The organism is Bifidobacterium crudilactis (assembly GCF_000738005.1).
Taxonomy (GTDB): Bacteria; Actinomycetota; Actinomycetes; order Actinomycetales; family Bifidobacteriaceae; genus Bombiscardovia; species Bombiscardovia crudilactis.
This window is the reverse complement of the sequence record NZ_JHAL01000002.1, coordinates 1095759-1326444: the sequence shown is the minus strand read 5'-3', so window position 1 is coordinate 1326444 and position 230686 is coordinate 1095759. Positions and strand designations below refer to the sequence as shown.

Genomic DNA, 230686 nt, shown 5'->3' with positions numbered 1-230686 from the left:
AAAGGCGTGGGCGGAATCTTCGACGATTGGCAGTCCGTCGATATCCGCTCTAAGCGCCAGCGTCGGACCGGTGCCAAGCGAACCGTGGATATCGGCAATTACTCCGGTGGTCAGAGGTGCGGAAGAGTTCCCTGCATCATCGGCGGATGATTGTTCCTGGTCGTGACGGTGCGTGGCATCAATGCTCTCGATGCCATATGAGGCCAATCGTTCCTTGAGGTAATGCGTGGTGTCGAATTCACGCAATGCCATTTCAGGATGACGGTGAAGCCAATGCCTTGCCTTGACGGTTTCTTCGAGCGTCGTCGTGTCAATATCTGTTGGCCCTGCGATAACAGTGCTCATAGGTCACCTCCGATGACTATCGGGCTTCTTTCCCCAACGCGGTGGTGCGATTGACGGCTGCAAGAACCGCACTCTGCACCGATGCCGCGAAGCCCGTGCTATTAAGCGTATACGCTTGGGTGATTCCCACGCCGCCGGGTGAATTGTTGATGTTGAGCAGCACCTGCGGCAGCACGTCCTTCTGCTTCAGGAATTCCGTTCCGCCGATGAGGGTATCCAGGGCTATCGCTTTGGCGATGTCTCGGGGAAGACCGGCGAGTACTCCTGCGTCGACATAGGCATCGATGAAGTGGTACACGAGATTCGGTGGATAAAACCCGGTGATGACGTCGATAAGTCGTTCCTCGACGTACAGGGGCTTGCCGAAGGTCCGCAGGAAAGCGTCGATGTCGTTCTCGCTGGCCTGGTCATTGAGAGCAACGCCGCTGTAGCCGTACCCGGTCGTGGTGAGGGTGTTGGGAATGATGCGTGCAAGGCGGAAGTCGTGGCCGAGATGCTCTTCGAGCTGTTCGATGGTGTATCCGGCGACAATCGAAATCACCGTGGTCCGTTCAGGGCTGAAACGCTGCGACACCGATTCGAGCACCGTTTTCAGGTCGTCCTGCGGGCGAATGCCGATGATGACGATATCCGCATCCGGTGTGCTTGATGGGTCCGCAGCCAGCACACCGAAGCGTTGCGCCAAATCCTCGATGCGTGCCTGGGAAATCTCCTGCACGTACAGTGCGTCGACAGGGTAGCTTTCCGATTTGTCCCGCACGGCCTCGATGATGGCCGTCACCATGTTGCCTCCACCGATGAAATAGAGCGTTGATGCCATGTGTGCCTCCTTCTGTGTCATCTGCGGATGGTTCGTGCGATGCGCTGTCGCCATCTCTCGCAAATGCATTGGTTCTTGTCTGGATGTGTACGTGTGGATGTGTGGATGTGTACGCCAGTGATCAGGTAGCGTCTGTGGCCTAATGTGTGGCCTAATCTGTGGCCTAGTCGGTGTAGGCCTGTTCGAAGGCCTGCTCCAGGTCGGCAATCAGGTCGTCAGGGTCTTCCAATCCGATGGACAGACGGATGAGATTGACGTTCAGTCCGTTCTTCTCCCAGAATTCGAAGGGAATCTCCCGATGAGTGGTGCGGGCGGGGTTGACTATCAGGGAACGGACATCGCCTACGTTGGGAATGTAACTGAACACTCGGGTCGCGTCGATGAAACGGTTCACGCGCTCCTCCGAACCCTCCAGCTCGAACGAGAGTATCGAACCGATGCCCCGTGGGTAGAGTCGTGCGACCAATTCAGCCTGCTGACTGTCGGGAAGCCCGGAATAGTTGACTTTGGTGACATGACCATGGCCTTCGAGGAAGGCCGCGATGCGTTGCGCCGATGAGACCTCCTTGCTCAGGCGCTCGCTGATGGTCTCCAGACCGAGCAGTTCAAGATACGCCTGCTGCGGGCCGAGAACCGCGCCCAACAGACGGAGGCACTTACATCGCAGCCGCTGATGGAAGGCCTCGTTCCCGAAGGCCTCGACGAAACTGCGCGAATGGCCGATCTGCTCGGTGTAGAGCGTGAATTCCGGCTCGGAGAACTGCGGGAAACGACTGCTCGACCAATCGAAGCGCCCTGCGTCGACGATTAGACCGCTGATGACGTTGCCATGACCGTTGATGGCTTTCGTGGAGGAATACACCACCACGTCGGCACCGTGCTCGATGGGTCGGAAGAGATAGGGAGTGGGGAAGGTGTTGTCCACTATAAGCGGGACTCCTTCCTCGTGCGCTATTGCCGCCACCTGGTCGACGTCGGTGACTTTGGTCAGCGGGTTGGTGACGCTTTCGACGTATACGGCCTTGGTGTCAGGGCCGATGGCCTTGCGCAGTGCGACGGGATCGTTGATGTCGTCCACGAAGTCGAACTCGATGCCGAGCTTCGGCGCAAGGCTGATGAATTCATCCAGACTGGCGCCGTAGATGTCGTGGTGGGCTACGATTCTGCCGCCGCCCTCCGCCACGGTGAGAATCGCATTCGATATCGCCGCCATGCCTGACGCGACCGCCACTGCGGACACGGCTCCTTCCAGTTCGGCTATTCTGCGTTCCAGAATGGACACCGTCGGATTGGCTACACGCGAGTATGTGTATCCGGGCTCGCGTCCTTCGGCGATGTCCCGTCCGCGTTGAGCGCTGCCCATGGTGAACGCCGCGCTCAGATAGATGGGCACGTTCGAGGCGTATTGATGCTCCTCGGGGCGATACCCTCCGTGAATGCGTACTGTGTCAAAGCTGTTGTGATCGCTCACCGTACTGCGGCTCCTTTGTGGATTGGCGTTCATCATGCCGGGATGCTCGTTGGCATGCGGCATCACGACTGTGGTCTGTACGACTCATTATTCAGCACTTCGACCATGCGCCACGAGAGCGGAGCTATAGGCATTATTGATACTCGGCGCTAAATGCGCCGGATTGCAGTGTCTTATGAAGCGCTATAACAAACGTCTCTAGCGCCATAGGCGATTCGAGGTTGACGCAAGGGCCCGAAATACGCTTTCCTGATGCTTACCGGTTGCGCACGTGGCGTCACGATGTCCCCAAGCTGCGCGCTGACACCGTTCGATTCGTTTCATATACGACGCTTCACGCGTCTTCGTAGAAAGGAAAATCATGGCAGCAGATCGCCGTCGGATATTCCATGACATCGCCCGCAAGGACGACAATGTGACGACACCGTATCTCGTGGGCGGCTGGCAGCATCTCGTCGGCCACGAGTATGGGGCCTCGGAATTCGCCAGGGCATATGTTGATTTCGTCAAGCGCTGGGACTGGGAATGGGTGAAAATCAATCCTCGTGCGGTCTACTATGCCGAAGCCTGGGGTGCTACATTCGACCCCGAGGACTACCAGGGCTTCGTCCTGCCGAAGAAGGTCAGTTCGCCTATTGCCGAGCCTTCGGATATTGCGAAGGTCACACAGATTGACGTTCTGAAGAATCCTTCGTTCAGCGAGGCGATAGAAGCCGCGACCCTGATAAGGCGCGGACTTGAGGATAGGGCGGTGCTGCAGACGGTGTTTTCGCCGCTGTCGGTGCTGCTGCAGATAGCGGATTTGCCCTTGTACCCATCCGATACCTATGCACATTCCGATACGACCGTCCGGGAACTGATACTGGACCAGCCGGTGGCCGCCAAACAAGCCCTGACGAATATCGCTGATGCCTTGGCCGCATATGTGACCGAGCTGGTGAAACCGGAATCCGAGGGCGGCGCAGGTCTTGACGGCATCTTCTTCGCTATCACCGGCACTGTGAGCGAGGATTATTTCGACCGTGACCAGTACCGCGAATTTTCGGAACCGTATGACCGCATCGTCATCGAGGCGCTGCGCAAGGCCTCGAAGGACGCCGTGGTGCTGTTCCATACATGTCAGGCGCATTCGCATGCCCAGTGGTTCGACGATGGGCAGACGGAACTGTTGCAATGGGACCCGTTCCTCGACGGCAATCCTGACGTCGATGAGCTGCATCAGGCAGTTCCCGTCGTAGGTGCCGGAGCTCAGGATTTCGCGGTCGACGGCAGTCCGGAAGACGTGGCTGCGGAACTGGACAAGACCATCGCCGCGCTGATAGGAACTCCTTTCCTGTTGGCTCCAAGCTGTACGGTGCCCACGCCGGCGAGCGATGCCTCCTTGCAGGCGCTCAGCGACGCTCGTGTGTTGGCGTCTGCGGAGATTCGCTAGCACCCCGTCGTTATCGAGTGCGAATCGTTGCGGCATGGAGCGCAGCGGTCCGAAGAGTTTATCGAAGAGTTTATCGAAGAGAGAGAATCATGAACAAGCAGATTTTTCATCATTGGAAACAACCCTTGCGAACAGCCGCTGCGCTGGTAGTGGCCGCCGGGACAATCGTCGGGGCGTCCGCCTGCGGGCTTGGCGGTGATGCTTCGTCATCGTCTTCCGCCGCCAGCGGAGATACCGTCAACATCGGCGTCATCTACCCCAAGACCGGCCAGTACGCCGAATACGGCAAGCTGTTCGAGCAGGGCTTCAACCTCGCTATCGAGAAAGTGAACGCGGACGGCGGGGTCAAGGGCAAGAAGCTCGGGCTGAAGTATTTCGATACGCAGTCAGACGCGAAACAGGATGCGGCTGTCGCGCCGAAGCTGGTCGCCGACAAGTCGATTATCGCCGTTGTGGGCGATTACGCGTCACCTGCGTCAGCGGCCGCTTCGCCGATTTTCCAACAGGCGGGTCTTGTGCACTATGGATTCAACAATTCCGCCCCGACCTTCACGGACACGGGCGACCATGTCTGGACGCCGCAGATCGGTCAGGACAAGTATCAGAAAGCGAATGCAGACATCGTCGCCAAGAAGGCCAAGAAGATTTCGGTGGTGTACATCGAAAACGATTGGGGCAAGCAGGCATACCAGTATTTCAAAGAGGAGGCTGAGAAGAACGGCACGGAAATCGTATACGAATCCTCGTATCTCGCCGATTCCACCGATCTTTCGCCGATTCTGATACCTGCGCGTGACGCCCAACCGGACGCCGTCGTGGACATCGGCTACGGACCGGACGGAGCCCTGGTGCTCAATACGCTCCGCGACAAGCTCGGTTTCACCGGACAGTACTTCGGTGGCCAGGAAACCAAGGAATTCCTCGACCTTGCGGGTGACAACGCCAACGGCACCATCATCACCGGCAGCTTCTCCGCCACCGGAACCAAGGACGATAAGGCCAAGCAGTTCGTCAAGGATTTCAACGCAAAATACGGCAATAACCCCGGCAATTTCGAAGTGACCGCATATCAGGCGATTATCGATCTGGCCTACGCTGCGAACAAGACCGAGCCGACCCGTGCGGGAATCCAGAAAGCTCTGCAGACCGTGACGGATTTCCCCCTGTATCAGGGTAACGGCGGTACCTTCAAATTCAACCAAAGCAACCGCCGGGCGGATAATATCGATCCGATTCTCCTGACCGTAGAAGACGGCAAATTCGTCCAATACGAAGGCTGAGCACATGAGTCTATGCGAAGCACGGTGTGCTTCGCATAGACGAGGTGAGCGCCCGCTAAGGCTGAGCCGTTAAGCGCACAGCCCAGTGGGCTGTGCGTAGGCGAAGTGAGCAGCCGAACCGTAAAGCGAATGCCCCAGTGGGGTATTCGTAGGTGAGGTGAGCAGCCGCTAAGGCTGCGAAGGTAATCGCTTTGGCGATTACAAAGGCTGCGAAGAATCGCTGAAAGCGATTACTCAGCGAGGTCCACTCGAAACTGTGATTGTAAACGTCGTAGGCTCGGTGAGCGCCCATCAAGGGCGCGAAGAATCGCTGCAAGCGCGTATTCAGCGGTGTTCAAGTGAATCCGTCACCGGCAGGGGCTGATGAGTGGACCACGGACGGTGACCGCACGCGGTCACCGTCCGTTCGGCGGCTCGCAGCAGGTGTTTCGTTGGAGATATGTTGCGGGGTGCGTATTCAGCATCGAAGTGATATCAAGGAAAGTTCGGCATATGATTGATACATTGTTTTCAGGTCTGATACACGGCAGCGCCTATGCGTTGGTGGCCGTGGGCATGTCGCTGATATTCGGCGTGACGAATGTCGCCAACTTCGCCCAGGGTTCCATCGTTGCGGTCGGTATTATGGTCGCCTGGTGGCTGGGCTCTTCCTTGGGGTGGGGCATTCTGCCGACGATTCTGGTGGTTATCGTCGTCACGGGCCTGCTCGGTCTGCTGATGAACACCGCGGTTATCGCGCCTTTGGAAGGGCGCAAGCCCATTGCGGCGTTGCTCGCGACCATTGGTATCGGGCAGATTCTCGACAATGGTCTGCAGATTATCTTCGGACCGCAGACCAGACCATTTCCCAAACTGTTGCCGACCTATAACCTTCAGCTCTTCGGAGTGCGTTTCGGCACCTCAGATGTGGTGATGGTGGTGCTTACTGTCGTGTTGATGCTCGGTCTCTGGGCCTTCTTGAAATACGGCAAGACCGGACAGGCGATCCGCGCCACTTCGCAGGACCCTGAAGCCGCCAGGCAGATGGGCATTCCGGTCAAGTCCATTCGCAACATCTCCTTCGTCATCGGTTCCGTGCTGGCCGGCATATCGGGTATTTTCGTCGGCCTGTTCAATGCCAACATCAATCCGATGAACGGCGGGACCATCGGCATGACCGCTTTCGTCGCCGCCACGATAGGCGGATTGGGTTCCATCCCGGGCGCAGTGGTGGGTGGCTTGGTGCTGGGCGTGGTTGAATCACTGGGCATATCCTGGCTGGGTGACGGAGCTCATGACCTGATCACCTTCGGCGCGTTGCTGCTGATTCTGATTGTGAAGCCGCAGGGCTTGCTCGGTCCGAAGAACGACGTGAAATCCGAACCGCTTACCGGCACCTTCCTGGGCGGGGGCCGGCCTATTGCTCTTCCCTGGTGGGCGAATGCCGGTTTGGCTGTCGCTTTGCTGGCGACACCGTTCTTCTTCTCCGACTATCTTGCCGGTGTCGGCACGCAGATAGCCATCTACGCCATTGCCGCCGTCGGTCTCACCCTGATATCCGGTTCTGCAGGACAGACGATTCTCGGTATGGCCGGTCCTCTGGCGGCCGGTGCATACGCCTCGGCGATTCTGACCACGCAGCTGCACTGGCCCTTCCTGATTGCGCTGCCGGCGGCGGGTATCGTCGCGGCGATTGCCGCAAGCATCCTGACATTCCCTGTGTGGAAGCTGTCAGGGCATTATGTCGCCATCGCGACCATCGGCGTCGGTGCGGTGATGGTCGCGATCATCAGATTGTGGGAGCCGCTGACCAAGGGATCTCTGGGTATACAGGGCATCCCTTTCCCCACGATTTTCGGGCAGGTGCTGTTTACCCAGCAGATGCAGTATCTGATGGATATCGTGATTCTCCTGTTCGCGCTGGTGGTGGTGATGCGCATTCGTTCCTCGCATCTCGGCAGGGTGTTCGAGGCCGTGGGTTCCGATCAGGAGGCCTCGCAGGCGCTGGGGGTGCGCACGAGTGCATACAAATCGCTGGCATACGCGCTGGCGGCCTTCTTCACAGGTCTTGCCGGGGCGTTGCTCGCTCACCAATACACCTATATCGATCCCACGATATTCACCTCGAGCGCATCGGTGCTGATTCTGACCATCATCGTTCTCGGAGGCATGAATTCGTCTCTTGGCGCCGTATTGGGTTCCATCATTCTCATTGGCGGACCCGAACTGCTGCGTATCGTTCCCGATGCCAGAATCATCGTGTACGGGGTGCTGTTGGTGCTGGTCATTCTCTTTAGGCCGCAGGGTCTTTTTGCAAGGAAAGGTTGAGCGTCATGACGAATCAACAAAGCCAGGCAACGGTCGGCGACAGTGCCGCAGGCAAGGCGGACGCAGCCACGGTGCCGAGCAACGCCGAGCATCGTAGGGCGGTGCTGGAGGCACCGGTGGTGCTGCGAGTGCGTGATCTGGAAAAATCCTTCCAAGGGCTGCACGCCGTGAATGCCGTGTCGTTCGATTTGCATGAGGGCGAGATCATATCGATTATCGGGCCGAATGGTTCGGGTAAATCCACCACCATCAATCTCATTTCGGGTTTCATAGCGCCGGATTCGGGCATCATCGACATCGACAACAATCCGGTTGCCGGCTTGAGTGCGGCGGAGGTCGCCGATAGGGGGGCTGGCAAGGACCTTCCAGAACGGCAGAGTGTTCGCCGGACTGACCGTAGATGAGAACATCGGTCTTGGCTATCATAAAAAACTGCAGTCTCAACGCCCTTTGAAGGGTCTGCAGCGTTTCCCGATCATTCGCTGGCTGTCCTTATTGGCGGAAACGGGGGTGGCCTTGCTTCCCGGTCCACATGCCAGACGGGAGAGCAGGGAAGTCGATGAGCGTATCGGGCGTGAAATCGACCGATTCCGGGAACGGTTTGAATCCAGAAGGAATGACCTGGCTTATACGCTTTCATATGCGAATCGCCGTCGTACGGAGATAGCGCGCGCCCATATCAGCGAACCGCAACTGCTGCTGCTTGACGAACCGACCGCGGGCATGAACCAGTCCGAAACCGCCGAGGTGTTGCAGCAGCTGCAGCATCTGAAGGCGCAAGGGCATACGATTCTGTTGGTCGAACATAAAATCGACCTGGTGACCGCACTCTCCGACAGGGTTCTGGCGATGGACGGCGGTCGTATCATCGCGCAGGGCGACCCGGACGAGGTCAGGAAGAATCCTCAGGTCGTCGAGTCCTATCTGGGCAAGCGTCGGGGCACGGGCAAGAAAAAAGCCATCGATCAGCGTGGTGTGCTGAATATCCAGAACGCCTTGCCTGCTTTGGCGGTCAAGGAGATCGCCGAGGGAACTGACGGGCGTGCGGAGGCAACGGTGTCGGGGGATGTCGGTCCCAACGCCGCCCGGCAGGCAGATGGCGGCGTACCCTTGCTGACCCTCGATGATGTGGATGTGTTCTACGGTCAGGTGCACGCTTTGCAACATATCTCCATCGAAGTGCCTCAGGGGGCAATCGTGTCGTTGCTGGGCGGCAACGCCTCGGGCAAGTCCACCACGATGAAGACGATTCTCGGTCTCAAGCATCCCAGAAACGGCAGCATTCATTACGGGGGCGAGGACATCACATCGGCAAGCACCAGGCATCGCGTGATGGCCGGTATTGCCGCAGTGCCTGAAGCCAGACGGGTCTTTCCTCAGATGACCGTCCAGGAGAATCTGCTGGCAGGGGCCTACACGCGAAAGCAGTCGGGGGAGCGTTCGGATGACGTGGCTGAGATGTTCGAACGTTTTCCTCGCTTGAAGGAGCGTCGCAATCAGCAGGCGGGAACGATGTCCGGAGGGGAGCAGCAGATGCTTGCCTTCGCGAGGGCTCTGATGAGCCACCCTCGTCTGATCTGCATGGATGAGCCGACGATGGGACTGTCTCCGCGCCTGGTGGAGGATGTGCTTGACCAGATAGCGAAGCTTCGCGACGAGTTGGGAGTTTCGGTGCTGATGGTCGAACAGCAGGCAGAACTGGCCCTGTCCATTGCCGACTACGGGTATGTGTTGCAGAACGGCAGTATCAGACTGCAGGGTGAGGCGTCCGCATTGCTGAACAATCCGCAGGTGCAGGAAGCGTATCTCGGTGGTGCGCGGGAAGGGGAATGATATGGCAGCTCATAAGAACACGGCCTTGGTGACAGGTGCAGGGGGCGGAGTCGGCGGAAAGCTGGTGCGCAGTTTGGTGAAGCACGGCTTCAAGGTGCTGGCGGTTGTCCGCTCCTATGAGGATGCGGCGGAGTTGAATGCCATCGACGGTATCGAGGCGTTCAAACTCGATCTGCTGCATACCGATGCCTTGCCGGCATGGGCCCGGGAATTGGCGTTGCGGGAAGAGGACGGCATCGATCTGCTGGTGCATGCGGCGGCAACGGCCGTGGTGGGCAAGGCGGAGCAGTCGACCGCAGAGGATTGGCGGCAGGTGCTGGACACCAACGTCATCGCACCCGCCCTGCTGACGGCGGGATTGCTGCCCGTGATACGCAAGGTGAAGGGGACTATCGTATTCGTCAACTCCGGTGCGGGGGAGCGTGCGGTTCCCAACCATTCGGTCTATGCGGCGTCAAAGCACGCTTTGCGCGGTTATGCGGGCACCCTGCGCTTGGAGGAATCTAGGCATGGCGTACGTGTAGGCACCGTGTACCCCGGGCAGATCAACACGAAGATGCTTCGTGAAATCGACACGCACCTTGGCGTCGATTTCACGCCGGAGTCGTATATCGACCCCCAAACGGTGGCCAACGCCATCATCTGGATAGCTCAGGCTTCGCCGGATGTGCACATCACCAATGTCGATTTGCGTCCCAGGCAGGAAGTCTCAGCCAAATTCAACGTCTGAGAGACCATGATGACCTGTGTGCGGCCCCCTCCGACAGTGGTAATGGGGCCGCACACAGGCCACCCTCGTTTGTGTAGTGATTTGCGAGTTGACACGAAGAGAATGGCGATGACGTTATTGGAATACGAACAACCTCATCGCCCCTGTACAGCCGTTCTGCAATACAATCCCTACACAAACGTCAATTGTCGCGTTCAGGCGACTTTCGCGGACACTTCATCGAGCTTCGAGAGTTCTTCTTCGCTGAGCGAGAGCTTCGTGGACTCAAGCAGGGCGGGCAGCTGCTCGGGTATGCGTGCCGATGCGATGGGAGCGGCGATCTGCGGTTGGTGACGCAGCCATGCCAGGGATACGGTGGCTATGGAGACTTCGCGGGCCTTGGCGATGCGGTCGAGTTCCGCGACGACCTCAAGTCCTGCGGGGGTGAAGTAATCCTTGACCATGCCGGAGCGCTGTTTGCCCTTCAGGTCTTCCTCGGTGCGGTATTTGCCGGTGAGGAAGCCGGAGGCGAGAGCGAAATACGGGAATACCGCAAGGTTCTCCTGTTGCGCGACGGGCAGCAGGTTCTCTTCATAGTTTTTGCGTGTGACCAGATTGTAGTGAGGTTCAAGCGTCACGGGAAGTGTGAAGTCGTTCGCCCGTGCGATGTCGAACCACTGCCTGATGCGGTCGGCGGAATAATTCGAAATGCCTATCGCACGCACCTTGCCTTCCTTGACGAGCTTGTCGAAGGCCGCGACGGTCTCTTCGAGCGGCGTCTTCTCGTCATCGAAGTGTGCGTAATACAGGTCGATGTAATCGGTGCCGAGTCGCAGCAGCGATTCATTGGCGGCGGCTTCGACGTTGTCCGCCGAAAGACCTTGGTACTGGGGATGCTGGCTCACCTTGGTGGCGATGAGCACATCATCTCGCTTGGCGCGGGCCGTAAGCCAGCGGCCCAGGACGATTTCGGATTCTCCGCCGGAATTGCCGGGTGCCCAAGCGGAATACACATCCGCGGTATCTATGAGGTTGCCGCCCGCCGACACGAATTCGTCAAGGACCTCTCTGCTCGTCTTCTCGTCGCTGGTCCATCCGAAGGTGTTTCCTCCTAGAACCAGGGGGTATATGTCGATGCCTGAATTGCCAAGTGTGGCCATGGTGTCTCCCTATCGTTATGCGTTGCCTTCAGCGCACGGTCATGTAGCCCGCGCATATACACCACTCTGTTTTACCCGCATCGCGACACGCTTCCGAGTGATTCAGCGTATAGCTCTTGCGGTCGTCGGGACTTGCGCGGCGCAATGCCGAGGAATTTGAACCGCCTATAACTTATGTGTATGCGTGCAGGCTTGTCATTGAGGGCAGCACCTTGCTAGCGTCAAATTCATCAAGCGAAACGTCTGATGTTCTGTGGCAGAGAGGGCGCATGCCCGTGCCGCGGCGGAGGACGTGCGACGATCTGAAGGATGCAGGGGGAGAAGATGGCACGTTTCAACACGCAACTCGTTCATGGTGCGAATGTGGAGGACAACGCCACAGGAGCCGTCAACCCTCCGATATACAACTCATCGACCTTTGCCTTCGCGTCCGTGGATGACGCTCCTCGATGGGATTACGCCCGCTCCGGCAATCCAACCCGAGAGTTCCTGGAAGGGCAGATCGCACAGTTGGAGCACGGGGTACGAGGATTCGCCTTCGCCTCCGGCCTCGCCGCGATTCATGCGGCGTTGTCGTTGTTCGAGCCCGGAGACCGCATCGTGGTAGGCAACAACATCTACGGTGGCACGTACTCGCAGATCCATGAATACTTCGACCGCTGGGGATTGCGCTTTGAAGCGGTCGACACACAGGACCCGGCCAAGGTCGAAGAGGCGTTGCAGGGGGATGGCGTCCCGGCTAAGGCGCTGTACTTCGAAACGCTCACCAACCCTCTGCTTCAGGTCAACGACGTGCACGCGCTCGCCGAGATTGCGCATCGTTACGGTGCCGTCGTCATCGTGGACAACACCTTCGTGACGCCGTATCTGCAGCAGCCCTTGGATCTGGGAGCGGATGTGGTGCTGCATTCGGCGACCAAGTACCTTGCGGGTCACTCGGATGTGGTCGCAGGGTTGGCGGTTGCGGGAAACGATGAACTCGCACAGCGCCTGTATTTCGCGCAGAACAGGCTCGGCGGGGTATTGCCGCCGGCCGAAAGCGATGCGGTTCGTCGAGGATTGCAGACGCTTGCCTTGCGTCTGGACCGTCAGCAGGATAATGCGCGGCGCGTGGCCGAATTCCTTGACGAGAATCCCCTGGTGGCCAGCGTGCGTTATCCGGGGCTTGGCGATGCGGCTGAACAGCGACTTCTGGAAAAAGGATTGCACGGTGCAGGCGGGGTGCTGTCCTTCGAAGTGGTACCCGGCGTGAATCCCAGCGTGATACTCAATCATCTGCAGGTCTTCCGTCTCGCCGTGAGTCTTGGCGCTGTGGAAAGTCTGGCGGAGCTGCCTTGTCGCATGACGCATTTTGAAATTCCCCGTGAGGAGCGTCTGAAGGTCGGCATCACCGATGAACTGATCCGTCTGGCGATCGGCATCGAGGATGCCGAAGACCTGATCGAAGACCTCCAGCAGGCATTCGAGCTGTCGGGTGAGCAATTCGTCCAATCCGCGTCAGGTGCCGATGAGGTGTCGCCCCGCCAGTCCAGGACGCCTGCGCTGCAATAGCTCATCAGCTCTGGCCGGATGGGCTGATGCAACCGCCCGTCGGATTGGGGAATCTGATTGGCTATCTGTTTGGACAATCTGTGTGGAGAATCTGACGTCACTGTCGGAATTCCCTATGATTCCGCGCTGATAGACTGTCTGAAGGAGATGTCCTATCAGGGGTGTCGACACATCGCCAACAAGGGCGTTGCTACTCGGAGGGGTGAGGGAGTATGACGGGCGGATTAGTTTTTTTGGTCATATTGGTGGTTCTGGTGTTGTGGCTGCTGTTCTCGGCGCTGTATATCGTGCCGCAGCAACAGGCCTACATCGTGGAGCGCTTCGGTAAATTCAAAACGGTCACCTTTGCGGGACTGCATGCAAAGATCCCGGTGATCGACCATATTGCGATGAAAACGAATATGCGTGTGAACCAGCTCAATGTGCAGTTGGAAACGAAGACCCTCGATAACGTCTTTGTGACCGTGGTGGCTTCCACGCAGTTCCGTGTCAACCCCAAGGATGTTGCGACGGCCTACTATGAGCTGCGTGATCCGGCAGGACAGCTGCGTTCCTATATGGAAGACGCACTGCGCAGCGCCATTCCGGCGCTGAAACTTGACGATGCCTTCGCCCGCAAGGACGATGTGGCCTCCGATGTGCAGACCACGGTCGGTACGGAGATGGCACGCTTCGGATTCTCGGTCATCAAGACCCTGATCACTGCGATTGACCCTTCACCTCAGGTGAAGAACGCGATGGATTCCATCAACGCCGCCCAGCGTGAGAAGGAAGCCACCAGGGAACGCGCGCAGGCCAAGCAGATAGAGATCGAAACGCAGGCTCAGGCAGATGCGGAAAAGACCAGACTTCAGGGCGAAGGCCAGGCGAATTACCGCCGAGAAATCGCCAACGGCATCGTCGATCAGATCAAGAGCCTGCAGGCCGTGGGTATGGATATCGCGGATGTGAACAATGTGGTGCTCTTCAACCAGTACCTCGATGTGATGCGCACGCTGTCCGAGTCGCCCAATGCAAAAACCGTGGTGCTTCCGGCATCGACGCCAGGCGGATACAGCGAGCTCTTCAACCAGGTCAGCAGTGCGCTTCTCGCTACGCAGGAAGGCAAGGAGCCCAAGCCTCCTGTGATCGGTCGCTGAAGTAATTTGCAGTCCACAGGTAGGTATGGTGTGCGGTCACGCCGCAAAGCCCGATAACTGCACTAAAAGGACAGCTTTTTGGGAGATTTCCAACCCAAAAGCTGTCCTTTTAGTGCAGTTATCTCCTCATATGGTTGACGTTACCCGGGCCAGTTCCAGCGGGTTCAAGATGTCCGTCAGAATCTCAGGTCGTATGCTGCCTTCGCGCTCGGCCGCCTCGTGAACGCTGATGTTCTCGGCCATGGCGGTTTTGGCCACCTCCACCGCCCTCTCGTATCCGATATGCCCTATCAGTGAGGTGGCCAAGGATGCGCATCGCCGGGCTTTGCCTAGGGATTCATCGGCGTTGATGGTGATGCCGTCAACGCAGTTCGCACGAAGCGTGTCCATCGCTTTGCTCAGTATGGTGATGGATTCGAGGATGGCGTGCGCCATCACCGGTTCAAAGGCGTTGAGCTGCAATTGCCCGGCCTCCGCCGCAAAGGACACGGTGGTGTCCAGGCCCATCACCATGAACACGCTTTGATTGACGCTTTCGGGGATTACCGGGTTCACCTTCCCAGGCATGATCGACGATCCCGCCTGACGCGCCGGAATGTTGATTTCGGCGAAACCCGCACGGGGGCCGCTGCTCAACAGACGAAGATCGTTGGCGATTTTGCCGAGGTGAGTGGCGTGACGTTTCAGCAGCGAGGATGTGGTCACGAAATCACCGACATCCGAGGTGGCCGCAATCGCATCGGTGGCCGCCTTCACCGGCAGGCCGGTGAGCTTGGCGAGATGGGCGACGGCATATCCGCGAAAGCGTGTATCGGAGCATATTCCGGTCCCGATGGCCGTGCCTCCCAGATTCACTGTGGACAGCGGCTCACGCAGGTCTTCAAACGCCGCGATATCCGTTTCGAGGATGCTGGCGAAGGCCATGAACTCCTGGCCGAAGGTCATGGGAACCGCATCCTGAAGCTGCGTGCGACCTATGGTCGCATCATGCATCGTCTTGTGCGCCAGGCTGCGGAATGACCGGCTCAGGCCCCTTGCGCTGACGATGAGTGCGTCCAACGCCTCGATGATCGCCAGACGCGCCGCCGCCGGATAGGTGTCATTAGTCGACTGCGATTTGTTGACGTGATCGTTCGGATGGATCAGTGCATACGTGCCCTTCGGATGGCCTGCAAGTTCCAGGGCGCGGTTGGCGATGACCTCGTTCGCGTTCATGTTGGTGGAGGTGCCTGCACCTCCTTGGAGCACATCGGTGGGGAATTGCTCGTCGAACTTTCCGGCGGCCACGTCCACGCAGGCCGCGTCGATCAGCGTCCACTGCTCTTTGCTGATGCCGCCGAGATCGCGGTTGGCCAGAGCGCAGGCACGTTTGACGATGCCGAAGGCATGGATGAGTTCCGGATGATGGCTGACGGGTATGCCGCTGATCGGGAAGTTCGTCATGGCTCGTGTCGTGTGAATGCCCCAGTACGCATCAGCTGGTACCGGCATGGAGCCTATGCAGTCGTGTTCGATTCGGTTGGCGTCCGGTGCGCAAGTCTCAAGTGATGGTTGCCGGGCTTCGAGCGCCGGCTTCCCGAAGGTCGTTGTGCTTCCTGATGCTGGTTGAGATACACTCTGCGCCATTGATATTCCTTCTCGTTGTGGAGGATTTCGCTGCAGGACAGTCGATCACCATGCTGTTCCTATCACCACGAGCAAGACTATGCAGTTGTTTTCCATCGCACAAGACGGGGATATCCTTTGTATCGTATAGGTTTAGACTATGACGATTACACAGGTACGGGCTTTCACCCTCGCGGCGACGCTGGGATCATTCACTGCGGCCGCGGAATATATGGGTTTGACACAGCCGACCGTCTCCGAGCTGGTCAAGAAAATCGAGGAGTCGTACTCCATCACCTTGTTCGTGCGCGGCGGAAGGCGACTGGTGCTGACCACCGCCGGTCAGACCCTGCTGCCTTGGGCGAGGCGTCTGCTGGACGCCGAGCTGGGTGCGGACAGCGCCCTCACCGCGTTGAACACCGGAGAAGGCGGAACGGTGTCGTTCGGCATCCTGCAGAATGCCAGCTACTACCTGCTCTCCGACCTGGCCACGGTCTTTCATAAGTCGTACCCGAACGTGCGTGTACGTCTGGTCGGACAGAACTCATTCGAAGTGGCGGATGCGGTCCGCAACGGCGAGCTTGAGGCCGGACTGCTGTGTCTGCCCATTCCGGCAGAAGGCCTGCAGATACTGCCGCTGATGCGTCATGAAATCGTATGGGCGAGCGCCGATCCGGAACGTTGCCGGAAAGCGATGGCCATCGCGGACATACCCAAAGAGCCGTTGATTCTGTACGATGCCCATCACGGCTGGAACGATCCGACACGGCACCAGCTCGCGCAATTGGCCCAGTTGCACGGGGTCACGCTCGAGCCGAAGATGGAGGTCGAATCCGTGGATGCCGCAGTCTCCCTGGTGGCCAGCGGGCTGGGGGACACCATCGTTCCCAAGGCGGTCGCCGAATCGGACACCTTCCCTGCAGAGGTCTATACCACGCGTCTGGAAGAGCCTATCTACGACACCTTCGCTCTGGTGCAGCGCACGAACTGGGAGCTCTCACCCATGGCCAGCCACTTGGCGGAACTGGCCGTCGACATGCTCACATCCAACGATGCGGGGCTGGGCGAGATCCTTCACCCGCGTATGAAGTCGCCGATCGAGGAGGCAAAGGCGTAGCCCTTGCGATACATGCGTCCCAGACCTTCGTAATTCTTGCTCAAGGTATCCAGACCACACAGATCGTCCGGGGCGACAATCAGCACTCGGCCCTCCTGCTCGTACCGTTTCGCGAGTTCCACTTCCTCGTTGTAGAGACGATAGCGGTTGAGCAGGAGCTCGGCAGCCTCCGGGTAATGACGACGGAGAATTCGAGCAGGCAGAACGTCCTTGTGCTGTGTTCTGGGAACATCCTTGAGTCTGGTGAGCACCAGCACGATTCTGTCGCAGCCGTCCTCGATGGCTTGCGCAACGGGGACGGGGTCGGCGATGCCGCCATCGAAGTACGGTACGCCGTCGATGACATACGGTTCGCATGCGACGGGCACAGCCGACGAGGCTTTGAAAATATCGTAGTGATCGTTGGTCACGTCGGACTTGTCGAAATATTTGGTGCTGCCATCAAGGGCGTTGCAGGCGACGACGGTCAGCTCCGCGGGATTGCGCTGGAAAGCGTCGAAATCCATCGGGTCCTCCCCATCGTGGTTCGAGAGGGTGCCGTATACGTAATCCAAATCCACGAAGTTGTGTTCGCGCACGAAATTGCGCGGGCTGGCGTATTCCTTGCGGAAAGCATACTGGGTGTAGAAGCGATAGGTTCGCCCCGGTTGTCGAGCCATGAAGGAGGCCAGATTCGCGCTGCCTGCCGAAACGCCGTAGCAATGGTCGAATTGCAGATCGTTGTCGGCACAGTAGTCGAATACTCCGGCCCCGAATATCGCCCGGTACCCTCCGCCTACATCAATAATCGCAGTTTTCGACATCAGCATCCCCCCAATTCGTGTGCAACCATCCACCCTACAACCGTGCATGCGACGCGTCCAATGGGCAAGGAGGGGACGTCGAGGACCGTCGGTATCAGAGCAGGTGGAACAGGTCTTCTGAGCGCTTCGCTACGGCCGGGGAGGTGTCGGAATTCGCTATGGTGATGCCACCCGTTGCATCGCTCGGCGCCAGATCGCCAAGTGCCTCGAGTATGACATGCAGATGGCGGATGGTGCCCTGGTTGCCGTCGATGATGGCCACGCTCTCAGGGCACATCTCGGTGAAGTACTTGCGGAAGAACACAAAATGCGTGCATCCCAGCACCACCGCATCCACGGCATGCCAGTCGAAGCCTCCGAAATAGCTTCGCACCGCCTCCCGTGCCTGTGTTTCATCGAGTATCCTGCCGGATTCCACCGTGGTGACCAGGTCAGGACAGGGGAGGGGCGTGATGTCGTGATCCAAGGTGAAACGGTCCATCAGAGCGGCGAATTTATGCTCATGCAGGGTCAGCGGCGTGGCTGCGACGATCACATGCTGTCTAACTCCCTGCCCACGGTCACAGGCGACCTTGAGCGCGGGTTCCATCCCGATGACGGGAACATCGTATCGTTGGCGCATATCCTCGACGCAGGCGCTTGTAGCGGTGTTGCAGGCGACGACCAGCGCCTTGACGCCCTTCGCCGTGAAGTCGTCGGCTATGGAGAAACAACGCTCGCGAATCTCGTCGGGTGTTTTCAGCCCGTAGGGGGCGTGAGCGCTGTCTCCGAAGAAGAGCACCTCTTCGTGAGGCATGTCATGGCGTAGCTGAGCCGCCACGGTGAGCCCACCGAATCCTGAATCGAACATGCCGATGGGTGCTGCCGATGTCATAGACCCTCCAATGCTGACGACCATTCCGGCTTTCCATCGTAGTATTCGCTTGTGAAGAGTCGGTGGTGGACCGATGCCGTATCGTCTTGCGCCGCGTTTAGGCTACAGTCATGAGCATTCCTGACACGGTATTCAAGGCGCATGGCACCGGCAATGATTTTGTGGTCTATGCCGATCCGGAAGGCAGGTATGAGCCCAGCGAGGACGAGGTGGTGTGGCTGACGGACCGTCACAGGGGAATTGGCGGGGACGGTCTGCTGAGAATCACGCGTCCACGTTTCGTGTCCGACCTGAGCGAGGAAGAGATTCGTTCGGCCGAGCAATCAGGCGCGCAGTGGTTCATGGATTACCGCAATGCCGACGGTTCCCTGGCGCAGATGTGCGGCAACGGCACACGCGCCTCTGCGCTGTTCATCCAGCGTATGGATCTGGGCGATGGTGATTCAGTGAAGGCTGCTGGACATGCGGACTGCATCGCGCTGGGCACCCGTGCGGGCGTGAAGACCCTGACGCCGTTGGGAGACGACGATCTGCTCGGTCATGATGTGTTCCGTGTCGACATGGGGGAGTGGCGCATCGGCCCCCTGATGGAGCATACCGTATCCATTCCCGGCATCGACGGGAGGATTCGCGGCACATACGTCGATATGGGCAATCCTCATGTGGTGTGCCTGATTGGGGATCGCAGCAACGATTTCGCACAGGAAGTGGCGCGTTCCTCATCCACCCTGCCCGAACTCGAAATGTTGGAACTGACTCGCAAACCTGTGGTGGAACCGGCGCTGGCCGAGGGGCAGAACGTCGAATTCGTACGTGTCGAGTCGGTGGACACCGCAAAGGATGCCGGTACCGCAACCATGAGGGTACATGAGCGAGGGGTCGGCGAGACCCTCTCCTGCGGAACCGGTCTATGCGCCACAGGCGTCACTCTGCGTGCGCTTACCGGAATATCCCATTGGACGATTCATGTGCGCGGCGGAGTCCTGCAGGTCGATGTCGATGATGATGCGGTGCGTCTGACGGGGTCGGCCACCATCGTCGGCACGATATCGCTGGCACCCCGGCGCTGACGTTTACCGCAGGTCAGAAGATTGCAGCACCCTTGGTGACGAGAATCAAAGCGATGATGGCCACTATCCATACGACGTCAAGCATCAGGTCGAAGCCGAGACGGTAGTATGTATTCAGTCCCCTGCGAAGACCGCCCAGCGAGCCGTCGGCTGAGGGCAGATTCTGCACCGTCACCGTCGCGTGGCTCAACGACATGAACTGCAGCGTGGTGGCGAACAGCAGGCCCAGGCACCATGGGCACAGGGCGTTGATGACGAACATTGACTGCGTGAACAGCCAGTATGCGTAGAGGGCCGCGGCAAGACCGCCCCACCATGTGGCTATGGAGAACCATTTCGGCAGACGAACCTTGGCCAGGCCGAGCACCGCAAGGGTGATGAAGACCGATTCGGCGGCGATGCCGAAGAAGGCGTTCGGGAAGCTCATGGAGCCGAAATGGATGAATTCCGCCTGCCAGGAATTCGCAACCGCGGAACAGGACACGACCGCGTTCACATCACATCCGAGCTTTGCCGAGGGATGACGCGCCAACTGTAGCGTTTCGGCCGACAGAGCCAAGGAGACCAGCAGTGCAGCCAACGATGAGAGCAGCATCACCAGATAATTCCATGTCGCCCCGTGCCGCCATCCACTTATTGACGGTCGTTGAATCTCGGAAATCGTGGAATCGCTCATCATCACCTCATATCTGCGCGTGCATGTTCTGCCGCATCCTCTGTCGAAGCGCTCTGCGAATCGCGGGAACGTGAATCGTCGGGAGCATAACACCACGTATAAGCATACGATGGATACATGTTTCATGTCGCAGAATGCGGAGAGCTGAGTCAGGCTTGGGATTTGCATTGCCATACGGTCTATTCCGATGGGACGTACACGCCCGAACAGATGGTCAGACTAGCGAAGGACTCCGGTTTGGCGGGAGTGGCGATAACGGATCATGACACGACGGCAGGCTGGAAGGATGCGGCTGCTGCTGCCGTCCGGTATGGTCTCCCGGTTCTGCGCGGCAGCGAGATCACCGCCGACGACGCGGGTGTGTCGGTGCATATGCTTGCATATCAGTATGACCCCGGGAATGCCGACATCACGGCGGTGTTTGCTCGAACGCGCCAGGCACGCTTGAAAAGGGCCAAAATCATGGTCGCCTCGATGGCGAAGGATTATCCGATTACCTGGGATGATGTCATGGCCCAGGTCAAGGAAGGGGAGAAAACCACCGTCGGACGTCCCCACATCGCGGATGCCTTGGTTGCGGCGGGCATCTACCGCGGTCGTACCGAAGCCTTCTCGGGCCTGTGCTCATCGAGAAGCCCCTACTATCTGCCCACGCCTTCGCCAACCGCGCATGAGGTGGTCGCGGCTGTTCGTGCCGCAGGCGGGGTGAGCGTCGTCGCTCACGCGGGGGACAGGAAACGCAACCGGACATTGCTGAGCGACGCGCAGATCGAGGTGCTCATCGGGGAGGGGCTCAACGGTCTTGAGGTCTGGCATCGAGACAACGATGACGAACAACGCAGACGGTTGCTGGGCATCGCCGAGAAGCATCATCTTCTGGTCACAGGGGGCTCTGATTGGCATGGCGCAGGCAAACCGAATGTGCTGGGCGAAAACACCACGGACGAGGGCACTGTGGAGCGTATCAGGGAGATGGGCAGCATCCCCTTGTGCTGAAGATAGAGGTAATACGAGATAACTGCAACAACAGGATAGCTTTTCGTGCCAAATCGGCCTGGAAAGCTATCCTGTTGATGCAGTTATCGTAGGTGAACCCGAGTGTGAGCCTATAACGCGCCGAAACCGACTGGGTGCGAGGTGTCCGAGCCGATGATGGCGTATCCGAGTGCCTGGGCAGGGACCACGAAGCGACGGCCTCGGTTGTCGGTGAGATCCAACGCTTTGTCGGAAGCCAGCGCCTGCTCGATCTTCTGAGCCACGTCCTCTGCGGACTCGTCGGTGCTGAAGCTCACCGTGCGTGTGACGTTCCTGATGCCAATCTCAATATCCATGATTTCCTCTCGTCGGTATTACTCAAGGCCGTGTTCCTCTTGATGTGTACTCTGCCAGACATTCACGACCAAAGGGCCATACGGTCCATGGTGCCATGCCTATTATTCGCCCGGATTCGATTGTTCGCCGTCAGCGTCCGAATTCCTTACGTTGTCATGCCGCGCATCGTGATCGGGCCGGCTCTCTTGATTATCCTGGGTGTTCTGGCCCTGAATCGCTCCGAAATGAGGAATCATGATTGTTTCCGCGGCATCATCGCCTGCCCGGTGCTCCGCAGATGGTGGATTAGGGGCGGGTGCGGAATCCGGCACAGCTGTTGAAACCGGCACTGGTGTGGAATCCGACACAGGGATGGACGTATCTGCGGGTGCGTCCGTATGCGTGGACGTCTCGTGCAAGTGCACTGCACTGACCACGATGGTCGCCGAACTGACGTCTTCCACTTCGTCCACATGAGCTAGTGGAGTCTCGTGTGCTTGTGCGTGTGCTTGCGGTTGCGGCGGAACCTGTTGGTTTTCTTTGGCGGCACCGAACGGTGAACCGTTTGTGGATGACTGTGCTGCGGGAACCTCTTTGGAGGACTGCTGTGAGGACTGCGCGGATTGTGCCGATTGTCCGTCCGATTGTCCGTCCGCATCTGCGGATTGAGAGCGCCCTGTGGCCTGGCCAGCGGCATACTGTCTCGACCGGTCCGAAACCCTGGACGGATCGTCGAGCAGCGTGCCAACGGTAATCGTCGATGGGGCGTGACGGTTGCGGGTGGCATCGTCGAGGCGCTGCTTGGCCGATTGCCGGGCCACGAGTTGGTGAGCCAAATGCTCGACCTGCGCTTTGAATTGAAGGATACGTTCGTTGTCCGCATGGTCAAGGGCACTGATGAATTCGCCGACCTGCTCCATCTGCAGCCACAGATTGGCACGAAGCATAATCATCTGGTCGAGATGCGAACCCATCATGCGGCCATATGCTGCAATCAGGGCGTTTCGACGGGTTTCGTCAAGTTTGGCGAACATCCAGGCCAAATCTCTTGCCGGGTCGTTGATCTGCATGTCCTGCCAGTTGTAGATGGCCGTCAGTGTGGTGTCGGAGAACAGGAAGTCGCCGTCGTCGAAGCCCCCGTGGACGGGGCAGGTGGTGAATGACCACAGACCGGAGGTGTTCACGATGTCGGACCAGCTGCGAATGATCTCCTGGGGAATGTGCCCTGCCTTGCTGAGTCGTGAAATCCATGACAGCAGCTGCTGTTTGATGTTTTCCGTGGTGAATACCGGATACGATGCCTCTTGAAGGAATGTCCCGCGAAGACGATGTATTGCGCCGATGGCGGTGCCGATGGCGATGCAGTCCTGGGTATCGAGCGCGTGCAACGCCACCGAGCTGCCTGCACAATGGGAGAACACGGCCACCGAAGTGGTCCCCGTGGGGCCGTCTGGATTATCGCCCGCCTGATAGGCGACGACTCGTTCCATCGCGAATCCCAAACCGCCCGGTTCCTTTGCCTGGGCAAGCGTATTCGCCGCCTTGACGCGACGCAGCAGACGCGCCTTGCCTTCATCGGTGTTGCTGGCAGCTACGTCGAGCAGTCGCCCCGGCCCGTCCTGGATGATGGCGAGATCAATTCCGGCTTCGATATCGCCTGCGCTCGCCTGATTAGAGGAACGCGTGCCGGAAACGGCGATTCCAGGCATCGTTGCGGATGCGAGTGCTGCCAGTGTCAGATTGCTGCGATGAGTCACATTTCCACAGTAATACACATTATGGCGCAATTGGGGTAGCAAGATGCCACAATGGTGCGTGTGAGTACCCAATCGGATGATTTTCTTGACGAGCTCGATGCTTCCCAGCGTGAGGCCGCGGTGACGACCGAAGGCCCGGTGCGCATCATAGCCGGTGCTGGAGCGGGTAAGACCAGAACAATCACCCGCAGAATCGCCCATGCCTGCGCAGTCGGCGACTGGAATCCGGCACGGGCCGTCGCCGTGACCTTCTCGGTGAAGGCGGCTGATGAAATGGGCCAGCGACTCCAGCGGCTGGGGGCCCCAAGCTCCATAACGACCTCCACATTTCACTCCCTGGCTTTGCAGCAGTTGCGCGGGGTCTGGCATGAGCTGTGCGACACTCCTTTTCCTCATCTGGTGGAAAAACCGGGCGCACTGACGTTCAGAGCGATGAAACGGGTGCTGCGCAGCTCGGATATCGATGATTCGCAGGTGCGCGACGTGATGGCGGAAATCGCCTGGCTCAAGGTCTGCCTTATCGATCCTGACGACTATGCAAAGGTTTGCGCGGCAATGCACCGTGAGCCTCCTGCGAATCTTGACCCTGAACGCATGTCCCAGATCATGGGCATGTTCGAGGATGAGAAAACAGCTCGCAACCAGATTGATTTCAATGACATGCTGCTGATTGCATGCCATGTCCTGCAGACGCCGGGGGAGCTGGCCAGCTCAATCCGTTCGCAGATAGGCACGCTGACCGTTGACGAGTATCAGGATCTGTCGCCGCTGCAACATCGTCTGATGCGATTGTGGCTTGGAGACAACAGGAATATCTGCGTCGTAGGAGACCCTGCCCAGACGATTTACTCATTCGCAGGTGCAACGAGCTACTATCTGCGTGATTTTGCGAATGAATTCGCTCCGGTGACCGCGGATCTCACGTTGAACACCGATTATCGCTCCACACCTCAAATCATCCGCTATGCGAATAAGGTTCTTGCGGCTTCCCCCGAACGAGAACACTACATCAGGCTGGATGCATCGAGGACCACCGGTCGGCGGGTGCAGGTCACGGGGTATGCCGATGACGTGGCTGAGGCCAGAGCTGTGGCAAGAAGAATCGCCAAAGCCGTTCAGCAGGGTGAAAGGATGGGCGATTGTGCTGTGCTGACGAGGGTGAATGCACAGCAGACACTGATATGCAGAGCTCTGCACGAGGAAGGCATCAGGTACAGGGTCCGTACGGAGTCGGGATGGCACAATGCCAGCATGCCGTCGACTGAGCAAGGGCGTAAAGCCTTGATGGAGTCGTTGGAACGTGGCGAGGATCAGGGTGTGGCCACGGTTTCCACCATTCACGCCGCCAAGGGTCTGGAATTCCGACATGTCTGGATCGTCGGATGTTCGGAGGGGCTCATTCCATTTTCCTCTCCTGCGGCAGGGGAGACCCTTGAAGAGGAACGTCGTCTGTTTTATGTGGGTGTGACCAGGGCCGAGAACAGCTTGCACCTGTCATTCTCACAGGGTTCAGGCACCTCCGCCCTGTCGACGCGTCAGGCCAGCCGCTTTCTGCTGCGGGGCTGAGGTCCCGTCGAACTGCCTGGGGACCGCTTGCCTCGGTGAACGATGGCATGCGTGGGACGCTCAGTGCCCGCCTTCGTCACCCGCATCAGGGTTGTTCTCGTTGCCCTGGTTCTCCGGCCCTTGTTCTTCGCCGGTGCCGTTTCCTTCGCTGTCGGGTCCCGTGTGTTTCGTGTCGCCGGGGTGCGTCGAATCACCATCGTTTGCCTGCGGGGAAGCGTTCTTCGAGGAATCGTCCTCCTGAAGGAGCTTGCTGAGTTCGGCATCCCAGTCGACCCCACTGTGGTCGTCGCCGGTCTGCGTTGGATTCGCGGCACTCGTCGGTGCTTCGATCACGCTGTCCGCATCGCTGTCGTCCTGAAGCAGCGGAAGCATGTCCGGGTGAGACCAGTGGGCATCGCGTGAATCCTGACCTTCGGTTGCAGTGATGCTCTCCCACAGCTCGGAAGCCTCACGCAGACGGCGTGGTCTGAGCTGCAATCCGAGCAGGGACTCGAAGGTGAGCTCTGCAGGACCGCCGGCCGCTCGCTGACGTCGGGTCATTTCCCTGAGCTGTTCGATATGCGGCAGATGTGCCATTCCGGCACGCCATACGATGCAATCGACCCATCCATCCACGAGAGCCAACAGATTTTCGAGGCTTTGCAGTGCGGAACGCTGTTCCGGGGTGTCATTAACTCCCACATTCGACAGGTTTACCGCACCTGCGATGGATTCGGGATTCATTTGGTTGGCCTCGCGCAGCTGTTCCTCCATGGCATCGAGGTCTATGGAGATGCCTCGCGCATATTTCCCGATGAGCGCTTCGAAACGAGGCATCAGCCAAGGAACCGAAGCGAAGAGCCTGGCATGGGCCAGCTCGTGCAGGGCGACGAATGCCGTGACCTCCGACGGGTCGATTTCCAGGGAATCCGGCGTATGCCTTGATGTTTTGCGGAATGAGCGCTCCTGCGGGGGATTTGAGCAGGGCTATGCCCTGGTCGAAGCTGCCGAGCACTTCGCTGGAAAGATTTCCTGCGGCCTGACCGAGCTGCATGGAGAAGGAGGTGTTTCCGAGCAGCTTCATCAGCGTTCCTGGGTCCTTGAGGTCGTCGGGAATCGGGATGGGGACGGGGCCGGCGAACATACCGGATACCTCTCCGTCCAGCGAACCGCCAAGACGCTCCTTGAACACGGACGCCAGGGCTTCGTTCATCGAGCTTGCGACGGGAGCCGCGAATTGCGCCCATGCCTCTATGGTGCCGTCGAGCCAGCCTTCGCGTGTAAGCAGTTGGGTCTCGCCTGGTGCGGGGTTGAACTTGCATACGGAATCCAGCCAAAGTCCGCTCTCGCTGAGGGTGGAACGGACCTTGGCGCCTTCCTGTGCGTCGACGGAGCTTTGCGCGCCTTCTTCGCTGATGCGTTTCGACGCGATGGATTTCGCCAGACGAATGTTGATGGGACCGGCTTCGACGGTGCGTTGCACGTCCCCTGCCGTGTTGAGGCCTCCTGCGGTGAAGGCCTGGATGAGAGACTGCACTTCGGCGGGTTTGGGCAACCCTTGCTCTCCCTGAGCGCGAATCTGGTCGCGAAGCGATTCAGGTAGTTGCGAGAATTGCTGCCAGGCAGCTTCGCCCTGAACCGGCCCGAAGCATTCGATCAACCATTGGTGGATTGCATTATCGTCCATAGCGCCGCCATACTCCGTATTCATTGAGATTATTGTGCTGACCAGCATACTCGTCTTGCTTGTCCATAGTATTGGAGGTATGGCAGATCAGCACGGAAAAAGTGGAATGTCCGCCGATGGCGCATTCTCGGGGTATCTCAAGATGTACAAGGCGACGCCGAAGAAGGCGAAAATCGGTGTTCTCGCGGTGGTGTTGGCTTTCATCGCGTTGATGCTTCCGAGCCCTTACGTGGTGGAGACCCCCGGGCCCACCCAGAATGTGCTGGGCAAGTCCGGTTCTTCGACTGTGATAAGCATTTCCGGCGTGAATACGTACACGGATTCGGGCTCTCTGCTGATGACCACGGTCAACGCGGTGGGGGTTCCCGGATATCCGGTGAACAATGGCCAGGTGCTGTGGAGCTGGTTCGACAAGCACAGCATCGTGATGCCCAGAGAGGCGATTTTTCCACAGGGGGAGACCGTCGACGAGTATAAGAGCGAGAACACCAAGCAGATGAGCTCCTCACAGGATGCGGCCACTTCGCAGGCGCTGAAGTTCCTTGAGGCCAAGGGGCATGATGTGTCATCAGCGAAAGTCAGCATTCAGGTCAAGGATATCGGCGGCCCTTCGGCGGGGCTGATGTATACCTTGGGGACGATTGACCTGCTTACCGAGCAGAACGAGACCGGTGGCAAGGTCATCGCCGGTACCGGAACGATGGATGATGAGGGCAAGGTCGGAGCAATCGGTGGCATTCGTTTGAAGATGTTGGGTGCCAAGCGTGACGGAGCCACATGGTTCCTCGCTCCTGCGGCCAATTGCACCGATGTCTCCGGGCATGTTCCCAGCGGTCTGCGTGATGTCAAGGTCTCCACTCTCAGCGAGGCCTACGATGCAATCGTTGCCATAGGCCAAAACAAAGCCCAGTCTCTCCCACATTGCTGAGCCGTTAAGCGTACAGCACTGTGTGCTGTACGTAGGCTTGGTGAGCGCCCGCCAAGGGCGCGAAGTCAATCGCTGTGGCGATTGCGAAGAAGCGCGCAGCGCTTGCCACACGTCGTAATATGCAACGCAACCTTTCCGGAAGTCAGGCTCAGTGAGCCGCTAAACTAGATAACTGCACTAAAGGGACAGCAATTTAGGGAATATCCCCGCAAAAAGCTGTCCTTTTAGTGCAGTTATCTCTTATATGTCTCCTATATATCTCTGAATATCTCGCTGTGTTAACGCGCTGTTCGCCTATGTTGTTATGCTGGGGGCTGTGGCTGATACGACGACCCAGAAAGCGGAAGAATTCGGATTCCATCCCGGTGGCATTATCCAGGAATGGATGTGGGACGACGATGTGGATGATGACATTCGCGCTCGAATAGAGAAATGTACAGGCGAAGAGATCGTTGATGAAGATTACGACTCTGCGATTGACGGAACCATCATCTGGTGGCGCGATGGAGATGATGAAGACGACCTTGCCGACACTATTGTGGATGCGTACACGGTTCTAGGAGATGACGGTCCCTTGTGGATTCTGACTCCCAAACCAGGGCGTCCGGGTGCTCCGAATGCGAGCACGATTCAAAATGCGGCGAAGACTGCCGGAATGAATGCTGCGATGCCTTTGAGAATTAGTGCTGATTGGAATGGCGTCCGGTTGAGTGCTTTTGGCAAGGGACGCTGAACAACGGCTCTCATGACCGCCGATGGCGGGCATGAACTACTGAGGTATCGTTTTATCGTTTTCCAGGCGGTTCTAAAGCATCGCGCTGTTGACGGCGCAGGGCCAGCAGTGCGTTGCGCCAGTATGATTGTGCCGGCTTTGATGGTTTGACGGTTTGACCTGCCGGTTCGTGGAGCCCTGGGTTGGTGACGGGTGTGCTCAAAGTGCGGTGCGATGCGCGAATGCTTTCATCCATGTGTCGATATCGCTCAACAATCTGGATTTCCGGGCCGGTGGGTCGGCTAACATTGTGGTTAGTGATTCGGGGCTATGTCTCCCAAGTTCTTGGGGTTTGGCTGAGCAGAAAGATTGACGGAGTTGACTGAAAACGATGATACGCAGATTCTGAGTCCTGTCGGTGATGGGGCCGTCCAAGGCAGTTCACAGATGAATGCCCCGTCCAACACCTCAGGTGCCGATGGCGAAGACCCGGATGCAGGGCACACAGGTGGCGGAAGACATGGTCTTCGTGTGCTTATCGCGGTGCTGGTGGCGGCTGTCCTCGTGGCAGCCGGTGTGTTCGGTGTGAGGGCTTTCAGCGGGCATATCTCCGAACTCCGCCAACGGCAGGCTTTGTCCTCGTGCGAGAAGAATCTCGCGGCGTATGACTCGGCTTTGAAAAGCTTCAACGAGTCCACGGCCAAGGCTTCGACCACCAAGGCCGTGACGCCGGAACAGGTGGATGATGCTCAGACCGTTAGTGATTTGAAGGACGCTCTGCAGGCCAAGGTTCCCGCCCGTAAGGATTGCCCTGCCGCAGGGGAGACGGATCAGCTCAATGCCAATGCCGCGGCTTTGGATATGGCCGCAGGAACGCTGAAGGAAAATGCCGGGACGGTGGACAAGGCAAGTGCGGCGGTCAGCAGCAGCCAAACGCAGAAGGGGCTCAGCGATGCGAAGAATGCCCTCAACGACTCGTTGACGTCCTCGCGCAGCGTGCTGACATCCTCGGAGGGGAAAGTCGCTGACGATGCAAGCAGAACCAGCCTCCAGGAAGCGATAACCGCGGCCGAGAAGGTTCTGGCCTCGAATGATGTTTCGGATAAGCAGCAGTATGCGGACGCCCAGAGCGCCTTGCAGAAGGCCGTCGATGCCGTCAATGCCAGCATCAAGACCAAGGAGGAACAAGATGCCTCCCACATTACGACGGACAGCTATCAGTTCGACATCCCAGATTACTGGAAGGGCCGCGTCACAGTGCAGCAGGATGGGGATACGGTGACCGTCTATTCGAAGCAATACCCTTCACGGGCGATTTGCCAGTTGCGTGTTGTCGAGACGAGTCAGATGACTGGCGGAGACATCGGCAATGCCATGGTGGCGAATGCCACTCTGGACTCCAATCGCAGCGTGGCCATATGGACCACCAGGTGGGGGTATGTGGCAGCCAAAGGTCAGCTGGGCGGAGGCGGGGAAAGCATCGGCGCGGACGAGGCACAGGAACTTGTGGATTTGCAAACCGGTGGGAAAGCCACCTATCAGCAGATACTTGACGCTGAGTCGAGTGGTGATAGCAATTCCTCGCCGTTGCTGACTTTAGGCGATACTTTTATCCAGTCGACCGTATTCTCATCATTGAAGGCCAAGTGAAGCGTAGTATCTAGGTCATCGATTCGCGCTCATCCGGTAAGTAGATGTCTGTCCTGCAGACCGCCGGTGCGCGGGTCCATGTATGTGCACCTGACGGTCGAGGGCATAGCGTCCTCTGTGGCAAAGGATGGTCATGACAGATACGCTGTTGGAAAGCAATCCGCTGATTCTCCATGCCTCGGACCTTCCCGAGGATGTGGGTCGAGCGTTGAGAGCGGCCGCCGCCATCGTAGGCGATGCCGAATGTGCCGATACAGTGCTCATAGTGGTGAACCACACCGCCATATCCGGACTGAAAACAGTGAGTGCATCCGATATTCCTGACGGCGTCGGTCTTGTGGCGTGCGCTGCGGCGATGAGGAGCCATCAAATCGGTGAAGAGGATATTCCCGAGAGCGTCAGAATCGTCCCATCGGGCATGGTGTTCCTCGCACGGATGCAGCCTGTGCAGTCAGGCTATATTCGCCTGTAAACCCTTGCGGTTTTCGTACGCTCTTCGCTCTATGCAGATGGGGTAGGTCGGCTGTGCCTGCGAGGGGATTCTTCACCGGGCTATGTCGTTCATATGGTTATCGTCATCAGGGCGTGCGTCATCAAGAATTCACCTATTGTTGCATCTGTGTTGTCCCCGATTCCCCGTGTGCTGCATTCCCCAGGATTAGTGTCGTTTGAGGTGTTCCAAAGGGGTTCACGATGCGGTTTTGACGCTGAAGGCGCCGTGACTGAAGAAGGGGAATATGTCAGAAAACAGAGATTTCAGACGTGTGCCGCGTTGGGCGGTGGCGTTGACCGCCGTGGCGGTGGGACTGACGACGATGAATATCAGTGCTTTGACGGCGGGTACGGCCCATGCGGATGAGGCAAGCACCTATCAGAGTGCGACGGCGACCGCGGCGGACGCGTGTTCGGCGAATGTGGGCATGCTCGGATATACGGATGCCTTGGATAATGTGACATACAACAATGAGCGTGTAGGTGGGCTTTCCTCATTGGCTTGGGATGAGCAGAGCAACTCCTATGTGTCGAGTCTCGACAACAACGGTGACACCACCGCCCGCATCTGGTTCCTGGGCAGCGACATGAGCAAACCGTCGGTCTCTCGTGAACCCTTGATTCTGAAGGACCAGAACGGGAACGCATACAACGGCTACAATTCCGACAACGAGGGTCTTGCGGTGCTGCCGAATGGTGATTATCTGGTCAGCTCCGAAACGGAACCATCGATTCGCATCTACGGCCGCGACGGTGTGCAGAAGAGCGCTCTTACCGTGCCCGACCGTTTCATGGTTCACAATGACACCACGGCTGCAAGCGGAGAAGCGACCACGAATCTGACGCTGGAAGGCCTGACGATTTCACCGTCCGGACATCAGATCGTCGCCGCGATGGAAGGCAGCCTGTCGGGGGACGTATCCGCAAGTGACACGCTTTCCCGCCGATTCCTCGTCTATCGCGATGACCAGGCAGGTACGCAAGGACAGTGGAAGCTCACGAAACAGACGGCTTTCAAAGTCGCCGACGCAGCCAAGGGCATCTCGGAGATTTCGGCGCTGTCAGATGACAGCGTGCTGGTGCTGCAGCGTTCCTTCGCGAAAGCCAGCGGCAACGACGTCATCCTTTCCAAAGCCAGCGGGCTGACCGCTGCTCCCGACGTAAGCGGCGTGCAGAACCTTTCCGCAGCTCCGACCACGGATTTTCTGAGCTCACAAACCATGGCGAATCTCACCAACTGCAAGACGCTCGGTGCCACAGCCAAATCCGGCGCGACTCAGAAGAATCCTCTGATGGACAATTACGAGGGTATGGCAATCACCAAGCAGGACGGTGATACCGCAGATGTCAGCATCATCAGCGACAACAATTTCGGTGCCACACAGACCACGCGTGTACTCAATCTCAGTGTGGACACCGCCAACTACGAGTCCGACAGCAATCAGCCCGACCTGGTCTCCTTGCTCTCCGATTTCAGTTCACTGTGGAAAGCCTCGACGCCTTTCGTGTCGAGTGATGTGAGCACCTTCGGCAAGGGAACCGTCGGCAATACCTCGGTGCTCAAGCACAACGACGACATGACCAAGGCCATCAACAACGCGGCGGCCGCAGGCTCCACCGGCACCACGCCCTCCGCCCAGCAGCAGCGAGCATTGGTCGATTCCGATTACAAGCTCGGAGAGACGCTCCCCGACGCCCTCGGACCCGTGCTTGGCAAATACCTGTCACAAGGCATCTCCGACGGAAGCCTCCCGACGTTCACCAAGCTCTTCACACAAACGAACCAGACCGGTTATGGTGTATCGACGCTCGGTGACTATGTGTCGACGTCCAAGGCGAAGAACACCTTCAACCACCCGCGTCCCTACGTCGACCGCACCAACGGCGGCTATCCCGCAGCGGGCCTCGACAAGACCGTCGGCATCGAGAAGGTGCAAGCCTGGACCGATTCCACCGGTACCAAGCACGACCCTTCGTACGATGCGATGACCACATCGGGCTCATTCCCATCCGGGCACACCACCTACGCGACTTCGGGTGCCGTCGGTCTGGCGACCTTGCTTCCTGAGCTGGCCCCTGAAATCCTCGCTCGTGGTTCGGAAGCCGGCAACAACCGCATAGTTTTGGGCGTCCACTATCCGCTGGATATCATCGGCGGCAGAATCGACGGTGACGTCGCCAACGTCGCGCGTTGGTCCGACGCGACGTTCGTCAAGGATCAGCTCGAGCCTGCGCGTCAGGAGTTGGTGAACTATCTGACGAAGGAATGCAAGGCGAACGGTTACGGCAGCACGTTGAGCCAATGCATCACCACCACCGAAGCCAATGGTTCGAAGGGCTATGCCAACAGCTTCGTGGACCCCGTATCCACGCAGCCGGTTACCGATCGCGCATCGGCCATCAAGGCGTACCAAAGCCGCATGACCTATGGGTTCACCGCCAGCGGTAACCAGACCACGACATTTCAGAAGGCAGTATCCACCTCGGTGGATCAGGTGCCTGCAGGTGCCGAGAATCTCCTGACCACGGCATATCCGACTCTGACCGGCGCCCAGCGTAGGCAGGTGCTCGCCCAGACCGCTCTGCCGGTATCCGGCAATCCTTTGCAGTCGTCCTCACAGGGCTACTACAACATGGATCTCGCTTCCGCGATGAGCGCGAAGGTGACTCTGGATGACAAGGGCAATGTGGTTGCCGTAGCTGCAGGTCAGAGCGCGCCCAGCGTGGTGAAGGCTGCCGATACCAACAACGGCAACAATGGCAACAGCGATACCAACGGCGGCAACAGCAATAACGGTACCGGCTCGAATACCGGAACCGACAAGGGTCAGGCTGGTGCCAACACTGCGACGCCGAAGGCCGGTGCCAACGACAAGGCCAAGGCGTCGAAGCAGGGGAAGACCGCATCGCCACTGGCGAAGACCGGAGCCGATGTGGCGATGGTCGCGGTTGCTGCGCTGATCGTACTGTTGGCAGGCGGAGCCTTGATTCTGGTCAGCATCCGACGCAGAAAGCAACGCTAACCCGGGGCTGCTTCCAGCACAACGCTGCATAAAGCGCCAGGTCACGGTGCATCGGGACGGGGAGCATTCCCCTCGTATCCGATGCACCGTGATTGTTTTCACGGTGGTTTCCTGGCGGCGTCTACCAGCCGGTGTCTATCTGCCCGTGGCAGCGCCGATAAGCGGCAAACGGCACGCCGCTCGGTGTTTCGAGCGCTTGCGGGGTTTGTGGTCTCGCCCGGATGCGAGAGGATGTGGCATTCGTCGTACTACAGCGGTATTGATGGTGATATGACCGAAGATGACGAGTGCGGTGGAGCTAAGAGCGATGTGCCGGGGACACGAGTGACGGCGCGGCAGGCTGCTGGGGTGGAGATTGCCGGGGTGGAGACTGTAGAGGTAGGGATTGCCGGGGAAGAGAGTACTCGGTCAGAGGACCGCGAACCAGCAGCTATGTTGTTGACGACGGTCGCGCCGTCGCGTGCCGATGGTGGTGCACGATGATAGACCACATCACCCTGCATGTCGACGATGCCGGACGCTCGATAGATTTCTACACTCGTGTTTTGGCTCCGTTGGGATATGTCCGCAAAGTTCGGCATGGTGAAACCGTCGGTTTCGGGATGGAGGACGGGACTCCTCATGCTGATTTCTATGTTTCCCCGCGAATCTCGAAGGCTCAGGAGTCTGCTGAGACCTGTCGTAAGGAGTCGACATCACCCGTCACCCACATTGCCTTTCGCGCGGGCGACGAAACGGCGGTGGACCGCTTCCATGAGGAGGGGCTTGCCGCGGGCGGTACGGAGAACGGCGAACCCGGGATGCGCGACTACCATCCCGGCTACTACTCGGCCTTCATTCTCGACCCCGACGGCAACAACATCGAGGCTGTCGTCGACTGGTCGCATTCGCTGGGCTGAGCCGCCGCCCTGCGTTTCTTGGTGAATCATCGCGGATTCCATGCCGAGATGAGACGTACGGCCCGTTGCTCAGGCAAGCTCCGACTTCGTGAGATACTGGGGCGCATGACTGATTCATGGGATGACAAGATAGCCGATTTCTGGGCTGCTGCGGACGGTATGGAGCGCGAGTCGGCGATTATCGCCATGCGCAATCTGGTTGGCGAATTGCCGAAACACGATCCGCGAGGTGCATTCGAGTGGGCCTCGGTTCACGATTTCCTCGGCTTGGAGGAGCAGGCGATTCCTCTGTACCGTGCCGCGCTTGAGCAGGGCCTTTCCGGTGCCAGACGCTCTCAGGCGGTTATCCAACTCGCGAGCTCGCTGCGCAACATCGGCGATGCGGAATCGGCCATCGCGATACTGTCTCAGGAACCGGGCAGCGAAGAGACCGGTGACGCGGCACAGGCCTTTCTGGCACTTGCCCTCCGGGATGCCGGACGCTGTGACGAGGCCCTCAGAGTCGCGCTCACCGCGCTCGCCCGTACCTTGCCCATGTATGCACATGCCGTCGAACGTTATGCGGCACAGCAATAAGAACTACGTAACGGTGGCATCAGGCTTGCATGAGGTGCCGCGTCACAGGGTTACGGTGCGATTGACGTTGCGCTGCCAAGCACGGTAATACCGCCATGTTCGGGGATGACCACAGTCAGTACGCTCGGGCGCCCCACATGTTGTCCCTGATGAATGGTGATTCCGCTCTCCGCGCTGGCATACCCGATGGAACGCAGATAGGCACCCGTCGAGGCCGCAGCCGAACCGGTCGCCGGGTCTTCGGTGATACGACCTACGGGGAACAGGTTGCGGGCCTGGAATTCTGCCGGTGCACTCTCATGCAGCACCGTTACGGTTCCGGACCACCCCTGGGATTTCATAAGAGCAGCAACCGCGGGAGGTGAGAATCGGAATTGGTTGAAGATGTCTGCGTCGCTGAGAACAAGGATGGGGTGCCAGTTTCCGGCGAAAGCTTCTCGTGGCGGGAATCTCGAATCAAGGTCGGTAGAATCGAGGCCGAGAAGTTCGAGCAGTGTGGTCAGTGTTTCCGAGTCGAAATCACGAATGTCGGGTTCCACGCTCGTCATGGAGACCTCGACCTGCCCGCTGGCGGAATGGCTGGTCAAAATCGGGATGTCACCGGCAAGTGTGTGCAACACGAAGGGGCCGGTTCCGTCACGTTCCGCGAGAGCGACTGCAGTGGCCACGGTGGCGTGCCCGCAGAAGGGGACCTCAACGGCAGGCGACCAGTAACGGACGTGATACTCGCGGTGTGGCCGGTTTGCTGGTGATTGTGCGCTTTTCCGTGATGCTTTGCTGGATTTCGCAATGGTGGAGGAGACCAAGAAGGCCGTTTCCGAATAGCCGAGTTTCGCAGCGATTTCCTGCATCTCTGCATCCGTGAGCCTGCTTGCGTCCAGCACCACTCCCGCCCGATTCCCGCCATGCGGGGTTTCCGCGAACGCTGTATATCTCTGCACTTCGGTTGTTATCGCCATATCTGGTCAACTTGACCTCATTGTCTGCTATTCCTGCTTCGCCGTGGGTGGAAGACCATGTATGACGCACTTGTCGCACTTGTCTGACTTGCGCTATCGAGCGTGTCTGCAGGCAAGGGAGCTGTCCGCTGTTCCGTGACGTGTGTGTATTTCGAGTTTTCGTCAAGGTACTGCAGCTTGGCTCAAACAGTCTGTAGACGTTTACACATGATGTGGTCGGTCTGCTCATCATCGCCGAGCATGAACACATGCTGCCCCGTCTTCACGAAGCCCCTGCTCGTATAGAAGCTCCTGGCCGGTTCATTATGCTCCCACACGCCAAGCCATATGGTCGATGCACCTTGCGCCATGGCGGTTTCTTCGGCTTGCCGGATGAGAGAGGTACCCAGTCCGTGTCGTTTGAATCTGGTGAGAATATAGAGACGTTCAATCTCCATGGCGTCGTCGTTCATGACCTCGGTCTGTGCGGTCCCCGTATTGAGTTTCATGTATCCGGCTGGTATGCCGTCGATGTAGGCCATGATGAAGGTCGACCGGGGATTGGAGAGCTCCGAGTCCAGTCGTTCCGGCGAGAAGGAACGCTCAACGTAGGCGTTCATGTCCTCAGGACTATTGTCTTTGGCAAAGGTGTCGGTGAAAGTGTCGATGCACAGTGAACGTAATTCATCAAGATTCGCTGCGGTACAGGTTGTGAAGGTGATGCCATCCATGAAGAAACCTCAATTCTTAATCAGCGAGTGAGTTATTCGGCCAAGGGCGGGTTGATGATGGACTGCTCAATGAGCGAGCTTGAGTCCGATCACGCAGGCGACCAACCCGCATATCAGCAGGGCTCGAAGAAGACTGAATGCCTCGGCGCCGGAAATCATCGCGTAGATAACAGTCAAGGCCGCTCCGACGCCAACCCATACCGCGTATGCGGTGCTGGCGGGAATGTCACGCATGGCATAGGCGAGTCCCACCATGCTCAGCACCAAGCCGACGATGAAGATGATATCCGGGACGGGTTTGGACAATCCCTCGGACTTGCCGAGGGCGGTTGCCCATACGGATTCGAATACGCCGGAAACAATGAGAACGACCCATGCGAACATGACTGACCTTTCGGCAAGTCTTGTCGCTGTCCGGGTACTTGACCATCGTCCGGGGACCCATACGGGTTCTGAGTGGATATGGTAGCACGCGGTCAACAGGCGAATCAGATGAGTGCCGCGTCTTCACGGCAGCATCGATATCAGCAGTGCTATGCAGCCAAGCAGGGGGAGAGCCATCTGCTTCAACGCTGCTGCACGCTTATCGGGGCTTCCGACCAGCAATACGACAGCAGCTCCGACCATCGGTGCCGTTCCGGCAAACATCAACGTCAATCCGACCGTCTGTATACCGGACAGGTATATGACGGAACCGATTACGGCAGTCACTCCCAGGAACAGGTTGTAGAAGCCCTGATTGAAGGCCATTTCGCGTGTGGCCTCTGCCTCGTCTCGGGTGGAAATCGAGAAGAGGTCCATCGTCGATTGCTTGGTCCACCTGAAGGATTCCAGAATGAAGATGTATCCATGAAGCAATCCTGCCAGCAGGACCAGAATCGCTGCGCTTATCTCAAGCATGACGGTTTCCTCTCGGTAATGATGTGTTGTGATGGTTTGTCACTGGAGCAGCGTGCGCCCGTTCGGGGTCCGTTGCGGTCAGCGCCACCAAGTGAGCTCCTCTGCGGGAAGCCTGAATGATGTATGACCTTCGGAGTCCGCTTTGCCAATCGACATGATCAGTACCGGCACATATCGTTCGGCGTCGAGTCCGAAGGCTTCGGCGATGCGATCCTCTTCGAAACCGCCGATGGGATTGGTGTCGTAGCCATGGGACCTGGCTACGAGCATGAATTGCATGGCGAACAGGCTGGAATCTATCTTCACCACATCGTTCATTTTGGCCCGGTCGTATTTCCTGTAGGTCGGCACGATGACGGACAGCTGCGTTTTTGCCATGAGCTTCGGCATGATGCCCTTCTCCGCGGACTCCGTGTAGATGCGGTCGGCGTATTCGTAGCATCGCATGTCTCCGAATACCACGATCATCGCCGAGGAGCTCTTGTTCTGGCGCTTGTTGAAACGAATCAGCGGTTTGAGGGTCGCCCTTCCCTCCTCGGACTGCACGATGAGGAATCTCCAGGGCTGCATATTTACGGACGAAGGTGCTTTCGCCGCTTCATTGAGCATCTCCAGCATCTCTTCACGGGATATCGATACCTTCGGGTCATACTGACGGATCGAGCGTCGCCCCTCGAGTATGTCGGTGAAATCATTCGTGGTGAGGTTCGTCATAGGGTTCCCTTGTCGTCGGTGCTGCCGTTGTCGGCGATGGTTGAGTCTTTCCGAACGCAGAGTTCTGTTGCCCGGTCGAGATGTGATTCCATGGAGGACACGATGTCCAGCAATGTGGTGAGTTCACCGTGGCTGAGTCCTGCGAACAGTGTTGACAGGAATGACTCGCGATTGTTCTCACAGCCTTTGAGTAGCTGCATGCCTGCAGGTGTTATGCTCACCGCAACGTTTCTCTGGTCCCCGGGTATGCGTTTTCTTGTGACCAGGCCAGAGCCCTCGAGGTGCTGCACATGACGTGTCACCGCGCTCGCATTGATTCCCAAGAGGCGGCGCAGGTCCGTCTGAGAGAGTGAGTCGGAGTCGCTCAGGGCATACAGAATGCTGAATCTGGCCACGCTGCTGCCCGTGTAGCTTTCGAATACGTTGCTTACGCGCGCCTGCAAACGGCTGACTGTCAGCAGCACTTCCATCCGGTTGTCCGTCATGGATTCCTTCCTTGCTCCGAGCGTCAGATAGGCAAGTTGACACTAAAATTGATATATCAATGATTGACTTGTCAATAGAAGAAGTATAGGCATCTGTGACGCCGATGCACCGAAGCTAAACGCGATTCGACCCAGGGCGAAATTCCGTGAGCTCCGGCTGTGGCGATGCATGTGCGCGCGCCGCTTATGCTCCTGCGTTCACTGTGGTGGTGACGACCGTGCTCTTAGCGTAGATTCTGGATGGTGGAGCGTATTTGCCGATTCACTTCGACAGCGAGGTTTCCCAACGTACTTCACCGTCGACAATGGTTTCAGTAGCGCTCAGTCCCAGTTTGTGCGCTACTGCTGCAGAAGTCTGATTCCTCGGGTGAATATGGGCGATTAGGGTGTTGACTTCTTGCGTGCACAGCCATGCGACCATCCGCCTTGAGGCTTCAGTGGCATAGCCCTTGCCTTGATGTCGCGAGCCAATCACCCAAGCAATCTCGGCTCTCAATGATTCGTGCGTGCAAAGGACGGTGGCTTGCACAAAGCCTATTGCTGCGGCAGTGTCTTGGCGGCGGACGATCCAGTTGAGCCAGCCTTGTTCCCCATCGGGAGAGTGTCCTAGCGATTGCCGGGCATATCGCTCCATCAGCCGCTGTAGCGTTGGCGGCGTTCCGCCAATGTATCGATAGAGACTGGTATCGCTAAGCACATGGGACATTTCCCGAGCGTGGGCGATGTTCAGGGGTTCCAAATGCAGCCGGGTAGTGTCAAGCGGTTGAGCAACGGGCCAATCATTCATTGCTTAGCAGTATCTCACACAAGTCCCGGTCTCCTTGCTCGCTTCGACCAAAGGGGTGCGAGGCGCGCTGGTTGTGGCTGCAGGCGAGGCAGGAGTGTGTGCCTTCCATAGTCTGGAAGGGCGTGGCGGTACTTGGCTCCGGCTATTAGTGTTGGCGGTTCCATACTTACGACACCTACGACAGGAAACATGCTGCAATGGATATCACGTACACCACGGAACGGAACTTTACCAAGGATGACGTGCGGGAACTGTTCTCGTCCGTGGGCTGGGTGTCAGCCAATTACCCGAAACGTTTGCTTGCCGCGCTGATGGGCTCTTCCATGGTGTTCACCGCATGGAAAGGCGTGCATCTGGCCGGGTTGGTTCGAGTGCTTGATGATGGGAGCATGACCGCCTACGTGCACTATGTGCTGGTCGATCCCGAATACCAGGGCCACGGTATAGCCGGCCATCTGATGTCAATGGTCAAAGACCACTACAAGGACTATCTCTACGTTGAGGTCATGCCTGAAGAAAGCAGGAACGCCTCGTTCTACCAGCAGCATGGATTCAGCATCATGCAGGACGGCATCGCCATGCAAACCGTCAACGATAACTTCGCAGACTGAGATGGTGCCTTTCGGCAGAGAATCTAGCCCGCATCAGATTATCCGAATTGTTACCTGGAGGAGGTTTTGACAGTGCTGAGCAGTAATGCAGGTCACCTGTATCTCCAAGGCTGTCCAATACCGGGCTCAAATCGCTCTAACACGAGAATGGTAATCGGAGACCAACGAATGCTCACATGGGGCTAGTGCTATATGAAATGAGGAATACTGTTCTGCGGTTATCCTCTCTTAAGGTTGAAGAAACGGCTTTCGCCATCATCGACCGGCATTGATGTCGGTGTTCAGCCTGCATCCGATACTGAATATTGATTTTCAGCATCTGAATCGCTTGGGCGCCGAGAGCGCTGGCGGACAGAGTGTGGTGTTGCCTGTAGAACAGCTTGATCATATGTTCGCCAGATTCGGGGCATCACATGCTTCGCGCTTGTATCGGATTTAATGAACGTAGCCGTACCTGATTGTTTATCGTAGTGGAGTATTGCGTCGTATGGATGCGGCATCGTATACCTGCATATCGTCACGGACACTGACCACGAGGATTGTCATGGTTTGGGTTGCGCGTTCAAGCATGTAGACGATTCTGATTCCTTCGGTTCGGAGTTTGAGTTTTAATAGGCCGGTGAGATTCTGCCCATGTTTGTTTCCAAGGGGTTTGCCGTATCCGCCCTCGGTGATGGGGACTGGGTTGAGTGACGCTTTTCTGGCGGCTTTGCGCGCATGTGATACTCGTGTTCGCTATTCGCCCGTATTACCTGGCTAAGCGTGCCGAGGCCACTGCCAACCTCATCTGACCATTTCTTACGGGAACTGTGCATAAGAGCACGCGGAGTCCGCTATCTCGCTGGCTTCGCGTGCTCTTATGCACAGGTGGCCACGCATAAATGGAGCACGTCATTCACTGTGGCGTATGTAATTCCTCTTTCAGCCCCCGACTGTTTCATGTGACAATAGAGCTGGAACAGATAGTTGAGGTATATGGTACCCGGCGGCGCTCGCCGGAATCCTTATGAGAAACGGACGTAAGTGAATATGGACAACACAACGCTGCGATTCATCCGTGGCGTGAGTGTGGACTGGAACGCCATGCCCGAGGATTCATATCTGCGGGATATCCCGGCCATCAGAACGCTTGATTCCTTGGCATTCGATGCGCCGGTGACCTTCCTGGTCGGAGAGAACGGGACCGGCAAGTCGACAGTGCTTGAGGGTATCGCCACCGCGTATGGCTTTAATGGCGAGGGTGGCACGCTGAATTACCGGTTCTCAACCTACGATGATGTTTCGGAACTCGGTCAGGCCCTAATCGTCGCGCGAGAGCGTGGCAAGGCTCGTTCGAGTTATTTCTTCCGTGCGGAAAGTTTTTTCAACTTGGCGACGGCGGCGTTGAAATACGGCCCGTCACCTCGCTCCACTGCGTCCTTTGCTAATCTGCATGAGCAGTCACATGGAGAAAGCTTCCTGTCGTTTTTCAACGCCTTCGAATCCGAAGGTCTGTATCTTATGGATGAGCCCGAATCGGCGCTGTCAGCACAGCGTCAACTGTCATTGCTGGCGATGATTGACGAAGGTGCGGTTCGTGGGTCGCAGTTCATCATCGCCACGCATTCGCCGATTCTGCTTGGCCTACCCGGTGCGACGATACTCGATTTCGATAATCCACCTATCCGTCCGTGCGCTTACGAAGAGACTGACGCCTATCGGATAACGGAGACCTTCATCAACCATCGTGAGTCGGTGCTGCATCATCTGCTACGAGAACAGGGGTGAGCGGTCTTCCTATACGCACGCTGCTCGTCTTGGTCCTGACCTGAGTCCGGACGATTCTTACAGGATGCTGCTGTGCTGTCATAGTGAAAGACCGGTTTTCATATCACTTCAGACACTGCGGACATCGTGAGAATAGACACTCACTGCCAATTGTTATCACGCAGCCGTTTTCTTCACTTTTGTGAATGTGAACACAGTCTTACTATGACGAGGACAGCCTTCTGTTCTACAAGGATTTAGGCACCTGGTGACTGCTGATTTCAAGATTACCGGTTCGATATCGACACGGTTTATCAATGCTTGTTGAAGACATACGAAAACGCCCAACACCAGAACACGCCGACAAATTCACCCCCCCCAGCCTCCAATTAAGCTCTTGCAGTGTGTGCTGATGGCCCCGCATGGTGATGGTGCATATGCGGTGGGCTTCAGTGCAGATTTGCCAGCCAAAGGGACAGCGTTGCGAAGAATATGCACAGGGGCACACTGACCAGTCCGATACCGGTAAACCGCGAGAGTGCGATGTGCTTCCCCCTGCTTTGCACAATCCTTCTCCATAGTATTGTCGCCAGAGAACCGGCGTAGGTCAGATTGGGGCCGATATTGACGCCAATGAGCACCGCCATCACCATGGTCGAGCCGCTGGAGGCGGCCAAGGGTATCAGCAGCATAGCCGCCGGCAGATTATTTAACAGATTCGACGCCAGAGCAGAGGAGCATGCCACAATCAGCAGCTTCATCAATGTCTCTTCCCCGGAGAACAACGGTGCAAGGAGGCTGCCCAGACCATTGTCGGACAGCGCAGACACCACAACAGCAAGAGACAGCACGAATATCAGAAACGACGGATTCGCATCCTTGGAAACCTGCCGAGTCTCTGTTCCAAGGACGGCACGTTCGCGAATCACCCTATGCGCGAACAGCACCAGGCAGGCCAGCATGGCGACCCAGAACGGGGGAGCCCCCAGCGAACTGGATACCATAAAGCCAATCAGGGAGGCTGCCACCACGAATAAGGCGAAGGTGGGGACGTTGTTCTTCGTGACACTTCTGGCATCGTCACCATCGGAATTGTGGCTGGCTATGAGCAGGGCGTCGTCTGAAAACGATGAGTGGAACGCTACGCGTATTACGACGTATTCAACGGCCACAGCCGCACACCACGGTAAGAACATCGTGCGGGCAAAACCGAGAAAATCAAGCCCGGAGCTGTTCATTGCCAGAAGGTTCGTCAGATTGGACACCGGCAGCAACAGTGATGCGGTGTTGGCCAGATGGCATGCGGCATATGTATACGGACGATAATCCGCGCCTGCCCGATCCGCCATATGCAGTATGACCGGTGTCAACAGCAGCACGGTGGTGTCAAGACTCAGCATGGCGGTCACTATCGCGCATAGGAGAAACGACAACAGAAACAGTCGTGAAGGATTGCCATGGGAAAGCCGGACGGTTACCTCACCGAGATAAGAGAACAGGCCTTCTCGTTCGCATAGCCCGGCGAGAATCAGGCACGCTCCCAGAAACAATGCGGTCGGCATCAGCTCATCCATTTGTGAAATGGCGGCATTCGTGGTGGTTGCTCCAACAGCGATGAGCAGCAAAGCGCCTGCGAAGCCTGCCAAGCCCTCAGGTATGCCACGCGGTTTGACGATTACGACCGCAAGCAGGCATATGAGCACCATGACGGCTGCGATTTCATTAACCAATCCCGCCATCTAGGCCTCCCAACGATTTGCCCATGTATGCGCCACTTTCCGACCGGAACCAGAATACATGTCAACAGTGGTATCCATGTCTGGCGGGAAGAAGGAGAATCCTATACGCTGGTGGGTGGCCGGCTCAGACCGGTACCGTCCTAAGACCCGTTGGCGCGGCAGGACACCATTAGCAGGGATGCATACATGATTACGGCAATCGATACAGACAGACTCACGCTGAGGAACTATCGGGACCGGGACGCGGCGGCGCTCCTCGAATACAGGGCACACCCGACCGTTCATTGCTTTGCGCAAGAGCGATTGGACTCCATGGCCGAGGCGCGACGGGATATTCGCCAGAAATCCGGCGATGACTTGCAATTGGCTGTTTGCACCAAGGATGGTGACCGGCTGATCGGCAGCGTGTTTGCGGACTTCGAGGAACCGGACACCTACGGTGTCGGGTGGAACTTCAATCCGACATTTGGCGGTCAGGGATACGCGACTGAAGCGGCCGTCGCCTTCCTGAATCACCTGTTCCATGACCTACGGGCACGCAGAATATATGCCTATGTTGAGGACGACAACATCCCGTCACAGCGCTTGTGCGAACGTCTCGGCATGAGACAGGAGGCCCTCTTCCACGAGTTCATATCCTTCGTCGACAATCCGGATGGCACGAAGCACTACGAGGACACCAGAGAATACGCCATACTCAGCAAACAGTGGCGACACATGCGATGATGCCTCGTGTGCGAACCGCCTAACTGGATACGGTATGCAGCTGTCTTGCACTATGCGGACATGCCTCTGTCGGTGTGCAGTTAACGCCGGCGGGCAACATGTGGGCAGAACGCAGGTTATGGGCAAAAAGAAAGGCTGAAACCGTTGGTATTTCAACGTTTTCAGCCTGTATCCACGGGTGGGCGATGAGGGGCTCGAACCCCCGACATCCACCGTGTAAAGGTGGCGCTCTAGCCAACTGAGCTAATCGCCCGCAACGAACTACAATACAGTATCACTGGACGGAACTGCGTGTTGTGTGCGACATGCGTCATGAACAAGGCATGTCGCGCGTCCCGTGCCTATGATGTGGATATGCTTACGGTCCCGATGCAGAGCCCTCACAGCTAAGCTTCAGCCGTTATCCGTGTTGTATGTATTCGTTATGCTTAACTGAATGAGTCGCAACAATCACGTAGTGTTGGTTTGTCTGAGTCTGATGCCCTGATGGGGCGGGAGGTCGATGTCCTATGGCGCAAGAGCCGGATGCCGAGAAACGTGGGTCTGTGATTGCACTCGCTGGAAAACGCAAGTGGGGTTACAACACAGCGCAGGTCGATGCTTTTCTTGAGAAGGCTCATGCCTTGTATGAAAGCGACGAGCCACGGCTCGGGCAGAGTGATATTCAGAATGTTTCCTTCGAACTGGTTAAGAACGGCTACGTCATAGCTCAGGTGGATGCGGCTCTCGCACGTTTGGAACGCGCAGTCGTCGACAAGAGAACCACTTGGGAGATTAACCAGCATGGTCGCGTCGCTTGGCGCGCGCAGACCGAATCGATGTTCAAGAAATACTCCGAGCATGCGCAGCGTGCACACAAGGAACGATTCAAACTGGGGAAGTCGAAGCAGCCTTCCTACAAGTGCGCACAAGTGGATCGTCTGATAGATCAGATTACAAAGAAGCTCTCGGTTGAACTCAGCCAGCGGCGACATTCGGACGAAGCCAAAGATCTCGTTGATTTGAATGCCAAACGTGTTTCCAACGTGATTTTCACGCAGTATCGCGGCAAGCGAGGATACGACGAACGCCAGGTGGATTACTTCCTCAATTACGCGGTTCAGCTCTTGTCGCGCGTTGAATCCTATGCGCGTCTGAACGACTATGTGAGCTCTGAGGACGCATCCGCCGACGCAGACGCTTCAACAGCTTTCGGGCAGGATTCCCAGGCAACAAGTGCGCTTTCCTCAGGCGCTGACGCAGGTGTGGGCGAAACGCAGGTTGTTGCGCCGCTGTTCGACATGTCAGCTAGGGGAGCGCGAGCCGAGGACGGCAATGAAGCCAGCGCTTTCGCGGTCGAGCCTTTTCAATCCTCATTCGACTCTGAGACAGCACAGCAGGATGATGATTTCCATCGGCTGAATGCGGCGGAAAGAGCTATTTTCCAGAGCTCAGATGCCGTTGACGGCAGTGACGGCAATCGAAATTCAGTTGACCTTACAGCTGCGGACCGGACCACTCCTGATTCTGAAAGCTCGAGTCAAGCCCATCCTGCACAGGATGAAACCCGGCCAGACGGCAGTGCCCGCTCAGATGTCGCTTTGGATGACGTGCCGGCATCCGCTCCGAAACAGGAGAGCGACGCCCGCGGGCTCAATGACTCCTTGTCTTTCCCTGGTTCGGCAAACGCCTCTCTTGCAGCACTTGCGCAGACTCAGCCGGTGCAGAGTGCCGTCCCTGAGGGTTACGGCGCTCAGCAGGACAACAGTGAGACGCAGCTTTCAGGATCGGTAATCAGCGACAATGGCAATAGGTCTGTGGGCGAGCAATCCGGCCCTTCGGTGGAGGATGCGGCCACGGAACGGTTTGACCCTCTGAATATTCAGGGGGCGGAACAACCGCGTTCTTGGCAGCCTCAGCAAGCGTCATCGTCTACATCCCACCCCGCAGAAACAGCTACAAGCGGATATCGAGGCAGTGCCGACGTCGAGCATTCGGCCGGTGCCGCTGGCGGTCTTACACCAGACAAAGCATCTGCCGTAACCTCTGACGCTCAACGAGCTTGGGATACCCAGCCGTCCACGCCATCAGACTTCTCATCTGCCGTACCGCAATCCGCTGCAGTGCCTGTGTCCGCTACCGAGCCGGACCCCTCTCAAGGTGCACAAGAACGTTCCACGGCGGCATCCGAAAAGCAGAGTCAGGACCCTGATCAGTATTTGGCGAAACTCACCTCACTCCTGGACAGTTCGACTTTCCCGAAGGTTGATTTGGATATTCCGGATTTGTCTTTCCCCGGTTTCGACGAGGGGAACGGCACAACCGATGCATCGAAAGCACAAGACGCCAAGCGGTAGTCGGTTCGCATAGCGCTTCCACGAGCCAGACGACAGACAGACAATCTGAGTCGGTACTGCTTCGGTGGATGCAAGGGGCCTTCGATCCGAGCAGTCCCGAGGGCATTCCTTATCGGATGGAATACCGGGGACAAGCACCTCATTTTTCGACAATGTGTACATAGTGTCGAAAAATGAGGTTTTGGTATGCTTCGACCGCGCCGAACGGCAGAGTGGAAGTGTTCTCATGTTACTTTCACCGCCAACGGAGTCGATAATTGATACAGCTGCACCAAAGCAAGCGTTTCCAGCCCTTGCGAATATCTGAGACCTGCTCTGCAAGTGCTGAAACCGTTATTTCGACGCGAACGTCAACTTCAGTGCGAGTATCCACATCGGAGTCATTGACCATCGCGGGCACAGAGCACTCCGATAGGCGTTCAGTGGTGATTCTCGGGTCAAGCGGTTCCATAGGCACTCAGGCGCTGGAACTCATATCCCGTCATCCTCAGCGTTTTCGCGTGGCCGGTCTCGCCGCATACGGCAGCAGAATTGAGCTGTTGGCACGGCAGATAGCCCGATTCAATGTCCCTCACGTAGCAGTGGAAAATCCGGCCGCCATTGTTCCTCTCAAGCGGTGCCTTGATGAGTTGAATATTCGGGGAACGAAGATTCTGTCAGGGAAGCACGCCGCAGCGGAGCTCGCCGGTAGCGGCGCGGACATCGTGCTCAACGGCATCAATGGATCGGTGGGACTGCAGCCTTCGATAATGGCGTTGCGAGCGGGCGCGCAACTGGCACTTGCCAACAAGGAATCCGTGGTAGCGGGTGGACATCTGCTTTTCGAAGCCCAGATAAGACCTCATCAGATACATCCGGTTGATTCGGAGCACTCCGCGATCTGGCAGTCCATGCGGGCAGGCACCCGTGACGAGGTCAGCAGACTCATCCTGACTGCCTCGGGCGGGCCTTTTCGCGGTTGGAGCAGAAACGATATGCAGAGCATCACACCCGAACAGGCGCTTCGGCATCCCACCTGGAATATGGGTCCGGTGGTGACGGTGAACTCGTCGAATATGATGAACAAAGGTCTCGAAATCATCGAAGCAAGTCGTCTCTTCGATGTCCCCGGTTCTCGCATCGAGGTCAGCGTGCACCCGCAATCCATCGTGCATTCCCTGGTCGAGTTCACGGATGGAGCAACGCTCGCGCAGATGTCCCCACCTGATATGACATTGCCTATCGCCCTCGGACTGTCCGCGCCCGAGCGTCTGAAGCACGTCTCGCAGGCCTGTGACTGGTCTCGCGCCAGCCAGTGGAGCTTCGAACCCGTGGATGATGCGGCCTTCCCCGCGATTGCCCTGGCCCGTGAGGCTCTTGCCGCATCGGAAAATCACACAATCGCCATGAACGCGGCCAATGAACAGGCGGTACAGGCATTTCTGGGGCATCGACTGTCCTATCTCGGAATAGTCGATGTGGTCAGGGCTGTCCTTGACCGGATGGATTCGCGGTTGAAGGCAGGTGGGTCGTGTGCGGATGTGGCAGAAGTGCTCGAACTCGAATCGCAGGCTCGCAGCACTGCCGATTCTTTGGTGGAGCGTTTGTAAAGCATCACCATCCAGAAGCGGGGCGGGGGAGATGAGCAGCGGAGATTCACAGGCGCCGAAATCATGGAAACTCGAAATAGTGGGGTCCGACTCCACAACCACAGTCAAGGATGTCGCCGTGAAGGGAACCACTATGAATGATGTCACCGTGAAGCGCGCCACCGTGAAGGACACAACCATGGAGGACGCCACCATGAAGGACGCCACCATGGAGAACACCACTGCCAAAGACGTCGCACGCTTCAGACCCACGACCCCACCTTCCTCTGATTCTCCACTTCATCGGCGTCGTCAATCCAGGCGGATTAGGGTCGGTGGCGTTGCTGTTGGAGACGGAGCGCCGATTTCTGTTCAATCGATGACCAACACGAGAACTTCGGATATCGACGCCACACTGAGGCAGATAGCCGAATTGCATGCTGCGGGTTGCGATATCGTGCGAGTCGCCGTGCCCCAACAGGAGGATGCGGATGCCCTGGCGTCGATTGTCGCCAAATCTCCCCTTCCGGTGATTGCCGACATTCATTTTCAAAGCAATTACGTCTTCCGCGCCATTGATGCCGGGTGTGCAGCTGTGCGGGTGAATCCAGGCAATATCAGGAAATTCGGAGAGGTGGGGCCGAGAATATGCCAAGCGGCGCAAGCTGCAGGCGTTTCGCTGCGTATCGGCATCAACGCGGGGAGTCTGGATCAGGACATCTACAGCCGTTTTGGGGGAGCGACACCTCAAGCCTTGGTCGAATCAGCGTTGAAGGAAGCGAGATTGTTTGAGGATGTGGGCTTCCGGGATTTCAAGATATCCGTCAAGCACCATGACCCCGTGGTGACCGTACAGACCTATCGTCTGTTGGCAGGCGAAGGTGATTGGCCTTTGCATCTTGGCGTCACGGAGGCAGGTCCGCAATGGCAGGGAACAATCAAATCCTGCGTGGCTTTTGGAGCACTGCTTGCCGAAGGTGTCGGCGACACGATTCGTGTTTCTCTGTCGGCACCTCCTGTGGAGGAGGTCAAGGTCGCCTGCAAGATACTTGAATACATGGGCTTGCGTGAACGGAAATTCGACCTGATTTCGTGCCCGAGTTGCGGCAGGGCTCAGGTCGATGTCATCGCCTTGGCGAACGAGGTCGCCGAAGGGCTCAAGGATATTCAGGCCCCGCTTCGCGTTGCCGTGATGGGGTGCATCGTCAACGGCCCGGGTGAAGCGAGGGAAGCCGACCTTGGTGTGGCGTCGGGCAACGGCAAGGGGAGGATTTTCATCAAGGGAACCGTGGTCGAAACCGTCCCGGAAAATCGCATCGTCGAGACCCTGTTGCGGAGGGCATCCGAAATGGCCGAGGATATGCTGACGGGTTTGTCGGACGGCGCGGGCGCGAATGTCGGGCCTGTGGTGGTGCCGGTGAGTCCTCAGCTTCCCATCATGGGTGTTGAGCACGACGGTCTAACCCACCACCGTTGAACATATCGTCATGTGTCGCCCGTGTCAGGCGTGGTATTCGACAGCGATTGCTCTGTGACGCTGATTGCTCTGTGGCACTTTGCGGTGTTCATGGGGATGTTCGGCATGACTGAGGTGAAGGAGCGTCTGCGTGTCGGTGACATCTTCAAGGTATTGCAGCTTCGAATCGTTTAGCGATGTTGAGACGGTGTACGGGCAGTGAGGTTACAATGTCTCCCGTGTCGAATGATGAATATACCGTGAAGGCCAACAGGGCTTGGAGCCGTTCCAGGCGGCTGATGGTCAGCCTGCCGATATTTATCATGATGATAGGTATTCTGACATCCGTATCGCATATCACCACGGTGCCTTGGAAGAACGAACCCACGAACCAAACCGTCGCAACGCTTTCCTCCGACACCGGCGTCACTTTCTCGAACCCCTCGAACCTTCATCTCGACAAGGACGGGGATTACCAGGTCGGCGAACGCCACGAGTCCTTCGTCGCCACCCAGCCGTCCACAGGTGACCGGCAGAACATCAACATGCTGATTCGAGAACCCGTTGGTGCCAGCGGGCAACGGCCGGCAATCGTATTCATGCACGGCGCCGGATACGGCACCAGTGACAATTCCTTCGGGGATGTGGCGAAAACCTTGTCTTCCGCAGGCTTCGTGACGGTGGTCATCGACAAGCCCGTGTGGAACACCAGCGATGTCAATCGGGATTATCCCGCCTCCGCCAAAGCGTATGAACAAGCCGTGCAATACCTGAGACAGCAGAGCAACGTCAACCCTGACAAAGTGGGCATCTATGCCACCAGCGAGAGCACATGGATCAGTGCCTATCTGCTGGAGGACGACCCCAGGCTCGCTTTCCAGATACTGCTCAGCCCCATGGTGAATTCGCCCAGGCATTCCTTGGGTTTTCTTGCGGCCCAGGATTTTGCTCTGGTGGGTGCGAACCCCGGTTACCAATCCATCCTGCGTCGGCTGTTCAGCACCGATGCCGCGCTGTTCGGACTGAACAACATAGACATAGACACCATGCATGCCAGCGCCTACGCGATTCCCACATTCGTCGCCTACGGTTCCAAGGATGTGATGACGGCACAGGTCGAGGGAACTCAGGAGATTCTGAAACTGGCTCACCAGGCCGATAACTGGAATGTCACCGTTCGGAACTATCCCATCGCCAATCATGTCCTGCGACTGGGGGACGAGGCGCAATCAGGCACACCATTGGCGGATCACTACCCGGAGGATGTGACGGATTGGGCGGTCGGACAGGTGCACGGCCTTGAACAGACTTCTGAGCGCGTGGCAGGGGATACGATTCGTCAGTCAATCGCCGTGCCGAGCGACCTGCATGCGCGTCCGACGCTGACCGTGTATATGATTGGCCTGCATGTGGCCGCGCTACTGTCCATGGTGGTGTCGATTATCCTCGCGGTCATCGCATTGGTCACGAAAATCAACCACATGGTCAAGCACAAGGGGCGTGCTCTGGGTTTCGTTCATGGCTTCGGCGGCATACTGCTGCTGATTACCGGCACGACCTTGGCGACACTGCTGCTGTTTGTTTCAGGTTTGGGACAGGTGGTCGTCGGAGTGGTGAAACTTGCCTGGGGTGGCGCACCTGAACCGGCGGGCATGATTTATTGGAGCTGGCCGGTTATTCAGATTGTTTCCACACTGGTGGTGTGGGCTTGGTCAAGGGTTTTCGGCAGGTTATTCGAAGTGGCGTCACTGCGCGGACTGACGAATATTCATCAGAGCAAGGACGATTTGAGTGCCGCTGAGAAACGTGCAATAGCACAGCAGAAGAACAAACCGGTGTTGGCATCGACCCGCTTGGGCAGAGTGCTGTTCGTGGTCACCACGGTGGCGATGTTCTGTATTCTGCTGGTTTTCGCATTCTGGGGATTGTTCGTCTATTAAGCGAAGAAGCGAATCTTGTACGAACGCGCACCGGCAGCTCGCCATGATGTACTGTCTTGAGCTACAGGGAGGTGGGCGGTGTCCACATATCATGACGAGGGAGTGGTGCTCACCACCGCCAAACTCGGCGAAGCGGACCGCATCATCACGATGCTCACCAAGGAGCACGGCAAGATACGGGCGGTCGCTCGCGGTGTCAGACGCAGCAAATCACGCTTCGGAGCGAGGCTGGAACCTTTTATGCGAAGCGATGTATTGATATCTCAGGGCAGAAACCTTGACAGAATTTCACAGGCGGCGAGCATAGCATCCTACGCGGATGCGATCTGCGGTGATTTCGACCTGTATGCCAACGGCTCGGTTATCCTCGAAACGATGAACAAACTGGTCAATACGGAGCACGAATCCGCAACCGAGCAATACATGCTCCTCGTGTCGGCATTGGCATCCCTATCCAGGCATCGTCACGATCCGCATATGATCAGTGCGTCCTATGTCATGCGTTCCCTGGCCCTGGCGGGTTGGCTGCCACGATTCGACTCCTGCGTGGTGTGCGGCAGAAGCGATGGGCTTGAGTTCTTTTCGGTTCCTGCCGGAGGTACGATGTGCGTCAACGATCGCACGCCTGAGGCCAGGGGTATGACCACGCAATGCCGCACACAGCTCAAGGCTTTGGTCGAGGGGAACTGGAAGCTGCTGGATGAAGCATCCCTGCAGCGCTGCGAAAGCGAGGGCGAAGGCGATGCGCGGACGGGTTCATCCCGGCCTAATCCTGATGGCGATGCCCAATGCGCTCGTATTGTTGAGGAATGGGGCGAATATTATCTTGAGCGTCCACTTCGTTCACTGCGCTTGTTAGATTCGTGACCATGAGCTTTGAACAGGTTGACTACACTTCGCTGGATATTCCGGCCGCACCCTTCTCCGAACCATCGCGAATTCCTGATTTTCCCAAGAATGTCGTACCCAGACATGTCGGCGTCATCATGGACGGCAACGGTCGGTGGGCGAAACATCGTGGTCTGGAACGTACGCGTGGTCATCAGGCGGCGGAACCGGTGGTGTTCGACACCATCGCGGGCGCTATCGAAAGCGGTGTGAGATATCTGAGTCTCTATACCTTTTCGACCGAGAACTGGAAGCGCAGTCCTTCCGAGGTGCGATTCCTCATGGGATTCTCGAGGGACATCATCCACAGGCGCGTTGCGCAGATGGACGAATGGGGTGTGAGGGTGCGCTGGTCCGGGCGCAGGCCGAAACTGTGGAAATCGGTGATCGATGAGCTTGAAGTAGCCATGGAACGCACCAAGAACAATTCGGTGATCGATGTGGTGTTCTGCATCAATTATGGTGGTCGTGCGGAAATCGCCGACGCGGCTAGCGCCATCGCCAAAGAGGTGGCCAGCGGCAGAATCAAGGGTGGCAGGGTCACCGAAAAGATGATTGCCGAACACCTGTACAATCCCGATATACCCGATTGCGATTTGGTGATTCGCACATCCGGCGAGCAGCGCACCAGTAATTTCCTGCCGTGGGAAGCCGCGTATGCAGAACTGGATTTCGTGCCCGAACTGTTCCCCGACTGCGGGCGTGACGTGTTGTGGCGCTCCATCGACGATTACATCCATCGTGACCGTCGTTTCGGGGGCGTAAAAGCCTGAGGCCGCCTGTCCTTGGGCAGATATGCGATAACTGCACTAAAAGGACAGCTTTTTCCTGGTATGTACGTGGATTTGCTGTTCTTTTAGTGCAGTTATCTCTGTTGCCGATGTGCTCAGCCTTGCTGGTCGAGGATTTCGTCCACCAATTCGGGTTTTCGGGTGAGCTGGCCGGTGAATCCCGGGCGGATATCGAGTTTCAGCGTCACTCCCGTGCGATACCCCTGTCCGGCGAGCTTCATCGTGGCCTCGCGCACGACCTTGAGCACGTCATCGAGGTCGCCCTCGATATTGGTGAACATGGCGTTGGTCTCATTGGGCAGTCCCGAGTCTCGGATGGTCGCCACCGCCTGCGCAACGTAGGTGGAGAGTTCGTCGCCGACTCCGCTTGGCGCGATGCACAGCGCTGCGACGGTATTGATGTATTGCTTGCCCGAATCCGACGTCTGCTGTTCTTGAGGTGATTCCATTGGTGTCTCCTTGGTGCCCTTGTTCGTTGGTTTCCGCGTGACGATGTGACCGTGTAGCTGTGTTGCTGTGTCACCGTGTGATGAACATCATGCCTGCTATGTAACTGTACGGTGAGCGCTCTGTGATGTCCTCGATGCTAGGCGCGATGCCGTTTCGCCTGCTGCCAGGCTTCGACGAGTTCTCTGGCGGCCTGCTCCGGATCATCCTTGCCTGCGATGGCAGAGATGACGAACCATCCGGCCACCTTGGTTTCGGCCAGCGCGGGCATGTCTGAGGCCGTCACTCCGCCGCCCGCCACCACAGGATAGCTGCTGACCGTAGAGAGCGTCCGGATGCCTTCGATTTCCAGATTGTGAGCCACACCGAGAGCATCCACACCTGCATCAGGTTTGCTGATAGAGGGGTGCACAGGGCCTGCACCGACATAGTCGATGACGCCTTCGGGCAGGAGATTCACGGTGTCGATAAGATGCTCGGTGTTCGCCGACAGCCCCACGATGGCGTCCTCTCCCAGCAGTCGCCGGCAGTACTCGACCCCGATATCAGTCTGACCGACATGCACGCCATCGACTTTGATGCCCTCGCAGCGTGCCTGCCATGCCGCATCGACGCGGTCGTCTATCACCAGCGGAACGGTCGAACTCTTTCCCGCCTCGGCTATCGTATCGGCGATGCCACGTGCCATCTCGATGATGTCGGAGGCATCCGAGTGCTTGGCACGTAATTGCACGAAGCTGATACCGGCCCGCAGCGCGGCGGCGACGACGTCCTCGACCCTCCTTCCGTGGGTGTCATCCGGCCCGAGTACCAGATAGGCGCTCAAATCGAAGTGTTCACGCATCGACGCGTACTCGAATGTCATAGTCACAATCCTTAGTGTCTCGATACATCGTTGTTGCAATCCTTGCTCACTGAGCGCAGTGTGATGAGCGGAGTGTTATGAGCGGAGCCGATTGCGGATTAGGGTTTTTTGGGGCCGAACGACGCTCTGGTCAATCACTCTCGCCGCTCAGTTCAGCAGTATGGGGGCGTTGGCGATGTCCGTGGCGCTGGCGTTCCACAGGCCATCGAGGAATGCGCTCTGGAAGCTTCCTGGTCCTTTGGCGCTCAGTGCGGCCTGTTCGGAGGCGACATTGTAATGGGCCGAGGCTGCGAGGGCGGCCGTCAAAGGGTCGGATACGGCGAGGTATGTGCCGATGACACCACCCAACGAGCAGCCTGCGCCGGTGATTTTGGTCATGAGTTCGCTGCCTCCGGGAAGACGGTATACGAGGCTGCCGTCGGTGATCAGGTCGACTGCTCCTGAGACGGCAACGCAGGCCTTGCCTGAAGCGCTGTGGGACACCAGGTATCGGGCCAGTATCGTCGCGGCGTGCCGGGCGTGCTCGACGTCGTCGACGGATTCCACTCCTGCAGGTCTTGAATCCTGGTTTCCCGAGTGTCCGGCGTCGTCGCCATCCTCGAGTTCCCACATATGCGCCAAAGTGATGATTTCCGAGGCGTTGCCCCGTACCACGGTCGGCGGATACTCCTTGAAGGAGGACAGTATGGCAGTTCGCGTATTGCCTAGTCCTGCCGCTACCGGGTCGAGCACCCATGGGTGCCCTGTCCGAGCGAACTCTTGTGCGATTTCCGGCAGTGCCTGTGCGAAGAAGGGCAGCAGGGTGCCGACGTTGATGTAGCTTGCGCCCGATATCTCGCTGACATCGGCGATATCATCCGGCAGATAGCTCATAGCGGCGCTGCCGCCGACGGCAAGCTGGGCGTTGGCCACCAGGTTGATGGTGACGAAATTGGTGAAGGACTGCGCCAGGGGAGTCTGCTGGCGTACTTGCCGCGCCGCTTCCTGGATGGCCTGACGAAGCGGATGGTCTGCGGCCAACTGCTCGGTGTTCGCCTTGGCTGTCGATGGTGTTTGGGATGGAGTGGTATCAGACATTTCATGTCTCCCTACGATGGTCTTAACCAACAGGTTCGAAGGGACTGACGTGATGCCGTCGTGACATCGTGCCATCTCAACTCTTTCGAGTGCCCCTGCATGTGCTCTTGAACCATAAGAAACGCCTTGGACAGCCCGTACCCGGCCAGAACGCGAGATAACTGCAATAAAAGGACAGTTCCGGACCGCATTTGTCGGTATTTATCTGTCTTTTTATTGCAGTTATCTCGGGATGATGCGGCGGAGGAGGTGTCAGAGTCTCGCTATAGACTCTATCGAGTCAAAACCCTGATAAACCAATCTCAACAGAAGGTGTTCCGTGGCTGAATCCAAACTCGATGCAGTGGTGTCCCTTGCGAAGCGCCGTGGCTTCGTGTTCCCCGCGGGGGAGATCTACGGAGGCACGCGCTCTGCGTGGGATTATGGTCCTCTCGGCGTGGCGCTGAAAGACAATATCAAGCGCGAATGGTGGCGTTCGATGGTTATCACCAGAGGTGACGTTGTCGGCGTCGACACCTCCGTGATTCTCCCTACCCCTGTGTGGGTGGCATCGGGCCATGTGTCCGTGTTCAACGATCCGCTGATCGAGTGCCTCTCCTGCCACAAGCGTCATCGTGCAGACACTTTGGAGGAAGCCTATGAGGAGAAGCACGGGCATGCTCCTGAGAACGGGCTGAAGGATATTCCCTGTCCGGATTGCGGGACGAAGGGCAACTGGACCGAACCACGCGACTTCAACATGATGCTGCAGACGCATCTCGGTCCGGTTCAGGACGACCACAGTCTGCATTATCTTCGTCCTGAAACAGCTCAGGGCATCTTCGTGGACTTCAAGAACGTGATGGGCTCCTCCCGCTCCAAGCCTCCATTCGGCATCGCCAATATGGGCAAGAGCTTCCGCAATGAAATCACCCCGGGCAACTTCATCTTCCGTACCCGCGAGTTCGAGCAGATGGAGATGGAGTTCTTCGTCGAGCCCGGTACCGACGAGGAATGGCATCAGTATTGGATTGACACCCGTACCCGGTGGTACACGGACCTGGGCGTGAACCCGGACAATCTGCGTCACTACGAGCATCCAAAGGAGAAGCTGGCGCATTATGCCAAGCGCACCGTCGACCTGGAGTATCGTTTCGGATTCCAGGGTTCGGAGTGGGGCGAGCTGGAAGGCGTCGCGAACCGTACCGATTTCGATCTGAGCTCGCACGCCGAGCATTCCGGCGAGGACCTCAGCTACTTCAACCAGGCCACCGGAGAGCGCTACGTGCCATACGTCATCGAACCCGCGGCAGGCCTGACCAGGTCTCTGATGGCCTTCTTGGTGGATTCCTATGACGTTGACGAGGCTCCGAACACCAAGGGCGGCGTGGACAAGCGCACGGTGCTGCACCTCGATCCCAGGCTGGCGCCGGTCAAGGCCGCGGTGCTGCCATTGTCCAAGAAGCCTGCACTTCAGGACATCGCCCATAACCTCGCGGCGGATCTTCGGCAGCATGACTGGATGATCGACTATGACGAGGCCGGGGCCATCGGCCGTCGCTACCGTCGTGAGGATGAGATCGGCACCCCGGTGTGCATCACCGTGGACTTCGACACGATCGACGATCAGGCCGTCACCGTACGCGATCGTGACAGCATGGAGCAGCAGCGTATCTCCCTTGACAAGGTCGCTGATTTTGTGAATGACCGCATCAAGGAAAAGCGCGTCAAGTATCCTGAAGGCCCTGCTTCGATAACCGGTGTGCATTCCGCGGATGGGGCCGTGGATGTCAACAAGGAAGCGGGACAGGACGAGTCAGCCCCGGTAAAGGTGGCCGAAGCCGGTGGCAATTACTGATACTGCGAAAACAGTCGGGAACAACGACGTGGATTCGCGCGGAAACGTCGAAGAATCCGATGCGCCCGAGTCGGCCGTGTCGCAAAGTGGAGCGACCCAAGAGCGTCTGACCATTCCCGGTATCAAGCTGGGGAAGCTGGATGTTCCGGTTCCCGTGATGCTGTCGCCTATGGCCGGTGTGACCAATTGGCCTTTCCGCGTGCTCTGCGAACGGTACGGTCCTCAAGGACTGTACGTTGCCGAGATGATCACCGCCAGGGCTTTGGTGGCACGCAATCCGAAGGCTTTCAGACTATGCCGTTTCGCTCCCAGCGAATCCCCGAGATCCTTACAGCTCTACGGAGTGAATCCGGGGATTGTGGAGCAGGCTGCACGAATGGTCGTAGACGGTCATATGGCCGACCATGTCGATCTCAACTTCGGGTGCCCTGTGCCGAAGGTCACCCGTCGCGGAGGCGGCTCGGCCCTGCCCTGGAAGCTTGATGTGTTCGCAGAACTCATTCACCGTGTGGTCTCAGTGTGCGACGCCGCAGGCATTCCGGTGACCGCGAAGATTCGCGTCGGCATCGATCATGAGCATGAGACCTATCTCGACGCCGGGCGCATCGCCCAGGAGGAGGGGTGCGCCGCCGTCAGCCTGCACGCCCGCACGACGGCGGAATACTATGGCGGGCATGCCGATTGGCATAGGATCGCTGAGCTTGCGGACGCGCTGACCATACCGGTATTCGGCAACGGCGACATCTGGGGCGCTCAGGACGCCTTGGATATGATGAAGCAGACCGGATGCGCCGGTGTCGCCATAGGCCGGGGCTGCCAAGGGCGTCCCTGGCTCTTCGCGGACATCAAGAACGCCTTCAACGCCTCCGACGAACGTGTTAACCCAACCCTCGCAGAAGTGGGAGCGGTCATAGAAGAGCACGCCCGGTTGCTCACCGAATTCTATGACGGTGATGAGGTCATGGCCGTTCATGACCTGCGCAAGCACGTCGCCTGGTATCTCAAGGGATTCGCCGTCGGCGGTGCGACGCGCAAGGCCTTCATGCAGTCTGAGAATCTGGAAGACATCGCGAGGAATGTCCGGGAACTTGACCCCAACCTACGCCTCCCCGATGAGATGGCGGACAAGCCCCGTGGGCGGGTACGATATGCCAAAAAAGTTCATCTGCCGTATGGGTGGCTGGATTCTCGTGAATTGTCGAAGGAAGGGCGCGAGGCACTGTTTGGGGATGACCCGATGGATGCGTCCTACTGATGGTGGATTGTGCGGGAAGAACGCGCAAAGCCGGCAAGATGGCAGAAAAACGAAGCAAACACGCGCAAATTTCCATCGAAGCGCGTAAGAACTGCGATAGAGTGAGTCTAACCGTGAGTGACAGGAGCATACTGTGAGCGAGATTGCCCAGACTGACAATTTCAACGACAAGACCAGCATTAAGGTCGTCGGTGTCGGAGGAGCTGGTGGTAATGCGGTCAATCGCATGATCGCTGAGGGGTTGCAGAACGTCCAATTCGTGGCGGTGAATACCGATGCGAAGGATCTGCTGCGTTCGGAAGCCGATGTCAAGATTTCTCTTTCCGACAACAACAGTCGTGGGCTCGGCGCAGGAGCCGATCCCGAGAAGGGCGCCAAAGCAGCCCAGGATCACCAGTCCGATATCGAAGAGGCCATCAAGGGTTCCGACATGGTTTTCGTCACCGCCGGAGAGGGCGGCGGTACCGGTACGGGCGCGAGTCCGCTCGTGGCGCGCGCTGCCCGACAGCTCGGAGCGCTGACCATCGCCGTGGTCACGCGGCCATTCACCTTCGAAGGTCCGCGACGCGCATCCTCGGCCGAGTCGGGTATCGAGAACCTCCGTAAGGAGGTCGATGCACTGATCGTGATTCCGAACGATCGTCTGCTTGACCTCTCGGACCGCACCGTCAGTGTGATCGATGCCTTCAAGACCGCAGATACCGCACTGCTTGCAGGCGTACAGGGCATCACTGATCTCATTACGATGAATTCATACATTCACGTCGATTTCTCCGATGTGACCGCCATCCTCAAGGATGCAGGCACGGCTTTGTTCGGCATCGGAGCCGCACGGGGCGAGGATCGTGCAACGCAGGCGGCCGAGATCGCCATCAGTTCGCCGCTGCTCGAAGAGAGCATCGAAGGTGCGCATGGTGCGTTGATCAATGTCGCAGGTCCTACCGATCTTTCGATGCAGGAGGCTTCGGCGGCCGCCCAGCTTGTTCAGGATGCCATCCATCCCGAGGCACAGATCATCTGGGGCCTTGCGCTTGACGATTCGTATGGGGACGAAGTACGCGTGACCGTCATCGCTGCAGGCTTCGATCCCAACAAGCAGGATGACGACCCACAGCAGTACAGCGGAGCGCGAAGCGCCCAGCGCAACGCCACCGAGGTACCGCCTCTGACGGCTTCCGCTCCTGCCGGTGCTCCTGCGAAGGGCGGCGAGCAGCAGGAGGAAACCGTTTCGGACGAGACCTCAGAGCATGACGTGGTGCAGCAGGCTCCGACCCCGCAAAGTCAGCAGGACCCCGGCGATCTCGATATTCCTGACTTTCTTCGCTGAGACGATTAAGGAGCACACATGGCAGGATTCATGAAGAACGCAATGTCGTACCTTGGTATGGCGGATGTGGTCGACGAAGATGAGCTCGAGCGCGAACAGGAGGATTCGACAGAATCATCCTTCGACTCGGATCATACCGTCACCCCGATTGCTCCTGTCGCCAACTCTTCGGCGTCACGTGAGCCAAGCCCGTTCCAGGGCAGGGTCAACCGCATCACCACCATTCATCCGAAGTCCTATGAGGACGCCCAGTTGGTGGGCAGGGCGTTGCGTGACGGTGTTCCTGTCGTGTTGAATCTCACCGGTGTATCCGAAGCCATTGCATACCGAATCGTCGATTTCTCCGCAGGCGTGGTCTTCGGCGTCCGCGGGTCGATCGAGCGGGTGACGCCAAGAGTATTCCTCCTGAGCCCGGCCCAGGTCAATATCAAGGTCGAAGAACCGCAGCGGCAGTCGCCTTCCCACGACTTGTTCGCTGAATAGGCGGTGAAGGAATTGCATTCATCGCAACGTGAATGCAACCGCTTCACGGTGATGTTGCTGTTCTGAATCAGTTGCCTTGCGATACCGTGCTTCCGTGTGCATAGCAACGCTGAGCCAGTGAGCAGCGAAGCTCTCATCGGCATAGCACCTCCCGCAGGGGAGTCGAACGGAGCATGTCGACTTGCGCAGGAGGTCGTTCCCCGCATGGTGCCTTTCGGCTCGCTCCAAGCAAGTATTGGTAGGCTTGTCGAATGATTCTCTTACTGATTCGTCTGATTGTGGATTGGGTCATCAGCGCCTATCTCTTCATTCTCATATGCCGTATGATTCTCGATTGGATTTTCGTTCTTTCGCCGCGTTGGTATCCACGTGGATTCGTCGCCACCTTGATCTCGCTGGTGTATAAGCTCACCGACCCGCCGCTGCGTTGGCTGCGACGCTACATTCGGCCTTTGCCGTTGGGTGCGATCCAGCTGGATCTGAGCTTTATGGTGCTGTACTTCGTGTTAATTGTGTTGCGAGTACTCATATAACCGCCGATGGTTGGTACCTACGGCGAGTGCGCGTGCTAGCATTCTGAGAAGGAAACCAACAATGCGAGCGCATGTTGCCCGAAAGGGGTGGAATTTCAATGGTCCTATTGACGCCGAAAGACATAAGGGAGCGCTACATCCCGGTAGTCAGGTTTAAAGAAGGCTTCGACAAGGATGCAGTCGACGACTTCCTGGACGAGGTTGCCGAGACTGTGGAGGTGCTTGGCCGTCAAGCCATGCAGAACGATGCATCGACTCAGTCACTCGGCCCTGACGTTGCCAAGCTGAACTCGAAGATCTCCGAGTTGACCGCACAGGTCGAATCACTGCAAAAGGAGAACGCGACTCTTAAGGCTGCTCCGAGCAAGTCCGACGGTGCTTCCGATGCAAGCGGAAAACTTGCCGAGGCGGAGCAGCGGGTACAGACGCTGGCCACGCAGAACGAGCAGCTCAAGCAGCAGGTCGATCAGCTGAACAATCAGATTGATCAGCTTACGGCTCAGGCGGCCAAAGGCAATGACGCCGAGGCTCTGGCCAACCAGCTTACCGCCGTTCAGCAGGAGCGCGACTCCTTCCGCAGCCGTGGCGAAGGTCTGCAACAGCAGCTTTCCGCCGCACAGCAGCAGGTCGTCCAGCTCCAGCAGCAGCTTTCGCAACAGTCCGGTGCAAGCCAGAATCTTACGAAGCAGCTCGAGGAGTCGAAGCAGCGCGAGGAGCAGCTCCGTCAGCAGGTCTCCAAGATGGAGCCTTCCACGGAAACGGGCAGCCTCAAGAAGATCGCAGGTGCGGGAGCGGATGCGAATTCCGAGCCCGAGCGCGCGACCGCCATGTTGACGCTGGCCATGCAGCTGCACGACCAGTATGTCGACAAGGGCAAGGCCAAGGGCGCCGAGCTGATCGCCGACGGACAGGCCAAGCATGACGAGAGTGTCGCCAAGGCTGACGAGTACTCCAACCGGACGCATGTGGCGGCCGATGAGTACGCCAAGCGTACGCACACGGATGCCGACAACTACTCCACACGCGTGCACTCCGAGGCCGATGCCTATTCGACGAAGACCCGCTCCGATGCCGATGTCTACAGCAAGCACACTCGCGCGGAAGCCGACACTTACGAGTCGGAAGTCCAGAAGCGTGCTCAGCAGTACGACAAGGAAACTCGTACGGGAGCCGATCAGTACGCGGCCGATGTCAAGGACAAGCTCGTCACCCAGTCCAAGGTCATCGAGGGCAACATCCAGGGCCTCAAGCAGTTCGAGGCGGAGTACAGGAGCAGGCTTACCGAGTTCCTCGGCCAGCTGGTCTCCCAGGTTTCCGATACCAACTCCTATCAGGGTGTTGAAGGGTCGAATGACTCGAAGCACTGATTTTCTATCATCGAGGTTATGATTGATGTCTCTTCAGGGAGATGATGCAAGGCGGCTGCGCACTCGCGTGGCCGTCTTTGCGTGCGTAACGGCCGTTGCGCTGGGTGTGGACCAGATTACCAAGGCACTGGCTTTGACGAAGCTGTCGGACGGCAGGTCGGTGGGTGTCCTTCCCGGCTTCCTCTCGCTGAGACTGTTGCGTAACCCCGGTGCTTCATTGGGCCTGGGGTCCGGTGCCACATGGGTTATTTCCGTGGTGGCGATTGCGGCCTGCATCGCCTTCGTCGTGATGCTGATGCGCACCACCTCGATGCGGTGGACGGTGCTGCTGGCTCTGGCCTTTTCGGGCGCGATGGGTAATCTCATCGACAGAATCGTGTACGCCGACGGCTTTCTCAACGGCAAGGTCGTGGACTTTCTGGACTATGGGTGGTCAATCGGCAATGTTGCCGACATTGTGCTCATGGTGGCAGGAATCGGCATTGTGGTGCTGCTGTTCATGGGTTTTCCCTTCAACGATGACAGCGAAGGCTCCGAGGATGAACCGGCCGAGGCAGGGGACGGGCAGATGCAGCCTGATGGTCGATGAGCAGACTTCTTCCCGCTCCTGACGCTTTGGTGGGCAGACGCATTGATGTTGCCTTGTCGAAAATGCTCGGCATATCAAGGGCGAAAGCCGGTGAACTCATCGATTCGGGTCAGGCGAGACTGCTTGGTCGAGAAATATCAAAGTCCACCGGCCTTCGTGAGGGAGACCTTATCGACCTCGACCTCGAAGAGCCGCCCGAACAGGTGGAGCCGATTGCCGAAGGTATGTCCATAGCCTACGAGGATGAGGACATCGTGGTCGTGGACAAGCCTGTGGGTGTCGCCGCCCATGCTTCCGTAGGGTGGACAGGGCCGACGGTGCTGGGCAGTCTGCTGGAGCGCGGGGTGCATATCACCAGTTACGGTGCGGCAGGGCGGCAGGGCATCGTAAGCCGCCTGGACGTCGGTACCAGCGGTCTGATGCTGGTGTGCAAATCCGAACTGGCGTACAAGGAGATGCGCAGACAGTTCTCCGAGCATGAGGTCGTGAAAACCTATCACGCTCTGGTGCAGGGGAATCTGCGAGAGGATAAGGCCACGATAGATGCGCCGATAGGGCGTGCCAAGGTTTCCGACTTTCGTTTCACCGTCACGCCGGCCGGCAAGGCGGCCGTCACGCACTGGGATGTGCTTGAACGATTCGGTGAGGCGACGCTGGTGAGCGTGAATCTAGAAACGGGAAGAACGCACCAGATACGCGTGCATTTCTCCTCTATCGGTCATCCGCTCGTAGGAGACCACATGTATGGGGCCAATCCGCAACTTGCTCAACGGCTCGGTCTTGAACGGCAGTGGCTCCATGCGATGAGGCTCGAATTCCGTCATCCGCGCACGCATCTGTGGACGCGCGTCGACTCCAGCTATCCCGCCGACCTGCAACAGGCGCTTACCGCCATCAGCAAAACCCCGCACGCTGAGAATCGCGGCTGATTCCCCTGTTCTCGGCCATCGGGGCACGCCTGGCGACATGGCACGACCGCTGGAGTTCCCTATGCAGATTGGGTGAGGCTGTTAGATTAGAAGCATGACTTCCTCCGTCGATTCCAGTTTTGTTCATCTGCACACGCATACCCACTACTCGATGCTTGACGGTGCATCACGGATTCCCGACCTGGTCGAACAGGTCAAGAATCTGGGGCAGCCTGCCGTGGCGATTACCGACCACGGCAACATGCACGGTGCCTACGAGATGTGGAGCACAGCCGTCCGAGCCGGGGTCAAGCCGATTATCGGCATCGAGGCATATGTCACGCCAGAGACGGCCCGTCAGGACAGAACTCGCGTACGTTGGGGCACCGAGGCCCAGCGTTCCGATGACGTCTCCGGCGGCGGTTTCATTACCCATATGACGCTGCTGGCCAGCAACGATGAGGGGCTGGTCAACCTGATGAAGGCCTCCTCGATAGCCAACCTCGAAGGCTTGGTGGGCAAATGGCCGCGTATGGACAAGGAAGTGCTGTCGCAGCATGCCAAAGGTGTTATCGCCACCACGGGATGCCCTTCGGGCATCGTGCAGACCCGTCTGCGCCTTGGGCAGTACGACGAGGCGCTGCGTGCGGCTTCGGAGTTCCAGGACATCTTCGGCAAGGAGAACTACTATGTCGAGCTGATGGACCACGGCCTGGAAATCGAAAGTCGAGTCACCAAGGACCTGCTGCGGCTGGCCAAGCAGCTTGACGCGCCGCTGCTCGCCACGAACGACTCCCACTATGTTCACGAACAGGATGCGTCGGCTCAGGATGCTCTGCTGTGCATCAATTCCGGTTCACGCCTGGACGAGCCGGGACGATTCAAATTCGACGGCAGCGGATACTACATCAAATCGGCTCAGGAGATGCGCGAGCTCTTCAAGGAGTTCCCCGAAGCCTGCGACCATACGCTGGATATAGCCGAACGTTGCAATGTGATGTTCGACGATCACGAGGATGGCGCGTTCATGCCGCGTTTCGATTGCCCGGAAGGATGGGACGAGACCTCGCTCTTCCTGCACCTCGTCGAGGAGGGGCTGGAGGAGCGCTATCCGGACGGCGTGCCTCAGAGCGTCGTGCAGCAGGCGGATTACGAATGCGGCGTGATTTGCCAGATGCAGTTCGCCGGGTACTTCCTGGTGGTGGCCGATTACATCAACTGGGCCAAGGAGAACGGCATCATGGTAGGCCCTGGTCGTGGTTCCGCCGCAGGGTCGATGGTGGCCTATGCGATGGGCATCACCGAACTGGACCCGATTAAGCATGGTCTGATTTTCGAACGATTCCTGAACCCGGAACGTGTCTCGCTGCCTGATATCGATGTGGACTTCGACCCCGAGGGCCGTATGCGCGTGCTCGGATATGTGGCGAGAAAATACGGCAGCGACAAGGTCGCGCAATGCGTGACCTATGGCACGATCAAGACCAAGCAGGCTTTGAAGGACTCGGCGCGCATCATGGATTACGAGTTCTCGATGGGCGACCGCGTCACCAAGGCGCTGCCGCCGTCGGTCAACGGCAAGGATATGAGTCTGAAGGAGATTTTCGACGCCACATCCAAACGGTATCCCGAAGCCCGAGAATTCCGCGACCTATATGACTCGGACCCTGACGTGAAACGCATCACCGAAGAGGCCAAAGGCATCGAAGGCATGATTCGGCAGACCGGAGTGCATGCCTGTGCGACGATCATGGCCTCGAACCCGATCACCGACACCTCGCCGTTGATGGAGCGCAATGACGGCACCGTCACGACCACCTTCGAATACCACACTTGCGAAACTCTGGGCCTGGTCAAGATGGATTTCCTCGGGCTCTCCAATCTCACGGTTATCCGTGACACCATCAAGAACATCGAGCGCAACGGCAAGGAGCCGATTACCATTCAGCAGATACCGCTGGACGACAGGGAAACCTATCAGCTGCTGTCGCGCGGAGACACCCTGGGCGTCTTCCAGCTCGATGGCGATGGCATGCGCTCGCTGCTCAAGACCTTGCGACCCGACAACTTCAACGACATCTCCGCGTTGATTGCTCTGTACCGCCCGGGACCTATGGATATGAACTCGCATACCAACTACGCCAAGCGCAAGAACGGTCTGCAGAAGATTGAGCCCATCCATCCAGAGGTGGCGGAACCGTTGAAGGACGTGCTTGACGAGACCTACGGCCTGATCGTCTACCAGGAGCAGGTGCAGTCCGCAGCACGAATCCTGGCCGGATACTCTCTCGGCAAGGCAGACGTGCTGCGACGTGCGATGGGTAAGAAGAAGCCCGAGGTGCTGGCCAAGGAACGTGTGCCCTTCTTCGCCGGAATGAAGGAGCATGGATACTCGGAACAGGCGGCACAGGCCGTCTGGGATATTCTGGTGCCCTTCTCCGGTTACGCCTTCAACAAGGCGCACTCCGCCGCATACGGCATGATTTCCTATTGGACCGCCTATCTCAAAACGCATTATCCAGTGGAATTCATGGCGGCGCTGCTGCAGAACGAACGCACGAACAAGGACAAGACCGCTCTCTACCTCGGCGAAGCCCGACGTATGGGCATCCAGGTTCTGCCTCCCGACGTGAACGAATCCGTGTCCGAATATTCGGCAGTCGGTGATGTGGTGCGTTTCGGGCTGGGAGCCATCCGAAACGTCGGCGACAAGGTGGTTGCGGATATCGTCTCCGAACGTGAAGGCGCGCACGGCCGCTATGTCAACTTCGTGGACTTCGTGCGCCGCGTCTCGCTGAACGTGCTGAACAGACGCTCGCTGGAATCATTGATCAAGGCCGGGGCATTCGACGCAATCGACCCGAATCGTCGCGCTCTGTACCAGATTCATGAAGTGGCGATCGACTCCCTGGTGCCGCTCAAGCGCAAGCAGGCCGAAGGCCAGTTCGACCTTTTCGCGGATGCCGGTGACGACTCGGCTGATGACGCGATGGGCGATGCTGCCGTCACTGTGCCCGACATCGACGAGTGGGACAAATCCACCAAACTGAACTTCGAGCGCGAGATGCTCGGCCTCTACGTCTCCGACCATCCCCTCAGCGGCATGACTTCGGTGCTGGCCGGACTGCGTGACATGTCCATCGCGCAGCTCATCGACAGGGCGAAGACCATGGGGGACGGGCAGATCATCACCATCGCCGGCTTGATTACCGGCGTCGATAGACGTGTGTCCAAGAAAGGCAACGCCTGGGCCATCGTGACCGTCGAGGATTTGGAAAGCTCCATCCAATGCATGTTCTTCGGCAAGGTGTACGAGGCGAATGCGATGGATTTGGCCGTGGACACCGTGGTGCGCATTCGTGGCCAGATCGAGGTGCGTGACGAGACCGTGTCGATGCGTGCCACCGAGATGGAGAAACCCACACTGGAATCGGTGGATGAGCGTCCACTGGTGATAGCACTGCCACCTGTGGCGCTTGACACCGCCAGAATGGGGCAGCTCAGCGATATCCTGCGCTCGCATCCGGGGTATTGCGAGGTGAAACTGCTTGTCCCTGACGCACAGGGGAATGCCACGGTGATGACGTTCGGCGATGGTTTCCGAATTAAGCGGGATACGAGCCTGTTCGCGGAAATCAAGACGATTTTCGGGCCGTCATGCCTCACGGCTGCGTGACGGCAGGCATATTTCGCAAACTGTGTTCATGTGCAACTGTGCTTATGTGCAACTGTGCTTATGTGCAACTGTGCATATAAGTACGCCAAGATGCTGAATTCCTTGGTTTAGCATGCTTGTTTGCACAGTTTCGGTGTGGAGGATTCGGGTATCTCACGATGTGGGTACAGGGGAGGTTCCGAGCCCTAGTAGTCATTGGTAGAATCTACCATCGGAACCATGACGGACAATCTCATGAGAACCATTGATCTGCGCGGGCGTAAGCTCACACGCTCCGAACTCCTCCAGGCCATGCCACGTGCCCAGATGGGCACTTCCGAAGCCAGCGAACTGGTGCAGCCGATTCTCGATGAGGTGCATCAACGCGGTGCCGCGGCCCTCAGGGATTTCGCCGAACGTTTCGACGGTGTGCGTCCCACCCAATTGCGCGTCCCCAAAGAGGCCATGCAGCAGGCACTCGCAGAACTCGACCCCGAGGTGAGGGCGGCCATCGAGGAATCGGTGCGCCGGTCACGTGCGGTCAGCCAGTCACAGGTCCCGAAGGATTTCCATACCGATTTGGGGCAGGGCGCCCGAGTCAGCGAACGGTGGATACCGATTCAACGTGTCGGCTTGTACGTTCCCGGGGGCAAGGCCGTATATCCAAGCTCGGTGATTATGAACGTCGTGCCCGCACAGGCGGCGGGCGTCGAATCACTGGCCATCGCCACGCCTCCTTCAAAGACATCTGCAGAAGGTCTGCCCAACGCCACCATCCTCGCGACTTGCGCGATTCTGGGTGTTGACGAGGTCTACGCCGTAGGCGGCGCACAGGCCATCGCCATGTTCGCATACGGGGCGAAGGGCTCCGAGCCTCAGGATGGCGAGGTGCTGTGCGACCCGGTCGATAAGATTACCGGACCGGGCAACATCTTCGTGGCTACCGCCAAGCGTCTGGTCTCCGGTATCGTCGGCATCGATGCAGTGGCGGGGCCGACTGAAATCGCCATCGTCGCCGATGCCGGTGCCAATCCTGAGTGGCTTGCCGCCGACCTCATCGGTCAGGCCGAGCATGATGAACTCGCCGGTTCGGTGCTCATCACCGACGACGAGGAGCTTGCCGCCAAGGTTCAGCAAAGCCTCCTCGCACGCGTCCATCGCACCGAGCACGCCCAACGAGTCACCACATCGCTTGAAGGCAGCCAGTCGGGCATCATCCTCACCGACGATATCGACCATTCCATCGATGTCGCCAACGCCTATGCCGCCGAACATCTTGAGATTCAGACCAAGGACGCCGACGCGGTCATCGCCCGAATCGCCAATGCCGGAGCCATCTTCCGAGGCCCGTATTCTCCGGTGCCGCTCGGGGATTACATGTCCGGCTCCAACCATGTGCTGCCTACCGGTGGAACCGCACGATTCGCCAGCGGTCTGGGTGTGCACACCTTCATGAAGCCCGTTGAAGTCATCGAATATGACGAAGAGGGATTGAAGACGCTTGCCGCGCGTATCAACGCCTTTGCGGTAAGCGAGGATTTGCCGGGCCACGGGGAGTGCGTGCTCAGCCGATTCGTCGACGACCCGTATGATAAGCCGACGCTTCGCCAGCAGGAGCAGGAAGCCGGTCTGCTATGAGTGCCATCCCCGCAAGCATCCCTCTGCGCAACGACCTGCTGGGGGAGGAGCCTTACGGCGCTCCGCAGCTTGACGTGCCGGTCTGTCTGAACGTCAACGAGAACCCCTACCGGCTCGAAGCGAGCGTTGTGGAGAGCATCGCCAAGCGCGTCGCGGAAATCGCCCCTACGCTGAACCGGTACCCGGACAGGGAGCATATCGAACTTCGACAGGCTTTCAGCGATTATCTGGCGAAGGAATCCGGCGCACGTCTGCGCGTGGAGCAGCTGTGGGGTGCCAACGGTTCGAATGAGATCATGCTGCAGCTGTTCCAGGCCTTCGGAGGACCTGGACGCACGGCGCTGGGTTGCGACCCGACGTATTCGATGTACCCCGAGTACGCTCGCGACACCTTCACCACATGGAAGCTGGCTCATCGCAACGAGGATTTCACTCTGGATGTCGCGGGCACCATTGCGGCGATCAATGAGTACGGCCCCTCGATGGTGCTGGTGACCAGCCCAAACAATCCGACGGGAACCGTGCTGCCTCACGAGCAGATCGAAGCATTGCTCGACGCGTGCGAACATGCCGCGGTCAGCGGGGCTCCTGAAGGGGCCCATCCGATTCTGGTGGTCGATGAAGCATACATCGAGTTCCGTGACCCTGGTACGCCTTCTGCTGTGGCGTTGGTGTCGAAACACAGGAATCTGGCGGTCAGCAGGACCATGTCGAAGGCCTTCGCCTTTGCCGGAGCCCGCGTAGGGTATCTTGCCGCCGACGAGGGAATCATCGACGCGGTGCGTATCGTGCGTATGCCCTACCACCTGAGTGCGGTCACTCAGGCCGCCGCGCTGGCGGCTTTCGAGCATACGGACGAGCAGCTCAGTACCGTCGAGCATCTGAGGCAGACCAGAGAACGGACTGCTTCATGGCTTGCTCAGCAGCGTTATCACGGCGCCAATCTTCGGGTTGCTCCGTCAGGGTCGAACTTCGTGCTGTTCGGTACCTTCGACAATCGTGAAGCCATCTTCCAGGAGCTGCTTGACCGCGGCGTGCTGATTCGTGTTGTCGGCCCGGAAGGCTGGCTGCGCGTATGCATGGGTACAGACGAGGAGATGGCCCGCTTCCGCAAGGCCTTCACCGAAGTGCTCGGTCTCTAAGCCTCTGAACCGTTAAGCGGGAAGCCCAGTGGGCTTCCCGTAGGCGAAGTGAGCGCCCGCCAAGGGCGCGAAGAATCGCTGAAAGCGATTAATCAACGAGGTTCAAGCGGAAACTGTCACATGAAACCTGCATGGGCTAGGCGAGGTGAGCGCCCGCCAAGGCCGAGCCGTCAGAAGGGATGCCCTGTGGGTATCCCTTAGGCTCGGTGAGCAGCCGAACCGTTATGGCCGAAGCACTGTGTGCTTCGGCTAGGTGAGGTGAGCAGCCGCAAAGGCTGCGAAGGTAATCGCTTCGGCGATTACGAAGGCTGCGAAGTCAATCGCTGCAGCGATTGTAAAGAAGCGCGCAGCGCTTGCCACACGTCGCAATACGTAACGCAACCTCTCACAATCTAACGCAACCCCTCGCTGTGCTTTGTCCTGCAGCTACATTCCCCGGTAACTGCCATCTTCATCGAATGAATACCCAATGCTGTGAATTTCCGTAACTTTGCTGTTGCCATGCAACATCAGATTGTGTGGTCTTTCGATTCTTCTTGCCTGTCAGTGCGGTCAAATAAGTTGTTGATTATCAGCCCGAATACCACTGTCAGAATGGACGTCACCACCGAGCACAGTAACGCGGTCTGCCATGCGGCAAAGAGTGAGTACATGAGTACGAATAGTACGAGCACGCTGAGCGCTTCGACGGCGAATTCGTGGAGTACGGGGTGCGTGCGTTTATCGCTGAATAGTTTCGCCAAGCGGTCGGTGATGTAGGTGGAGAAGAACCAGACCAAAAAATGCCTAGAATGCCTGTTGCCGCACGCCATCCGTAGACCCAGGAGTTCAGTTCTGCGAAGGGGAACAAGCGATGAACGGCAAAGACCCCAAGAAAAAAGGGCAACGCTGTGCCTAGCAGTACGGAACCCAGGAACCCGAATAGGCTCATCCAGTCCAAGAACCCCAAGGAGTCAGGGTGTTGTTTGCCGTTCATCATCAACTCGCTTTCATCTGCGCTTCTTCAAGGAAAGGCTCAGCCGATAAGGCTTTCTGCAGCTCAACATCATGCAGGGCTCCCCATAGGCGCCCAGTCCTAGATAATCCGACTCTAGATAAGCAGACCACACCGGTCTTGCATGTCTTAGAGGAAATTCGCAATTATCCCGTGTGCGGTCGGGGTCTGGCAGGAGACCTTGATAATTCGTGGAGTGCATCTGATAAAGATGAAATCTGCACAGCAAAGTTAAACGTCATGTATGATGTTACTCATCATGTTCGTCGCATGTTCCTCCCGCTGATTCCAGGCGTTCCGCTGGGTTAAGAACGGTCGCGGGGGGGGGTGCTGTTTTCGCTTAGGTGGGTGGTGCTCTTATGGGTCGGTTGCGTACGTTTGTTGCATGTTGTCGTCATCTGGAGCGCAGCGAGGGAAAACGCCCTGGCGATTACAAGAGGAAACTCCTGACCTGCATTGCTTTCGCTTTTGCTATGTTCGTGCTCATTGCAGGAATACTCGTATCGACGCCGGTGCATGAAGCGGTTGCTGATGCGAATGATTATGGACCTGATGGCTATTTCAGTGCTTTGAAAGATACCGATGGCGATGGCAAGGTGATGCCTGTTGTTGATAAAGACAACGAGACGCCTGATGTGCCTCAGGATGGGTGGATTAATGTCAGAAGAATCATGTTTGGGAAAACGGCTTCTAGCGAGACCTATGACAGTCTGACATTGTCTGGTGGGTACAAGACGCTGGGGCTCGGTGCTATATCGAGTATTCCTGATGCCGGATATGTAGGTTTGCAGTCCGCTACGACATCGTTGCTATCTGATGAAGTGTTGTTGGCTGCGGACCATATGAGCACGAATGGCTTCCGGTTCCAACCCTGGAAGGCTTGTAGTTCCCAAGACTGCAATTATTATGATTATTCCAGTGGAAAGTCAAATACTGCAGTGGTTTCTGACAGCGTTGCAGACAGGAATTACTCGCAGTCCGAGAAAGACTCCATCATCAACAGAAGTGTGGAGGGTGTTTGCACTTCCTCCAATGGATGTGGTTCTGGTAGCTATACCGCACAACGGCTGTCGGTTTATGCCTATAAGGTCTTTCCGTTGTCGACTGGTGATATATCAGTGTATTTCAACATTCCCCCCGCAGATACTCAGAGCGAATATGCCAATCGCAACATTGACGGAGGCAACGAAAGATTGTGGCTACGCTCCGCTAACCACACTGGGGCCAATTACACTGTAAACGTTTATGCAAGAGGAGAGATGTTTACGGGCTACATGGCGCCGGAAGCTGCGTTGCGGCCGGCTTTTCGTTTGAAGTTGGACAATCTGTTGTTGTCTGCGCATAGTGAGAATCAGACTCAGGTGTTGGATGATGATGATTCGTTGAGGTTGACATTTGCTGATGAGAATTGGTCTCTGAAAGACTCAAAGCTTGACTCAGTTCCTGGCACGTTGATGGTTGATGCCGACGAGGACGCTTCGATAGATGGATATGGTTGGAAGGCCGTTGACCCTACTGCTGAGGATGGTTCGGTGTTCGCTTCGGGCTTCAGCGAGGATGGGAATATCGACACTTCTGTTTTCCCGGCAGGCAAGGTTCTGGACTTTTATTTTTGGGGTCAGGAGAATGGGAGCGCCGAGAAGGGGTGGTCGAATCGTGCGACAACCGCCAACCGTGTGACCATCAAAGATGGTAAAGAGTATGTTCCACGCTCATTCGGTATTTCACTGACAGGCCAGACTTCGGGCACGTTGACGGCATACCGTATCGGCGAGTATGACGAGACTTTGTTCACGCAGACTGGAGCGTTGAAGAGTGTGCGTTTGGATACTCCCGAGGATTTGGGCACGGTGTTGAAGACGGCTGCTGAAACTGCTGGTGGAGCTGATGTGGATGCGGATAACCCGATTGGCTGGGTGGCGTCCAGGTGGCTTGGGTATCCGACTGACCCTGCTAGTGAGGATGTGACTTCGGCGTTCAGTCCGTATGCGGGTCAGTTGCAGTTGTTTGCTCAGGCGCTGGCTGAGGATGCGAGTGGATTGACTGCTGAGCCGGTGCCGTTGAATGGTTTGGACGCTCCTGTTGACAGTCCCGTGACCTTGCCGGTGTCTGGTCCTGGCTTGTATCTGATTGTCGATTCCAGTGGCACGTCCCTGCCGATTATCGTGGGCACGAAGGTATTCAACGAGGCGATGGAGGACGTGGTCGAGGACGGGATGGTGGATTTCGCTGACGCTGGGGTGAAGGGTAAGCCTCGATTGGGCCAGGCGGCGTTGAAGACCACGGTGACGGATATTGCGAAGCGGATAGTGAACGATGCGGGTATGGATGGCTTCGATGTGGGCTCCGAGGTGGAGTTTGAGGTTGCGCTTCGGGTGCCTGATTTGAGTGGGTTGTCGAATGTGTCGTATGACTCGTATGTGTTCGATGTGGCTGATGAGGCGGCGTCGGGGTTGACGTTGCCTGCCGATGGGTCGGGGGTTGAGGTGTTCGTGGATGCGCTCTCGCCCACGGAGCCGCAGACTTTGCCGCCCTCGTCGATTGCGGTGTCTGGTGACACGTTGAGTGTGGACGGGTTGAAGGCCGTATTCGCGGAGTCGAGTGGTTCTGGTGTGCGGAACCAGGATGCTGTGCCTGTGGATTCGTTGATTCGCATCCGCTATAGGGCGGTGTTGAATGCGTCGGCTGTGGTGTCGTCTCCTGTTGAGGGGGAGTCGTTGAAGCCGAATGTGAATGCCGTGACCCTGACCCGCTCCTATACGGACAGTGCGACTGAAGGTTGGACGGATAACGGCGATGGCACGGAGTCCAAGAGTGCCACGGCGAACGTGTATTCGTTCACGGTGGATGTGGTGAAGCTGGATAAGGATGACCGGTCGACGACGCTTGGTGGTGTGGGGTTCGAGGTGTCCCGTGACGGGGAGCCGTTGAGGTTCGAGAAGGTGGTTGATGGTGTGTACCGTCTGGCGGTGTCCGGTGAGGGTGGTGCCACGCAGGCCGTGACGACGCATACTGACGGCACGTTGTCGTTGCAGGGTGTGGAGGCTCGTGAGCTGTCCTTCAAGGAGACGAAGGCTCCGTCGGGCTATTTCAGGGTGTCGGATTTCACGGTGGATATCCGTCCCGTGTGGAATGAGGATGCCACGCAGGTCACGAAGGTCACGTATGCCACGGCGGGTACGAACCTCGCCTACGTGTCTAAGGATGGCAGGCAAGTCACGGTCCTTGACCCGGCGTGGAGCCTGGCGAACCTGCCCTACACGGGTGGTATGGGTATTCTCATCCTGCTCATCGTCGGAGGTCTGATGCTCGTGTTCGCCGTCCGCCCTTATGTCCTCTCCAAGCGGGCGGAACGCGACGCGAACCTGGTCTAGCTGTTCCGGCCTGGGCCTTAAACGGAGATAACTGCACTAAAAGGACAGCAATTTGGTGATACTTCACCGGAAAAGCTGTCCTTTTAGTGCAGTTATCTTCTACACGGCCAGATATCCGGTGTGGCTCACGATTTTAACCGCTCTCCCAGGAATGTCGGCTTGACGGGGATAAGGTGGATGCTCTGACTCTAGATATGACTGTGATTCTATGAGAACGCCAACGTCGCCTGTAGCCATGAGTCGTTATGCTGAGTATCAGATACCTTCCACTAAGGAGAAACCATGGATAGAACAGCCTCGATAACACGGGCTACCAGCGAGTCCCAGGTCGAATTGAGCCTGAACCTCGATGGCACTGGCAAAACGCAGATTGATACCAGCGTGCCGTTCTATAACCATATGATGACCGCTCTGGGCAAGCATTCGCTTATCGATTTGACCATCAAGGCCACTGGGGACACCGACATCGACGCCCATCACACGGTCGAGGACATCGCCATAGTGTTCGGTGAAGCCTTGAAGCAGGCTTTGGGTGACAAGCGGGGGATTCGACGCTTCGCTGATGCCACCGTGCCGTTGGATGAGGCACTGGCCACGGCGGTAGTGGATATTTCGGGTCGCCCATATGCTGTGTGCACGGGGGAGCCTGAGGGCTTCGAATACGCCATGATTGGCGGCCATTTCACGGGGTCGCTGGTTCGTCACGTCATGGAGTCCATCGCCTTCCATGCCGGTATCTGCCTGCACCTGACGCTGCATTCCGGACGCGACCCCCACCACATCGCGGAAGCCGAATTCAAGGCTCTCGCCCGTGCATTGCGTGGAGCGGTCGAACTCGACCCAAGGGTTTCGGGCATTCCCAGCACCAAGGGTGCGCTGTGAGCAATAGCGACGATAAGCGGCGTGACGATGCATTCGAGTCAGGTGATGAGTATCGTCTGAGCGATGAGGAAATCAACGCTGCGATAGCAGGTTTCGAGCGGGAGATGAATGCTGAGGAGGGCTTTGCCTCGGGGAAGGCCTCCACTTCCTCTGATGCCGACAATGCGACCTTGGGCAGCTCCGGTGAGGGGGCTGCGAAAGATGCGAATCAATCCGCCTCCGCAGATGCCTCTCATGAGGGCGATGCGGGGAACCCATCATCGGCGGATGCCGAACATCCGGACGTTGGGTTGGACTTCGACGACGAGCTGGAAGGGCTTATCGGCAACAAAGCGAAGATAGCTACGATTATCACCAGGCTGTCGTCGGCGGAGTTGCTTGCCGCCTTCTGTCACCTGGCAGGCGTGTCGGCATCATGCGTCGATACACCTGAAGGCGCGTTTGCAGTGCTCAAGGACCTTACCGGAGATGAGCCTGAAAGCGCCGTGGGTGATCTGACATCCGTGATTTCAGGACTGTCTGCGGTGCTGGCGGTGAATCGCGCCGACAAGCTTGAAGCCACGCTTTGGCTGAACGGAGCATCGGGAGAGACCTTCTCGCCACCTGTGCTGTTCGCATCGACATCCTCATGCGTGGAGGATCTGCTCATCGGCGCATCCACGCTCAGCATGGTTCAGGTCGACGGTTATGCTGTGACCGACACTGCGAATTTGAACGATGAGTCGGCCATGGAAATCATCAATCGTCACACAAGACCCGGTTTCTCGGAACGCGGCGCATCTTCAGAGGATGAGTGAGCAAGGAGATATCAATGACTTCAATAGTGGTGTTTGACTATGGATTCGGCAATGTTCGCTCGATGCTCAGAGCTGTGTACAATCTGGGAGCCGATGTGACACTGACTTCGGATTATCGTGCGTCCTTGGAGGCCGACGGTCTGGTGGTGCCCGGGGTGGGGGCTTTTGCCGCCTGCATGGAGGGGCTTCGTTCGGTGCGTGGCGATCGGGTGATTCAGGACCGCCTGCAGGCCGGAAGGCCGGTGCTCGGCGTCTGCGTCGGCGAACAGATCATGTTCGAATCCGGTACGGAGCATGACGAAAACGCCCAGGGACTTGGACTTATAGGGGGAGAGGTCACCGCCCTCGATGCGGATGTGGTGCCGCATATGGGTTGGAACACCGTCACTGCAGGGCACGGTAGCCGCCTGCTGGCGGGCATCGAGTCGGAACGCTTCTATTTCGTACATTCCTACGCGGCGATGGGTGCCAAGGACAAGGATGTTCCCAACGTCGACTTTTCGAGCGGTGACGGTATCGGGGACGGAAACGGGAAGGGTACGGTCACCTGGTGCGATTATGGCCGCAGCCATTTCGTGGCTGCGTATGAGCGCGGGCCTCTGAGCGCCACCCAGTTCCATCCGGAGAAATCCGCCCAGGCAGGGGCTCAGTTGTTGCGAAACTGGATTGGTACCTTCCCCGACTGCGGGTGATTGCGCCGATGGAGGGGAAGTGCCGATGTTCGGCTTAGAATATTGTGAGCATTTGTGGAAAGGACTGTGATATGTTGACGCTTCTCCCCGCTGTCGATGTTCGTGACGGCAAAGCCGTTCGTCTTCGTCAGGGCGAATCCGGTTCGGAAACCGATTACGGCAGCCCTCTGGAAGCGGCTCGGACGTGGCTGCGCAGTGGCGCCGAATGGATTCATCTGGTCGATTTGGATGCAGCCTTCGGTACAGGAGACAACCGTGCGGAGCTCAGAAGCATCGTGTCTGAGCTCGGCGATCAGGTGCATATCGAGATGAGTGGCGGTGTCCGGGATGATGACAGTCTCCAGGCCGCTCTCGATGCGGGTGCATCGCGTGTGAATATCGGCACCGCGGCTTTGGAAAATCCTGAATGGACAGCCAAGGTCATCGGTCGATATGGCGACCGGGTCGCCATCGGGCTGGATGTCCGCGGGCATACCTTGGCTGCGCGAGGATGGACCCGCGAAGGGGGAGATCTCTTCGAGACGATGAAGGCCCTCGATGACGTCGGCTGCTCGCGCTATGTCGTCACCGACGTGACGCGGGACGGCATGATGCAGGGTCCTAACATCGATCTGCTCAGGGAAGTCGCGGAGCGCAGCGAGGCGAAGATCACCGCGTCCGGTGGTATCTCCACTCTGGATGATCTTCGCGCGATCACTGAACTCAACGACCTGGGCGTCGACTCTGCCATACTCGGCAAATCACTGTATGCAGGAGCCTTCACATTGGAGCAGGCCTTGGAAGCGGTCGGAGTGTGAGGAATCGCACGAAGCCCCGCTCAAGGTTTCGGCAACACACCGTTTGATGGTATTGCACAGGAAATAAACTCGTGAAAGCATGGCAGGTATGGATAAACAGCAGGAGTTTGCGCTTCGCACAGTAGAGGAACGCGACGTACGTTTTATTCGCCTTTGGTTCACCGATGTGCTGGGAACCTTGAAATCAGTGGCTATCGCTCCGGCGGAACTCGAAGCTGCCTTCGAGGAGGGACTGGGCTTCGACGGGTCGGCGATTGAGGGCATGACCAGGGTCTCCGAGGACGACATGATCGTTCAGCCGGACCCTTCGACCTTCCAGATTCTTCCTTGGCGCGGCGGCCCACAGGGCACGGCCCGAATGTTCTGCGACATCATGACGCCCGAGGGCGACCCCAGCCTCGGTGACCCTAGACGGGTGCTGAAACGTGCACTAGAAAAGGCAAAGGACAAGGGCTTCACCTTCTATGTGCACCCGGAAATAGAATTCTATCTCTTTGAAAGCCAGAGCGACTGGTCTCAGGTCCCTACTCCCATCGACGAGGGTGGATACTTCGACCATGTCCCGCGAAGCCCTGGGATGGATTTCCGCCGTGCGACGGTCAACATGCTCGAACAGATGGGCATCTCGGTGGAGTACTCGCATCATGAGGCCGGACCTGGGCAGAACGAGATTGATTTGCGTTATGCGGATGCCTTGACGACCGCCGACAACATCATGACCTTCCGTACCGTGGTCAAAGAGGTGTCGTTGGAGCGCGGCATCCATGCGAGCTTCATGCCCAAACCCTTGGCCAATCAGCCGGGTTCCGGGATGCATACCCATCTCAGTCTGTTCGAGGGGGATGCGAACGCTTTCTACGAGGCCGGTCAGGAATTCAACATGTCTCTGACGGCTCGTCAGTTCGCGGCGGGCATCCTGTATCACGCAGCCGAAATCACCGCGGTCACCGATCAGTATGTCAATTCGTACAAGCGCCTTTGGGGCGGCAACGAGGCCCCGAGCTATATCTGCTGGGGTCACAACAACCGCTCGGCGCTGCTGCGCATCCCGCAGTACAAGCCGGGCAAGGGCAACTCCGCTCGTATGGAGTTCCGTGCGCTCGACCCGGTCACGAACCCATATCTGGCGTATTCGGTGCTCCTGGCTGCCGGTCTTGACGGCATCGAACAGCAGATGACGCTTGGGGAGCCGACCAGTGATGACGTTTGGGAGCTCACCGATGCAGAGCGTCAGGCGATGGGCATTCAACCGCTGCCGGACTCGCTCGACTCCGCGTTGAAAATCATGGAGAAATCGGACTTCGTGGCCAATGTGCTCGGCGAGCATGCCTTCGAATACTTCCTGCGCAACAAGCGCAAGGAATGGGAAGAATATCGTTTGCAGGTAACGCCATATGAATTGCAGAAATATCTGCCCCGCCTCTGAACCACGACACGTCACGCAGAGCACACCGACTCTGCGTGACGTGTTCACGCATATGTTGCAGGTCATGGGCCCAAGTCATTGGTGGCCGGCGGAGACCCGCTTCGAAATCATGGTCGGTGCCGTGCTCACGCAGAACACGGCTTGGGGCAATGTCGCACGGTCATTGGACCAGTTGAGGGTTGCGGATGCACTGAATCCCCATGTGCTGCGTTCCATGGATAATACACGCCTGCAAGCGCTCATCAGACCTTCGGGTTTTCAGCAGAACAAGTCCCGCACTTTGCAATCCCTATGTGACTGGTTTGGAAGCCGATACGAATACGACCCTGAGCGCGCCAGCGGCCGTTCGGATGACGAGTTGCGTTCCGAACTTCTGCAACTCTTCGGCATCGGAGGCGAAACGGCTGACGACATGCTGCTCTATGTGTTCGACCGTAGAGTCTTCATCGCCGATACCTATGCCAGGCGCCTGTGCACATTCCTGGGATTCGATGTGGCGAAGGGCTATGAGGCTTTCAGGTCGCAGATGATGCCGCTGATAGAGGCCGATTCGTTTACTCTGGAGGAATTGCAGGAGTTCCACGGGCTCATCGATGAATTCGGCAAGTCCCATCGCAGCGTCGAGACCATGCAATCCTCTTTTCTGACCTCAATGTCAGGGCACGCGGCGGTGTAACTGCGGGTATACATACGATTGTGTAGTGATTTCGAAGTATTCAGGCAAAAATCACGTTGTAATTTCAAGGAATACCAGGCTGAATACTCGCAGTCTTGTAATAAATCCCTACACAAACAATAATGCCCTGTCGAAAATACCTTTTCGACAGGGCAAGGATACGATTCGACGCCTAGTGGTGCATCGGAACGAGGGCGCTATCTGCTATTCGCGCGGGTTGCCGAACCAATTCGCGTAGATAATCGAAAAATTGCGGTTTCCGTAACTGGAGCAGGCGTTGCCTTCGCCGGTCCCTGCGCGCAGAGCCGCAGCATTCGGCTGATACGGGGTGTAGATGTACAGCAATGCCGTGGCACGGTTCTCGATGAACACCTTGGAAGAACCGCAGGACTTCGTGGGACTGTACTGAATCGTGTTGAGCTGCTGCTCATGGTACGAGTAGCGGTCCTGATGAGCCTGATAGTACTTGAAGCGGCTGGCCGCACCGTAGACCTGATTGAAGAATCCCGCATATGCGGGGTCGCAATCCGCATCATCTGGGCAGGATAGTCCCATGGCCGATTTGTATTGCCAATCGGAGGGGGCGGTGGCGGTGACCAGATGCTGTTCCTTCTGCAGCAGAGTCAGCAGTGTGCGCTGGCTGATGCCGCAGGCTTTCGCCACCGAGTCGATGATGGTTGCCGCGCTTTGCTTGGATGCGCCCGTGTAGGCCTTGCACAGGTCATCGGCAGCCTTGTTCTGGGTGTCGACGGTGTAGTTCTTCAGACACGAGCTGCCGTTGCACGAGGCGCCCTGCTCATTGAGGAAGGTCTGCACATCGGATGCATCCATGGCAGCCGAGTCGAAGAAGCGCTCGTCGGTGATGATGTTGCCGGGATTGAAGGCGTACTCTCTGGTGAGCTGCTGTTGGCGCTCCTGGGCGTCATGAACCTCGGTGAGATACTGCGCGAAACGAATCGCACCCATCGTCAGCGTCATCACCAGCAGCACCACCAGCGTTGCCGCGACGGATGCCACTATGCGCTGCGGAGCGGACCACCGTCTCCAACGCTTTGTCACCATCCTGCCAATGGTGGAGCCACCGGAGCGTCTTCCTGTTGCGCGGGAGCTTTTTCCCGAGTTGTGCTTGCCGTTGCGTCTACCGGTCATTGGTCGACAACCTCTTCCCGAACATGATGTGCCTCGTCCTGATTTCGCGCACTCGGATTCCCTGCTGGCACCATCGTAAAACAGCCGTACCGATGTTCGCCTGTGAGGAAGTCAGCCCGCAATCACCTTGCGTATGCGTTGGATGCTGACAGGGCCTGAACTTCCCAACTCCTGTGCCCAAAGCGAGACATAGAATTCCTCGAGCATCCAGCGGGCCTGCGTGGATTGCTCCACCATGCGCTCGCGAAGCGGACCGGCAGGTTCCTTCCGGGCTCTCAGGCTTGCATCCGAGACGAGTTGTTCGGCCTCCTCCGCCTGCCAGGCCCAGCGGACGTCCCGGGCCTTGTCGGCCTTAGCCTTCTGCAGTCGCATGAGGTCGGCCCGAAGATATTTCTCGAGCAGCGGCAGAGAGCCGGCAGGCGTCTGCGACAGGAAGCCCTGGTGCACCAGAGTGTCGATATGTGTTTTGATCCATTGCAGGACTGCAAGCAGCGGCAGGTCGGCGGGTCCTGAAACCGCAGAGTCGACCTGGGCGAAGGTTCTGAGTATGACCACCGTATCCTGCGTGACTGCGTACACCGTGTCTTCAAACACTTCGCTGATGTCGCTGACTGCCTGCTGCAATGCGGCGTCGTCGGGAAGCCTCTGAATCTCGGGCAACAGACGCTTGACGGCGGCCAGTTGCAGGTCTTCGACAAGTGACTTGGTGCTGGGGTAGGGAGCGGAGGCCATCATCAGGGATTCGGCGCCCAGCCAGCGGGAGGTGACCCGCTCGGTAGGCATTCTGAGCAGGTCGAGAGCCCCTTGCCAAAGCATGGAGGAGTGGGATTGCGTTGTCGCACCGGCCTTGTGAAGAAGTTTGCTCTGTTCCACGGGCTTTCCTGCCGCGGCCGCTTTCTCGGCTTTCCCCTTCACCTGTCTGCGTGCGGAATCCTCCGCCTGCTTGGCGAATTGCAGCTGCAGGTCGTGCAGTGATTTTGACGTGCCGAGAACGGTGTTTGACGACTTGCCATGGTGCCGACCTTTGCCCTGATGCGGTTTTTCAACGCTGAAGGTCATCCTGGTGTAGGCGGGCAGTTTGTCAAGCTGCTCCTGATTGAAGACGCCGGGATGGAGCTGTGCCCCGACCACGGCTATCGCGGCGCTGGTGAAAGCCTGCGAGAAATCAGGCCACGGCTGCATGTCGTCGGCCTCACCGCTCACGGCTTTGGTGCCGGGCAGCTCGGGGTAGTGTGCATCAATCCAAGCTCTGATGGCCTTTGCCGTATCCGGCGCGGGAACGAACTGCACGCGCAGGGCCTTGGGCAAGGATTTGATCGTGCTCACGATCAGCTCGTCCAACATGCCGGGCACATTCCAGCTGAACGGCGCTTCCGGCAGCCGCGACAGGTACTTCAGCGGTATATGCACGGTTACGCCGTCGTTCTGGGCCTGCGGATCGTAGATGTAGCTGAGTTTGAGAGCGACGGTGGTGCCATCGGATGCGACGGTGTGCCAGTGATCGGGATAGTCGTCGAGACTGATCTCCGTGCTTTCCCGAAGCCGCTCGACCTCGTCGGGGTCGAAGTCCAGCAGATGCGGTTGCCGCTCGTGCTCCGACTTCCACCAGTGCGCCAGGGCAGCCAGCGAGGTGGCCTCAGCAGGCAGGACGCGATCATAGAAATCGAAGAGATCCTCATCGCTGACGGCATCGACTATGCGTCTGGTGCGACTGGCATCGTCACCCGCCTGGTCAAGAATCGCCCTGTTGGCCTCAACGAAGTCATCATAGGAGAAGCGCTGCTGAATATCGCCTTCGACCAGTCCCTGACGTATCAGCATGTCCCGGGCCTCCACCGGATTGATGGACCCCCATTGCACACTGCGGTCCTGGACGATGGGCAGGCCGTAGAGCAGCACTTTCGACGTGGCAACAGCCGAACCGCGGGAGGCGGACCAATGGGCATCGGCATAGGTGGTCCGAGTCAGGGAACCTGCCAGGGATTCCGCCCAGGCAGGGTCTATGGCCGCCGCATACCGAGCCCATAGGCGTGAGGTCTCCACCAGTCCTGTGACCATAACCCAATCGGGTGTGGTTTTGGATACTCCGGAGGCGGGGAAGAGGGCGAAACGCGTCCCTCTCGCGCCCTGGTAGTCGTTTCGTGCAAGCTTCGAGGCTCGTTTCATGGCTCGCGCACGCGCAGCGCCCTTGAGGCCGGTGAAATCCGAAGCCTTGCTTTCATGGACCACCTGCATGCCGATATTGGACAGCAGGCCGGAAAGCATGGCGCGGTGAATGCCCTGGTCATCCCATGAGCATGTCAGGCTGTGCGCCGCCTGCTGATTCTGAGGCAAAGCTTGGACCTCGGGGGCCGGACGTTGCGAGGGGAGGACCTCTCCCACCCGGAATTTGAATTCTCGGGTCATATCATGCAATTGGCGGACGAGGTCACGCCATTGGCGCATACGGATATAACTCATGTATTCGCTGCTGCACAGTTTGCGCAACGTGGAATTGCTGCGCTCGCCGTCCGCCTGGAAGAAACGGTCCCAGATGTTCAGCGCGGTCATGAAATCGCTGCGTTCGTCGGCGTAGCGGTTATGGCACCGATCGGCTTCCTCGCGGTGCTCTTCAGGGCGTTCACGGGGATCCTGCAGACTGAGGAACGCCACGATCACCAGAACGCAGGCAAGCACATTCGGGGTATTTCGTGAGGCTTCGATAACCATTCGGCCAAGCCGTACATCAATCGGGATGCGGGCCAGCTGCCTGCCCGTCTTGGTCAGGTGCACCTCGCCTCGGCGTCGCGATATGGCGCCCAATTCGGTGAGCTCGTTGAACCCATCGGAAACCGCACGCATGTCGGGCTGGTCGATGAACCCGAAATCAGCGACGTCCTGGGCGGTGCGGGCTACGCCCACCGACAGCATATGCAGTACCACCGCGCCCAAGGAGGTGCGGAGAATCTCCGGCTCGGTGAAGCGTGGACGACCGTCATAATCGTCTTTGCCGTAGAGCCGAACGGCGATGCCGTCCGCCAGTCGGCCGCATCGGCCTGCCCGCTGGTCCGCGCTGGCCTGCGAGATGTCTTCAATCGGCAGTCGCTGCACTTTCGCGGCCTTGGAATAACGGCTGATGCGTGCGGTTCCCGGGTCCACCACATAGCGAATCCCCGGAACGGTCAGAGAGGTCTCGGCGACGTTCGTGGCGATGACGATGCGCTGATGCTGATGGTGTTCGAAAACCTTATGCTGTTCCTTGGATGACAGCCTGGCGAAGAGCGGCATGATCTCGATGGCATCAGAACGGCTCATATCGTTCGCGCGCTCGCCGAAATGCCGGCGCAGGGAGTGCTCGTAATCATGGATATCGCGTTCTCCGGCGGCGAATACCAGAACATCCCTGGGGCCGCGCTCGTGCTGTGAATGAGTGATCAGCTCGGAACAGGCTCGCGCCACCGCTTCGGGCATGTCCAGGGAATTCTCCCTGTCGTTGACGTTGTCGCCGCCGTGCCTCGATGAAACGGTGAAACCGGGCACCTCCTGCATCAAGGCGGGGAGACCGTCCGTCGGCTCATACACGATCTGTACGGGGTAGGTGCGGCCGGAAACCTCGATTACCGGTACGTCCTTGTGCAGCGCCCTGGAGAAGTGCTCGCTGAACTTCAGGGAGTCGATGGTGGCCGAGGTGATGATGAGTTTGAGGTCCGGACGTTTGGGCAGCAAGGTGGTCAGATATCCGAGCAGGAAATCGATGTTCAGACTGCGTTCATGCGCCTCGTCGATGACGATCGTGTCGTAGGCCATGAGTTTCGGGTCACGCTGAATCTGAGCCAGCAGAATGCCATCGGTGACGACGCGCAGTCGTGTCTTCGACGAGCTCTCATCGGTGAAACGGACCTGGAAGCCAACCTCATCACCAAGCTTGCTGTGCAGTTCAGAGGCGATACGTTCCGCCACGCTTCTTGCGGCGATTCTCCGTGGTTGGGTGTGGACGATCTGGTGGCCATGCGTGCCTCGTCCCATCTGCATCAGTATTTTCGGGATCTGGGTGGTTTTTCCTGAACCCGTCTGACCTGAGATGATCACGACTTGGGATCGTCGAATCGCAGCCTCGATATCTTCTTTGGCTGCGCTGACCGGGAGTTCTTGGGGGTAATCGAAAATCATGGAATATTGTTCAGTCCTGTGCCGTATCGGCCGTTGAGTTGTGAGGCTCGGCGTTGTGAGGCTCCGGAGTGTGGGTTTCCGCAGTGCGAGGCTCCGCGTCGTGAACGCCCTTCGAACCATGCTCCGATGCCTCGTCGGAGAGCATGGGCCGGATGACTTCGATGACGCGGAATCCCTTCGAGGAAGCGATTTTCCCCACGCTCCAGGTGGAGGTGTCGGCCTCTTCTGCGGTGGGGTGTCCAACGCCGTCGCCTGACTCTTCCTGGCTGTTGCCCGAGGGCGTGTTGAGAGTGCCTGACAGCCATGTGATCAGCGAATCGGCACCGAGATTCTTCTGGACCACCAGATAGGCTCTGCCGCCGGGATTGAGTCTGTGCAGGTAGGTCATCAGCAAGGTGTGCAGAGCCTCTTTGCCGATGCGTATAGGAGGATTCGACCAGATGAGATCGAATCCCAGGGATTCGGGCAGATTATCCGCCGTGCGGGCCGTGATATTCGGCAGGCCGAGATTCGATGCGTTCTCTGCGGTCAGCGACACCGCACGCTCGTTGATGTCAATCGCGTGGATGGAGGCCTTGGGGGATTCCAAGGACAAGGTCAAGGCAATCGGACCCCAGCCGCAACCCAGGTCGAGGAACGTTCCTGTTTCAGGAGGCTGCGGCGCGTGCCGAAGCAGTACCGAAGTGCCTAGGTCCAGACGTCCTGATGAGAACACGCCATTGGAAACGGTGGCCTGCACCTCATGGCCTCTCAGAGTTATATGAAGCGTTCTGCGAATATCCTCGGATTGAGGATTCGCGGAGAAATACTGATCCTGTGCACTCACTTGCTTCTTGTCCTTCTGCCTACGTTCCCTGGGCTCTCTGCCCGTCGCAACATGTCGCCAGCCATCATCCCTCGCACGCAGCCTCATGTCCGGTGATTGCCCAATCCTGCCCTCAGCCTAAACCCTCGGCGAATGTCTGCTCACCAGATAATAATAAAAGGCCATAACCACACAGAGAACTCCTACAATTAAGAACTCCCTAAATAGAGGTGCCATTGACTCAACGTTTGCCAGCCGATTCCTTCGTGCAGGACCTAGACCATAGTACAGAAGATAGTGCTGTCGCGGATTATGCCTCGACCGAACAGGCGGGGTCTTCCATCGGTGCCGATGGTGATGTCCGTAGACAGGGCGATGCTCTGCAGTCACAATCCGAAGTGTTGCTCGATGGCGACACCGGCGGAGGCAGTGAACGCTCTCAGCAGGAATGGCTTGAGCGTGAGCATCGCAACGAGCTCAAGCATGTGGCCGGTCTGGGTGAGCTGCAGGACGTCACCGAAGTCGAATACCGGCAGTTGCGATTGGAACGTGTCGTGCTTGTCGGTGTGTGGTCGAGTGCGTCTTCCACGTTGGAACAGGCGGAGGAGTCTCTCAGGGAGTTGGCGGCTTTGGCGGAAACCGCCGGTGCCGATGTGCTCGACGGACTGCTGCAGCACAGAAACGTTCCGGACAGAGCGACCTATGTCGGTTCGGGCAAAGCCTATGAGCTGGCTGGCATCGTGGCCAAGCTCGAGGCGGATACCATCATCGTGGACGATGACCTTCCTCCCTCCCAGCGGCGAGCTCTCGAGGATGCCACCAAAGTCAAGGTGGTCGATCGTACAGCGGTAATTCTCGATATATTCGCCCAGCATGCGACCAGCAGGGAAGGCAAGGCTCAGGTCGAGCTGGCTCAGTTGGAATACATGCTTCCGCGACTTCGCGGATGGGGAGCCTCATTGTCGCGTCAGGCAGGAGGCCAGGCGGCAGGTCAGGCAGGTGGTATCGGTTCGCGCGGCCCAGGCGAGACGAAAATCGAAATGGACCGCAGAGTGATTCGCACGCGCATAGCCAAACTGCGCAGACAGATACGGCAGATGGCTCCGGCCCGCGATGTGAAACGTGGGTCAAGAAGACGTTTCGGCATGCCGACCGTTGCGGTGGTGGGGTATACGAATGCGGGTAAGTCGTCCCTGACGAACCGGCTGACCGGCTCGGGGGAGTTGGTTGAGAATGCGCTCTTCGCCACCCTCGACACCGCCGTACGAGGTGCCAAAACCCAGGATGGGCGATATTACGCCTATGTGGACACCGTCGGTTTCGTGCGTCGTCTGCCCACGCAGCTGGTCGAGGCTTTCAAGTCCACGTTGGAGGAAGTGGCGGATGCGGATCTCATCATCCATGTGGTTGACGGATCTCACCCCGATCCTTTCGGTCAGGTCGATGCGGTGAACGCGGTTCTCGCCGATATTCCAGGTGCCGAGTCGATTCCACGAATCATGGTGTTCAACAAGGCCGATCGCATCACCGCCGTCGAGGCGGAACGTCTGCGTCAGTTGGATTCCGAGGCTTTTGTGGTTTCCGCACAGTCCGGCCAGGGACTCGACTCCTTGCGGCAGGCGGTGGAGGCGAAGCTTCCCGTTCCCGATGTGCATGTTCATGCTCTGCTGCCCTACACGAGCGGCTCTTTGGTGTCGAGAATTCGGGAATACGGGACTGTCAACTCCGTGGAATACACCGATGAGGGCATAGTGATGGATGCGAATGTGGACAGTCGGACGGCGGCCATGGTCGTCGATCAGGCGGTCGATTAGACCGGGTCGTCACGCACGTCGGCACAAGGATGCCGTGCGTCGGAGCTTGACGGCATGCATGGATTGGTAAACGTCATCTAGTGAAGATACAGTAAGTAAGTATTGTGGATTTCGACCTGTCCAATTCATGGGTCATTGCTAAGAGAGGTCTGTATTTATGGTGAATTCACCTATCAAGCCAACAAAGCTCGCCATCATCGGTGCCGGTGCAGTAGGTTCGACGATGGCTTTCGCTGCCGCACAACGGGGCATTGCACGCGAGATCGTGTTGGAGGACATCAACGCAAAGCGAGTCGAGGCCGAGGTTCTCGACATGCAGCATGGTTCCAGCTTCTATCCGACCGTCTCGATCAATGGCTCCGACGATGTGGAGATCTGCCGTGACGCGGACATCGTGGTGATCACCGCGGGTGCACGCCAGAAGCCGGGGCAGTCACGTCTCGATCTTGCAGGTGCGACGATCAACATCATGAAGTCCATCATCCCGAACATCGTCAAAGTCGCTCCCAACGCCGTATACATGCTGGTGACCAATCCCGTCGATGTGGTCACCTACGTTTCCATGAAGCTTTCGGGTCTACCGGCAAATCAGATGTTCGGCTCGGGCACGAATCTGGATTCCGCGCGTCTGCGCTTCCTGATCGCCCAGGAGACCGGTGTCAACGTCAAGAACGTTCACGCCTACATCGCCGGCGAGCATGGCGATTCCGAAGTTCCGCTGTGGTCTTCGGCAACCATCGGTGGCGTTCCCATGTGCGACTGGAAAGAGCTCCCGGGCCGCGATCCTCTTAATGAGGCCAAGCGCGAGGAGATTCACCAGGAGGTCAAGAACGCGGCCTACCGCATCATCGAGGGCAAGGGCGCCACGAACTACGCCATCGCCATGTCCGGTGTGGATATCATCGAGTCCATCATGAACGACACCAACAGGATTCTTCCTGTGAGCTCCTTGCTTGATGACTTCCACGGCATCTCCGATGTGTGCATGTCCGTTCCGAGCGTGCTGAACCGCAAGGGCGTGAACACCCGCATCAACACGCCGCTCAGCGACGGTGAGCTTGCCTCGCTGACCCGTTCTGCGGAGACCTTGAAGGAAACCGCAAGCAACTTCGGATTCTGATTCCACAACCACGGTAGCCGCGCATCGCGTGACACGGCAGAAAGACCACCCGGGAGCATCCGGGTGGTCTTTCTGCATGGTGGGGACTCATATATGAGGCGATACCTGCACTGCAAGGACAGCTTTTCGGAGACATCATTACCAAATCGCTGTCCTTGTAGTGCAGGTATCGTATTGGGTGCTTGTGAGCCGTTCGGAAGATGAGTCTATCGTCGAAGTCGTCGATACAGTAGAGTCGCAGGTATGGATGAGACAGAGGATCTTCGTCACCAGGTGGAGCAGAACGCTCGTCCGGAGGGCGGTCCAGCAGAGGTCGGCCCAGCCGATTCGGAGGAGGCGATGACAACGGCACCACGGGGTTCCGAGAACAACCAGACAGATGCATCTTCACAGGAAGGTCAGGGCTTTGGACATCGGCGCAGGCTCGCACTTACACTGTCCTTCACGGCGGTGGTTCTTGTCGCAGAGATCATAGGCGCCTATATCACCGGGAGTCTGGCATTGTTGGTCGATGCCGGTCATATGCTCACCGATGTGGCCGTGTTGACCGCTTCACTGGTGACGGCAATCTTGATGACGAAACGTCCGACCAGCAGCAAGACCTGGGGCTGGGCACGGCTTGAGGTAATCACCGCAGCTGCGGGCGCAACGGTACTGCTGGGTGTGGGATGCTACGCGCTGGTCGAAGCGGTTATTCGTCTGCTGAGTCCTGAGCAACAGGCGGTGCAGGACCTTGGTCTGCTGTTGGGCTTCGGCATTTTGGGTCTGGCTTCCAATATCGCCTCGATTATTATTCTGGCCTCGCAGCACAACGACAATATGAATATGCGGGCGGCATTTCTGGAGGTTATGAACGACGCCTTGGGTTCGGTCGCGGTCGTGATATCCGCCGTGGTGATGCTAACGACGGGATGGGGAGGGTTTGACGCCATCGCAGGAGCGGCGATAGCGGCCCTCATCGTGCCTAGATCGGTCAAATTGCTTTTGGAGAGCCTGCGGGTGCTGTTGGAGGAGACGCCGAAGGGCCTGGATCTGAATGCGGTCAAGGAGCATCTGGAATCCGTGAACCATGTGGTTCTGGTCCACGATCTGCATGCCGGAACCGTTGCCTCGGGGCTTCCCAGGTTGACGGCTCATGTCGTTGTGGACTCCGGACTGAATATGCAGGACGCCGGTAGGGTTCTGGCTTCGATGCAGGATTGCCTACGCGAACACTTTCCGATCAGCATCGAGCACACGACATTCCAATTGGAACCTGAAGGATATCGTGAACGTCACGAGAGCTCGTTGCATGACGCCAACGATGCGCAGTAGCGAGTACTCCGTGATTCGTGCTGGTGTCCTGTCGCGGCTACTGTGGTCACTTTCCGGATTGGGATAGTTAACTGCATCACATGCACAGTAATCGGTGAAAAATTCAAGGAAATACTGTCCTTGTGATGCAGTTATCGTGATTGCATCTTGAACAAGCGTGCCACTCAGACTTTTCTGAGAACCGTGACCACTTTCCCCATAATCGAAGCGTGGGTGCCGTCGATGGGGGAATAGGCGGGATTGTGGGGAATCAGCCAGGTGTGGCCATGTTCTTGTCTAAAGGTTTTCACCGTGGCTTCATCATCGAGCAGGGCTGCGACGATGTCGCCGTTCTGTGCGGTCTGCTGCTCGCGGACGACGACGAAGTCGCCGTCACAGATAGCCGCGTCAATCATCGAATCGCCATGCACCTCGAGCATGAAGAGCTGGCCGGTTCCCGTCAGACGTTCGGGCAGCCTCATCACATCCTCAACATGCTGCTCTGCGGTGATGGGTGCGCCCGCCGCGATTCTTCCCACCAGCGGAACATCGTGTGATTCGAGGAGGGAAGGGTTCGTGTCGAGATGCTGAACGGGGAAAGGTACCACCGTGCTGCTGTGAGAAGACGATGGGGAATCGTCCCCGTTGCTGTTCGCGGCATCCGCCTCGGGGCGGAAAGCATTCGGTGAATCTTCAATCAGTTCGATGGCGCGCCCCTTGTTGGCGCTCATGCGAATACAGCCCTTCTCCTCGAGGACTTCCAACTGATGCTTCACGGAGGAGGGGCTTTTCAGCCCGGCGACCTCGCCTATCTCACGGAAGGACGGTGCGAAACCGCGTGCCTTGATATGCGTGCGGATAGCGTCGAGCACCTTGCGCTGTCGTTCGGTGAGGTCATCCGAATACGCGGACGAGCTATCACCTTTCGGTGGAAAAGGGATGGTGCTCACAGCAAGTCCTTTCGGTCGTTTTTCACAGTCTATCGTGTCGAGAGTGTGAAATCAAACATATGTTCGAAAAACCGCTTGCAATGATCTTGCTTCTATGCAACAATCAGAACAGATGTTCGATAGAACAGATGTTCGAACTGAATTCGTCGGTGATGGTACCGGCGAAGGACGAGCGGGAGAACGGTGTCGCCAGACAGGCGGGCCAGCAAGAAGGCGGTGTTGACAATGAGTGTTGCAATAAGCGGTGTGCGAATGATCGGACAAAGCGGTTCTGCTCAGCACTCGCATATGAGGCTCACGCTGCGCGGCAAGGTGACCGCAGCAGCCGTTGCTCTGTGCATGGCCGCGGGCGTCGTCGCGCTGGCAAGTCCCGAACGCGCGGATTCGGCCAGTGGAGCCGTTGCCGTCACCTCCTATACCGTCCAACCGGGGGACACGCTATGGGCGTACGCCTCGCGTATCACTCCACAAGGCGAAGATGTATCAGAGACGGTCAACGAACTCGTCGACCTGAACAACCTTGAATCCACGGCTCTTGTTGCAGGGCAGCGTCTTATCGTTCCTTCCGAGTAACTGAAGGCTCTTGGGCCTTGGTTCGTTCGTCTTCGGTCAATTTCGGATGGTGACACGAGTATTGGGGTGTTCGTACCGTGGTCCGGAAGCATCGAGGACGTTCTGAGTGGGGGTGTCGGCTGGCGCTCTCGCCCTCACGATTTCCCTCGCGCAAAGCTTGTGCATCTATCAGGGATGGCGTGGCAGGCTTCGATGGATGGTGATGCGGTGGCGTGGATTCCTGCCGTCAGGCTATAGTCTGTGCTATGCATTGTCCCTTTTGCCAGCACGCAGACACCAAAGTGATCGATACCCGTATCAGTGATGACGGTTACTCCATCAGACGACGTAGAGAATGTCCTGTCTGCTCGAAGCGATTCACCACCGTCGAAACGACCATGCTCCTGGTAAAGAAGCGTTCCGGGAATGCCGAACCGTTCAACAGAGACAAGGTCATTTCTGGTGTGCGCAAGGCTTGCCAGGGTCGTCCTATCAACGAGGACGATTTGAAATCCCTAGGTCAGAAGGTTGAAGAAGACCTCCGCTCGAGGGGCATGGCGGAGATTCACTCGGACGAGGTCGGCAGGTCGATACTCGGACCCTTGAAGGAACTCGACGAGGTGGCGTATCTGCGTTTCGCCAGCGTGTACCAGCAATTCAACGGGCTTGACGATTTCGAACATGCCATTGCGGAATTGAGAAGCGAAGACCGTCACGCCGCCTAAGCGTTGAGCGCACCGCCGCCGACGGCCCGGTGTCTGACTGCGGCCGGTTAAGCCGGAGTCAGACGACACCGTGACTCAGAAGATGCGGACTTCCACGGTTCCTTTGATTTCATGCAGGGCCTTGATGGTCTCCTTGCTCGGCATCATCGACAAATCGGTGACGACATAGCCCAATTCGCCTTCCGTGGCCAGAGACTGAGCGGTGATATTGATGTTCTCGGCACCAAGGACCTGGTTGAGCTGAGCCAGCACGCCAGGGAAGTTCTGATGCAGATGGGCGATGCGGACCGCGCCGGAATTGGGTGAAAGAGTCAACTGCGGCATGTTGACGGACAGGGTCGTCGAACCCTTCTCCCAGTAATCCTGCAGGCGCTGCGATACGAAGTGTCCGATGGATTCCTGAGCCTCGAGCGTCGATCCTCCGATATGCGGGGTGAGGATGATATTGTCCTCGTTCGCCAGGTCCGAGGTGAAGGAATCTCCGCTCTTACGCGGTTCGACCGGAAAGACGTCGACGGCCGCTCCTGAGAGGTGACCGGAATCGAGATGCCGTTTCAAGGCATCCAGGTCCGCCACGAAACCGCGCGAGAGGTTGATGAAGATGGCCCCCTCCTTCATATGCGCGAATTGATCCTCGCCGAAGAAGCCCGTATTGGATTTGCGTCCATCCACATGGATGGTGACGGCATCGGCCTGAACGAGCATCTCTTCCAGACTGGATGCTCTATGGGCGTTGCCCAGGGCGAGTTTCTCCTCCAGGTCGTAGAAGATGACGCGCATGCCGAGAGCTTCGGCGAGCACGGAAAGCTGTGAACCGATGTTGCCGTATCCGACAATGCCCAGGGTCTTGCCTCTGACTTCGTGCGATCCGCTGGCGGATTTGTCCCAGACGCCGTGACGCATATGGTGCGTATGCGCAGGGATGCGCCTCATCAGGCAGATGATGTCGCATATGACCAATTCGACCACGGAACGGGTGTTCGAATATGGCGCGTTGAACACCGTGACACCCTGATCGGCGGCTGCTGCCAGATCCACCTGGTTGGTGCCGATGCAGAAGCATCCGATTGCGGTGAGTTGCGGGCATGCGTTGAGCACCGTGTGCGTGACGTTGGTCTTGGACCGTATGCCAAGAAGATCCACTCCGTCGAGGGCTTCGATAAGTTCGGATTCGGAGAGGGCACCCTTCATCGTGATGACTTCGAAGCCGTGCTTACGCAACGACTGTGCGGCAAAGGGATGAATGTTTTCCAGTAACAGTGCTTTAGGCATGCTACTCACTGTATAGCGGAAGGTCGTCAGCGTCATCTCGTGTACGAATAATGACCAGGGATTGCGTGGGTCGTGTCATGGCCACATACAGATCCGATGCCGCGACAAGGCGGGATGGGGCGTTCGCCGATATGCTTCCCGGTTGAACGAGCACGACCGCGTCATACTCCATGCCTTTGACCTCGAGTGCATCACAGAGGTTGATCTGCCGGTTCCATCGGTTCTGGGCGGCCAGGCGGGTGTATTCGTGTTCGCCAAGACGCTCTCTGAGGAAGGGTTGCAATGCCGATCGCAGACGCGGCAGCAATTCGCTGTCGGCGATGACGGCGATCCGCCCTGATCCGTCCTGTGACAGATATTCGCTCGCCATCGAAGCGACCTCGTCGCAGGTGGTCGCCAGCAATCCTTCGATGTCATTGACGTGGAGGTGCCTTACTGATTGAGGGAGCTCGCGTACGGCGTTTACCGTGGAGATGTACAGCCCCTCGGATTGCGCGAAGCTCGATGCCAGGTCGCTGACTTCCCGAGGATTGCGGTAGTTGATCGTCAATTCGTTCAGGTCCCAGCCATCGTTGCCGAAGAGACGGTCCATGGTCCGCTCCCACGAGCGCGATCCCCCCAATGATGAGGTCTGCGCCACGTCTCCGACAATCGTGAAGGAGCGGGACGGGCACCTGCGTATCAGCATGCGCCAGTCCATGGCGGTCAGCTCCTGCGCTTCGTCCACGACGACGTGACCATAGGTCCATGCTCTGTCGGAAGCCGCTCGTTGGGACAGCAGTTCAGGGTCGTCGCTTTGCATCTGGTCGAGCAGCATCTGCGAAGTCACCAACCCGGTTCCTATGCCGTTCTGTGCGAGCGTGTCTTTGGCGAACTGTTCGTCATTGCGCTGCTGTTCCTGTCTGGCGGCGGATGCTGCACTGAGTTTCGGGTCGTCGCCGAGCAATTCCATGGCCTCGTCAAGCAGGGGAACGTCGGATGTGGTCATTGGCGAATCCGCATCGCGGTGCAGTGTTTCCAGTTCATCGGCGCTCAGCCATGGTGCATATCGGGCCAGACGCTGCGTATCCGCCCACATGCGGCTGATGAGCCAGATGGCGTTCATCGGGAGCCATGCGAGGTTGAGGGTGCGCTTGATGTCGTCGTTCATGCGCAGCATGGATGTCGCCTGCGAAAGCTCCGACTGCTCTGGAGTGTAATCCAGCTGTTCGCCGTACCGTTCCGTCAGCAGGTGCATCATCGTGCGGATGAAGGTCTTTCTGGCCTCGTTGTGGGGTTGACGGCTTCTGCGGGCGTTGTCCTGTGCCTCTCGAATATCCGTGGCCAGGACCGGAACCGCGATGCCGTTGATATGCACGGTGGGCAGCTTCGCCGGTATTCGGATGCGCGCATTGATGGCGTTCTCCACTGCGCGGGCCATTCGGTGATCGCCCTTGAGCTGTGCCGCTTTAGGACCGTCGTGGCGCTCCACGACGATGCCGGGGATGAGGTCGGCGATGGTTCTGCTGACCACTCCGGTTTCTCCCAGGGAAGGCAATACCTGGTCTATGTAGTGCAGGAATGTGCTGCTGGGGCCCACTACGAGCACCCCGGATCGTTCGAGTGTGCTGCGGTGCGTGTACAGCAAATAGGCGGCGCGATGCAGGGCAACGGCCGTTTTCCCGGTTCCGGGCCCTCCTTGTACGACGACGGCCCGGCCCATGGGGGCGCGGATGATGCGATCCTGTTCGGCCTGAATGGTGGCGACGATGTCGGTCATCTTGCCGGTGCGTTTGGAGCTCAGCGACGCGAGCAAGGCACCTTCACCGGTCAGTGTTCCGGATTGCGAAGCCTGGGAGACCTGGGGTGCCTTGAGATCGAGCACTTCGTCCTCAAGGCCGACGACGGTGCGAAAGTTCAGGGTGATGTGTCTGCGCATCACGATGTCGCCGTGGTTCGATGGCGTTGCCTCGTAGAACGGTCTGGCCGCATCCGCTCGCCAGTCGGTGAGTATGGGTTCGTGCTCATCGGTGGAGAGCCCTATGCGGCCGATGTACCGCGATGTTCCGGTGGAAGCGTCGAGTCTGCCGAATACCAGGCGATCCTCAACGGCGCGTAATTGCGTGAGACGATCCTCATACATCGTTGCGAAGGAATCGCGTTCGGTGCGCTGCGTCGGTGAACCGTGCGATCCGGCTGCTCTGACGGTGTCCAGGCGCGCGCGCGTCTGCGAACGCAGGGTGTCCAGACGTTGGTAGGCGCGATCTGTTGCACGTTGTTCTTCTTGTAGTTGTGAAGAGTATCTCGACATGCATATCCGTTTCTAAGGTCCTCAAACTGAGCACTCCAATATACCTCGAAGCCTCTACGTGACAAGGGCTTTACGGCCCACGCCGTGCTTCACCGGCATTCGAAAAATAAGTCTTATGTGGGAATCGTGAGGTGAATCACCTGCAGCTTAGGCAAGAAGTGGGTAAGAATGGGGAACTATGGGGTAAAGTGGGGAAACAGTCAGACCAGCGAACGAAGCGTACAGCGCATTGGTGAAGGAGGTGGGTCATGCTGAGTGCCGACGAAGCAGAGCAGAAACCCACCGAAACCCAGTCGGAAGCAGGGATGGAGGACCTCCCTCCCTTGTTGCTGGGAACCTATACGCCGAAGGTCGATGACAAAGGTCGTCTGGCATTGCCTGCCAAACTCCGGACGCAATTGGGGCCTGGCCTGGTGATGGCCAGAGGTCAGGAACGTTGCATCTACCTGCTGCCACAGCGGGAATTCCGACGTGTCGCCGTGCAGATTCAACGCACATCCATGGGAAACAAGGCAGCCAGGGAGTATCTGCGGGTGTTCCTCTCGGGCGCGGTGGAGCAGAAGCCCGACAAGCAGGGCCGCGTGCTGGTGCCGCAGATGCTGCGCGACTACGCGCATCTCAGCGACGACGTCGTGGTGATCGGTGTCGGCACCCGTGCCGAGATCTGGGACACCGCGGCTTGGGAATCCTATTTGGAGAGCAAGGAACAAGGCTATTCCGATATTGCCGACGATGTCTTGCCGGGGGTGGATTTCTGATGAGCGAACTCAATGCCATACATCAGCCCGTGTTGCTCGATGACTGCGTCTCCTTGGTATCGGGTGCATTGCAACGCGAGCATTCCACCGTTGTCGATTGCACACTTGGACTCGCCGGCCATGCCACGGCTTTCCTCGCAGCCTGCCCGAAGGCTTCCCTCATCGGTATCGACAGGGATGCCGAGGCTTTGGACCTCGCAACGCGTCGAGTCGCTCAGGAAGGCTTTGCGGAGCGCTTCACGCCGGTCCACGCCGCATTCGATGAATTCGCCGAAGTACTTGATGGTCTGGGCAAAGAACGCGTCGAGGCGGTGTTCATGGACCTGGGCCTGTCGAGTCTGCAGATAGACGAACGTGAACGCGGCTTCACATATGCGCAGGATGCACCTCTGGATATGCGCATGGATACTTCGCAGGAGCTGACTGCCGAGCAGATTCTTCGTGATTACGATGTCTCGCGCCTTGCCTTCATTTTCCATGAATACGGTGAGGAACGTTTCAGTCGGCCCATCGCCAAAGCCATCGTGCGTCAGCGAGAGGAACATCCCATCACCAGTTCCAGACAACTCAGCGAACTCGTGGATCGCGTGGTCCCCAAAGCCCGAAGGCCCGCAGGGAATCCGGCGAAGCGCGTATTCCAGGCGCTGCGCATCGAAGTCAACGGTGAGCTGTCGAAATTGTCCCGCACCTTACCCCAGATTGCCACTCGACTCAGTGTCGGAGGGCGCCTGGTCGTCGAATCCTACCATTCCCTGGAGGATCGAACCGTCAAACGCTTCATGGTCAAGGGGATGAAAGCGGACGTGCCGCCAGGTCTGCCCGTAATACCTGACGACGCCCAGCCGATTTTCCGTGATCTGACCCACGGTGCGATACAAGCCGACGAGGAAGAAATCGGCAGGAATCCGCGCTCCGCTTCGGTACGGCTCAGAGCGGTGGAGCTGACCAGAGAACTGCCGGAGCGGTGGGTCAGGATTTTCGACGAGGAATCGCGTGAGACCGAGCCTCACCAGGAGCATTCACGAGAGCATCGCCAATCATCAGGAAGAAGGAGATAGACATGCCTGCAGTACAACGCTCAGTGCGTTCGGGCGCGGCGCCGGATAAGCGCCGTCCTCAGGCGCAGCCTTCATCCACGCGGCCCGAACTGCATGTGGTTGCGGGCAGACGCAACGGAGGCGATGTCGTCAGGGACGGAGCCAGACGGCTGCTGGTGTGGACGAGGACGCGAAGAGCGCCCCTTTTCCACATCGTGGTGGCCATGTGCATCCTCGGCGGCAGCCTGGTGGTGTCGCTGATGTTGCGTACCCAGATGATCGAGAACTCCTTCGAGGCCACCACCACCCAGCAGTCCATCAGTCGACTCAATCAGGACATTCAGGATGACCAGAGCAAACTGGACGAGTTGCAGGCATCATTGCCCGACAGAGCGGAGAAGATGGGCATGATTCCCCAGAAAGGGTCTATCAGCATAGATCTTCAGGGATACTCAGCCACCGATGACGGCAAGGGGCAGCAATGATTCGATCGGGCCTCGCGTTCTGGAAACGCTGCAGTGCCTTCGGCAAACGCGTTATCGTGGTCAGCTTCGTTCTGGCCTTCATCGCATCAACCGCGATGGCGAAGCTCGCCTACATTCAATTGCTCGATGGAAAAGGCACCGCCGAGGCGGCGACTGCTAGCAGAACCACCACCAAGGTGCTGCAGGCATCGCGAGGAAAGGTGACCGACACCAACGGCATCGTTCTTGCGCAAAGCGTCGAGCGGTACACCATCATCGGCAATCCTAAATTCGCCGCATCCTTCGAACCGACCACCTGCACCGCCAAAACCACGTCCAACTGCCATAGCATCGACGGCAAGCCCGTCGGCGCGACAGGCCCTGCCGCCGTCGCCAGGCTGTTGGCCCCGATACTCGGTATGGATGCACTGCAACTGGGCGCGATGCTGACGGGGACGAACCAATACGTCGTCATCAAGAAAGATGTGGTGCCATCCGTCAAACGCAGCATCGACAAGTTGAATCTCGGAGGCATCATCAGTTCCGAGCTCAGCAGCGAACGCACCTATCCCAACGGCACGCTTATGGGTTCCCTGCTCGGGGGAGTGGATACGGACGACAATGGTGTTTCGGGCATTGAGAAGATGGAGAACAGCGCTCTGACGGGTGTCAACGGATACCAGATATATCAGCGCGGAGCCAACGGACAGCAGATTCCCGGCACGGAAACCGAGTCGAAGGATGCGGTGGACGGGTCGACCGTCAAGCTCTCTCTCGACAGGGATGTGCAGTGGTATGTCGAGAAGGCGCTGAAGGAAGGTCAAGAGAAATACAAGGCCAAATGGGCCATAGCCGTGGTCCAACGCGTTTCCGATGCGAAGATTCTTGCCCTCGCGGGAACGGACCAGGTCCAGGCCGGCAGCGCCCAGGCCAAGATGAATCCGTCTTTGGCGGTGACCGAGACCTTCGAACCTGGTTCGGTCGGCAAAATCATCTCGCTTGCCGGTATGCTGCAGGAGGGCACCCACAAAATCACCGACGAATTCAGCGTTCCCTACAGCATCAACGTCGAAGGACAGCAGTACCACGATTCCGAGTCGCACGGTACCGAGCGCTGGACGCTGGCGGGTATTCTCCAGAACTCATCCAATGTTGGCATGGTCATGGCAGGCGACCAATACACCACCGCGCAACGATACGGGTATCTGACGAAATTCGGTATCGGGCAGCCGTCGGGCATGGGTCTGACGGGTGAATCTCAAGGTCTGTTGAGTTCTTCCGACAAGTGGGACAAGCGCACGCGCAACACCGTGCTGTTCGGGCAAGGATACGCGACCAATGCGCTGCAGATAACCAATGCCGTGGCTACCATCGCCAACAAGGGCGTCAAACAGCAGCAGTCGATTATCGATTCCGTGACCAGTGCCGACGGCAAGGTCACCAAGCCCAAGACCTCATCGGAACAGGTGGTGAACTCCACGGTCTCCGCCGAGGTGCTCAACGCCATGGAGTCCGTCGCCGAGAACTACAAAAGCGTGGCATCCGTCGACGGATATCGTGTGGCCGCCAAGACGGGTACCGCCGAAGTCGCTGGTTCGAGCGGCGGATTGACTTCCATCGTGGCCGATTGGGTCGGTGTGCTTCCCGCCGATAATCCGCAGTATGTGGTTACCGTCGTGATGAAGGACCCGCAAGGGACTTACGGTGGTTTGACGGCGGGGCCGGTGTTCGCCAATATTGGTGAATTCCTTATGCAGAAATACGAGGTCCCCACGTCGACCCCGCGCAATGATGCTATTCCGGTAAATTGGTGATGAAAGTCCGCTTCACGGACAGGTCATGGGGTGTGGCGCTGTGAAGCGGATACGAATGCGGTGATCACGGACATGGGCCGTGGGCGCCGCGGCGAAGACGAGAGGCGAAACGATGACTGCATTGGGCGAATCACTCGCACAGCGCATGACACTGGGCTACCTCTGCACACAGTATGGGCTGATTGCATCTCCGCGCTTCTCGGAACCGGTTACCGTCACGTCGATTGCAGACGACATTGATTCGATTCGCCCGGGGTCCCTTCTGCTGACCACGGGTCAGCATGTGGATGCGCAGCTGCTCGCTGACGCCGAAATGCGCGGTGCCTATGCGATTCTGGCTCCTGCCGAAGCGAAAGAGAGTCTGGAATCGCCGGATATACCCGTGCTCTTCGGGGATCTGGATACCAAACAGGTTGCTGAGCTGGCCGCGGACATAGCCGGAAAACCCTCGGAATCATTGGCGGTGTTCGTCGTCTATGGCGAGGATGCCTCCGCGTCGGTGAAGGTGCTCGCGGAATTCCTGCATGTGCTGGGCAATCCTGTCGGTGTGGTCAGCGCCACCGGCTCCTTCTCCCTGGACAGGCAGCTGGATATTCACTATCCGCTCAGTGCGCTCGACATGCAGCGGCTGCTGTCGGTGTGTGTCGAGGACGGTGCTTCCGCAATCGCCATATGCGCCGACTCCCGGACATTGCAGAAGGATGCCTTGCACGCGGTCGAGGTCGATGTGCTCAGTCTGGCCCAGCGGACAACGCTCCGTCGTGGACAGCAGGATGTCCTGGCTCAGCAGGCCTCGAGAATATATGGTTTTGCGTTGGGGGACCGCACCGGCGTCGCGGCAAGAAATGAGGATTCCGACACGCTTGCTGTGCAGTCGAACGTGTTCCAGGACGATGATTCGACGATGAGATTGTCGTTGAGCATTGCGATGGTGATGTCCGCAGGAGTGAAGAAGAACAATATACGAAGCGCTCTACGCGTTTCAAGGGAGTTGTCGTAAGGTGCAGACGATGAATCAGGACAAGACTGTCGGCATGATGCCGATGACCTTGCAGGAAATCGCGCAGGCGGTTCGAGGCCGTGTGCTTGTTGGGGGAACTTCAGCCGACTCGCCGTCAGACTTGTCTGACGAGACGGGGAAGATGGCGACAAGCGTATTCAGCGACTCGCGACAGCTGCGCGAGGGGTCGGTGTTCGTGGCCATCCCGGGTGAACGTGTAGACGGGCATCGCTTTGTCCCTCGTATCGCGCAATCGGGAGCCGTTGCCGCGATAGTGGAGCACCCGGTCGATGAGGCTTCGGTTCCTCAAATCGTCGTCGAGCAGAGCGTCAAGGCGCTGGGGCTGCTCGCCAGACACAACATCGACAGACGTCGTGAATCAGGCGAGCCCTTCACCATCGTGGGTATCACCGGGTCGGTCGGCAAGACCACGACCAAGGATTTGCTGTCCTCCATGCTCGGACGTCTGGGAAACACCATAGCGCCGGTAGGTTCGTTCAACAATGAAATCGGACTGCCTCTGACGGCGTTGAAGGTCAACTCCGGGACGCGCTTCTTCGTTGCCGAGATGGGGGCGTCCCACATCGGTGAAATCGCGTATCTGACATCGATTGCACCGCCCGATATCTCGATTGCCCTCAAAGTGGGGGTCGCGCACCTGGGTGAATTCGGCTCCGTGGAGAATATCGCCAAGGCGAAAAGCGAAATCGTCCAAGGTCTGCTGCCTGACGGCGTGGCCGTATTGAACGCCAACGACCCGCGAGTGGCTGCCATGACCCGTTTCGCTCCGGGCAAGGTGCTCTGGTTCGGTCTGCCCGCCGACGAGGGCCGAACCGAGTTGTTCAACAACGGGCAGACTCTTGATATGACTGCGGAGGACATCAGTGTGGATGCCTTGGACCACCCGACCTTCACGCTGCATGATCGGGACGAGCAGGTCGGTGTCACCTTGGCCATCAGTGGTGAGCATAACGTCATGAACGCCTTGGCGGCGGCGACGGTAGCCCACGACCTTGGCCTCTCCTTGCAGGACATCGCGGCATCGCTGGCCGCCCAACGACATATCAGTCCGCACCGCATGGCGATGTCCACCGTGCATAACAGCGGCGTGAGTTTCACGCTTATCGATGACTCCTTCAACGCGAATCCGGATTCCACAAGAGCAGGCCTGCGGGCGCTTGGCGCCTGGGGTGCGAATGACACCGAGAAGCCCTATCGCGTGGCGGTTCTCGGAGCGATGCTCGAGCTGGGAAGCGAGGAAATCGCGCTTCACAGACAGATAGGCGAGGAGTGCGCCAATCTCGGCATGGATGCACTTATCGCCGTCGGCGGCAGCGAAGAACTGGCTCCCTTGGCTTCGGCATTGGCGGAGGGTGCTTCCTCCGTGAACGCCGGCCAGAGCGCTTCCCCGTCCGGGGACGGAATGCAGGTTCTGCTGGCCGAAGATGCGGGCAAGGCGGATGAGATGATCACCGGTCTCGCCGAGCGGCATCCTCGTATGGTGGTGCTGCTCAAAGGTTCCCACGTTTCCGGTCTGAGCGCATTGGCCGAGCGATGGGAGCATGAAAGCGACGATGGCGTTTCGGCGTCTGAGAACGACGGCGAGGTGCTGCGTTGATTTCACTCATTATCGGTATGCTGGTCTCCTTTGTGGTGACCATCGTCGGTACTCCTCTGCTGATTCGTCTGGTCCACAAACTCAATTACGGGCAGTACATCCGACAGGACGGGCCGAAATCCCACCAAGTCAAACGCGGCACACCGATTATGGGTGGTGTCGTCATCAACCTGGCCATTGTGCTGGGCTGGGGAAGTTCTGCGCTGTACCGCTACTGCTCACGAGGCGACCTGCCCTCATCATCCGCGATGCTGGTATTGTTCGCCATGCTGTCGATGGGTCTGCTCGGCTTCATCGACGACTTCGCCAAAGTCCGCAAAAAACAGAATCTCGGACTCTCCGTTGGCGCGAAATTCGCAGGGCAGTTCATTCTGGCCACGATTTACGCGCTGCTGTCCCTGATGGTTCCGACCAAGTCGGGTTTCCCGAGTGCACAGGCGGGCATAGCCTTTATCGAGAAGCCCTTCCTTTCCTTCGACTTCGCAGGACGGGTGCTGGCTGCGGTGCTGTTCGTGTTGTGGGTCAATCTGCTGATGACGGCGTGGTCCAACGCGGTCAACCTCACCGACGGTCTTGACGGCCTGGCGGCAGGCAGTTCGATGATCGCCTTCGTGGGCTACGGTCTGATCGCGTTCTGGGAAAGCTATCACATTAAGGGAGGCACCCATACCGGCTACTCCTATGCGGTGTCCGACCCTCTGGACCTGTCGATCATCGCCGTGTGCGCGGCTGTGGCATGTTTCGGATTCCTCTGGTACAACACGAATCCGGCCTCTATTTTCATGGGAGATACCGGTTCCCTGTCATTGGGAGGACTGTTCGCCGCGCTGTCCATTGCGACGCATACCGAGGTGCTTGCAGTGATCATCGGCGGACTGTTCGTCATCGAAACATTGTCGGATGTGATTCAGGTCGGTTTCTTCAAGATGACGCACAAGCGTGTGTTCAAGATGGCTCCGATTCACCACCATTTCGAGTTGAAAGGCTGGCACGAGTCAAAGGTCGTGGTTCGATTCTGGATGATCGAACTGCTGCTGGTCTTGGTCGGTCTGGTGGTGTTCTACGGAGATTGGGTTGCCCGTTCGGGTCTGATCGGTTGAGCGTGAAGAGAGTCGAGGCATGATGTTGGATATCGCTAAGGCAACGGTTCTGGTTGCAGGCATGGGAGTTTCCGGACGCAGCGCCTGCGAGGTGCTCGCAGGACGTGCGGAACGTGTGATCAGTGTGGATGAAGGCACATCCGAAGCCGACCTCCACTCCTTTGATAATGTCGACTGGTCGGGAATCGACCTCGTGATGAGCTCGCCTGTATTCAATCCACGGACGCCTTTCATTCTTGAAGCCCAGCGTAGGAACATCCCCGTCGTCAGCGAGGTCGAACTGGCGTGGATGCTTCGTGTGGAATCCCGGTCGAGCAATCGGCCCGCTCCATGGATAGGCATTACGGGAACGAACGGGAAGACCTCGACCACTGAAATGACGTCAGCCATGCTCTGCGATGCGGGGGAGGTCGCTCCGGCGGTGGGCAACATCGGCAAAGCCGTGTCCCATGCCGCAGTCGATTCGCAGAATCAGGCACTCTGCGTCGAACTGAGTTCGTTCCAACTGCATTTCACGCAATCGATGCGACTGGAATGCGCGGCAATCACCAATCTGGCCGACGACCATCTCGATTGGCATGGAGGTTTCGCCAATTACGCCGCCGACAAGGCCAAGGTCTACCGAGGCGTCGAGAAGGCATTGGTGTACAACGCCGACGACCCTCGGGTGACCGAGCTTGCACGGGAGGCGAAAGCCTCTCCCGCATGCAGGAAAGTCGGTTTTACCCTCAAACAACCTCAGCCTGGACAGCTGGGCATCGTGGAATCTCGGATAGTCGACCATTCCGGATTGACCGAAGGAAGCGACGCGCAGGCCGTAAGCCTATGCAGCATCCAAGAGTTGAGGCATCTATGCGAACCCGACGGCACGGTATACCCGCATCTGCTCGCGGACGCGCTCTGTGCGCTGGCGCTGGCTCTCGGACATGGTGTTCCGGTACGGCAGGCATTGGAAGGACTCAAATCCTTCAAACCGGGCGGGCATCGCATCCAGACAGTGGCACGGTATCTTCCGGCCCACGACGCTTCAGCATCGGATATCGGGGCGGATGCCGAAGCACAGCATGACGATGCGGCAGCCACGCGGCGCGAAATCCGATTCGTGGACGATTCCAAAGCCACGAACGCCCATGCGGCAGGAGCTTCGCTTTCCAGTTTCCCAGATGCTTCGGTGGTCTGGATAGCCGGTGGGCTAGCCAAGGGCGGGCATTTCGACGAGCTCGTTTCGACGTATGCCGGGAAGATGACGGCTGCGGTGATCATAGGGGTAGACCAGCGTCCTCTTCTGGATGCCTTCGCAAGCGAAGCCCCGCAGATTCCCCTGAGTGTGATTCCCGCGGAACCACGAGATACGGTGATGCAGCGGGCGGTGGAGGCGGCTGCAGATGCGGCTCATCCGGGGGATGTGGTGCTGATGGCCCCGGCTTGTGCATCCATGGACCAGTTCGTATCGTATGCGGACCGTGGGGAACAGTTCGCTCGTCAGGCCAAGGCCTGGATCGAAGGTCAGCAGACGGTTCGCCATGCTTGATTCCAAAGGGCGCCAGAAAAAGCCCAGACGTGCTCAATCACTCGTTTCCGGACACTCTGCGGCAAACGGTGCCGCCGAAAGGTCTCGTAGCGCAACGAAGGCACGTTCCAAGCGTTCCGGCGTCGGCAAGGTCTCGGCAGCAGCAGGTCTGTCTGCAGGAGGAAAAGGTCGACCGGCGAACACCTCCTACGTCGGTTGGCGCAATATATTCAATCCTGTCTGGTGTTACAACGGCTTCATCACCTCGGTCGGGGCACTCACGGTGTTCGGGTTGCTGATGGTCTTCTCCAGTTCATCGGTGGAGATGGTCGCCGACGGGGAATCGCCTTGGACACAGGTCCTCAGTCAGGCCTTGTACGGTTTTCTCGGTGTGATCGTGGCGCTGATCGCGATGCATCTGCCGTTGGTGCTGTACAAGCGTGCCTCCTTCGGCTTCCTGTTGTTCGGCTTCATGCTTCAGGCCTTGACCTTCAGTCCTTTGGGCATCAGCGTCAACGGCAATTCAGGATGGATTGGCTTCGGGCCGATCAGCTTCCAGCCCGCGGAGATTCTCAAGCTTGCTCTATGCCTGTGGCTTCCTATAGCCCTTGGCTCATCTCAGAAGCGAGTGAAGAGCGAAGGCCCGTTGAAAGCCTATTGGGTTCCGGCCCTGGGCTTTATTCTCGCCTTCGGGCTGATTATGGTGGGCAAGGACCTTGGTACGGCCATGATTATCGTGCTCATCGGTGTGGTCGCCTTCCTTCTGGGAGGATTCCCGATCCGTTGGCTGCTCTCGATCGGTGCCGTCGGTGCCGTCGGCATCGTGGGTGTTTTCGTGCTCGGGAACAACAACAGGATGAGCCGTATCCTCGCGGCATACCAGCCATGCTCCGCATCCGATGCGCAGGGCGTGTGCTACCAGTCCATTCATGGTCTCTACGCGATGGCTTCGGGCGGTTTGACCGGTGTGGGGCTGGGCAATTCCAGAGAGAAATGGAACTATCTGCCCGAGGCGCACAATGATTTCATCTTCGCCGTCATCGGCGAGGAGCTTGGTTTCATCGGTGCCTGCATGGTGATTCTCGCTTTCATCGTCATGGGGTGGTGCTTGGTGCGTGTGGCGTGGCTTTCACGTGACGGCTATGCCCGGATGGTCATGGTCGGCATCGCCGCCTGGATCGTAGGCCAGGCGATGATCAACATCTGCGTCGTTCTTGGCATACTGCCGGTTATGGGGCTGCCGCTGCCTTTCGTTTCCGCCGGAGGAACGGCTTTGATTATGTGTCTGATTTCGGCGGGTGTTGCTGCCAGAATGATGCGGAGTCTGCCGGAGATACGGGGTGCCGTCACCGAGGCCTGAGCGTATTTCCGCTTGTTGTGTCGTCACTAGTCGGGTATGAGGGGATATGCTCGGAGGTATGGGAAAACGAGAAGAGCAGATTCATGTCGTGTTGGCCGGAGGCGGTACAGCCGGGCATGTCAATCCATTGCTGAGTGTTGCGGATGCGATTCGCGCACAACGACCAAACTCGTCGATTACGGTTGTTGGTACTGAAAGCGGTTTGGAACGCGATCTGGTTCCACAGGCAGGATACGAGTTGGAGACCGTGGAGAAGGTTCCTTTTCCCCGTGCGTTGAACGCCGCGGCCTTTGCTTTTCCGGGCAAGTGGTTTTCCGAGCTGCGCAAGGCCAAGGATATCCTCAGACGTCATCACGCCGATGTGGTGGTCGGATTCGGCGGATACGCCTCCGCTCCCGTGTACCGCGCCGCGAAAAGTCTGCATATCCCCATCGCGATTCATGAGCAGAACGCCAAGGCGGGCATGGCGAACAAACTCGGTGCGAAATGGGCGGACTACGTCGGCACCGTTTATGACGGCACCGGACTGCAAGTGAAACAAGGAGCGACCATTGAACGTGTGGGACTTCCGCTGCGTCCCTCGATTGCCCGTCTGTGCAAGGGATTGGATTCTCCACGTCTTGCACGCGTCGAAGCGGCATCGACCCTGGGCATCGACCCGACAAGACCGCTTATCCTCATTACCGGAGGTTCTCTCGGAGCCGCAAGCATCAATGCCGCGGTCGCAGGCGCCTCGGTTGAACTGCTGCGCAGGGCACAGATCATTCATCTCACCGGCAAGGGGAAGCTTGCGGAGGTCAGACGAATCGTGTCCGAGCATGCAGGCCCGGAAGTACTGAACGACCTGAGCCTGCAACATCTTGGGCAAGGTGATTACCACACCGTTGAATATCTGGAGCGTATGGACCTCGCCTTCGCCAGCGCGGACCTGACCATCTGCCGGGCCGGAGCCGGAACGGTCGCAGAATTGGCTGCAGTCGGTATGCCAGCGATTTACGTGCCACTACCCTTCGGCAACGGCGAGCAGCGCTTCAACGCTCAGCCGCTGGTCGAAGCGGGAGGCGGACTGCTGGTCGACGATGCCGATTTCACCAGCGATTGGGTCGCCGCGCATGTGGTGGAACTCATGGAGGACAATCAGCAGTTGCAGGGTCTTGCCGAAGCTGCCTGGAAGTTCGGCACACGGGATGCTGCCGACAAAGTGGCCAAGCGCGTACTTGCGCTTGCCGATGGCATGACCATAATGGAGTAAATACTGTTTTCAAGGAGCTGTCTGCTGTGTCGGAACATGAAATGACCCATGCCTCGCATTCGGTCGCGGGCGTCGGGCAGAACGAATCTGCCGCTGAAGTGATTCTTGATCCGACGGTATCGGCGTTCGCCGGGTACCACGAAGGATTGAAAGGTCTGGGCAACACCCATTTCATCGGCATCGGTGGCGCAGGTATGAGCGTCCTTGCCGAGATGCTCCATGAGAACGGCGTCAGCGTAGATGGTTCCGACCGTCTGGAAAGCTCGAAGACCGAGCGCCTGCAGGCACTCGGTATCCATGTGGAGATCGGGCAGCGGGCGGAGAACGTTGCGTCCGCGGACACGGTTGTATGGTCGAGCGCCATCAAGGCCGACAATCCCGAACTGCAGGAAGCTGCACTTCGAGGAAAACGCCTGGTACATCGAAGCGATATCCTCGCTCTGCTGCTCAGCACCAGCATCGGTGTGACCGTGGCCGGAGCGCACGGCAAAACCACCACCAGCGCCTTGATTGCCCATATCCTTACGCATGGCGGCGAAGGCGACCTGGCCGACCCCAGCTACGCCGTCGGCGGCACGATTCAGGGGCCCCAGTCGTCCCTTGACGGAGGCCATGCGGGAACGGGCAAGGTACTGGTAGCTGAGGCCGATGAATCCGACGGCAGCTTCTGCAAATATCATCCAAGCGTTGCGGTCATCACCAACGTGGAGGCCGATCATCTGGACCACTATGGGGATGCCGAGCATTTCAGAGCCGCCTTCGTGGATCATGCGCATCATGCTCGCGACCATGTGGTGATCTGTGCGGATGACGAGGGTGCCCTCGCCGTACTCAGGGCGATGGACCCCGATTCAGCACGCCAAGCCGTGGCATACTCCACACATGACAAGGATGAGCTTGGAGATATCAACGGTGCTCATCTGGCTCGTATCGAATCCGAAAGCGAGCATGCCGACTCCGGTGAGGAACGGTTCACGCTTCATCTCCCGGGGGATATGCTGACAGACGGTCGCGATGCAGACGTGAGCGTGAAGCTGGTGATTCCAGGCCTGCACAATGCCAGGAACGCCAGTGCGGCGATTGTGGCGTGCACCCTTCTTGGTATGAATCCTCAGAAAGCCGCTGATGCGGCGTCATCCTTCCTTGGAGCGGATCGAAGGTTCCAGCTGAGGGGCACGGTGGGAGGAGTCAGCGTCGTCGACGACTATTCGCATCATCCCACGGAGATAGCCGCCTTGCTGGATGCTGCAAGAAGACGATACCCTCATTCGACCCTGCGGGTATTGTTCCAGCCGCATCTTTTTTCACGTACCGCATTCTTTACCGATGCGTTCGCGGCATCCTTGTCCAAGGCCGACGATGTGATCGTCACTGGCATCTTCCCAGCGAGGGAACGGCAGGAGGATTTTCCGCAGACCAAGGCATCGGTGATCGTGCGTGCTGCCGCGGCGCTGCCTCATGAGCCTCCAACAGGGTGGATACAAGCCGTCGATGATATGGATCAGGCGGCCGTGATGCTGGCAACCCGTGCCAGAAGTGGCGATGTACTGTTCACCGTCGGCGCCGGAGACATCACGCAGGTCGTTCCTGTCATACTCCATGCACTGGAAGCGAGGTGTCAGGGCAACAGGATTTCAGGTGAAGGGGATTCCCGAGCAGATGGTCTTGGCCAGCCAGCTGAAGGTGTGCGACGATGACTCGTCGCATATCTTCGAACAGCGACGCTTCGAACGGTGACGCTTCGGATGGCAAAACTTCGAACGACAATGCCGTGAATGGCGGTGCATCCAAGCGGACGGCCCCTCGGAAAGCCCATTCTCGCACACCTAGGCGCGCGGCGAGCTCGGATGCCGTGAAGTCGCCCACAGAGAAGGTGTCCCAAGGGAGCAACAGCCGCAAGCATGGGTCCGAAGGCAAGCGTGACGCCCGCATCGCGAGCAGCGGCAACAGTCGGTCGAAGGGTATTGACTCCAAAGCGGATGGTTTTGTGGATGCGCGTCGCATGCGCAGCAACAAGGATGTGAATACCAGACTGTCACAGGCGGGTGTCTCCGATGAAGGCGTATTCACCCGTCCCAAGGTCATTGATTTCACCCAGAGGCTGCGTGAGAAGAGGCAGGCCAATGCTCATGTGGTGATGAAGCGTGTGCTGATCGTGGTATCGACCGTCGCGCTCCTGTGCGCGTTGCTGTGGTTTCTCCTGCTGTCTCCCGTATTCCTGCTGAACGCATCCTCCATCAAGGTCAGCGGAACCAACACCTGGGTCAGTGCTTCACGTATCGAAGACATCGCGAAGCAGCAGTTGGGCACATCGCTGTTCATCGTTTCCACAGGGGATATGGAGGAGCAGATCGGTGAATTGCCCGGGGTCACTTCAGCCACCGTTCATAAGGATTTTCCCGATGGCGTCAACATCGATGTGAATGCCCAACGTCCTGCGGCTGTCCTCAAGGATGCCAAAGGTGCTCTGACGGCGGTGGACAAAAAGGCACGGGTGCTCAACGCCGTGGGAGCGTCCGTTGATGGTATTCCGATTATCGAGGTGTCGAGCGTCGGCAAAGGCACCGATGATGCAGCGGTGAAACAGGCCTTGAAGGTGCTGGCGGTGCTGCCCGAGTCGATGCGCAAGCAGATTACCAAGGTCTCCGCGAGCACTCAGGATTCGATTACCACGGAAATCAGCAATGGACAGTATGTCATCGTCTGGGGGGATTCGTCGCAGATTGCCTTGAAGAAGGCCGTGGTCGATAAAATCATCAATGACCCCACGAAAATCGGAGACAAGCACCAGGTCGATGTCTCCGCACCTCTCAGGCCGATTATCAAGTAGCCAAGAAGCCGGTCGACGGCGCATACCGTATGTCAGAATGTGCTCGGATCTGCCATTGCAGAACAACAATCCAACAATCTCACACATATTCGAGCAGCACTCATGCCGAATCTCGAAACGCTGACGTTTGTGTAGGGATTTCGGAGCATACAACGCCTATCTATGGCGGAAAGTGGTGCATTGGCAAGGCGAATATGCCGGGTTCGCTTGAAAATCCCTACACAAGCGGGAACAACCTCCAGATGAAGCCCGAAAATCACCAAAAGTATGCAACTGAGGATCTACGACCAATCCTCAACATCGTTGACTCGTCCGAAAACAATTGTCTGCGCAGGAATCGGCAATCCGGGCACCCTGTTATCTATGCATCCGGTCATCAGCTAATCCTCTCGCTTGTTGGCATGATGGGAGGGAGCATCATCGGTGTCAAGCATGATGGTTACAGGACCGTCGTTTTGCAGTTCCACGAGCATATGCGCACCGAAAACCCCTCTGCGCACGGCAATTCCCAACCTCTCAAGCCCTAGGTTGAATTTCGCCCAAATCTGTTCGGCATGTTCCGGTCGACCGGCATGCATGAAACTTGGTCGGTTGCCTTTGCGGGTGTCGGCATACAGCGTGAATTGGGACACCGACAGCACAGAGCCTCCGGTCTGAAGCAGGGAACGGTTCATCTTGCCCTCCGAATCCTCGAAGATGCGCAGATTTGCAACCTTGTGAACCATCCATGCGATTTCCGCATCGGTGTCGGAGTCCTGAACTCCGACCAGAAGCAGCAATCCGGAATCAATGGACTGGGATTCTTCGGACCTTTCCGCCGCTGCTTCGGCCGTGGCCGAAACAGCGACATCGGTATCGGCATCGTTCTGAACGACCGTCACTCGAGCGGACCGCACGCGCTGCAGCAGGATTCTCATACCTCAAGGGTAGTCGTGCCGGTGGCACCCGGAATCCTTCGGGTATCATCGTGAGCATGTCGATGTTCCTGAGTGTTCTGAGTGCCGCCGTTCTGGCCTTGTTGCCCATAGTGAATCCGGTGGGCGCTCTGGCCACCTATGCGGGTCTGACCGCCGGGTACGAGCGGGCAGATGTGCGCAGACAAGGATTGAAAACAGGTATCAACGTGTTCGTCATTCTCGCAGTGTTTGCGGTGCTCGGTTCCTTGATTCTCAGTGTCTTCGGGCTGAGTCTTCCCGCGATTCAGATAGCCGGGGGTTTCGTCGTCGCCCATTCCGGTCTCGGGATGCTGAACCCGACGCACCCGCTCTCCAAAAGCGAGCACGACCATGCGAAGATCAAGGACGATATTTCCTTCACGCCCATGGCTCTGCCGTTGATAGCAGGTCCCGGTGCAATCGGCGAAGTGATTGCGCTGGCTGCAAGGTATCCGAACCCGACAGAACGTGTTGCGATCGTCGTGGCCGTAGCGATCATCGCCGTGGCCATCGCCGCGCTGCTGATGTGGGGGACCCCTTTGGTCGACAAGCTCGGTCCGACGGGCATCGGCGCACTGGTCCGTGTCATCGGGTTTCTGATTCTATGCATCGGAGTCGAACTGATGATTCACGGCGTGATGACACTGCATCTGTGACAGCTGCTCCGAACGGATTGCTGCGCTAAAAGGAGATTCCCATATGGGTGTATACGCTGTGCAGTTCGGAACCTTCGATGCGGGTGGCATGAACCGAGCGTTCATAGAATTCTGCCGCTTCGTCAACCCCGCCGATGATCGTATAGGCGTAGCCTTCCGATTTCATCGTCAGCAGGGCGTTTATCAGCAGTATCCGGCCGATGCCTTTTCCGCGATGATCATGATGCACTCCGGTGGGGCCGAAGAAGGCTTTGGCGGTGGCGTTGAACGCGCAGAAGCCCACGACACGGCCGTCCAGGAGTGCCACATAGCTGTCGGATGGAGTGCTGTACAGTGAACGACGTGTTTCCGATGCCCAGAAGCCTCCGAACTCGCTCCTGACGAAGTCCGCCACGGCATCGCCGAGAATGCCGGGAGTGCGTACGATTCGATACCGGTCCTCGTCCGGAACCGCGCTGTTGATGACCAGGTTGTTGAAAACGCTGTCGTCGTTGAGATTGACCAGCATGTCAAACATCGTCGTGTGTCCTTTCCGGACTGGCATCAGGCTTGTTGGAGCTTGTCTCCCGTATCGTTTCGGTACCCGCGAGGTGCCGATGACGGACATCGTCCCGGCCGGCCGCGTTGTCAGACGAGTATACGCCCTGACCGTTGCGCTGCATGCGATGCCGCAGAATGCATGGCGACTGTGTGTCCTCGCGGCTCGTCGCACGGCATACCGCCCGGAGTGACGGCACATTGGGTGAGTGGCTCGATGAGACGATGGTGATGCACAGTTCCTCGATGCTGGCGAAGGATGCAACAAGGCAGGTCAGAACGGCCCAAGTCGCGGAGCCGGAGAGCAGTATGGCCGGAGGAGTGAAGAACACAACGATTCCGCTGATTTTATTCATCCGAGTATGTATGAATGCCAGGGTCCGGTACTTGTACCAGCCAAGGCCTGCGGTAGTGAGCTTGATGAAGGCTAGGGCGCAGAACCAAGCCGTCAGCCAGGATGGCCAGGGGAAGATACGCAGGAATGAAGCCATGCTTGCCAGTATGAACAGCGTGTCTGCACCGCTGTCCAGCAGCGCGCCCATAGATGATTCGAGATGACGGCGGCGTGCGACGTAGCCGTCCAGAACGTCGCTGATTCCTGCGACTGCGTATACGCAGAGCCACAGTCGAGTGTCACCGGTGATCAGGGGGAGTGCCGCTGCGCAGAGTATGCGCATTGCACTCAGCAGATTCGGGAGAGAGCGCATCGTCATGGCGTCCCCTAAACTTGTGGGTCATTGTGTGGGTCCATTGTGTGGGTCATTGTGGGCAAAGGGCTCGTGTGAACAACGATACAGGGGATAGTGCAGGCTTGTCTCGAAGACCGAGTCCTAACTGCTGATGCGTGCTTGTGGTGTCGGCACCGGAAGCGAATACGGTATTTGACTTAAACGATAATCATTATCTATAGTGATTGAATCATCGGTCTTCCTGATGACATGCCAATCGCAGCAAGCAGGCACAACGTCAGCGCCGCAACCGGTTGGTACAACGAATACCACTATATAGAAACGAGTATGAACGTGACTGACCCGAATCTCAGCCCGTCCACCGACCCTTCTCCCAATCCGTCCTCGACTCCTCCGGGGAATGGCCCAGACATGACTCCTGCCGGATTCACCGTTCCCGAGTCGCCATCCGGCTCGGAAAAGACAAGGAGCGTCACCGTCCTTCGCAAATGGTTCCCCATCCTCGTCTCCTTCGGTGCGGGGCTGCTTGCCATGGCGCTCGTCATCGCAGGTTTCGGCTTGTTCAAGGCTCCCTCCGGGGGCGCTGGTACCTCAGGAGGCGTCTCGCAGGCGAAAGACGCCACTGACACCTGCAGCACGACAATCAGCGTCGTGGCATCCGTGAATCAATGGGGTTCACTGGCCAAAGAGCTGGGCGGCAGTTGTGTCGAGGTGACATCGCTCATCAACAGCACTTCCGCGGACCCGCATGGTTATGAGGCGACCGCAGCTGACATGGCCAAGTTGCTGGCGGCGGATATCGTCATCGTCAACGGCGCCGGCTACGACGGATGGGCGGCGAACACACAGTTCGGCAAAAAACAGACCATCATCAACATCGGTGATCTCATGGGCATCACCGTCACCGAGGAACACGAGCACGAGGAGCACGAAGAGAACGGGCATCATCATCACGGTTCCACCAATCCGCATCTCTGGTTCAGTCCTGAGGCGGTGCTGAAAGCTTCCGGGAGCATCGTCGACGCTTATCAGGCTACGGCAGGGAAGGAGAGCGATACCGCCGCCACAGTGCAACGGCACGCGAACACGTGGAATGCCGACTATGCTGAGTTCGTGGCATTGGTGAACAAGGCGCGTAGTGAAGGAATCCAGCGACGCTACGTCGCCACAGAGTCGATCATCAGCTACCTGCTGGAATACGTCGGGGCTGTGGACAATACGCCGGCTGCCTACACGAAGTCGATGAACAGCGAGGCTGAACCCACTGCGGCCGATTTGAACGAGGCTATGGCGCAGGTGTCATCGGACACCACCGATCTGCTGATCGTCAACCCCCAGGCGATGAGCGGGTTCGCCGAGAAACTCGACGATGCGGCCAAGAACAGCGACAAGACGATCATCTCCGTCACAGAGCAACTTCCGGAACGGCACGACACGCTGCTGGCTTGGCTGACCACAATCACTCATCAGGTGCTGGCGAACGATGTATACAACGGATGGTTCCTCACGCAGGAGGTGAAGGACCGCTCGCTTGCCGATTACGCCAACGAATGGCAGTCGGTGTACCCACTGCTCAAGAATGGCAGCCTGAAGCCTGTGATGGAGGCCAAGGCCAAAACAGGAGATATGACCGTCGACGAGTACACCAGGTATTACGACAAGGGATATGCAAGCGATGTGGAAAGCATTACCATCACCGGCGACAGCATCACCTTCGTTCGTGGCAGCGCGAGTGTGACCGCGACCTACGAATATTCCGGCTATCGTATACTCGACTACACCAAGGGCAACAGAGGCGTCCGCTATCTCTTCACGGCAAGCGGAGACCTTCCCAAGGGGGCTCCGAAAGCCGTGCAGTTCTCGGATCATGGAATCAGTGCCGAGAAATCAGCGCATTTCCACATTTTCATGGACGACAGTCAGGAACAGGCCATCAAGGAGATGGATAACTGGCCCACCTTCTATCCCGCCAGTCTGAACACTGAACAAGTGGTGGAGGAGATGCTGGCCCACTGAGCGCAGCGAATATGTGGTGATGGCCCTGTATGAATGGCCCTGTATGAATGGCACAGTGTCAATTCCACGGTGAATGGCACCGTGCTAATCACACGATGCACATGGATGCGAGCTTGGTGATGTAGGAACAGACAGTGGCCGACCGGCACCTGCGCTTCGATATAGTGCGTTGCGGTGCGCTCGACCGGGATTGCCGGTCCGCTACTGTTCCCTCTCAGGCAGTGGGCCTGACGGTGTCGCGTCCTGCGGTGCTAGGTCCACTCCGGTTTGCTTGCGCAGCATCGCCTAATGCCGACGGTCCTGTTTGTTCCTTTTGAGCGCGTTGATGCTCCAGAGTCCAAGTGCTCCGATCAACATGCCGATGACCAGGATGAGCGGCCAACGCCAGTCGATCGAAAGCCAGGAGTCATGCTGCCCGCTGCTTTGGTTATTGATGGCGAGCGGGTTGGTGAGGAAGTCGTATATGGCGTTTTTGTCGGTTGCAGGATTCCTCGTATTCGCGAGTATCCGTGAGAAGTTGTTGGAATAGTCCGTTGTCTGGTTGAGGGACTTGGTTGCCTGATCGAGGGTTTTGTTCGTCGTGGTTTGAATCGTGCTGGTCGCGGTGGTGGTGTCGTTGATGGTTTTCACAAGACTGTCGAAATCAGCTGAGTTGTCGGTGATGAGCTGTGCATTCGCAGCGGTTTGAGAAGCGCTTTGCGACGAGCTGTCGATGAGTTGGCTGATGGTGTTGTACAGGTCGCTGGTATTGGTGTCGTCGTAGTAGATTTCGGCTTTTCCGGGCTGCTGATTGTTCCATATCTGTGAGCTGGCTACGTTCTGCGCGGATTGCTGCTGCTTCCATGCTGAGTCGCTGTCGGAAATGTATTGAAGCGCTTTCTGGTACCAGTCGTCGAGTTTGCTCTGTGTGCCGTCGGTGTCGCTAATCGTCGTGTTGAGCGTGGTGACGGCATTGCGCAGTGTGTCTTGAGCCTGCGTTGCCTGATTCAGTGTGGTGAAGATGCTGGAGAGGGTGGACGCACCGAGCTGTTGGTAGCTGTCCACGTCCTGCTGACCGAGCTGCGCACTCAGGCTGAATCCGTCGACGGTGTTGTAGAGGTTGTATATCGACTTGCATGAGTGGTCGTTGAACTGATTGACGGTACCACCGGTGGTGCATGCCTGACTTGGAGTGTTGGTGAAGTCCGTCGCGGTGTCGCCGGGTGCCGCATAGAGCACCCGTGTCAGGCTGGTCGCGGTGTCGAGATTGCTGAGCAGTTGCGTGACAGGAGCGAAGTTGCTGCTATCCCAGACATTCGTTTCCTTTGCCGCTGTGGTGGGCTCGATGATCACATAGCTTTGCATCGGTTGCTGTTGTGTGGTTGGCGTGCGGTTGTTCTGGGTGAAGGTCAGGACGCTCTGCGGTGCATCTGCTGGAACGGTGATGGTGTAATTGAGGCTGAGCTTCAGCGTATCGCTGCCATTTGCCGATATCTGATTGGGGGTGTTGCCTGTGTTGCTTTCACCTGTATTGACGATGGTGAGTGCCGTCTGGGTTGATGCTTGAGCGTTCGCCGGTGTGAATTGAAGATTGTCGCAGGTCATGGAGCATCCCAGGTCCGCCGCTGATTGTGGACCGATCACCTGGATCACGGTTGATGACGGGTTGTCGACCGTGATGGTGGTGGTGCTGTTCGCCGGCACGGTGACATCCACATGTTTCGAGATCTGCCGTGCTTCGCCGGTGTTGTTCGTGGTCGCGGGGATGAGTTTCGGCAGGTCGGTTGCAGGTGAATCCGCGCAGATTCGCTGCGAGCTACGGTAACGCAGAAGTAGTGAGAGCTCGTCGTTGTATCGATCGATTTTGTCCTGACTGAGACTTGAACCGTTGAGACCGGCGAAGAGCTCGTGCGCCTGCTGTCGTACGGTGACATCGTCCGATGAACCGAGTGTCGAGCACACGGATTGCTCAAGATTGTTCACATAGGTGGTGTTGACGGTGTTGTCATGAGTGTTGAGCGAGTGGGTCAGTTTTGCGGCTAATGCGCTTCGCGCCTTCTGGTTGGTCTGCGATGGCGTTGTGGAATCTGATTGTCGTGTGTTGGCAAGGTCGTCGAGTTCGCTCTGGCTGTTGATGAGGGGGAGTTGATCGGCTGGGGTCTCTGGATAGAAGTATTCGTGGAGAATCTGCTGCTCCAATGCCCGCAGATTTGGAATCATGCCGGAATCAGTGGTATTCGCGCATCCATCCGAGGATTCCAGGGTGCATGATTGCTGCTGTAGCCTCTCGGTGGTGGTGTGGATTGCCGTGTTGTAGGCATTGGTGATCGACGTCAGTGAGTTCGGGTCGTTGTCGTTGCTGAAACCCGACCACTGTTGGTTCCCCGCAAGCAGATTCTGCGTGGATGCATTGAAGGCGTTCTCGTAGAACTCCCCATCTGCTGAGTGCTGTTGGGAGAGGGCTGTGTTTGCGTTGGAAAGATTCGTAGAGTTCAGTAATGCCTGTGATGCGTTCCATGTGTCGAAGAAAGAGGTCACCTGGGGGAGCTCGGCTGACATTGTGCTGGCGGAGCTTTGAAGCGTCTGCGTGGTCGCCTGTGTGAAGCCGTTCTGCTGATTGATCCAGGACCTGTTCATGTCCCGCAATCCGGTGGTTTGGATGGAGGCGCCTTGATATGCCTTGACGGTGGTGGATAGCGGCGTGCTGATGTCATTCTTCATGGTGTCGGTCAAAGCATGCTGGTCGTTCACCACGGTGGTCATATTGGTCTGTGCGTCGGCCACGCTCCCGGCGACGCTTGCATAGTACATACGCACCACACGAGTGTTGAAGTCGCGCAAGGTGTTGTTGAGTTTGGACTGTACGGTGTTGCGAGACGAGACCGACTGATCGGCTGAGACCTTGTAGTCGACACGTGATTTGGTGGGATTGAGATCCTGCAGCGTGAGAATATCGTGTGAGAACGATTGGGGCAGATATACGACGCCTTGTATGCTGCCGTCGGCGAATGCCTTATCCGCAACGTTGCGGGAGACCATCTGCCACTGGTAGGTGCTGTCATCCTGCACGACGTGCGCGAACTGCTCACCGAAGTCATATGTGGCGTTATTGAATTTTCCCCCGGTGTCTTCATTGACCAAGGCGATGGTCGGGTGGTTGTATGTTTGCCCGTTCCCATTGCTGCCCGTCAGCGTCATCGCAGCAAGCAGCCCGATGGCGAGAACCAGGAGAACGGTTCCTGCGAGAGGTAGACGAATGTGCGGTTTCTTGGAGGGGCCGTTGCCGAGGCCTGAAATACGATTACTGGTGTTGTTGCCAAATTTCATGTGATTCCCCCGCCTGGCTTAAACCCTTCTGTCACTAACCTATCGCTTGAATGCGACGCATTGCATCATTCGGGGCGCTCGTGCGCCTGCTGACGGTGTTGAAAAGTAAGTGCAGATTGCGTTTGGAGAGATTCGGTTGAGCGCGGTATTGTTGGGCGTGTTGCATGGGGTGGGGGAGGCTTCTTATCAGCAAGGTCAACTGTCTGTTGTGTGGCAAGCGTTGCTTGGCCGCCGCCTTTTCCGCCCTGGCATTCGTCGTGGTGTCGAGTGTGATCGGGCCGGTCGCGTTCGCAACGACTTCCGGCACGGAAAATCAACCGACTCCTGATGGTGCCGGTGACGGTGGTCTGTCGCTGAACACCAACGCATTGCAGAATGCGCAACTCAACGTCGGAGGAGACAGAAGCTTCCCGATTACAGTCCTCCTCTTCTCGCCCGAGTTGAATGACCTCGCCGCACGTCAACGGCACGAAGGGCTTCAAGCGCAAACATTCAGGCACACCATTCAATTCTCGACCACGGCGAGCCGTCCGACGGATGAGTCTGCTCTCGATCAGGTTCGCCAAAGTCTGTTTCGCGATTATGAGCAGTCGGATGCTGCTGCATCGCACTCCATATCTGTGCGGCAGGATTCAGGTTCCGGAGTCTGGGTATTTGCCCTGTCGGGTCTCGGGTTGGCTGCGGGAGCACTGATGGTGGGCGGATATCTGGGTCGGCGACGAGCGAGGAGACGCTATGAGTGATACAAGCCACATCGACATATCCGTTGAGGTGCAAGATGAACAATTCGACATGCGGGTTCCTCGAGAAGTTACTTTCGGGCGTCTCGGAACGCTTATTGTGCAGAGCCTGCGTGAAGAGGGCGTGGTGGTGCCTTCGCCGTGGGAACTCAAGATAGAGCAGAAGGATTTTTCCTTGGAATCCAGTGATTGGGTCAGTGATTTTGCGGTTGCCGATGGCGATATGTTCGTTGTCGAGCCAAATATGCAGGAGAGGAAGCAATGAAAATCTCGAATGGTGCCGACACCGTCGATCTCGAACGTGATGCGGACACGATCGTCGTACGCTTGACGAGCGCGCAATTCGATGTGCACTCCCTTGATACCATCACGCAATACATGAACATGGAACTCGGCGACGACCACGAGTTCGCCGCGCGAGTCACCTGCGCCGTCCCACCGGAGTCCATCAGCCTGACGCAGGCGGCGCATCAGGCATCGACCCCGGTGCAGCGACTTCAACTGGCCCAGCAGGTGCTTTCCTGCGCGGCCAACGCGGAGCATAAATTCGTCTTGGCTTTTCTCCATCCACAGAACATATACATCGTTGGTGGCAGCGCGATCCTCGCCTATCACGGCCTGTTGCATCTGGTGACACCTCAGACATGCACCGATGACCAATATTTGAGCCAGGTGAAAGCCTTGGTCCTGAGTGTGTTTCATCCCGACACCGTATTCAGCGAGCTGACCGTTGCGGCAGGGGCGGTGCAGGATGATTTGTCCTCGAAGGTACTGGAGTGTACATCGCTTGCAGAGTTGCGCGATTTCATAGATGCACGCCTCGTAGAAGCAATACGCGATCAGCGGTCCTCGAAGAGTTTGGTGAATAAGAAAGCGATGATTGCCACGGTGGCGGTGTCCGTGGTTGCCGTGCTTCTTTCATTGGTTTTCGGATGGTGTACGTTCCGGGCATACAGCACCACCATCCCACTTCAGGAGGCGGTAATCAGCGCACACGAGGATTTTCTGAACCAGAGTTACGATCAAACCCAGCATGACCTTCAAGGGTATGCACCTTCGCAACTTCCCAAATCGGCACGGTACATACTAGCGGCGAGTGCGATCAATCTCGCCGATCTCACCATGACGCAGAAGCAGACGCTGCTCCACACACTATCTCCGAAAACCGACGACAATACCTTGAATTACTGGGTGTATACGGGTCGTGGCGACTTTGCCCATGCGCTGAATCTGGCGCAGAATCTTGGTGATGACCAGCTCACGCTTCTCGCCTATATCAACCAGTATCAGGTGGCCAAGCTTGACGGCAGCATGGATGGCGCCACCAAACAGAAAACCTTGAGCGATCTGGAGAAGAAGATCAACGATCTCACCGCCAAGGTGAGTGGGTCCAAGGATTCATCGGCTCAGTGACAGCTTGCCGTGGAGCGGTGAGAAAGGTAGTTGCTATGGCATCGGCTAAGCGTATCGATAACAGGGTGCAGTCGGGAAAGCTCCTGTTCGCCGTGTTCCTTCTTGAGAGCACGCTTCGCAGAATCGCGTTGACGCGTGATCACCCTTCGGCAGATGTCGCCGGATTGAGATGCTCGGCAACCGCAGATGGATTGGAGATAGACGGAACCCAGGTGTCCTCAGGAGTGGTGGATGTGGAGGGCCACGCTCTCCTGATCGCCGATATGGCGCGAGTAAGCACGCAGTACGTGGTCTTCAACCCCGATGATGACGTGCTCTTCGGCAATGAAGCGGAGGCGGACGTTCGTACCGGGGACGATTCGAAGGTCATCGTGCATGGTAGTGCTCTCGTTGTGTATGCGGGTAGCCGTTTCACCTATCTCAATGACGACAGCATCGAGGATCATGTGGTGTTGACCGATTGCCCCGTGGGGACCAGGGTGTTGACTCCCGACTTTCTGCTGGAACGAAGGGAGGACCAGTGGAGACTGTCTTCCTTCGATGGTGCACTCAACATCAATGCACAGACGGTGTTGGAACAGCACGAGCATAATGTGGTGCCGTCCGACTTTCCTGATTATCTGCGCTCTCCGCGGGTGAATCTCGAAGTGCCAACAGATAAGATCACGGTGAATTCGATGCCCCGTGCGACGTCCTTTGACAGGAACGGGCTGCTGAAAAGCATTCTTCCGCCGTTGGCCATGGTCGCGGCAAGTGTCGCGATGAGCGTGTTCTCCGGTCGTGACCCGCTCATGATGATGGGCATGGGTTTTGTGAGTCTCGTGACCGCGGTATTCACCTGTACCCAATATTTTGCCGACAAGAAGGAAACGCGTGCCCACAACGCGGATATGAGCCGCAACTACGATCAGTATCTGCTGAGCACCGTCGCGGGATTGCAACGACTGCATGACCGGGAACGGTTTGTGCTCGATTACAGGTATCCGTCGCCCGCGCACATCCAGACCATGATTCGCCAGTATGATATACGGACCTATGAGAGGATGCTGAACAGCAAGGACTTTCTCAGGGTCTCCTTCGGGCAGGGTGACGTGCCAAGCGGGCTGAACGTGCAGACGAATACGAATTCCGGTCTCGAATTGGACTCGCATGCCGATAATCGTGCGCGAAACATCGCTGCTCGCTTCGCCGTCCAGCATGACGCTCCGATCGCCGTCGATCTGGCTGACACCACGCTCGGTCTGGTGGGAAGCGATCAAGTCACGACAACGGCTGTAGCCAACCTGTTGCTGCAGATAGCCTTTTTCCATTCTTATCATGACGTGAATTTCGTGACGTTGGTGTCGCAGGAGGATTATCGGCAGGTATGGTCGGCTTGGCGTTTTCTACCTCACCTGAAAATGCAGCGTATCAACACCCGCGGTGTGGTGCACAACGCCCGCACGCGGGATATGGTGCTGAACTCCTTCCTGCAGACGGTCAAACAGCGTCGAATCTCTTTGAGGGAGGCAGGAAAAGAGCCCGTGTCCTTCTCTCCGCATTTTGTGCTGAGCATCATGGACGACTCCTATCTGGCCGGGCACGGGCTTAATGAGTTTTTGGCGGAGGACATGAGTTCGCTCGGAGTCAGCGTCATCTGGTGCAAGGAGGACAAGGGTCTGCTTCCGGAAACTGTCGATACCTTGGTGGAATACACCAATCAGGGTGCCGGGCATGTCGTCAACGATCACGGACAATACGTGAATATCGCGTTCAGACCATATGAGCCGCTTGAGCAGGTCGAGTCGAGCGTGCGTAGATTATCGAATCTGCATCATCGTGAAGTGGAAAAGAACGCCATTCCGACCGTCGTCGATTTTATGGGGCTATACAAGGCTCGAACGGTCGAGGATCTTCATGTCCTGCAACGCTGGCAAGGTGCTAACACCGCACAATCCTTGGCTGTGCCTTTGGGTATGCGGGGCAAGGACGACATCGAGGAACTGAATCTCCACGAACGAGCGCACGGACCTCATGGATTGATAGCAGGGACGACGGGTTCGGGGAAGTCGGAGATACTGCAATCGTATATCCTCTCATTGGCTGTGAATTTCGCGCCTGAGGACGTCGGATTCCTCACCATAGATTTCAAGGGCGGCGGTATGGCCAACCTCTTCCGCGACCTCCCTCACCTCATGGGGGCCATCACCAACCTCGATGGTGCCGGCACGGTCCGAGCCCTGGCATCCATCGACGCCGAGCTGAAGAAGCGACAGCGGCTGTTCACCCGGTATCATGTCAACTCCATCAACGGATACACCACCCTGTACAAGCTGGGGCAAACGGTCAAGGCGGATCCCGAGCACGTGCATGATGAAGAGTCGCGGTATCCGGTTGAGCCTCTGCCGCATGTGTTCCTGATCTGCGATGAGTTCGCGGAACTCAAGAGCAATCAGCCCGAGTTCATCGACGCGCTGGTATCGACCGCCCGCATCGGCCGTTCATTGGGCGTGCATCTCATATTGGCAACGCAGAAACCGTCGGGTGTGGTGACCGACCAGATTTGGTCGAACTCGCGGTTCAAAATCGCCTTGAAAGTGGCCGACACTTCGGATTCCAACGAAATCATCAAGACGCCGGATGCGGCATCGATCAGTGAACCTGGTCGTGCGTACCTGCAGGTCGGCAACAATGAGATTTATGAACTCTTCCAATCGGCCTGGTCCGGGGCGACTTATGAGCCGAACAAGTCAGAGGCACGGCTCGCGGATGAACGCGTCTACCGCATCAATGAACTTGGCCAATATGAACTGATGAGCCAAGACCTTTCGCAGGACGGGCGAGATCAGCGTGTCTCCGATGAGCCGGAAGCCGCTCCGGAGCCCACTACGCAGTTGGATGCGGTGGTGACTTATCTGGCGCAGGTGGCGCAACGGCAACATGCGACGATTCCCGCAAGACCGTGGCTCCCTGCGTTGTCGCAGCATTACGTCCTGCCCGGCACCGGTGCCGACGTCGGCGAGCATGGCACTCTGCCGTCCTTAAGCACTCCGATAGGCATATTGGACATCCCCTGGAAGCAGCAGCAACATCCATTCATGTTCGACGTGGACCACCAGTCGCATACAGCGGTATTCGGAGCCTCCGGTTACGGCAAAACCATGCTGGTGACCACACTGCTGTTGGGATTGTCCCAAAGGTATACCCCCGACGAACTCCGCCTGATGCTGTTCGATTTCTCGCACAACGGCTTGTTGCCGCTGCAGGGGCTGCCTCATACCGCCGACCGTATAGGCCTCGATGAGGTTGAAAAGCTGCGCAAGGCGCTCCACCGCGTTCGCGAAACGATAGAGAACCGCAATGCCATATTCAAAAAGCAGGGCGCAGCATCCCTGGAACAGTACGAGCAGCGCACGGGGACGCGTATGCCCCGGCTCATCGTGGTCGTTGACGGTTACGATGCCTTGGGGCAGGACACTCTGCACGATGATATTGACGGATTGCTGACCTCGGTGCTTCGCGAGGGTGCGGCGGTAGGGATGTATCTCATCGTCACCGCGAACAGGGTGAACGCCATCCGTTCGAGCCTGTTGGCCAATATTCCCACACGTATCGCTTTGTATCTTAACGACGAATACGATGTTCAGGCTCTCTTCGGCCGAAGCAGACAGATGCAGGCCGACATTCCCGGTCGTGCCCAGATGCTTGTTGACGGAACGCCGACGCTTATGCAGTGCTATCTGCCGATTGACGCCGAAAACGATACCTTGATGCTCTCGCAGTTGGAACTCGAGGTAGAGCATATTGATCAGGAATGGTCCGGAGCGAGGCCGGAGGCGATTCCGATGGTGCCGGAACAGCTTGGTGTCGAACTGTTCAACCGGAGGGACGACGTGAGTGCAATGCGTGCGGCAGGAGGCATCCCACTCGGACTCGCGTATGGCGACGCCAAGGTTCGCGGTATCGAGATGCACGGAGATGCGCCACTGACGCTCATGGCCTATGCCGACGAGGATCAGCTCGCCTTGTGGCAGAGGATCGTTGAATCCGCGCTCGCCGCTTCGGGGGAGAAGGTCGAGGTTGTTGACCTTCAAGAGCAATTTGCACAGGACAAAGGCAGCGCTCGCGCCGATGTGCAAGGGTTCACCATGCATACTTCGGTCGATGATGTGCAGGACATTCTTATGCTGCTCTCCACGTACGAGATGCTCGCCGCGGAAAAGCGCACCGGTGATCCGATGACGCTTGTCATCGCAGATCTCGCCTCTTTTGTATCGGCCAGCGGACTGAATGCCGATGATGTGACCGGCAATATCCGGTTATGGCACAGAGCAGGGCTCCACCTTATGGTGTTTTCCCCGCATAGTTATATCGCGAAAAGCTACGACCCCATGGCCAAAGCGATCCGGGCGATCAAGTGGGAAGGAGTGGTTTCCGCACGCGTCTATGATTCGGCGTTGCTGCAGGCTTCAGGTGCTTACGCGGAGCCGGTGTTGGCGGGGAATGAGAGCTATGCCGCCTACAAGGGCGGCGTGGCGTTCACGAAGATCAGACTTCCCCAAGACGACTAAAACCATGTGTCATTAGGCTTCTGATGGATAGGTCTGTATACTGAATGGTGAGGTGCGCTTGTGCACCAAAGATCGTTGTGGGGGGAAAGGTCGCATTATGTCATCAAGAGTGTTGTCCACCGAAGAGGCCCAGCAGGCCATCGCCGCGTTGGAATCGTTGATTACCGGCGGATTCATGGATCAGATCAGCCAGATGAACACCCAGGGACAGACCTTGTCTGAGCCCAATGTGTGGGACGGGCCTTTGGCTGAGCAATTCCGTGGGGATACATGGCCCGCCGTGCACGCCTCATTGATCAAGGCGCAACAGGAGCTCGAAGATCTCCGTGGCCAGTTGCAGCAGATCAGCCAGAATATCTTCAGCGCTGGTGGCCAGAATTAGTACTCGTTGATGAGAACGATATGACGCTTCCAGTGTGCATGCGCATGGTGGAAGCGTTTTTTGTGCCGGGCTGATATCGGTAAGGGGCGTGGGTGTGGCCGAGAATGAGAAATGGTTCGATTATAGTGACGATGCTGATGGGCTGAAGCCTTCGCCAGCGGTCACCTTCAATATGGCCAATGCGAATGCGTTGAAGGATGCGGCGAACGCCGCGGCTGCGGCCCTCGACGGCCAAGCCTCAACGCGTGAAGGGTATCGTGCCACCGGAGCAAGCGAATTCCAAGGGTATTATGCCGATCTATTCTCGCAGAACGGTGGGATGCAACAGGCGGATTGGACTAATCTATCTGCAGCTCTTCGCGCTGTATCCACGGATGTGACCTCGCTGATCGATGCGGTCAACGCAGAGAACAAGCGCCGCGCCGATGGCAACGCGGAGATAGCGAAAATTCGCAAAGCCAACGAGGATGCGAACATCGTGGAGAAAGCCCTTGGCATCAAACAAGTGGCTTCGGTTCCGGCTACTCACGACAGCGGACCGGCCAAGGCCGTTCCTGTCGAAGAGTCCAGCCCGCGTCAAGCATTGGATGGGCAAGGGGGTTCCGGCGGAACGTCGGCTGCAGTACCTGATAACCTGCGTGCATTCGCCTCGGGCAACCAAAGTGCCGACCAGGAGCTGTCTTCACCATTCAATGCTTTCGCACAGGCTTACGAGACCTTCAGCGCATTGAAGGGCGCATGGGGCACAGTGGACGCGAACGGAGTTGTCATGGCATGCTCCACCTATACTCAGCACAACGGTGACGAGGCGAGGTGGGCCGATACCGTAGCCACGCTCTTCGAGCAGGCCGGGGCTTCGGGTTCCCTGGTATCCATGTCCAATGCGGCGATCGATGCGGCGCTGAGTCGAGCAGGTGTCAGCAACGTTCGAAGCGTTATCGATATCGAGAATCCCAGTATCATCGGCGCGAAGCCGAGCAGTGGTTTCGCTGACGACCCGGTCAACACGGCAACAGGAAATTTCATCGAGCCCTGCGTCGATCTCACATTGCAGGGAGGCGGCGCGGGGTTGAGTTTCACGCGTTGCTACAACTCTTTGGCACGCAACAGCGCCGCGTTCGGACGCGGATGGCATAGCTGGACGGAGTCCTGCCTGGTGTTGGGGGAGCGTCGTGCGACCTGGGTGCATGAGGACGGCAGACATACCGTATTCACCCGTGATCTCGATGGCGCCTGGCAGCGTTCCGCTCATGAGTCGTATTGGCTGGTAGAGGACGCGGATACCGGGAATCTGCATGTGACGAATCACCGGATGGGAGTCTGGCGTTTCGACGCGCGAGGTCGCCTTCTGGAGATGTCACAAGGCAAGGGCACTCGCATAGCTTTCCATTATGATGCTTCCGGGCGTCTTGCCGACATGGAACATGAACGTGGACGACGTATAACCCTGACCTGGGACGATGGCCTCAAACGTGTGACAGGCTTGGAATCCGACGACGGACGACGGGTTGCATACCGATACGATGATGACGGGATGCTGCTCCGCGTCGAAGGCGCGGTGCCCGCGCACACATACGAATATGACCAGGAGGGATTGCTGACAACGGTCAAGGATGCCGATGGCGTCCCTGAAGTGGTGAATACCTATAACGACAACGGTCAGGTGCTGACTCAGCATTCCGCATTCGGACGCACCTCGCATTACGCGTATCTGCCTGGAGGCGTCACTCAGGTTGCGGATGGCGACGGTTCACGCGCCAACATCTGGGTCTCCGACGAACAAGGCCGCCTGACTGCCGTCACCGATAGCGACGGCAATACCCAACGCACCAGTTATGACCGTTGGGGCAACCCCATTCGCATAGTCGACCGTCTGGGACATTCCACCATACGTGCCTACGACCATTACGGCAGGATTTCGCGGGAGATGCAAGCGAACGGCGCGGACACGAGCTACGAGTATGACGTGCAGGGCCGTGTGATTCGAGTCAAGGCAGGGGAGGCCTGCACCACATACGAATACGCCGGCGAAGATGACGCCAACCCCAGCGTGCTGACAGACCCGGTGGGCGGGCGCACCTGCCTGACCTGGGATGGCGGTCTCCTGACAAGTCTGACCGACCCCGTTGGCGTGACGCTTGAGCTGAGATATGACGATCGGGGTGACGTAGTTGCAGTGAGGAACGCGGACGGCGACGTGCTGTCCTTCACGCGCGACGATGCTGGGCGGCTGTCATCGATGAGCACGCCAAGCGGCGCTCGCACCGCATACTCATACAACGAGCTCGGTCTGCTCAGCAGTGTCACGGCACCAGACGGTGGAACCTGGCGGTATGAATACACTCAGGCGGGCCGCCAGCGTGTGTGCACGAATCCCCTGGGCGAGGTCACCAGCTTGCAGTACGGAGAGCACGGGCAGCCAATCGCCCGCACCGACCCACTCGGTCGCGTCAGCACTCGAAAGCTTGATGATCTGGGAAATCTCGCGAGCATAACGACTCCAGGCGGTGATACCTGGCAATACGGTTTCGACGCACTCTCAAGACTTCGCACCACCACGGACCCGCAAGGCGGCATATGGAAACGAGAGTACGACCAGGATGGCAATCCCGCCCTGGTGGTCGACCCGACCGGCGTGAGCCAGACAACTCGACGGAACGACACTGAACGCTCCATCAGCGTCGACGATGGGCTCATGACCACCACGCTGACCTACGACCGTTTCGGACGCGTCATTCGGCAACACAACCCCGATGGGTCCCGCGAACAATTGGTATACGACCTGGCCGGCAGGGTCGTCGAGATATTGGACGAGAACGCCGGATTGACGCTCATTCATCGTGACCTGGCCGGCAATGTCGTCGAGCGGCTCAGCCCTACCGGACTACGTACAAGCTATGCATACGACGCTTGCGGACGTCTGAGCGGCATCACGGGCCCCGACGGCAGAACCGAACATCGCTATTACGACGCCGACTCGCGTCTGATTCGTCACATACTCTCCGATGGTTCAGTGGCAGAATGCGCTTATGACGCATGCGGTCGCATCACATCCCTGACACGTCCTGGAATGCCTGCATGCTCATACGGTTACGATAAGGCCGGCCAACTCGTGCATGCCGAAGACGAGTGGGGTGCACGAACATTCACTTACAACAAGGCCGGGCAGCTGACCACCATCACGAACGCATTGGGTGGTGTCAACCGATATGCGTACGACGAGGACGGGCGTCTCACGAAGTCGACGAGCCCATTGGGCAACGAGAGCCGATACGAGTGGAACGCGCTGAACAATCTCGTCACCAGCGTCGACCCGTTGGGAAGAGTGATCCGAGCGGACTACGACGGAGCGGGACGTCAGCGTTCACAGCACAATCCCGATGGACGCCTGTATGCATGGCAGTACGACCGGTCGGGGCGCGAACAGAGTTTGACCATCGACGGCGATCTTGCCGTGTCATCCTCACGTGATCTGTTGGGACGCACGCTGAGTCTTTGTGATGGCGAAGCGTCACATGAAGTGCTCACACGGTATGACGCGTTGGGGCACACCATCGGACGCACCACCGACGACAGTACGATGACGTGGAGTTACGACAGTGAGGGCAGACGTACCGCCATGACCACTGGTGACGGCGAGCATGTCACCTATACCTATAGTGAAGGCCGTCTGCAGAGCATCGATCACAGCGGCTTCGGACATGTGGTTGTGGAATACGACGGACAAGGCCGCGTTGCTCGTCTGTTGTCAGGGGAACTGCTGCAATCCTGGGAGTATGACGGACAAAGTCAAGTCATCAGGCACACACTTACCGACGACACCGGCGTGCATGTCACCGATATCCAACGGGACCGGGATTCGCGTGTCGTGGCAGTCACCCGTGACGGGGCGTTGACCTCGTATGAGTATGACCGTGCCGGTCAGCTTGTACGGTTGCGCGATGAGCGAGGTGTGAGCACCTGGCAGTATGATGCCGCCGGCCGGCTTACCGCCAGCAGCGATCATGGCGATGACACCATATACACGTATGATGCCGCCGGTCAGCTGGTTCAGGAAGAGCATGGCGATGGGGCACTTGTCACCTACGCGTATGACCCCATGGGCCGACGAATCAGCCGAAGCGGCGCTTCGGGGTCCCGTGAGTATACGTATGATGCCCGTGGATATCTCAGCCGTATTCGTGTCGGGAGGGACGATGAGGGCGAGGATATCGGCCTGCATGTGGATGTCGCCGGGTTGCTGGATTCGGTCAATGGTCAACCCGTGCGATGGGACAGTGCCGGGGCACTGCCCGTGCTCACAGGAATCGCTTCCACCTCGGTGGCCAGTCTGGGGCTGGTCACCGGTATCGAAGGACGATGGGTCGCTCCAGGGTATCGTGCCGCCCGTGCGGACAGCGAGGACCCCTGGCAGCCCGGCGGCGCGGTTACGGTTCGGGGATTGCCTGACGGTGTGAGTCTGGATGCTGCCGGGACGGTCAGTGTGGACAAGCTCGCGTGGATGGGCGCCCGCGTCTACGATCCGGCGACAATGGGATTCCTCAGCCGCGACCCCCTGCCTGGCGATCCCGGCAGCGTGTGGGCTTCCAATCCCTACGAGTATGCGGCCAACAATCCGCTGATGTTCAGTGATCCACTCGGTCTCAAACCCCTCACCGACGAACAACTTCAAGAGCACAATAAGAGTTGGTGGAACAACATCGGAGGTGTTTTGAACGGTGGTTGGAATGGGGTATCTGCTGGTTTCTCCAAAACGGTGGACTTTCTTTACGGATACAACATTTCAACGGGTGAGGATCGTGGGGAGATAGTGGGGCCGAGTGGTTCTTACACTAAATTCTCTTCGAGGACCAAAAGCAGTGATTCTGGTGTATTCCAGTTTAATCTAGATAACAATTGGCCAGGGTTAACTATAGATTTAGGGATCGCGAAGTTGAGTGTAAATACAGCTGGCGGGAATTTATCTGTTGCTGCCAACATCGGTCCCTCCGATTGGAATGCAGGCTTGAAAGCCGGTATCGGGGCAGACGGATTAGACCTATCCGCAAATGCCGGAAATGCAGTAAATTCGAATTCAGTAGGATTCAAAACTTCAGCAGATTGGAATCACGGTTTATTGGCCGGTTATACGTCGGCGACAACAGTTCAACAACTAGACGGAGGTGTTTCACAGGTAACCACGGTGACGGGTGGGCAAAAATTCTTTAACGGTAATCAGGCATTGGCAACCGTGGCGATAGTGGGACTCGCTGCTGCTTTCGTAGCAGTGACACCGTTAGATTTAACTGGAATAGGTGAGGGTATACAGGTGACTCTTGCCGGTCTTATGGGTGGTTTGGCTGCAGGGATGTAGTCGAGTTAAGGATTGTGGTGGTTATGGTTCGTGTGGATTTTCGTGGTGTGCCAGTCGAGACGGCGTTGGCCCGTGTGCGGTTGAAGACTGCAGTGCTGCTGAGCCTGTGCTGGGTGTCTTTTGTCCTGTTCGTGGGATTTACGCTCCCATCCGCCGGTCTGATCCATCCCCCGGCGTGGATTCAGATATGCCAGCTGGTGGCGCTCATCGTGGCGGTCTCATCACTGATGGTGACTCGTGCGTGGAACAAGGAGGTCGGTACGGCTCTGGCGGACAGGCTGGAACGTGATTTTGATTTCGATTGGTATGAGCGGTACATGGATATGGCCGTGGCACAGGCGAAGGGTGCGCGGGCGCATCGAAGGCTTGTCGTGTCCACTGCTCTGGCGAAGGCGCGTGTGCAGTATATTCGTGGGGATTTTGACAGGGCGTTGACCTTGCTGTCCGACGTGAATCTGCAAGGACTCCCTCGCCGCCAGCGTGCCCTCTCCTCCATCTCTTGCTACGTGCAGGGGTATATGAGTGCCCTGCTTGCAGGCCGACAGCGCGATATGTTGGCCTATTACAACTTGTTGACGGGCTTCGCGGCTCCGAACCGTCGCTACCGTGAGATGAAGGAGCGCGCGCTGCTGGTGTTGTCACAACGGGCTGGCGTGATAGCTGGCAGCGGGGCGTTGGGTGCTGTGGAGGATGGTCGGGGTTCGGCCCATCTGACGCCGTTCGTGCGGTTGGAGAACGCGTATTTTTCAGGGTTGGCAGAGTATGCTCGGGGTAATGCGACGTATGCCGACGAACTCATGCGTCAGGTCATCGAGTTGGCGTCTGGTGGCGAGTCCGTCTATTTCGTGCGCAAGGCCCGGCAGCAACTCCGACACGACACCATGTAACCGGTGGCATACGAGCCAACGGTGCCGTCGACGAGCACACATCCTCGGTAGCGCGCGGCCTTTGGAACCCCATAGGCAGTTACGGGTCATGCTCTCGTTCTCGGTGCGTTATCGGTCCTGTGCTCTCACGTCCGTGTCGTGGCAGAACTGTACGTATGGGGCGGTTCCGGGCCGTGAACCTCACCGGCCGGAGTGGGGCCACTGATGCCTCTGTGTCAGATTATCTGGTTGTGTGTTTCGCCTGGCAGCGTGTGGGCTTCCAATCCTTACGAGTATGCGGCCAACAATCCGCTGATGTTCAGCGATCCGCTCGGTCTCAAACCCCTCACCGACGAACAACTGCAGAAGCACAATGACACAGACAACTGGATGGCGAATCATTGGGAATACTTTGTTGTTGTTGTTGCTGCTGTTGCGGGTGGTATAGCATTGATGTGCACTGGTGTTGGTGGGGTATTCGGGTATGCAATGATGGCTGGTTCAGGTGCATTGGTCTCTGGCGGTTTTTCCATCGGGATGCAAAAAGCAGAAAACGGCGACGTGAGCTGGTCCAAAGTCACTGTAGATGCTGCCATCGGTACCATCAGCGGCGGTGGTGAGTCTGCTCTGACGAAGGTGGTTGTCAAACAATTAGGAACGACAGCGGGTAAAGCTTATCTGACTCGGTTTGCAGCTTCAACGGTATATGGTGCCGTCAATAGCGGTGCCCAAGGAGCGTTCTATAATCATATCGATAGAAAACCCTGGCTGGACGACATCTGGCAAAATCTGGCTGCTGGCGCTGTTGGTGGTGGATTGAATGGGATCTCCGGCAGCGGGGTGCGTGGATTAACGGATGATCAGATTTCGAAAGACTTTTTATCTGGAACTATGTCACGTAGTGACGCGGTGATGAATAAGATCGCCGTCCGTGGCGCGACGACCATGACGGATATGGCAAACGGTGCCGCACAGCAAGGTGTAAAGGACCGTCTGACTGGTAAGGACACTGATGCGTCAATGCTCACGGCAAGTACAAAGAGTGGTATTGGCACGTGGAATGGGTTGGCAAACGGGTTGAAAGATTTGCGCTAGGAGAGATTGATGGGTGCTGAGGCTGTGGTGCGTGGTGATTCTCAGTTTTGGGGGAATGCTGTTGCTGGTGTGGTTCTTGGGTTGGTGGTTGTGGGGGCGGTGTGGCTGTTTGTGCATAGTCGGCGTCGTGGTGATTGGGTGAGGTTGCCGAGGTGGTGTTGTGGTGATGGGTTGGTGTTTGCGCCTGTCGAACGTGTGGTGGTGCCTGTGGGTGTGGGTGTGGTGGTGCGTTGTTGGCGTGATGCTGGTGTGTGTTGGGATGTGGTGGATCCTGGTGGTGATGAGGTCGCGGGGATTGTGGGGCGGTTGCGTGGTGGTGGTGTTCAGGGGGTCACGGTGTTCGCTCGTGGTGTGGTTCTGGATGTCGCGGTGCTGCAAGTCACGGAGAACGGCATCAGCATTCCTGGCTCAGGTGACTCGACTTGGGCTTTTTCTGGTGAGTATTTTTCGTCTGATGGTGTGGTGGTTGGTGTGCAGGTGCGTGAGGCCCGGTCTCGGTGGTGGTTGGGTCGTTCCGGGATGTGGTTTGCGTCGTCGGTGGCGTCGTCCAAATATGATGCGAGACGGACCATCAGGGTTCGTTCCTTGGGTTGGCAGCTTATTACGTTTCCTGTGGATTTGGCAGTTTCGGTGGATCAGGGTGTGCGTGCGGTTGAGGTTTTAGCATCTGGCGGTGATGTGTTCGGGGCCGTGCATTGGGTGAAACCGCGTTCTTCGCGTATTCCCGTTCCACCGACCCAGTTGTATGCGCCGGACCCGTTGCCATGACGCTGGTTGTCATAGCGTCGCCCAAGTCCGCGATTGCGTTGGGAAGATATGATGGGGCACTGTACAAAGGGTGAGGGGCAGACGACCGGGAAAGGATCTAAACCCACTGACTTTATTGGTACCGGAAGGTCAGGTGTTGGCTCTTGGATCGGTTTAGTTAAGAGTTTGAAAGATCAAGAGCTGATTGGAAGGGTGAAATGATGCTGCCTACTCCTGGTGGTTCATGTCGGACGGGTGCTCCTTGTGATAATCCTGTTTGGGTGCCGATAGGCGTATCAGTTTTGCTTATTGGTCTTGTGGTGTTGGTGTGGATTGAGGTGTGGCGTATTGATTTTCTGTTGGTGACGCATGGTTGGGAGACCGTCCGTGGTAGCGAGGCTGACAGGCGTCGTGGCCGGTTGCAGCGGTTCTTTGTGGTGCATAGTGTGCGTGGCGTGATGTCGGTGCCGGCAGGTTGGGATGGTGTCTTGCCTTTGGGTGCGGGTGTGGTGGTGCGGTTCTGGGATGAGCATGGGGTGTGTGGGCAGGTTGTCGATCCGGATGCCGGGACGGTTGATGGGGTGTTGTCGCGGCTCGGGGATGACGTGGCGGCGGTGACGGTGTTCACCCCGGGCACGATCGTGGACGTCGCTTCGATCCAGGTGACGGAGAGCAACATCAAGCTTACGGGGGCCTCAGTTGATTCCAGTGGGTCGAATTATACGCTTAATGTGTTCAGGCCTGATGGTCCGATAGGGGTGGTGCGGGTGCGTTCCCGTGGTTGTTCTCGTGGTTGGTGGCTGCCGGATACCGGTATCCGGTTCAAACGGGAGTTGACGATCAGAGTGCGGTGCATGGAGTGGGAGGGTACTGATTTTCCTGTGGGGTTGGCGGTGCCGTTGGCGATGTGTGTGCGTGTGGCTCGTGATGCTGTGAGTGGTGGGTGTGTGCCCGGTAAGGGTTCGGGGTGGGTGAAGGCTCGGGGGATGAACTGTCCTGTTCCTCCGGCGCAGTTCCGTTCGCCGGACCCCTTCCGCAAACATTGACAATTATAGATAACGGGAGAGAGTATCGGGAAGTCGTTACTGTGGTATTCTCTAGGGCACATGACCGTGCGTCGCTGTCGCCGTCCGTTGAGGTTGACAACGTGTGAGCAGTGCATTCTGCGAGAAGCAGGAATTCCATATTGTGAAAAAGACAGTGGAACATCGTCAGCCCACAGCTGTTCGCTGCACAGGTAGACGTTTTGGGAAGCGGGAGGAAAGACCAGCATGCATATAGTGACCACCCAGACGATCGCCGGAATGACGATCAGCGAGGTGAAAGGTGCGATCTTTACCGAGCAGGTCATTGCCGTGAACGCTGTCAAAGACACACTGAGCGGCATCAAAGGCATCTTTGGCGGCAGATCAGCTACTTACTCCGAGGAATACTCCAAGGGGCGGGAGCTGGCATTGGCAAAACTCGCAGAGGAAGCGCGGGGCCTGTCAGCGAACGCAATACTCGCGGCAAGAGTCAGCTATTCTCAGTTCATTAATTCCGACATCATGTTGTTGGTCATTACGGCAAGCGGCACAGCGGCGGTCGTGGAGGAAGCCCCTGCACTCTCCGCAGCGCCGGAAAACGTCCGAATTCAATAACCTCAATGTGCAGGCCTTGTCGGTGGATGGCTCGTGCCCTCGTCGCGGCGCGGGAAGTGGAGTTGCCGACCGAATCTTTCAGCAGGTGCTCCCTCATAGAGACCATGAATCTGCCGCAAGAGTAAAGTGTGACGCTCTGACTGTCCGATGTATTCAATGCCATGATTTGCGGGATGGTTATGCTTCCGTAATCCTTTGAGTGGAAGCGTCGAGGCCATTCCCTGTTTCTGCCGTCAGATGAGCCATAGATGATGATGGTCTGCAGCGAGTCTACGAGGCAGCGTTTGAGGTAGGCATGTTTCCTGCAATCACTACCAGCGGGGTCAGGCGTTTCGGTGGAAAGGGAGCATGATCGAATCTATCAGCGGTGCTTGAGGGCTAGTGGTTGTTGCATTCCCGGCTCGCTAGGAATACCGGTGTAGCGGCTAGCTGGCTTTCTCCGAGAAAGGCATTGTGCATATGCTGTTGTGAAGAGGAACCACTAGCAAAAAAGGTCACTCCAAGCGGAGTGACCTTTTCATACTCGTGGAGCTGCCGGGAATTGAACCCGGGTCCGGTGACCGTACTCCCAGTCTTCTACGTGCGTAGTCTGCTGGCCGTATGGCTATTATTCTGCCCCCAATGGTGTCGCAGACAACTATTGGCTGGCATATTCACAGTTAAAGTCCCTGAATCACCCTGTGACGCAGTGATTCAAGCAAGTCTTCTAAATGACGTTCAGCTTCTCCCCAAAGACGAGAGAGAGTGAACGGAGCCACTGCTCACTGTTTATTCCTGGCGCGAAGCTCAGGCAGCGAGAGCGAACTCAGTGCGGTTAGATTTAGCACTTGTTGTTTGCGGGAGGACATTTACGAGCGGACCCCCGCGTTCTCGGCACGCTTCTCTGCGACGAACAGATCACCGTCGAAACCGATCAGCCCCATATTCAATTATCAAACGCATTCGGTCCGAGACCGAACACCCTATTGTACAACATCGCAATAGCTCTATCTTCAACAGTGTTTTTACGGGAGTATTCCCGAAATTCGGTATTGCGGGAACGCCGAAACCCAGAATACCTGCGGACAACGCTGATATACGATGCGGTTCACCGAGTCGACAAACGATGCGGCGGGTATTCACCAGCACGGGACCTGGAGAGATCCGCACTGGTGAATACCCGCCGCAACGATTCAGCGAGAATGATGTCGATCAGTCTGCCGGGTTCACCTTCTCGTTCTTGGAGACGATCAGGTTATGGAAGATGGCGATGACCAATACGTAGATCACGCCTACTGACATTACCGCGATGGCACCTGTCTGCATGCCGACTGCATCGGAGGCAAGCCCCATCAGCGGCGGGAAGATGGCTCCTCCGATAAGCCCCATCATCATCAGACCGGAGATTTCGTTCTGACGCGTTGGCTTATGCAGCAGTGCGCGAGTGAGGAAGAGCGAGAATACGTTGGAGTTGCCGAAGCCCACAAGAGCCAAGCCGAGGTAGCACAGGAACACAGGGGACTGCGCGACGGTGATGAACACCGTGAAGCATACGACGGAAAGCGCCATAAGCACTGCGCAGATGCGAAGCGCTGTCTTGTTGCTGAGCCTCTGCAAAGTGACACTGCCCGTAAGGCATCCGATGGTACGGAACACGAAGTAGACACTGGTTGCCACGCCCGCTGTCGCCAGCGACTGACCGGTCTGTTCCATGAGAATCTTCGGTGCGGTGGTGTTGATGCCCACATCGATGCCGACATGGCTGACGATGCCCAGGAAGCACAGCAGCACTACGGGGTCCTTCAGCAGTGCGAAGCAGCGGGTGATGCTGGTTTTGCCCTTGTCCGGTGCCGCTTCTTCAATCTTGTCCGCGGCGAGTAGCACGTACCCAACGATGGCCACAACCAGGAAAATCACGTAAAGCAACCACCACATGCCGAATGCGGCCGCCATCCATCCTGCCAGAAGAGGCGCGATGAAGGAGGCGATGGCCTTGACGAACTGTCCAAGAGTCAGCGTGCTTGCCAGCTTGTCGTTGCTGACCAGATTGCTCAGCAGGGGATTAAGCGAAACCTGCATCACTGTGTTGCCGATGCCGAGCAGGCAGAAGGAGATGATCATCAGCACGAAGCGAGCGTCTTTGGAAGGCTGCAGATACCCGATGACCGGGACGATAAGCGCTGCCGACGTGATGATGATGCTGATGAGCACGGTGCGGCGTCTGCCGATACGGTTCATCATCAGGCCGGTGGGCACCGAGAAGATGAGGAACCAGAAGAACACCATGCTGGTGAAGAGATTGGCCTGCGAATCGGTCAGTGAGAAATCGTCCTTCACATAGTTCGCGGCGATGCCGACCAGATCGACGAAGCCCATGATGAAGAACGACACCATAACCGGTGCAAGCGCTCGAATATTCATTCCCGACCGGGTTTGGCCAGAACTTGTGTTTGACATAATTTTTCCCCCTCGACTGCCGCTTTCTGATCCCCATCAGGAAGCGGCAGCGATTGTACTGCTTAGTTTTCGGCTTCCGCCTGTGCGAGGTAATCCGGAATGGTCTCCGGATAGTCAGGCCATGCGCCATTTTGCGTGCAGACATAGGCGGCGGTGTTGACCGCCGCGCGATGTGCGGTGCGAAGTGACACGCCCTGGAGAATGTTGCTGGTGAAGGTTCCCGAGAAGGAGTCTCCGGCGCCGACGGTATCGGCGACCTTCACGTGTGGAGTGGACAGCGTGGATGAATCGCCGGTGCGTCCGAAGATGCTGCTGTATTCGCTGCCTGCGGTGAGGACGGTGTATTCAAGGTCGAAATGATCGATGAACCACTGGCATGCATCGGCGTCGGATGTGCCGCGGATGTCGAACATATCCTGCAGCAGCAGCAGTTCGGCGTCGTTGAGCTTGAGCACGGTCGCCTGCCAGAGGAGCTCGGTGATGAGTTCCTTCGAGTAGTGATCGCCGCGGAGGTTGATGTCGAAGAACTTCATCGCGCCCGGCTTGGTGTGCTTGAGCAGTTCGATGATGGTGTCGTGGGTTTCCGGGCTGCGCAGGGCAAGTGTGCCGAAGCAGACCGCATCGGCTTTGCCGACCATTTCGATGAGTTCGCGGGTGAGCACGATGTGATCCCACGCCACGTTGCGCACGATGGTGTACTCGGGGATACCGTTTTTCAGTGCTACCTCGACGGTGCTGGTAGGCCATGCGTTGCGTTGTAGGATGGACTTGATGCCTGCATCATTGATGGCGTTCGACAGTTCATCACCAAGGGCGTCTTCGCCGATGGCACTGATCGAGTATCCATCCGAACCGTTCTTCATCGCATGGTAGATGAAGTTTGCCGGGGCGCCGCCTGCTCGCTTGCCTCCCGGCAGCATATCCCAAAGCAGCTCGCCGAGGCTGAGTACGATTGGTTGGTTCATGGTGTTTCCTTCCCTTGTGGTGATACTTCTTTCACTGTTGCTCGGTTAAGAGTCGTGCCGCGTTTCGCGTCATATTCGTCTGAGCTAGGTGGCTTTGGCGAATAGGGACGGATGGCGCAGGAATTGGTTGGCCGCAGCGGCTGCCGCTCCGGTGATTGTGGGGTCGCTCGTCAACGTCGAGAGCATGATTTCAGTGGATTCCAGTATTTCGGGGACGATGCGCTCGTGCAGCACCTTTTTGACGGTGTCGAGCAATACATCGCCCGCCTGGGCCATGATGTCGCCGATGACGATCTGTCGTGGATTGTAGGCATTGATGATATTGACGCAGCCGTATCCAACGTAGCGTGAAATCTTTTCGAGAAGTCCGGTGGCGCGAACGTCGCCTTGCTTCGAGGCTGAGAACAGTGCTTTGCATGCGTCCCGATGCGTCATTGTCGCGATGTCGGGATGAGCATCGTTCAGTATCCCCGACTCAACGAGCTCTTGATGAACTGCCACTGCGGAGCAATAGCATTCCAGGCATCCGACATTTCCGCATTTGCAATGTCTGCCGTTGACGTCGATGCTGACGTGTCCGATTTCCGTCGCGGCGCCCCTGTCTCCGTTGATGAGCCGTTCATGGTCCATGACTCCCAGGCCGACGCCTTCTCCGACGAGATAGTACGCTATGCAGTCGGATGAGATGCGGGGGTCGAACAGGCTTTCCGCCAGGGCGCCGGAACGAGCGTCGTGTTCGATGAAGGTGGGGACGGAGAAGGCGTTGCTGAATTCATCGGTATAGCAGATATCCGTCCAGCCGGGCATCGAGGTGACCACTGCGATACGGCCTTCGTGACGTAGATACGGCCCGGGGACGGACATTCCCACGGCGACGATGTTCGGGTCCTTGCGGATCAGTTCCGTGATGATACGACGGATGTCGGTGATGGTGGCGAATATCTGGGAATCCACGACAGGGGGGAGATCAATAAGCGACAGTTGCAGGCCGCTGATGTCGAATACGCCTATCTGCACCAAGCTGCGTGCGAATTTGACGCCTATGACCCGGTATTGCGAATGATTGAGTGTAAGACCAAGGGCTCGCCTGTTCAGCCGCCCTTCCAAATTGCCCGTTTCGCTGATAATGCCGAGATCGATGAGTTTCGCGGTGATTTTCGTGATGGCGGCTGGCGTAAGGCCCAGGGCATGGGCGATTTCAGCTCGGGAACTGACGCCGTTGCGATGAAGATATTCAACGACTCTGGAACGATTGAGTTCTGACAGGGATTGATGGGCACCCCCTTGGGGCATCCCTGATGTACCAGAGTGCACGATGACTCCTTCGTCGTCGGTTATGAACCATTACATATTTTCTTAATATATTAACTTCGTTAATGCAATAAAGTCCATTCGGCGTGTTGTTCGATATGGCTATCCGGATGTTCCGAATTGAACACGAATACGATGTCGTTACGCCCCGTAGTGGATTTGTGTAGGGATTACTCGGCTGCCAAGCAAGGATGGTAGATGCTCACCCGTGGTATCACGCCACTTTCTGTGCGGAAAAGGTCCAATATACTTTGGAATCCCTACACAAATGAGCAACCCAGTCGTGCGCGTCGAAACGGTGCCCGACAACGCCCGAACAAACCTACATTCTGCTTGCGGGCGTATACGAGAACAGCGCGTGGCCGTCACCCTGGGCCAGATTGGCCTGGTACTCATGAACGTAGCGCATGCGTTCCTTGGTGCTTTCGGCCAGCGGCGAAGGCAGGTCGTCCAAGGCGAACCAGCCGACGTCAAGGCTTTCATCGTCGCCGACCCGGGCTTCGGTATCGCCACTGGTGTCGACGGTGCAGATGAACAGATGGTCCATATACATGGCCTGGTCGCCGTTCGCGTACCGCAACATACGCGACGAGGATTTGATGCTGACCAGGTCGGTTGGAACCGCGTCCACCCCGGTCTCCTCCTTGACCTCGCGAATCGCGGTGTCAGCTGCTTCCTCACCCGGTTCGATAATGCCGTACACCAGCGCCCATTCTCCCGTATCTGCACGCCGTCCCAGAAGGATACGGTCCTGCACGTCGATAACATACGCCGAAACTCCCATCAGCCAAAGCGGATCGTGGCCGATGTTCTTTCTGAGATCGAGTACGAAATTCGGGGTGGTCATGACAAACTCCTTGATGGTGTTCCGTGGAGGGCCATCGCCGAAAGTGACGATGGCCCTCCAAACGTTCCGCTTCGGCGACCGAAACAGATGCTATGCGTTGACGGTCAGTTCTCGGTCCGTACCTGATGGGCGGCGGACGCGCGTTGAGCCATCCACTCTTCCACATCATCCACGGTCTTGGGAATACCCACCGAAATCCACTCGGGACCGTGCTCGGTCATCAGCACGTCGTCCTCGATGCGCACGCCGATGCCGCGGAACTCAGGAGGAACCAGCAGGTCGTTCTCCTTGAAATACAGGCCGGGCTCGATGGTGAAAATCATTCCCGCCTCGATGGGCGCATCCTGGTAGGACTCGTACCGGGCCTGGGCGCAGTCGTGAACATCCAGACCGAGGTGGTGAGCGCACCCGCAGGCATGCCACCTTCTGTGCTGCTGGCCTGAAGGACTCAGCGACTCTTCGACACTGACCGGCAGAATGCCCCAGTTATGCAGAGCCTCGGCGAGTACCCGCATCACCGTGTGATGGATGTCAGAGTATGTGACGCCGGGTTTGGCGACTTCGAAGGCCGCCTGCTGAGCCGAAAGCACCGTCTCATAGATGTCCCGCTGCAAGGGGCTGAACTTTCCGCCCACAGGGAACGTTCTGGTGATGTCCGCCGTGTACAGGCTGTTGACTTCGATGCCCGCATCTATGAGCAGCAGCTCGCCGTTGCGTACGGTGCCGTTGTTTCTCATCCAGTGCAGCACAGGAGCATGGCTGCCTGAAGCGACGATGGTGCCGTAGCCCACATCGTTGCCGCGCTCGCGTGCTATCGAGTTGAAAGCGCTCTCCAACATGCGCTCTGAACGAGGCTTGTCGACCGCCTCCGGCAGCCGTTCGAGAATACGGTCGAAACCGAGCTTGGTGGCATCAACTGCCTTGCGCATTTCCGCGACCTCATATGAATCCTTGATCATCCGCTCCTCGGCGGCGAATTCGTGAAGCTTGCCGTCGGCTTCGGTGTTGTGGTCGGGGTCGTCGCATCCGTTCTCCCAACGGATGTCCTCGACCATCTGCGTTATCTGCGGATCGGCGTCGCGTACCACGCGCAGCTGGACGGCACCTTCCTCGGTGCCGATGTCCTTGGCAAGGGCGTCCGGCAGTTGGGCGATGTCTTCGGTCTGGATGCCGGTCATGGCTGAAAGCTCTTTGAGCCCTGGACGTGGGCCGACCCAGTATTCACCGTATTGCGCTGAACGGTAGTAGTCTTCGGTGCTTTGATCCGCACGAGGATGCACGTACAGTGTCGGGGTGTGGGTAGCGCCCTGATTCTCCTCGGACGAAGCGTCGGCGACAGGGTTGAGCACCAGGACCGCACCGGCCTCGAAGTCCTCACCCAGGCCCGTGTAATACGCGAAGGTGGTGTCAGGGCGGAAAGCGTAATCACAGTCGTTGTTGCGGGTCTTCAGGTTGCCCGCAGGAATGACCAGGCGCTCGCCGGGGAAACGCTTGCCCAGGGCCTGCAATCTTGCCGGTGTGAAGGAGCTGGATTCCAGGGCCTGCTGTTCGGGCTCCTGCGAGTCCCAGCCTTCGGTCATGAATTCCTTGAAGGTGCCGGAAACGGGCCGCAGCGTGCGATTGTTGACCCTGTCCTCCAAATCCTGTGAATCCCCTTCGACGGTCAACGCTTGCTCCCCACCCATTGCATCCTCCTGGTTCTCGATTCTGAGCGCTCCGATAGAGGCGGCGCATCGATATGCGCCGCCATGCACTCAGCTGTTCTGCTGTTGTTCATCGTAGTGCGGGTGGTGTATCGGCAAGGTCGGCCTTGGGCGAAACGGCCGGGGGATTCATTGGCGCAGCTCACGGAATTGTGCCGCATGCTTGCCGCGCCGCCACAGAAAGTCGCAGAAGGGCGGGGGATTGCGGCTGGTGACGCCGTTATCGAAAACCGGCGTTGAAACGCCATATGGTTCAGCGCTTCGCCTAGAATGTTCACTGTCCTATATGGTGTGTTGGCGCACGGTCAGAATCGCAGGCGGAGAATGTCACTAGAGCATCCGAATCAAGACGGAGCACAGATGTTGCAGGTCGAAAGGCTCATCATGAACAGGCCGACCGAGCACAACACCACGAACCTGAATCTTGACCGCATGCATCTCATGCTTGATTTGATGGGGCATCCTGAAGAGTCGTTCCGCGTGGTGCACATTACCGGAACCAACGGCAAGGGGTCGACTGCCAGAATGGTCGAGGCGCTTGTCAGGGCTTACGGTCTCCAGACGGGCCTGTACACCTCGCCTCACCTCCAGCGGGTGAATGAGCGCATCTGCATCAACGGTCAGCAGCTCGGCGACGAAGCCTTCGTGGATGCCTATGAGCAGATCGCCCCCTTTGTGGACATGGTGGATGTGCAATCCGTCAAGGACGGCGGTCCCGCTATGAGCTTCTTCGAGGTGCTCACCTCGATGGCCATCGCAGCCTTCGCGGATGCTCCGGTCGATGTGGCGATCATCGAGGTGGGCATGGGCGGGCTCTGGGATGCCACCAATGTCATTGACGGTGACGTGTCGATTATCGGACCTGTCGATATGGATCATATGCAGTGGCTCGGCGATACCGTCGAACAGATTGCCACGGAGAAGGCGGGCATCATCAAATCCCGTTCCACTGCGGTTATCGGACCTCAACCACACGCCGCAAAGGTCATGCCGATTATCGAGGAGGCGGTGCAGCGGAATCATGCCCAGGGGCTGATTCGTGACGGCGAGGAGATGGAAGTCACCGGTCGTCTGCCAGCCGTCGGGGGACAGGTCGTCGATATGCGCACTCCCAACGGCGTGTACGAGCAGGTTCCGGTAGCGAAATTCGGCAGACACCAGGCACATAACGCCTTGTCCGCTTTGGCTGCCGCGGAGATCGTGCTGCCGGTGAACGGAGCGTTGGACGGTGATTTGGTCGCCGAAGCCTTGGGCGGTGTGAAGATTCCGGGACGCATCGAGCAGATCAGGACTTCCCCGACCATCATTCTCGACGGAGGTCATAACGTGAATGCCGCTCAGGCTCTGCGCGACGCTATCGAGGAGAGCTACGACTTCCGGCAGCTGGTGGGCGTGGTCGCCATGATGAAGGACAAGCAGGTCGAGGAGTATCTGGGCATACTCGAACCGCTGCTCAGCGAGGTGGTGGTCACCGAGAATTCCTGGAGGGACCGCGTCATGCCAGCCAAGGAGCTCGAAGCCATCGCGGTCGGCGTGTTCGGGCGTGACAGGGTCACCCGTCGTGATTCACTGCCCGATGCCATACAAAGCGCGGTTGATATGGTCGATGCCGAAGATGAGGTCGGCGTGGGATACGGACAAGGCGTGCTGATCTGCGGCAGCTTCGTGACGGCGGGCGATGCCCGAACCCTGTTGAAGGAGCATATGAACGCCGATTTGGCCAAGCCGAAGTCGGAGCGAGTCTGATGTATCTCAAGGAGCTCACGCTTCGCGGGTTCAAATCCTTCGCCTCGGCCACCACGCTGCGCTTCGAGCCGGGAATCACCGCGGTCGTAGGGCCGAACGGTTCCGGAAAATCCAATATCGTGGACGCCCTGGCTTGGGTGATGGGGGAGCAGGGAGCGAAAAGCCTGCGAGGCACCTCGATGGAGGACGTGATTTTCGCGGGGACATCATCGCGCCCGCCTTTGGGAAGAGCTCAGGTCAGCCTGACCATAGACAACGGTGACCACGTGCTCGACATCGACTATACGGAAGTCACCATCAGCAGGACGATTTTCCGCAACGGCGGCTCGGAATACGCGATTAACGGCTCGTCCTGCAGACTGCTTGATATCCAGGAGCTGCTCAGCGACACCGGTCTTGGGCAGCAGATGCACGTCATCGTGGGGCAGGGGCGTCTCGACTCTATTCTGCGTGCGGACCCCGCCGGGCACCGGGCCTTCATCGAGGAGGCGGCAGGCATCCTCAAGCACCGCAAACGCAAGGAACGTGCCTTGCGCAAACTCGCGAACACCGAAACGAATCTTTCACGCCTGGACGACCTGCTTTCGGAGATTCACCGTCAACTTGGCCCACTGGGCCGGCAGGCGAGGATTTCGAGACGCGCCGAAGGTATACAGGTGACCTTGCGAGACGCACAGGCCCGTATCCAGGCCGAGGATGCCCTGAAGCTGACGCAGCAGCGCGACAAGGTGCGAAACGAATTTGGCACGGTGCGTGCCTCGCTGATGGAGGCGCAACGCGAGCTGACGCAGGCGAAGATGCGGATCGAACAGGTCGAGGCGCTCAGCAGCCAGTCGAATCCCGAAATCACCGGTATCAACAACGCCTGGCATGAATTGTCCAGATTGCAGGAACGTTTCCGCTCCCTCGCCTCCTTGGCTGAGGAACGCGCATCCTCTCTGTCGGCGCGGATTACGGCAGTCGGGGGAGAAGACCCCGGCATGCTGCTGTCAAGAGCGAAGGAACTCGAGCAGCAACATGAAGCGCAGAACAATAAGGTCTCGACCCTGAAACAGAGTTTGGAGCAGGCTACCGAACAGCGTGCGGGGAACGAGAAGAAACTCGCTTCGGTCAGACAAACGCTGACCGAACTGAGACGGCTGGCCAGAGCGCGCGACACGCAGATATCCAATCTCCGTGAATTGATAGCCAAGGAGGAATCGGCCGTTCAGCTCTCGGAAAGTCGACACTCCGATTTCACCGGGCAAATCGAGAATCTCAATACGCAGCTCAAGGAGGCCGGCGACCAGCAGAATTCCCTGTCAATCGAGCTGACTTCGCTCGGCGACGAGGACTCCAACGCCCTGCAGCTCGCCAAGGACAGGCTGGATGGCGCGCAGACGAAGCTGAACGAGCTCAACGACCAACTGCACGATGTGAATTCACGGATGATTACCCTGCAGGCCAAGGCGGATGCCCTGGCGGATACTCTGCAGAGCAGAAACGCCACCGGCGCCTTGGAGCAGGACCCGCAGGTGGCGCCTCTGGGAAGATTGGCGGACTTCATCAGAATCACGGAAGGATGGGAGGAGCCGGTCGCTCACGCGCTCGACGCCTTCTCCAGTGCTTTGGTGGTGCCGGGTGGCGGCAACATGCTCCATGCTCTGCTTCGTGCCCGCGAGGACCATCTGGGCAAGGCCGTGGTGCTCAGACCCATGCAGGTCGCTGGTGCCGTCGCGAGGAAGGCGGTGCAGTCCCAGCCGGAGGACGCGGTCGGTGAACAGGTGCGTGCCCTGTCAACCCTGGTCACGCTCAATCCGCAGCATCAGGACGATGAACAGGCTCAAGGCGTGTTGGCCTCGGTGCACAGCATCTTGGACGGTGTTGCCGCATGCGATGATATCCAACAGGCGTATCAGGCCGTTGATGAGGGGCGTTGGCAGCGTGCGGTCAGTAGGAGCGGCGATGTCATCACGGCGGTCGGTGCCGTCGGAGGCTCATCGCAGCCTCAAAGCGACCTGTCTCTCGCCGCCAGAAGAGACAGCGCCCTTGCACAGAGCACGGAACTCGGCGAACAAGCCAAGGCGTTGCAGGCCGATATCTCGGTGGCACAGCAAGCTCGCGACCAGGCAAGGGCGACGGTCGATGCGGAACGAAACCTGCATACGGAACGTCGAGTGCAGCGGCAGCAACTTGAGAAATCACTGCATACGGCACAACAGCGTGTATCTGCCGTGGAACATCTCATCGAGCAGGCCACCAGGAAAATGGCCGAGGCGGAAGAAGACGGGCAGACCCATCGACAGAAGGCGCATGACCTTGCGCAGGCGTTGGCATCCGCGCAACACAGCGAAGGAGGTGCCTCGGATTTCGATGAGCTTACCCATCGCGAACACGGTCTCGAAACCGCTCTCAATACGGCAAGGGAGCATGAGGTTGCCGCCAAAATAGCCTGGAACGAGGCTCGTGGCACTGCGGAATCCTTAGCAAGACAGGCCGATGTGCTTCGCAGCAACGCCAAGGAGGCCCAGGAGCGGCGAATCCGCACGGAACAGGCCAACGACCGTCATAGAGCCGATGCCGCTCATGCCAGACGGCTCGCCGGACAGGCCCGTCAGGTCCAAAGCTTGATGGCCGACAGCCTCGCCCGTGCAGCCAAGCGCAGGGAAGCATTGCAGGCCCAGATCTCGACGCACGACGATGAACTCAAACGGCTTCGTCAGGAGCGCAACGCCGTCGAACCCAAGGTCGCCTCGCTTCAGGATCGCGAACACCAACTGGATATCGACCGCGAGCGACTGGCCACACAGCTGGGTCAGTTGCTGCAGCAGCTCAATGATGGTCTGGGCATCGGCATTCCTGAACTGATAGACACCTACGGTCCCGATCAGCCGGTCCCCGTATTGGATGACAGCGGGCAGGTGCTGTTGGAAGATGTCGAAGGAGGGGATGCCGGTGCTGTCGCGCCAAGCGACGGCACGGTCACTGAGGGCACGGTCGACGGTGGTGAGCCCGATGGAGCAGCAGGTCGCATGGTCGAATCCGAGCGCTATCGTACGGTCCCCTATAACAGGCAGGAGCAGATCAAACGTCTGGAAAAGGCGAGAAGGGATTTGCAGGCCTTGGGAAAGGTCAACCCGCTGGCCACCGAAGAGTTCGATGCCTTGCAGACACGCAACCAGTACCTCAATGAGCAGCGCAACGATGTGGCCACCTCGCGTGACGATCTGCTGGGGCTGGTCAAGGATCTCGATACGACGATGATCGACGTGTTCAAACAGGCCTTCGACGATACCGCCGTGGCGTTCGGCACGGTATTCAACACGCTGTTTCCGGGAGGCACCGGTAGGCTCCGTCTCGAGGACCCGGACGATCTGCTGCATTCCGGAGTCATCGTGGAAGCCAGTCCGGCCGGTAAACGCGTCAAACAGCTCACATTGCTTTCGGGTGGTGAGCGCTCATTGACCGCACTGGCGCTGCTCTTCGCGATTTTCACTGCCCGCCCAAGCCCCTTCTACGTCATGGACGAGGTCGAGGCAGCCCTGGACGACGTGAATCTGACACGATTGCTCAATGCGCTGAACGATCTGAGGTCACATGCCCAGCTGATCGTCATCACTCATCAGCAGCGTACGATGAGCATTGCGGATGCGCTCTACGGCATCACGATGCGCTCGGATGGAGTCACCGCCGTGGTGTCTCAGAAGATGGAGCGTTCCTGACCTGTTGGCTGCGCAGTAATTGTGCGCGTGCCACCGTGTTCACGGCAAGTATCTCCTGAGCATCGATGATGGGCAGTTCGGGCATCGGGAAGGCTTCGTTGAAGACCGACAGCTCGGTGCAGCCCAGAATCACCACGTCGCAGTGGCGCTGCTTGAGCATGGTGTCCAGCACCGCTTCGTAGCGATCGCGTTCGAGTACGCCGGTGTCTTTGACATCGTGATAGATGAGATAGCTGATGTCCTTCTGCAAGGCTGCGTCCGGTTCTTCAAAGGCGTAGCCCGCGGCTTCCACGCCTTTGCGGTATATCCCCGAATTGAGGCTGCCTTCGGTGCCCATGAAACCGACGCGAGGATGTGATTCGACCGGATAGCGGCGAATCATCTCGGCAAGCGCCTCGTTGGGCATATGCAGAATGGGGACGGGAGTCAGCGCCTGCAAGCGGTCGAAGAAATGATGCGCGGTATTGCATGGCAGGGTGATGAAGGATGCGCCGATCTCGGTCGCCTTCAGCACGTCGTCCGCGATGTAGGGGAAGGGGTCCTCGTCGCTTTCCCCGAGAATGAATTGAGTACGGTCGGGCACGCTGGCGTTGTTGAACACCACGTAATCCAGGAATTCCTGATCCTGATGTGCTTGGGTGGCCTTATCGACCAGTCTGATGTAGCTTTCGGTTGCCAAGGTCCCCATGCCACCCAGAACGGCGAAGAAATTGCGCATCACATCCCCTTACACTTGCTGGCTCGCGTCTTCCTGTGCCATGTCGTTGAACAGTCTCCATTGCTCACCCTAATGAGAGTTCAGTGCTTGTAACTGCTCAGTGCTCGTATCGAGCATAGTTCTTGGTGGTGAGCCGTGCGAGTCGCCACAACAGCAGTCGACGCTTGAGAGGCATGTCCCGGTCATATCGCAAGGTCCAGGAGTATTGATGCCGCCGCAGCATTTGCAGCCCGCTCTCCAAGGCATCGCCGGGTTCGCCGTAGCGTTTCAGGACGGACGGAGGAACTTCGAGCAGCATCTTCGAACCTTTGCCGATCAGTGTCTCGCCGTCGAAAGGCTTGTCGTACACCAGATCGTCCACGAAATACCGTGCCAGATTGAAGCCGTTGAGCGAGACGAAGAAATTCGTTCGGCCTTGACGCAGATTGATTTCGAAGAGCTTGTACTCACCGTCACGCGGGTCGAATTTCAGGTCGAAGTTGGCGACGCCCTCGTACTTGATGTCTTCAAGAAAATCCTTGATACGCAGACAGAGCGCCTCGTTGTAGTCGGGGATGATGGCGGCGTAGTTGCCGATAGCCTCCGGTGTGGGATCGGCCAACAGGATATGCCCCAGGAACATCATCCGTACCTGATGATGCTTATCGACATAGGCATTGAGCACCCGCATATTGCCGTCGCCGCCCGGAATGAAGTCCTGGATGATGAGATCCGAGGAATAGCCAGCATCGAAGATGAGCTTGAGAATCCTGTTGAGTTCCTCCTGGCTGTTCAACGCATAGGCCTTCTTGCGACCGGGAAAATCGATGGAGAGGTATTCGACGCTGTCCGCGGGTTTGAGAGCCACCGGAAAATCGAAGGGCAGGTGCAGATGGCGTCCGGCCTGAAAATCCTCAGGGTTCAGCACCATCGTCGCAGGATGAGGCAGCTGGTAGCGGTTGCAGAAGTCGTAGAAGCTGCTTTTGTAGCTCAGGGCGGTGTGCAGTTCGTCATTCACGCTGGTGAAGGTGAAGTACTCGCTCAGGTCATCCCTGCAACGGCTGAGCAGAGCGCTGTAATCATCTCCGCAAGGTATCAGCAGCAGCGTGGCATCGGGGTAGCGCTCGCGCAGATCCTTGCCGGCGGCAAGCATATGCCTGCGGAATGCCTCGGGCTCCGTCAGATCAGGGTAGAAATGCGTATCCATGATGGTGCTGAATTTGGATACAGAAAGTTGAAGACGACCAAAAATGTGGGATGTTATGCCGTATTCGCTGTGGAACGCGCGGGCCATGGCATAGGCTCCCGTTTCGCTGCCGAGCAGCACCGCTTCGAAATCGTTCATTTGGCTACCTTCCTGAACAGTCGGGCGACGATGTTGCTGTCGCCTTCAAAGGGCACATGCCGGTTCAAGTTCTTGATCCAGCGTTCCTCGCCTTTGCCGGTTACCAGCAGGACATTCAGACGATCCGCATGCGCCTGAGCATCCCGGTAGGCCTCTTCGATGGCCTGGGTGCGGTCGAGTATGACTCCGGCCTCAACCGCAGGATTCGTCACATACCCCATCAGCTGGGCGCAAATCTCCGAATTGGGCTCGGTGTCGGTGTCCTCGGTGGTGAAGATGAATCTGGCGATGCGGTCCTGCGCGGCTTTGACGATGCCTTCGCGTCGGTCGATGGCCTTATTGCCTGCGGAACCCGTGACGAGGGTGATGCGGGGATGCCGACTGCCGTAGCGTTGATATACGAAATCCACCAGTGCTTTGATACTGGCGTAGTTGTGGGCGTAGTCCACATAGGCGATGACGCCGTCTTCACTGGTGAAACGTTCCATGCGTCCGGAGATGCGTATGGATTCCATCGCATGCAACGAGGGGTCGTCAACGGGAACTCCGGCGGATAATGCCAGAGCCGTCGCTGCGGCCGCATTGGCTTCGTTGAAATCCCCTTCGATGGACAGCGTGAACGAGCCGATGTCCTTGCCGTTCTCATACAGGCCGAAGGCGGGGCGGGTGTGTTCGTTGCTGACGGACACGACGTCGGCATCCTGTATATCGTTCGTACTGTCACGCAGGGCGAAAGTGCTTACCGGTACGTGCTCGCGTTCGGCGTCTTCGCGCAGCAGGGAGAGATGCTGGCTGTCCGCGCCGATAATCATGCGCGACGAGTTCGAGATTATCTGTCGCTTGCAAAACAGGTAGTCCTCGAAAGTGGGATGTTCGATGCTGCTGATGTGATCGGGTGTGATGTTCAGGAACGCGCCGATATCGAAATGCAGGCCGTAGACTCGGTCGACCTTGTACGCCTGAGAAGACACCTCCATGACCAGATATGTCATGCCGTTGCTGCGGGCCTGATGCATCATGCGGAAGAGGTCCATGGATTCAGGCGTGGTGAGGTCGGACTCCTCGTAATGCACTCCGTCCAAGCAGTTGTCCACCGAAGAGAACAGCGCGGTCTTGCCGCCGGAATAGGCGTTGAGTATCGCCTGGGTGAAATAGGCTGTCGTCGTTTTGCCCTTGGTGCCCGTGATGCCGATAACGGTCAGGTCATGCTGGGGGAAGTCGTAGAACGCTGCTGAAAGCAATGACATCGCCTGAGAGGCGTTCCTGACGATGATGCCTGTGGCATCCGTGTATTCGGAAAAATCCTCCTGGGCCACGTAGCAGCTCAATCCCAGCTCGTTCGCGGACTGCAGATATTTGGGTGAGAAACGTCCCTTGCAGAACAGCAGAGTTTCAGCCGACACCTTCCGGGTGTCGTATGAGATGTCCGAGAAGGTTCGCTGGGGGAGTTCTGCCGAATCAGTCGTCCACACATTGCCGTCGATGACCTCTCTGAGCAAGTGGTGTTGGTTGAGCAGTGCTACCGCCGATTCCAACGTAAGCGTCATATCCATCCGATCCATAGTCAACATATCCCCAGTATTTCAGTGTTATTTTACCTTCCGGCATCGCTCACGCTCCGATGCCGGTGTGCAGAGTATGCAAAGAAGGCCCTTCGCCCTTCCCCGGGCTGCTTCACGGAGATGGCAAAGGCGATAGATTGAGTGGAGCTAATAATGACCGAATATGATAACTGCACTAAAAGGACAGCTTTTGCGAGAAAGATTTACCAATTTGCTGTCCTTTTAGTGCAGTTATCTCCTAGATGGCCAAATAGAGGAGCGGATATGGAATCGAGCTCGGATGCCCGCAGCGCTGATGAACGCAGTGCCCGGGAGCTCAGGCAGGAGTTGGCGAAACGCACGGCCAGCAATGCGGAGGATTGGTTCCTGGTGTTCAAGGCCAGATACGGTATGCAACTGGTGTTCGATGCCTTGCGAGAGCTGTATGGGCCGGGCAGTGCATGCACCCAGCTGTATACCTGCTGCACCGCGGTCGACCCCATCCTTGCGGCGGGATTGACACCCGCATACGGGGATGTGCAGCGTGAGACGATCATGCTCGACCCCAGCACCATGCCCCTGGCTTCGGACACTCGGGCAGTGATGATGCAGCACACGTTCGGGTTGATAGATTCGGAGGCTTCGGCAGCGCTCGCCGCGCGTACACGAAAAGAGTCGCAGGCACTGCTGGTCGAGGACAGCGCTCACTGTGTTACCAGGATGGCGACGGACGACCAGGGCAGGCCTTTGGCGGATATCTCCGTGCATTCCTTCGGCGTGGAAAAGATTCTCCCCACCCGCTTCGGTGGCGCGATATGGGTGAATCCGCAGCTGTCGGCATCCGCACCGGAATACAACCGTCTGCTGCGGTCACGACTGGCATCGCTGCCCAGACCGGGCAAGCGTCTCGACATGGTGACGCGCATGTACATCAACGAAAACCGGGTGCTTGGTCGTCTGCCGGGAGGTGCAGGGCCTCGTATGCGTTCATGGCTTACCCGTGTCGGCCTGTATGAACCGCCCATCGCCAAGGTGGAGCAGCGTGGCGGGCTTGGGTATGCACCCATGGCTCCGACGTCATGGATGGAAACGACGATACTGCGTTCCCTGCATGCTCTGGAAGCCAATGAATCCGCGCGTGCCGGTGTTGTGAGCAGGTTCAGAGAGTCTTTGAAGGGGTCCGATGCCGTGGCGGTGCCGAGGCAGGTGATGGCGGGGGAGGCGCAGCCCCTGCTCCGTTTCCCGATATTCGCCGAATCCACAGAACGAGCCGAAGGGATTATCGCAGCGCTCAGAGATGCCGGAGTGTATGCCGAGCGCTGGTACCGGCCGGAGCTGTTCCCGGGTGTCGAGAATCCCGATGCCTATCATGTTCCCCATGACCGCTCGCATCTGCAAGTCACCGATGAACTGGTAGCAGGAGCCGTCAGCCTTCCCACGGACCTGAACCAGAACCAGATTTCGGCCGCAATCTCCGTGGTGACAAGATAAGCGCCGTAGCGCTTACCTTGTCTGATGCTTTGCCTGTTGTCTTGACTGCGTATGGGTTCAGTTGTTGGTTTGCTTTTGACGAGGTGCGTTCTTCCGCCTGCGGATGGCCTTGAACAGGGCAAGTGACTTGTCCCACAGATGGTAGAGCGGGCTCAGAGGCTTCTCGTAGGTTCCCGCCCAGATGGTCGGCACGTTCTGGAAGGACTTCTTGAATTCGCTGATGCCGTCGTTCAACAGACCGTTCATGTCGTAGCGTTGTGCGCCAACGGCCTTCGCGGCCTTCATCGCGCCCCACTTCAGCGGATAGTTGGCACGCATCTTGCGGCCTGTCGCGTTGGCTCCGGCCCAGAGTTCCGAAGCGCCCCAGGTGCTGGTGACATTCCACATGAAGGAGACGATCTCACCCTCGTATTTGGCCACGATGAGCTGACCGACCTCACCGAGCAGGTCGAATGCCTGATGGTAGTACTCATCGGGATGCAGAGGGAAACCGTCCCGATCCGCCGTCTCATGGTAGATGGCGATTACCGTGTCCACGTCCTCGCGGGTTCCCGGGACGACTTCGATGCCGACTTTGGCACCTCGCCGAATGTAGTTGCGGGCATTCCGAGAATGCAGGGATTTCATAATCGCATCTTCGTCGGGTTCGAGGTCGACGATCGCGGTGGTCGCCATCAGCACATGGTCGCCTTCGACCCAATCTCCGGACAGGGACAAAGATGTGGCGGGAGGGTCGATTTTCAGTGACACCGGGTGGAATCGGTCATGGCACCAATCGGCGACGGCATCGGACACCTCGGCGTAGCGCTCCGCTTCAGATACGACAGGACCGCGCGGGGCATAGCAGATGCTGCCGAAAGGCCAGGGGAGCTTGCGTACGAGCACCTGTGCACAGCCAACCGTCTCATCGCCGGACTGAACGCTGACCCTGTGGGCCGTCCAGGGTCCTGTGGCGGCTTTGAGCTCACCCCACTGCCACTTTTGCATCGGATGCCCCTGTGCGGAATCCACCATCTCATTGAATTGCGAAGCGTCAGTGATTTCGTGGATGGTCAGCAATGTAAAGCCCCCTGCAGCAATTGGTTCGATTCTGTGTGCTGTCGCGGGTCGTAGGTTCGAATCCCGTGTATCCGCAACGTAATGCGCTTATATTATAGGCGAGCGGGAGAAGGGTATCCGTCAACCGGCGACTTCTTCCCAAAACCAGCGCCTTCTTGGCAGTCGTCTTCTAAACAGTTGGCTTCTCGGCAGTCGCCCGCTCGACCGATGCCTTCTATTCGAACCAGCCTTCGCGGATGGGTCTGCGTCCCTTCGACTCCAGCCAACGGTTGAAGGACTCTTTCCAGGTGTGGTGTGCGCTGCGTTGCCATTCCATCAGGTCGCCCAGAGCAAGATGCCCGACCTGGGGATACAGCGTGGACATGGGGGTAACCAAATCCACCGCCGCAATGGTGTCCGCAGTGGCATCGTGAAAATCCCCGTATGGATCGACACCATAGTATTCGGTGGTGGCGCTCAGCGTTCGTTTGCCCGAACGATGCGATACCGCTCTGTCGATGACCAGTGGGTCGACGACGAGCAGACGGTCATTCTCCAGGGCGTCGGTGATTCCGGAATCACACCGCCAACGCTGCAGATCGCCCTGCAGCATCTTCACATCGAAGGGTGCGTTGTAGGCAAGGAGAGGGATGTTCCGTTCCTGGGCGGCGACAATCGTTGCCGATATCTCTTCCAGCGTCTCCTTGGGCTCGGCACCGTGCTCTTGCACAAAGCTGTCCGTGAAACCGTTGACGCGGCTGGCACCTGCGCTGATGTGACGATGGGGGTTGATAAGCCATTCGCCGATCGTGTCATCCTTGTGGCCCGTCTGCGGATTGCGCAGGACCAGTGTCGCAGACACGATGGCATCGTTTCCAGGGGCTGCCCCGGTGGTCTCGGTGTCGAAGCCCAGCAGCCATGAGTCCCCGAGTGCGGTCAGCGTCGATTGCGTTTCCGTGGATTCGATGATGTCAAGAAGATGATGCGTATCAGTCATGATGCCATTGTCCGACTCGAAACAGACAAGAGCCACAACGCCGCCCGTCCAGCACGGTCAGCAACGCTCAAACGGCACCGACGAATGGTGACATGCCACGAAGGGCCGCGCAGCATGTTAGGTATCTGCTTGCAGACCGCATACGGCTGGATGGTGCACGGTTCAGGGACACTCCGCCTGATGGACAGGGCCTGAGTGATGGCACAATGGGGGATGTGGCAGAACAGCATGAACTTCAAGAGAGACGCAGACGCTTCGAGGAACTTGCCATGCCCGCGGTGAACGCCCTGTACAGGCAGGCCATGAAACTCACCAACGATCCGGACGATGCCCAGGATCTGGTTCAGGACACCTTTGAACGTGGATTCAAGGCCTTCGACCGTTTCGAACCCGGGAGTAATTTTGAGGCGTGGATGACGACCATCCAGCGCAACGCCTTCTTCAACCAGTATCACAAGGCCAAAAGACGACCGCAGCGGGCGAATGATTCGACTGGCGAGTACGACGACTGGGACATCTATTCTGCATCGGGGCACTCCTCGGAAGGGCTGAAATCTGCCGAACAGGAGTATCTGGAGGCCTTCGCCCCCGAGGAAATCATGGCCGCACTGGACACCTTGTCGCCCGAACGCCGACAAGTGTTCATCGACGCCGCCATCGACGGCAAAAGCTATCAGCAGGTGGCGGATGAGCAGGGCATCAAAATCGGGACGGTGATGAGCCGTTTGAATCGTGCCCGCGCCCAGCTCAAGGAGGAACTGTCGTCGTATGCGCGTGAACGCGGCTACGGGCAGAAGGCCTTGGCGGGTAGACCGCGAACGGCGAGCAATGAGGGTGTTTCACCATCCGCGAAGCCAGTGGACGGTGCAGTACATAATGGAAAGCAGCAAAGCGAAGATGCCGTCGGCGGTGCCGCAGGGCAGACCTTCGTCACACGAGACCACAGTTCGCCAATCAGCGGCGGCTCCTCGGCTCAGTCGGCTGGGACCACCACGTCGAGTGTTGAAGCCATGGACGGGAGAAAGGGTTAGACATGAGCGATCACGTCGAACGATACAGCCATATCTCCGTGACACAGAACGGCGAGGACCGGGCGACTGTCGAGGTCGCGCATATCGAAATCTCAGAGGGTTTTGATCCCGACACATGCTGTGATGAGCGAGAAAAAGCCTTGATTGCCATGCTTCGAAGATATCTGAGGCCCGAGCAGGCCCCGGATTGTCTGGTTCAGCGACTTCGGCATGTGATGGCCGATGCCTGTTCGGAACCTCAGTTGCGCGACAAGGATGACGTCATATCCGAGCGTGACTAGCCCTCACGATGCCGACATCATGCTGAAAAGCCGAGAACCCTGCTGCACGAGTCGTTGTCGACGTGCAGCAGGGTTCTCACCGTTCTATACAGCCCATCAGGAGGCTGTCAGATAGACGAATACCTCGTAGTCTCAGGCGTTTGGCCTTTTTCCGTGGTTAGCGGCTTTCTTACGACGGTCTTTGCGCTTACGTCCACGCATGCCCATGATGGACTCCTTTGTATATGTACGAATAAACCTGATGGATTATCTCACATCTGCAGGACGTGCACAACTTTTGCCTGTTGCGACCGTAATGCTCGTTTGTGTAGGGATTATTGTCGAGACCGTCCTATGCGCCACTGAAATTCCAGCATTTCCAGCGGCATCTAAGCGGGACATGTCCAAAATCCCTACACAAAACGGATGGCTCTCGGCTGAGCTGCAGGCGTATGTCGTTCTAGTGTTCGACGTGGTACCGAATGACGGTGGTGTGCTGAGCGTGCGGTTCCAATGTAAGCAGGTTCAGACCGGACCGGAAGGCGTTGGCATATGCCGTCATGGGTTCTATGGCCACGCCCGCCGGGTGCTGTCCTTCCGGGAAACCCGTGGCGGTGCATACCTGCCAGGCGTTGATGGTGTCATCGCCGGTCAGGGAGACCCTCAGACCGTCGCTACGGGTGAACGTCGCGGTGACGCTGTCGTTCTCGTCCCGTTGGGCGTCGGTCCATGCGTCGTCGAAGGGTCGGCCTTCGAGCGTCGGGTTGTCGCGCAGGTCGTAGATCGAGCCGTTCACGGTTTCCACGCCGGTGGGCAGCAGCCTGTCGGCGCTGGAGATCACATGGGTGTCGCAGGGGAGCGTGAGCCTGCACCGGGCATTATCGGCTTCAATGTCATCGATTGTGCGTCCACTGCCGCCGTTGGACAGCCACGGGTGGATGCCGAAGGCCCAGGGAGCTCGTTGCGAACCGTTGTTGTATGCGACAGTGCGCATCGTTAGTCCTGTATCGTCGAGTTCGTAACTCACACTGACGATGACGTCGAACGGGTATGCCACGACATTGGGGACTCTCCATGTCAGGGACACGCTCGATTCGGTCAGGGTGCCCAGTTTCCACATGTGACGGTATCCGAAGCCGTGAATGGCCGTCCGGCGTTCATGCTCGTCGATAGGCAGCTCATAGGTGTGACCATCGAAGGAATAGGTGCCGTCTTCGAGACGATTGGGAAAGGGTACCAATACGTATCCGTTGCAGCAGGGCGCCATATCATCTGCTTCGAAGGGCACGATGACTCGCTTTCCTCGATAATCGAATCGACGCAGGGTGGCACCGAGCTCGGTGACGACCGCCTCGTAATCACCGAATCGTATGGAATATTGCTGACCTGTTCTGGGTGTCGATGATGCCAGTGAAGGACGGATGTTGTCGGTAGTCGAAGTCATGTGTTGTGCCCTCTGCGTTGACGGCGAATGTTATCGTTAACTACTGTAGTGGCGTTGACGACGCGACCGCAATAGTCACACCATCCGATGGGTACGATGATATCCATCGTAGAAGAACGACCGGATGCGAGGATCGCTCGCGGGAAGTGGTGAGACCACCATGCGCATGAACGAGTGGCAGGCACCGCCCGAAGATGTCCCGGCCAAAAGGATTCTGCTTGCCGAGCCCAGAGGATTCTGTGCAGGCGTGGACCGTGCGGTTCGCTGCGTACAGGTGCTGCTGGACGCTGCGACGCGTGCACCTCACGAGCCCCTATCAAAGGGCCTGCCGCCCCTGTATGTCAGACGGCATATCGTACACAACCGTTCGGTGATCGAGGGCTTCGAACGGCAGGGTGTGGTGTTCGTTGACGAGCTGACAGATATTCCCCAGGAAGCGGTCGATGCGCACATCCCCGTGGTGTTCTCCGCTCATGGGGTCTCTCCTGAGGTTCGTGACGAGGCTGCGGCCAGGGGATTGCATGTGGTGGATGCCACCTGCCCGCTGGTGAGCAAAGTTCACCGTGAAGTGGTGCGATACGTCAAAGCGGGCTATGACATCATCTATATTGCGCACAGAGGGCACGACGAGGCTCTCGGCGTCATCGGCGAGGCTCCTGAGCATGTGCATATGGTGGAGGGCGTGAGCGATGTGCAATCCCTGCGTTTCGCCACGGACAGCAAACTGGTGTGCCTGTGCCAGACCACTTTAAGCGTGGATGAGACCGAGGACCTGCGTACTCTGCTCGCTGCGCGATACCCGTGGATGGAACTGCCGCCGACAGAGGACATCTGCTATGCCACGCAGGATAGGCAGGTTGCCATAAGAGAGCTGGCGCGGCTGGTGGATGGCGTCATCGTCATAGGTTCCGAACATTCATCGAATACACGGCAGATGGTGCGGGTCGCACAAGCGGTGTTCGACTCCGCGCAGGATGGTCCGGTATTCCGACGTGCACGTCGTGTCGACGGGGCGAGTGAGCTGCAAGCCTCGTGGTTCGATGGAATCGACACCTTGGGACTGTCCTCAGGGGCTTCGGCTCCTGAGAAGCTGGTCGACGAGATGCTGAAGAGCCTGCGTGACTTTGGTTTCAATACAGTCGAGACGCTGGTCACCGGGCAGGAGACGAAGACCTTCGCCCTTCCTGCGGAGCTTCGGACGCTGCACGCATCGTATCAGGAGCGGTGATGCCGTGTGCCCAGAGCCTCACCAAGTCGCAATAGAGGCACGGGATGCATCCAGCGCGCCGAGTAGGTCGAGTGGCGAGATGCCGATATCGAATCCGCGTTTGCCACCGGAGACAAGAATCTCTTCGAATGCGAAAGCGCTCTCGTCAAGGACGGTGACATGTTTCGTGCGTTGCCCCAACGGTGAAATGCCGCCGAGCACGTATCCGCTTTCTCGTTGCGCGATTTTCGGGTCGGCCATCGTGAGTTTCTTCACGCCGACCGCAGTCGCCAGCGCTTTCAGGTCGAGATGACCGGTGACGGGAACGATGCCTATCACGCGTTGCGTTCCAGCATCGGCCATCAGGGTTTTGAAGATTTGCTGGGCATCCTTGCCGAGCTTCTCCACCGCCTCCAGCCCGTATCCGTTATCCATGTGGTCGGCCGAATGCTCGTACTCATACAGGTGGAAGGGGATGCCGGCATGTTCGAGTGCGACGGTGGCGGGTGTTGAGCCGGTGCCCTTGTGCTGATGGGATTTCTTTGCCTTGGCCATGATTGATTCTCCCTGCTTGGCGGCGTCGATTACGAAGGTGTGCGGATAGTCGATTGGGCACAGCGCGCACATGCTCCAGGTTATGAAAAAGCCCGCCGAATCACTCCGACGGGCTTTACGCTTACGCGATGTTGTTACTTCACTCGGAGATTTCGGCGAAGTACAGCAGGGTGCGGATCATGTTTGAAGTGAATCCGTACTCGTTGTCGTAGAAGGACACGGTGCGTACCAGCTGCTCGCCGTCCGCGTCGTTCACATCGGTCTGGGTCGGGTCGAAGACGCCACCGTGGGTGTCGCCGACGATATCCGAGGTCACGATGCCGTCGCCGTTGTAACCGAAGTAATCGGTGTCGGAGAAGGCGGCCTTGAAGGTGTCGTTGATTTCGTCAACGGTGACCTTCTTGCCCAGGATGGTGGTCAGCTCGGTGACCGAGCCGTCAGGGATGGCAACGCGCTGTGCGTGGCCCTGCAACTTGCCGTCAACGGAAGGAACGACCTTGCCGATGGCCTTGGCGGCACCGGTGGAGTGTTCGATGGTGTTGATGGCGGCTGCACGGTTGGCGCGTGGCTTGCTGCCACGAGGGCCGTCCAGAATCATCTGAGTGCCGGTGTATGCGTGGATGGTGGTCATGAATCCGACCTTGACGCCGAACTTGTCATCAAGCAGCTTGACCATGGCGGCCAGCGAATTGGTGGTGCAGGAACCGGCGGACACGATGGAATCGGAGGACTTCAGAATCTCGTGGTTCACGCCGTAGACGACGGTAGGAACATCGTCCTTGGCAGGAGCGGAGATGAGGACCTTCTTGGCGCCTGCGTCCAGATGTGCCTGGGACTTGGCGGCGGAGGTGTAGAAACCGGTGCACTCGAGCACGAACTCGACGCCATCGTTCTTGACCCAAGGAATGTTGGAGGCGTCGCGCTCGGCGTACACCGTGTATTCCTTGCCGTCCACGACGATTGCGGTATCGGTTGAGGTGACCTCGACCGGAGTGCCGTCGTCATGCTTGAAGGTGCCGTGGGTGCTGTCGTACTTGAGCAGGTATGCCAGCATCGAAGGCGTGGTCAGATCGTTGATTGCTGCGACCTCGATGTCACCGGCCTCGCCGCCACGATGCTGCAGCTCGAAGATACGACGGAATGCGAGACGACCAATACGACCGAAGCCGTTGATGCCAATCTTTACTGTCATGTATATCTCCCTCAGGGATCAGGCTCTGACGCCTGCGTACGATACGTTGCGTACGAAACGTAAGGCGTCGCGGCCAACTTTTATAACACTGATTACTGTAATGCGCCGCCTGTACTTAGAGCAAAGCCTGCGACCATGTCTCCTCGTTGAATCCGACCAGCACCTTGTGGTCGTGAAGCAGTATCGGACGCTTCACCAGCATGCCGTCGGTGGAGAGTACCTCTACTGCGTCCTCGACACTCATGGAAGGCAGTCGATTCTTCATGTCGAGCCGCCGGTAGGACTGACCGGAAGTGTTGAACATCCTGCGAATCGGCAGCCCGCTGAGGTTATGCCATAGGGTCAATTCCGCCTGCGTGGGATTGTCGGTCTTGATGTCTCGCTCGTCAAAGGCGACGTGGTGCTCATGGAGCCAGGCCCGCGCTTTCGCGCAAGTCGAGCACTTGGGATAACACACGAAGGTCGCCGGGCTCTGCTGCCCCTCTGAATCCATATTCATACCCTCCAGTAAAGGCCATATTGGAGATAACTGCACTAAAAGGACAGCTTTTCGTGGCGAATATCTCTTTTTTTCTGCACTTTTAGTGCAGTTATCTCAAATCAGGGGCCAGCAACGAGGAAATCTGGTCGTCTATGGGGCCAAGGGTCGGGGTGGGCGTGATGTCGCCGGTCCACTCAGGGGGCGGGGCTTCCGCGGGGAAGGTGATGATGAGGGTTCCCCGGCCGACTGAGACCGTAGCGGATGTGTTCGCTCTGAATTCGTTGCTGATGCCCAGAGGATGGTCGTTGCGCAGCCGCACATGGTCAAGCTCGTATTTCAGTCCGACTTCGCTCACGTCATAGGAAGCATCGGTATGCGAGAACACCGAAATCATGCGGCGTGCCTTGACATTGCCCGCCGGGAAGCTGAGCGTTCCCTCGCTGATGGCGGTGACGATGACGTCTGCACCGTGCAGGAAGGCGATGCCTCCGTGGCGCGCGATATCCGCCAGCAGTTGCATATTGCCGATCGTGTGGTCGAGACGGCCTCCGAGACCTCCGTAGACATTGAATACCCGGGCTCCTTGCTGCCATCCGATTTTGAACGCCGACAGCATATCGGTGTCGTCTTTTTCAGGATGCAGCCGAACGGTGTGCCCGTTATCGGGAACCTCACCCTCCAGGGAGTCAAAGTCTCCGATGACGACGTCAGGGGTGAATCCGAAAGACATCGCAGCGTCATAACCGCCATCTGCCGCGATAACCAGTGCTCCGGGCACGGGGGCGGGTCGGATGCCGTAATACTCCCCGGCTCCGAAGATGATGCCATGTCGTGCGGTGTCCATCCAACCCCATTCTTTGCGGTGCCGACGGTTCACTGGGCATCCAGGATGCCACCGGCCGATATATATGCAACACCATCTTAGGGCGTAGCGTCTCGGAAGCTGTATCGTTTGTGAAAGAGAGAGCATACCGCAATCATGGGGGCAGCATGCAGCAGACAGCATCCGACAGACCGATACTGCGTTCCAAGGTATTCCTATATATCACCGAATTCTTCTCGGGGATGGCGGTGATGGCTGCGGAACTCGGCGCCTCGCGTCTGCTCGCGCCATATTTCTCCAGTTCTCAAATCGTGTGGACCATCATCATCGGCACCATCATGATTGCGCTCGCACTGGGAAATATGTGGGGAGGAAGGAAAGCCGACAAGGACCCCAACCCCGACAAACTGTATCTGCGCATCATGATCGCCGCTGTGTGGATAGCCCTGATTCCCTTGGTGGGAAAGTACCTTATCATTGCCATCTCGGGACTGCTGATCGTCACCGTGTCCACGAACTTCCTGATTGTCGCGGCTTTTGTCAGCTGCATGATTATCTTCGTGCCACCGCTGTTTCTTTTGGGCACGGTCACTCCAGGCCTGGTGAAGTTCACCACGGATTCCCTGAAGGACAACGCCACCATCGTCGGCAGGCTCGGGGCCTGCAATACGGTCGGTTCGATTCTCGGTACCTTTCTGCCGACCTTCGTCACCATCCCCGCGGTCGGCACCTTCGTGACCTTCCTGATTTTCTCCGGGCTTCTGCTCGCACTGCCCATCATCTACTTCGCGGCGGCGAAGGTGAAGCGCATCGCCAGTGCGGTCAGCATCGTTATCTTCGTGATATCCGGCATACTGTCGCCTTTGACGGGATTCGCATTCTGGGAGGGCAATCTCACCTACGAAGGCGAGTCCATATACAACTATCTGCAGGTCAAGACCCTCGCGGACCGGACCATTCTGTCGACCAACGTGCTCTTCGGCGTGCAGTCGGTGACCATGAAACAGGGCGGGCTGACCGGTCTGTACTATGACACCGCGCTCGCCGCTCCCGCGCTGGCGGACCATGCGGATTCAGCCCTGATTCTGGGAATGGGCACAGGCACCTACGCGCGGCAATTGCGCGAATACTATCCCAATATGAGCATTCAAGGCGTTGAGATAGATCAGTCCATCACGAATCTGGCGGGTCGGTATTTCGACGAGCCTTCCGACATTCCGGTGAGCACCTATGATGGCCGCGCGTGGTTGGAAGGCACCTCGAAGAAATTCGATGTGATTATGGTCGATGCCTATCAGGACATCACCATCCCCTTCCAGATGTCATCCACTGAATTCTTCACTGCGGTTCGTCAGCATTTGAATCCCGGGGGAGTGATGGTGGTGAACATGAACATGATTTCCGATGGCGAGGGGTCGATCAATCAGGCCTTGCAGGCCACGATTTCCAGTGTATTCAATGTCGGCACCAACTTCGAATCGGTGGTGATGGCGGATGTCGGGGGCACCACGAACCGCGAGCTTTTCGCCAAGGCGCCGAGTGCCGAGAGAAGAACCCCCTCGAATAAGGTCATCGAAGACAATACGATGCAACGTTCGGCCCAGGCTTCGGCACTGCAGCAACGAACCGAAGAGCTTACCGGTGACGCCGAACTGACCGAGTACATGGGTCAGGTCGCCTCGCACCTGGTGACCGTGGACAGAGGGAATGCCGGTGATGCCTCCCTGGTTCTCACCGATGACAAGGCCCCGGTGGAAGTGCTCGGCATGCGGGCCATTGACGAGCTGATTGCCCAGCAGTCCGGGCCGTACAAGGAAGTGCTGCGTACCCAAGGCATTTCGGGCCTGATGAAGATGCAGTGATTCTTCCGTGTTCCCGGGAGAAGCCGTTGCGCCATGAGTGGAGAAGCTTGGTTGTTCTCGCACATCGCCGGATACTGGTGCCATGGATACAGTTTCGATGAATGAATCTTCCCGCGGTGAGCAGACTCCTAGCGAGCAGACGGTTGTTGCAGGCGGATGCTTCTGGGGTATGGAACGCTATCTGCAAGGTGTCGATGGGGTTCTCTCGACCACCGTCGGTTATGCGCAGTCGAGAACGCCCGGCCCCAGCTATGAAGAGGTATGCAGCGGGACCACTGATGCCGTCGAGGCCGTGCAGGTCGAGTACGACCCGGCGAGGGTCAGTCTGCGCACCCTGACCTTGCTGGTCCTTGATGTCATCGACCCCTTTGCCGTCGACCGACAAGGCAACGATGTCGGCAGGCAGTATCGCTCGGGATTCTACTGGCCGGAGGGAACGCAGGCGCAGCAGGAGCCGGTGTTCAGGCAGGCGCTGCAGGAACTGGCTGATCGCGAAGACAGAATGCCGGTGGCGGAGGTCGAGGCGCTGAGGAACTTCTACCCGGCGGAGCAGTACCACCAGGATTATCTTGATAAGAATCCGGGAGGGTATTGCCATATCTCCATTGCGAAGATGCATAACGTCGCCAGGCGGCAGCGGTATATCGAGAGCATCTGGAAGCTGAGCCGCGAACAGTACGAGGTCACCCAGCACTCCGCCACAGAAATGCCCTTCCGCAACGCCTACGACAACACCTTCGAGCCGGGCATCTATGTTGACGTGGTCAGCGGAAAACCCCTGTTCCTCTCGAAGGACAAATTCGATTCGGGATGCGGTTGGCCCGCATTCTCCAAAACGATTACGCCCGATGTGGTGACCGAGCATGAGGACCGCACGATTCCGGGGCGTCCGCGTGTCGAGATTCGTACGGCAGACACCCAGATTCATCTGGGCCATGTCTTCGACGACGGTCCGGCAGATCGTGGCGGTCTGCGCTACTGCATGAATTCGGCGTCGCTGCGCTTCGTTCCCAAAAGCGAGATGGCGAAGGAAGGTTACGGGGAATACCTCTCCGAACTGGACTGAAGGACAGGCGGGCGTCAAAGCCGAGGCTGGCTGCAGGGCCGCCATGGTCACGACACTCCCGAGGATGTGGTAGTATCTACAAGGCTTGAGCAATCAAGAAAGCGGAACTTCCCACCTGGAAGCCTTGCAAGGTTTCGGGTTCAAGGCATTAGCCTATTACGACGTGTGAAACCGTCGTTGTCAAGACTGCGATGACCAATCGTGCGACGTCTGAGTGACGCCCGTTCTGGTGTGCGGTCGGCTATGCGTTGAATGCGAACAATATGCAGGGATTCAGGTAGAGGCTCCACGAACAGCAGTAAGCGAAGGAGTCATCATTAGCGACGAACCACGGATCAACGACGAGATTCGAGTACCCCAAGTACGCCTGATCGGACCGAATGGCGAGCAGGTGGGGGTTATCGCAACCTCGGTCGCGCTCAATCTGGCACGGGAGGCGAATCTCGATTTGGTCGAGGTGGCGCCGAACGCCAAACCACCGGTGACCAAGCTCATTGACTACGGCAAATTCAAGTACACCGAAAAGATCAAGGCTCGTGAAGCCCGTCGTAATCAAAGCACTGCTGAGGTCAAGGAAATCCGTTTCCGTCTGAAGATCGACAGCCATGATTTCGAAGTGAAGAAGGGGCACGTCAGCCGCTTCCTTCAGGGTGGGGACAAAGTCAAGGTCACCATCATGCTTCGTGGTCGTGAGCAGTCGCGCCCGATCGGCGGCGTGGAACTGTTGCGTCGTCTTGCGGACGAGATTTCGGATCTCGGCAGCATTGAATCGTCACCAAAGCAAGAGGGTCGAAACATCATCATGACCCTCGCGCCCAAGGGCAAGAAGGTACACACGCAGTCCGAGCAGCGCCGTCGCGGCGATCAGGCAAGGGCAGAGCGTCAGGCACGTCAGGCGGCACGTTTGGCGGCAAAACAGGAGGCCAAGCCTCAGAGTGCGGCAGCATTGGGGGAAAGAATCCATAATGCGCCGACCTCCACCGCTTCGGCGAAGCCAGAGACTTCCGCCGCAGCCAAGGGGATGCAATCAGTTGCCTCCGCTAAGACTTCTGTGAACAAGACAACAACCAAGGAGGGCAGCAATGCCGAAGATGAAAAGTAATTCCGCCGCGTCCAAGCGCGTCCGTGTCACCGGCACGGGCAAGCTGATGCAGGTGGGCAGCGCAATGCGCCATAACCTTGAGCATAAGTCCGCACGCAAGCGTCGTGCGCTGGCTGCAGATCAGGTGCTCGCACCAAGCCAGTCCAAGAAGATGAAGAAGCTGCTCAACCACTGAGCCGGCCCAAAGCCAAAAATCCAAGAAAGCTGAGGAACAATAATGGCACGTGTAAAGCGCGCAGTGAACGCTCACAAGAAGCGTCGCACCGTACTCGAGAGGGCTTCCGGCTACCGTGGGCAGCGTTCACGCCTGTACCGCAAGGCCAAGGAGCAGCTGCTCCACTCATTCAACTACAACTTCCGTGACCGCAAGGCACGCAAGGGTGATTTCCGCAAGCTGTGGATCCAGCGCATCAACGCCGCGGTCCGCGCCGAGGGAATGACGTACAACCGCTTCATCCAGGGTCTGCGCCTTGCCGACATCGATCTCGACCGTCGTGCACTGGCCGAACTGGCTGTCAGCGACCCCGAGACCTTCAGCGCAATCGTCGCCGAGGCCAAGAAGGCACTGCCTGAGGACGTCAACGCTCCGGTTGCCGCCTGATGACACTGCTGGTTGCAGCAGCATCATTGAGCTGATATGACACGACCCCGCCAAGTGCGGGGTCGTGTCATATGTAGGGGCAGGATGATTCCAACCCCGTTTTGTGTAGGGATTACCGGATAGACCGGATGAGTTAGCGTCAGTGATGCCCATGATTCCGCCATTGTTGAAGTACGAATAGGGATGGTATGGACCATAATCCCTACACAAACGAAATGGATGCCGAAATCTGCATCCTTGAAGACGCCAACAGGTCCCGGAAGGGTGGAATCGTGGGTGAAACCAAGCCTTACGAGGAACTGCTCGAGCAGTTCCTGGCCTACGTCGGTGTGGAACGAGGCCTGTCAAAGGCGACCGTGAGCGCCTACTCCTCGGATTTGCGCAAATACACGGATTTTCTTCATACGCGAGGGGTCAACACCGTAGACGAAGTCAGTCGTAACGATGTGGAATCATTCATCACCACGCTGGCATCCGAAAGCAGCAGGAGCAGAGCGCGTCGTCTCGCCTCGATTCATGAGTTCCACCGCTTCGCGCTGCGTCAACACCTGGTATCCGTTGACATCTCCGACACGGTCAAAGCGCCGAAGTCCGGTCAGCAGCTCCCGGACGTTCTGACAGTGGACGAGGTCGGCGCATTGCTGGATGCTGCTGCGTGCGGCGATTCAGACGATCCGGTGGCGCTCAGAGACAAGGCGCTGTTGGAGTTCATGTATGCCACGGGATCGCGGGTGTCCGAAGCGGTCGGCATGGACCTCGCCGATCTTGATTTGGAATCATGTGTGGTGAAACTAACCGGCAAGGGTTCCAAACAGCGTCTGGTGCCGTTTGGCTCCTATGCGTTGCACGCGATGGAACAATATCTCAACATCGGCAGACCGGCGTTGCAGCGACGGGCGAAGAAGACCGAAGAACTCTCGGCGGTGATGCTGAATAAACGCGGGAGGCGTCTGTCTCGCCAATCGGTATGGGAGATTGTGCAACATGCGGGCGAACGGGCAGGCATCACACGGCCGCTGCATCCCCATACGCTCAGACATTCTTTCGCCACGCATCTGATTCAGGGTGGCGCGGATGTGCGTACGGTGCAGGAGCTGCTCGGGCACGCATCAGTGACGACCACGCAGATTTACACGCATGTGAGCCCCGACAATCTTATTGAGGCGTATACTCTGGCGCATCCGCGGGCGCGTTGATACGCATATGCCTCGTGAGGAAGCATGGTGGTTGACGACCTGGCCTTATGCATGCATCGACCACAGTGCCCAAAAGACCATGTATGGAGGACCGGTGTCGGCGTGTCTTGCCGCACTTTGCATATTTTGAGAAGAGTGATGTCCGATGGATGATGGATTACGTCCTCTCTTTGGGCCAAGCTGGTGAAGGATGTTGGTAGTGTGGTGGTATGCCTACGGATTTGCTTGGGCGAGAGTATGACACCTTCGCCGCCCCTGAACCACTGAACCAGCACGGACCTGCCCGCGTGGTCGCCATGTGCAACCAGAAGGGGGGAGTTGGCAAAACGACCAGCTCCATCAATATCGCCGGGGCGTTAAGCCTGTACGGTCGCCGTGTGCTGATTGTGGATTTCGACCCCCAGGGCGCCGCCACGGTTGGTCTGGGAATCAACGCCAACAGCGTTGACAATACGATTTACACCGCGTTGTTCAATCCTTCGATGGATGTGCACGAAGTCGTGGTGCATACTCGATTCCCCAATCTGGACATCATTCCGGCGAATATCGACCTTTCCGCCGCCGAAGTTCAGCTGGTCACCGAAGTCGGCAGGGAACAGGTTCTCGCCGGTACACTTCGACCACTCAGAGACGAATACGATCTGATTATCATCGATTGCCAGCCGTCTCTGGGACTGCTGACGGTGAATGCACTGACAGCGGCCGACGGTGTGGTCATACCGGTTGCCGCCGAGTTTTTTGCCCTTCGCGGAGTCGCTCTGCTGATGCAGTCGATAGAAAAGGTTCGTAACCGCATCAATCCTTCCTTGGAGGTATACGGTGTGCTGGTGACGATGTATACCCGCACCCTGCATTCCGAGGAGGTTCTGCAGCGCATCTTCGAGGCCTTCAAAGGCAAGGTATTCCATACCGTCATCACACGCTCGATAAAACTGCCGGATGCGACGGTTTCGGGTGCTCCCATCAGCATGTACGCTCCTGCCCACAAAACCTCAAAAGAGTATCGAGAGGTCGCCAGGGAACTCATTTCACGCGGCATAGTCGCCTGAGCGCTTTCGATGGACATGGATGGCGACCTTTCCCAAGAGGCAATGGGTTCCGGCATACAGATGCCTCGGATGTCTCGGGCATCTCAGGCGCAGGTGACGAACACACGACATGCGGATTTTCAAGGTGAAGCTGCCGTTGATGAATCAACATCGCCGAACCCTGGGTTCTCGGTCACCCTGGACGTGTACCAGGGGCCTTTCGATGTCCTGCTCGGTTTGCTCGCCAACAAGCGTCTGGAACTCACCGAGGTATCGCTCTCGGCCATCACCGAAGAGTTCATCGCGTACGTACGGCGATTGGATTTCGAGGACGGTTTGGATGAGGCGAGTGCTTTTTTGGATGTCGCCGCAGTGCTGATTGAAGCGAAGAGCGCGGCTCTGCTTCCCGGAGGGGAAGATGGGGAACAGAGCGAGCAAAGTATGGAGGCCTTGCGCGAGCGGGATTTGATTTTTGCTCGCCTACTGCAGTACAAGGCCTTCAAACGTGCCGGTGACGATTTCCGCGCCCGACTGCTGGCCAACTCTGGCAGATACCCGCATACGCCGGAAAACGACACATCCTTCGCTGACCGTTTGCCTGAATTGCAGTGGGAGGTGGACGGCGAGGCGCTCGCCAGAATCGCAGCTCAGGTTCTGGCCAATGCGCCGATGACCGAGGTTTCGGTTGCGCAGCTGCACGTGCCGATTGTTGATTTGCGACAGCAGGCCGCTCTGGTCAGGGAACGGCTGACTGCGAACAAGGGGGCGGTGGTGACGTTCAAGGCTCTTGTCGCCGATGTGCAGTCGCCTATGGAGATGGTGGCAAGGTTCCTGGCGATTCTGGCATTCTTCAAGCAGGGGGCGGTGCATGTGAAACAGTCGGGACCGTTCGAAGAGCTGTATCTGAGGTGGGATGCCGATGCTGAAGATACTCAGGAGGTCACTATGAGCGCCAAGGATTTCGCCTAGGCCGCCGATGGCATGGCCGGCCATGGAACAATCAAGACGGCGATATGAGTAGGTATCCGAACAAGCATGCATATGAACAGGTAGGTGAGAGGAGGGGTGATGCACGATTACGAGGAAGCCGGCGGAGAGCACGAGCCAGAGCAAGTGGGCAGTGAATCAGTTACCGGTCAGTCAGTGGACAGTGAATCAGTGGATAGTGAATCAAGGGATAGTGAATCCGCGACGAGTGAATCACCGCGGCAAGATGTGAGCTCCCATCCTGTCGATACCAGACCGGAATACGTGGACTTCGATGTCGACGATTTTCCCGGAGGTCTTCCTGCCTGCTTGGAAGCCATGCTGATGGCCGCGGAACAGCCCCAACACAGCGGCGATCTTGCGCGGGTGCTGTCAATCAGTCAGCAGCAGGTCGAGAAAGCCCTAGATGGGCTGCAGGACGATTATCAGGGAAACGATTCGCAGCGTATGCGCGGCTTTGAACTCCGGCATACCGCACGAGGATGGCAGTATTGCAGCCGTGCCGAGTTTGAGAACGTCGTGTCGGCATTCGTCACCGATGGGCAGAGCGCCAAGTTGTCTCAGGCTGCCTTGGAGGCCTTGTCGATTGTGGCTTACAAACAGCCGATTACCAGAGCGCAGGTCGCGGCAATACGCGGGGTGAATTCAGATGGTGTGATACGTTCCCTATCCATTCGCGGGCTGGTGCGGGAGGATGGCGTCGAGGCGGATACGAGAGCCGGATTGCTGGTGACGACCTCCGAGTTCCTTGATCACATGGGTCTGGAGAGTCTTGCGGACTTGCCGTCACTGGCCCCATTCCTTCCGCAGGTCGATACGGTCCTCGACGAGGGGGAAAACAGGTAGAAAATAGATAACTGCACTAAAAGGACAGCAAATCTGGATAATTCAGGAGAAAAGCTGTCCTTTTAGCGCAGTTATCACTTGTGGGTGCTGCGGATTGTGCATTATTGTCTGAATCATCTGGTGCGTTCCAGAGAACTGGTCCGCAATCCCTTATGAGAAGGATTCCGCATGCAGCAGTCTACGGAGTATGGTGCAAATTCCCCTTCATCGCCTGATGCGCAAGAGTCTGCGGCGAAGCATATGACCTCTGGACCTCAGACGCTGAGCAGAAATCAGCGTCTGGACCGTCTGCCAATCAACCGTGCCCATAAGAAGCTGCTCGTCGCCTCGGGCATAGGCTGGGCATTCGATGCGATGGATGTCGGACTGGTCTCATTCGTGGTGGCCGCTATAGCCGCCGACCCGCACTTTCAGCTCACCCTCAGCGAACGTTCCTGGGTGCTGTCCATCGGATTCGTCGGCATGGCGATTGGTGCCGCTCTGGGAGGTTTCCTCGCCGACCGCATAGGGCGCAAAACGGTATTCACGGCAACTCTGGTGATTTTCGGCATAGCGAGCGCGGGCATGGCTCTGTCCATGACCCTGCTGGCGCTACTGGTGGCGAGGTTCGTCATAGGTTTGGGTCTGGGTGCCGAACTGCCGGTGGCTTCGACGCTGATTAGCGAGTTCTCCCCGGCGGCACACCGAGGAAGAATGACGGTGCTGCTCGAATCCTTCTGGGCCATCGGCTGGATTGTCGCAGCGGCGATAGGGTATTACGTCATTCCCAACACGGGGGACTGGGGGTGGCGCTGGGCCTTGCTTATCGGAGCCGCCCCATTGCTGTACGCGATTGTCGCAAGAATCCACATCCCAGAATCGGTGCGGTATCTGGAGTCGAAAGGTCTGGATGACCGTGCCGAAGCTGCGGTCCGGTATTTTGAGAGTGCCGGAGGCGTGGCACCGGTCGCATCCCCAAGGCAGGCACCGCTGCAGCGGATTCCCACAAGAGCACTGTTCGACAGACGGTTCCGAGGAAGAACAGCCGCTATCTGGATGACCTGGTTCTTCGTGAATTTCGCCTATTACGGTGCCTTCACCTGGATGCCATCGCTGCTGACCGAGCAATTCGGTTCACTGACCAGTTCCTTCGCATACTCGTTGGTCATCGCCCTTGCACAGTTGCCGGGATACTTCCTGGCGGCATGGCTTGTCGAAGTATGGGGCAGACGACGCACCCTGTGCACCTTCCTGGCGGTTTCCGCCATCGCCGCCCTACTGTTCTCTCAGGCGAACTCGGTGCCGCAGGTACTCGGATTCGGTATGCTGCTCTCGGCCGCAAATCTGGGCGCTTGGGGTGTGCTGTATGCCATCACGCCCGAAATATACCCGACACGGCTGCGTGCCGCCGCTGCAGGGGCCGCGGCTTCGGTAGGACGGCTGGCCGCCATTGCCGCCCCGTTGCTGGTCCCGCTGTTCCTCACGCTTGGCAATGGAGAGAAAACCGTGACCTTCGTCGTGTTCTGCGTGGCCTTCGCGCTCGCATGCCTGAGCGCTCTGATGCTCCCTGAACGCAAGGGCGAACAGTTGGAGGACTAGGGTTTCCGTTGATTGGTGAGACAGCAGTACTCCTGTTGCGTGCAAGAATCAGTCTGCCTGAAGTGAACAATATATACGTGATGTATTATTAACGACATCATGTTTCGTAGCATGTTCTCTTCGTGGTTTTCAGGCAATCTGCTGGCTTGATGCCGGTCGCGGGGGGGGGGTGGCTGTTTTTGCTTCGGTGGGTGGTGCTCTCATGGGTCGGTTGCGTACGTTTGTTGCGTTGTTTCTCTTTGGTGTCGTTCTTGCGGTTGGTGTGTTGTTGGTAGTAATGCCGGTTGAACGGGCTGTTGCAGCTGACACGCCAGTTTACGGGGCGGATGGCTATTTCAGCGAGTTGAGAGATGGAGCGCTGCCGATAATGGACGGCGAAACGCAAACCAATCAGGCGATGTTTACGGGATGGGCGAAGACGCGAAGAATCTTGTTTGGAAAACAAGGAAACCAAGGAACATATAATTCCAACCAAGTATCAGGCGGCTATAAAACATTAGGTTTTGGCGGGACAACAGGAATTACAGGTGTTCTGGGAAATTATATGGGTTATGCCTATACCGGGTCTGATAGCACGTCGATTGGTCGTTTTGAGGCCCTTCTGTGGGCGGAGGATTCGGTAACTTCTAAAGTCGCGTTTAACAGCGGATTGCGGATAAATTCTTTCGACAGTTCGGTTAACGGGTTCCAATCGACCCTGGCGAAAGTCGCAAATGATAAGAACTCTACCAACGATGTTGCATACATGAATTATTCGTCGTTCGAACGGACGTTGTTTGGTCAAGGCTTCGATAATGGAAAAATTGGTGGAGTTTGCACTAAGACGGTCGCTACGGGTTGTAATTCTAAGTCCAACACGGAACAGACCTTGTCTGATAACCCTTACCCAGTGTTCCCCTTGTCGGCAGGCGATTTGGTGCATTATTTAGGAACATGGAAAAACCTTGCCAACCCTAACCTCGTATGTAGAACATTCCTAGAAAACAACAACACAGGCAACTGTGCTAACGATTCTGATTCGTGGTGGGTACGAACCCCGAATTGGGATTGGAACGAAATAGTTGTAGGAGTAACCCAGAAAGGCGTACCAGGCTGGTGGTACGCGGATTTAACTCGTGGTTTTCGTCCTGCTCTAAGGTTGAGTGTTCAGCGGTTGCTGCTTTCTTCGCATGCTGGCTCACAGTCGCAGCAGCTGAGTGCCACGGATTCGTTGAGGTTGACCTTCGTGGACCCGAACGCGAAAATGCTGTCTTGGGACGCCGGGGTTGTTGATTCCGGAGAGGGAAAAGAACTTGTAATAAGTGGAACATCCGAATTGACACAGCAGTCAGGTTTTGGTTGGAAGGTTGTTGATCCTGATACCAAGAAAATCTTGGGTTCCGGACGCACGAATCTTGATGCGACTTATGGAACCGCAGGAAATATGGTCTTGCCGATGGACAAAATGACCGATTCTGAGAAGGATTATGTTTTGTATGTTTGGGGCCAAGAAGATGGCAGTGCTGTTTCTGGTTTGACGAATCGGGCCACAGTCCCTGTGCAAGGAACGATCCGCGGCTGGAATGTCCGCATGCCGATTCCTTATGGTATTTCACTGACGGGCCAGACTTCAGGCACGTTGACGACGTACAAAATCGGTGACTACGACGATGAGGTGTTCGACCAGGCTGGTGCTTTGAAGAGCGTGATGTTGAATACGCCTACCACTCCCGACGGGTTGAAGACTGTGTTGAAGGATGCTGCTGTTGCGGCTGGTAGCAGTGGTGTGGACGAGGATAATCCGGTTGGTTGGGTGGCGGCGAAGTGGCTTGGTTATCCGACTGACCCGTCGAGTGAGGATGTGACTTCGGTGTTCAGTCCGTATGCGGGCAGACTTCAATTGTTTGCTCAGGCGTTGCGGGATGCCGTCAAAGCGGATGGTGATGCTTTAGGTGAGGTCGCCGGTCAGTTGAATGGCTTGGACGCTCCTGTTGATAGTCCGGTGACCTTGCCGGTGTCTGGTCCTGGTTTGTATCTGATTGTGGATTCCAGTGGCACGTCTCTGCCGATTATTGTGGGCACGAAGGTGTTCAACGAGGCGTTGGAGGATGTGGTCGAGGATGGGATGGTGGATTTCGCTGACGCGGGCGTGAAGGGCAAGCCACGTTTGGGTCAGGCGGCGTTGAAGTCTGATTTCGCGGATGTGTACAAGCGGATTGTCAATGATGCGGGTATGGATGGGTTTGATGTGGGCTCCGAGGTGGAGTATGAGATTGCGCTTCGGGTGCCTGATTTGACGAAGCTGGATGGCTCGGTGTCGTTTGGTGATTACGTGTTCGAGGTGGCTGATGTGCTTCCCTCGGGCTTGGATGTGACGGGCACCTTGGCTTCGGTGCGGGTGTTCGTGGGTGATGCGGAGCGTACGGGTGACACGTCGGTCACGTTGCAGGATGGCAGGTTGACGGTGTCGGGGTTGAAGGCCCTGTTCGCGGTGGCCGGGAGTAGTCCTGTGGTGAATGATACGGGTGTGGTGCCGGTTAATGGTGTGGTGCGTATCCGGTATGCGGCGGTGCTGGCGGATGGCGCGTTGCTGTCCAAGCCGGGTGTGGACGGGTTGAAGCCGAATGCGAATACGGTCACGTTGACGCGTTCCACGGGTCCGACGGCTACGGAGGAGAAGACGGCGACGGCGAACGTGTATTCGTTCACGGTGGATGTGGTGAAGCTGGATAAGGATGACCTGTCGACGAGGCTTGGCGGCGCGGGGTTCGAGGTGTCCCGTGACGGGCAGCCGTTGAAGTTCGTGGGCTCTGCCGGGGTGTATCGTCTGGCCGTCGGTGGTGAGACGGGCAGTGCCACGGTGGTCACCAAAGCTGATGGCACGTTGTCGTTGCAGGGTGTGGAGGCTCGTGGGCTCTCCTTCAAGGAGACCACGGCCCCGTCGGGCTATTTCAAGGTGTCCGATTTCGGGGTGGATATCCGTCCCGTGTGGAATGAGGATGCCACGCAGGTGACGAAGGTGACGTATGCCACGTCGGGCACGAACCTCGCCTACGTGTCTAAGGACGGCAGGCAGGTCATGGTGCTTGACCCGGCCTGGATCCTGGCGAACCTGCCGTACACGGGTGGTATCGGCATCCTCGTCCTGCTCGTCGTCGGCGGACTGATGCTCGTGTTCGCCGTCCGCCCTTATGTCCTCTCCAAGCGGGCGGAACGCGACGCGAACCTGGTCTAGCCGTTCCGTCCAGGGGCTTAAACGGAGATAACTGCACTAAAAGGACAGCTTTTTCGGTGAAGTCTCACCGAATTGCTGTCCTTTTAGCGCAGTTATCTTCTGAACGGCCAGATATTCCGTGCTTCATATGAATCTGGTCTGACCATTTCCCGGAAACTGTGCGGTTTGGCACGAAAGGTCCTTCGACTCGGCTTCCTCACGTGCTGGATTGCACAGTTGCGCACTCATGGAATCGAGTCACGCACTCAACTGTGCGTGCAGCGCGCGGTCCCTGCCTGCTATGAGTAATATTTGCTACATTAGATTATAATAATCGTGTGAATTATCTGTGAGGTGTGGCTATGTTCTTTGGCAGAGAACGGGAACTTGAGGCTTTGGAACACATGTATGCCAAGCAGTCGTTCCAGATGGCGGTCGTGTATGGGCGACGAAGAATTGGCAAGACCGCATTGCTCAATGAGTTCGTGAAAGGCAAGGAGTCCCTGTATCTTCCCGCAGGGGAAGTGAACGATGCTCTGAATCTGAGAAAATTTTCGCGGTTGCTGGGCGAAATGATGGGAATCAGCGATTTTCCGCCAGTCGCAGATTGGCAGGCGTTTTTTTCCATGGTCAAACAGCAGCTCGGTGGCAGACGCGTCGTGGTGGTGATCGATGAATATCCTTATGCAGCGGCCGCGAACAAAGCCTTGAGCTCCACGCTGCAGCATGCCATAGATTACGAGCTTAAAGACAGCGACATATTCCTGATTCTCTGCGGTTCCAGTATGAGCTTTATGGAGGATCAGGTATTGGGAGAGAAGAGTCCTCTCTTCGGTAGGTGTACAGGGCAGTTGAAAATCAATCCTCTCGATTATGCCGAGGCCGCCAATTTCTATCCACATGCCTCTGATGAAGATAAGGTCAACTATTACGCGTGCTTTGGTGGAACGCCGTACTATTTGTCGCTGATTAACCCGCATCTGAGTCTCCGGGAAAACATTCACGAACTGTACTTCACCATCAGCGGATACCTGCTCAATGAAGGAGTTCTGCTAATGCAGCAGGAATTCAGAGAGGCTGCAAACTATAACGCTGTTCTGCAGGCGATAGCGAGCGGTTCGAACACACTGAACGAGATTGCAGGGTATACCAAGTTGCAGAACACATTCGTATCTCGATATCTGGTTACCTTGCAGAATCTCAATTACATTGAGCGCATCATTCCCTTCGACGCCAATCCATTGAAGGGGAAGAAAAGTCAATACCGTATATCCGAGAATTTCATTGCATTTTGGTATCGCTATGTGTTCACGGTTAAGCCGGAGATTGAACGAGGCAACGGAGACCTCTATTGCACCTTGGCGCTTGAGGACCTCACGACATATGTCGGCCATGTTTTTGAAGAGATTTGCCGGCAGTTCCTGAGAAGGGAGAACGCCCAAGGGCATCTGCCATTCGTCGCCAAATCCTTTGGGACATGGTGGGGGAAAGGCAAAGCCGGTGAGCCTGAAGAAATCGATGTGGTTGTGGAATCCGCAGAATCCAAAGAGCTGATCGTCGGCGAGTGCAAGTGGCAGTCCTCCGATGCACTTCGTAAATCGTTGGGAAAGACCATCGGACTGTTACAGAGGAGAGCCGCGTTGTTCGAACGACATGTCGTTCACCAATATCTCTTCACCAAAGAAGCGGTGACACTTAGCCCGGATGAACAGGTGGTGAACATCTCAACCTCTGAACTCTTCGAAAGCCAGTAGAACAACAGCTGAAAACTCTATACATCGTGAGATGCTCCGGGAACTGTGCAATTCGGCACGCGAAGCCCGCTGATTTGGCGGCTTCGCGTGCCATATCGCACAGTTTTCGTCAGTGAGGGGCGCATAGGGGGGGCAACTGTGCAACAGAGCATGTGTGACTGCGAAATCGAAGTACTTAGCGTGCTCTGTTGCACAGTTCAGCATCCGCTCAGAGTCGTTGTAAACGGAACTGTGCATATCAGCACATAAAGCACTCGTATCACGCCTCTTAACGTGCCATTTTGCACAGTTTCTACAGCTTGTAGACGTAGTTTCAAAGGTATAGAATCTCCTGCGGATGAATAAGTCGAGAAACATCGCTAGAATTACCGAGGTTTCTTTAGATGGTCTCTTATGCCGGACATCTTTGATACGGCGAGAAAATACATAATACAGAATGAGGTTTTGATGGCGGTTCGTGGCGATATTCGAAATGTGGCGATCGTGGCACACGTGGATCACGGCAAGACGACCTTGGTGAACGCGATGCTCAAGCAGTCGAATGTCTTCTCAGAGAGGGAAGAAGTCCCGGATCGCGTGCTCGATTCCAACGACCTTGAGCGTGAAAAGGGCATCACCATTCTGGCGAAGAACACGGCTGTGCAGTACACCGGCCCTCTGGCTGCCGAGCTGGGTGAGCCCGAGGGCATCACCATCAACGTGGTGGATACTCCAGGCCACGCCGATTTCGGCGGCGAAGTCGAGCGCGGTATTTCCATGGTTGACGGCGTAGTACTGCTGGTCGACGCATCCGAAGGTCCGCTGCCGCAGACTCGTTTCGTGCTACGCAAGGCGCTGGAAGCCAAGCTTCCGGTGATTCTGTGCGTCAACAAGACCGACCGCCCCGATGCTCGCATTGAAGAGGTCGTTTCCGAGAGCACCGACCTGCTGCTCGGTCTGGCCCAGGACGTCAGCGAAGAAGGCATCGACCTCGACCTTGATGCACTGCTCGATCTGCCGGTGATCTACTGCGCCGCAAAGGTCGGCCATGCCTCCGCTGAGAGGCCCGCCGATGGCGAAGCCCCTGCGAACGACGATCTCGAGCCGCTCTTCGACGCTATTCTCAAGAACATCCCGGCGCCCGAGTATGACGAGGATGCTCCTCTGCAGGCTCACGTCACCAACATCGACGCATCCGATTACCTTGGTCGTCTGGGTTTGGTGCGTATCTACAACGGCACCCTGGTCAAGGGCAAGAACTACGGACTGTCCCGTGTGGATGGCTCCCTGGAGAACTTCAAGCTCACCGAAGTGCTGCGCACCAAGGGTCTCGAGCGCGTCCCGGTCGAGGAAGCTGGCCCGGGGGACATCGTTGCCATCGCAGGTGTCTCCGACATCATGATCGGCGAGACCATCGTGGACCCCAACGACCCCAAGCCGCTGCCGCTCATCCATGTCGACGAGCCCGCGATTTCAATGACCTTCGGCACCAACGATTCCCCGCTGGTGGGTACGGAAGGCAAGGACCACAAGCTGACCGCACGCATGCTCAACGATCGTTTGCAGCGTGAGCTTATCGGTAACGTTTCGATTCATGTGGTTCCCACCGAGCGTCCTGACGCTTGGGAGGTTCAGGGCCGTGGCGAACTCGCCCTGGCTATTCTGGCCGAGGAGATGCGTCGTGAAGGCTACGAGCTGACCGTCGGTCGTCCGCAGGTGGTCACGAAGGTCATCGACGGCAAGATCAACGAACCTATGGAAGCCACCACCATCGATGTGCCCGATGAATACATGGGTACCGTCACGCAGCTGTTGGCCGAGCGTAAGGGCCGTATGGATTCCATGAGCAATCACGGTTCCGGTTGGGTGCGCATCGAGTTCACCGTGCCGAGCCGTGGTCTGATTGGTTTCCGCACTGCGCTGCTCAGCGCCACTCGTGGCACCGGCATCGCATCCTCGATTTCCGCGGGCTACGCACCATGGGCGGGCGCCATCGTCACGCGTCAGAACGGTTCGATGGTTGCCGACCGCAAGGGCAAGGCCAGCCCGTACGCCATGCAGAAGCTTCAGGCGCGCGGCAACTTCTTCGTACAGCCACAGGCCCCGGTCTATGAAGGCCAGGTCGTAGGCGTGACGAACAAGCCCGGCGATCTCGACATCAACGTCACCTTGGAGAAGCATATGACCAATATGCGTTCCGCCACGGCCGACGTGCTTGAGACGCTGACGCCTCCGATTAACATGAGCCTTGAGGAGTCCCTGGACTTCGCGAACGAGGACGAATGCGTCGAGGTGACGCCGGAGAGCATCCGCGTCCGCAAGATTATCCTCGACCGCGACCAGTGGTACAAGTGGTACTCCAAGCAGCGCCGCCAGAACCAAAACAGCTGAACATAGTCTCAGGTCCATCCCTCTAACCGGGTGATGGGGCCTGCAGGGTGCCGTCCGTATTCGTATACGGGTGGCACCTTCGTGTATTGTCTCCGAACATAGGGGCGTGCGAAGGTCGGGGACCGCGTGCGTGGCTCAGTTTTGCGATATCGGGATGACGATGCCTGCAATCGGCCGGTATCGTATCGCTGCATACAACGTTTGGGCTAGTCTGGTGGCATGCCATCATTCAATCCCCAAGAGCCTCTGGATGCACGAGAGTCTGCTCAGCCTCAAGAGTCTGCTCAGCCTCAGGTATCCGTTGAAACACCACTGTCCGGTGAAACCGCGGTAGTTTTAGCCCCGGTCCAACGACCGTTAAGGCATATTCCGTGGTCATACCAGTTGGGTGTGCCTTGGCGGTTGCTGATATCCCTGGTCAGTGGTTTCCTGGTCGCTGTGGTTGCTTCGGGCACCCACAGGATGGGTGCCGAGGAGAATATTCCTTATGGTCTGCTGCTGTCTTTCGTGCTTGTCGGCATGTCAGCCTGGGCGGCACGCAGCAGAAGCGGTGTGGTCGGTGCGGCATTCCATCTGATTGCCTCCTCGGCGATGGCGTGGCTGATGGCTTTCCCCGGACCTGGGGGAGACGTGCTTGTTCCGGTAGGGGGCAAAGGCGTGTTCCTGAGCTTCTTCGGACTTCATGCGGGATATATCTGGTTGTTCGGTCTTATAGTGTTGCAGTTGGCGATGATGGTGCTGCCCGGCAGATGGTTCCTTGTCGAAGGCTCCGAGCAGGCAAAGGGCACCGTTTCGAGCGAACGAAAGCAGCATGTTCCAGAATCTGACGGTGCCCACATGGGCAGCGTTGCTTCAGACAGTGCAGCTTCAGACAGTGTTGTCCCAGGCAGTGCCGCAAGTGCTGACGTCGTTAGGGATGGCGTTCCGGACCATCAGGAGCCATCATCATGAGCTCACCGCAACGCATACATTATCTCGGTCCGCAAGGGTCGTTCACGCATCAGGCCGCCAACGACGTCCTCCACGAGTTTCTCCTCGAAGGCGAGGAGGGTGAGCTCGTCCCCGAAGGCGATGTGAGACGAATCATGTCTGCCGTGCAGGCAGGAGACGGTTGGGGAGTCATTGCCTGGGAGAATAACGTCGAGGGGTATGTTGTACCGAATCTCGACATGATGATTGATTCCGCACACGTGGCGGCATTCGCCAGAGTCGGCGTGACCATCGAATTCGATGCCTTCACCGCTCCGTCAGAGGAAATTCCACTCACTGAGGTCAGCGCACACCCCCATGGCCTCGCCCAATGCTCACGATATATCGAATCAGCAGGATTGCGTCCGGTTCCTGCGGCATCGAATGCCGCTGCATGCCGCGATATTCGCCCGGGCCAGGTGGCTTTGGGGCCGCGAATATGCGGTTCGTTGTACGGACTTCGTACCTTGGCCACCTGCATACAGGACTATCAGGGGGCTCACACCGACTTCCTGGTGTTGGATCGTCGGGAATCGTCGTTGCGACGGTTCAGAGATGACGTCCGAATGCAGAACGTCGAACACGAGTCGGTGATTGCCTTCATACCATTGAGTACGGGTCCCGGTGTCCTCGCCAACGCGCTCGACGTGTTTCGTGACGCGGGGCTGAATATGACCAGTTTCATTTCCCGGCCAATCAAAGGCAATGACGGGACGTATAGCTTCATTGCTACCATCGATGCCGCACCGTGGCAGACGAACTTCAAGGGTGCGCTGAACAGGCTGATTGCCGCAGGGACGTGGATTAAGACGCTGGCCGTCTATGCGCGCCGCGAACGTCCCAATCCACCGGTCACGTCCTGGATGCTGCCGCAAGGAGGGGTGTCGTCGAATGACTCCTCTCAGGACGAGATTCGCAAGGAGTTGTTATGGTGACAGGCATGATGCACCCGATGCAGGGTATGCACGCATCGCCGATTCTCACATCCGCGCATAAAATTGCCATCGCGGGTCTGGGACTGATAGGTGGTTCCCTCGCAAGACGGCTGGTGGAGCAGGGTCGCTATGTCGTGGCATGGAACCACAACGACCGGCCCTACCAGGCCGCAACAAAGCTCGGTATCCACTGCGTCGAATCCCTGGAGGCTCTGGCCACGGGGAAGCCGGATGTGCTGGTGCTGGCGACTCCGCTGCGTACCATCCCCGATATGCTCAAGGCGCTGGCACCGGTGTGGCATCCATCCATCACACTGAGCGATGTCGGCAGCGTGAAGGGGATGGTTCGCCAACAAGTCGAAGCGGCCGGTCTGGGGCGATATTACGTCGGCGCTCACCCGATGGCAGGAAACGAGCATTCCGGTTTTGCAGCGTCGGAGAGTGCGTTGCTGGACGATGCGTTGTGGGCGGTGACCTTCGATGGCACCACGGACTATTCGCGCCTGCTTACCGTCGCGGACATGATTTGCAAGGGTTCGGACAATCGGCTCATCGCCCTTGACGATACGACCCATGATGCCTGTGCCGCCTTGATCTCTCATATGCCTCACGTGGTGTCGACGGCATTGTCCAATCAGTTGGTGGATTCTCCCGATCGTAATATCGCCTTGGCGCTATCGGCGGGCTCATGGCGTGACATGACCCGGGTCTCGTTGACGGACCCCGGGCGAACGCGGGCGATGGTCGTCGAGGATGCGACGAACGTCGAGGTTCTGCTGCGGCAGATGGCAGTGAGGTTGACCGCGGTGGCGGATGCCTTGCACGCCGATGACCAAACGGCCGTCGACTCTTTCTTTGCCGCCGCCGACCCGTTCCGACGGTTTAAGGCACAGGAGCGGCGCGATTCTCCGGAGGCCGGTGGAGATACGGTGGTCGAGGCGAAGGGGAGCATTGAACTGCACGATGATTCATGGCGTGAAGAATTACTGGATTCCGCGAGACGCGGTGAGCAGATAACGGCCTTCACCACAACCCATCAGGCCTCGATTCTGACTCGTGCCATGTCCTGAATATCGGTTGTGTAGGGATTCCTGGTGATACCGGCGTGCGAACGTCATGAATTCGGCGTAATTGCAGTGTTGTTGTCTGGCGCATAGCAGCTTCTCCGCGAAAATCCCTACACAACAGACGAAGCACCAGGTATTACGCAATATTTCGTGCCGGGCGTTCGGGAATCGGCTTGATGCGCACGATGGTTTCGGCACGAAGCCAGACGCGTTGCTGTGGCCTGGACCCGTTGGCTGCGGCATCGCGCATCAGGTCGAGTTCCGTGCCGTCCCAGTAGTGCACATGGCCGATATAGTCACGATATTTCATTCGATTGTCACTGGTGCTGATGCCGTCACGGACCCTGACGACCACGCGAGCGCCTGCGGGAATGTGCGCGGGCAGTCGCGCGGATGATGTCGACGCTTGCGCGGCGTCACCGGTATCGGGATGTTCTTCGACCATCAGAGCACCCGGATTCGGCACCGCTGCGTCACCATCGTGTTCATCGTTGTCCAAGGCATGTCAGTCCGTGGATACCGCATCCAGCACGGGCACCTTCAGAGCACGGCGCGCAGGTGGAAGGCTCGCGAGCACGCCGATGACGATTGCCATCACCAGGAACACCAGCAATTCGAGCCACGGTATGTCGAGTTTCTCGAGGCCTTGCGACGCATAGACCTGTTGTATGACGGCTCCTGCCACGCAGCCCACGAACATGCCGATTATCGTGCCGAACACCGATATCATGGAGGACTCGATGGCGAGCATGCCACGCACCTGAGCCTTGCTGGTCCCTATGGCACGCAAGAGGCCTATTTCGCGAGTACGTTCGGAAACGCTCAAGGCCAGTGTGTTGACGATGCCGAATATGGCTATCACAATCGACAGGGCCAGAAGAGCGTAGAGAATCAGCATGATCTGATCGACCATCGATGAGATGGTGGACTTGAATTCGTCCTGGTTCATAATCGAAATGATGTAATAGGGTTTCACCGCATCGACAAGCGCCTTCTTGACCGTAGTCAGGTCGGCACCTTTCTCGGTGCTGATGTACATGGCCGTGGTCATCTGCATTTGCGGGGCCACGAGTTTGTCCGCTGATTCATGACCGATGATGATTGAGGAGCTGAAGGTCGCGTCGTTCGTGATGGCGCCCACTTTCAGCTTCACCGTGCTCAGCTCGGTGGAAACGGTGAGGGTGTCGCCGATTGACCATGACTTGTCGTCCGCGATGTTCTTCGCCACGACGAGCTCATTGTCCTTCAATGCCTGATCGGGGTCTCCGACGGGGTCCTGCGGTGTGAACACGTCGGTGAACAGGGAGCTGTCGGTGGTCACGGTGGATGCCTGTACGCTCTTGCCGTCGAACTTCACGCCTTGCAGAAGCTTGTTGGCGGTAACCGATTTGACGCCCTTCACGTCCTTCACCGCATCGACTCCGGCATCGGGTATGGTGCCCATGCCGCCGCTCGCCATGGCGACGAACTCTGATTTGAGTCCATTGTCGACGATGCCCGACACCGAGCTCTTCGCCGAGGATGCCACCACCGACAGGCAGCTGACGATGGCGATGCCGACGAACAGCGCTGCGGCCGTATTGGCGGTTCTGCGTTTGGAACGCGACAGGTTCCTGGTCGCGAGTTTGCCGGTCACGGGGAAGACCAGTGATGGCGGCCAACCGAGAACCCTGCTCACCATGGTCACCAGAGCGGGACTGAGCACGATGAACCCGATGACGATGAATGCCGCGCCAACGCCCAACGGCCAGCCGGCATTCATGTCGTTGACGGCCTTCCATGGGGTGAGTCCGTCCTTGGCATTGGTGAGCTGGATGGTGAACACCCAACTGATGATGCCGAGAACGCACATGACACCGCCCAGAATCGCACGCAGACGCGTCGGCTTCTCCGGATTGACCGTTTCGTTCATGGCTTGTAGAGGCGGGGCTATCGATGCGTGCCGGGCCGGCAGTGCAGCTCCTACCAATGAAACGCATACGCCGACCAATAGTCCGATGACGATGTCGCTCGCAGTCGGATTGGAGGCTCCTGTCAGGGGCGATCCTATCTGCGACATTCCTGCGGCAATGAGCTTCACCATGCCCCATCCGAGACCGATGCCGGCGACGGAGCCGACCACGCCCATCACAATCGCCTGGATGATCACCGTCATGAACACCTGCGCGGGGGAGGCGCCAACCGACCGCAGCAGGGCGTATCCGCGCATGGATTCGCGGACGATCATCGAGAAGGTGTTGGCGATGATGAAGGACCCGACAAAGAGTGCGATGATGGCGAAAATCAGAATCAGCGGCTGGATGAATCCAAGCGAATCCTTGATTGATTTGGATTGCTCATCCCGCACCGTGTCCCCTGTGACCGCCGAGGCTTTGCTGGAAGAGGGGAGCGTTGCATTGATGGCATCCGCCAGCTGGCTTTGCTGCTGGTCATCGAGTGCCTTGCCGCCGTTCGCCGAGCCATATACGGCGATGTACTGCGCCTGGTTCGGGTCTTCGGCAAGTTTGTCGCTGGCGGCTTTCGCCACCGCCGGGTCAAGGCCGATGATCAGGGCCCCGGCCTGACTGTTGGCCGTATGGAAGATGCCGCTCACCTTCACGGTGCGCGGGCCCTCCGGATACACCAGGGTCGTGCTGTCGCCGACGTGCAGGTCGGCTTTTTGCGCGGCGTATGAGTCCAGTGCGATTTCGTTCTCGCCACTGGCATAGCTGCCTTCCGCTAGTGTCGCGGAACGCCAAGGGTCCGAAGCCGACATGCCGATGCCTGTAGTCGGCGCTCCGACGGTGGCCACGGCGTTGCCGTCTTTGCCCACGAGCACCAAGCCTGATACGGAATACGGCACTTTGGCGGTTTTCACGCCCGATACGGTGGCCACCTCGTTCTGCAAGGTGATGGCGATGTCGTTGTATGTTGTGGTGGATGACGAGCTCGTGCCCGAAGCCGAGGATGTGCCATCCGACTTGGCGGTGTCTCCGCGGACATACACATCGGCATCCATGTTGGAGGCCATCATCTGATCGACCTGGTTGTTCAGCATTTCTCTGAAGCAGAATGAACCCACGACGAAGCCTACGCCCAAAGCTATGGCGATCATGGACATGACGAATCTGGAGAAGTGGGAGCGAGCCTCCCGAAGACCGATCTTAATCACGGGAGACCTCGTTCTGTGCGATCATTCCGGGTTGGTCGGCGATATGCGGATTGGTGTGCTGTTGAGCATAATCCGTCGGCTGAGCCTCGGTCTGTGTGTCGCTGTTGTGGTCTTCGCTATCAGGATCGCTGAATACCGCCAGAATCTCCTCATAGGATGGATGGCTCATATCTCTGGTGACCTGCCCGTCGGCCAGAACCAGCACCCGGTCCGCGTAGGACGCGGCTCTCGGGTCGTGGGTGACCATCACGATGGTCTGCCCGTATTCCGCTACCGAGGATTTCAGGAATCCGAGCACTTCGCGGCTTGATCGTGAATCCAGATTTCCGGTGGGTTCGTCGGCGAACACCACGGATGGGCGTGCCATCAGTGCTCTCGCGCACGCCACACGCTGCTGCTGACCGCCGGAAAGCTGGCTGGGCCGGTGAGTGAGTCGCTGGCGCAGGCCGACGACATCGACCACCTTGTCGAACCACTGTCTGTCAATCGTTTTCTTGGCTATCTGCAGAGGAAGCAGAATGTTCTCCTCGGCGGTCAGTGTGGGCACCAGATTGAAGGACTGGAAGATGAAGCCGATCTGTTCGCGCCGGAGCTTGGTCAGCTCCTTCTGCGACATCGATGAGACCTCCAGCGACTCAACGATGACTTTTCCCGAGGTCGGAGTATCCAGACCTGCCATGCAGTGCATCAACGTCGATTTGCCTGAGCCGGAGGGGCCCATGATGGCTGTCATCTCACCACGGCGGAATTTCACGTTCACGTGGTCCAGAGCCGTGACAACCGCATCCTTGTCGCCATAGTCCTTGCACAGGTCGATTGCCTCGGCTACGGTGTCGGAATCCTGCGCCGTCGTTTCCGGGTCCTGCGATGAAGCACGGCTCCGGCGGCTTCGTGCCAACTCATGCTGGCGTTGTTCTCTTTCCCGTGATCCGTGAAGTGCCATAACAGGTCCTGTTCTGTGTTGATTGAAATCGTGTCGATCCGAGTGCGACCCCGAGCATTCCGAAAGGTACTCTGAACCGATCGTGATACTGGTCATACCGCCTGTGCTGGGTGTTGAAAACGCATAAGTTCAGCGACGCCAATCCCAATGATTCCTACCCATACCTTAAGCAGATGATTGGGACATTGAACTGAGGGTGGAAGAGCCCTTTCAGTAGGATGGACCGTATGACGCAGATGATTGACGATGAGCGCGGTTATGGCGGTTTCGCCCGAATGCGCGAAAGCTTTCTCGAGTACTTGCGCGTCAATGACGGTCTGAGCCCCAACACCGTCAAATCCTATGGCGAGGATACCGCCGAAATCCTGCATGTTCTCGAACTTCGTGGCATCGCCGACCTCGACGATGTCAGCGTGAAGGATCTGCGCCTATGGGTCGCGCATGAGTCGCATGGCCATGCGCGTTCGACCCTGGCCCGCAAGATAGTCGTCATACGCCGGTTCTTCGCCTATCTGTCGCAGCATGGCCTCATCAGCGGCAATCCCGCGGCTGAGCTCGTCACTCCCAAACAGTCTCAGGAACTGCCGAGGATACTCACCGAGGAGCAGGCGCGACGAATGATGGATAGCGCGGAACGGCCAGTGCATGAAGCAATGCGGCAACAGTCTCGGAACGACTCTGATACGCCGGCTTCCAGAGCTGCTTCCTCAGGTCCGCGGTCCTCGAAAGAGGATGGGGTGCAGCGGAATACCCTTTGGGCTGTGGAGTTGCGTGATGCCGCGCTGGTCGAACTGCTGTATGCCACTGGCATGCGAATATCGGAACTCGTCGGGCTGGATCTGAACGATATCGACTATTCGCGTCGCACGCTTCGAGTGCTCGGCAAGGGAAACAAGGAGAGGGTCGTCCCATTCGGTGTTCCGGCCTGGCATGCGCTCGAACGCTGGGTAGATGAGGGGCGCGGGATACTGCTTCCGGCACCACACGCTTCGAGTCCGCAGGGTCAGACATCGGGCGATCATTCAGGAGACGGGAGCAGGGCGCGCAGCAAGGGCGGCCACGATGCTGCGCGTGAAGCAGTGTTCCTCGGAGCGCGGGGTGGGCGACTGGGAGTGCGCCAGGCATCGGATGTGGTGCACAGGCAGGCCAGAATCGCCCAGGTGCCCGACATCTCCCCGCATTCCTTGAGGCATTCCGCTGCGACGCACATGCTGGACGGGGGAGCCGACCTGCGCGAGGTCCAGGAGCTGCTGGGCCATGCATCCCTGAACACCACTCAGCGTTACACGCATGTCTCAATCGAGCAATTGAAGAAGCGGTATCGACAGGCTTTTCCAAGAGCGTGAAATCCACCGTCCGTTAACATTCTCGTAACATTCACATTCTTTGTGTTACGAAGAGCTTCCGCACGCAGGAAAGGCAAGAATATAGCCGAATCCTTATAGGACACTGACATTCGAATAGATATTCGATGGGTATCCGGATGACGCCGATAGGTCATTCCATGCCCTTTTTGTTAATTTTTGGAATTGTGCGATTCGACAATTGCGACAAGAATAGAGCGATGAAAGACGTTGGGGTCGGTGAGAAGAAGGCACCGACCCCAACGTGCGCAAAGGAGACTTTGTGCACACCACAATCAAGTAGGGGAGCAAAATCAATGAGGAAGAGTTCTAAACTCTCACTTTTCGCTGCCACTGCATGCGTTCTGGCCCTTGGGCTCAGCGCCTGCGGCAGTAGTTCAAGCGACGCAAGCAGTGACGCTTCGGCAAGCACCAGCATCATCAGCGCATACGGCTGCGAACCACAGAATCCTTTGATTCCGACCAACACCAACGAGACCTGCGGTGGCAACCCCATCGATCTGCTGTTCGCCAAGCTCGTGTCATTCGATGCCAAGGGGAAGGCGTCGAACGAGGTCGCCAAGGAGATCAAGGCCAACTCGGACAACACCGAGTTCACCATCACGTTGAAGGACGGATGGAAATTCTCGGACGGTACCCCGGTGACCGCCGAATCCTTCACCAAGGCATGGAGCTACGGTGCCAACGCGACCAATGCACAGGTCAGCTCCAGCTTCTTCTCCGTCATCAAGGGCTACGACGCCCTACAGGAGAAGGGTGTCGCTTCTGATGCCCAGCTCTCCGGCCTGAAGGTCGTTGATGACAGCACATTCACCGTCAGTCTGAACGAGGCAAGCTCTGTCTTCCCGATTATGCTCGGATACACGGCATATGCGCCTCTGCCTGAGTCCTTCTTCAAGGATCCCAAGGCCTTCGGCGAAAAGCCGGTTGGCAACGGTGCTTACAAGTTCGAGTCCTGGACCCATAACCAGAGCATCAAGCTCGTGAAGAACGATGCTTACAAGGGCAACGCTCCTGCCAAGAACGGTGGCATCACCTTCAAGATGTACACCGATGTCGATCCTGCATATGCTGATGTTCAGGCAGGAAACCTCGACGTACTGGAAACCGTTCCTGCTTCGGCAACCACCACGTTCCAAAAGGACGACACCCTTCAGGCCTATAACAAGGCAGGCTCGGTCTTCCAGTCCTTCACCTTCCCCTCCACTCTCGAGCACTTCAAGAATGACGAGGAAGGCCACCTGCGTCGTCAGGCAATCTCCATGTCCATCGACCGCAAGGCCATCGTAGACAAGGTTCTCGGCGGTGTCGGTACCCCGGCTGTCGATTTCACTTCACCCGTGACCCCAGGGTTCTCTGACTCCCTCAAGGGCAATTCGGTACTCAAGTACAACAAGACCGAGGCCAAGAAGCTTTGGGACGAAGCCAACAAGATTTCCGCTTGGAATTCATCCGACAAGCTGACCTTCGCTTATAACGCCGACGGTGGCGCAAAGCCGGTGTACGATGCCATCGTCAACTCCGTGAAGAACACCCTCGGCATTGACGCGGCAACCAACCCGATGCCAACTTTCAGCGAGTTCCGTGCAGCAGTGAGCGACCGTTCCATCAAGTCCGCCTTCCGTACGGGCTGGCAGCCCGACTACCCGTCGGCAGAGAACTACCTGAAGCCGCTGTACTCCTCCTCGGCAGCTGACGGTAACGGTTCGAACGATGGCGACTACAAGAACACCGCTTTCGACGAACTGATCAGCAAGGCAGCAAGCAGCTCCAGCGAGGACGACGCGAACAAGGATTATCAGGCGGCTCAGGAAATCCTTCTCAAGGATCTGCCTGCCGTCCCGCTTTACTACTCCAACGCCAACGGTGTTGCAGCAAAGGGCGTAAAGGGCTTCACCATGAACTGGAAGAACCTTCCTGTCTACCAAGACCTCACCAAGTAGGAGTAAGCTGACGGTCTGAAGTTTTGTGCAAAGAGCGTGGCAAGGATCATGCGATTCCGGTCCTTGCCACGCTCAATGCACATTTCCATGTTTAAGGGATGGTTGGAGTAATTATGAAGCCGGAATGCGATATCCGGATAAACGATAAGGAGCAAGCCGATGGGTAAATATCTGCTCAGACGAGTGCTGCAGATGATCCCAGTGGTGATCGGCACGACTCTGCTGATCTACGCTTTGGTGTTCGCGCTGCCGGGTGACCCGGTAAAAGCCATGTTTGGCGATAAGCCGATCAATGAGGCCGTAGCAGCACAGATACGATCTGAATACAATCTTGACAAGCCTTTCATCATTCAGTATCTCTTGTTCCTGAAGAATGCCATGACGCTTGATTTCGGGAAAACCTTCAGCGGACAGCAGGTCATTGACGTTATTGGGCGAGCATTTCCGGTAACCATCAAACTGGCGTTGATGGCTTTTGTTTTCGAAGCGATTTTCGGTGTCATCTTCGGCATCATCTCGGGTCTGAAAAAGGGCAAGTGGTATGACACCGTCATACTGGTCGTTTCCTTGTTGCTGATTTCCGTGCCCACCTTCGTAACGGGCTTTGTAATGCAGTTCGTTTTCGGCGTGAAGTGGCATATTCTGCCGGTGACGGCCGGCACCAATCCAGGCTTCCTGGATCTGCTGATGCCCGCAATGGTGCTGGGTAGCGTATCCATGGCATATATCATCCGGCTCACGCGTTCCGAGGTCTCCTCGAATATGAATGAGGACTACGTGCGTACCGCTCGTGCCAAAGGCATGACGAACAATTCGGTGACGATGAGGCATATCCTCAGGAATTCCATGATTCCGGTCGTGACATACCTCGGCACTGATATCGGTGCTCTTATGGGCGGCGCAATGATCTCCGAACGAATCTTCAATATCCAAGGTGTGGGCAATACCTTGTACCAAGGCATCTTGCGTGGCGAAGGCACTCTGGTGGTGTCAATCGTGACGATTCTCGTCCTGATCTTCGTGATCTGCAATCTGGTGGTGGACATGCTGTATGCGGTGCTCGACCCACGAATCCGGTATGCGTGAGAGGATAACGATGTCTGAACAAATGAAGTCAGAACAAGAAGGAACCATGTCCGGAGACGCAACTTCTGGTGTTGCAGAGGACTTCGTCATAACACCTTTCCCGGGACAGGAGCGCTTTGTCGCTCCCTTGGACGAAACACCTCTCAAGGAGGTGGACACGGTCGATGAGGACGAACCGGCGACCAGCATGTGGGCAGATGCGTGGCGTACGTTGCGCAAGAATCCCTTGTTCATCATCTCGGGACTGCTGATCATATTCATTCTTATCGTGGCCGTATTCCCCCAGCTCTTCACAAAACTGGATCCGAACTACTGCACACTGCAGAACTCCTTGAATCCGGGTAGCAAGGGGCATCCTTTAGGTTTCGATCAGCAAGGCTGCGACATATATTCACGAGTGGTCTACGGAACGCGCACCTCGGTTAGCGTGGGTATTCTCACCACGCTCATCGCCACGCTGTTCGGAGGTCTTGTCGGTGCCATCGCCGGATATTATGGTCGTTGGGTGGATGCGCTTTTGAGCCGCGTCACCGATATCTTCTTCGCCATTCCTCTGCTTCTGGGTGCGATTGTGGTACTGCAGATGTTTCGCACGTCGTCTTCCATCTGGAAGGTGGTTCTCGTACTGGCACTCTTTGGTTGGGTTTCGGTCGCTCGTATCACCAGAGGTTCGGTGATGGAGACCAAGAACCTCGAATTCAACACTGCCTCGACGGCTTTGGGGTCATCTCCTATGCGTAACCTCTTCCGTCATGTGATCCCGAACTCTCTGGCGCCGGTCATCGTGATCGCCACCACCTCGCTTGGTTCGTACATCGTTTCCGAAGCGACGCTCAGCTTCCTGGGTATAGGTTTGCCTTCGACAGTCGTGAGTTGGGGCGGGGATATTTCGACAGCGCAGGTGTTGCTACGAGTCCAACCTCAGGTGTTGTTCTACCCGTCGCTCGCATTGGCGATAACGGTGCTCGCATTCATCATGATGGGCGATGCCGTCAAAGACGCACTTGATCCCAAGAGCCGGACTGCCTGAGCGGAGGAATTATGACTGAACACGTGAACAACGAACACAATCGTCCCGTCGCTGACGCCGCGCAAGCACAACAGGCGTCAGGAACGGTGCTGTCTCCGGACAAACCGCTTCTTGAGGTGAAAAACCTACAGGTCGACTTCACTACGGACACGGGAGGGGCCGTGCATGCCGTGCGGGATTCCTCCTTCAACGTCTATCCCGGGCAGTGGGTTGCGATAGTCGGCGAGTCCGGCTCGGGCAAGTCCACTTCCGCGATGGCCGTGCTCGGACTGCTGCCCGGAACAGGACATGTCGTCGGCGGCAGCATCGAGCTGGAGGGCAAGGACATCACCTCCCTGAGCACCAAGGATTTCGAGCATATTCGCGGCCGCGAAATGGGTCTGGTACCGCAGGACCCGATGAGTAATCTCAACCCGGTGTGGCGCATCGGCAAGCAGGTCGAGGAAGCGCTCAAGGCCAATGGGATGGACGTCAAGCACGAGAAGCGTTCCAACCTGTCCAAAGCCTTCGCCAATGCCGAAGTAGACCTGCAGAAGAAGGACGACGAGCTCTTCATCTCATCCAAGGAACTTCCTGGATTGCTTGCAGAATCCAAGCAGGCCATCACCGAGGCCGGTGTCAAGGATGTGGACAAGAAGCTTGCCTATTTCACCGACGAGTGGATTCCGGGTTCGGAAACACGTTGGCGTGTGGCCCAGGATCTCATTCAGGCCGGTGTGAATCAGGACAAGGCCTGGGACATCGCCAAACGCAACGTCACCGGTTCCTCAATCGATGATCGCATCGCAGGATTGCTTGCGGAGGCGGGTCTTCCCGATGCCGCGACAAGAGCGCGCCAGTATCCGCACGAGTTCTCCGGCGGTATGCGTCAGCGAGCCCTGATAGCCATCGGTCTTGCCTCACGTCCTGATTTGCTGATCGCCGACGAACCCACCAGTGCCCTCGACGTCACGGTGCAGAAGAAGATTCTCGACCATCTCAAGCAACTCACCGACTCCCTCGGCACGGCAGTGCTGTTCATCACGCACGATTTGGGTCTGGCTGCTGAGCGCGCTCAGCATATCGTCGTTATGTACAAGGGTCGCGTGGTGGAATCCGGGCCAAGCCTCGATGTGCTTCAGCACCCGCAGCATCCATACACCAAGAGGCTGGTCAATGCGGCGCCGTCGTTGGCTTCTCAGCGCATCATTTCTGCCACTGAACGGGGTGAGGATGCGACCAAGCTTATGGAACATCGCCTGGTCGATGAGCAGGGTCTGGATCGCAGCGAACACATCATCACCGTGGATCACCTGACCCGTGAGTTCAAGCTTCCCCGGACCAAGGACCTCTTCAAGGCCGTCGACGACGTATCCTTCTCCGTCAAACGCGGCACGACGCTGGCCATAGTCGGCGAGTCCGGTTCGGGCAAGTCCACGGTCGCCAACATGGTGCTGCATCTGCTCGACCCGACTTCTGGAACGGTGAGCTACGAGGGTCAGAACATCTCCAAGTTCAATGCCAAGGAACTGATGAACTTCCGTAGGCATGTGCAGCCGGTATTCCAGAATCCCTACGGCTCTCTTGACCCGATGTATTCGATCTACCGTTCCATCGAGGAGCCCTTGCGCATCCACGGCATCGGCAACGACTCGAGTCGGCGCAAGCGGGTTGCCGAACTTCTCGACTTGGTGGAGATGCCGCAGTCGGTGATGGGACGCTATCCGAACGAGCTTTCAGGCGGACAGCGTCAGCGTATAGCCATCGCCAGGGCCATGGCGCTCGACCCGGATGTCATCATCTGCGACGAGGCCGTATCCGCGCTGGATGTGCTCGTTCAGGACCAGGTGCTGCATCTGCTGAACGATTTGCAGGCGGAACGCGGATTGAGCTACCTCTTCATCACCCACGATTTGGCCGTGGTCCGGCAGATCGCCGACGAGGTGGTCGTGATGCAGCACGGCAAGTTGGTGGAGCATGCGACGACCGACGAGGTCTTCGAGCATCCCCAGCGTCAATACACGAGGGATTTGCTTGCCGCGATTCCAGGAGGCAATCTGGAACTCGGACTCGACACCCTGTGATGTACTCCTGCATGTGCTGATGCCATGAGGGTCGACAGGCCCGGTGGACACGAGAAGTCGCGTCCACCGGGCCTGTCGCGTGGTCGGTGCCTGCAGTGTGGGGATTTCAGGACAGGGCTGTGGCGCTCTGCAGCGCCGGTGTTTAGCCACCGTCTGCGTCTGAACGCTGGTGATGCATCGAGGGACGCGCAACAATCCCTGCACAAACGGTGGAGTGGTGCACTCAGTGCTGAATATGTGGTGCCAGTCGACCACGGGAATCGCCTTTCACCGGCAGAAATGCGGCAAATTCGGGTGATAGGGTGTGGATTATGAGTATCACTGTCACGACTTCTAACGTAAATGGCATTCGCGCCGCAAAGCGCAAAGGTGTTGAGGACTGGATCGGAGATCACACCCCGGATGTGTGGTGCATGCAGGAGGTGAGGGCTCCTCAGAAGGAAATTGATCCCATATTCGATGAAGTCGCTCAGCGATATGCTGCGGCCGGGAAAATCACGGAGCCAGGCGAACTGGTGCGGATGAACGAGATCTGCAATATCAAGGGTCGTGCAGGAGTGGGGCTGCTATCCTCGCTCCCTGTAGTCGAGATGCGCTACGGTCTGCCGGGACTCGAAGAAGATGTGGATACCGGTCGTTGGATAGAGGCCGATGTGCAGACTCCACAGGGCTACCGAATCACCATCGCCTGCATTTACGTGCATTCGGGCGATGCCGATGACCCGCTGAAAATGGAGCAGAAATTCCGCTTTCTGAACTGCATGGTCACCAGACTCACCGAATTACGCGACGAGGCCGCATCAGGCGGGCGTCAGGCCCTGCTTTGCGGTGATTTCAATATCGCCCACACGCCCTTGGACATCAAGAACGCCAAGGCGAATATCAAACATGCCGGCTTCATGCCCGAAGAGCGTGTATACATCGACAAGTGGCTCAACGACCTCGAATTCGTGGACGTGATGCGTGATCTCGCAGGCGACATCCAGGGACCATACACTTGGTGGAGTCAGCGAGGACGTGCCTTCGACAACAATGTCGGTTGGAGGCTCGACTATCAGTTCGCCACACCTGAACTGGCGCAGGCCGCAACCGGATTCACGATTGACAAGGCTCCCAGCTATGCGACGAGGTGGAGCGATCATGCCCCCGTTGAGCATCAGCTACGAGGTCTGAAGGTGGAGGCGAGGCCCGATGCACGGGTGTTTTCTCCCGAGCAGATTCAGGGCTCGATTTCGGCCGACTGCGGCGGGTGGTGAAGAACGTCATCTGCGGCTAGTCTGTTATTGGCATCGTGCAGCATGGTTCCTTCAAGATTGTGGTGCATACTGTAGTGGACGACTGTGATGAACGGCAATACGTGCTCAAACGCGAGCGCTCAGGAAACGAGGAACAATGGGTCTGTTTGGATTCGGCAAACAACACTCGAAACACCACGAGAATGCGGACGCGACTTCTGGTGAACACGAGAACGAGAAAGACGCCGTGAACGAGGCCGGAGCAACCGCCGCCAAGCGTTCAACTGATACGACATCACAGGATCAATCCACGGTGGAGGATTCGATAGGCTCACAGGACGTCGAGAGCGAAGCTGCATCCGTTTCCGCTGATGACCGGGACGAAGATTCCGACGATGCCCAGAGCGACGAGGAATCCCGTTACGACGGTCAACGCTATGACGGACCGTGGGATATCAACGACGAGGCGGTTATCGACTATGCCAACCATCTCGATGTGGGCGCCTTCAAGCTGCCCTATCTGCAAGGGGTCGAGCTGCGGCTGAAGGCGAATCGCACCACAGGTGACATTCTTGGCGCGACGATCACCTACGGTGATTCCAGCCTTGAATTGGAGGCATTCGCGGCACCAAAAACCCTTGGTCTCTGGGATGATGTTCGTGGAGATCTCCTTGATGCCAATCCGGAAGCCGATGAGCAGGAGGGCGCCTTCGGCACCGAGATTCTGCTGCCGGTGCAGGTGAAGGGCAAGCGTTTGATGACCCGTGTGGTCGGCGTCGACGGGCATCGTTGGATGCTTCGCGGCATTTTCTCGGGGAAGGCGGCATCTGCCGGTGAAGAGAAGGATATCCTTGACCGGTATTTCTCCGATGTGGTGGTGGAGCGCGGCGATGAGCCCCTGGCACCGCACGATCTGATTCCGATGCATCCGCCGATCGTCCCCGGACAGGATGACGAGTCCGCGGAGAACGAGGAAACTCAGGATGAATCTTCCGACAACAAGAACAAGAAGATTCCAGGAAAGCCGGACGGACCATTCGACAGCGACCAACAGACCGAAGTGAAATCGACTCTGTCGCGCGGACCGATGTTCTCGGAGATGCGCTAAGCGGTGGCGTCCGACATTCCGGAGGATGGCGTAGAGCCTTCCGATTCGAGTCACGCAGCAGACGGCCAGCCGAAGCGGCTTCATGGTTTGGCCACACTGGCGCAAGAGGATTTTTCGGTTATGGAGGCCATTGGCGGTGTGCGGGGCGTCGTCGAGTCTCTGCTGCCGGGCCTGGTGTTCGTCATAGGTTTTGTGACTACCAGAAATCTCGGCCTTACCGTTGCGGTGTCCGCGACCTTGGCGGTGCTGGCGTTGGTGGTGCGGTTGCTGCAGCGTCAGGCGATTATGGGGGCGCTCAGCGGGGTGGCCGCGGTCGCCATCTGCCTGGTGTGGGCATGGTTCAGCAAGGATGCCCGGAACTACTATCTGCCGGGTTTCCTCACCAATGCCTTCTGGATAGCGGCGCTGCTGATTTCCGTAGTGGTCAGAGTCCCCGGCATCGGCGCATTGGTAGAGTTCGTGCGAAATCCAACATTGTCTGACCTGTCCTCATGGTTGCACTCATGGAGAGAGGACAAGCCTCTCTACCATGCCTATTTGAAGGTCACGCTGCTGTGGGTTGCGGTTTTCGCCCTCAGGCTGCTGATTCAACTGCCCCTGTACTTCTCCGACCAGATCGGATACCTGGGCACCGCCAGATTGGTCATGGGAGTTCCGTTCTTCGCACTGGCCATCTGGCTGTCGTGGTTGTGTATCGCTGCACCCTTGCATGCACACCGCCGTGACGAGGACAGTATCGAAATTCTGAAAACGGACAACAACGACCGTCGTGCCGATGACGCACCGGTCGACGATTAAGGGGTGTCGATGCAGGCGGAGATCCGCATAGAGCGTTTCGCAGACCAGGGACGATGCGTGGGGCATATCGACGGACGAGTGGTGTTCGTACGTTTCGCACTTCCCGGTGAACTGTTACGGGTGACTGTGGATGAACCACATGATCGTGAGGACCGTTTCTGGACGGCGGAAGTCGATGAGGTCATCGAGGCCAGCCCTGAACGCGTGCCCTATGCATGGCCGTTGGCGGGGCCGCTGTCGTCCGGTGGCGGAGTGGGCGGAGTGGGCGGAGCGGACCTCTGCCATGTTTCGCTGGATGGGCAGTTGGCGTGGAAATCCCAGATCGTCAAGGAGCAGATCAGCCGTCTTGGTCGTCAGGATGTTGATGTGCCGATTTCACGACCGGACGATGACGGGTCTCGCGGTGGACTGCACTGGCGTACCCGCATCGAGATGATTGCGGACGAGCAGGGGCTTCCCTCGATGCGCAGACGCGGCACGCATCAGCGGGTCCGGGTCCATGACATGCCACTGGCGTCGAAAGCCTTGCTTGACATCGCACAGGAACAAGGTGTGTGGAATACCTCATTCGTGCCGGGAACGCATATCCGTCTTTCGGTTCCGGAGCCCAGAGCTGGAGTCGAGGCCGAAGACAACTTCGGTCTGCTCACCAACGACGAACTCCAGGCAGGCAAGCAGCAGCTGGTCGAAGGTGTGCGCGTCGACGGCAGACTGTTCACCTATCAGGTGGATGCGTCCGGTTTTTGGCAGGTTCATCTTGACGCTCCGCAGACTCTGGCCCAGGAGGTCATCGACCTGGTGCGCTCCCAGGTGGGGGATGACTCGCACCCATGCATCTGGGATCTGTATTCGGGTTCAGGGCTGTTCACACTGCCCTTGGCCACGGTTGTCGGCGGCGGTGCCAAGGTGCTGAGCGTCGAGGGGGCGAAGGTCGCCGTGCGCAATGCCCGCAGGAATCTGCGAGAGATGAACATCAATCATGTCGACGTTCGATGCGGAGACGTATCCGCAACGCTGAATCATCTTCCCTCGAATCTGAGCGCACCCGACGTGGTGGTGCTTGACCCCCCACGTGCAGGGGCGAGGAGCAGGGTCTGCCATCAGATTGCGGATGCAGCTGCCAAAGCGGTTGTCTATGTGGCATGCGATCCGACAAGTCTGGCCAGGGATATCGGTACTTTCTGCAAGCTGGGCTACACGCTGCGGCATATTCGTGCGTTTGACATCTATCCGATGACCCACCATGTCGAAACGGTGGCGATGCTCACCCGGTGACCATATCCGGGTGTCCACTTTGTGTGCACTGCTCGGCTTTCGCCAAGAGCCAAGGGAGTTTGGCATAGAATCGCCCTGATGGTGGGCATATTCAAACGTTCGGTTGCGCGAACTCACAGCTATGCTGTGCTGGGTCTCGCTGTGATGCTTGTAGTGGTGCTGTGCACCGCGCTGTCATCGTGTTCGCCGACGGGCTCCGCGGTGGGCGACACCCAGACGCGTCTCACATCACAGGAACATGATGGCACTGACCGTGCCGACATCCGAGTGCTGATTATCGGAGCGGATTCCGCTGGGTCCAATCAAGGATCGGAACTGATATCGGAGTTGAACGCCTCGCATATCACGGCCGTGTACTCTTCCGCGCAGAAGGTGCATGACGGTGTCGCGTTGGCCGTACGTGATGCCGTAGAAGCCAGGCCGAGTGTGATTGTGATGTATGCAGGTCAACGGCGGATAGGTTCAGACCCTTCGCTCGACAAGGCATTGCGACAGGCTAGGATGGCTGGTGTTCCGGTGGCGATGTTCAGCGAAGGACCTATCGGCGTCGACAAGACGCTGTACGCGGCGCGTCTGGCGCCAGCTGCCTCCGAGGATTGTCTCGGTCGGGCCACGGATGTCGAATCGGTGGCATCGGCGGTTCAACAGCTTGTCGACGATGTTCCGCATCCTGCTCTGATGTGTCTGGGAGCCGAGCCTTCCGAGTAAAACCGGGGGCTGCCGATGCCGCCGGTGGCGGCGGATGCGTGATGATACAAAAGCCGCATGTGCGATGCGGATGGTTGGGTGTGAATGCAATGTGGTCTGAAGAACGAGGGGCGGAGGTGCGAATACCGGTGACACACGCAAAGGATGGATCTATGGAAGCGCAAGGGAAACAGCAAGCCGGTTTGGTCATGCCGCATATCGACGATTTGGGGCTGAGCGGGCAGGATGTGGCACGACGAGTCGAAGCGGGGCAGACGAATGTCGTGAAATCCCAGAGTTCCAGATCCCTGGGCCAGATCATCAGAGCCAATGTGTTCACCTTCTTCAATGCCATCATCTTCGTGGCGACCGTGGTCGTGCTGCTCACCGGGCAGTGGAAGGATGCCGTATTCGGATGCATCATCCTGGTCAATACCGGCATCGGTGTCCTCACTGAGCTCAGGGCCAAAAGAACGCTCGACAAGTTGTCGATTCTGGTGGAGTCCGATTATCTGGTTCACAGGGATGGCAACGATGTGCTGATCAGTCATGACAAAATCGTGCTTGACGATCTGCTCTGGATACGTGCGGGGGAGCAGATACCCGCCGACGCCGAAATCGTTCGTACTTTCGGTTTGGAACTTGACGAGTCGATGCTGACAGGGGAGTCGCGGACCGTGAGCCATGCCGCGGGCGAGCAGGTGTATTCCGGTTCCGTGGCCGTATCGGGGTTGGCCATCGCCAGGGTCATCGCCGTCGGGGACCATGGTTATGCGGCGAAGCTCACCGCCAAGGCCAAGGTGTTCACCAAGACGCATTCCGACCTCAATGAAGGCATCAACAAGATTCTGCGTGCGATGACCTTTGTGGTGGTGCCTCTGTGCATACTGCTCGTATGGACTCAATTGCTGGCCGTCGGAGGCCTGCAATCGGCGATACATACAGGCATGTGGCGTGACGCCGTGGTGTCCGCCGTTGCCGGTGTGGTGAGCATGATTCCGGAAGGTCTCGTTCTGCTGACCTCGTTGAACTTCGCTATCGCCGCAATACGTCTCGCCAGAGAACAAACCCTGGTTCAGGAGCTCGAAGCTGTGGAGACATTGGCTCGTGTGGATGCTCTGAATCTGGATAAAACGGGTACCATCACCGATGGTGGCATCGAATTCGCGGACATGCGGCCACTGGGCGGAGAAACCCGAGACGGTCGCGTCAATGACGAGGAGCGCTCTGAGCTGCAACAGCGACTCGTCGACGTCTGTGCCGAAGAGCAGCCGAACGCCACTTCGAAGGCTGTCACTGAAGGACTGTCGCAGCTGCGGCCTTCGCAAGAGGTCGTCGAGCGTGTTCCTTTCTCATCCGCCAGAAAATGGAGTGCCGCGACATTCCGAGACGGCAGCCAATGGGTTATGGGAGCTCCCGAAATCCTTATGGACCATGTTCGTCAGGACACCTTCGAATCGACAGGCGAAGACGGCGGACACAAGGACATACTTGAGCAGACCAGACATCTTGCCGAGCAGGGATACCGTGTGCTGTTGCTCGCCCGTTCGGATACCCGGCAGGTAGATGAAGCGCATGAGGTTGGTGGTTCGCAGGACAGTGCGCCGATGACGGCGAATGATGAGCATGCGCTGCCAGAGGTCCTGCTTCCTGAGGCTTTGGTGCTGTGCACCGAGCGCATCCGTGAGGACGCCAGCGATACCCTGGCCTGGTTCCGTGAGCAGGGTGTGCGCTGCAGAATCATCTCGGGTGATAATCCCGGCACGGTGCGTTCCATCGCTTCAACGGTTGGCTTGACCGGGGACAAGGAACCGCGCGCCATGGACGCGCGTCAACTGCCGAGCGACATCGAGGCACTTGCCGATGTGCTGGACGACGTGGATGTGTTGGGTCGCGTGCTTCCGGAGCAGAAGAAAGCCATCGTTCAGGCCCTGCACGCCCGCAATCATGTGGTGGCGATGACCGGTGACGGAGTCAACGATTCTCTGGCATTGAAAGAGGCCGACCTCGGTGTGGCGATGGGTAATGCCGCACCTGCGACGAAATCGGTTGCCCAGGTGGTGCTGGTTGATTCCAAATTCTCGCATCTGCCCGATGTGGTTGCCAGAGGCCGTCAGGTCATGGCGAATATGGAGCGTGTCGCCGGATTGTTCGTCGTCAAAACCGTCTATTCCGCACTGATTTCCATCGGAGTGGTGCTGAGCGCGGTCCCATACCCCTACCTTCCTCGGCATATCACCTATATCGGTTCCCTGACGATAGGCATTCCGGCCTTCCTGCTGGCACTCGCACCCAATGTACGTCGCTACAAACCAGGCTTTTTGAAGCGTGTGGTGATGTTCGCCCTGCCATGCGGTATAGCTACGGGCATAGCCGTGCTCCTCACCGCCTGGTTGCTGCCGGTGGTCATGGGATGGGACTTGTCGAAGCCGGATGATTTGGCGGAGCTGCGGGTGGTGAGTTCCATCGTCCTGTTCGCTATGGGCATTCTCGTGCTGGCTCGTGTCGCACGCCCACTACGCTCGTGGCGAGGCGTATTGGTCGCCGTTTTCGCAGCGGCAGGCGTCATCGGACTGTTCATTCCCGTGGTCAACAACTTCTTCGCGCTCTCGATGCCTACTGGCGAAACGCTTTGGGCAACCTTGTGCGCACTCGTTGTGGCGGCATGTGTGTTCTTCGCGGTTGTGTGGTTGGCCCCGCGAATCGAGGGGATTTTCTCACGTAGAAAGATGACACGCTAGAAGCCGTAACAGGAAATGTAGTATCCATGTCGGATAATCAATATACCGACGGGCCACGGATAGGCCCCTGAAGCGTGCCGTCCATATGATCGCATGAATGATCTGGTGACGATACCCGTTTAGAATCACGGAGGAAGCATGTCTGTGCATGATGACCAGCTCAGTACCCTGCAGGTGGGGGAACAGTCCTTTGACTACTTCTCGATTGCTGAGCTTCCGGGAATAGATCATCTCCCGTATTCGCTGAAGGTGCTGGTCGAGAATCTCGTGCGCAACACCGATGGTGCGAACATCACCGATGAGCATGTGCGCTCGCTGCTGAACTGGAACCCGAAGGACCAGCCGAGCCATGAGATTCAGTTCACGCCCAGCCGCGTGGTCATGCAGGATTTCACAGGTGTCCCGTGCATCGTCGACCTTGCGACCATGAGGGACGCGGTAAAGGAGCTCGGTGGAGATCCCGAGGTCATCAACCCTCAGGTTCCGGCGCAGATGGTGATCGACCACTCGGTGCAGATAGATGTCGCCGGAGTGCCCGGTGCCATCGAGCGCAATATGGACATCGAATATCAGCGTAATCGTGAGCGATACCAGTTCCTGCGGTGGGGCCAGCAAGCCTTCAAGAACTTCCGAGTCGTTCCACCGGGGACCGGCATCATTCATCAGGTGAACATCGAGTACCTTGCCAAGGTCGTGATGACCAAGGACAGCGTCGAGCATCCAGGCAGTCAGCTGGCGTATATGGATTCCTGTGTCGGTACGGACTCGCATACCACGATGGTCAACGGTCTGGGTGTGCTTGGTTGGGGAGTGGGCGGTATCGAAGCCGAAGCGGCCATGCTCGGGCAGCCTATTTCCATGCTGGTGCCAAGGGTGGTCGGTTTCAAGCTGACAGGCAGCATCTCCGAAGGTGTCACGGCCACCGACATCGTGCTGACCATCACCGATATGCTGCGACAGCATGGGGTCGTCGGAAAATTCGTGGAGTTCTATGGTGATGGCGTGGCGAACGTGCCTCTGGCCAACCGTGCGACCTTGGGCAATATGAGTCCTGAATTTGGCTCGACATGCGGCATCTTCCCGATTGATGACGTGACCTTGGACTATCTGCGGCTGACGGGTCGTTCCGATGCCCAGGTGGCCTTGGTGGAGGCCTACGCCAAGGCGAACAAGCTCTGGCACGACACCACTTCACCTGACTATGTGGAACCGGAATATTCGGAGTATATGGAATTGGATTTGAGCACGGTCGTGCCTTCCATAGCCGGTCCGAAGCGTCCGCAGGATCGTATTCGCCTCAGTGAGTCGAAGTCGAGTTTCGAGCAGACCGTACCTTCCTATATCACTCCGGAAACCGAAACGGATGCCGTCGCCGTAAGCACCGAAACGCATGGTGAGTTCGAAATCAGCAACGGGGACGTGGCGATTGCCTCGATTACCAGTTGCACGAATACCTCCAATCCTTCGGTGATGATTGCCGCAGGCTTGCTGGCTCGCAATGCCCACCGGCTCGGGTTGAAGCCGAAGCCATGGGTCAAGACGTCATTGGCGCCGGGATCGCAGGTCGTGACGGACTATCTGGACAAGGCCGGTCTGACACCGGATCTCGATGCTCTCGGATACCAATTGGTGGGGTATGGCTGTGCCACCTGCATCGGTAATTCAGGTCCTCTCGACCCGGCCATCTCGCAGGCCATCAACGAACATGACCTGACGGTCACCGCCGTGCTGTCGGGCAACCGCAACTTCGAAGGGCGTATCAGCCCGGACGTGAAGATGAATTACCTGGCTTCGCCGCCTTTGGTCATCGCCTATGCCTTGGCGGGAACGATGGACTTCGATTTCGCGTCGCAGCCTCTGGGCAAGGACGAGGCAGGGAATGACGTATTCCTGAGTGATATTTGGCCGAGCAACCAGGACATCGAAAAGGTCGTCGGGTCGACGGTAAGTCGGGATATGTTCGTCAACGACTATGCCTCGGTGTTCGAGGGCGATGCACGTTGGAAGGGCTTGCAGGTTCCTGACGGTGAGTTGTTTGCCTGGGATGAGGATTCCACCTATGTGCGCAAACAGACCTTCTTTGACGGTATGAGCCATAGTCCCGAGCCGGTCGAGGATATTCATGGTGCGAAGGTCCTGGCTCTTCTCGGCGATTCGGTGACCACCGATCACATTTCTCCGGCCGGAGCGATTAAGTCCAGCAGTCCTGCGGGCGTGTATCTGCAGGAGCGCGGCATCGGGCCGAAGAACTTCAACTCATATGGTTCACGTCGCGGCAATCATGAGATTATGGTTCGCGGCACCTTCGGAAATATTCGTCTGCGCAACCAGCTGTTGGCATCAGTAGGGCATGAGGTGACTCCGGGTGGTTTTACCTATGATTTTCTGACCAAGAAGCCAACCACCATTTTCGAGGCATCGCTCGACTATCAGCAGCATCAGGTGCCGTTGGTGATTCTGGCGGGCAAGGAGTACGGTACGGGCTCGTCCCGTGACTGGGCCGCCAAGGGCACGGTGATGCTGGGTGTTCGGGCCGTTGTCGCCGAAAGTTTCGAGCGTATTCACCGGAGCAATCTGATCGGCATGGGGGTGCTGCCGTTGCAGTTCCCTGAAGGGGAGTCTGCTGCCAGCCTGGGTCTTGATGGCACGGAAAGCTTCGACATCGCCGGTATTACGGCTTTGAACGACGGTACGACACCTAAGACGCTTGAGGTGACGGCCACCAGGTCTGATGGTTCGACGGTCGTATTCCAGGCGATTGTCCGTATCGACACTCCTGGTGAGGCCGACTATTACCGCAACGGCGGCATCCTCCAATACGTCCTTCGCAATTTAATGCTGAAGCGTTAAGACCGAAGCCCAGTGGGCTTCGGTTAGCTGAAGTGAGCAGACGGTATCGTCTGCGAAGAAGCGCGAAGCGCTTGCCACACGTCGCAATACGCAACGCCACCTTTCAGCAATTCAGGCGAAGTGAGCGGCTGCCAAAGCTGAGCCGTTAAGTGTGAAGCACGGTGTGCTTCACATAGGCTCGGTGAGCGCCCGCCAAAGCCGCGAAGAAGCGCGAAGCGTTTGCCACACGGCGTAATACGCAACGCAACTTCCCCGGAAGTCAGGCTCGGTACTCGCCCCAATAGAAAACTGCACCAACTGGACAGCTTGTACGGGAACTTTCCCCCGAATTGCTGTCCTGTTGATGCAGTTATCTGTATGTGCTCGCTACCTGTTGTTCGAGCCGAAGAGTTGGAGCAGGTAGAGGAAGAGGTTGACGAAATCGAGGTACAGATTCAATGCGCAGAGAATCGAAATGCGCTTGATCATTTCAGGTCCTTGCGAGGCGAACTGGGCGAAGATGGCCTTGGTGCGCTGCGCATCGTAGACGGTCATCAATGCGAAGAGCACCACGCCGATGCCGGCGATGACCCGTAATGTGGTGGCGCTAGGCGCGAGGAACATCAGCACCACTTGGGAGATGATCAGCACGACGAGACCGACCAGCAGGATTGGGCCTGCTTTGAGCATATTGATTTTGGTGGTGAGCGCGAACATGGTGAGCGCGAAGTAGAAGGCGGCACAGAAGCCCAGGGTGATGATAATGGTGCTGGCATCGTAGGCCCAGAAGATGGAGCTCAGTGTGAATCCCATCAATGCCGCGTATCCGTAGAACATCAGACGTGCGGTGGATGGTTTGATTTTCATGATGCGTGCGCCCAAGGAGATGGCGAGTCCGACCTGGACGATGGCAAGAATCATCCAACCGAGGGTGCCGGTTGCGGACATGTATGCCTGGAGTGCTCCGGTGACCTGCGTCACCAGGGCCACTGCTGCGGTGACCACCAGTCCTAACGCCATTTCGCCGTAGGCTTTGGTGATGGAGGTGCGCGAGGCCTGCTGCACGCTGTCATATGAGTATGCGGCCTGAGCGTTGATCGAGGATTGCTGTGCGAAAGGCTGCTGGCCGTATTGCTGCTGGTTTGCCTCGTCCTGGTAACTCTGTCCTTGATAGCCTTGAGGCTGTCTGCCAAATGACATTGCTGCTCCTTCTGCATAGAGCTTGTCGGTGTGCTTGCGTCATATGCATGGTGTCTATTGCATGCCGTCCCTTGCAGGCATGCGGTGCGTACATCACATAGTATGTGAGGAAGCTTACTGTTCTATGAATCGCACCGAATTATTCCGGCGGCGCAGTCTTTTCGATTGCTGCGCCCAACGATACGATGGTGCGGACAGGATGTTCGCCATCATTTGTTGCTCGTGCATTCGGCACGGGTATGAAACTGACTCGGGGAGGAGAGATATGCAGAGCAAGGGACCTGAAATTCTCACACTGAATGCTTATGCGGGAGACGCAGAGAGTACTGGGGGTGCTGTGGGCACCACGGGTATCGGCATTCCGCAGCTCGGTCTTGGTGTGTTTCAAACCCCGGAGGGTAAGGAAACCGTTGATTCTGTGCGTTGGGCTTTGGAAGCCGGGTATCGCCACATCGACACCGCCGCTGTATATGGCAACGAGCGGTCGGTCGGAGAGGGAATGCGCGAATCCGGAGTGCTGCGTCGTGATATCTTCCTGACCACGAAGTTGTGGAATGACGATATTCGTGCAGGTCGTACAGAGGAGGCCTTCTATGAGAGTCTTGACCGTCTCGGGACCAGCTATGTCGACCTGTACCTGATTCACTGGCCGGTTGATGGGTGGCAGCGCGCCTGGGAGGTTATGGTTGATCTTTACCATCAGCATCGTATTCGGGCTATCGGTGTCAGCAACTTCCAGCGTCATCATCTTGAGGAGCTGCGGGCCATCAGCGCCGTACGTCCTGCGGTCGACCAAATCGAGTCCTCGCCGCAGTTCCTGAATCAGGAGTTGATTGACTATTGCCACGGTAAGCGAATACATGTCGAGGTTTGGAGTCCATTGGGTGGCACGGGCGGTACCTTGCTCAAGGACCCCGTTTTGCAGCAGATAGCCGAGGCGCATGGCAAATCTCCCGCACAGGTGGTTATTCGCTGGCATCTGCAGCGCGGCGTGATCGTCATCCCGAAGTCCACTCACGAGGAGCGAATCAGGCAGAATTTCGACGTCTTCGACTTCTCCCTGGACAATGCGGAGATGGCCGCCGTAAGCGCGTTGAACACCGATACGCGCAACGGCGCAGACCCCGACAACTTCGATTTCTAGAATCAGGGACATTACCCCGCTCTTTCGATACACATATGGAAGGCGATAACTGCACTAAAAGGACAGCAATTTGGTAACAATCTCCCCGAAAAGCTGTCCTTTTGGTGCAGTTATCTTTTTGGCACGGCCACATAGGCGAGGTGAGCGCCCGCTGAGGGCGTGAAGGCCGCAGGAGGCTATTCCTTGTGTGGTGCTTCTGGAGCGCCTTCCTCCTGCTGAGCCGTTAAGCGGGAAGCCCTGTGGGCTTCCCGCAGGCGAAGTGAGCAGCCGCTAAGGCTGCGAAGAAGCGCGTAGCGCTTGCCACACGTCGTAATACGCTACGCAACCTTCCCGGAAGTCAGGCGAGGTGAGCGCCCGCTGAGGGCGTGAAGGCCGCAGGAGGCTATTCCTTGTGTGGCGCTTCTGGAGCGCCTTCCTCCTGCGGCGCACCGCTGATGTCGCGGTGGATGGACTGCATCTGGACTTCGATGTTCTGCAGTGAGCGTGCGCAGTCGAGCAGTGTCTGTGAGTGCTGGGCGAGACGTATGTCGGGCAGGTCGGATTTGTATCTGAGCTGGTGTTCGAGGCTGGCCCAGTAGTCCATGGCGATGGTGCGGAACTGCACTTCGACAGGAGTGTAGTGGGGCCCGGAGGTGAGGAAGACCGGTACGGCGTAGATGACGTGCAGGCTGCGGTATCCGTTCTGTTTGGGGTTGCGTATGTAGTCTTTGACCCGCAGCACCTGGATGTCCGATTGTTCCGAAAGGTAGCGGGATACGGCGTACACGTCGTCCCGGTAGTTGCATACCACGCGTATGCCTGCGACGTCGAAGAGATTGTCTTTGATGGCGTCCGCGGTGGTGGGCAGGTCCTTTCTGTGCAGTTTTTCGACGATGGAGTTCGCGCTTTTCAAACGTCGCTCCATATGATGAATTGGATTGTGGCTGAAGCGGACCTGGAATTCGTTGTCGAGGATTTCGAGCTTGGTCCCTATCTCATACATTGCGCCTTCATACACTTGCATGAGGTCGATGAATTCGGTGACATCGCCGATTTCCACGTTGTTGACGGAGCCGCTATCTAGGGTTTTGATTCGGGTCGCCAGTTCTGCCGTATTCATTACGTTTTTGCGATCTAATATCACAGTCGCCTCCTCGGCGGAATATTCGTACCCTGTAGAACTATCCATCGTACCCATCGGTCTGGCGATTGGCTGGAGTTTTCGTTGATGGTCACGAGCTTCTCACGGCCATGGTTGTTGTTTGCGGGCGCGCGGCTTGCACGCTGAAGGTCGGTGTTCGATAGAATCGGTGCTTATGGATGAAGCGATGATGACCGATCAGGAGCGTCTGGGCGCGCAGCCGGATGCTGTCGGTGCGGGGCGTGGACGTGGCGTGTACTACGTGCATACTCTTGGATGTCAGATGAATGTGCACGATTCGGAACGTATTTCCGGAGTGTTGGAGCAGGAAGGCTATGTTCCCGCCAGCGCCGCGCAGGTCGAGGGCAGGGACCTGGATTTGATCGTGTTGAATACCTGCGCTGTCCGTGAGAACGCCACCGACCGCATGTACGGCACCTTGGGGTCCTGGGCGGAGCTGAAGCGTGACCGCCCGCAATTGCAGATTGCCGTTGGCGGTTGCATGGCTCAGAAGGACCGTGAGCGAATCGCCAAACGTGCACCCTGGGTTGATGCGGTGTTCGGCACGAAGAATATCGCTTCCTTGCCGCATCTGCTGCAGGAGTCCCGCGAGGTGCATGGTCCTCAGGTGGAGATTACGCAGGATCTGACGTATTTCCCCAGTGAGCTTCCCGCCGCGAGGGCGTCCTCCGTGTCTTCGTGGGTGTCGATTTCGGTCGGCTGCAACAATACGTGCACCTTCTGCATCGTTCCGGCTGTGCGTGGCAAGGAACGTGACCGCAGGGTCGGCGATGTGCTTGATGAGGTGCAGAGATGCGTTGATTCGGGTGCGAAGGAGGTGACTCTGCTCGGGCAGAACGTCAACTCCTTTGGATATTCGACCGGGGACCGTTTCGCGTTTTCCAAGCTCCTGCGAGCCTGCGGTGATATTCGGGGTCTGGAGCGCGTGCGCTTCACGTCCCCGCACCCGGCTGCTTTCACCGATGATGTGATTGAAGCCATGGCGCAGACGCCCAACATCATGCATCAGCTGCATATGCCTTTGCAATCCGGCTCGGATAAGGTGCTCAGGGCGATGCGTCGCTCGTACCGCACCGAACGGTTCATGACGATTCTCGGGAAGGTTCGCGAGGCGATGCCCGATGCCCAGATCACTACGGATATCATCGTGGGCTTTCCGGGGGAGAGTGACGAGGATTTCGAGCGGACGATGGATGTGGTGAAGCGCTCCCGTTTCACTTCGGCGTTCATTTTCGAGTATTCGCCGCGTCCCGGCACTCCGGCTGCGACGATGGAGCAGGTGCCGCAGGATGTGGTTCGTGAGCGTTTCCGTCGGTTGAATGCTTTGCAGGAATCGATTACCGCCGAACGGATGCAGGATTTCGTCGGTAGCGAGGTTGAGGTGCTGGTCACCGACGCTCGTGGGAGAAAAGATCAGGATACTCATCGTGTTACGGGTCGTGAGCGTACGGGCGTTTTGGTGCATATCGGTGCTCCCGCCGGATTCGACGTGCCCCGGATTGGTGATGTCGTCAGGTGCACGGTGACGCGTGCGGGCAAGCATTATCTCATCGCGGACCCGGACCCGCAGCGTGATGGACAGGTGTATAGCATTGTCTGGAAGTAACGGCGGATGTCGATCGGCACCGGTGACCGCGCCGATGAACGCGGTGACGACCGCGGTGACGATGATGGGGCCATTACGGTGTCGACGGTACGGCGGCGCATGGAAGGAAATCATGACAACGGTGAGGGACTCCGATACGGATGAGGCTGCGCTGCCGGCGGATGATAACGGCATGGAAGGCAATGATGCTCTGGAGGCCATGAGCCGCCGTCGGGTGGTATCGATTGTAGGTCCAACCGCTTCCGGCAAAACCGGTCTTGGCATCGCTCTGGCGAATGCGCTTGCCGAGGACGGCGACAGTTGCGAAATCGTGAATGCCGACGCCTATCAGATGTACCGGGGCATGGATGTGGGAACCGCGAAGCCGAGTGCCGATGAACGCGCACGTGTGAAGCATCACCTGGTGGATGTGATCGATGCGAATGACAGCATGAGTGTGGCCCGGTTCCAAGGCATGGCAAGGGATTGCATTCGAGGTTTGTCCTCACAGGGGATTCGGCCGATTCTTGTCGGCGGTTCTGGTCTGTACGCGCGTGCGGCTCTGGATGACATTCGTTTTCCGGGAACGGACCCGTCTGTCAGGCACGAGCTGGAACGCCGGGCTGCGGAGGATGGCCCCGGTCTGTTGTTCGAGGAACTCAGAAGGAAGGACCCGGAAGCCGCGGCGCATATGGATGCTCACAATGTCAGACGCACGATTCGGGCTTTGGAGGTTATCGCCATCACCGGCATGCCGTATTCCGCGAATCTGCCCAGATACCGATATGTCGTTCCCTGTGTGCAGATCGGGTTGGACCTGCCGCGAGAGGCGCTGGACGAACGTATCGATCAGCGTACCGAGTTGATGCGGCGGCAGGGCTTTGTTGATGAGGTTCGACGGATTCGCCCCAAGCTGGGAGCGACGGCGGCCCGCGCCTTGGGGTACCAGCAGATTATCGATTATCTCGATGGACTGATTGACCTGGATGAGGCGTTTGCGGATATCGCGCAAAAGACCAAGCGCCTTGCACGCAAACAGATGGGGTGGTTCGGCAGAGATCCGCGTATTCATTGGTTGCAGGCTTTGAATCCTCGACTCCTGGAGAATGCAGTGGCGATTGTGCGGCATGCGGATGCGGGTGATTACGATTCCACCGATGCGCTCGCCGACAGTTACACCCAGCATCATCTGGGTGCCGTGTAGATGGAGCACGGTGAAGCTCAGACGCCATGTGGTCCTGGGCTGTTCGCAGTTCTGAATACCGAGAAGAAAACGAGGGTCGTGTATGGCACGTCATTCCATGCGAAAAGGATTGGGACAGCTCTTCCAGGACGAGAAACCGCTGGGGGAGAGCGACCCTGAGTTCATTGAGATGTTCAATCGCTTCGCCTACAGCAACGTGGCGAAGCATGGTTCGCTCGATGACCGCCAACGTTCCGTGGCGGTGCTGTCATCGTTGATGGGTTGCGGAGCGGTCGAAGAATACGGCGTGATGGCACAGGTCGCGCTTCGCGTCGGTGTTGACCCTACCGAATTGAAGGAACTCATATATCAGGCGGTAGCGGTTCTGGGTATGGGACCTGTTCTTCCCTTCCTGAGTGTGGTCAACGAGCTTCTGGAATCCAAGAGCGTGAAGCTTCCTCTGCAGCGGCAGCTCGCGGGGAAGGGGGATGACGCAGCGGTCGCCGCCGTTCAGGGGGCGACCGCGGGAGCGCATGTGTCGACGGATTCGGCTCCTGTCTCAGGCGATGATGCCAATCCACGGTTCGAGCAGCTCAGGGTCTGGGAAGACGAGTATCTGAACCGGGGCTGCTATTCAAGCACGGTTTTGGAGTTGCCGCTACGCGAGTTGTCGACCTTCTGTCTGCTGGCGGCTCTGGATAATGTCGATGTCGAGTTGGAACGGAGCATGCACGCCAACGCGACCATCGGCAACGACGAGGAGTTCTTGGCCGATGCGTTGCTGCAGTGCGCGCCTTACATGGGATTCCCGCGGGTACGCCATGCATTGGCATGTATAGGACGCTTTCAACGATAAATGACGTTTGTGTAGGGATTGCCAAGTAGACCGGCATTATCAGAATCCGAAAATGGCGAAATCACGTACGCTTCGATGAGGATGTCATCCTTGGTTCCGAGAAAATCCCTACACTACCGGTATTTCCCCGGAACATGCTCAGTGTGCTGGCCCCTGATCCCATCCGGCGATGAGAAATGTGCGCGTTGGGTTCGCCGGTCTGATGATGCGTCCGAACAATCCCGCAAAGGCCGAGGTGTCGCCGTTGTATGCGGTGTGTTTGGCCTGCTTGTACGAGCGGACGTCCACGGTTCCCCAGTCAAGGTCCCATCCGGCGTCGTGGGCAAGACGGGATGCGAATATCCTCAGTACCATGGCGTTGCCTCCGACGAAGGGGTGAAGGTATCCCAGCTCGTCATAGATATGAGCAAGCTCATTGACGAAATCCGCCCGGTCAAGGCACTTGAGATTGCGTTTGTCCGCGAGTTCGCGTGAGATATTGGCCGCACCGGTTTCGATAAGATTCGCCGGGAAGAACGCTTCGGGGTTCGCCGAACGTACGCCATCGGCCGCTCCGGATTGGTTTTCCGCCGAGTTGCCCTTATGCGAGGCGGTTGCTTTGACGGTGTCCGCTCTTCGCAGTTCGCCCGCATCGTCATAGACGCTGTCGAAAAGCCCCAGATGGATGGCACGCAGCTCATCCAAGTCTCCCCTCGGCGGCCAGCCTTTGGCGATGAGCCGTACCGTACGCGCGACGATGCTGTCCGCGGTCTGACCTGCATCACCGGCGGCTAGCAATTCCTCCAGACCTACGGACCCATGCTCATAGGACCGTGCGGCGTTGGCGGTCGTCTCATTCGGTGTCAATGATTCCAAGGCGCAATTCTTCCAAGCAAATGCGACTGCGCTCGCACGTTCTGCCGGTGTTGTCATAGTCCTGATGGTAGCCGTAAACGATGCGGAGCACATCTCGGGCTGAATCCTGCGCCTGGAATGCATATAGGGTAAGGGAGAAAAATTGTGCGAAGATACCTGAAAATCAGCGAGGCCGGCTTCTCTCCGGGTAATCTGGATGCGTTATGACAAGAAGCACAGCCTCAGATAATAAAGACTCCGCATCAGCTAAGCAGCGCCGGTCCTCGTCGGCGCGATCCTCCTCCGCGTCCAAAGGGACTTCGAAAAAGGGCGCGGTCGAGCAGGACCGTACCCAGATGCAGGAACCGTTCTGGAAGAAAGCCATCCTGAGCGTGCCACGAGGTTTCGGCTCGCTGATTCGCTCGATAACCGGTGTCGGACAATACGATCCCGCTTACCGCAGCGACGGTCTGTGCTTCATGTTGATTATCTTTGCGGTGCTGTTCTGCGCCAGCGAATGGTTCCGTGTGGACGGCGCCCTCGGACGGATGCTCCATGCCTTGGCATCCGGTGCATTCGGTCTGATGAGCGTGGTGCTGCCGGTGTTGTTGGTGATCATAGCCGCAAGGTTGATTCGCAATTCCGGTTCCCATTCGGAAAATCCGCGCGTGGTCAGCGGATGGTTCCTGCTGTTGTGGTCCATCTGTTCGATTATCGATGTGATAGGAGCTTCGGATCACAGGGTCTTCGACATCGGTATTCTTCAGGATTCCGGAGGATTGCTCGGCTTCGTGCTGGGTTCTCCATTGGCGTGGGGGCTGTCCAAAGGCTTCGCCGTCGTACTGTTCGTGATTGCCGCCGTGTTCGCGGTGATGATGATCGCGCATCTGCACGTCGACGATATTCCAAGACTGGGGAAGGTCATTTCGGCGCGTGTACGAGGCGAATCCTCGGACGTGAAAGATTCCGATGAAGAGTTTCCGAATGAGGTCACTCTCGGCGATGACACCATCGCCTTCGCACAGGGAGTGCCGAGCCATGCGGATGGTGAGGATGGTCTCGAGGAGGATTCGGCTCCGAAACTGTCCTGGTGGTCTCGTCTGTTGCGTCGAGGGCGCGGCGAGGGCGAGAATCGTCGACTTGACAGGTACGAGGGTGATGATGCATTCCAGAAGGCCGCGAGCCAGCATGGTGAGGCTGCCCAGACAACGCTGGACGATGGTCGTTCCGGTGATGCAACCGCGGTGTTGCCGCACATCCAGATGCCCGAGGCGGGTACCTCGGGCGCAGCTGGCGCTGTGGCCTTCGGCGCGCCGGCCGCAGCCTCCGGCATGCCCGGCGTGCCGAGTGCGCCGACCCGGTCGATGGCGGGGAAGGACGGCGTCGATTCGGCGAATCACGGCACGGAAGCCTGGGACGACCCCTGGAACCCGTCGAACGAAACGCGGATGATTCCCGGTGCCGACGGAAGCACGGACAAGGCGTCGACCGGTGACGAGACGGCGGTGCTGTCATCTGCTGTTTCGCCGGCAGCCGTGGGTTCGTCACTCGAATCAGGTGGTGTCGCAGATGCCGATGCCGACGTGCCACCTGATTCCTATCAGTTGCCGTCCTTGGAACTGTTGGCTCACGGAAAGCCTCATGCTGCGCGTACCCCTGCCAATGATCATGTGATTCAGGCGCTGCAATCGACGTTCCAGCAGTTCGGGGTGGATGCCAAGGTCATCGGATTCCTTCGCGGTCCTTCGGTCACACAATATGAGGTCGAGCTCGGTCCGGGCGTGAAAGTGGAGAAGGTCACCAATCTGCAACGCAATATCGCGTATGCCGTGGCCAGCTCCGATGTGCGTATTCTTTCGCCCATTCCCGGCAAATCCGCTATCGGCATCGAGATTCCGAACGTTGATCGAGAAATCGTGCATCTGGGCGATGTGCTTCGTTCCGACAAGGCTCAGTCAGATGACAATCCGATGCTCTCAGCCGTCGGGAAGGACGTCGAAGGGCATTTCGTCACCGCCGATCTGACCAAGATGCCGCATCTTCTGGTCGCAGGTGCCACCGGTTCAGGTAAGTCCAGCTTCATCAACTCCATGCTGACATCCGTCATCATGCGTTCCACCCCCGAACAGGTCAGACTCATCATGGTCGATCCCAAGAGGGTCGAACTCAGCGCCTATGCCGGTATTCCGCATCTGTTGACGCCTATCATCACCGATCCCAAGAAAGGCCGCGCAGGCACTGGAATGGGTGGTCAAGGAGATGGATGCCAGATACGATGATCTGCAGTATTTCGGATTCCGCCATGTGAAGGACTTCAATGAGGCTGTGTATGCGGGAAAAGTGCATGTGCCTGAAGGTTCGAAGAGAAAAGTGGCACCGTACCCCTATCTCCTTGTGGTCGTGGATGAGATGGCCGATTTGATGATGGTGGCCAAGAACGATGTCGAAAGTTCCATTCAGCGCATCACGCAGCTGGCGAGAGCGGCCGGTGTGCACCTGGTTCTTGCAACGCAGAGGCCATCCGTGGATGTGGTGACCGGTCTGATCAAGGCGAATATCCCGTCTCGACTGGCCTTTGCGACCTCCTCGGCCACCGATTCGAGGGTGATTCTGGACACGACCGGTGCCGAGACGCTGATCGGTCAGGGTGATGCGTTGTTCCTTCCGATGGGTTCGGCGAAGCCCATACGAGTGCAGGGCGCATGGGTCGGGGAATCCGAGATACGACGCGCCGTCGATTCGGTGCGAACACAGCGCAAGCCTCATTACCGTGAGGATATCGAGCAGATGACCGAGCGTGCCGAGAACAAGCCGGAACCCGATGAGGATATCGGGGACGATATGGATGTGTTGTTGCAGGCGGCCGAACTGGTGGTCACTTCGCAATTCGGCTCGACTTCGATGCTGCAGCGAAAGCTGAGAGTCGGCTTCGCCAAGGCCGGACGCCTGATGGACCTGCTGGAATCACGGGGGATAGTCGGCCCCTCGGAAGGGTCCAAGGCTCGTGAGGTTCTCGTGCAGCCTCAGGACCTTCAGGAGGTTCTGGCCTTCATCCGTGGTGAAACCAATAGCCTCGGGGCGGCGGATGAATCGGCGCAGGCGTCGCAGCAGCCGGGTGCGTAGCATTTGCGGCCGTGCAGTGCCAAGCTGACCTCAATCAGCCTCGGCGAATGCCCGGATGCCTTGCCTTTTCGGCATTCAGCCGTAAGACATGGCAGTGGAGTAACGTTGTTGAAGCTGATTATATGAACAGTAGAAGAATTTTTTGGATACGCCGTTGGAGTGGGAATCATGAGTTCCGTTGGTCAAGGAGAGGGTATGGAGCAGCACTCTGAACCTGAGTCAAAGCAGACGAAGGGACACTTGTTTGCAGGGTGGAACAGCCCTCCGAATCTGGTGACGTATGTGAGGATCGTTCTTGTGGCGGTGTTCATTGTCCTGGACGTGCATGCAGGGCGTTTCGGTGTCGAGAATACGAGTATGCGCTGGTGGGTATTCGCACTGTTCGTATTCGCCGCGTCGACCGACAAGCTGGATGGCTGGCTGGCGCGTAAATACGACCAGGTCACTGAGCTCGGAAAGCTGATGGATCCGATTGCGGATAAGCTCCTCATCTGTTCAGCACTGGTGGTCGCTTCGTCGCACGGAGAACTGTCCTGGTGGATTACCGCGTTGTTCCTTATTCGTGAGCTAGGCATCACTGCCATGCGCTTTGTGGTTATAGATACCGGTGGGAAGGTCATTGCAGCCTCGCAGGCAGGGAAGTACAAGACTTTGGCGCAATGCGTGGGTATTGCGATGCTGCTTGCTCCTGTGTGGTCGATCATGTCCTTGTCCGAGCAGGTGGTTTCCTGGTATCAGAGCCTGACTCTGGTCGTCATTCTGATTGCGTTGTTCCTGTGCTTGTATTCCGGTGCCGAGTACTTGGTGAATACCTTCGCCGGACGCGGTCGTTCGCAGGAGAACGGCCAGGTCCGATAATGCCCCGAGTCGGCCATGAGGGTGGCAGCAACGACGCGAGTATGGATACGGACGAGGTGGCATCGCGTATTCTTCGCTTCTGCGATGGACGGCATCTTGCCATCGCCGCTGCGGAATCCCTGACGGGTGGTTTGCTGGCGGATGCCTTTGTGCGTGTTCCGGGAGCTTCGTCGGTCTTCCTTGGTTCCGTCGTTACTTATGATATTCGTGCGAAGGCAACGATTCTCGGTGTCGACCGCGAGCTGTTAAGCACCCAGGGGGCGGTCAACCCTGAGGTTGCTCGGCAGATGAGCCTCGGAGCTGGGGTCTTGTATACGGGTGCTGCACAAGGGCGCTCTCTTGTGACCTTGTCCACAACCGGGGTGGCGGGTCCGGGGCCGGATGGGACTCATCCGCAGGGAGAGGTGTATATCGCCGTCGCGGTTCCCGATAATGCCCCGGCTTCGCCCTCGACCAATCGCCCGGGTGTTCATGTGCGGCATCTGCAGTTGGACGGTTCTCGCCAGCAGATACGTGCATCGACGGTCCTGGCGGTTCTGGAGCTCGCGGCACGGCTTTTGGGTTCTTGATTCCGGTTTTTGGCACCTCCGAGCACTGTTTCGGGCTTTCCTGTGAGCTCCCTCACATTTTGTTAGTTTACGTACGCTTTGAGGAATATTTCGCGCTGGGCGTTGTTGTGCAAGATGAAGGTTACAGAAACAGCTTCAGGCGGTATGAAAGGGGCACGTGATGACAGATAATCAGACAGTGTTGCGACACACCGAGGATTCCTTCGAGCTGCAGTCGAATGCAGTACGTGAGGGAGCGGCCCGAGTCAGGGATTTGACCCCAGCCCAGCGTCGTGCGGTCGTATTCGCACAACAGCAGGTACTGAGGGCAAGAGCGGCTAAGAAAGCCAAGGATGAGCGTCAGGCGGCGCTCGCACGTATGTGGATGAAGGAAGAAGGCGGTGACGTCCGCTCCGTGGCCGCGGCCGCAGGTACGGCGGATGACGCCTATGCGGGAACGCATCAGGTATCCTTGCGGGAGGCCATCGGACATGTGTTGCGCGATCTCCGTAGCAAGGATCACAAGACCCTTCGCGAGGTCAGCGAGAATGCCGGAGTGTCGCTCGGATACCTCTCAGAGGTAGAGCGTGGGCAGAAGGAAGCCAGTTCGGAACTGCTCAGTTCGATAGCCGAGGCACTCGGTGTCAGCGTCTCCCAGATGCTGCGGATGGTTGCGGACTATATAGAGTCCCTGCAGGATTGATTCGAGAGGATTCGCGAGGATTCTCATTGATAGTTATGCTTACACGCCGTGTCAGTGGTATTAGGACCGGTGACGGTGCAGAGGATGTGTGTTCAGCTAATCGAAGGGGTTGTGGTCGTTGAGGGAACGGGAGTTCTGGGAATTGCTCGAAGAGGTTTTCGGGCGCAGCTACGGGCGAAGTCTTTCCAAGGACCAGCAGTTGCATGAACTGGACTCCCTTACGGTTGTAGAGGCGTTGGAATCGGGTGTCGAGCCTCGTACGGTGTGGAACGTGCTGTGCGATCAGATGGATATACCCGATTCGAGACGTTGGGGCAAAGACCATAATGCCCCTCCTATGCCTGCCAGGTAAAGGCATTCTTACGGTTCGCCGAGTTCAAGGTCGTTCATATCGCCGACTTGGCGTATTTGTATTCGAACAAATGTTCGGGTATAGTCGTCCACGCAGCTCAGTTACTCACTGCTCGACAGTCAGGCGCACATTCGACCACATTGCTTGTGGAAGTGTTCATGTGCCTGAATACGGTTCTATGGTGTTACTGTCGCAGCAGGAAAACAGCTTAGAACACAAGGAGAGGCCAGATGGCACAACATACAAGCGCCCGCGCATCGAAGAAATCCTCTGAGAACGATACGCAGTCGCGTCGCCAGGCGGCGCTGGATACGGCGCTTGCCCAGGTGGAAAAGAATTTCGGCAAAGGCTCCGCAATGCGTTTGGGCGACAGACCGGTGCAGAATGTCGAAGTGATTTCCACAGGCTCTCTGGCATTGGATATGGCGCTTGGCATCGGGGGACTGCCTCGAGGCAGGGTCGTCGAAATCTACGGCCCCGAATCTTCCGGCAAGACCACACTTACGTTGCATGCGGTGGCCAACGCTCAGCGAAACGGCGGGGTAGCGGCCTTCATCGACGCCGAGCATGCACTCGATCCTGAATATGCCCGTAAGCTAGGCGTCGATACCGATTCGCTGATAATCTCACAGCCCGACAATGGCGAGCAGGCGTTGGAGATAGCGGATATGCTGATCCGTTCGGGTGCTTTGGACATCATCGTCATCGACTCGGTTGCGGCTCTGGTGCCGAAGGCGGAAATCGAAGGCGATATGGGCGACAGCCATGTCGGTCTGCAAGCCCGCTTGATGAGTCAGGCTCTGAGGAAGATGACCGGTGCATTGGCACAGGCGAATACCACGGCGATTTTCATCAACCAGTTGCGTGAGAAAATCGGCGTATTCTTCGGAAGCCCGGAAACCACGACGGGTGGCAAGGCCCTGAAATTCTATTCCTCCGTCCGACTGGACATACGTAGGATTCAGACTTTGAAGAACGGTGATGAGGCGGTCGGCAACCGCACCAGAGTCAAAGTCGTCAAAAACAAAATGGCCCCGCCATTCAAATCCGCGGAATTCGATATGCTGTACGGAGAGGGCATCTCACGCGAAGGCTCGATTCTCGATATGGCGTTGCAGACCAACATCGTCAAGAAGTCGGGCTCGTGGTTTACCTATGATGGTGACCAACTGGGGCAAGGACGTGAAAATGTCCGCCAGTTCCTCAAGGACAACGCCGAATTGACCAGTGAAATCGAGAACAGAGTCAAAATGGAGTTCGGTCTCATCCCGCGTCCTGAGGACAGCGAGGATGCCTCCGGAGACAAGAATGCAGGGGACGGCGGGAACAACGGCACTGATGGACCGCACGACAATGATGCCGCCGCAGGGGTCGAATCGGCAGATGCATCCGCCAAGTGACGAGGATGAGAATGGCGATTCTGCGCAACAGCAGAGTGAGCGCGCATGATTTCCGCTGACGAATTTCTCAGCAAGGTACAGATGCCGACCGAGTTCGCACATGACTCCTCGAGTGATTGTCAGCGTGACGGTACAACGACGATGCCGCAGAGTACCCAGCGGGAAGCTGATAACAGGTCTCCGGTGGAGCAGGAATGTTTCGAAGAGTGCAAGGAAGCGGCGCTGCGTTCCTTGGACGCTGCGCCAAGGTCGTCGGCCGATTTGGCCAAACGTCTCCAGCGCAAGGATTTTGATGACGTTCTTATCGCCGAGGTCATTCAGCGTCTTCAGGAATTGGGTCTGCTCGACGACGAATCGTATGCCGAAGCTCTGTTGAGGTACTGTTTGCAGCGCGATATGGGCGAACGTGGCGTGAGGATGGAGATGTCGCGCAAAGGCGTTGATTCCGTGGTGTCATCACGGCTGATTGAGGAGGCCGCTCAACAAGGTCAGTTCGTCGATGCGGCGTATGCTCTCGGCCGATCGGTGGCGCGAAGAACGCAGGGGATGGAACGCAAGGTCCGGATGAGACGGTTCTGGAGTGCTGGAGGCAGAAAAGGCCACAGTCCTGACACACTCCGACAGGTGTTCGCCGACGTGTTCGACTGATGAGCGCTGCGATACAGGCGGATTCGGCATTCGGCAAAGGGTGCGTATAACCGGCTCATCACACTATGGCGTGTAAGGGTGCAATAAGATAACTGCACTACAAGGACAGCAATGTGGTAATAATTTCTCCGAAAAGCTGTCCTTGTAGTGCAGTTATCCGGCACAGTTTCGCTCCGCTGTGCAGAATGAGCTGTAAGTGTGAGTGAGACCTCTTCTACCCCGGGTTCTGTCGTTCTTGCGAACGGATGACCATCCATCTCGACTTGCTGTTGCCAGCAAGCTCTAGCAGCCTACCCGAAGGCACGGGCGAGCAGCCCTTAACGCCTTCTGCTTGGCCTTGCTCCCGATGAGGCTTGCCATGCGGCCTACTGTTACCAGCGGCCCGGTGGTCTCTTACACCGCCGTTTCACCCTTACCTGCAATGCGATGTCGCCATTGCACTGCAGGCGGTCTGTTCTCTGCTGCGCTATCTCTCAGGTCGCCCTGGGCGGACGTTATCCGCCATCGTGCTCTGTGGAGCCCGGAAGTTCCTCAGTGATGCCGGTAACCGCTACGCGGAAATCCGGCAACACCGCGGCCATCAAGAGGTCTCAAACAATTGACTTTAGCAGTTTTTGTCACGGGGCACACGGAGTGAAGCCGCGCTTTCAAGTGTGACGAGCAAGGCTCGTGAATGTTCTCGTTATTGGCTTAGCCTTCGCGGATGTCGTGCATCGGTCGGTTACAATATGAGATACCCGAGCGGTGAAGATGCCGCTCATCGCACACAGCGGCTCAGCCGCTTGATCCAAGGAGGTTCACATGGAGAACGTCGTAACAGGTCGCCACACGCAAATCAAGCAGAGGTTCCGTGACGTGGTGGACACCAAGATGAATCGTGTGACCGCCATTGCGCCGGATGCCCAACGCGCACAGATTGTGCTGACTCACGAGGGCAATCCGCGCCAGGCCGATACCGCCAAGCGAGTCGAGATTACGGTGATTGCAGGACGTACCGTGGTTCGGGCGGAGGCATCAAGCACCGATGAGTTCAGTGCCTTGGACATGGCTTTGGACAAGCTCACCCTGCGTCTGCGTAGGGCACGCGACCGTCGCAAGGATCACAGGAGGGGGTATCTCAATCCCGTCCCGGTGGATATGGGAGCCGTGCTGCCGTCCGTTCAGGAAGAGTCCACGGAGGATGAAGAACCGAATAACAGCCCCGAGGCTGCCGTGGCCAGCGAATTGGCACCGGGCGAATCAGTGGAAGTGCAAGTTGGGGACACACCGATCGTCATTCGTCGAAAGCTTCATCTTGCAGAGCCGATGAGCATTGACGAGGCCTTGTATGAGATGGAATTGATCGGTCATGATTTCTTCCTGTTCGTCAACAAGGAGACAGGACGTCCTTCCGTGGTCTATCACCGTCATGGTTGGAGCTACGGTGTCTTCGAAATCGATACCCCTGAGAATGTCAAGGCCTGATATCTCCTAGTACGATTCTCGCCAGGGTAAAACCACTACGGCGAGCATGAATCGGCGGGTCGCATCCGAGTGGCAAAGCGGATGCGACCCGCTTCCTTGTTCACCCCGCATAAAGGGTATGTCGGTCAGGCGTGCGCGAGTAGTGTAAATCCCTGCATTCGAGTATTATGAACGAAGTTTGTGCCTGACGCTAGGTCGTCGGGCGATGCCTGTGTAATAGGTAGCATATTAGGGAGCGAAACGTGGTAGCAATCCTGGATAAAGTCCTCCGTATCGGCGAAGGGCACCAGCTTCGTAAGCTCCAAGGCGTGGCCACTGCGGTCAATGCTTTGGAAGATGACATCAAGGCGATGAGCGATGAAGAGCTGAAAGCTCAGACTCCCAAATTCAGGAAGCGCATAGACAAGGGTGAATCCCTCGATTCGATTATGCCCGAGGCTTTCGCCACAGTCCGCGAGGTATCCAGAAGGACGCTGGGGCAGCGTCATTTCGATGTTCAGCTCATGGGTGGCGCCGCACTGCATTGGGGCAATATCGCCGAGATGAAAACCGGTGAAGGCAAGACCCTGGTGGCCACGCTGCCGAGCTATCTCAATGCTCTGAGCGGCAAGGGCGTCCATGTCGTCACCGTCAACGACTACCTGGCGAGCTACCAGTCCGAGCTGATGGGCCGCATCTTCCGATTCCTCGGTATGACCGTAGGTTGCATCGTCACCGATCAGAAGCCGCAGGAGCGCCGCAAGCAGTACCAGGCCGACATCACCTACGGCACGAACAACGAATTCGGTTTCGACTATCTGCGAGACAACATGGCTTGGGAGAAATCCGAGCTCGTGCAGCGCGGACATAACTTCGCCATCGTTGATGAGGTCGATTCCATCCTTATCGACGAAGCCCGCACGCCGCTGATTATCTCAGGCCCGGCTGAGGGTGATGTCACCCGCTGGTACCGTCAATTCGCGCGGCTGGTGCCGAAGCTGACACGCGATGATGATTACGAGGTCGATGAGAAGAAGAAGGTCGTCGGCATACTCGATTCGGGTATCAACAAGATCGAGGACTACCTCGGCATCGACAACCTGTACGAACCGGGCAACACCGCGCTTATCGGTTATCTCAACAATGCCATCAAGGCCAAAGAACTCTTCCTCCGGGACCGCGATTACGTGGTGCAAGGCGGGGAGGTGCTGATCGTCGATGAGCACACGGGCCGTATCCTGTCGGGGCGTCGTTACAACGAAGGTCTGCATCAGGCCATCGAGGCGAAGGAAGGCGTCGAGGTCAAGGCGGAGAACCAGACCTTTGCGACCATTACCTTGCAGAACTACTTCCGTATGTACGACAAGCTCTCGGGCATGACCGGTACCGCAGAAACCGAAGCGGCCGAGTTCATGGGCACCTACAAGCTGGGTGTGCTGCCGATCCCCACCAATCGCGCCATGGTCCGCAAGGATCAGGACGATCTGATCTTCCGCACCAAGAAGGAGAAGCTGACCGCGATCGTCAAGGATGTCGCCAAGCGTCACGCCACTGGGCAGCCTGTGCTGCTCGGAACCGCATCCGTGGAATCATCGGAAGTGGTGTCGACTCTGCTTGACGTCGCCGAGATACCGCATCAGGTGCTCAATGCGAAGCAGCATGAGAAGGAAGCCTCGGTCGTCGCCGTCGCAGGACGAAAGGACGCGGTTACCGTCGCCACGAACATGGCCGGTCGAGGAACCGATATCATGCTCGGCGGCAACACCGAGTTCCTGGCTGACCAGAAGCTCCGTGCGGAAGGCTATTCGGCCGAGGACACACCGGAAGAGTATGAGAGACTGTGGCCTGAAACACTGGAGGCAGTGAAGGAACAGGTCAAGGACGAACACGAGGAAGTCGTCAAACTCGGCGGATTGTACGTGCTCGGCACCGAACGCCACGAGTCCCGACGTATTGACAATCAGTTGAGGGGACGTTCGGGCCGTCAGGGAGATCCCGGCGAGTCACGTTTCTACCTCAGCCTCGAAGACGACCTGATGCGTCTGTTCAACACGCAGTTGGTCGCACGAGTGATGTCGAAGGGACTGCCTGAAGGCGAGCCCATCGAATCGAAGAGCGTCTCCAAGGGCGTGCGCAATGCGCAGAAGGCCGTCGAGTCACGAAACTTCGAGATTCGTAAGAACGTCCTGAAATATGACGATGTGATGAACAAGCAGCGCAAGGTGATTTATCAGGAGCGTCAGGCCGTGCTGCAGGGCGAAGACATCCACGATGACATCGAGCGTTTCATCTCGGATATCGCGTCTTCCTATATTCGTGGAGCGAATAAGGGTTCCGACAAGCCTTCCGCCTGGGATTACGAGGGGCTGTGGAAGGCGCTGTCCTCCATCTACCCGATCGGCATCGAGCAGGACGAAGCCAAAACTGCGGTCGCGGATCTCAAGGGAGACAAGGCGGCTGACCGTCTTCGTGAACTCGTCGTCGACGATGCGAAGGAGCAGTACAAGGCTCGTGAAGACGCTCTGGGCTCCGAGGGCATGCGTCAGCTAGAGCGGCGTGTGGTGCTGGCGGTTCTGGACCGCAAGTGGCGTGAGCATCTGTACGAGATGGATTATCTCAAGGACGGCATCGGTCTGCGCGGTATGGGACAGCGCGACCCTCTGGTGGAATACCAGCGAGAAGGCTATCAGATGTACAACTCGATGATCGAGGCGATCAAAGAGGAGAGCATCCAGCTGCTGTTCAACGTCGACATCGAGCAAATCGCAAAGACGGAGGATCTGGAATCCGAAAGCGATGAGGATGCCGCCGTCGATCAGGCACGTGAAAGCCTTGGTGAGGGTGAAGTCATATCATCCGACGCGGATGGCGAGAAGCTGACCTTCAAGGCTCCGTCGGATCCCGATAGCGAAGCCGATGATGCGGATGACGATGCCGAAAGCGTCGTCACCGCTGAAGAAGCAAACAGTGAGGGCGAGAAAAAGGCGTCAGAGCCGAAAGGCATCGTAGGCCCTGAACCGCTCAGCCACGCTGAGCAGAAGATTCCTGCAAGCAAGCGTCCCAAGGAGGAAGCGCTGCGCACCCCATGGTCGGACGGGCGTACGTTCCCGGGAACATCGCGTAATGCGCCCTGCCCCTGCGGTTCGGGTCGTAAATACAAGATGTGCCACGGACAGAACGAGTAATCATAGGTTCCTGCACTGTCCTGCACTATTCAGACCGGCCATCACAGCCTTGAAACTTGCTGTGGTGGCCGGTCCGTCATATAGCCGGTCAGAGGAGCAGCGCTTCCGGTAATGCGGAGGCACTAGAATGTCATCGGATACACAACCGTTGTGAGTATCAACAATATTCGCGGTCTCTAGGAGGAATAATGAGTGAGCCCTTCACATGGAAGGCTATTCTGAGGACTTTGGTCAAAGGACAAGCACTGACTGCGGATGAATCGTACTGGTTTGTCGACGAACTGATGAACGGCAATGCCGATCCGGTGGCGGTCGGTGCGACATTGGCAGCGATGCAGACCTTGGGATTGACCAGCGAAGAGGTCGCGGGCGCGGCCAAGGCCATGGTCTCCCACGCGAAAAGCCTGAACGTCGAAGGGGAGACCACCGATATCGTCGGCACAGGCGGTGACGGCGCATCGACGGTCAATCTCTCAACGATGGGCGCGGTGGTGGCCGCGGCGGCCGGCGTACGGATCGTGAAGCATGGCAACAGGGCCGCGAGTAGCAAAAGCGGCACCGCCGATTGCCTGGAATCTCTCGGATTGCCGCTTGACCTGGAACCGGAGGCCGTCGGGGAGGTCGGCGACGAGGTCGGCATCACCTTCGCCTTCGCGAAGACCTTCCATCCGGCCATGCGCTTCGTGGGGCCCGTGCGCTCGGCACTGGGCATTCCCACGGTGTTCAATGTGCTTGGTCCCCTGACCAATCCGGCACACCCGAGCCATGTCGCCATCGGTTGCGCGGACAGGAAGCTGAGTCCGATGATGGCTTCGGTGTTCGCCGGAAACGGGCAGAGCGGACTGGTCTACACCTCTTCTGAAGGCCTTGACGAGATGGCTCCCACGGGCCCGGTCTCCGTTTGGGATGTCAAGAACGGCGAGGTGACGGAGAGCACATTCGACCCCACTGTGGAACTTGGTTTGCCGCGAATCACAGTCGAGGACCTCAGAGGAGGGGAGCCTGAATTCAACGCTCAGGTGATGCGTGATTTTGTGGCGGGCAAGGACATTCCATCGCGCAGCACGGCGCTGCTCAACGCCGCATCGGCCATTGTCGCTGACGGTCATCTGCTCAGCGACACAGATGCCTCTCTGACCGAGCGTTTCAAGGAAGCCTACGCATTGGCACAGGAGGCAATCGCCAGTGGCGCCGCAGAAGACCTGCTGAAGCGCTGGATAGCGACGGCACAGGCCAAAGTAGCTGCCGAATAAGAGACTGCACCCAACACTGGTCTTGAGCACGAGGACCGCCACGCAGCGCGAGGCAGGTCCTCGTGCCGTTTTGCCTCAGATGGCGACGGCACAGCTACAGAGGTGACCCGGTGGGCAACGGGAGTATGTGTGGGTTCAGGCGAGCGAGAAGGCAGATGGACGGTTATACACGTGCGCCGTCGTCATATGGATCGCTGCGGGTGTTTGCATGTCCGCGAAGTTGTGTGAACAGCCCGACACCACCGATGAGCATCAGGACGCCGCCGATGGTGCCGATGGTACCCGACCATGCGGGAAGCAGTATGGCGGCTGCGAAAGCGACCAGACCCAGAATGCACATTACGGAAAACGTCAGCACCCCTCGGCGCATATGGCCCAGATTGGGGTTTGGTGGTGTGAAGACGCTATCCGAATCCATGACATCGTCGGTGTCGAGCCAGCTTCTGCCCTGAAAATCGCGTGGCCCACCGCTGCGGCCTGCATTGGTAAACGCCGACGATTTCAAATCGTCCACACTCAGTGCCGCTTTTTTCTGGGCTTTCCGGGCGCTCTTCTCGAAACGCTTGGCAGCACGCGAACGCTCCACAGCCGAAATATCATCGGCATGCGCATCGACGAAGTCGGACCACGCATCTCCGGAGGATTCGCTGCCTGGTGTTGCAGGGTCGGACGAGGAGCCATCATGCGGCTCCTCGTTTTGTTGCTGCTCAGAAGGGTTGCTATTGTTGTGGTCGGTCATATCCCATACTTTAACCGCAGCGGTTGGCAATTGCTGACGAGGAGGCACCGTGCTGTATTGGTTTTTCGTTAAAACGCTTGGACCTGTGGCGCGGAGGCGTTTTCATCCCGTTGTTGAGGGTGCCGAGAACATCCCCAAGCAGGGAGGGGCGATCATCGCCTCAAACCATCTCGCCGTCATCGACGATGCTCTGTTGCCACTCTCCAGCCCCCGCATGATTCATTTCATGGGCAAGGCCGAGTATTTCAACGGCAAGGGAATCAAGGGCCGCTTCAAGAAATGGTGGTTCACCTCCGTGGGAGTGTTCCCAGTTGATCGCTCGGGAGGCTCCAAGGCGCTTGGTGCGCTGGAAACGGCGCGACACGTCCTCGAGGCCGGAAATATCTTCGGTATTCATCCGGAAGGAACTCGCAGTCCTGATGGCCGATTGTTCCGCGGCCATACGGGCGTGGCACGTCTGGCTTATGAAACGGGCGCTCCGATTATTCCGACGGCGATTATCGGTTCCAGGGAATTGCAGAGGCCTGGCACCGTCATTCCGGGGAAGGGCAACACCAAGGTTGTTTTCGGCAAAGCGATTCAGGTACCGAAAACCCCCTCGGAGAATGTCACCCGAGAGCAGCTCCGACAGCTCACTGATCGCATGATGCAGGATATTCGGGCACTGAGCGGCCAGGAATACGTCGATATGTACGCTCAGGTTCTCAAGAACAGCCAGAAAAAGGGATAGCCGCACGCATTACAGGATAACTGCACTAAAAGGACAGAAAAATAGCAGAATTTCTTCAATAAAGCTGTCCTTTTAGTGCAGTTATCTCGTGATGCCCCTGGCATCACACCACGGTGAGCGTGATAACCGTGGCTTTGCCGTTGTGGTCTCTAAGACGCACGGTCTGACCGGGGTCGGGGCTTTGCAGACGTACCGTGTGGGTCAGATCGCCGAGCGGCGCGGAAATCTCGACATCGAAGCCGAGCGCTTTCAATGTTTTGCTGGCGTCATCCGAACTTTGCCCGCGCACATCGGGCATGGTGACGGTCTGTGGTCCCTTGGAAACGACGACGTTGACGGCATCTCCCCAATGCAGCTGAGCCCCAGCCTGCTGGGTGGCGGAGATGACCTTCCCGCTGTCGACGCTGTCCGACCAGTCCTCGGCATAGCTCACTTTGAGACGCGCCTCATCCAGCTGTTGTTGAGCGGAGTCCTTGGACTTGCCGACGATGTCGGGCATGCTGACGGGCTTCGGGCCTTTAGAAAGAACCACCGTAACCGCAGCATTGTGGTTCACTGTGCTGCCCGGCTCGGGCGAAACGCTGATAGCCGCACCGGCGGGAACGTCCATACTGTAGTCATCTGCGTTTTCGTCGTGGGTAACCGCGCTGAAACCCGCCTGTTTCAAGGCCTCAAGAGGTTTCTTGCCGGCTGTGGAAGCGGAATCGAGCAGATCGGCCGGAATGGTCGCCTGCTGGATGCCCTTGGAAACGACGATGGTCAGACTGCCGCCTCGTTTGCTGACATGAGCGCCGACGCTTTCCGGATTCGAAGAGATGATTCTACCCTTGGCTACGGTGTCGCTGTAGGCTTCGGTGGTCGAATAGTTGATGCCGCTGACGGCAAGGGTGCTCTTGAACTTTGAGAACTCCGCGCCGGTCAACTTGCAGACGGTGTTTGCCGTGCAGGATATGTCCGTGGGCTGGGGAACGGCCCAATAGCTGCCGGGGCCCAGGAAATACCACCAGGAGGCGCCGCCCCCTGCGGCGAGCAGCAGGAGTACCGCGACGATGGCCGCGATGATGACAGGACGTTTACGCTTATTGCCGTGCTGCTTGCCGGGCTCTGAACCCGGGCCTTCGGACAGCACCGTAGTGTTTTCGGAATTCGGCGCACCCGAATCGGCCGAGGAGGGGAGAGCGCTGAGATTGACCGTCTCATCCGAGCGGGGAGCCGGCGGGTTCGTGGGCAGTGCGGATGTGCTCACGATACTCGCCTGGGTTGTGCTCGACGATTGAGATAGTGCGGAATCGTCATCCGTCTGGGTACCGCGCGATTGGGCTTCGTATGGGCCTGGAGCGGGCATGGTGAAGAGTCCCGCTTCTGGTGAGAGTCGAGCCTCGCATGCTCTGAGCTCTTTGAGCGCGGCCTCCGCATCGGCTGGTCGTGCATCCATGTGGCGTTCGCACAGGTGGCCTATCAATATCGCCACTTCCGGGTCGATGCCCTCGCATACGACATCGAGACGAGGAACATCGTCATGCACGTGTTTGAAGGCGAGGGTCACCGGATTATCGCTGGCGAAGGGCACCGAACCGGTGATCATCTCGTAGGCGATGATGCCCACCGAGTACACATCACCCTGTTTGGTGGCCTGATTGAGTTCGATCATCTCGGGCGCAAGGTATGCAGCCGTGCCCAGCAGCATGCCGGTTGTGGACAGCGTGGCCTGCGATGCGGCCTTCGCGAGTCCGAAATCGGTGATCTGCACATGGCCTCGGGTGTTCAGCAGAATGTTCTCCGGTTTGACGTCGCGGTGGACCACACCCGACTCGTGTGCCGAGGCGAGACCTTCCAAGGTCTCTCTGGTGATGCGCAGCGTTTCGTGCACGCTGAAGGTCTGTTGCAGATTCATCTCGTACCGCAGATTCACACCGCGTACATATTCCATGACCAGGTAGTTCCGGCCTTGATACTCTCCGCTGTCGTAGACCTGGACGATGTGCGGGTCGGCGATTGATGCCGCAGCACGAACCTCGCGGTGGAATCGTTCGATGAACTGGGCGCGGTGGGGCCCCTGGGCAAGTTGCAGGTGCATGATTTTGACGGCAACCTGGCGGGACAGACGTTCGTCGGTGGCTTCGTACACCGTGGCCATGCCGCCCTCGGCGATGCGGCGAATGATACGGTACCGTCCGTCCAAGGTCAGGCCCTGCGGCTGTAGTCCCTCTTCACTCATGCTTGTATCCTACGGTCGTCGATAGCGAAAGGCATCCGATATCGTACTGGTCTTGTCGAAAGTTACACCTCGTGGCGCCCATCTCAGGGTTTGCGAAGTTCATATGGTATGAACAGCGCACAGGCATCGTGCAACGCGGCGTTTGCTGTCGAGTCTAAGCCAAGCGCGGTACTCGCCTCGGTCAGTGCATCCAGAGTTCGGTGCCAGAGCGCGGTGATGCGCCTGCGTGATTTGTCGATCGCCCCCGTA

179 protein-coding genes, 1 tRNA gene, 2 other RNA genes, 4 pseudogenes and 1 riboswitch (2 of these 187 only partly in view) are annotated in these 230686 nt (G+C 57.7%); of the genes and pseudogenes, 125 read left to right on the top strand and 61 right to left on the bottom strand.

Annotation, left to right across the window (positions count from 1 at the left end; all coding sequences use genetic code 11):
• The 3 genes from DB51_RS07705 to DB51_RS07695 all read right to left on the bottom strand — a co-directional run.
• Nucleotides 1-345, bottom strand: the 5' end (the start) of a protein-coding gene (locus tag DB51_RS07705; RefSeq protein WP_034253023.1) for a M20 metallopeptidase family protein. Its footprint begins 885 nt before the window's first position; 345 of the gene's 1230 nt are visible here — the first part of the coding sequence; it begins with the start codon at nt 343-345; its stop codon lies off the left edge, out of view.
• Nucleotides 346-361: 16 nt separating this feature from the next.
• On the bottom strand, nt 362-1165 hold the full coding sequence (locus DB51_RS07700; RefSeq protein ID WP_034253021.1) for a pyrroline-5-carboxylate reductase family protein: 804 nt from the start codon (nt 1163-1165) through the stop codon (nt 362-364).
• A 163-nt stretch (nt 1166-1328) separates the two neighbouring features.
• On the bottom strand, nt 1329-2636 hold the full coding sequence (locus DB51_RS07695; RefSeq protein WP_034254289.1) for an O-acetylhomoserine aminocarboxypropyltransferase/cysteine synthase family protein: 1308 nt from the start codon (nt 2634-2636) through the stop codon (nt 1329-1331).
• Between the two features lie 361 nt (nt 2637-2997).
• Between DB51_RS07695 and DB51_RS07690 the strand changes: the two genes are divergently transcribed.
• The 6 genes from DB51_RS07690 (at nt 2998) to DB51_RS07665 (ending at nt 10218) form a co-directional block, all read left to right on the top strand.
• Nucleotides 2998-4068 carry a uroporphyrinogen decarboxylase family protein gene (locus DB51_RS07690; protein ID WP_051867375.1) on the top strand — a complete coding sequence of 357 codons (1071 nt, stop codon included), beginning with the start codon at nt 2998-3000 and terminating at the stop codon, nt 4066-4068.
• An 89-nt stretch (nt 4069-4157) separates the two neighbouring features.
• A complete protein-coding gene (locus tag DB51_RS07685) occupies nt 4158-5348 on the top strand; it encodes an ABC transporter substrate-binding protein (RefSeq protein WP_051867374.1) in 1191 nt (396 codons plus the stop codon).
• A 492-nt stretch (nt 5349-5840) separates the two neighbouring features.
• Entirely contained in the window at nt 5841-7655 is a 1815-nt protein-coding gene (locus tag DB51_RS07680; RefSeq protein WP_034253018.1) for an ABC transporter permease, read from the top strand.
• A gap of 5 nt (nt 7656-7660) precedes the next feature.
• A complete protein-coding gene (locus DB51_RS10540) occupies nt 7661-8059 on the top strand; it encodes an ATP-binding cassette domain-containing protein (RefSeq protein ID WP_034253016.1) in 399 nt (132 codons plus the stop codon).
• Nucleotides 8034-9488, top strand: a complete 1455-nt coding sequence (locus DB51_RS10065; RefSeq protein ID WP_202961999.1) for an ATP-binding cassette domain-containing protein — start codon at nt 8034-8036, stop codon at nt 9486-9488. Before DB51_RS10540 ends, DB51_RS10065 begins: the two co-directional genes overlap by 26 nt.
• A 1-nt stretch (nt 9489) precedes the next feature.
• Complete coding sequence (locus DB51_RS07665; RefSeq protein ID WP_034253013.1) at nt 9490-10218, top strand: SDR family oxidoreductase; 729 nt, start codon at nt 9490-9492, stop codon at nt 10216-10218.
• A 194-nt stretch (nt 10219-10412) separates the two neighbouring features.
• Here the strand turns inward: DB51_RS07665 and DB51_RS07660 are convergent, their stop codons facing one another.
• Nucleotides 10413-11357, bottom strand: a complete 945-nt coding sequence (locus DB51_RS07660) for an aldo/keto reductase (protein WP_034253011.1) — start codon at nt 11355-11357, stop codon at nt 10413-10415.
• Between the two features lie 324 nt (nt 11358-11681).
• On the opposite strand from DB51_RS07660, the gene DB51_RS07655 reads away from it, so the two are divergent.
• Nucleotides 11682-12908 carry a trans-sulfuration enzyme family protein gene (locus DB51_RS07655; protein WP_051867373.1) on the top strand — a complete coding sequence of 409 codons (1227 nt, stop codon included), beginning with the start codon at nt 11682-11684 and terminating at the stop codon, nt 12906-12908.
• 212 nt (nt 12909-13120) lie between these two features.
• Nucleotides 13121-14047, top strand: coding sequence for an SPFH domain-containing protein (locus DB51_RS07650; RefSeq protein WP_034253008.1), 927 nt, complete (start codon nt 13121-13123; stop codon nt 14045-14047).
• Between the two features lie 126 nt (nt 14048-14173).
• Here the strand turns inward: DB51_RS07650 and DB51_RS07645 are convergent, their stop codons facing one another.
• Nucleotides 14174-15673 (bottom strand): aspartate ammonia-lyase, encoded by a 1500-nt coding sequence (locus tag DB51_RS07645; protein WP_084674628.1) that lies wholly within the window; start codon nt 15671-15673, stop codon nt 14174-14176.
• 139 nt (nt 15674-15812) lie between these two features.
• Between DB51_RS07645 and DB51_RS07640 the strand changes: the two genes are divergently transcribed.
• Complete coding sequence (locus DB51_RS07640) at nt 15813-16769, top strand: LysR family transcriptional regulator (protein WP_051867372.1); 957 nt, start codon at nt 15813-15815, stop codon at nt 16767-16769.
• Here the strand turns inward: DB51_RS07640 and DB51_RS07635 are convergent.
• Both DB51_RS07635 and murI read right to left on the bottom strand, forming a co-directional pair.
• Complete coding sequence (locus DB51_RS07635) at nt 16727-17572, bottom strand: patatin-like phospholipase family protein (protein ID WP_034254270.1); 846 nt, start codon at nt 17570-17572, stop codon at nt 16727-16729. The two genes, DB51_RS07640 and DB51_RS07635, sit on opposite strands and share 43 nt — an antisense overlap.
• Before the next feature lie 94 nt (nt 17573-17666).
• A complete protein-coding gene (murI, locus tag DB51_RS07630; protein WP_034253006.1) occupies nt 17667-18446 on the bottom strand; it encodes a glutamate racemase in 780 nt (259 codons plus the stop codon).
• 110 nt (nt 18447-18556) lie between these two features.
• Here murI and dapF point away from each other — a divergent pair, with 110 nt between their 5' ends.
• Nucleotides 18557-19516 (top strand): diaminopimelate epimerase, encoded by a 960-nt coding sequence (gene dapF, locus DB51_RS07625; protein WP_034253003.1) that lies wholly within the window; start codon nt 18557-18559, stop codon nt 19514-19516.
• Between the two features lie 13 nt (nt 19517-19529).
• Here the strand turns inward: dapF and DB51_RS07620 are convergent, their stop codons facing one another.
• The gene (locus DB51_RS07620; RefSeq protein WP_432762350.1) at nt 19530-20195 is read right to left on the bottom strand and encodes a vitamin K epoxide reductase family protein; all 666 of its coding nucleotides are present in this window, start codon (nt 20193-20195) and stop codon (nt 19530-19532) included.
• Nucleotides 20196-20309: 114 nt separating this feature from the next.
• Here DB51_RS07620 and DB51_RS07615 point away from each other — a divergent pair, with 114 nt between their 5' ends.
• Nucleotides 20310-21188: a PHP domain-containing protein gene (locus DB51_RS07615; RefSeq protein ID WP_051867371.1), complete on the top strand. Its 879-nt coding sequence runs from the start codon at nt 20310-20312 to the stop codon at nt 21186-21188.
• A gap of 110 nt (nt 21189-21298) precedes the next feature.
• Here DB51_RS07615 and DB51_RS07610 read toward each other — a convergent pair whose 3' ends face one another.
• On the bottom strand, nt 21299-21523 hold the full coding sequence (locus tag DB51_RS07610) for a DUF3107 domain-containing protein (protein ID WP_034253001.1): 225 nt from the start codon (nt 21521-21523) through the stop codon (nt 21299-21301).
• A gap of 102 nt (nt 21524-21625) precedes the next feature.
• A complete protein-coding gene (locus DB51_RS07605) occupies nt 21626-23260 on the bottom strand; it encodes a phosphotransferase (RefSeq protein ID WP_423773404.1) in 1635 nt (544 codons plus the stop codon).
• A 51-nt stretch (nt 23261-23311) separates the two neighbouring features.
• Between DB51_RS07605 and DB51_RS07600 the strand changes: the two genes are divergently transcribed.
• The gene (locus tag DB51_RS07600; RefSeq protein ID WP_034252999.1) at nt 23312-24826 is read left to right on the top strand and encodes an ATP-dependent helicase; all 1515 of its coding nucleotides are present in this window, start codon (nt 23312-23314) and stop codon (nt 24824-24826) included.
• Nucleotides 24827-24886: 60 nt separating this feature from the next.
• Here the strand turns inward: DB51_RS07600 and DB51_RS07595 are convergent.
• Nucleotides 24887-26492 (bottom strand): annotated as a pseudogene (locus tag DB51_RS07595) (zinc-dependent metalloprotease).
• Between the two features lie 142 nt (nt 26493-26634).
• Between DB51_RS07595 and DB51_RS07590 the strand changes: the two are divergent.
• The 7 genes from DB51_RS07590 (at nt 26635) to DB51_RS07555 (ending at nt 34772) form a co-directional block, all read left to right on the top strand.
• Nucleotides 26635-27420 (top strand): YlbL family protein, encoded by a 786-nt coding sequence (locus tag DB51_RS07590; protein WP_238548362.1) that lies wholly within the window; start codon nt 26635-26637, stop codon nt 27418-27420.
• A gap of 304 nt (nt 27421-27724) precedes the next feature.
• The gene (locus tag DB51_RS07585; RefSeq protein WP_034252996.1) at nt 27725-28153 is read left to right on the top strand and encodes a DUF3052 family protein; all 429 of its coding nucleotides are present in this window, start codon (nt 27725-27727) and stop codon (nt 28151-28153) included.
• 357 nt (nt 28154-28510) lie between these two features.
• On the top strand, nt 28511-29782 hold the full coding sequence (locus DB51_RS07580) for an FIVAR domain-containing protein (protein ID WP_034252994.1): 1272 nt from the start codon (nt 28511-28513) through the stop codon (nt 29780-29782).
• A 133-nt stretch (nt 29783-29915) separates the two neighbouring features.
• On the top strand, nt 29916-30254 hold the full coding sequence (locus DB51_RS07575; RefSeq protein ID WP_034252993.1) for a hypothetical protein: 339 nt from the start codon (nt 29916-29918) through the stop codon (nt 30252-30254).
• Between the two features lie 265 nt (nt 30255-30519).
• A complete protein-coding gene (locus DB51_RS09840) occupies nt 30520-33297 on the top strand; it encodes an esterase-like activity of phytase family protein (protein WP_051867369.1) in 2778 nt (925 codons plus the stop codon).
• A 479-nt stretch (nt 33298-33776) separates the two neighbouring features.
• Nucleotides 33777-34196: a VOC family protein gene (locus DB51_RS07560; protein WP_034252989.1), complete on the top strand. Its 420-nt coding sequence runs from the start codon at nt 33777-33779 to the stop codon at nt 34194-34196.
• A gap of 105 nt (nt 34197-34301) precedes the next feature.
• A complete protein-coding gene (locus DB51_RS07555) occupies nt 34302-34772 on the top strand; it encodes a tetratricopeptide repeat protein (protein WP_034254252.1) in 471 nt (156 codons plus the stop codon).
• 50 nt (nt 34773-34822) lie between these two features.
• Here DB51_RS07555 and DB51_RS07550 read toward each other — a convergent pair whose 3' ends face one another.
• The 7 genes from DB51_RS07550 to DB51_RS07520 form a co-directional block, all read right to left on the bottom strand.
• On the bottom strand, nt 34823-35713 hold the full coding sequence (locus tag DB51_RS07550; RefSeq protein WP_202961998.1) for a PhzF family phenazine biosynthesis protein: 891 nt from the start codon (nt 35711-35713) through the stop codon (nt 34823-34825).
• A 200-nt stretch (nt 35714-35913) separates the two neighbouring features.
• A complete protein-coding gene (locus DB51_RS07545) occupies nt 35914-36441 on the bottom strand; it encodes a GNAT family N-acetyltransferase (RefSeq protein ID WP_034252983.1) in 528 nt (175 codons plus the stop codon).
• 66 nt (nt 36442-36507) lie between these two features.
• A complete protein-coding gene (locus DB51_RS07540; RefSeq protein ID WP_034252979.1) occupies nt 36508-36825 on the bottom strand; it encodes a DMT family transporter in 318 nt (105 codons plus the stop codon).
• A gap of 9 nt (nt 36826-36834) precedes the next feature.
• Nucleotides 36835-36897: riboswitch (guanidine-III (ykkC-III) riboswitch) on the bottom strand.
• Nucleotides 36898-36948: 51 nt separating this feature from the next.
• On the bottom strand, nt 36949-37341 hold the full coding sequence (locus DB51_RS07535; RefSeq protein WP_034252977.1) for a DUF1304 domain-containing protein: 393 nt from the start codon (nt 37339-37341) through the stop codon (nt 36949-36951).
• A gap of 78 nt (nt 37342-37419) precedes the next feature.
• The gene (locus DB51_RS07530; RefSeq protein WP_034252975.1) at nt 37420-38055 is read right to left on the bottom strand and encodes a nitroreductase family protein; all 636 of its coding nucleotides are present in this window, start codon (nt 38053-38055) and stop codon (nt 37420-37422) included.
• On the bottom strand, nt 38052-38540 hold the full coding sequence (locus tag DB51_RS07525) for a MarR family winged helix-turn-helix transcriptional regulator (protein WP_034252973.1): 489 nt from the start codon (nt 38538-38540) through the stop codon (nt 38052-38054). The genes DB51_RS07530 and DB51_RS07525 overlap by 4 nt, the downstream gene beginning before the upstream one ends.
• A gap of 262 nt (nt 38541-38802) precedes the next feature.
• Nucleotides 38803-39327, bottom strand: a complete 525-nt coding sequence (locus tag DB51_RS07520; protein ID WP_034252971.1) for a GNAT family N-acetyltransferase — start codon at nt 39325-39327, stop codon at nt 38803-38805.
• Nucleotides 39328-39524: 197 nt separating this feature from the next.
• Here DB51_RS07520 and DB51_RS07515 point away from each other — a divergent pair, with 197 nt between their 5' ends.
• Together DB51_RS07515 and DB51_RS07510 are read left to right on the top strand one after the other, a co-directional pair.
• On the top strand, nt 39525-39938 hold the full coding sequence (locus DB51_RS07515) for a GNAT family N-acetyltransferase (protein WP_034252970.1): 414 nt from the start codon (nt 39525-39527) through the stop codon (nt 39936-39938).
• 1029 nt (nt 39939-40967) lie between these two features.
• On the top strand, nt 40968-41705 hold the full coding sequence (locus tag DB51_RS07510; RefSeq protein ID WP_034252968.1) for an AAA family ATPase: 738 nt from the start codon (nt 40968-40970) through the stop codon (nt 41703-41705).
• Nucleotides 41706-42133: 428 nt separating this feature from the next.
• Here the strand turns inward: DB51_RS07510 and DB51_RS07505 are convergent, their stop codons facing one another.
• Nucleotides 42134-43423, bottom strand: a complete 1290-nt coding sequence (locus DB51_RS07505; RefSeq protein ID WP_051867368.1) for an SLC13 family permease — start codon at nt 43421-43423, stop codon at nt 42134-42136.
• A 186-nt stretch (nt 43424-43609) separates the two neighbouring features.
• Here DB51_RS07505 and DB51_RS07500 point away from each other — a divergent pair, with 186 nt between their 5' ends.
• Nucleotides 43610-44149, top strand: a complete 540-nt coding sequence (locus DB51_RS07500) for a GNAT family N-acetyltransferase (RefSeq protein ID WP_034252966.1) — start codon at nt 43610-43612, stop codon at nt 44147-44149.
• Nucleotides 44150-44328: 179 nt separating this feature from the next.
• Here the strand turns inward: DB51_RS07500 and DB51_RS07495 are convergent.
• Nucleotides 44329-44402: transfer RNA gene (locus tag DB51_RS07495), tRNA-Val, on the bottom strand.
• A gap of 256 nt (nt 44403-44658) precedes the next feature.
• On the opposite strand from DB51_RS07495, the gene DB51_RS09835 reads away from it, so the two are divergent.
• The 6 genes from DB51_RS09835 to DB51_RS07465 all read left to right on the top strand — a co-directional run bounded on the left by DB51_RS09835 (nt 44659) and on the right by DB51_RS07465 (nt 53110).
• Entirely contained in the window at nt 44659-46485 is a 1827-nt protein-coding gene (locus tag DB51_RS09835; RefSeq protein ID WP_051867367.1) for a DivIVA domain-containing protein, read from the top strand.
• Between the two features lie 389 nt (nt 46486-46874).
• Nucleotides 46875-48074, top strand: coding sequence for a 1-deoxy-D-xylulose-5-phosphate reductoisomerase (gene dxr, locus DB51_RS07485; RefSeq protein WP_034254247.1), 1200 nt, complete (start codon nt 46875-46877; stop codon nt 48072-48074).
• A gap of 208 nt (nt 48075-48282) precedes the next feature.
• The gene (ispG, locus tag DB51_RS07480) at nt 48283-49530 is read left to right on the top strand and encodes a flavodoxin-dependent (E)-4-hydroxy-3-methylbut-2-enyl-diphosphate synthase (RefSeq protein WP_051867508.1); all 1248 of its coding nucleotides are present in this window, start codon (nt 48283-48285) and stop codon (nt 49528-49530) included.
• 209 nt (nt 49531-49739) lie between these two features.
• Complete coding sequence (locus tag DB51_RS07475; protein ID WP_034254243.1) at nt 49740-51449, top strand: alpha/beta hydrolase family protein; 1710 nt, start codon at nt 49740-49742, stop codon at nt 51447-51449.
• 78 nt (nt 51450-51527) lie between these two features.
• Complete coding sequence (recO, locus tag DB51_RS07470; protein ID WP_034252964.1) at nt 51528-52316, top strand: DNA repair protein RecO; 789 nt, start codon at nt 51528-51530, stop codon at nt 52314-52316.
• Nucleotides 52317-52318: 2 nt separating this feature from the next.
• Complete coding sequence (locus DB51_RS07465; protein ID WP_034252963.1) at nt 52319-53110, top strand: isoprenyl transferase; 792 nt, start codon at nt 52319-52321, stop codon at nt 53108-53110.
• Between the two features lie 113 nt (nt 53111-53223).
• Here the strand turns inward: DB51_RS07465 and DB51_RS07460 are convergent, their stop codons facing one another.
• The 3 genes from DB51_RS07460 to thiM form a co-directional block, all read right to left on the bottom strand.
• Nucleotides 53224-53577 carry a thiamine-binding protein gene (locus DB51_RS07460; RefSeq protein ID WP_034252962.1) on the bottom strand — a complete coding sequence of 118 codons (354 nt, stop codon included), beginning with the start codon at nt 53575-53577 and terminating at the stop codon, nt 53224-53226.
• 137 nt (nt 53578-53714) lie between these two features.
• On the bottom strand, nt 53715-54440 hold the full coding sequence (locus tag DB51_RS07455; RefSeq protein WP_034252960.1) for a thiamine phosphate synthase: 726 nt from the start codon (nt 54438-54440) through the stop codon (nt 53715-53717).
• Between the two features lie 147 nt (nt 54441-54587).
• Entirely contained in the window at nt 54588-55517 is a 930-nt protein-coding gene (gene thiM / locus DB51_RS07450; RefSeq protein ID WP_034254240.1) for a hydroxyethylthiazole kinase, read from the bottom strand.
• Between the two features lie 319 nt (nt 55518-55836).
• Here thiM and DB51_RS07445 point away from each other — a divergent pair, with 319 nt between their 5' ends.
• The 18 genes from DB51_RS07445 (at nt 55837) to DB51_RS07355 (ending at nt 79889) form a co-directional block, all read left to right on the top strand.
• Nucleotides 55837-57354, top strand: coding sequence for a glycine--tRNA ligase (locus tag DB51_RS07445; RefSeq protein WP_034252957.1), 1518 nt, complete (start codon nt 55837-55839; stop codon nt 57352-57354).
• 106 nt (nt 57355-57460) lie between these two features.
• Nucleotides 57461-58609: a tRNA dihydrouridine synthase DusB gene (gene dusB / locus DB51_RS07440; protein WP_034254237.1), complete on the top strand. Its 1149-nt coding sequence runs from the start codon at nt 57461-57463 to the stop codon at nt 58607-58609.
• A gap of 133 nt (nt 58610-58742) precedes the next feature.
• Nucleotides 58743-59936 (top strand): cell division protein FtsZ, encoded by a 1194-nt coding sequence (gene ftsZ / locus DB51_RS07435; protein ID WP_034252953.1) that lies wholly within the window; start codon nt 58743-58745, stop codon nt 59934-59936.
• Nucleotides 59937-59954: 18 nt separating this feature from the next.
• On the top strand, nt 59955-60419 hold the full coding sequence (locus tag DB51_RS07430) for a cell division protein SepF (protein ID WP_034252949.1): 465 nt from the start codon (nt 59955-59957) through the stop codon (nt 60417-60419).
• Between the two features lie 251 nt (nt 60420-60670).
• Complete coding sequence (locus DB51_RS07425) at nt 60671-60952, top strand: YggT family protein (protein WP_034252946.1); 282 nt, start codon at nt 60671-60673, stop codon at nt 60950-60952.
• Nucleotides 60953-61050: 98 nt separating this feature from the next.
• Entirely contained in the window at nt 61051-62319 is a 1269-nt protein-coding gene (locus DB51_RS07420; protein WP_034252942.1) for a DivIVA domain-containing protein, read from the top strand.
• Nucleotides 62320-62344: 25 nt separating this feature from the next.
• On the top strand, nt 62345-62908 hold the full coding sequence (locus tag DB51_RS07415; RefSeq protein WP_051867366.1) for a signal peptidase II: 564 nt from the start codon (nt 62345-62347) through the stop codon (nt 62906-62908).
• Nucleotides 62905-63837: an RluA family pseudouridine synthase gene (locus tag DB51_RS07410; RefSeq protein WP_034252938.1), complete on the top strand. Its 933-nt coding sequence runs from the start codon at nt 62905-62907 to the stop codon at nt 63835-63837. The genes DB51_RS07415 and DB51_RS07410 overlap by 4 nt, the downstream gene beginning before the upstream one ends.
• A gap of 94 nt (nt 63838-63931) precedes the next feature.
• Complete coding sequence (dnaE, locus tag DB51_RS07405) at nt 63932-67492, top strand: DNA polymerase III subunit alpha (protein WP_034252936.1); 3561 nt, start codon at nt 63932-63934, stop codon at nt 67490-67492.
• 219 nt (nt 67493-67711) lie between these two features.
• Complete coding sequence (gene hisD, locus DB51_RS07400; protein WP_034252933.1) at nt 67712-69109, top strand: histidinol dehydrogenase; 1398 nt, start codon at nt 67712-67714, stop codon at nt 69107-69109.
• Nucleotides 69106-70251: a histidinol-phosphate transaminase gene (locus DB51_RS07395; protein ID WP_034252930.1), complete on the top strand. Its 1146-nt coding sequence runs from the start codon at nt 69106-69108 to the stop codon at nt 70249-70251. Before hisD ends, DB51_RS07395 begins: the two co-directional genes overlap by 4 nt.
• Nucleotides 70252-72576: 2325 nt before the next feature.
• A complete protein-coding gene (locus DB51_RS07385; RefSeq protein ID WP_156958275.1) occupies nt 72577-74619 on the top strand; it encodes a SpaA isopeptide-forming pilin-related protein in 2043 nt (680 codons plus the stop codon).
• Between the two features lie 282 nt (nt 74620-74901).
• Entirely contained in the window at nt 74902-75501 is a 600-nt protein-coding gene (gene hisB, locus DB51_RS07380; RefSeq protein WP_034252922.1) for an imidazoleglycerol-phosphate dehydratase HisB, read from the top strand.
• Entirely contained in the window at nt 75498-76298 is an 801-nt protein-coding gene (locus tag DB51_RS07375) for a hypothetical protein (RefSeq protein ID WP_034252920.1), read from the top strand. The genes hisB and DB51_RS07375 overlap by 4 nt, the downstream gene beginning before the upstream one ends.
• Before the next feature lie 14 nt (nt 76299-76312).
• Nucleotides 76313-76990: an imidazole glycerol phosphate synthase subunit HisH gene (gene hisH / locus DB51_RS07370; protein ID WP_034252919.1), complete on the top strand. Its 678-nt coding sequence runs from the start codon at nt 76313-76315 to the stop codon at nt 76988-76990.
• A 71-nt stretch (nt 76991-77061) separates the two neighbouring features.
• Nucleotides 77062-77787, top strand: coding sequence for a bifunctional 1-(5-phosphoribosyl)-5-((5-phosphoribosylamino)methylideneamino)imidazole-4-carboxamide isomerase/phosphoribosylanthranilate isomerase PriA (priA, locus tag DB51_RS07365; RefSeq protein WP_034252918.1), 726 nt, complete (start codon nt 77062-77064; stop codon nt 77785-77787).
• A gap of 88 nt (nt 77788-77875) precedes the next feature.
• The gene (glnA, locus tag DB51_RS07360; protein ID WP_034252916.1) at nt 77876-79213 is read left to right on the top strand and encodes a type I glutamate--ammonia ligase; all 1338 of its coding nucleotides are present in this window, start codon (nt 77876-77878) and stop codon (nt 79211-79213) included.
• Nucleotides 79182-79889: an endonuclease III domain-containing protein gene (locus DB51_RS07355; protein WP_051867365.1), complete on the top strand. Its 708-nt coding sequence runs from the start codon at nt 79182-79184 to the stop codon at nt 79887-79889. Before glnA ends, DB51_RS07355 begins: the two co-directional genes overlap by 32 nt.
• Nucleotides 79890-80093: 204 nt before the next feature.
• Here the strand turns inward: DB51_RS07355 and DB51_RS07350 are convergent, their stop codons facing one another.
• The 3 genes and pseudogenes from DB51_RS07350 to DB51_RS07340 all read right to left on the bottom strand — a co-directional run.
• Entirely contained in the window at nt 80094-81038 is a 945-nt protein-coding gene (locus DB51_RS07350; RefSeq protein WP_238548330.1) for a LasA N-terminal domain-containing protein, read from the bottom strand.
• Nucleotides 81039-81149: 111 nt separating this feature from the next.
• Nucleotides 81150-85187 (bottom strand): ATP-dependent RNA helicase HrpA, encoded by a 4038-nt coding sequence (hrpA, locus tag DB51_RS07345; protein ID WP_034252914.1) that lies wholly within the window; start codon nt 85185-85187, stop codon nt 81150-81152.
• Nucleotides 85188-85341: 154 nt separating this feature from the next.
• Nucleotides 85342-86100, bottom strand: a pseudogene (locus DB51_RS07340) (class I SAM-dependent methyltransferase); the annotation flags it as partial.
• Nucleotides 86101-86333: 233 nt separating this feature from the next.
• Between DB51_RS07340 and hflX the strand changes: the two are divergent.
• The 3 genes from hflX to DB51_RS07325 all read left to right on the top strand — a co-directional run bounded on the left by hflX (nt 86334) and on the right by DB51_RS07325 (nt 90240).
• Nucleotides 86334-87806, top strand: coding sequence for a GTPase HflX (gene hflX / locus DB51_RS07335; RefSeq protein WP_034254226.1), 1473 nt, complete (start codon nt 86334-86336; stop codon nt 87804-87806).
• Nucleotides 87807-87963: 157 nt separating this feature from the next.
• Nucleotides 87964-88926 (top strand): L-lactate dehydrogenase, encoded by a 963-nt coding sequence (locus tag DB51_RS07330; RefSeq protein ID WP_034252912.1) that lies wholly within the window; start codon nt 87964-87966, stop codon nt 88924-88926.
• Nucleotides 88927-89265: 339 nt separating this feature from the next.
• Nucleotides 89266-90240 (top strand): cation diffusion facilitator family transporter, encoded by a 975-nt coding sequence (locus DB51_RS07325; RefSeq protein ID WP_034254225.1) that lies wholly within the window; start codon nt 89266-89268, stop codon nt 90238-90240.
• Nucleotides 90241-90404: 164 nt separating this feature from the next.
• On the opposite strand, the gene lexA is transcribed toward DB51_RS07325, so the two are convergent.
• A complete protein-coding gene (lexA, locus tag DB51_RS07320) occupies nt 90405-91169 on the bottom strand; it encodes a transcriptional repressor LexA (protein ID WP_034252909.1) in 765 nt (254 codons plus the stop codon).
• A 219-nt stretch (nt 91170-91388) separates the two neighbouring features.
• Here lexA and DB51_RS07315 point away from each other — a divergent pair, with 219 nt between their 5' ends.
• Together DB51_RS07315 and nrdR are read left to right on the top strand one after the other, a co-directional pair.
• Nucleotides 91389-91742, top strand: a complete 354-nt coding sequence (locus DB51_RS07315) for a LysM peptidoglycan-binding domain-containing protein (protein WP_034254223.1) — start codon at nt 91389-91391, stop codon at nt 91740-91742.
• Nucleotides 91743-91987: 245 nt separating this feature from the next.
• Nucleotides 91988-92446 carry a transcriptional regulator NrdR gene (nrdR, locus tag DB51_RS07310; protein ID WP_034252907.1) on the top strand — a complete coding sequence of 153 codons (459 nt, stop codon included), beginning with the start codon at nt 91988-91990 and terminating at the stop codon, nt 92444-92446.
• A 75-nt stretch (nt 92447-92521) separates the two neighbouring features.
• Here the strand turns inward: nrdR and serA are convergent, their stop codons facing one another.
• Both serA and DB51_RS07300 read right to left on the bottom strand, forming a co-directional pair.
• A complete protein-coding gene (gene serA, locus DB51_RS07305; protein WP_034252906.1) occupies nt 92522-93718 on the bottom strand; it encodes a phosphoglycerate dehydrogenase in 1197 nt (398 codons plus the stop codon).
• A gap of 1 nt (nt 93719) precedes the next feature.
• A complete protein-coding gene (locus DB51_RS07300; RefSeq protein ID WP_034252905.1) occupies nt 93720-96008 on the bottom strand; it encodes a HelD family protein in 2289 nt (762 codons plus the stop codon).
• Nucleotides 96009-96313: 305 nt separating this feature from the next.
• Here DB51_RS07300 and mraZ point away from each other — a divergent pair, with 305 nt between their 5' ends.
• The 12 genes from mraZ (at nt 96314) to DB51_RS07240 (ending at nt 110751) form a co-directional block, all read left to right on the top strand.
• Nucleotides 96314-96766 carry a division/cell wall cluster transcriptional repressor MraZ gene (gene mraZ, locus DB51_RS07295; RefSeq protein ID WP_238548360.1) on the top strand — a complete coding sequence of 151 codons (453 nt, stop codon included), beginning with the start codon at nt 96314-96316 and terminating at the stop codon, nt 96764-96766.
• Nucleotides 96766-97824, top strand: a complete 1059-nt coding sequence (gene rsmH, locus DB51_RS07290) for a 16S rRNA (cytosine(1402)-N(4))-methyltransferase RsmH (RefSeq protein ID WP_034252902.1) — start codon at nt 96766-96768, stop codon at nt 97822-97824. Before mraZ ends, rsmH begins: the two co-directional genes overlap by 1 nt.
• Nucleotides 97825-97826: 2 nt before the next feature.
• Nucleotides 97827-98288 (top strand): cell division protein FtsL, encoded by a 462-nt coding sequence (ftsL, locus tag DB51_RS07285; RefSeq protein WP_034252899.1) that lies wholly within the window; start codon nt 97827-97829, stop codon nt 98286-98288.
• Complete coding sequence (locus DB51_RS07280) at nt 98285-100081, top strand: peptidoglycan D,D-transpeptidase FtsI family protein (RefSeq protein WP_034252897.1); 1797 nt, start codon at nt 98285-98287, stop codon at nt 100079-100081. The genes ftsL and DB51_RS07280 overlap by 4 nt, the downstream gene beginning before the upstream one ends.
• A 112-nt stretch (nt 100082-100193) precedes the next feature.
• Nucleotides 100194-101081, top strand: a complete 888-nt coding sequence (locus DB51_RS07275; RefSeq protein WP_034254221.1) for a hypothetical protein — start codon at nt 100194-100196, stop codon at nt 101079-101081.
• A gap of 34 nt (nt 101082-101115) precedes the next feature.
• Complete coding sequence (locus DB51_RS07270; RefSeq protein WP_051867502.1) at nt 101116-102699, top strand: UDP-N-acetylmuramoyl-tripeptide--D-alanyl-D-alanine ligase; 1584 nt, start codon at nt 101116-101118, stop codon at nt 102697-102699.
• Complete coding sequence (mraY, locus tag DB51_RS07265) at nt 102696-103799, top strand: phospho-N-acetylmuramoyl-pentapeptide-transferase (protein WP_034252895.1); 1104 nt, start codon at nt 102696-102698, stop codon at nt 103797-103799. Before DB51_RS07270 ends, mraY begins: the two co-directional genes overlap by 4 nt.
• Before the next feature lie 19 nt (nt 103800-103818).
• Nucleotides 103819-105330, top strand: coding sequence for a Mur ligase family protein (locus DB51_RS07260; RefSeq protein ID WP_034252893.1), 1512 nt, complete (start codon nt 103819-103821; stop codon nt 105328-105330).
• On the top strand, nt 105323-106669 hold the full coding sequence (locus DB51_RS07255) for a peptidoglycan glycosyltransferase FtsW (protein ID WP_084674624.1): 1347 nt from the start codon (nt 105323-105325) through the stop codon (nt 106667-106669). The genes DB51_RS07260 and DB51_RS07255 overlap by 8 nt, the downstream gene beginning before the upstream one ends.
• A gap of 58 nt (nt 106670-106727) precedes the next feature.
• A complete protein-coding gene (locus DB51_RS07250; RefSeq protein ID WP_034254212.1) occupies nt 106728-107921 on the top strand; it encodes a UDP-N-acetylglucosamine--N-acetylmuramyl-(pentapeptide) pyrophosphoryl-undecaprenol N-acetylglucosamine transferase in 1194 nt (397 codons plus the stop codon).
• 41 nt (nt 107922-107962) lie between these two features.
• Entirely contained in the window at nt 107963-109618 is a 1656-nt protein-coding gene (murC, locus tag DB51_RS07245) for a UDP-N-acetylmuramate--L-alanine ligase (RefSeq protein WP_084674623.1), read from the top strand.
• Entirely contained in the window at nt 109615-110751 is a 1137-nt protein-coding gene (locus tag DB51_RS07240) for a cell division protein FtsQ/DivIB (protein WP_084674622.1), read from the top strand. The genes murC and DB51_RS07240 overlap by 4 nt, the downstream gene beginning before the upstream one ends.
• 380 nt (nt 110752-111131) lie before the next feature.
• Here the strand turns inward: DB51_RS07240 and dtd are convergent, their stop codons facing one another.
• Nucleotides 111132-111668, bottom strand: coding sequence for a D-aminoacyl-tRNA deacylase (gene dtd, locus DB51_RS07235; RefSeq protein WP_034252891.1), 537 nt, complete (start codon nt 111666-111668; stop codon nt 111132-111134).
• A gap of 56 nt (nt 111669-111724) precedes the next feature.
• Between dtd and DB51_RS07230 the strand changes: the two genes are divergently transcribed.
• Nucleotides 111725-112342, top strand: coding sequence for a MarC family protein (locus DB51_RS07230; protein ID WP_034252890.1), 618 nt, complete (start codon nt 111725-111727; stop codon nt 112340-112342).
• Nucleotides 112343-112367: 25 nt separating this feature from the next.
• On the opposite strand, the gene DB51_RS10295 is transcribed toward DB51_RS07230, so the two are convergent.
• Both DB51_RS10295 and DB51_RS07220 read right to left on the bottom strand, forming a co-directional pair.
• Nucleotides 112368-112859, bottom strand: coding sequence for a GNAT family N-acetyltransferase (locus DB51_RS10295; protein WP_162174630.1), 492 nt, complete (start codon nt 112857-112859; stop codon nt 112368-112370).
• Nucleotides 112852-113592, bottom strand: a complete 741-nt coding sequence (locus DB51_RS07220) for a CDP-alcohol phosphatidyltransferase family protein (protein ID WP_034252888.1) — start codon at nt 113590-113592, stop codon at nt 112852-112854. The genes DB51_RS10295 and DB51_RS07220 overlap by 8 nt, the downstream gene beginning before the upstream one ends.
• A 303-nt stretch (nt 113593-113895) precedes the next feature.
• Between DB51_RS07220 and DB51_RS07215 the strand changes: the two genes are divergently transcribed.
• A complete protein-coding gene (locus DB51_RS07215) occupies nt 113896-115584 on the top strand; it encodes a metal ABC transporter substrate-binding protein (protein WP_238548329.1) in 1689 nt (562 codons plus the stop codon).
• A 285-nt stretch (nt 115585-115869) separates the two neighbouring features.
• Here DB51_RS07215 and esaA read toward each other — a convergent pair whose 3' ends face one another.
• A complete protein-coding gene (gene esaA, locus DB51_RS07210; RefSeq protein ID WP_034252886.1) occupies nt 115870-118890 on the bottom strand; it encodes a type VII secretion protein EsaA in 3021 nt (1006 codons plus the stop codon).
• Nucleotides 118891-119054: 164 nt separating this feature from the next.
• Between esaA and DB51_RS07205 the strand changes: the two genes are divergently transcribed.
• From DB51_RS07205 to DB51_RS07155, 11 genes are all read left to right on the top strand, one after another.
• Entirely contained in the window at nt 119055-119633 is a 579-nt protein-coding gene (locus DB51_RS07205; RefSeq protein ID WP_156958273.1) for a hypothetical protein, read from the top strand.
• The gene (locus DB51_RS07200; RefSeq protein WP_051867362.1) at nt 119626-119895 is read left to right on the top strand and encodes an EsaB/YukD family protein; all 270 of its coding nucleotides are present in this window, start codon (nt 119626-119628) and stop codon (nt 119893-119895) included. Before DB51_RS07205 ends, DB51_RS07200 begins: the two co-directional genes overlap by 8 nt.
• The gene (gene essB, locus DB51_RS07195; RefSeq protein WP_034252882.1) at nt 119892-121043 is read left to right on the top strand and encodes a type VII secretion protein EssB; all 1152 of its coding nucleotides are present in this window, start codon (nt 119892-119894) and stop codon (nt 121041-121043) included. Before DB51_RS07200 ends, essB begins: the two co-directional genes overlap by 4 nt.
• Nucleotides 121044-121078: 35 nt before the next feature.
• On the top strand, nt 121079-125593 hold the full coding sequence (gene essC / locus DB51_RS07190) for a type VII secretion protein EssC (protein WP_051867361.1): 4515 nt from the start codon (nt 121079-121081) through the stop codon (nt 125591-125593).
• A gap of 97 nt (nt 125594-125690) precedes the next feature.
• Entirely contained in the window at nt 125691-125975 is a 285-nt protein-coding gene (locus DB51_RS07185) for a hypothetical protein (protein WP_034252879.1), read from the top strand.
• Nucleotides 125976-126069: 94 nt separating this feature from the next.
• On the top strand, nt 126070-131328 hold the full coding sequence (locus DB51_RS07180; protein ID WP_156958272.1) for a DUF6531 domain-containing protein: 5259 nt from the start codon (nt 126070-126072) through the stop codon (nt 131326-131328).
• A 17-nt stretch (nt 131329-131345) separates the two neighbouring features.
• Nucleotides 131346-132215 (top strand): hypothetical protein, encoded by an 870-nt coding sequence (locus DB51_RS07175; protein WP_156958271.1) that lies wholly within the window; start codon nt 131346-131348, stop codon nt 132213-132215.
• A gap of 294 nt (nt 132216-132509) precedes the next feature.
• Nucleotides 132510-133289 (top strand): hypothetical protein, encoded by a 780-nt coding sequence (locus DB51_RS09830; RefSeq protein ID WP_051867360.1) that lies wholly within the window; start codon nt 132510-132512, stop codon nt 133287-133289.
• Between the two features lie 9 nt (nt 133290-133298).
• Nucleotides 133299-134057: a hypothetical protein gene (locus tag DB51_RS07165; protein ID WP_156958270.1), complete on the top strand. Its 759-nt coding sequence runs from the start codon at nt 133299-133301 to the stop codon at nt 134055-134057.
• Between the two features lie 281 nt (nt 134058-134338).
• On the top strand, nt 134339-135082 hold the full coding sequence (locus tag DB51_RS07160) for a hypothetical protein (RefSeq protein ID WP_156958269.1): 744 nt from the start codon (nt 134339-134341) through the stop codon (nt 135080-135082).
• A gap of 234 nt (nt 135083-135316) precedes the next feature.
• Nucleotides 135317-135676 carry a YbjQ family protein gene (locus tag DB51_RS07155; protein ID WP_202961997.1) on the top strand — a complete coding sequence of 120 codons (360 nt, stop codon included), beginning with the start codon at nt 135317-135319 and terminating at the stop codon, nt 135674-135676.
• Nucleotides 135677-136199: 523 nt separating this feature from the next.
• Here DB51_RS07155 and ssrA read toward each other — a convergent pair.
• The 6 genes from ssrA to DB51_RS07130 all read right to left on the bottom strand — a co-directional run bounded on the left by ssrA (nt 136200) and on the right by DB51_RS07130 (nt 142920).
• Nucleotides 136200-136597: a transfer-messenger RNA gene (gene ssrA, locus DB51_RS10055) on the bottom strand.
• Between the two features lie 270 nt (nt 136598-136867).
• A complete protein-coding gene (locus DB51_RS07150) occupies nt 136868-138112 on the bottom strand; it encodes an MFS transporter (protein WP_034252865.1) in 1245 nt (414 codons plus the stop codon).
• A 62-nt stretch (nt 138113-138174) separates the two neighbouring features.
• Nucleotides 138175-139077, bottom strand: a complete 903-nt coding sequence (locus tag DB51_RS07145) for a carbohydrate kinase family protein (protein WP_034252863.1) — start codon at nt 139075-139077, stop codon at nt 138175-138177.
• Between the two features lie 84 nt (nt 139078-139161).
• Nucleotides 139162-140370, bottom strand: coding sequence for an ROK family transcriptional regulator (locus DB51_RS07140; protein WP_034252861.1), 1209 nt, complete (start codon nt 140368-140370; stop codon nt 139162-139164).
• A 340-nt stretch (nt 140371-140710) separates the two neighbouring features.
• Nucleotides 140711-141235: an NUDIX hydrolase gene (locus DB51_RS07135; RefSeq protein WP_034252858.1), complete on the bottom strand. Its 525-nt coding sequence runs from the start codon at nt 141233-141235 to the stop codon at nt 140711-140713.
• 104 nt (nt 141236-141339) lie between these two features.
• Entirely contained in the window at nt 141340-142920 is a 1581-nt protein-coding gene (locus DB51_RS07130; RefSeq protein ID WP_084674725.1) for an aminopeptidase P family protein, read from the bottom strand.
• A 342-nt stretch (nt 142921-143262) separates the two neighbouring features.
• Between DB51_RS07130 and DB51_RS07120 the strand changes: the two genes are divergently transcribed.
• Together DB51_RS07120 and smc are read left to right on the top strand one after the other, a co-directional pair.
• Nucleotides 143263-144684 (top strand): bifunctional folylpolyglutamate synthase/dihydrofolate synthase, encoded by a 1422-nt coding sequence (locus DB51_RS07120; protein ID WP_034252853.1) that lies wholly within the window; start codon nt 143263-143265, stop codon nt 144682-144684.
• Nucleotides 144684-148385: a chromosome segregation protein SMC gene (smc, locus tag DB51_RS07115; protein ID WP_034252851.1), complete on the top strand. Its 3702-nt coding sequence runs from the start codon at nt 144684-144686 to the stop codon at nt 148383-148385. Before DB51_RS07120 ends, smc begins: the two co-directional genes overlap by 1 nt.
• On the opposite strand, the gene DB51_RS07110 is transcribed toward smc, so the two are convergent.
• From DB51_RS07110 to DB51_RS07100, 3 genes are all read right to left on the bottom strand, one after another.
• Nucleotides 148348-149106: an aspartate/glutamate racemase family protein gene (locus DB51_RS07110; protein ID WP_051867358.1), complete on the bottom strand. Its 759-nt coding sequence runs from the start codon at nt 149104-149106 to the stop codon at nt 148348-148350. The genes smc and DB51_RS07110 overlap by 38 nt on opposite strands.
• Before the next feature lie 94 nt (nt 149107-149200).
• Nucleotides 149201-150427: a carboxylate--amine ligase gene (locus DB51_RS07105; protein ID WP_034252849.1), complete on the bottom strand. Its 1227-nt coding sequence runs from the start codon at nt 150425-150427 to the stop codon at nt 149201-149203.
• Nucleotides 150424-151974 carry a UDP-N-acetylmuramoyl-L-alanyl-D-glutamate--2,6-diaminopimelate ligase gene (locus tag DB51_RS07100; protein WP_034254180.1) on the bottom strand — a complete coding sequence of 517 codons (1551 nt, stop codon included), beginning with the start codon at nt 151972-151974 and terminating at the stop codon, nt 150424-150426. Before DB51_RS07100 ends, DB51_RS07105 begins: the two co-directional genes overlap by 4 nt.
• Before the next feature lie 279 nt (nt 151975-152253).
• Here DB51_RS07100 and DB51_RS07095 point away from each other — a divergent pair, with 279 nt between their 5' ends.
• On the top strand, nt 152254-153459 hold the full coding sequence (locus tag DB51_RS07095; protein ID WP_034252847.1) for a DegT/DnrJ/EryC1/StrS family aminotransferase: 1206 nt from the start codon (nt 152254-152256) through the stop codon (nt 153457-153459).
• A gap of 57 nt (nt 153460-153516) precedes the next feature.
• On the opposite strand, the gene DB51_RS07090 is transcribed toward DB51_RS07095, so the two are convergent.
• Nucleotides 153517-154518 (bottom strand): lipid II:glycine glycyltransferase FemX, encoded by a 1002-nt coding sequence (locus DB51_RS07090; protein WP_034252846.1) that lies wholly within the window; start codon nt 154516-154518, stop codon nt 153517-153519.
• Nucleotides 154519-154732: 214 nt separating this feature from the next.
• Nucleotides 154733-155494, bottom strand: a complete 762-nt coding sequence (locus DB51_RS07085) for an exonuclease domain-containing protein (RefSeq protein WP_034252845.1) — start codon at nt 155492-155494, stop codon at nt 154733-154735.
• A gap of 206 nt (nt 155495-155700) precedes the next feature.
• Here DB51_RS07085 and DB51_RS07080 point away from each other — a divergent pair, with 206 nt between their 5' ends.
• Together DB51_RS07080 and DB51_RS07075 are read left to right on the top strand one after the other, a co-directional pair.
• The gene (locus DB51_RS07080; RefSeq protein ID WP_084674724.1) at nt 155701-156525 is read left to right on the top strand and encodes a sigma-70 family RNA polymerase sigma factor; all 825 of its coding nucleotides are present in this window, start codon (nt 155701-155703) and stop codon (nt 156523-156525) included.
• A 2-nt stretch (nt 156526-156527) separates the two neighbouring features.
• Nucleotides 156528-156806 (top strand): hypothetical protein, encoded by a 279-nt coding sequence (locus DB51_RS07075; protein WP_238548328.1) that lies wholly within the window; start codon nt 156528-156530, stop codon nt 156804-156806.
• A gap of 132 nt (nt 156807-156938) precedes the next feature.
• On the opposite strand, the gene DB51_RS10630 is transcribed toward DB51_RS07075, so the two are convergent.
• Entirely contained in the window at nt 156939-157013 is a 75-nt protein-coding gene (locus tag DB51_RS10630) for a 50S ribosomal protein bL37 (RefSeq protein WP_003817083.1), read from the bottom strand.
• A 232-nt stretch (nt 157014-157245) separates the two neighbouring features.
• Complete coding sequence (locus DB51_RS07070; protein ID WP_051867357.1) at nt 157246-158229, bottom strand: aldose 1-epimerase family protein; 984 nt, start codon at nt 158227-158229, stop codon at nt 157246-157248.
• 166 nt (nt 158230-158395) lie between these two features.
• On the opposite strand from DB51_RS07070, the gene ispH reads away from it, so the two are divergent.
• Entirely contained in the window at nt 158396-159457 is a 1062-nt protein-coding gene (gene ispH / locus DB51_RS07065) for a 4-hydroxy-3-methylbut-2-enyl diphosphate reductase (RefSeq protein ID WP_051867497.1), read from the top strand.
• An 18-nt stretch (nt 159458-159475) separates the two neighbouring features.
• Here ispH and ybaK read toward each other — a convergent pair whose 3' ends face one another.
• The 4 genes from ybaK to DB51_RS07045 all read right to left on the bottom strand — a co-directional run bounded on the left by ybaK (nt 159476) and on the right by DB51_RS07045 (nt 162508).
• Nucleotides 159476-159991: a Cys-tRNA(Pro) deacylase gene (ybaK, locus tag DB51_RS07060; protein ID WP_034254166.1), complete on the bottom strand. Its 516-nt coding sequence runs from the start codon at nt 159989-159991 to the stop codon at nt 159476-159478.
• A gap of 139 nt (nt 159992-160130) precedes the next feature.
• Nucleotides 160131-161183: a type I glyceraldehyde-3-phosphate dehydrogenase gene (gap, locus tag DB51_RS07055; protein ID WP_034252842.1), complete on the bottom strand. Its 1053-nt coding sequence runs from the start codon at nt 161181-161183 to the stop codon at nt 160131-160133.
• A gap of 115 nt (nt 161184-161298) precedes the next feature.
• Complete coding sequence (locus DB51_RS07050; protein WP_238548327.1) at nt 161299-161682, bottom strand: arsenate reductase family protein; 384 nt, start codon at nt 161680-161682, stop codon at nt 161299-161301.
• A 91-nt stretch (nt 161683-161773) separates the two neighbouring features.
• Complete coding sequence (locus tag DB51_RS07045) at nt 161774-162508, bottom strand: thiamine diphosphokinase (RefSeq protein ID WP_034252834.1); 735 nt, start codon at nt 162506-162508, stop codon at nt 161774-161776.
• Between the two features lie 146 nt (nt 162509-162654).
• Here DB51_RS07045 and DB51_RS07040 point away from each other — a divergent pair, with 146 nt between their 5' ends.
• The 10 genes from DB51_RS07040 to DB51_RS06995 all read left to right on the top strand — a co-directional run bounded on the left by DB51_RS07040 (nt 162655) and on the right by DB51_RS06995 (nt 172753).
• The gene (locus DB51_RS07040; RefSeq protein WP_034252832.1) at nt 162655-164349 is read left to right on the top strand and encodes a spermidine synthase; all 1695 of its coding nucleotides are present in this window, start codon (nt 162655-162657) and stop codon (nt 164347-164349) included.
• A 97-nt stretch (nt 164350-164446) separates the two neighbouring features.
• Nucleotides 164447-165415, top strand: a complete 969-nt coding sequence (gene msrB / locus DB51_RS07035; protein WP_034252828.1) for a peptide-methionine (R)-S-oxide reductase MsrB — start codon at nt 164447-164449, stop codon at nt 165413-165415.
• A gap of 271 nt (nt 165416-165686) precedes the next feature.
• Nucleotides 165687-166517: a translation initiation factor IF-3 gene (infC, locus tag DB51_RS07030; protein WP_051867495.1), complete on the top strand. Its 831-nt coding sequence runs from the start codon at nt 165687-165689 to the stop codon at nt 166515-166517.
• On the top strand, nt 166498-166692 hold the full coding sequence (gene rpmI, locus DB51_RS07025) for a 50S ribosomal protein L35 (protein ID WP_033497784.1): 195 nt from the start codon (nt 166498-166500) through the stop codon (nt 166690-166692). The genes infC and rpmI overlap by 20 nt, the downstream gene beginning before the upstream one ends.
• Nucleotides 166693-166734: 42 nt before the next feature.
• Nucleotides 166735-167118: a 50S ribosomal protein L20 gene (gene rplT / locus DB51_RS07020; RefSeq protein ID WP_034252822.1), complete on the top strand. Its 384-nt coding sequence runs from the start codon at nt 166735-166737 to the stop codon at nt 167116-167118.
• Between the two features lie 215 nt (nt 167119-167333).
• Entirely contained in the window at nt 167334-168314 is a 981-nt protein-coding gene (xerD, locus tag DB51_RS07015; RefSeq protein ID WP_084674620.1) for a site-specific tyrosine recombinase XerD, read from the top strand.
• Between the two features lie 209 nt (nt 168315-168523).
• Nucleotides 168524-169363 (top strand): ParA family protein, encoded by an 840-nt coding sequence (locus tag DB51_RS07010; RefSeq protein ID WP_034252819.1) that lies wholly within the window; start codon nt 168524-168526, stop codon nt 169361-169363.
• Nucleotides 169364-169432: 69 nt separating this feature from the next.
• Complete coding sequence (locus DB51_RS07005; protein WP_034254162.1) at nt 169433-170311, top strand: segregation and condensation protein A; 879 nt, start codon at nt 169433-169435, stop codon at nt 170309-170311.
• Nucleotides 170312-170647: 336 nt separating this feature from the next.
• The gene (gene scpB, locus DB51_RS07000) at nt 170648-171175 is read left to right on the top strand and encodes an SMC-Scp complex subunit ScpB (RefSeq protein WP_238548358.1); all 528 of its coding nucleotides are present in this window, start codon (nt 170648-170650) and stop codon (nt 171173-171175) included.
• 240 nt (nt 171176-171415) lie between these two features.
• Entirely contained in the window at nt 171416-172753 is a 1338-nt protein-coding gene (locus tag DB51_RS06995) for an MFS transporter (RefSeq protein ID WP_034254157.1), read from the top strand.
• Between the two features lie 97 nt (nt 172754-172850).
• On the opposite strand, the gene DB51_RS10220 is transcribed toward DB51_RS06995, so the two are convergent.
• Nucleotides 172851-173207 (bottom strand): hypothetical protein, encoded by a 357-nt coding sequence (locus DB51_RS10220; protein WP_156958268.1) that lies wholly within the window; start codon nt 173205-173207, stop codon nt 172851-172853.
• Nucleotides 173208-174323: 1116 nt separating this feature from the next.
• Between DB51_RS10220 and DB51_RS06990 the strand changes: the two genes are divergently transcribed.
• The 6 genes from DB51_RS06990 to DB51_RS06965 all read left to right on the top strand — a co-directional run bounded on the left by DB51_RS06990 (nt 174324) and on the right by DB51_RS06965 (nt 183044).
• On the top strand, nt 174324-175967 hold the full coding sequence (locus tag DB51_RS06990; protein WP_156958267.1) for an isopeptide-forming domain-containing fimbrial protein: 1644 nt from the start codon (nt 174324-174326) through the stop codon (nt 175965-175967).
• Nucleotides 175968-176308: 341 nt separating this feature from the next.
• On the top strand, nt 176309-177700 hold the full coding sequence (locus DB51_RS06985; RefSeq protein ID WP_034252815.1) for an ATP-binding protein: 1392 nt from the start codon (nt 176309-176311) through the stop codon (nt 177698-177700).
• Between the two features lie 447 nt (nt 177701-178147).
• Complete coding sequence (typA, locus tag DB51_RS06980; protein WP_034252813.1) at nt 178148-180070, top strand: translational GTPase TypA; 1923 nt, start codon at nt 178148-178150, stop codon at nt 180068-180070.
• Nucleotides 180071-180289: 219 nt separating this feature from the next.
• Entirely contained in the window at nt 180290-181021 is a 732-nt protein-coding gene (locus DB51_RS10450) for a hypothetical protein (protein WP_238548326.1), read from the top strand.
• Complete coding sequence (locus DB51_RS06970) at nt 181018-181974, top strand: prephenate dehydratase (RefSeq protein ID WP_034252811.1); 957 nt, start codon at nt 181018-181020, stop codon at nt 181972-181974. The genes DB51_RS10450 and DB51_RS06970 overlap by 4 nt, the downstream gene beginning before the upstream one ends.
• A 26-nt stretch (nt 181975-182000) precedes the next feature.
• Nucleotides 182001-183044, top strand: coding sequence for a prephenate dehydrogenase (locus DB51_RS06965; protein ID WP_034254151.1), 1044 nt, complete (start codon nt 182001-182003; stop codon nt 183042-183044).
• A 133-nt stretch (nt 183045-183177) separates the two neighbouring features.
• Here the strand turns inward: DB51_RS06965 and DB51_RS06960 are convergent, their stop codons facing one another.
• Genes DB51_RS06960 through DB51_RS06950 form a run of 3 tightly spaced genes read right to left on the bottom strand, consistent with a single transcriptional unit; the run spans nt 183178 to nt 187135 of the window.
• A complete protein-coding gene (locus DB51_RS06960) occupies nt 183178-183486 on the bottom strand; it encodes a DUF6725 family protein (protein WP_051867491.1) in 309 nt (102 codons plus the stop codon).
• Nucleotides 183487-183546: 60 nt separating this feature from the next.
• Nucleotides 183547-186192 (bottom strand): ABC transporter permease, encoded by a 2646-nt coding sequence (locus tag DB51_RS06955; protein ID WP_034252809.1) that lies wholly within the window; start codon nt 186190-186192, stop codon nt 183547-183549.
• Entirely contained in the window at nt 186185-187135 is a 951-nt protein-coding gene (locus DB51_RS06950) for an ABC transporter ATP-binding protein (protein WP_084674618.1), read from the bottom strand. Before DB51_RS06950 ends, DB51_RS06955 begins: the two co-directional genes overlap by 8 nt.
• A 227-nt stretch (nt 187136-187362) precedes the next feature.
• Here DB51_RS06950 and DB51_RS06945 point away from each other — a divergent pair, with 227 nt between their 5' ends.
• The 12 genes and pseudogenes from DB51_RS06945 to acnA all read left to right on the top strand — a co-directional run bounded on the left by DB51_RS06945 (nt 187363) and on the right by acnA (nt 205315).
• The gene (locus DB51_RS06945) at nt 187363-188481 is read left to right on the top strand and encodes a tyrosine recombinase XerC (protein ID WP_238548325.1); all 1119 of its coding nucleotides are present in this window, start codon (nt 187363-187365) and stop codon (nt 188479-188481) included.
• Nucleotides 188482-188795: 314 nt separating this feature from the next.
• On the top strand, nt 188796-190442 hold the full coding sequence (locus tag DB51_RS06940) for a peptide ABC transporter substrate-binding protein (protein WP_034252807.1): 1647 nt from the start codon (nt 188796-188798) through the stop codon (nt 190440-190442).
• Nucleotides 190443-190601: 159 nt separating this feature from the next.
• Nucleotides 190602-191528 carry an ABC transporter permease gene (locus DB51_RS06935; protein WP_034252805.1) on the top strand — a complete coding sequence of 309 codons (927 nt, stop codon included), beginning with the start codon at nt 190602-190604 and terminating at the stop codon, nt 191526-191528.
• A 46-nt stretch (nt 191529-191574) separates the two neighbouring features.
• Nucleotides 191575-192558, top strand: coding sequence for an ABC transporter permease (locus DB51_RS06930; protein WP_034252803.1), 984 nt, complete (start codon nt 191575-191577; stop codon nt 192556-192558).
• Nucleotides 192559-192569: 11 nt separating this feature from the next.
• Nucleotides 192570-194621, top strand: a complete 2052-nt coding sequence (locus tag DB51_RS06925) for a dipeptide ABC transporter ATP-binding protein (protein ID WP_034252801.1) — start codon at nt 192570-192572, stop codon at nt 194619-194621.
• Nucleotides 194622-194932: 311 nt separating this feature from the next.
• Nucleotides 194933-195794, top strand: a pseudogene (locus DB51_RS06920) (exodeoxyribonuclease III).
• A 219-nt stretch (nt 195795-196013) separates the two neighbouring features.
• Nucleotides 196014-196964, top strand: coding sequence for a DUF3710 domain-containing protein (locus tag DB51_RS06915; RefSeq protein WP_034252799.1), 951 nt, complete (start codon nt 196014-196016; stop codon nt 196962-196964).
• Between the two features lie 120 nt (nt 196965-197084).
• Nucleotides 197085-197762, top strand: coding sequence for a DUF3159 domain-containing protein (locus DB51_RS06910; protein ID WP_084674721.1), 678 nt, complete (start codon nt 197085-197087; stop codon nt 197760-197762).
• A 9-nt stretch (nt 197763-197771) separates the two neighbouring features.
• Nucleotides 197772-199037, top strand: a complete 1266-nt coding sequence (locus tag DB51_RS06905; protein WP_034252797.1) for a class I SAM-dependent RNA methyltransferase — start codon at nt 197772-197774, stop codon at nt 199035-199037.
• 78 nt (nt 199038-199115) lie between these two features.
• Nucleotides 199116-199745 carry a hypothetical protein gene (locus DB51_RS06900; RefSeq protein ID WP_034252795.1) on the top strand — a complete coding sequence of 210 codons (630 nt, stop codon included), beginning with the start codon at nt 199116-199118 and terminating at the stop codon, nt 199743-199745.
• A gap of 152 nt (nt 199746-199897) precedes the next feature.
• Nucleotides 199898-202465, top strand: coding sequence for an HAD-IC family P-type ATPase (locus DB51_RS06895; RefSeq protein WP_238548323.1), 2568 nt, complete (start codon nt 199898-199900; stop codon nt 202463-202465).
• 138 nt (nt 202466-202603) lie between these two features.
• Nucleotides 202604-205315 (top strand): aconitate hydratase AcnA, encoded by a 2712-nt coding sequence (gene acnA / locus DB51_RS06890; protein ID WP_034252793.1) that lies wholly within the window; start codon nt 202604-202606, stop codon nt 205313-205315.
• Between the two features lie 366 nt (nt 205316-205681).
• Here acnA and DB51_RS06885 read toward each other — a convergent pair whose 3' ends face one another.
• A complete protein-coding gene (locus DB51_RS06885) occupies nt 205682-206494 on the bottom strand; it encodes a Bax inhibitor-1/YccA family protein (RefSeq protein WP_034252791.1) in 813 nt (270 codons plus the stop codon).
• A gap of 337 nt (nt 206495-206831) precedes the next feature.
• Between DB51_RS06885 and DB51_RS06880 the strand changes: the two genes are divergently transcribed.
• A complete protein-coding gene (locus DB51_RS06880; RefSeq protein ID WP_034254135.1) occupies nt 206832-207638 on the top strand; it encodes an aldo/keto reductase in 807 nt (268 codons plus the stop codon).
• 382 nt (nt 207639-208020) lie between these two features.
• Here the strand turns inward: DB51_RS06880 and DB51_RS06875 are convergent, their stop codons facing one another.
• Complete coding sequence (locus DB51_RS06875; protein ID WP_034254133.1) at nt 208021-208761, bottom strand: GTP pyrophosphokinase; 741 nt, start codon at nt 208759-208761, stop codon at nt 208021-208023.
• A gap of 172 nt (nt 208762-208933) precedes the next feature.
• Between DB51_RS06875 and miaB the strand changes: the two genes are divergently transcribed.
• From miaB to DB51_RS06860, 3 genes are all read left to right on the top strand, one after another.
• Complete coding sequence (gene miaB / locus DB51_RS06870) at nt 208934-210385, top strand: tRNA (N6-isopentenyl adenosine(37)-C2)-methylthiotransferase MiaB (RefSeq protein WP_034252788.1); 1452 nt, start codon at nt 208934-208936, stop codon at nt 210383-210385.
• A gap of 199 nt (nt 210386-210584) precedes the next feature.
• Nucleotides 210585-211568: a tRNA (adenosine(37)-N6)-dimethylallyltransferase MiaA gene (gene miaA / locus DB51_RS06865; RefSeq protein WP_034254130.1), complete on the top strand. Its 984-nt coding sequence runs from the start codon at nt 210585-210587 to the stop codon at nt 211566-211568.
• Nucleotides 211569-211650: 82 nt separating this feature from the next.
• Entirely contained in the window at nt 211651-212403 is a 753-nt protein-coding gene (locus DB51_RS06860) for a carboxymuconolactone decarboxylase family protein (RefSeq protein ID WP_034252786.1), read from the top strand.
• A 138-nt stretch (nt 212404-212541) separates the two neighbouring features.
• Here DB51_RS06860 and DB51_RS06855 read toward each other — a convergent pair whose 3' ends face one another.
• Entirely contained in the window at nt 212542-213315 is a 774-nt protein-coding gene (locus tag DB51_RS06855) for a Fic/DOC family protein (RefSeq protein ID WP_034252785.1), read from the bottom strand.
• Between the two features lie 146 nt (nt 213316-213461).
• Between DB51_RS06855 and DB51_RS06850 the strand changes: the two are divergent.
• The 7 genes and pseudogenes from DB51_RS06850 (at nt 213462) to DB51_RS06820 (ending at nt 220869) form a co-directional block, all read left to right on the top strand.
• Nucleotides 213462-216360: pseudogene (locus DB51_RS06850) on the top strand (FtsK/SpoIIIE family DNA translocase).
• A gap of 195 nt (nt 216361-216555) precedes the next feature.
• Complete coding sequence (gene pgsA, locus DB51_RS06845) at nt 216556-217218, top strand: CDP-diacylglycerol--glycerol-3-phosphate 3-phosphatidyltransferase (protein ID WP_034252783.1); 663 nt, start codon at nt 216556-216558, stop codon at nt 217216-217218.
• Nucleotides 217218-217787 carry a CinA family protein gene (locus DB51_RS06840; protein WP_051867356.1) on the top strand — a complete coding sequence of 190 codons (570 nt, stop codon included), beginning with the start codon at nt 217218-217220 and terminating at the stop codon, nt 217785-217787. Before pgsA ends, DB51_RS06840 begins: the two co-directional genes overlap by 1 nt.
• A 160-nt stretch (nt 217788-217947) precedes the next feature.
• A complete protein-coding gene (locus tag DB51_RS06835) occupies nt 217948-218469 on the top strand; it encodes a helix-turn-helix domain-containing protein (protein WP_034252782.1) in 522 nt (173 codons plus the stop codon).
• Between the two features lie 118 nt (nt 218470-218587).
• Entirely contained in the window at nt 218588-218821 is a 234-nt protein-coding gene (locus DB51_RS06830; RefSeq protein ID WP_034252779.1) for a DUF3046 domain-containing protein, read from the top strand.
• A 230-nt stretch (nt 218822-219051) separates the two neighbouring features.
• Nucleotides 219052-220221, top strand: coding sequence for a recombinase RecA (gene recA / locus DB51_RS06825; RefSeq protein WP_084674614.1), 1170 nt, complete (start codon nt 219052-219054; stop codon nt 220219-220221).
• 45 nt (nt 220222-220266) lie between these two features.
• Nucleotides 220267-220869 (top strand): regulatory protein RecX, encoded by a 603-nt coding sequence (locus tag DB51_RS06820; RefSeq protein WP_034252777.1) that lies wholly within the window; start codon nt 220267-220269, stop codon nt 220867-220869.
• Nucleotides 220870-221068: 199 nt separating this feature from the next.
• On the opposite strand, the gene rnpB is transcribed toward DB51_RS06820, so the two are convergent.
• An RNA gene (rnpB, locus tag DB51_RS09900) (RNase P RNA component class A) lies at nt 221069-221462 on the bottom strand.
• Between the two features lie 208 nt (nt 221463-221670).
• Between rnpB and hpf the strand changes: the two genes are divergently transcribed.
• The 3 genes from hpf (at nt 221671) to trpD (ending at nt 226750) form a co-directional block, all read left to right on the top strand.
• Nucleotides 221671-222333, top strand: coding sequence for a ribosome hibernation-promoting factor, HPF/YfiA family (gene hpf / locus DB51_RS06815; RefSeq protein WP_034252776.1), 663 nt, complete (start codon nt 221671-221673; stop codon nt 222331-222333).
• Nucleotides 222334-222575: 242 nt separating this feature from the next.
• Nucleotides 222576-225497 (top strand): preprotein translocase subunit SecA, encoded by a 2922-nt coding sequence (gene secA / locus DB51_RS06810; RefSeq protein WP_034252775.1) that lies wholly within the window; start codon nt 222576-222578, stop codon nt 225495-225497.
• A gap of 188 nt (nt 225498-225685) precedes the next feature.
• Nucleotides 225686-226750 carry an anthranilate phosphoribosyltransferase gene (trpD, locus tag DB51_RS06805; protein ID WP_034252774.1) on the top strand — a complete coding sequence of 355 codons (1065 nt, stop codon included), beginning with the start codon at nt 225686-225688 and terminating at the stop codon, nt 226748-226750.
• Between the two features lie 163 nt (nt 226751-226913).
• Here the strand turns inward: trpD and DB51_RS06800 are convergent, their stop codons facing one another.
• Entirely contained in the window at nt 226914-227489 is a 576-nt protein-coding gene (locus tag DB51_RS06800; protein WP_034252770.1) for a hypothetical protein, read from the bottom strand.
• Nucleotides 227490-227538: 49 nt separating this feature from the next.
• On the opposite strand from DB51_RS06800, the gene DB51_RS06795 reads away from it, so the two are divergent.
• Complete coding sequence (locus tag DB51_RS06795; protein WP_034252767.1) at nt 227539-228219, top strand: lysophospholipid acyltransferase family protein; 681 nt, start codon at nt 227539-227541, stop codon at nt 228217-228219.
• A gap of 103 nt (nt 228220-228322) precedes the next feature.
• On the opposite strand, the gene DB51_RS06790 is transcribed toward DB51_RS06795, so the two are convergent.
• Together DB51_RS06790 and DB51_RS06785 are read right to left on the bottom strand one after the other, a co-directional pair.
• Complete coding sequence (locus DB51_RS06790) at nt 228323-230437, bottom strand: Stk1 family PASTA domain-containing Ser/Thr kinase (protein WP_034252765.1); 2115 nt, start codon at nt 230435-230437, stop codon at nt 228323-228325.
• Between the two features lie 83 nt (nt 230438-230520).
• Nucleotides 230521-230686: the 3' end of a polyprenyl synthetase family protein gene (locus tag DB51_RS06785; protein WP_423773415.1), read on the bottom strand. Its footprint extends 974 nt past the window's final position; only the last 166 of its 1140 coding nucleotides appear in the window; its start codon lies off the right edge, out of view; the stop codon is at nt 230521-230523.

What these genes read in the sequence shown, in the direction of transcription:
- DB51_RS07585 (WP_034252996.1), top strand. Translation starts at nt 27,725, where the DNA reads ATGCTGGGGGCTGTGGCTGATACGACGACCCAGAAAGCGGAAGAATTC.
- DB51_RS07240 (WP_084674622.1), top strand. Translation starts at nt 109,615, where the DNA reads ATGACTCGTCGCATATCTTCGAACAGCGACGCTTCGAACGGTGACGCT.
- mraZ (WP_238548360.1), top strand. Translation starts at nt 96,314, where the DNA reads ATGGAGGACCTCCCTCCCTTGTTGCTGGGAACCTATACGCCGAAGGTC.
- recA (WP_084674614.1), top strand. Translation starts at nt 219,052, where the DNA reads ATGGCACAACATACAAGCGCCCGCGCATCGAAGAAATCCTCTGAGAAC.
- DB51_RS07215 (WP_238548329.1), top strand. Translation starts at nt 113,896, where the DNA reads ATGAACGTGACTGACCCGAATCTCAGCCCGTCCACCGACCCTTCTCCC.
- DB51_RS07395 (WP_034252930.1), top strand. Translation starts at nt 69,106, where the DNA reads ATGAGTGCCATCCCCGCAAGCATCCCTCTGCGCAACGACCTGCTGGGG.
- DB51_RS06905 (WP_034252797.1), top strand. Translation starts at nt 197,772, where the DNA reads ATGCAGGCGGAGATCCGCATAGAGCGTTTCGCAGACCAGGGACGATGC.
- ftsL (WP_034252899.1), top strand. Translation starts at nt 97,827, where the DNA reads ATGCCTGCAGTACAACGCTCAGTGCGTTCGGGCGCGGCGCCGGATAAG.
- DB51_RS06925 (WP_034252801.1), top strand. Translation starts at nt 192,570, where the DNA reads ATGACTGAACACGTGAACAACGAACACAATCGTCCCGTCGCTGACGCC.
- DB51_RS07075 (WP_238548328.1), top strand. Translation starts at nt 156,528, where the DNA reads ATGAGCGATCACGTCGAACGATACAGCCATATCTCCGTGACACAGAAC.
- ybaK (WP_034254166.1), bottom strand. Translation starts at nt 159,991, where the DNA reads ATGGCCAAGGCAAAGAAATCCCATCAGCACAAGGGCACCGGCTCAACA.
- DB51_RS10450 (WP_238548326.1), top strand. Translation starts at nt 180,290, where the DNA reads ATGCCATCATTCAATCCCCAAGAGCCTCTGGATGCACGAGAGTCTGCT.
- acnA (WP_034252793.1), top strand. Translation starts at nt 202,604, where the DNA reads ATGTCTGTGCATGATGACCAGCTCAGTACCCTGCAGGTGGGGGAACAG.
- DB51_RS06935 (WP_034252805.1), top strand. Translation starts at nt 190,602, where the DNA reads ATGGGTAAATATCTGCTCAGACGAGTGCTGCAGATGATCCCAGTGGTG.
- DB51_RS07530 (WP_034252975.1), bottom strand. Translation starts at nt 38,055, where the DNA reads ATGACGAACCTCACCACGAATGATTTCACCGACATACTCGAGGGGCGA.
- DB51_RS07655 (WP_051867373.1), top strand. Translation starts at nt 11,682, where the DNA reads ATGGCACGTTTCAACACGCAACTCGTTCATGGTGCGAATGTGGAGGAC.
- trpD (WP_034252774.1), top strand. Translation starts at nt 225,686, where the DNA reads ATGAGTGAGCCCTTCACATGGAAGGCTATTCTGAGGACTTTGGTCAAA.
- esaA (WP_034252886.1), bottom strand. Translation starts at nt 118,890, where the DNA reads ATGAAATTTGGCAACAACACCAGTAATCGTATTTCAGGCCTCGGCAAC.
- xerD (WP_084674620.1), top strand. Translation starts at nt 167,334, where the DNA reads ATGGATGCCGAAATCTGCATCCTTGAAGACGCCAACAGGTCCCGGAAG.
- DB51_RS07665 (WP_034253013.1), top strand. Translation starts at nt 9,490, where the DNA reads ATGGCAGCTCATAAGAACACGGCCTTGGTGACAGGTGCAGGGGGCGGA.
- essC (WP_051867361.1), top strand. Translation starts at nt 121,079, where the DNA reads ATGGCATCGGCTAAGCGTATCGATAACAGGGTGCAGTCGGGAAAGCTC.
- DB51_RS07520 (WP_034252971.1), bottom strand. Translation starts at nt 39,327, where the DNA reads ATGAATGATTGGCCCGTTGCTCAACCGCTTGACACTACCCGGCTGCAT.
- DB51_RS09835 (WP_051867367.1), top strand. Translation starts at nt 44,659, where the DNA reads ATGGCGCAAGAGCCGGATGCCGAGAAACGTGGGTCTGTGATTGCACTC.
- pgsA (WP_034252783.1), top strand. Translation starts at nt 216,556, where the DNA reads ATGGAGCAGCACTCTGAACCTGAGTCAAAGCAGACGAAGGGACACTTG.
- DB51_RS07260 (WP_034252893.1), top strand. Translation starts at nt 103,819, where the DNA reads ATGATGTTGGATATCGCTAAGGCAACGGTTCTGGTTGCAGGCATGGGA.
- DB51_RS06900 (WP_034252795.1), top strand. Translation starts at nt 199,116, where the DNA reads ATGGTGGGCATATTCAAACGTTCGGTTGCGCGAACTCACAGCTATGCT.
- DB51_RS06885 (WP_034252791.1), bottom strand. Translation starts at nt 206,494, where the DNA reads ATGTCATTTGGCAGACAGCCTCAAGGCTATCAAGGACAGAGTTACCAG.
- rpmI (WP_033497784.1), top strand. Translation starts at nt 166,498, where the DNA reads ATGCCGAAGATGAAAAGTAATTCCGCCGCGTCCAAGCGCGTCCGTGTC.
- nrdR (WP_034252907.1), top strand. Translation starts at nt 91,988, where the DNA reads ATGCATTGTCCCTTTTGCCAGCACGCAGACACCAAAGTGATCGATACC.
- DB51_RS07100 (WP_034254180.1), bottom strand. Translation starts at nt 151,974, where the DNA reads ATGACGCTTACGTTGGAATCGGCGGTAGCACTGCTCAACCAACACCAC.
- DB51_RS07355 (WP_051867365.1), top strand. Translation starts at nt 79,182, where the DNA reads ATGAATTGCAGAAATATCTGCCCCGCCTCTGAACCACGACACGTCACG.
- thiM (WP_034254240.1), bottom strand. Translation starts at nt 55,517, where the DNA reads ATGTCTGATACCACTCCATCCCAAACACCATCGACAGCCAAGGCGAAC.
- DB51_RS07540 (WP_034252979.1), bottom strand. Translation starts at nt 36,825, where the DNA reads ATGTTCGCATGGGTCGTTCTCATTGTTTCCGGCGTATTCGAATCCGTA.
- DB51_RS07545 (WP_034252983.1), bottom strand. Translation starts at nt 36,441, where the DNA reads ATGGATGGCATCACCTTCACAACCTGTACCGCAGCGAATCTTGATGAA.
- DB51_RS07515 (WP_034252970.1), top strand. Translation starts at nt 39,525, where the DNA reads ATGGATATCACGTACACCACGGAACGGAACTTTACCAAGGATGACGTG.
- DB51_RS10540 (WP_034253016.1), top strand. Translation starts at nt 7,661, where the DNA reads ATGACGAATCAACAAAGCCAGGCAACGGTCGGCGACAGTGCCGCAGGC.
- hrpA (WP_034252914.1), bottom strand. Translation starts at nt 85,187, where the DNA reads ATGATTTTCGATTACCCCCAAGAACTCCCGGTCAGCGCAGCCAAAGAA.
- DB51_RS06855 (WP_034252785.1), bottom strand. Translation starts at nt 213,315, where the DNA reads ATGACAACACCGGCAGAACGTGCGAGCGCAGTCGCATTTGCTTGGAAG.
- DB51_RS07415 (WP_051867366.1), top strand. Translation starts at nt 62,345, where the DNA reads ATGTCTCTTCAGGGAGATGATGCAAGGCGGCTGCGCACTCGCGTGGCC.
- DB51_RS07135 (WP_034252858.1), bottom strand. Translation starts at nt 141,235, where the DNA reads ATGACCACCCCGAATTTCGTACTCGATCTCAGAAAGAACATCGGCCAC.
- DB51_RS07005 (WP_034254162.1), top strand. Translation starts at nt 169,433, where the DNA reads ATGTCTCGGGCATCTCAGGCGCAGGTGACGAACACACGACATGCGGAT.
- smc (WP_034252851.1), top strand. Translation starts at nt 144,684, where the DNA reads ATGTATCTCAAGGAGCTCACGCTTCGCGGGTTCAAATCCTTCGCCTCG.
- DB51_RS06820 (WP_034252777.1), top strand. Translation starts at nt 220,267, where the DNA reads ATGATTTCCGCTGACGAATTTCTCAGCAAGGTACAGATGCCGACCGAG.
- DB51_RS06835 (WP_034252782.1), top strand. Translation starts at nt 217,948, where the DNA reads ATGACAGATAATCAGACAGTGTTGCGACACACCGAGGATTCCTTCGAG.
- dapF (WP_034253003.1), top strand. Translation starts at nt 18,557, where the DNA reads ATGAGCATTCCTGACACGGTATTCAAGGCGCATGGCACCGGCAATGAT.
- DB51_RS06945 (WP_238548325.1), top strand. Translation starts at nt 187,363, where the DNA reads ATGACGCAGATGATTGACGATGAGCGCGGTTATGGCGGTTTCGCCCGA.
- DB51_RS07700 (WP_034253021.1), bottom strand. Translation starts at nt 1,165, where the DNA reads ATGGCATCAACGCTCTATTTCATCGGTGGAGGCAACATGGTGACGGCC.
- DB51_RS06970 (WP_034252811.1), top strand. Translation starts at nt 181,018, where the DNA reads ATGAGCTCACCGCAACGCATACATTATCTCGGTCCGCAAGGGTCGTTC.
- hisD (WP_034252933.1), top strand. Translation starts at nt 67,712, where the DNA reads ATGACGGACAATCTCATGAGAACCATTGATCTGCGCGGGCGTAAGCTC.
- DB51_RS07010 (WP_034252819.1), top strand. Translation starts at nt 168,524, where the DNA reads ATGCCTACGGATTTGCTTGGGCGAGAGTATGACACCTTCGCCGCCCCT.
- DB51_RS07085 (WP_034252845.1), bottom strand. Translation starts at nt 155,494, where the DNA reads ATGACTGATACGCATCATCTTCTTGACATCATCGAATCCACGGAAACG.
- DB51_RS07140 (WP_034252861.1), bottom strand. Translation starts at nt 140,370, where the DNA reads ATGCCCCAAGGGGGTGCCCATCAATCCCTGTCAGAACTCAATCGTTCC.
- hpf (WP_034252776.1), top strand. Translation starts at nt 221,671, where the DNA reads ATGGAGAACGTCGTAACAGGTCGCCACACGCAAATCAAGCAGAGGTTC.
- DB51_RS07270 (WP_051867502.1), top strand. Translation starts at nt 101,116, where the DNA reads ATGATGCCGATGACCTTGCAGGAAATCGCGCAGGCGGTTCGAGGCCGT.
- DB51_RS07070 (WP_051867357.1), bottom strand. Translation starts at nt 158,229, where the DNA reads ATGACTTCGACTACCGACAACATCCGTCCTTCACTGGCATCATCGACA.
- DB51_RS07615 (WP_051867371.1), top strand. Translation starts at nt 20,310, where the DNA reads ATGTTTCATGTCGCAGAATGCGGAGAGCTGAGTCAGGCTTGGGATTTG.
- murC (WP_084674623.1), top strand. Translation starts at nt 107,963, where the DNA reads ATGACCCATGCCTCGCATTCGGTCGCGGGCGTCGGGCAGAACGAATCT.
- priA (WP_034252918.1), top strand. Translation starts at nt 77,062, where the DNA reads ATGTTGACGCTTCTCCCCGCTGTCGATGTTCGTGACGGCAAAGCCGTT.
- DB51_RS07280 (WP_034252897.1), top strand. Translation starts at nt 98,285, where the DNA reads ATGATTCGATCGGGCCTCGCGTTCTGGAAACGCTGCAGTGCCTTCGGC.
- murI (WP_034253006.1), bottom strand. Translation starts at nt 18,446, where the DNA reads ATGACATCGGCAGCACCCATCGGCATGTTCGATTCAGGATTCGGTGGG.
- DB51_RS07650 (WP_034253008.1), top strand. Translation starts at nt 13,121, where the DNA reads ATGACGGGCGGATTAGTTTTTTTGGTCATATTGGTGGTTCTGGTGTTG.
- dtd (WP_034252891.1), bottom strand. Translation starts at nt 111,668, where the DNA reads ATGAGAATCCTGCTGCAGCGCGTGCGGTCCGCTCGAGTGACGGTCGTT.
- DB51_RS07130 (WP_084674725.1), bottom strand. Translation starts at nt 142,920, where the DNA reads ATGGGTGGGGAGCAAGCGTTGACCGTCGAAGGGGATTCACAGGATTTG.
- DB51_RS07230 (WP_034252890.1), top strand. Translation starts at nt 111,725, where the DNA reads ATGTCGATGTTCCTGAGTGTTCTGAGTGCCGCCGTTCTGGCCTTGTTG.
- DB51_RS07685 (WP_051867374.1), top strand. Translation starts at nt 4,158, where the DNA reads ATGAACAAGCAGATTTTTCATCATTGGAAACAACCCTTGCGAACAGCC.
- ispH (WP_051867497.1), top strand. Translation starts at nt 158,396, where the DNA reads ATGAACGAGTGGCAGGCACCGCCCGAAGATGTCCCGGCCAAAAGGATT.
- DB51_RS06985 (WP_034252815.1), top strand. Translation starts at nt 176,309, where the DNA reads ATGTTCTTTGGCAGAGAACGGGAACTTGAGGCTTTGGAACACATGTAT.
- DB51_RS07560 (WP_034252989.1), top strand. Translation starts at nt 33,777, where the DNA reads ATGATAGACCACATCACCCTGCATGTCGACGATGCCGGACGCTCGATA.
- rsmH (WP_034252902.1), top strand. Translation starts at nt 96,766, where the DNA reads ATGAGCGAACTCAATGCCATACATCAGCCCGTGTTGCTCGATGACTGC.
- DB51_RS07590 (WP_238548362.1), top strand. Translation starts at nt 26,635, where the DNA reads ATGTACAAGGCGACGCCGAAGAAGGCGAAAATCGGTGTTCTCGCGGTG.
- DB51_RS07095 (WP_034252847.1), top strand. Translation starts at nt 152,254, where the DNA reads ATGGAATCGAGCTCGGATGCCCGCAGCGCTGATGAACGCAGTGCCCGG.
- DB51_RS07050 (WP_238548327.1), bottom strand. Translation starts at nt 161,682, where the DNA reads ATGAATATGGATTCAGAGGGGCAGCAGAGCCCGGCGACCTTCGTGTGT.
- DB51_RS07465 (WP_034252963.1), top strand. Translation starts at nt 52,319, where the DNA reads ATGAGCTTTGAACAGGTTGACTACACTTCGCTGGATATTCCGGCCGCA.
- serA (WP_034252906.1), bottom strand. Translation starts at nt 93,718, where the DNA reads ATGCCTAAAGCACTGTTACTGGAAAACATTCATCCCTTTGCCGCACAG.
- hisB (WP_034252922.1), top strand. Translation starts at nt 74,902, where the DNA reads ATGGATAGAACAGCCTCGATAACACGGGCTACCAGCGAGTCCCAGGTC.
- gap (WP_034252842.1), bottom strand. Translation starts at nt 161,183, where the DNA reads ATGACAGTAAAGATTGGCATCAACGGCTTCGGTCGTATTGGTCGTCTC.
- DB51_RS06790 (WP_034252765.1), bottom strand. Translation starts at nt 230,437, where the DNA reads ATGAGTGAAGAGGGACTACAGCCGCAGGGCCTGACCTTGGACGGACGG.
- DB51_RS06840 (WP_051867356.1), top strand. Translation starts at nt 217,218, where the DNA reads ATGCCCCGAGTCGGCCATGAGGGTGGCAGCAACGACGCGAGTATGGAT.
- DB51_RS07475 (WP_034254243.1), top strand. Translation starts at nt 49,740, where the DNA reads ATGTCTCCCGTGTCGAATGATGAATATACCGTGAAGGCCAACAGGGCT.
- DB51_RS07120 (WP_034252853.1), top strand. Translation starts at nt 143,263, where the DNA reads ATGTCACTAGAGCATCCGAATCAAGACGGAGCACAGATGTTGCAGGTC.
- DB51_RS07620 (WP_432762350.1), bottom strand. Translation starts at nt 20,195, where the DNA reads ATGATGAGCGATTCCACGATTTCCGAGATTCAACGACCGTCAATAAGT.
- dnaE (WP_034252936.1), top strand. Translation starts at nt 63,932, where the DNA reads ATGACTTCCTCCGTCGATTCCAGTTTTGTTCATCTGCACACGCATACC.
- DB51_RS07640 (WP_051867372.1), top strand. Translation starts at nt 15,813, where the DNA reads ATGACGATTACACAGGTACGGGCTTTCACCCTCGCGGCGACGCTGGGA.
- DB51_RS07275 (WP_034254221.1), top strand. Translation starts at nt 100,194, where the DNA reads ATGACTGCATTGGGCGAATCACTCGCACAGCGCATGACACTGGGCTAC.
- DB51_RS07610 (WP_034253001.1), bottom strand. Translation starts at nt 21,523, where the DNA reads ATGGATATTGAGATTGGCATCAGGAACGTCACACGCACGGTGAGCTTC.
- ispG (WP_051867508.1), top strand. Translation starts at nt 48,283, where the DNA reads ATGGAGAACACCACTGCCAAAGACGTCGCACGCTTCAGACCCACGACC.
- DB51_RS07575 (WP_034252993.1), top strand. Translation starts at nt 29,916, where the DNA reads ATGACAGATACGCTGTTGGAAAGCAATCCGCTGATTCTCCATGCCTCG.
- DB51_RS07660 (WP_034253011.1), bottom strand. Translation starts at nt 11,357, where the DNA reads ATGGCCACACTTGGCAATTCAGGCATCGACATATACCCCCTGGTTCTA.
- DB51_RS06995 (WP_034254157.1), top strand. Translation starts at nt 171,416, where the DNA reads ATGACCTCTGGACCTCAGACGCTGAGCAGAAATCAGCGTCTGGACCGT.
- DB51_RS06930 (WP_034252803.1), top strand. Translation starts at nt 191,575, where the DNA reads ATGTCCGGAGACGCAACTTCTGGTGTTGCAGAGGACTTCGTCATAACA.
- DB51_RS07635 (WP_034254270.1), bottom strand. Translation starts at nt 17,572, where the DNA reads ATGTCGAAAACTGCGATTATTGATGTAGGCGGAGGGTACCGGGCGATA.
- DB51_RS07460 (WP_034252962.1), bottom strand. Translation starts at nt 53,577, where the DNA reads ATGGAATCACCTCAAGAACAGCAGACGTCGGATTCGGGCAAGCAATAC.
- rplT (WP_034252822.1), top strand. Translation starts at nt 166,735, where the DNA reads ATGGCACGTGTAAAGCGCGCAGTGAACGCTCACAAGAAGCGTCGCACC.
- DB51_RS06965 (WP_034254151.1), top strand. Translation starts at nt 182,001, where the DNA reads ATGCACGCATCGCCGATTCTCACATCCGCGCATAAAATTGCCATCGCG.
- DB51_RS06895 (WP_238548323.1), top strand. Translation starts at nt 199,898, where the DNA reads ATGGAAGCGCAAGGGAAACAGCAAGCCGGTTTGGTCATGCCGCATATC.
- DB51_RS07250 (WP_034254212.1), top strand. Translation starts at nt 106,728, where the DNA reads ATGGGAAAACGAGAAGAGCAGATTCATGTCGTGTTGGCCGGAGGCGGT.
- DB51_RS07555 (WP_034254252.1), top strand. Translation starts at nt 34,302, where the DNA reads ATGACTGATTCATGGGATGACAAGATAGCCGATTTCTGGGCTGCTGCG.
- DB51_RS09840 (WP_051867369.1), top strand. Translation starts at nt 30,520, where the DNA reads ATGTCAGAAAACAGAGATTTCAGACGTGTGCCGCGTTGGGCGGTGGCG.
- DB51_RS06910 (WP_084674721.1), top strand. Translation starts at nt 197,085, where the DNA reads ATGGAGGCCATTGGCGGTGTGCGGGGCGTCGTCGAGTCTCTGCTGCCG.
- DB51_RS07045 (WP_034252834.1), bottom strand. Translation starts at nt 162,508, where the DNA reads ATGGACACCGCACGACATGGCATCATCTTCGGAGCCGGGGAGTATTAC.
- hisH (WP_034252919.1), top strand. Translation starts at nt 76,313, where the DNA reads ATGACTTCAATAGTGGTGTTTGACTATGGATTCGGCAATGTTCGCTCG.
- DB51_RS07080 (WP_084674724.1), top strand. Translation starts at nt 155,701, where the DNA reads ATGGGGGATGTGGCAGAACAGCATGAACTTCAAGAGAGACGCAGACGC.
- DB51_RS07220 (WP_034252888.1), bottom strand. Translation starts at nt 113,592, where the DNA reads ATGACGATGCGCTCTCTCCCGAATCTGCTGAGTGCAATGCGCATACTC.
- DB51_RS06800 (WP_034252770.1), bottom strand. Translation starts at nt 227,489, where the DNA reads ATGACCGACCACAACAATAGCAACCCTTCTGAGCAGCAACAAAACGAG.
- DB51_RS07645 (WP_084674628.1), bottom strand. Translation starts at nt 15,673, where the DNA reads ATGGCGCAGAGTGTATCTCAACCAGCATCAGGAAGCACAACGACCTTC.
- miaB (WP_034252788.1), top strand. Translation starts at nt 208,934, where the DNA reads ATGGATGAAGCGATGATGACCGATCAGGAGCGTCTGGGCGCGCAGCCG.
- msrB (WP_034252828.1), top strand. Translation starts at nt 164,447, where the DNA reads ATGAATGAATCTTCCCGCGGTGAGCAGACTCCTAGCGAGCAGACGGTT.
- miaA (WP_034254130.1), top strand. Translation starts at nt 210,585, where the DNA reads ATGAGCCGCCGTCGGGTGGTATCGATTGTAGGTCCAACCGCTTCCGGC.
- DB51_RS07690 (WP_051867375.1), top strand. Translation starts at nt 2,998, where the DNA reads ATGGCAGCAGATCGCCGTCGGATATTCCATGACATCGCCCGCAAGGAC.
- DB51_RS07525 (WP_034252973.1), bottom strand. Translation starts at nt 38,540, where the DNA reads ATGACGGACAACCGGATGGAAGTGCTGCTGACAGTCAGCCGTTTGCAG.
- DB51_RS07145 (WP_034252863.1), bottom strand. Translation starts at nt 139,077, where the DNA reads ATGAACCAACCAATCGTACTCAGCCTCGGCGAGCTGCTTTGGGATATG.
- DB51_RS06990 (WP_156958267.1), top strand. Translation starts at nt 174,324, where the DNA reads ATGCCGATTCCTTATGGTATTTCACTGACGGGCCAGACTTCAGGCACG.
- typA (WP_034252813.1), top strand. Translation starts at nt 178,148, where the DNA reads ATGGCGGTTCGTGGCGATATTCGAAATGTGGCGATCGTGGCACACGTG.
- DB51_RS06860 (WP_034252786.1), top strand. Translation starts at nt 211,651, where the DNA reads ATGGCACGTCATTCCATGCGAAAAGGATTGGGACAGCTCTTCCAGGAC.
- DB51_RS07510 (WP_034252968.1), top strand. Translation starts at nt 40,968, where the DNA reads ATGGACAACACAACGCTGCGATTCATCCGTGGCGTGAGTGTGGACTGG.
- DB51_RS07350 (WP_238548330.1), bottom strand. Translation starts at nt 81,038, where the DNA reads ATGACCGGTAGACGCAACGGCAAGCACAACTCGGGAAAAAGCTCCCGC.
- glnA (WP_034252916.1), top strand. Translation starts at nt 77,876, where the DNA reads ATGGATAAACAGCAGGAGTTTGCGCTTCGCACAGTAGAGGAACGCGAC.
- DB51_RS07200 (WP_051867362.1), top strand. Translation starts at nt 119,626, where the DNA reads ATGAGTGATACAAGCCACATCGACATATCCGTTGAGGTGCAAGATGAA.
- DB51_RS07185 (WP_034252879.1), top strand. Translation starts at nt 125,691, where the DNA reads ATGTCATCAAGAGTGTTGTCCACCGAAGAGGCCCAGCAGGCCATCGCC.
- DB51_RS07455 (WP_034252960.1), bottom strand. Translation starts at nt 54,440, where the DNA reads ATGACATTCGAGTACGCGTCGATGCGTGAACACTTCGATTTGAGCGCC.
- DB51_RS07150 (WP_034252865.1), bottom strand. Translation starts at nt 138,112, where the DNA reads ATGTCAAACACAAGTTCTGGCCAAACCCGGTCGGGAATGAATATTCGA.
- DB51_RS07255 (WP_084674624.1), top strand. Translation starts at nt 105,323, where the DNA reads ATGCTTGATTCCAAAGGGCGCCAGAAAAAGCCCAGACGTGCTCAATCA.
- DB51_RS06915 (WP_034252799.1), top strand. Translation starts at nt 196,014, where the DNA reads ATGGGTCTGTTTGGATTCGGCAAACAACACTCGAAACACCACGAGAAT.
- DB51_RS07105 (WP_034252849.1), bottom strand. Translation starts at nt 150,427, where the DNA reads ATGAACGATTTCGAAGCGGTGCTGCTCGGCAGCGAAACGGGAGCCTAT.
- DB51_RS07330 (WP_034252912.1), top strand. Translation starts at nt 87,964, where the DNA reads ATGGTGAATTCACCTATCAAGCCAACAAAGCTCGCCATCATCGGTGCC.
- DB51_RS07300 (WP_034252905.1), bottom strand. Translation starts at nt 96,008, where the DNA reads ATGTCGAGATACTCTTCACAACTACAAGAAGAACAACGTGCAACAGAT.
- DB51_RS06940 (WP_034252807.1), top strand. Translation starts at nt 188,796, where the DNA reads ATGAGGAAGAGTTCTAAACTCTCACTTTTCGCTGCCACTGCATGCGTT.
- DB51_RS06950 (WP_084674618.1), bottom strand. Translation starts at nt 187,135, where the DNA reads ATGGCACTTCACGGATCACGGGAAAGAGAACAACGCCAGCATGAGTTG.
- scpB (WP_238548358.1), top strand. Translation starts at nt 170,648, where the DNA reads ATGCTGATGGCCGCGGAACAGCCCCAACACAGCGGCGATCTTGCGCGG.
- DB51_RS09830 (WP_051867360.1), top strand. Translation starts at nt 132,510, where the DNA reads ATGTTCAGCGATCCGCTCGGTCTCAAACCCCTCACCGACGAACAACTG.
- DB51_RS07040 (WP_034252832.1), top strand. Translation starts at nt 162,655, where the DNA reads ATGCAGCAGACAGCATCCGACAGACCGATACTGCGTTCCAAGGTATTC.
- DB51_RS07410 (WP_034252938.1), top strand. Translation starts at nt 62,905, where the DNA reads ATGAGCAGACTTCTTCCCGCTCCTGACGCTTTGGTGGGCAGACGCATT.
- DB51_RS07505 (WP_051867368.1), bottom strand. Translation starts at nt 43,423, where the DNA reads ATGGCGGGATTGGTTAATGAAATCGCAGCCGTCATGGTGCTCATATGC.
- DB51_RS07420 (WP_034252942.1), top strand. Translation starts at nt 61,051, where the DNA reads ATGGTCCTATTGACGCCGAAAGACATAAGGGAGCGCTACATCCCGGTA.
- DB51_RS07680 (WP_034253018.1), top strand. Translation starts at nt 5,841, where the DNA reads ATGATTGATACATTGTTTTCAGGTCTGATACACGGCAGCGCCTATGCG.
- DB51_RS07205 (WP_156958273.1), top strand. Translation starts at nt 119,055, where the DNA reads ATGGGGTGGGGGAGGCTTCTTATCAGCAAGGTCAACTGTCTGTTGTGT.
- DB51_RS10295 (WP_162174630.1), bottom strand. Translation starts at nt 112,859, where the DNA reads ATGTTTGACATGCTGGTCAATCTCAACGACGACAGCGTTTTCAACAAC.
- DB51_RS07500 (WP_034252966.1), top strand. Translation starts at nt 43,610, where the DNA reads ATGATTACGGCAATCGATACAGACAGACTCACGCTGAGGAACTATCGG.
- essB (WP_034252882.1), top strand. Translation starts at nt 119,892, where the DNA reads ATGAAAATCTCGAATGGTGCCGACACCGTCGATCTCGAACGTGATGCG.
- DB51_RS07325 (WP_034254225.1), top strand. Translation starts at nt 89,266, where the DNA reads ATGACAACGGCACCACGGGGTTCCGAGAACAACCAGACAGATGCATCT.
- DB51_RS07425 (WP_034252946.1), top strand. Translation starts at nt 60,671, where the DNA reads ATGATTCTCTTACTGATTCGTCTGATTGTGGATTGGGTCATCAGCGCC.
- DB51_RS07535 (WP_034252977.1), bottom strand. Translation starts at nt 37,341, where the DNA reads ATGCTTGAGATAAGCGCAGCGATTCTGGTCCTGCTGGCAGGATTGCTT.
- DB51_RS07600 (WP_034252999.1), top strand. Translation starts at nt 23,312, where the DNA reads ATGGTGCGTGTGAGTACCCAATCGGATGATTTTCTTGACGAGCTCGAT.
- DB51_RS06960 (WP_051867491.1), bottom strand. Translation starts at nt 183,486, where the DNA reads ATGGTCGAAGAACATCCCGATACCGGTGACGCCGCGCAAGCGTCGACA.
- DB51_RS07430 (WP_034252949.1), top strand. Translation starts at nt 59,955, where the DNA reads ATGGCAGGATTCATGAAGAACGCAATGTCGTACCTTGGTATGGCGGAT.
- DB51_RS07165 (WP_156958270.1), top strand. Translation starts at nt 133,299, where the DNA reads ATGGGTGCTGAGGCTGTGGTGCGTGGTGATTCTCAGTTTTGGGGGAAT.